At 64.0% G+C, this 230,686-nt stretch carries 198 protein-coding genes and 14 pseudogenes (1 of these 212 cut by a window edge); 102 read left to right on the top strand and 110 right to left on the bottom strand.

Features of this window, described 5'->3' with window-relative positions:
* From J7I89_RS16615 to J7I89_RS16595, 5 genes are all read left to right on the top strand, one after another.
* Positions 1-115, top strand: partial view of a LacI family DNA-binding transcriptional regulator gene (locus tag J7I89_RS16615; protein WP_214972638.1) — the 3' end only. 944 nt of this gene lie to the left of the window's left edge; the window shows 115 of its 1,059 coding nt (coding positions 945-1,059); its start codon lies beyond the left edge, outside the window; it ends in the stop codon at positions 113-115.
* Between the two features lie 209 nt (positions 116-324).
* Positions 325-1,644: an MFS transporter gene (locus tag J7I89_RS16610; RefSeq protein ID WP_251045428.1), complete on the top strand. Its 1,320-nt coding sequence runs from the start codon at positions 325-327 to the stop codon at positions 1,642-1,644.
* Between the two features lie 31 nt (positions 1,645-1,675).
* Positions 1,676-2,440, top strand: coding sequence for an SDR family oxidoreductase (locus J7I89_RS16605; RefSeq protein WP_214972630.1), 765 nt, complete (start codon positions 1,676-1,678; stop codon positions 2,438-2,440).
* Positions 2,441-2,466: 26 nt separating this feature from the next.
* Positions 2,467-3,399, top strand: a complete 933-nt coding sequence (locus J7I89_RS16600; RefSeq protein WP_214972628.1) for a 3-keto-5-aminohexanoate cleavage protein — start codon at positions 2,467-2,469, stop codon at positions 3,397-3,399.
* 609 nt (positions 3,400-4,008) lie between these two features.
* Positions 4,009-5,082, top strand: a complete 1,074-nt coding sequence (locus tag J7I89_RS16595; RefSeq protein ID WP_214972625.1) for a TM2 domain-containing protein — start codon at positions 4,009-4,011, stop codon at positions 5,080-5,082.
* Positions 5,083-5,902: 820 nt separating this feature from the next.
* Here J7I89_RS16595 and J7I89_RS16590 read toward each other — a convergent pair.
* Positions 5,903-6,121: a hypothetical protein gene (locus J7I89_RS16590; protein ID WP_214972622.1), complete on the bottom strand. Its 219-nt coding sequence runs from the start codon at positions 6,119-6,121 to the stop codon at positions 5,903-5,905.
* Positions 6,122-6,355: 234 nt separating this feature from the next.
* On the opposite strand from J7I89_RS16590, the gene J7I89_RS16585 reads away from it, so the two are divergent.
* Positions 6,356-6,700 (top strand): cupin domain-containing protein, encoded by a 345-nt coding sequence (locus J7I89_RS16585; protein WP_251045427.1) that lies wholly within the window; start codon positions 6,356-6,358, stop codon positions 6,698-6,700.
* An 89-nt stretch (positions 6,701-6,789) separates the two neighbouring features.
* Here the strand turns inward: J7I89_RS16585 and J7I89_RS16580 are convergent, their stop codons facing one another.
* The 11 genes from J7I89_RS16580 to J7I89_RS16530 all read right to left on the bottom strand — a co-directional run bounded on the left by J7I89_RS16580 (position 6,790) and on the right by J7I89_RS16530 (position 17,784).
* Positions 6,790-7,461 carry a GntR family transcriptional regulator gene (locus J7I89_RS16580; protein ID WP_214972617.1) on the bottom strand — a complete coding sequence of 224 codons (672 nt, stop codon included), beginning with the start codon at positions 7,459-7,461 and terminating at the stop codon, positions 6,790-6,792.
* 124 nt (positions 7,462-7,585) lie between these two features.
* The gene (locus J7I89_RS16575) at positions 7,586-8,353 is read right to left on the bottom strand and encodes an amino acid ABC transporter ATP-binding protein (RefSeq protein ID WP_214972615.1); all 768 of its coding nucleotides are present in this window, start codon (positions 8,351-8,353) and stop codon (positions 7,586-7,588) included.
* Complete coding sequence (locus J7I89_RS16570; protein WP_308159941.1) at positions 8,350-9,156, bottom strand: amino acid ABC transporter permease; 807 nt, start codon at positions 9,154-9,156, stop codon at positions 8,350-8,352. Before J7I89_RS16570 ends, J7I89_RS16575 begins: the two co-directional genes overlap by 4 nt.
* Positions 9,157-9,290: 134 nt before the next feature.
* A complete protein-coding gene (locus tag J7I89_RS16565) occupies positions 9,291-10,217 on the bottom strand; it encodes an ABC transporter substrate-binding protein (RefSeq protein WP_214972613.1) in 927 nt (308 codons plus the stop codon).
* 246 nt (positions 10,218-10,463) lie between these two features.
* Positions 10,464-11,156 (bottom strand): GntR family transcriptional regulator, encoded by a 693-nt coding sequence (locus J7I89_RS16560; RefSeq protein WP_251045426.1) that lies wholly within the window; start codon positions 11,154-11,156, stop codon positions 10,464-10,466.
* A gap of 40 nt (positions 11,157-11,196) precedes the next feature.
* The gene (locus J7I89_RS16555) at positions 11,197-12,651 is read right to left on the bottom strand and encodes an NAD-dependent succinate-semialdehyde dehydrogenase (protein ID WP_214972611.1); all 1,455 of its coding nucleotides are present in this window, start codon (positions 12,649-12,651) and stop codon (positions 11,197-11,199) included.
* A gap of 28 nt (positions 12,652-12,679) precedes the next feature.
* The gene (locus tag J7I89_RS16550) at positions 12,680-13,933 is read right to left on the bottom strand and encodes an aspartate aminotransferase family protein (protein WP_214972610.1); all 1,254 of its coding nucleotides are present in this window, start codon (positions 13,931-13,933) and stop codon (positions 12,680-12,682) included.
* 78 nt (positions 13,934-14,011) lie between these two features.
* On the bottom strand, positions 14,012-15,148 hold the full coding sequence (gene solA, locus J7I89_RS16545; protein ID WP_214972608.1) for an N-methyl-L-tryptophan oxidase: 1,137 nt from the start codon (positions 15,146-15,148) through the stop codon (positions 14,012-14,014).
* Complete coding sequence (locus J7I89_RS16540; RefSeq protein WP_214972605.1) at positions 15,149-15,916, bottom strand: amino acid ABC transporter ATP-binding protein; 768 nt, start codon at positions 15,914-15,916, stop codon at positions 15,149-15,151. It abuts the gene before it with no gap.
* Positions 15,913-16,800: an amino acid ABC transporter permease gene (locus tag J7I89_RS16535; RefSeq protein ID WP_251045425.1), complete on the bottom strand. Its 888-nt coding sequence runs from the start codon at positions 16,798-16,800 to the stop codon at positions 15,913-15,915. Before J7I89_RS16535 ends, J7I89_RS16540 begins: the two co-directional genes overlap by 4 nt.
* Before the next feature lie 57 nt (positions 16,801-16,857).
* Entirely contained in the window at positions 16,858-17,784 is a 927-nt protein-coding gene (locus tag J7I89_RS16530) for an ABC transporter substrate-binding protein (protein ID WP_214972600.1), read from the bottom strand.
* A 407-nt stretch (positions 17,785-18,191) separates the two neighbouring features.
* On the opposite strand from J7I89_RS16530, the gene J7I89_RS16525 reads away from it, so the two are divergent.
* From J7I89_RS16525 to J7I89_RS16495, 7 genes are all read left to right on the top strand, one after another.
* Complete coding sequence (locus tag J7I89_RS16525) at positions 18,192-18,866, top strand: haloacid dehalogenase type II (RefSeq protein WP_214972598.1); 675 nt, start codon at positions 18,192-18,194, stop codon at positions 18,864-18,866.
* A 27-nt stretch (positions 18,867-18,893) separates the two neighbouring features.
* Positions 18,894-20,171: an FAD-binding oxidoreductase gene (locus J7I89_RS16520; RefSeq protein WP_214972596.1), complete on the top strand. Its 1,278-nt coding sequence runs from the start codon at positions 18,894-18,896 to the stop codon at positions 20,169-20,171.
* Positions 20,172-20,314: 143 nt separating this feature from the next.
* Complete coding sequence (locus tag J7I89_RS16515; RefSeq protein WP_251045424.1) at positions 20,315-21,742, top strand: aldehyde dehydrogenase family protein; 1,428 nt, start codon at positions 20,315-20,317, stop codon at positions 21,740-21,742.
* Positions 21,739-22,836 carry a tartrate dehydrogenase gene (locus J7I89_RS16510; RefSeq protein WP_214972582.1) on the top strand — a complete coding sequence of 366 codons (1,098 nt, stop codon included), beginning with the start codon at positions 21,739-21,741 and terminating at the stop codon, positions 22,834-22,836. Before J7I89_RS16515 ends, J7I89_RS16510 begins: the two co-directional genes overlap by 4 nt.
* The gene (locus J7I89_RS16505; RefSeq protein WP_214972577.1) at positions 22,833-23,816 is read left to right on the top strand and encodes a D-2-hydroxyacid dehydrogenase; all 984 of its coding nucleotides are present in this window, start codon (positions 22,833-22,835) and stop codon (positions 23,814-23,816) included. The genes J7I89_RS16510 and J7I89_RS16505 overlap by 4 nt, the downstream gene beginning before the upstream one ends.
* Before the next feature lie 96 nt (positions 23,817-23,912).
* On the top strand, positions 23,913-25,361 hold the full coding sequence (gene aspA, locus J7I89_RS16500; RefSeq protein WP_214972575.1) for an aspartate ammonia-lyase: 1,449 nt from the start codon (positions 23,913-23,915) through the stop codon (positions 25,359-25,361).
* Between the two features lie 28 nt (positions 25,362-25,389).
* A complete protein-coding gene (locus J7I89_RS16495; protein WP_214972573.1) occupies positions 25,390-26,433 on the top strand; it encodes an NAD(P)-dependent alcohol dehydrogenase in 1,044 nt (347 codons plus the stop codon).
* A gap of 29 nt (positions 26,434-26,462) precedes the next feature.
* On the opposite strand, the gene J7I89_RS16490 is transcribed toward J7I89_RS16495, so the two are convergent.
* From J7I89_RS16490 to J7I89_RS16465, 6 genes are all read right to left on the bottom strand, one after another.
* The gene (locus J7I89_RS16490) at positions 26,463-27,260 is read right to left on the bottom strand and encodes a YoaK family protein (protein ID WP_214972571.1); all 798 of its coding nucleotides are present in this window, start codon (positions 27,258-27,260) and stop codon (positions 26,463-26,465) included.
* A gap of 71 nt (positions 27,261-27,331) precedes the next feature.
* The gene (locus tag J7I89_RS16485; RefSeq protein WP_251045423.1) at positions 27,332-28,621 is read right to left on the bottom strand and encodes an amidase family protein; all 1,290 of its coding nucleotides are present in this window, start codon (positions 28,619-28,621) and stop codon (positions 27,332-27,334) included.
* The gene (locus tag J7I89_RS16480; RefSeq protein WP_214972570.1) at positions 28,618-29,745 is read right to left on the bottom strand and encodes an acetamidase/formamidase family protein; all 1,128 of its coding nucleotides are present in this window, start codon (positions 29,743-29,745) and stop codon (positions 28,618-28,620) included. Before J7I89_RS16480 ends, J7I89_RS16485 begins: the two co-directional genes overlap by 4 nt.
* A 37-nt stretch (positions 29,746-29,782) precedes the next feature.
* Positions 29,783-30,436 carry a FadR/GntR family transcriptional regulator gene (locus J7I89_RS16475; RefSeq protein WP_214972568.1) on the bottom strand — a complete coding sequence of 218 codons (654 nt, stop codon included), beginning with the start codon at positions 30,434-30,436 and terminating at the stop codon, positions 29,783-29,785.
* Between the two features lie 201 nt (positions 30,437-30,637).
* Positions 30,638-31,969, bottom strand: a complete 1,332-nt coding sequence (locus J7I89_RS16470; protein WP_214972565.1) for an MFS transporter — start codon at positions 31,967-31,969, stop codon at positions 30,638-30,640.
* Positions 31,970-32,239: 270 nt separating this feature from the next.
* Positions 32,240-33,250, bottom strand: a complete 1,011-nt coding sequence (locus J7I89_RS16465) for a 1-aminocyclopropane-1-carboxylate deaminase (protein ID WP_214972562.1) — start codon at positions 33,248-33,250, stop codon at positions 32,240-32,242.
* Positions 33,251-33,399: 149 nt separating this feature from the next.
* Between J7I89_RS16465 and J7I89_RS16460 the strand changes: the two genes are divergently transcribed.
* Entirely contained in the window at positions 33,400-33,786 is a 387-nt protein-coding gene (locus tag J7I89_RS16460) for a hypothetical protein (protein ID WP_214972559.1), read from the top strand.
* Positions 33,787-33,881: 95 nt separating this feature from the next.
* Here J7I89_RS16460 and J7I89_RS16455 read toward each other — a convergent pair whose 3' ends face one another.
* A complete protein-coding gene (locus J7I89_RS16455; RefSeq protein WP_214972556.1) occupies positions 33,882-35,219 on the bottom strand; it encodes an amidohydrolase family protein in 1,338 nt (445 codons plus the stop codon).
* A gap of 293 nt (positions 35,220-35,512) precedes the next feature.
* Between J7I89_RS16455 and J7I89_RS16450 the strand changes: the two genes are divergently transcribed.
* Positions 35,513-35,848 (top strand): cupin domain-containing protein, encoded by a 336-nt coding sequence (locus J7I89_RS16450; protein ID WP_214972553.1) that lies wholly within the window; start codon positions 35,513-35,515, stop codon positions 35,846-35,848.
* Between the two features lie 59 nt (positions 35,849-35,907).
* Here the strand turns inward: J7I89_RS16450 and J7I89_RS16445 are convergent, their stop codons facing one another.
* Positions 35,908-36,975, bottom strand: coding sequence for a glycerophosphodiester phosphodiesterase family protein (locus tag J7I89_RS16445; protein ID WP_214972550.1), 1,068 nt, complete (start codon positions 36,973-36,975; stop codon positions 35,908-35,910).
* Positions 36,976-37,184: 209 nt separating this feature from the next.
* Between J7I89_RS16445 and J7I89_RS16440 the strand changes: the two genes are divergently transcribed.
* The 4 genes from J7I89_RS16440 (at position 37,185) to J7I89_RS16425 (ending at position 39,785) form a co-directional block, all read left to right on the top strand.
* Positions 37,185-37,541: a VOC family protein gene (locus tag J7I89_RS16440; protein ID WP_214972549.1), complete on the top strand. Its 357-nt coding sequence runs from the start codon at positions 37,185-37,187 to the stop codon at positions 37,539-37,541.
* A 255-nt stretch (positions 37,542-37,796) separates the two neighbouring features.
* Complete coding sequence (locus tag J7I89_RS16435) at positions 37,797-38,414, top strand: DUF1326 domain-containing protein (protein ID WP_214972546.1); 618 nt, start codon at positions 37,797-37,799, stop codon at positions 38,412-38,414.
* On the top strand, positions 38,377-39,288 hold the full coding sequence (locus tag J7I89_RS16430; protein WP_308159940.1) for a DUF2182 domain-containing protein: 912 nt from the start codon (positions 38,377-38,379) through the stop codon (positions 39,286-39,288). Before J7I89_RS16435 ends, J7I89_RS16430 begins: the two co-directional genes overlap by 38 nt.
* An 80-nt stretch (positions 39,289-39,368) precedes the next feature.
* Positions 39,369-39,785 carry an ester cyclase gene (locus J7I89_RS16425; protein ID WP_214972543.1) on the top strand — a complete coding sequence of 139 codons (417 nt, stop codon included), beginning with the start codon at positions 39,369-39,371 and terminating at the stop codon, positions 39,783-39,785.
* Here the strand turns inward: J7I89_RS16425 and J7I89_RS16420 are convergent.
* Complete coding sequence (locus J7I89_RS16420; RefSeq protein ID WP_214972541.1) at positions 39,754-41,364, bottom strand: serine hydrolase; 1,611 nt, start codon at positions 41,362-41,364, stop codon at positions 39,754-39,756. The two genes, J7I89_RS16425 and J7I89_RS16420, sit on opposite strands and share 32 nt — an antisense overlap.
* Before the next feature lie 177 nt (positions 41,365-41,541).
* Between J7I89_RS16420 and J7I89_RS16415 the strand changes: the two genes are divergently transcribed.
* A complete protein-coding gene (locus J7I89_RS16415; protein ID WP_214972538.1) occupies positions 41,542-42,048 on the top strand; it encodes a hypothetical protein in 507 nt (168 codons plus the stop codon).
* A gap of 63 nt (positions 42,049-42,111) precedes the next feature.
* On the opposite strand, the gene J7I89_RS16410 is transcribed toward J7I89_RS16415, so the two are convergent.
* The 3 genes and pseudogenes from J7I89_RS16410 to J7I89_RS25830 all read right to left on the bottom strand — a co-directional run bounded on the left by J7I89_RS16410 (position 42,112) and on the right by J7I89_RS25830 (position 44,068).
* A complete protein-coding gene (locus tag J7I89_RS16410; protein WP_214972526.1) occupies positions 42,112-43,200 on the bottom strand; it encodes a hypothetical protein in 1,089 nt (362 codons plus the stop codon).
* A gap of 95 nt (positions 43,201-43,295) precedes the next feature.
* Positions 43,296-43,406 (bottom strand): annotated as a pseudogene (locus J7I89_RS16405) (IS3 family transposase); the annotation flags it as partial.
* The gene (locus tag J7I89_RS25830; protein WP_214972523.1) at positions 43,376-44,068 is read right to left on the bottom strand and encodes a metalloregulator ArsR/SmtB family transcription factor; all 693 of its coding nucleotides are present in this window, start codon (positions 44,066-44,068) and stop codon (positions 43,376-43,378) included. The pseudogene J7I89_RS16405 and the gene J7I89_RS25830, both read right to left, overlap by 31 nt.
* Positions 44,069-44,220: 152 nt before the next feature.
* On the opposite strand from J7I89_RS25830, the gene J7I89_RS16395 reads away from it, so the two are divergent.
* From J7I89_RS16395 to J7I89_RS16370, 6 genes are all read left to right on the top strand, one after another.
* The gene (locus tag J7I89_RS16395; protein ID WP_251045422.1) at positions 44,221-44,655 is read left to right on the top strand and encodes a hypothetical protein; all 435 of its coding nucleotides are present in this window, start codon (positions 44,221-44,223) and stop codon (positions 44,653-44,655) included.
* A 188-nt stretch (positions 44,656-44,843) separates the two neighbouring features.
* Positions 44,844-46,208 carry an MFS transporter gene (locus tag J7I89_RS16390; protein WP_214972517.1) on the top strand — a complete coding sequence of 455 codons (1,365 nt, stop codon included), beginning with the start codon at positions 44,844-44,846 and terminating at the stop codon, positions 46,206-46,208.
* Positions 46,209-46,294: 86 nt separating this feature from the next.
* Positions 46,295-46,726, top strand: coding sequence for an ester cyclase (locus J7I89_RS16385; protein WP_214972513.1), 432 nt, complete (start codon positions 46,295-46,297; stop codon positions 46,724-46,726).
* 394 nt (positions 46,727-47,120) lie between these two features.
* Positions 47,121-48,632 carry an MFS transporter gene (locus tag J7I89_RS16380; protein ID WP_214972511.1) on the top strand — a complete coding sequence of 504 codons (1,512 nt, stop codon included), beginning with the start codon at positions 47,121-47,123 and terminating at the stop codon, positions 48,630-48,632.
* Between the two features lie 201 nt (positions 48,633-48,833).
* Complete coding sequence (locus J7I89_RS16375) at positions 48,834-49,154, top strand: GYD domain-containing protein (protein WP_214972507.1); 321 nt, start codon at positions 48,834-48,836, stop codon at positions 49,152-49,154.
* 248 nt (positions 49,155-49,402) lie between these two features.
* A complete protein-coding gene (locus J7I89_RS16370; RefSeq protein WP_214972504.1) occupies positions 49,403-49,783 on the top strand; it encodes a VOC family protein in 381 nt (126 codons plus the stop codon).
* A gap of 176 nt (positions 49,784-49,959) precedes the next feature.
* Here the strand turns inward: J7I89_RS16370 and J7I89_RS16365 are convergent, their stop codons facing one another.
* From J7I89_RS16365 to J7I89_RS16345, 5 genes are all read right to left on the bottom strand, one after another.
* A complete protein-coding gene (locus J7I89_RS16365) occupies positions 49,960-50,457 on the bottom strand; it encodes a DinB family protein (protein ID WP_214972500.1) in 498 nt (165 codons plus the stop codon).
* An 80-nt stretch (positions 50,458-50,537) separates the two neighbouring features.
* The gene (locus J7I89_RS16360; RefSeq protein ID WP_214972497.1) at positions 50,538-51,683 is read right to left on the bottom strand and encodes an NAD(P)/FAD-dependent oxidoreductase; all 1,146 of its coding nucleotides are present in this window, start codon (positions 51,681-51,683) and stop codon (positions 50,538-50,540) included.
* Positions 51,661-51,984 carry a hypothetical protein gene (locus J7I89_RS16355; protein WP_214972495.1) on the bottom strand — a complete coding sequence of 108 codons (324 nt, stop codon included), beginning with the start codon at positions 51,982-51,984 and terminating at the stop codon, positions 51,661-51,663. The genes J7I89_RS16360 and J7I89_RS16355 overlap by 23 nt, the downstream gene beginning before the upstream one ends.
* A 107-nt stretch (positions 51,985-52,091) precedes the next feature.
* Complete coding sequence (locus J7I89_RS16350; protein ID WP_214972493.1) at positions 52,092-53,792, bottom strand: helix-turn-helix transcriptional regulator; 1,701 nt, start codon at positions 53,790-53,792, stop codon at positions 52,092-52,094.
* A gap of 157 nt (positions 53,793-53,949) precedes the next feature.
* A complete protein-coding gene (locus tag J7I89_RS16345) occupies positions 53,950-54,744 on the bottom strand; it encodes an alpha/beta fold hydrolase (protein ID WP_214972491.1) in 795 nt (264 codons plus the stop codon).
* A gap of 305 nt (positions 54,745-55,049) precedes the next feature.
* Here J7I89_RS16345 and J7I89_RS16340 point away from each other — a divergent pair, with 305 nt between their 5' ends.
* Together J7I89_RS16340 and J7I89_RS16335 are read left to right on the top strand one after the other, a co-directional pair.
* Positions 55,050-55,271 (top strand): hypothetical protein, encoded by a 222-nt coding sequence (locus J7I89_RS16340; RefSeq protein WP_214972489.1) that lies wholly within the window; start codon positions 55,050-55,052, stop codon positions 55,269-55,271.
* 103 nt (positions 55,272-55,374) lie between these two features.
* The gene (locus J7I89_RS16335) at positions 55,375-55,530 is read left to right on the top strand and encodes a hypothetical protein (RefSeq protein ID WP_214972485.1); all 156 of its coding nucleotides are present in this window, start codon (positions 55,375-55,377) and stop codon (positions 55,528-55,530) included.
* A gap of 206 nt (positions 55,531-55,736) precedes the next feature.
* Here J7I89_RS16335 and J7I89_RS25825 read toward each other — a convergent pair whose 3' ends face one another.
* The gene (locus J7I89_RS25825; RefSeq protein ID WP_056635571.1) at positions 55,737-56,495 is read right to left on the bottom strand and encodes an IclR family transcriptional regulator; all 759 of its coding nucleotides are present in this window, start codon (positions 56,493-56,495) and stop codon (positions 55,737-55,739) included.
* A 158-nt stretch (positions 56,496-56,653) separates the two neighbouring features.
* Here J7I89_RS25825 and J7I89_RS16325 point away from each other — a divergent pair, with 158 nt between their 5' ends.
* Genes J7I89_RS16325 through dhaL (J7I89_RS16300) form a run of 6 tightly spaced genes read left to right on the top strand, consistent with a single transcriptional unit; the run spans position 56,654 to position 61,526 of the window.
* Positions 56,654-57,409 (top strand): MIP/aquaporin family protein, encoded by a 756-nt coding sequence (locus J7I89_RS16325; protein WP_214972482.1) that lies wholly within the window; start codon positions 56,654-56,656, stop codon positions 57,407-57,409.
* Positions 57,406-58,398, top strand: coding sequence for a dihydroxyacetone kinase subunit DhaK (gene dhaK / locus J7I89_RS16320; RefSeq protein WP_214972480.1), 993 nt, complete (start codon positions 57,406-57,408; stop codon positions 58,396-58,398). Before J7I89_RS16325 ends, dhaK begins: the two co-directional genes overlap by 4 nt.
* Before the next feature lies 1 nt (position 58,399).
* Positions 58,400-59,050 carry a dihydroxyacetone kinase subunit DhaL gene (dhaL, locus tag J7I89_RS16315; protein WP_214972477.1) on the top strand — a complete coding sequence of 217 codons (651 nt, stop codon included), beginning with the start codon at positions 58,400-58,402 and terminating at the stop codon, positions 59,048-59,050.
* Positions 59,047-59,766 (top strand): HPr family phosphocarrier protein, encoded by a 720-nt coding sequence (locus J7I89_RS16310; protein ID WP_214972474.1) that lies wholly within the window; start codon positions 59,047-59,049, stop codon positions 59,764-59,766. Before dhaL (J7I89_RS16315) ends, J7I89_RS16310 begins: the two co-directional genes overlap by 4 nt.
* 60 nt (positions 59,767-59,826) lie before the next feature.
* Positions 59,827-60,834 carry a dihydroxyacetone kinase subunit DhaK gene (locus J7I89_RS16305; protein ID WP_251045421.1) on the top strand — a complete coding sequence of 336 codons (1,008 nt, stop codon included), beginning with the start codon at positions 59,827-59,829 and terminating at the stop codon, positions 60,832-60,834.
* A 26-nt stretch (positions 60,835-60,860) separates the two neighbouring features.
* Positions 60,861-61,526, top strand: a complete 666-nt coding sequence (gene dhaL / locus J7I89_RS16300; RefSeq protein ID WP_214972471.1) for a dihydroxyacetone kinase subunit DhaL — start codon at positions 60,861-60,863, stop codon at positions 61,524-61,526.
* A gap of 159 nt (positions 61,527-61,685) precedes the next feature.
* Here the strand turns inward: dhaL (J7I89_RS16300) and J7I89_RS16295 are convergent.
* The 3 genes and pseudogenes from J7I89_RS16295 to J7I89_RS16285 form a co-directional block, all read right to left on the bottom strand.
* Positions 61,686-62,264: pseudogene (locus J7I89_RS16295) on the bottom strand (DEAD/DEAH box helicase); the annotation flags it as partial.
* 285 nt (positions 62,265-62,549) lie between these two features.
* Positions 62,550-63,443: a potassium channel family protein gene (locus J7I89_RS16290; protein ID WP_214972468.1), complete on the bottom strand. Its 894-nt coding sequence runs from the start codon at positions 63,441-63,443 to the stop codon at positions 62,550-62,552.
* Positions 63,444-63,529: 86 nt separating this feature from the next.
* Positions 63,530-63,973 (bottom strand): DUF1304 domain-containing protein, encoded by a 444-nt coding sequence (locus J7I89_RS16285; protein WP_308159939.1) that lies wholly within the window; start codon positions 63,971-63,973, stop codon positions 63,530-63,532.
* 75 nt (positions 63,974-64,048) lie between these two features.
* On the opposite strand from J7I89_RS16285, the gene J7I89_RS16280 reads away from it, so the two are divergent.
* Entirely contained in the window at positions 64,049-64,987 is a 939-nt protein-coding gene (locus J7I89_RS16280; protein WP_251045420.1) for a LuxR family transcriptional regulator, read from the top strand.
* A gap of 28 nt (positions 64,988-65,015) precedes the next feature.
* On the opposite strand, the gene J7I89_RS16275 is transcribed toward J7I89_RS16280, so the two are convergent.
* From J7I89_RS16275 to J7I89_RS16265, 3 genes are all read right to left on the bottom strand, one after another.
* Positions 65,016-65,648, bottom strand: coding sequence for a DUF998 domain-containing protein (locus J7I89_RS16275; protein ID WP_214972465.1), 633 nt, complete (start codon positions 65,646-65,648; stop codon positions 65,016-65,018).
* A gap of 641 nt (positions 65,649-66,289) precedes the next feature.
* Positions 66,290-67,258, bottom strand: a complete 969-nt coding sequence (locus J7I89_RS16270; RefSeq protein ID WP_214972462.1) for a TM2 domain-containing protein — start codon at positions 67,256-67,258, stop codon at positions 66,290-66,292.
* Positions 67,259-67,682: 424 nt separating this feature from the next.
* A complete protein-coding gene (locus J7I89_RS16265; RefSeq protein ID WP_214972459.1) occupies positions 67,683-68,444 on the bottom strand; it encodes a FadR/GntR family transcriptional regulator in 762 nt (253 codons plus the stop codon).
* Between the two features lie 94 nt (positions 68,445-68,538).
* Here J7I89_RS16265 and J7I89_RS16260 point away from each other — a divergent pair, with 94 nt between their 5' ends.
* The 4 genes from J7I89_RS16260 (at position 68,539) to J7I89_RS16245 (ending at position 72,072) form a co-directional block, all read left to right on the top strand.
* Positions 68,539-69,417 (top strand): carbon-nitrogen hydrolase family protein, encoded by an 879-nt coding sequence (locus J7I89_RS16260; RefSeq protein WP_214972456.1) that lies wholly within the window; start codon positions 68,539-68,541, stop codon positions 69,415-69,417.
* A 9-nt stretch (positions 69,418-69,426) separates the two neighbouring features.
* A complete protein-coding gene (locus J7I89_RS16255; RefSeq protein WP_214972444.1) occupies positions 69,427-70,779 on the top strand; it encodes an APC family permease in 1,353 nt (450 codons plus the stop codon).
* A gap of 64 nt (positions 70,780-70,843) precedes the next feature.
* Entirely contained in the window at positions 70,844-71,644 is an 801-nt protein-coding gene (locus J7I89_RS16250; protein WP_214972441.1) for a carbon-nitrogen hydrolase family protein, read from the top strand.
* 122 nt (positions 71,645-71,766) lie between these two features.
* The gene (locus J7I89_RS16245; RefSeq protein WP_214972438.1) at positions 71,767-72,072 is read left to right on the top strand and encodes a hypothetical protein; all 306 of its coding nucleotides are present in this window, start codon (positions 71,767-71,769) and stop codon (positions 72,070-72,072) included.
* A gap of 88 nt (positions 72,073-72,160) precedes the next feature.
* Here the strand turns inward: J7I89_RS16245 and J7I89_RS16240 are convergent, their stop codons facing one another.
* The 4 genes from J7I89_RS16240 to J7I89_RS16225 all read right to left on the bottom strand — a co-directional run bounded on the left by J7I89_RS16240 (position 72,161) and on the right by J7I89_RS16225 (position 75,212).
* Positions 72,161-72,385, bottom strand: coding sequence for a hypothetical protein (locus J7I89_RS16240; RefSeq protein ID WP_214972436.1), 225 nt, complete (start codon positions 72,383-72,385; stop codon positions 72,161-72,163).
* A gap of 503 nt (positions 72,386-72,888) precedes the next feature.
* Positions 72,889-73,848, bottom strand: coding sequence for a TDT family transporter (locus tag J7I89_RS16235; protein ID WP_251045419.1), 960 nt, complete (start codon positions 73,846-73,848; stop codon positions 72,889-72,891).
* A gap of 74 nt (positions 73,849-73,922) precedes the next feature.
* On the bottom strand, positions 73,923-74,447 hold the full coding sequence (locus J7I89_RS16230) for a PaaI family thioesterase (protein WP_214972430.1): 525 nt from the start codon (positions 74,445-74,447) through the stop codon (positions 73,923-73,925).
* Positions 74,448-74,495: 48 nt separating this feature from the next.
* Complete coding sequence (locus J7I89_RS16225) at positions 74,496-75,212, bottom strand: SDR family oxidoreductase (protein WP_214972427.1); 717 nt, start codon at positions 75,210-75,212, stop codon at positions 74,496-74,498.
* 128 nt (positions 75,213-75,340) lie between these two features.
* Between J7I89_RS16225 and J7I89_RS16220 the strand changes: the two genes are divergently transcribed.
* Both J7I89_RS16220 and J7I89_RS16215 read left to right on the top strand, forming a co-directional pair.
* Positions 75,341-75,823, top strand: a complete 483-nt coding sequence (locus J7I89_RS16220) for a helix-turn-helix domain-containing protein (RefSeq protein WP_214972425.1) — start codon at positions 75,341-75,343, stop codon at positions 75,821-75,823.
* Between the two features lie 198 nt (positions 75,824-76,021).
* A pseudogene (locus J7I89_RS16215) lies at positions 76,022-76,215 on the top strand (IS256 family transposase); the annotation flags it as partial.
* Between the two features lie 122 nt (positions 76,216-76,337).
* Here the strand turns inward: J7I89_RS16215 and J7I89_RS16210 are convergent.
* The 3 genes from J7I89_RS16210 to J7I89_RS16200 form a co-directional block, all read right to left on the bottom strand.
* Positions 76,338-76,916, bottom strand: coding sequence for a dihydrofolate reductase family protein (locus J7I89_RS16210; protein ID WP_214972422.1), 579 nt, complete (start codon positions 76,914-76,916; stop codon positions 76,338-76,340).
* 304 nt (positions 76,917-77,220) lie between these two features.
* The gene (locus J7I89_RS16205; protein ID WP_214972419.1) at positions 77,221-77,718 is read right to left on the bottom strand and encodes a GNAT family N-acetyltransferase; all 498 of its coding nucleotides are present in this window, start codon (positions 77,716-77,718) and stop codon (positions 77,221-77,223) included.
* A gap of 123 nt (positions 77,719-77,841) precedes the next feature.
* Positions 77,842-78,429, bottom strand: a complete 588-nt coding sequence (locus J7I89_RS16200) for a TetR/AcrR family transcriptional regulator (protein WP_285290233.1) — start codon at positions 78,427-78,429, stop codon at positions 77,842-77,844.
* A 188-nt stretch (positions 78,430-78,617) separates the two neighbouring features.
* On the opposite strand from J7I89_RS16200, the gene J7I89_RS16195 reads away from it, so the two are divergent.
* Positions 78,618-79,430: an oxidoreductase gene (locus tag J7I89_RS16195; RefSeq protein WP_214972413.1), complete on the top strand. Its 813-nt coding sequence runs from the start codon at positions 78,618-78,620 to the stop codon at positions 79,428-79,430.
* A gap of 175 nt (positions 79,431-79,605) precedes the next feature.
* Here the strand turns inward: J7I89_RS16195 and J7I89_RS25820 are convergent, their stop codons facing one another.
* From J7I89_RS25820 to J7I89_RS16175, 4 genes are all read right to left on the bottom strand, one after another.
* Positions 79,606-79,824: an alpha-hydroxy-acid oxidizing protein gene (locus J7I89_RS25820; protein WP_214972408.1), complete on the bottom strand. Its 219-nt coding sequence runs from the start codon at positions 79,822-79,824 to the stop codon at positions 79,606-79,608.
* A gap of 180 nt (positions 79,825-80,004) precedes the next feature.
* Positions 80,005-80,136, bottom strand: coding sequence for a GH32 C-terminal domain-containing protein (locus tag J7I89_RS25980; protein ID WP_214972406.1), 132 nt, complete (start codon positions 80,134-80,136; stop codon positions 80,005-80,007).
* 55 nt (positions 80,137-80,191) lie between these two features.
* Positions 80,192-80,704 carry a hypothetical protein gene (locus J7I89_RS16180; protein WP_214972403.1) on the bottom strand — a complete coding sequence of 171 codons (513 nt, stop codon included), beginning with the start codon at positions 80,702-80,704 and terminating at the stop codon, positions 80,192-80,194.
* Positions 80,701-81,561: a DMT family transporter gene (locus J7I89_RS16175; RefSeq protein WP_214972401.1), complete on the bottom strand. Its 861-nt coding sequence runs from the start codon at positions 81,559-81,561 to the stop codon at positions 80,701-80,703. The genes J7I89_RS16180 and J7I89_RS16175 overlap by 4 nt, the downstream gene beginning before the upstream one ends.
* 170 nt (positions 81,562-81,731) lie before the next feature.
* On the opposite strand from J7I89_RS16175, the gene J7I89_RS16170 reads away from it, so the two are divergent.
* From J7I89_RS16170 to J7I89_RS16145, 6 genes are read left to right on the top strand one after another with little or no spacing between them, the layout of a single operon-like run.
* Positions 81,732-83,312 carry an ABC transporter substrate-binding protein gene (locus J7I89_RS16170; protein WP_214972398.1) on the top strand — a complete coding sequence of 527 codons (1,581 nt, stop codon included), beginning with the start codon at positions 81,732-81,734 and terminating at the stop codon, positions 83,310-83,312.
* On the top strand, positions 83,312-84,268 hold the full coding sequence (locus J7I89_RS16165) for an ABC transporter permease (RefSeq protein ID WP_214972396.1): 957 nt from the start codon (positions 83,312-83,314) through the stop codon (positions 84,266-84,268). The genes J7I89_RS16170 and J7I89_RS16165 overlap by 1 nt, the downstream gene beginning before the upstream one ends.
* Entirely contained in the window at positions 84,265-85,158 is an 894-nt protein-coding gene (locus J7I89_RS16160; RefSeq protein ID WP_251045416.1) for an ABC transporter permease, read from the top strand. Before J7I89_RS16165 ends, J7I89_RS16160 begins: the two co-directional genes overlap by 4 nt.
* Positions 85,158-87,086 carry an ABC transporter ATP-binding protein gene (locus J7I89_RS16155; protein WP_214972394.1) on the top strand — a complete coding sequence of 643 codons (1,929 nt, stop codon included), beginning with the start codon at positions 85,158-85,160 and terminating at the stop codon, positions 87,084-87,086. Before J7I89_RS16160 ends, J7I89_RS16155 begins: the two co-directional genes overlap by 1 nt.
* A complete protein-coding gene (locus tag J7I89_RS16150; protein WP_214972392.1) occupies positions 87,080-89,107 on the top strand; it encodes a CocE/NonD family hydrolase in 2,028 nt (675 codons plus the stop codon). Before J7I89_RS16155 ends, J7I89_RS16150 begins: the two co-directional genes overlap by 7 nt.
* Positions 89,108-89,132: 25 nt before the next feature.
* Positions 89,133-89,783, top strand: coding sequence for a TetR/AcrR family transcriptional regulator (locus J7I89_RS16145; RefSeq protein ID WP_214972389.1), 651 nt, complete (start codon positions 89,133-89,135; stop codon positions 89,781-89,783).
* Between the two features lie 42 nt (positions 89,784-89,825).
* On the opposite strand, the pseudogene J7I89_RS16140 reads toward J7I89_RS16145, so the two are convergent.
* The 6 genes and pseudogenes from J7I89_RS16140 to J7I89_RS16115 all read right to left on the bottom strand — a co-directional run bounded on the left by J7I89_RS16140 (position 89,826) and on the right by J7I89_RS16115 (position 99,051).
* Positions 89,826-90,409 (bottom strand): annotated as a pseudogene (locus J7I89_RS16140) (histidine phosphatase family protein).
* A gap of 74 nt (positions 90,410-90,483) precedes the next feature.
* Positions 90,484-91,329: pseudogene (locus J7I89_RS16135) on the bottom strand (MFS transporter); the annotation flags it as partial.
* Between the two features lie 269 nt (positions 91,330-91,598).
* The gene (locus J7I89_RS16130; RefSeq protein ID WP_251045415.1) at positions 91,599-92,492 is read right to left on the bottom strand and encodes a DUF308 domain-containing protein; all 894 of its coding nucleotides are present in this window, start codon (positions 92,490-92,492) and stop codon (positions 91,599-91,601) included.
* 953 nt (positions 92,493-93,445) lie between these two features.
* The gene (locus tag J7I89_RS16125) at positions 93,446-93,958 is read right to left on the bottom strand and encodes a hypothetical protein (RefSeq protein WP_214972386.1); all 513 of its coding nucleotides are present in this window, start codon (positions 93,956-93,958) and stop codon (positions 93,446-93,448) included.
* Between the two features lie 174 nt (positions 93,959-94,132).
* Positions 94,133-95,368, bottom strand: a complete 1,236-nt coding sequence (locus J7I89_RS16120) for an MFS transporter (RefSeq protein ID WP_214972384.1) — start codon at positions 95,366-95,368, stop codon at positions 94,133-94,135.
* A gap of 146 nt (positions 95,369-95,514) precedes the next feature.
* Positions 95,515-99,051, bottom strand: a complete 3,537-nt coding sequence (locus tag J7I89_RS16115) for a DEAD/DEAH box helicase (RefSeq protein WP_214972381.1) — start codon at positions 99,049-99,051, stop codon at positions 95,515-95,517.
* Positions 99,052-99,417: 366 nt separating this feature from the next.
* Here J7I89_RS16115 and J7I89_RS16110 point away from each other — a divergent pair, with 366 nt between their 5' ends.
* The gene (locus J7I89_RS16110; RefSeq protein WP_214972378.1) at positions 99,418-99,699 is read left to right on the top strand and encodes a hypothetical protein; all 282 of its coding nucleotides are present in this window, start codon (positions 99,418-99,420) and stop codon (positions 99,697-99,699) included.
* Between the two features lie 42 nt (positions 99,700-99,741).
* On the opposite strand, the gene J7I89_RS16105 is transcribed toward J7I89_RS16110, so the two are convergent.
* From J7I89_RS16105 to J7I89_RS16090, 4 genes are all read right to left on the bottom strand, one after another.
* Positions 99,742-99,969 carry a hypothetical protein gene (locus tag J7I89_RS16105; RefSeq protein ID WP_214972375.1) on the bottom strand — a complete coding sequence of 76 codons (228 nt, stop codon included), beginning with the start codon at positions 99,967-99,969 and terminating at the stop codon, positions 99,742-99,744.
* Between the two features lie 117 nt (positions 99,970-100,086).
* A complete protein-coding gene (locus J7I89_RS16100) occupies positions 100,087-102,660 on the bottom strand; it encodes a DUF2156 domain-containing protein (protein ID WP_214972372.1) in 2,574 nt (857 codons plus the stop codon).
* Complete coding sequence (locus J7I89_RS25815) at positions 102,657-103,961, bottom strand: esterase family protein (RefSeq protein ID WP_214972370.1); 1,305 nt, start codon at positions 103,959-103,961, stop codon at positions 102,657-102,659. The genes J7I89_RS16100 and J7I89_RS25815 overlap by 4 nt, the downstream gene beginning before the upstream one ends.
* A gap of 555 nt (positions 103,962-104,516) precedes the next feature.
* Positions 104,517-104,717, bottom strand: a complete 201-nt coding sequence (locus J7I89_RS16090; protein ID WP_374102021.1) for a hypothetical protein — start codon at positions 104,715-104,717, stop codon at positions 104,517-104,519.
* A 31-nt stretch (positions 104,718-104,748) separates the two neighbouring features.
* Between J7I89_RS16090 and J7I89_RS16085 the strand changes: the two genes are divergently transcribed.
* Positions 104,749-104,988, top strand: a complete 240-nt coding sequence (locus tag J7I89_RS16085; RefSeq protein ID WP_214972367.1) for a hypothetical protein — start codon at positions 104,749-104,751, stop codon at positions 104,986-104,988.
* Positions 104,989-105,457: 469 nt separating this feature from the next.
* A complete protein-coding gene (locus J7I89_RS16080) occupies positions 105,458-106,534 on the top strand; it encodes a class I SAM-dependent methyltransferase (protein WP_214972363.1) in 1,077 nt (358 codons plus the stop codon).
* Here the strand turns inward: J7I89_RS16080 and J7I89_RS16075 are convergent.
* On the bottom strand, positions 106,531-106,755 hold the full coding sequence (locus tag J7I89_RS16075; RefSeq protein WP_251045414.1) for a hypothetical protein: 225 nt from the start codon (positions 106,753-106,755) through the stop codon (positions 106,531-106,533). The two genes, J7I89_RS16080 and J7I89_RS16075, sit on opposite strands and share 4 nt — an antisense overlap.
* Positions 106,756-106,863: 108 nt before the next feature.
* Between J7I89_RS16075 and J7I89_RS16070 the strand changes: the two genes are divergently transcribed.
* Together J7I89_RS16070 and J7I89_RS16065 are read left to right on the top strand one after the other, a co-directional pair.
* The gene (locus J7I89_RS16070; protein ID WP_251045451.1) at positions 106,864-109,800 is read left to right on the top strand and encodes an AAA family ATPase; all 2,937 of its coding nucleotides are present in this window, start codon (positions 106,864-106,866) and stop codon (positions 109,798-109,800) included.
* 98 nt (positions 109,801-109,898) lie between these two features.
* On the top strand, positions 109,899-112,148 hold the full coding sequence (locus J7I89_RS16065) for a PEP/pyruvate-binding domain-containing protein (RefSeq protein ID WP_214972357.1): 2,250 nt from the start codon (positions 109,899-109,901) through the stop codon (positions 112,146-112,148).
* A gap of 79 nt (positions 112,149-112,227) precedes the next feature.
* On the opposite strand, the gene J7I89_RS16060 is transcribed toward J7I89_RS16065, so the two are convergent.
* On the bottom strand, positions 112,228-113,886 hold the full coding sequence (locus J7I89_RS16060) for a thiamine pyrophosphate-binding protein (protein WP_214972355.1): 1,659 nt from the start codon (positions 113,884-113,886) through the stop codon (positions 112,228-112,230).
* 120 nt (positions 113,887-114,006) lie between these two features.
* Positions 114,007-114,510, bottom strand: coding sequence for an Lrp/AsnC family transcriptional regulator (locus J7I89_RS16055; RefSeq protein WP_214972352.1), 504 nt, complete (start codon positions 114,508-114,510; stop codon positions 114,007-114,009).
* Between the two features lie 92 nt (positions 114,511-114,602).
* Here J7I89_RS16055 and hisC point away from each other — a divergent pair, with 92 nt between their 5' ends.
* The 3 genes from hisC (at position 114,603) to J7I89_RS16040 (ending at position 118,268) form a co-directional block, all read left to right on the top strand.
* Positions 114,603-115,700 (top strand): histidinol-phosphate transaminase, encoded by a 1,098-nt coding sequence (gene hisC / locus J7I89_RS16050; protein ID WP_214972349.1) that lies wholly within the window; start codon positions 114,603-114,605, stop codon positions 115,698-115,700.
* A 54-nt stretch (positions 115,701-115,754) separates the two neighbouring features.
* On the top strand, positions 115,755-117,167 hold the full coding sequence (locus J7I89_RS16045) for an amino acid permease (RefSeq protein ID WP_214972346.1): 1,413 nt from the start codon (positions 115,755-115,757) through the stop codon (positions 117,165-117,167).
* Between the two features lie 453 nt (positions 117,168-117,620).
* Positions 117,621-118,268, top strand: a complete 648-nt coding sequence (locus tag J7I89_RS16040) for a hypothetical protein (RefSeq protein ID WP_214972344.1) — start codon at positions 117,621-117,623, stop codon at positions 118,266-118,268.
* A 433-nt stretch (positions 118,269-118,701) separates the two neighbouring features.
* Here J7I89_RS16040 and J7I89_RS16035 read toward each other — a convergent pair whose 3' ends face one another.
* On the bottom strand, positions 118,702-121,851 hold the full coding sequence (locus tag J7I89_RS16035) for an exodeoxyribonuclease V subunit beta (protein WP_214972341.1): 3,150 nt from the start codon (positions 121,849-121,851) through the stop codon (positions 118,702-118,704).
* The gene (locus tag J7I89_RS16030) at positions 121,848-124,526 is read right to left on the bottom strand and encodes a PD-(D/E)XK nuclease family protein (RefSeq protein WP_214972333.1); all 2,679 of its coding nucleotides are present in this window, start codon (positions 124,524-124,526) and stop codon (positions 121,848-121,850) included. The genes J7I89_RS16035 and J7I89_RS16030 overlap by 4 nt, the downstream gene beginning before the upstream one ends.
* Before the next feature lie 282 nt (positions 124,527-124,808).
* Between J7I89_RS16030 and J7I89_RS16025 the strand changes: the two genes are divergently transcribed.
* Both J7I89_RS16025 and J7I89_RS16020 read left to right on the top strand, forming a co-directional pair.
* The gene (locus J7I89_RS16025) at positions 124,809-125,978 is read left to right on the top strand and encodes an ATP/GTP-binding protein (RefSeq protein ID WP_214972330.1); all 1,170 of its coding nucleotides are present in this window, start codon (positions 124,809-124,811) and stop codon (positions 125,976-125,978) included.
* A gap of 59 nt (positions 125,979-126,037) precedes the next feature.
* Positions 126,038-126,319, top strand: coding sequence for a hypothetical protein (locus tag J7I89_RS16020; RefSeq protein ID WP_251045413.1), 282 nt, complete (start codon positions 126,038-126,040; stop codon positions 126,317-126,319).
* 165 nt (positions 126,320-126,484) lie between these two features.
* Here the strand turns inward: J7I89_RS16020 and J7I89_RS16015 are convergent, their stop codons facing one another.
* The 7 genes and pseudogenes from J7I89_RS16015 to J7I89_RS15985 form a co-directional block, all read right to left on the bottom strand.
* Complete coding sequence (locus J7I89_RS16015) at positions 126,485-128,164, bottom strand: nuclease-related domain-containing DEAD/DEAH box helicase (protein ID WP_214972324.1); 1,680 nt, start codon at positions 128,162-128,164, stop codon at positions 126,485-126,487.
* A 26-nt stretch (positions 128,165-128,190) separates the two neighbouring features.
* Positions 128,191-129,786 (bottom strand): hypothetical protein, encoded by a 1,596-nt coding sequence (locus tag J7I89_RS16010; protein ID WP_214972321.1) that lies wholly within the window; start codon positions 129,784-129,786, stop codon positions 128,191-128,193.
* Positions 129,783-131,201, bottom strand: coding sequence for a hypothetical protein (locus J7I89_RS16005; protein WP_214972319.1), 1,419 nt, complete (start codon positions 131,199-131,201; stop codon positions 129,783-129,785). The genes J7I89_RS16010 and J7I89_RS16005 overlap by 4 nt, the downstream gene beginning before the upstream one ends.
* A 151-nt stretch (positions 131,202-131,352) precedes the next feature.
* A complete protein-coding gene (locus J7I89_RS16000) occupies positions 131,353-132,354 on the bottom strand; it encodes a sigma factor-like helix-turn-helix DNA-binding protein (RefSeq protein WP_214972316.1) in 1,002 nt (333 codons plus the stop codon).
* Between the two features lie 10 nt (positions 132,355-132,364).
* Positions 132,365-132,946 carry a dual specificity protein phosphatase gene (locus J7I89_RS15995; RefSeq protein ID WP_214972313.1) on the bottom strand — a complete coding sequence of 194 codons (582 nt, stop codon included), beginning with the start codon at positions 132,944-132,946 and terminating at the stop codon, positions 132,365-132,367.
* Positions 132,947-132,962: 16 nt separating this feature from the next.
* Positions 132,963-133,919: pseudogene (locus J7I89_RS15990) on the bottom strand (ADP-ribosylglycohydrolase family protein).
* Positions 133,916-134,875, bottom strand: a complete 960-nt coding sequence (locus J7I89_RS15985) for an ARPP-1 family domain-containing protein (protein WP_214972311.1) — start codon at positions 134,873-134,875, stop codon at positions 133,916-133,918. Before J7I89_RS15985 ends, J7I89_RS15990 begins: the two are co-directional and overlap by 4 nt.
* Before the next feature lie 94 nt (positions 134,876-134,969).
* Here J7I89_RS15985 and J7I89_RS15980 point away from each other — a divergent pair, with 94 nt between their 5' ends.
* From J7I89_RS15980 to istB, 5 genes are all read left to right on the top strand, one after another.
* Complete coding sequence (locus J7I89_RS15980) at positions 134,970-135,638, top strand: NUDIX hydrolase (protein ID WP_308159936.1); 669 nt, start codon at positions 134,970-134,972, stop codon at positions 135,636-135,638.
* 649 nt (positions 135,639-136,287) lie between these two features.
* Positions 136,288-137,916 carry a hypothetical protein gene (locus J7I89_RS15975; RefSeq protein WP_214972309.1) on the top strand — a complete coding sequence of 543 codons (1,629 nt, stop codon included), beginning with the start codon at positions 136,288-136,290 and terminating at the stop codon, positions 137,914-137,916.
* A gap of 938 nt (positions 137,917-138,854) precedes the next feature.
* Entirely contained in the window at positions 138,855-144,242 is a 5,388-nt protein-coding gene (locus tag J7I89_RS15970; RefSeq protein WP_214972307.1) for a DEAD/DEAH box helicase, read from the top strand.
* Between the two features lie 348 nt (positions 144,243-144,590).
* Positions 144,591-145,832, top strand: coding sequence for an IS21 family transposase (istA, locus tag J7I89_RS15965; RefSeq protein ID WP_214972306.1), 1,242 nt, complete (start codon positions 144,591-144,593; stop codon positions 145,830-145,832).
* Complete coding sequence (istB, locus tag J7I89_RS15960) at positions 145,829-146,587, top strand: IS21-like element helper ATPase IstB (RefSeq protein ID WP_214972305.1); 759 nt, start codon at positions 145,829-145,831, stop codon at positions 146,585-146,587. The genes istA and istB overlap by 4 nt, the downstream gene beginning before the upstream one ends.
* A 24-nt stretch (positions 146,588-146,611) precedes the next feature.
* Here istB and J7I89_RS15955 read toward each other — a convergent pair whose 3' ends face one another.
* A complete protein-coding gene (locus J7I89_RS15955) occupies positions 146,612-147,901 on the bottom strand; it encodes an ISL3 family transposase (RefSeq protein ID WP_214972304.1) in 1,290 nt (429 codons plus the stop codon).
* Positions 147,902-148,039: 138 nt separating this feature from the next.
* Between J7I89_RS15955 and J7I89_RS25810 the strand changes: the two are divergent.
* From J7I89_RS25810 to J7I89_RS15925, 9 genes and pseudogenes are all read left to right on the top strand, one after another.
* Positions 148,040-148,282: pseudogene (locus tag J7I89_RS25810) on the top strand (hypothetical protein); the annotation flags it as partial.
* A gap of 55 nt (positions 148,283-148,337) precedes the next feature.
* Positions 148,338-148,655: a helix-turn-helix domain-containing protein gene (locus J7I89_RS25290; RefSeq protein WP_251045410.1), complete on the top strand. Its 318-nt coding sequence runs from the start codon at positions 148,338-148,340 to the stop codon at positions 148,653-148,655.
* A pseudogene (locus J7I89_RS25285) lies at positions 148,565-148,918 on the top strand (transposase); the annotation flags it as partial. The gene J7I89_RS25290 and the pseudogene J7I89_RS25285, both read left to right, overlap by 91 nt.
* Positions 148,919-149,067: 149 nt before the next feature.
* Positions 149,068-149,373: a transposase gene (locus J7I89_RS25280; protein WP_308159945.1), complete on the top strand. Its 306-nt coding sequence runs from the start codon at positions 149,068-149,070 to the stop codon at positions 149,371-149,373.
* 203 nt (positions 149,374-149,576) lie between these two features.
* The gene (locus J7I89_RS15945; protein ID WP_214972302.1) at positions 149,577-152,063 is read left to right on the top strand and encodes a hypothetical protein; all 2,487 of its coding nucleotides are present in this window, start codon (positions 149,577-149,579) and stop codon (positions 152,061-152,063) included.
* Positions 152,063-153,478, top strand: a complete 1,416-nt coding sequence (locus J7I89_RS15940) for a hypothetical protein (protein ID WP_214972300.1) — start codon at positions 152,063-152,065, stop codon at positions 153,476-153,478. The genes J7I89_RS15945 and J7I89_RS15940 overlap by 1 nt, the downstream gene beginning before the upstream one ends.
* 214 nt (positions 153,479-153,692) lie before the next feature.
* Positions 153,693-159,065, top strand: a complete 5,373-nt coding sequence (locus J7I89_RS25805) for an ATP-binding protein (RefSeq protein ID WP_214972296.1) — start codon at positions 153,693-153,695, stop codon at positions 159,063-159,065.
* Between the two features lie 63 nt (positions 159,066-159,128).
* Entirely contained in the window at positions 159,129-160,541 is a 1,413-nt protein-coding gene (locus tag J7I89_RS15930; protein WP_214972714.1) for a DNA cytosine methyltransferase, read from the top strand.
* Positions 160,542-160,660: 119 nt separating this feature from the next.
* A complete protein-coding gene (locus J7I89_RS15925) occupies positions 160,661-161,077 on the top strand; it encodes a very short patch repair endonuclease (protein WP_308159935.1) in 417 nt (138 codons plus the stop codon).
* Positions 161,078-161,886: 809 nt separating this feature from the next.
* Here the strand turns inward: J7I89_RS15925 and J7I89_RS15920 are convergent.
* The 4 genes and pseudogenes from J7I89_RS15920 to J7I89_RS15905 all read right to left on the bottom strand — a co-directional run bounded on the left by J7I89_RS15920 (position 161,887) and on the right by J7I89_RS15905 (position 165,540).
* Positions 161,887-162,906 (bottom strand): DUF262 domain-containing protein, encoded by a 1,020-nt coding sequence (locus J7I89_RS15920; RefSeq protein WP_214972293.1) that lies wholly within the window; start codon positions 162,904-162,906, stop codon positions 161,887-161,889.
* Positions 162,907-163,381: 475 nt separating this feature from the next.
* Positions 163,382-164,133, bottom strand: a pseudogene (locus J7I89_RS15915) (DeoR/GlpR family DNA-binding transcription regulator).
* Positions 164,134-164,155: 22 nt separating this feature from the next.
* Complete coding sequence (locus tag J7I89_RS15910; protein WP_214972291.1) at positions 164,156-164,671, bottom strand: GNAT family N-acetyltransferase; 516 nt, start codon at positions 164,669-164,671, stop codon at positions 164,156-164,158.
* Positions 164,668-165,540, bottom strand: coding sequence for a ribokinase (locus J7I89_RS15905; RefSeq protein WP_214972290.1), 873 nt, complete (start codon positions 165,538-165,540; stop codon positions 164,668-164,670). Before J7I89_RS15905 ends, J7I89_RS15910 begins: the two co-directional genes overlap by 4 nt.
* 141 nt (positions 165,541-165,681) lie before the next feature.
* Here J7I89_RS15905 and J7I89_RS15900 point away from each other — a divergent pair, with 141 nt between their 5' ends.
* Both J7I89_RS15900 and J7I89_RS15895 read left to right on the top strand, forming a co-directional pair.
* A complete protein-coding gene (locus J7I89_RS15900; RefSeq protein WP_214972289.1) occupies positions 165,682-167,118 on the top strand; it encodes an MFS transporter in 1,437 nt (478 codons plus the stop codon).
* Between the two features lie 43 nt (positions 167,119-167,161).
* A complete protein-coding gene (locus tag J7I89_RS15895; protein ID WP_214972288.1) occupies positions 167,162-168,169 on the top strand; it encodes a nucleoside hydrolase in 1,008 nt (335 codons plus the stop codon).
* Positions 168,170-168,327: 158 nt separating this feature from the next.
* Here J7I89_RS15895 and J7I89_RS15890 read toward each other — a convergent pair whose 3' ends face one another.
* Positions 168,328-169,737, bottom strand: a complete 1,410-nt coding sequence (locus tag J7I89_RS15890; protein WP_214972287.1) for an MFS transporter — start codon at positions 169,735-169,737, stop codon at positions 168,328-168,330.
* A gap of 115 nt (positions 169,738-169,852) precedes the next feature.
* Between J7I89_RS15890 and J7I89_RS15885 the strand changes: the two genes are divergently transcribed.
* Positions 169,853-170,401, top strand: coding sequence for a TetR/AcrR family transcriptional regulator (locus tag J7I89_RS15885; protein WP_214972286.1), 549 nt, complete (start codon positions 169,853-169,855; stop codon positions 170,399-170,401).
* Positions 170,402-170,789: 388 nt separating this feature from the next.
* Here J7I89_RS15885 and J7I89_RS15880 read toward each other — a convergent pair whose 3' ends face one another.
* A complete protein-coding gene (locus tag J7I89_RS15880) occupies positions 170,790-171,854 on the bottom strand; it encodes a DMT family transporter (RefSeq protein ID WP_214972285.1) in 1,065 nt (354 codons plus the stop codon).
* Positions 171,855-171,887: 33 nt separating this feature from the next.
* Here J7I89_RS15880 and J7I89_RS15875 point away from each other — a divergent pair, with 33 nt between their 5' ends.
* Together J7I89_RS15875 and J7I89_RS15870 are read left to right on the top strand one after the other, a co-directional pair.
* Complete coding sequence (locus tag J7I89_RS15875; RefSeq protein WP_251045409.1) at positions 171,888-172,499, top strand: TetR/AcrR family transcriptional regulator; 612 nt, start codon at positions 171,888-171,890, stop codon at positions 172,497-172,499.
* 284 nt (positions 172,500-172,783) lie between these two features.
* Positions 172,784-173,463, top strand: a pseudogene (locus tag J7I89_RS15870) (nucleoside hydrolase); the annotation flags it as partial.
* Positions 173,464-173,685: 222 nt separating this feature from the next.
* Here J7I89_RS15870 and J7I89_RS15865 read toward each other — a convergent pair.
* From J7I89_RS15865 to eat, 7 genes are all read right to left on the bottom strand, one after another.
* Positions 173,686-174,084 carry a hypothetical protein gene (locus tag J7I89_RS15865; RefSeq protein WP_214972282.1) on the bottom strand — a complete coding sequence of 133 codons (399 nt, stop codon included), beginning with the start codon at positions 174,082-174,084 and terminating at the stop codon, positions 173,686-173,688.
* Positions 174,074-174,619: a hypothetical protein gene (locus J7I89_RS15860; RefSeq protein WP_214972280.1), complete on the bottom strand. Its 546-nt coding sequence runs from the start codon at positions 174,617-174,619 to the stop codon at positions 174,074-174,076. The genes J7I89_RS15865 and J7I89_RS15860 overlap by 11 nt, the downstream gene beginning before the upstream one ends.
* A gap of 214 nt (positions 174,620-174,833) precedes the next feature.
* Positions 174,834-175,613, bottom strand: a complete 780-nt coding sequence (locus J7I89_RS15855; protein ID WP_214972277.1) for a 3-oxoacyl-ACP reductase — start codon at positions 175,611-175,613, stop codon at positions 174,834-174,836.
* 22 nt (positions 175,614-175,635) lie between these two features.
* On the bottom strand, positions 175,636-177,003 hold the full coding sequence (locus J7I89_RS15850) for an aldehyde dehydrogenase (RefSeq protein WP_214972274.1): 1,368 nt from the start codon (positions 177,001-177,003) through the stop codon (positions 175,636-175,638).
* Positions 176,984-177,748, bottom strand: coding sequence for a gamma-glutamyl-gamma-aminobutyrate hydrolase family protein (locus J7I89_RS15845; RefSeq protein WP_308159934.1), 765 nt, complete (start codon positions 177,746-177,748; stop codon positions 176,984-176,986). The genes J7I89_RS15850 and J7I89_RS15845 overlap by 20 nt, the downstream gene beginning before the upstream one ends.
* The gene (locus J7I89_RS15840) at positions 177,729-179,111 is read right to left on the bottom strand and encodes a glutamine synthetase family protein (RefSeq protein WP_214972268.1); all 1,383 of its coding nucleotides are present in this window, start codon (positions 179,109-179,111) and stop codon (positions 177,729-177,731) included. Before J7I89_RS15840 ends, J7I89_RS15845 begins: the two co-directional genes overlap by 20 nt.
* A gap of 74 nt (positions 179,112-179,185) precedes the next feature.
* Positions 179,186-180,625: an ethanolamine permease gene (gene eat / locus J7I89_RS15835; RefSeq protein WP_214972265.1), complete on the bottom strand. Its 1,440-nt coding sequence runs from the start codon at positions 180,623-180,625 to the stop codon at positions 179,186-179,188.
* A gap of 181 nt (positions 180,626-180,806) precedes the next feature.
* Here eat and J7I89_RS15830 point away from each other — a divergent pair, with 181 nt between their 5' ends.
* The 3 genes from J7I89_RS15830 to J7I89_RS15820 all read left to right on the top strand — a co-directional run bounded on the left by J7I89_RS15830 (position 180,807) and on the right by J7I89_RS15820 (position 184,171).
* Entirely contained in the window at positions 180,807-181,562 is a 756-nt protein-coding gene (locus J7I89_RS15830; protein WP_214972262.1) for a FadR/GntR family transcriptional regulator, read from the top strand.
* Positions 181,563-181,853: 291 nt separating this feature from the next.
* On the top strand, positions 181,854-182,702 hold the full coding sequence (locus tag J7I89_RS15825; RefSeq protein WP_214972259.1) for a triacylglycerol lipase: 849 nt from the start codon (positions 181,854-181,856) through the stop codon (positions 182,700-182,702).
* A 158-nt stretch (positions 182,703-182,860) separates the two neighbouring features.
* Positions 182,861-184,171, top strand: a complete 1,311-nt coding sequence (locus tag J7I89_RS15820; RefSeq protein ID WP_214972256.1) for a S8 family serine peptidase — start codon at positions 182,861-182,863, stop codon at positions 184,169-184,171.
* Positions 184,172-184,267: 96 nt separating this feature from the next.
* Here the strand turns inward: J7I89_RS15820 and J7I89_RS15815 are convergent, their stop codons facing one another.
* The 6 genes from J7I89_RS15815 to J7I89_RS15790 all read right to left on the bottom strand — a co-directional run bounded on the left by J7I89_RS15815 (position 184,268) and on the right by J7I89_RS15790 (position 188,649).
* Positions 184,268-184,852, bottom strand: a complete 585-nt coding sequence (locus J7I89_RS15815; RefSeq protein WP_251045408.1) for a GntR family transcriptional regulator — start codon at positions 184,850-184,852, stop codon at positions 184,268-184,270.
* Positions 184,836-185,243: a PH domain-containing protein gene (locus J7I89_RS15810; protein ID WP_285290232.1), complete on the bottom strand. Its 408-nt coding sequence runs from the start codon at positions 185,241-185,243 to the stop codon at positions 184,836-184,838. Before J7I89_RS15810 ends, J7I89_RS15815 begins: the two co-directional genes overlap by 17 nt.
* A gap of 198 nt (positions 185,244-185,441) precedes the next feature.
* Positions 185,442-186,140, bottom strand: coding sequence for a CPBP family intramembrane glutamic endopeptidase (locus tag J7I89_RS15805; protein ID WP_214972253.1), 699 nt, complete (start codon positions 186,138-186,140; stop codon positions 185,442-185,444).
* A 185-nt stretch (positions 186,141-186,325) separates the two neighbouring features.
* Positions 186,326-187,114 (bottom strand): GntR family transcriptional regulator, encoded by a 789-nt coding sequence (locus J7I89_RS15800; RefSeq protein WP_214972250.1) that lies wholly within the window; start codon positions 187,112-187,114, stop codon positions 186,326-186,328.
* Positions 187,115-187,303: 189 nt separating this feature from the next.
* Positions 187,304-187,882 (bottom strand): hypothetical protein, encoded by a 579-nt coding sequence (locus J7I89_RS15795; protein WP_214972247.1) that lies wholly within the window; start codon positions 187,880-187,882, stop codon positions 187,304-187,306.
* Positions 187,883-187,884: 2 nt separating this feature from the next.
* Complete coding sequence (locus J7I89_RS15790) at positions 187,885-188,649, bottom strand: hypothetical protein (RefSeq protein ID WP_214972244.1); 765 nt, start codon at positions 188,647-188,649, stop codon at positions 187,885-187,887.
* Between the two features lie 229 nt (positions 188,650-188,878).
* Between J7I89_RS15790 and J7I89_RS25640 the strand changes: the two genes are divergently transcribed.
* Both J7I89_RS25640 and J7I89_RS15785 read left to right on the top strand, forming a co-directional pair.
* Positions 188,879-189,004, top strand: a complete 126-nt coding sequence (locus J7I89_RS25640) for a hypothetical protein (RefSeq protein WP_285290231.1) — start codon at positions 188,879-188,881, stop codon at positions 189,002-189,004.
* Positions 189,001-189,156, top strand: coding sequence for a hypothetical protein (locus J7I89_RS15785; RefSeq protein WP_214972241.1), 156 nt, complete (start codon positions 189,001-189,003; stop codon positions 189,154-189,156). The genes J7I89_RS25640 and J7I89_RS15785 overlap by 4 nt, the downstream gene beginning before the upstream one ends.
* A gap of 33 nt (positions 189,157-189,189) precedes the next feature.
* Here the strand turns inward: J7I89_RS15785 and J7I89_RS25975 are convergent, their stop codons facing one another.
* Positions 189,190-189,369, bottom strand: a complete 180-nt coding sequence (locus tag J7I89_RS25975) for a Wadjet anti-phage system protein JetD domain-containing protein (protein ID WP_374102024.1) — start codon at positions 189,367-189,369, stop codon at positions 189,190-189,192.
* A 25-nt stretch (positions 189,370-189,394) separates the two neighbouring features.
* Here J7I89_RS25975 and J7I89_RS15775 point away from each other — a divergent pair, with 25 nt between their 5' ends.
* Both J7I89_RS15775 and J7I89_RS15770 read left to right on the top strand, forming a co-directional pair.
* Positions 189,395-189,736 (top strand): S8 family serine peptidase, encoded by a 342-nt coding sequence (locus tag J7I89_RS15775; RefSeq protein ID WP_308159933.1) that lies wholly within the window; start codon positions 189,395-189,397, stop codon positions 189,734-189,736.
* Between the two features lie 9 nt (positions 189,737-189,745).
* Entirely contained in the window at positions 189,746-190,876 is a 1,131-nt protein-coding gene (locus J7I89_RS15770) for an AAA family ATPase (protein ID WP_214972235.1), read from the top strand.
* A gap of 91 nt (positions 190,877-190,967) precedes the next feature.
* Here J7I89_RS15770 and J7I89_RS15765 read toward each other — a convergent pair whose 3' ends face one another.
* Genes J7I89_RS15765 through J7I89_RS15740 form a run of 6 tightly spaced genes read right to left on the bottom strand, consistent with a single transcriptional unit; the run spans position 190,968 to position 198,671 of the window.
* Complete coding sequence (locus J7I89_RS15765; RefSeq protein ID WP_214972232.1) at positions 190,968-191,501, bottom strand: hypothetical protein; 534 nt, start codon at positions 191,499-191,501, stop codon at positions 190,968-190,970.
* Positions 191,498-191,767, bottom strand: coding sequence for a DUF1778 domain-containing protein (locus tag J7I89_RS15760; RefSeq protein ID WP_214972230.1), 270 nt, complete (start codon positions 191,765-191,767; stop codon positions 191,498-191,500). Before J7I89_RS15760 ends, J7I89_RS15765 begins: the two co-directional genes overlap by 4 nt.
* Before the next feature lie 47 nt (positions 191,768-191,814).
* On the bottom strand, positions 191,815-193,125 hold the full coding sequence (locus J7I89_RS15755) for a Wadjet anti-phage system protein JetD domain-containing protein (protein WP_214972227.1): 1,311 nt from the start codon (positions 193,123-193,125) through the stop codon (positions 191,815-191,817).
* Positions 193,115-196,522: an ATP-binding protein gene (locus tag J7I89_RS15750; protein WP_214972224.1), complete on the bottom strand. Its 3,408-nt coding sequence runs from the start codon at positions 196,520-196,522 to the stop codon at positions 193,115-193,117. The genes J7I89_RS15755 and J7I89_RS15750 overlap by 11 nt, the downstream gene beginning before the upstream one ends.
* Positions 196,519-197,181, bottom strand: coding sequence for a DUF4194 domain-containing protein (locus J7I89_RS15745; RefSeq protein ID WP_214972221.1), 663 nt, complete (start codon positions 197,179-197,181; stop codon positions 196,519-196,521). Before J7I89_RS15745 ends, J7I89_RS15750 begins: the two co-directional genes overlap by 4 nt.
* Positions 197,178-198,671, bottom strand: a complete 1,494-nt coding sequence (locus J7I89_RS15740; RefSeq protein WP_214972218.1) for a DUF3375 domain-containing protein — start codon at positions 198,669-198,671, stop codon at positions 197,178-197,180. Before J7I89_RS15740 ends, J7I89_RS15745 begins: the two co-directional genes overlap by 4 nt.
* A 292-nt stretch (positions 198,672-198,963) precedes the next feature.
* Between J7I89_RS15740 and J7I89_RS15735 the strand changes: the two genes are divergently transcribed.
* Positions 198,964-199,701, top strand: coding sequence for a hypothetical protein (locus J7I89_RS15735; protein WP_214972216.1), 738 nt, complete (start codon positions 198,964-198,966; stop codon positions 199,699-199,701).
* Between the two features lie 69 nt (positions 199,702-199,770).
* Here J7I89_RS15735 and J7I89_RS15730 read toward each other — a convergent pair whose 3' ends face one another.
* A complete protein-coding gene (locus J7I89_RS15730; protein WP_214972207.1) occupies positions 199,771-200,154 on the bottom strand; it encodes a TfoX/Sxy family protein in 384 nt (127 codons plus the stop codon).
* 167 nt (positions 200,155-200,321) lie between these two features.
* On the opposite strand from J7I89_RS15730, the gene J7I89_RS15725 reads away from it, so the two are divergent.
* From J7I89_RS15725 to J7I89_RS15695, 7 genes are all read left to right on the top strand, one after another.
* Entirely contained in the window at positions 200,322-201,356 is a 1,035-nt protein-coding gene (locus J7I89_RS15725; RefSeq protein WP_214972204.1) for a Gfo/Idh/MocA family protein, read from the top strand.
* 240 nt (positions 201,357-201,596) lie between these two features.
* Positions 201,597-201,800: a cold-shock protein gene (locus J7I89_RS15720; RefSeq protein WP_024365339.1), complete on the top strand. Its 204-nt coding sequence runs from the start codon at positions 201,597-201,599 to the stop codon at positions 201,798-201,800.
* 221 nt (positions 201,801-202,021) lie between these two features.
* The gene (locus J7I89_RS15715) at positions 202,022-202,948 is read left to right on the top strand and encodes a hypothetical protein (protein WP_214972200.1); all 927 of its coding nucleotides are present in this window, start codon (positions 202,022-202,024) and stop codon (positions 202,946-202,948) included.
* Positions 202,949-203,020: 72 nt separating this feature from the next.
* Positions 203,021-203,833 carry a hypothetical protein gene (locus J7I89_RS15710; protein WP_214972197.1) on the top strand — a complete coding sequence of 271 codons (813 nt, stop codon included), beginning with the start codon at positions 203,021-203,023 and terminating at the stop codon, positions 203,831-203,833.
* Positions 203,834-203,914: 81 nt separating this feature from the next.
* Positions 203,915-204,268 carry a Tn3 family transposase gene (locus tag J7I89_RS15705; protein ID WP_214972195.1) on the top strand — a complete coding sequence of 118 codons (354 nt, stop codon included), beginning with the start codon at positions 203,915-203,917 and terminating at the stop codon, positions 204,266-204,268.
* A 133-nt stretch (positions 204,269-204,401) separates the two neighbouring features.
* Positions 204,402-205,583, top strand: a complete 1,182-nt coding sequence (locus J7I89_RS15700; protein ID WP_214972193.1) for a hypothetical protein — start codon at positions 204,402-204,404, stop codon at positions 205,581-205,583.
* The gene (locus tag J7I89_RS15695; protein ID WP_214972182.1) at positions 205,580-207,424 is read left to right on the top strand and encodes a hypothetical protein; all 1,845 of its coding nucleotides are present in this window, start codon (positions 205,580-205,582) and stop codon (positions 207,422-207,424) included. Before J7I89_RS15700 ends, J7I89_RS15695 begins: the two co-directional genes overlap by 4 nt.
* A gap of 162 nt (positions 207,425-207,586) precedes the next feature.
* On the opposite strand, the pseudogene J7I89_RS15690 reads toward J7I89_RS15695, so the two are convergent.
* Both J7I89_RS15690 and J7I89_RS15685 read right to left on the bottom strand, forming a co-directional pair.
* Positions 207,587-208,497 (bottom strand): annotated as a pseudogene (locus J7I89_RS15690) (flavin-containing monooxygenase).
* Positions 208,498-208,526: 29 nt separating this feature from the next.
* On the bottom strand, positions 208,527-210,002 hold the full coding sequence (locus J7I89_RS15685) for a diguanylate cyclase domain-containing protein (RefSeq protein ID WP_251045407.1): 1,476 nt from the start codon (positions 210,000-210,002) through the stop codon (positions 208,527-208,529).
* Between the two features lie 143 nt (positions 210,003-210,145).
* Between J7I89_RS15685 and J7I89_RS15680 the strand changes: the two genes are divergently transcribed.
* Both J7I89_RS15680 and J7I89_RS15675 read left to right on the top strand, forming a co-directional pair.
* The gene (locus J7I89_RS15680; protein WP_214972180.1) at positions 210,146-210,415 is read left to right on the top strand and encodes a hypothetical protein; all 270 of its coding nucleotides are present in this window, start codon (positions 210,146-210,148) and stop codon (positions 210,413-210,415) included.
* A 134-nt stretch (positions 210,416-210,549) separates the two neighbouring features.
* Entirely contained in the window at positions 210,550-211,329 is a 780-nt protein-coding gene (locus J7I89_RS15675) for an alpha/beta fold hydrolase (protein WP_214972177.1), read from the top strand.
* 33 nt (positions 211,330-211,362) lie between these two features.
* Here J7I89_RS15675 and J7I89_RS15670 read toward each other — a convergent pair whose 3' ends face one another.
* The 3 genes and pseudogenes from J7I89_RS15670 to J7I89_RS15660 form a co-directional block, all read right to left on the bottom strand.
* Positions 211,363-212,037 (bottom strand): hypothetical protein, encoded by a 675-nt coding sequence (locus J7I89_RS15670; RefSeq protein ID WP_214972175.1) that lies wholly within the window; start codon positions 212,035-212,037, stop codon positions 211,363-211,365.
* 83 nt (positions 212,038-212,120) lie between these two features.
* Positions 212,121-212,231: pseudogene (locus J7I89_RS15665) on the bottom strand (type 1 glutamine amidotransferase domain-containing protein); the annotation flags it as partial.
* Between the two features lie 93 nt (positions 212,232-212,324).
* A complete protein-coding gene (locus tag J7I89_RS15660; RefSeq protein ID WP_214972163.1) occupies positions 212,325-213,617 on the bottom strand; it encodes a cyclopropane-fatty-acyl-phospholipid synthase family protein in 1,293 nt (430 codons plus the stop codon).
* Between the two features lie 268 nt (positions 213,618-213,885).
* Between J7I89_RS15660 and J7I89_RS15655 the strand changes: the two genes are divergently transcribed.
* Positions 213,886-214,347: a hypothetical protein gene (locus J7I89_RS15655; protein ID WP_214972160.1), complete on the top strand. Its 462-nt coding sequence runs from the start codon at positions 213,886-213,888 to the stop codon at positions 214,345-214,347.
* Between the two features lie 98 nt (positions 214,348-214,445).
* On the opposite strand, the gene J7I89_RS15650 is transcribed toward J7I89_RS15655, so the two are convergent.
* Positions 214,446-214,910 (bottom strand): hypothetical protein, encoded by a 465-nt coding sequence (locus J7I89_RS15650; protein ID WP_214972157.1) that lies wholly within the window; start codon positions 214,908-214,910, stop codon positions 214,446-214,448.
* Between the two features lie 542 nt (positions 214,911-215,452).
* Here J7I89_RS15650 and J7I89_RS15645 point away from each other — a divergent pair.
* From J7I89_RS15645 to J7I89_RS15625, 5 genes are all read left to right on the top strand, one after another.
* Positions 215,453-215,947, top strand: coding sequence for a hypothetical protein (locus tag J7I89_RS15645; RefSeq protein ID WP_214972154.1), 495 nt, complete (start codon positions 215,453-215,455; stop codon positions 215,945-215,947).
* A 163-nt stretch (positions 215,948-216,110) separates the two neighbouring features.
* The gene (locus J7I89_RS15640) at positions 216,111-217,667 is read left to right on the top strand and encodes an MFS transporter (protein ID WP_214972151.1); all 1,557 of its coding nucleotides are present in this window, start codon (positions 216,111-216,113) and stop codon (positions 217,665-217,667) included.
* A complete protein-coding gene (locus tag J7I89_RS15635) occupies positions 217,660-220,152 on the top strand; it encodes a PEP/pyruvate-binding domain-containing protein (protein ID WP_214972148.1) in 2,493 nt (830 codons plus the stop codon). Before J7I89_RS15640 ends, J7I89_RS15635 begins: the two co-directional genes overlap by 8 nt.
* Positions 220,149-220,772, top strand: a complete 624-nt coding sequence (locus J7I89_RS15630; RefSeq protein WP_214972145.1) for a TetR/AcrR family transcriptional regulator — start codon at positions 220,149-220,151, stop codon at positions 220,770-220,772. The genes J7I89_RS15635 and J7I89_RS15630 overlap by 4 nt, the downstream gene beginning before the upstream one ends.
* A gap of 57 nt (positions 220,773-220,829) precedes the next feature.
* Entirely contained in the window at positions 220,830-222,449 is a 1,620-nt protein-coding gene (locus J7I89_RS15625; RefSeq protein ID WP_214972144.1) for an alkaline phosphatase, read from the top strand.
* 45 nt (positions 222,450-222,494) lie between these two features.
* On the opposite strand, the gene J7I89_RS15620 is transcribed toward J7I89_RS15625, so the two are convergent.
* A complete protein-coding gene (locus J7I89_RS15620) occupies positions 222,495-222,791 on the bottom strand; it encodes a hypothetical protein (protein ID WP_214972143.1) in 297 nt (98 codons plus the stop codon).
* Positions 222,792-223,147: 356 nt separating this feature from the next.
* Here J7I89_RS15620 and J7I89_RS15615 point away from each other — a divergent pair, with 356 nt between their 5' ends.
* Entirely contained in the window at positions 223,148-224,335 is a 1,188-nt protein-coding gene (locus J7I89_RS15615) for an exonuclease domain-containing protein (protein ID WP_214972142.1), read from the top strand.
* A gap of 191 nt (positions 224,336-224,526) precedes the next feature.
* A complete protein-coding gene (locus J7I89_RS15610) occupies positions 224,527-225,282 on the top strand; it encodes a ZIP family metal transporter (RefSeq protein WP_214972138.1) in 756 nt (251 codons plus the stop codon).
* Between the two features lie 23 nt (positions 225,283-225,305).
* On the opposite strand, the gene J7I89_RS15605 is transcribed toward J7I89_RS15610, so the two are convergent.
* The 6 genes and pseudogenes from J7I89_RS15605 to J7I89_RS15590 form a co-directional block, all read right to left on the bottom strand.
* Positions 225,306-225,491, bottom strand: coding sequence for a PspC domain-containing protein (locus tag J7I89_RS15605; RefSeq protein WP_214972135.1), 186 nt, complete (start codon positions 225,489-225,491; stop codon positions 225,306-225,308).
* Positions 225,492-225,699: 208 nt separating this feature from the next.
* Positions 225,700-228,042 (bottom strand): multicopper oxidase domain-containing protein, encoded by a 2,343-nt coding sequence (locus J7I89_RS15600; protein ID WP_214972133.1) that lies wholly within the window; start codon positions 228,040-228,042, stop codon positions 225,700-225,702.
* A 284-nt stretch (positions 228,043-228,326) separates the two neighbouring features.
* On the bottom strand, positions 228,327-228,938 hold the full coding sequence (locus J7I89_RS25270) for a GAF domain-containing protein (protein ID WP_374102023.1): 612 nt from the start codon (positions 228,936-228,938) through the stop codon (positions 228,327-228,329).
* Between the two features lie 3 nt (positions 228,939-228,941).
* Positions 228,942-229,097: pseudogene (locus tag J7I89_RS25265) on the bottom strand (serine/threonine protein kinase); the annotation flags it as partial.
* A 134-nt stretch (positions 229,098-229,231) separates the two neighbouring features.
* Positions 229,232-229,600, bottom strand: a pseudogene (locus J7I89_RS25260) (protein kinase); the annotation flags it as partial.
* A gap of 299 nt (positions 229,601-229,899) precedes the next feature.
* Positions 229,900-230,157, bottom strand: coding sequence for a hypothetical protein (locus tag J7I89_RS15590; RefSeq protein WP_214972131.1), 258 nt, complete (start codon positions 230,155-230,157; stop codon positions 229,900-229,902).
* Between the last annotated feature and the right edge of the window lie 529 nt (positions 230,158-230,686).

The raw sequence follows: 230,686 nt of genomic DNA, 5'->3' as shown, positions 1-230,686 counted from the left end.
CTTCGCCATGCTGCTGAAGCGTATCGATGCACCAACCAACACCTACAGTTCCCTGATCTGCCCGCATCGGCTGCATCTGGGGAAGACGTGTGGCTGCAACCCGCCGGATACCTGATCCCCGCAAGCCAACCAGCTCCGCTACAAAACCAGGCCAGTTCCTCTACAAACCAGGCCTATTCCACCTCATGACCAGCGGCCCATCGAAGGACCCGCCGGTGCCAGTACCCTCGCCGCCCTATCCCGCCATGCCCACAAAAGCCCACCGCGCGGAACTTTTCCGCTCTGGACACTCCACGCAGGGCCCCAATTCAAGGACGAAGACCCATGTCAGCTGTATCCGCACCAACGAAGATGCGCACGCCGCAGGAAATCAACCGCGTGATTCTCCGCAGAGTCATGCCGCTGCTAATCGGCGCCTACATCATGGCATTCCTGGACCGCACGAATATCGGCATGGCCAAGGACCGCCTGGAAATCGACCTCGGACTTTCCGCCACCGCCTACGGGATCGGCGCCGGACTGTTCTTCCTGACCTACGCCCTCTCCGAGATCCCGTCCAACCTGATCATGCACAAGGTCGGCGCCCGCTTCTGGATCATGCGGATCATGATCACTTGGGGCATCATTTCGGCCGGCATGGCCTTCGTCCAGGGCGAATGGTCCTTTTACATCATGCGCATGCTGCTCGGCGTCGCGGAGGCCGGGCTCTTCCCCGGCGTCATGTACTTCCTGACGCAGTGGTTTGTGGTCAGGGACCGGGCCAAGGCCAACGGCATGTTCCTACTGGGCGTGTCCATCGCCAACATCGTCGGCGCCCCGCTGGGCGGACTCCTGCTGACCATGGACGGTTTCGCCGGACTGCACGGCTGGCAGTGGATGTTCATCATTGAAGGCCTGCCCGCCTGCGTCCTCGCCTACGTGGTCTGGAAGAAACTCCCGGACCGGCCCACGAAGGCCACGTTCCTCACCGCGGAGGAAGCCACCGACCTCGAAGCCCGCATCGCTGCAGAAGAGAGAGCCGGCGCGGAAGCCTCCGGAAACCACCGCCTCCGTGACGTACTCAAGGACAAGCAGATCCTCCTCGTGGTCGGCGTCTACTTCACGCACCAGATCGCCGTCTACGCACTGTCCTACTTCCTGCCCTCCATCATCGGCACCTACGGCAAGCTCAGCCCGATCCAGATCGGCCTGCTGACGGCCATCCCGTGGATCTTCTCCGCCGCCGGCGCCCTGCTGGTGCCCCGCTTCGCCACCGACGGCAGGCGCTCACGACTCCTGGTCACCGGCACGATGATCGGCATCATCGCCGGATTCGCCATCGGCGCCGTCGGCGGCCCGGTGCTCGGCATGATCGGCTTCTGCCTCGCCGCATTCAACTTCTTCGCCCTGCAGCCCATCCTCTTCACCTACCCGGCCACCCGCCTCAGCGGCGCCGCCCTCGCCGGAGGCATCGCGTTCGTCAACACCATCGGCCTGTTCGGTGGCTTCCTCGGCCCGTACGTCATGGGCTTCATGCAGGACGCCACAGGCTCCAAGCTCTCCGGCCTGTGGTTCATCGTGGCCATGTGCACGGTGGGGGCGCTGCTGTCCCTGATGCTCAAGCGAGGCACGGAGAAGCCGCAGGCCGTCCCCGCAGCGCACTGACTCAACCGAACCACTCAGGCAAGGAAAACTCATGGACTTCACCGCAAAAAGGGTCCTGGTCACGGCCGGGGCCAACGGCATCGGCATGGCCATCGCCAATAAGTTCCGGGACCTGGGCGCCACCGTCTTCGTCACTGACATCGACGCCGACGCCGTCGAGAAGGCCCGCGTCAACGGCCTGGCCGCCGGCGTCAGCGACGTCTCCGACGAGGACCAGGTCCGCCACCTCATGAACACGGTCAGCGAGGAACTCGGCGGCCTGGACGTGCTGGTCAACAACGCCGGCATCGCAGGTCCCACCGGCCCGCTCGAGACGCTCGATGCGGCGGCCTGGAAAGCGACCTTCGACGTCAACATCCACGGCCAGTTCTTCTGCATCAAGCACGCCCTGCCAATGCTGCGGCAGGGAAGGGACGCCTCGATCGTGAACCTCTCCTCCGCGGCCGGCAGGCTGGGAATGGCGGGGCGCAGTGCCTACTCGGCGTCGAAGTGGGCCGTCGTGGGGCTGACCAAGACCCTCGCGATCGAACTGGGCCCGGACAAGATCCGCGTCAACGCGATCTGCCCCGGCGCAGTCAACGGCCCCAGGATCGACGCCGTCATCGCAGCGAAGGCGCGGATGCTGGAGCTGCCCGAGGACGAGGTGTCCGCGCTGTATCACAGCCAGTCTTCGCTGGGCCGGCTGATCGAAGCCGAGGACATCGCCAACATGGCCGCATTTGCCGCCAGCGATATGGCACGCAATGTCAACGGCCAGGCGCTGGCGGTCGACGGCAACACCGAAAAACTCTACTGAACCGGTCCACCGAAGGAGAAGAACCCATGGCTACCGCTCGCAAGGTCATCATCACCAGCGCCGTCACCGGCGCCATCCATACCCCCTCCATGTCCAGGTACCTGCCGGTCTCGCCGGATGAAATCGCCGACGCCGCCATCGGCGCCGCTGAGGCCGGCGCCGCCATCGTGCACATGCATGCCCGCGATCCCCGGGACGGGCGCCCGTCGCAGGACCCGGAGCACTTCGCCCCGATCCTGGACAAGCTCAAGCGCAACACGGATGCGGTCATCAACATCACCACGGGCGGCTCCCCGCACATGACCGTCGAGGAGCGCATGCGGCCCGCGGCCCTGTTCAGGCCCGAGCTGGCGTCGCTCAACATGGGATCGATGAACTTCGGGCTGTACCCGATGCTGGACCGCTTCACCGAGTTCGGCCACGAGTGGGAGCGGGAAGGACTCGAAAAGAGCCGCGACCTTGTGTTCAAGAACACCTTCCAGGACATCGAGACCATCCTGGGCATCGGCAACGAGAACGGCACGCGGTTCGAGTTCGAGTGCTACGACATCTCGCACCTGAACAACCTGGCCCACTTCCACGCCCGCGGCCTCGCCAAGGGCCCGCTGTTCGTCCAGTCCGTCTTCGGCCTGCTCGGCGGGATCGGTGCGCATCCCGAGGACCTGATGCACATGAGACGCACGGCCGACCGGCTGCTGGGCGGGGACTACGAATGGTCCATCCTGGGAGCCGGGAAGAACCAGATGCCGCTCGCCACGATCGGGGCGGCCATGGGCTCCCACGTGCGCGTGGGCCTGGAGGATTCCCTGTGGATCGGCCCCGGACAGCTGGCCACGTCCAACGCGGAGCAGGTCACCCGAATCCGGACCATCCTCGAGGCCCTCAACTTCGAGATTGCCACCCCGGACGAAGCCCGGCAGATGCTGCAGCTCAAGGGCCGCGAGAACGTCGGTTTCTGACGCGGCCCAAGTAGGTAGCAGCTCACGTCGTTCTCAGGGCTGACAACGACGTGAGCTGCTACTCAGTTGGGGGATGCCCCGGGGCTTCGGCGGCCGACACAGTGAGCCTGGTGAGGCAGATCGGCGTCGAGCCCGCGTAGCGCTGCCAACGGCATTTAAACGACGACGGCGGGTACCCGCCGTCGTCGTTTGCCCTTAATGCGGGGAGCATCACAAGCCGCCACACGGCGTGTTGTGGAACGCCACGCGGCGGTGACACGCGGAGTCCCTGAAGGCAGGTATCATCCCTTCTGGGGGCGGGGACGCCGCACGTCAAAATGGGGGATATCAGCGCATGTGCATGCCATAAAAGCCTAAGGAATTCGGCGCGCTTTCAGAGCCCTGCGGGGGATCTGAAAGCGTGCTTGCCGCAGCGGGCCACGGCCCGTCACGCTCCGGAGGATTCGGCCTGCTCCTGCCTGCTGAACCTGCCGTCTCTACCCCCTTCCGCCGAACCAACTGCCTGCTGAGCCCTGCGGCTCCGTTGGCAGTGCGGCAACCTCCCCACTCAGCACCACTACTCCACGCACAATCGGCGACCCCTGCCGTCGCCAGCCCGAAAGGACGACCATGAGCCAGCCCGGCCCAACCCCGCCGCCACCGCTTGCCTCCGACTACACCACCTACGGTGTCCCTCAGTTTCCCGCCGGGCAGCAGTATGGCGACGGGCAGTATCCTGGCCAGTTCGGTGCACCGCAGCAGTTCCCTGCTCCGCAGAAGTCCTTCCTCACCACCTGGCTGCTGTCGCTGTTCCTGGGCGGGCTGGGTGTGGACCGCTTCTACCTGGGGAAGATCGGCACCGGCATCGCCAAGCTGCTCACCGCGGGCGGCCTTGGGGTCTGGTCCCTCGTGGACCTGATCATCACGCTGGCCGGCAAGCAGACCGACAAGAACCGCCAGCCGCTGGCGGGGTATGGCCAGCACAAGGTGCTTGCGATTGTGGTCTCTGCCGTCCTGGTGGTGGGCGGCATGGTGATCGGAGCGGTCAGCGGGGCCGTGGCGGCCCTGGCCGTCCAGAGTGCTGCCACCTCGCCGATCATCTCGGCTGCACCGGTCACGGATGAGACTGCGGCTGCCGCGAATTCCTCCGAGACGCCCTCGGCGTCCGCGGAAGCAACGGCGGGGGAGGACCGTCCTTTGCTGGAGGCACAGACTCTGACCGGCACGGGCGACGACATCAAGACCGTTGACCTCAAGGGTCTTCCGGCCGTGGTGACGTTCACCTGCAGCGCCTGCAGCGGGAACACGGTCCTGGAGACCAATGGGGCGGAAATGCTCCTGGTCAACACCATCGGCGGCTACACCGGCTCGCATCTCGTTGACACCAGCGCCGGTACAGCCACCTCTGAATTCAGCATCAGCGCCGATGCCGCGTGGACGTTGAAGATCGAGGACGTCGAGACCGTCCCCACCTCCGCGGGCAAGGCCGGCGGGCACGGCGACAAGGTGCTCTACTGGGACGCGCCGGGCACCAAGGCCGCCATCACCAACAAGGGCGAGGGCAACTTCGTGGTGGAAGGGTTCGGCAGCGACATCCCCGAGCTCGCCGTCAACAAGATCGGCGCCTACAGCGGCACCGTCCAGCTGACGCCCGGCTTCGTCCAGGTGAACTCCGACGGTGACTGGACCATCACCGCGAAGTAGCAGCATCAGGGCACGGCCGCGCGAGCAGGTGGCCTGACTCGAAAACCAGATGGCCCTGCCGGACTTCACGTCCGGCAGGGCCATCTTTTTGCCGGGCCACCTGCCAAGGAAAGAACGACGGCGGGACGGCCGCCCGGGCGGGCTCCGGCGTCGTGCTGTCCAAGTGAGGGAAGGATCAGCCCTGCAGTGAGTACGCCTTCGGCAGCTTCAGCTGCGTTCCTCCATGAGGGTGCTCAGGCGGGCAGTTTGGATTCACGGCACCTTGGCGCTGCCCGCTGACCTTACAGCTTTCCTCGGTGCCGTGCGAGGAGGTTGAGTTGCCGTGAAACGGCTTCTAGCCGATCGGCTCGCGACGCCGGCCTTTTGTTCATTCGGCGTTTCGGCTCGGGAGAGCCATGAGAAGACACGACACGTACGCGCAAAAGACTGGATTGCTGCTCGGACGCTGAGGTGGAGAGGGGGTCGTGGAATACCATCTCCGGACCGAGTTGTGGGGGAGCTACGGCCGGCAACGACTTCGGACTGTTGCGGCTGGGGTCCTTGGCCATACTGGACATTGCCTCAGTCACTGGAACGCGCCCAGTTGAACATTAACAGCCAGGAGGACGGCACCCAGGGCAAGGACTCCGGCGGAGATCTGCAATAGAACGTTGCCTTCGAACTTCCTCCCGCGGCATTCACGTCTTGCTGACCACGGTAGATGCGAGACTGCGCTTGAGCTGGTTAGGAGCCCTGCTGTGATGAGCAAGATCAGGCTGAGCATTGCGCCAGGCCCCACGTTCCGCAGAGGCTTTCGAACCGACGTATTCGCATAGTCTGCCTAGTAGGAGTAGACATTGCCGGAAATCAGTAGGTCGTAGTCATCCTCGACATGGAAGAGGCGACGGTCTCCGATCTGGTCTGTCACCCAAATCGTTCGACCATCCTCAGTCCGCTCATCGATGGAACCCTTGTAGCATTCGACGCCCTGCCGGCAAAGAGTGATGACGTCTCCGCGCTGAAGGGACGTCCACATGGATACACGACGGCTCTGTCGCATTTTTGTGTGCCTTTCTGTGAATTGCCTCGGCGGCCGGGGCCTCTGCCCTCGCCATCCTTGGCTCCGGAAGGACGGTACGTAGTCCGGGGCGGCCACCGGTGGAAAAACTTCCATCCTGAGTCTATCGTCGATTGTTGACAATTGCTAGGATGAAAACCGTGCCTTCCAAAGAGGTCAGGCATCTACGTACAGGGCGCAGCCCAAGAAGGAGCAACTATGGTCAAGGCGACCGTCATGAGCGATGCGACAACCGCAAACCCGGGGGAGCACAAGTCCAAGGAAACCTCAATTACCGAAGGACAGACTGAGGTGTCCCTGCGTCTTTGGGCCAGGGACGACTTCAGGACGGGCATTTGGGAGGTAACTCCGGGAACGTTCAAGAGCACCCGGCCCGGCTACGACGAGATCTGCCAGATTCTGAGCGGGACCGCCACCATCACGGAGCCGGATGGCACCAGCTTCGACATCGGCCCGGGTTCCTTGTTCGTTACTCCTGCCGGCTGGGAGGGCAGCTGGACTATCCATGAGACGCTGCGCAAGATGTGGGTTGTTAAGGACCTTCCGCCCACGACCGAGTAATCCTCAAACCGCAAGAGCTCCCGGGCAGCAGCAGCTGTCCGGGGGCTCTTGTCCAGAAGCTGTTGCCAAGTGCTGCGCCTGCGTGTCAGCTAACTGCTGGCGGTGAGATCCTCCACGGCCTTTTGCATGTGCCGTTTGATGGCGTTCTGAAGTCCCCTTCTGTCTCGTGCTTCCAGGAGATCCAGGATGTTCTGGTGCTCCTGCACGAGAACATCCACGCGAGGATAGGAGACTTCCAGACGGAGAATACACATTCGGGATTCGGCGGCCAGTGTCTCGTAGATCCGGATCAGGCGGGAGTTTCCTGTGCCTGCGACGAAGGAGGTGTGGAACTGCATGTCCAGCCGTGCGATCGCCTGCCAGTCGGAAACGGCAACCTGCTTCGCCATTTCCTTGATGATTCCCTGCAGCACGTCGCAGGTGTCTGTGATCTGTTCCTTCCTGCCATCCAGCAGTGTATTTGCTGCGGCTAATTCCACGGCCTCGCGGACGGCGTAGATCTCCTTGATGTCCTCGGTTGTAAGGTCCAGGACGAACACTCCGCGGTTGCGGTGGTTGACCAGGATCCCTTCCTGGCACAGTCGCTGCAGTGCTTCCCGGAGCGGTCCCCTGGACGTGCGCAGTCGGCTGGCCATGGCAGATTCATTGATCTGCTCTCCCGGACGGAAGATCCCCTGCACGATTTGTTCCCGCAGTTGATCGGCAATCAACTGGGCTGTGGGCCTTCCTTCCAGGACAAATAGTCCTTCGGTTGCCGCCATGTCATTCCTCATCTCACTCTTCGGCATATTACATCTACTAGATAGCGCAGGACGCGTGCAGCCCTGGAGACCCTATCCGGCCCGAGGCCTTTATGCGATTCACTTGGCTCTTTTCCGTTCATTGTTAGAGCACCTTTTCCAGGAAGGACTGGGTCCGGCGCTCCTTGGGATTGCGGAGGATTTCCCTGGCGTCGCCGCGTTCGACGACATAGCCGTCATCCATGAAGATCAGGGAGTCGGCGACTTCGCGGGCGAACCCCATTTCGTGGGTGACGACGACCATGGTCATGCCTTTCTTGGCGAGTTCCTTCATGACGGCGAGGACTTCGCCGACTTTTTCGGGGTCCAAGGCGGAGGTGGGTTCGTCGAAGAGCATGATTTCGGGGTCCATGGCCAAGGACCGGGCAATGGCTACCCGCTGCTGTTGTCCGCCGGAGAGCTGGGCGGGGTAGTAGTCGCCGAAACCGGCCAGACCGACGCTGGCCAACAGCTCGTGAGCCTGCCTGGCTGCTGCCCCCTTTTCGGCCCCTTTGACCAGCACGGGACCCGCCATGATGTTCTCTTGGGCAGTCATGTTCGGAAAGAGGTTGAATTGCTGGAAAACCATGCCGATTCTGGTGCGTTGTTCGGCGATTTGCTTCTTGTTGAGGCGATGGTAAGCGGTTTCCGTTTCGTAGTACCCCAAGTTTTCACCGTTGACTTTCAGGACTCCGGTATCGACGGTCTCCAGGCCGTTGATGCTGCGGAGGAGCGTTGATTTGCCGGAGCCGCTCGGGCCAATGATGCAACAGACCTCACCGCTGGCGATGTCCAGATCGACGTCTTTCAAGACTAATTTGGGACCGAAAGATTTTCGGATGGCTCGGGCGTGAATGGTGCCGTCGGTGCTCATCGGGCAATACCTTCTGGTGCTGTCAGCACAACCTTTTTCGCTTTCCGGGGAAGCCTGGAGGATGTGCGGGAGTATTTTTGCTCGAGCTTGGATTGCGGGTAGCTCAGCAGGAGGGTCATCACGAGGTACCAGAGGCTGGCGACGATCAGCAGCGGGATGGTCTCGTAGGTGCGGGCGTAGATGAGCTGGGCGCTTTGGAGCAGTTCGGCGACGCCCAGCACGCTGACGAGGGAGGTTTCCTTGAACATGCCGATGACCTGGTTTCCGGTCGCGGGGATGATCGAGGGCATCGCCTGCGGGATGATGACCTTGCGCATCTTCATCCCCCCGCTCATTCCCAGCGAGTCGGCGGCCTCGATCTGGCCCTTGCCGACGGCAGCGAACCCTCCTCGAATGATCTCCGCCATGTAGGCGGCTTCATTGAGGGTCAGGCCGATCAGGGCCGCCGTGATGGGCGCTATCAGGGCATTGACATCGACTGCGGTGCTGATGTCGGTGAACGGAATTCCGATGGTCAGGTTCGGGTACAGCGCGGCGATGTTGAACCAGAAGATGAGCTGCACCAGGACCGGTGTGCCACGGAACAGAGTGATGTAGACGCCGGCCGTGGCCGCGATCGGTTTGGTGCTGGAGGACCGCATGATCGCCAGCACCAGACCCAGAAGCGTTCCGAAGACCATGCTGGCGACGGTGAGGAAGATGGTGAGCATCAGGCCGCGGATGATGGTTTCGTGGGTGAAGTACCGGGCGACCACATGCCACTTGAAGTTTGGATTGGTCGATACGGAAAAGAGAATGCCCACGGCCAGCAGGCAACATATGATCCAGGCGACGTATTCAAAGGCACTTCGACGCCGCAGCCGTGGTTTGAGTGCGGGGTCTACCCGGCTCACGGTGGTTTCACGTCTGTGGCCATTGGAATTGAGCACAGTGTCCCCTAGTTAAGCTTTGCTTCGGTAATGGCGCCTGATTCGAGGCCCCAATTGGCGAGCGACTTCTTGTATTCGGCGCTGTCGAGAACGGACTGGATGGCCTTCTGCAGGGCCGGCGTCAGCGGCGAGCCCTTCTTTAGGGCAACGGCAACCACGTGATCCGAGCGCGTGTCCACCTGCGGAGTCAGAATCGTGAAAGTGTTCGGCTGCTGCGTTTCTGCCCAAACGAGCGAAACAGTGTCGTAGAAGACGCCGTCGATGCGCTTGGAGGCCAGCTGCGTGAGTGCCTCCTGGATGTTGGGAAGCGTGACGCCGTTGATGGCGGGCTTGCCCTTGGATGTGCAGGTCCACTCAGAGACGTTCGGTAGATGCTTCAGCTGAGCATTCGAGCCTTTCGTGACCGCAATGCTCCTGCCGCACATGTCATCGTTGCTGATATTTAGGGGATTGCCTGTGCTCACGGCAACAGAAACCCCTCCATTGAAGTAATCGATCATGTCCAGCACCTTCAGCCGCTCAGCGCTGGGGGACATGGTGGTGGCGGTGAAGTCATAGCGGCCACCGTCAAGACCGGGAATGATGGTGTCGAACGCAGTGTTCTCGAACTTCAGCTTCAGTCCAAGTTTCTTGGCAATCAGCCGTGCCATGTCCGGGTTGAGGCCGATGGGTGTGCTGTTGTCATCGGCGAGGAAAGTCGTGGGCGGGTAGTGAAGGTCCATGGCCACCGTGAGTTCGCCCTTGTCCTTGTAGGACTGCGGCAAGAGCTTGACCGCGGCCTCGTAGGGCTGGACTCCCTCGGAGATGTCAGCCGTATTTGACGTGTTCGAGCCCTCCCGTGCCGGATCACTGCCGCAGCCGGCGCCGCTGGCGCCGAGTGCCAACAGAATCATCAATCCCGCAACTGCGCGCTGGACTTTGCTTCTGGTCTTCATCGCTGCTTCCCTGGGCAAGGGGGTGGTGCTGGAGTCGACTCCTGATCGGACCGCCCCTAACGTTTCTTACCTAATAATGGAACCACTCGGATCGCAGATCATCGACAATTTACAGAAGTTTTTTGCGGGTATCTTTTCGTCTCGTCTTATACACGTCGCAGGCTTCCCATAAAGGCAAAAGGGAAGAGGTGGCCAGGTCCATAAGACCTGGCCACCTCTTCACTGTGGATCTGCCCGAGGAACGCCCTAGGCGGTGATTTCGCTGTCTTGCCTCGTGACGGTGAGATCCTCAACAGCCTGGTGCAGGTGGCGCTTGACGGCCTGCTGCAGTCCCTTCCGGTCCGTTGCTTCGAGCAGGTCCAAAAGGTTCTGGTGTTCCTGCACCAGCACGTCCAGACGGGGGTAGGCAACTTCCAGGCTGAGAATGCACATTCTCGATTCCGCTGCCAGTGTCTCGTAAATCCGGATCAGGCGGCTATTTCCCGTGCCGGCAACGAAGGTGGTGTGGAATTGCATGTCCAGCCGTGCAATGGCCTGCCAGTCGGATACGGCAACGTGCTTCGCCATGTCCCTGATGATTTCCTTCAGCACCTGGCAGGTGTCGTTGATCTGGTCCTGCCCGGCGTCCATCAAGGCGTTGGACGCGGCCAGTTCCACCGCCTCGCGGACGGCGTAGATCTCCTTGATGTCGGCGGTCGAAAGCTCCAGGACGAAGACTCCACGGTTACGGTGGCTGATCAGGAGACCCTCCTGGCACAGGCGCTGCAGTGCTTCCCGGAGTGGGCCCCTGGACGTACGCAACTGGCTGGCCACTGCAGATTCATTGATCTGCTGTCCCGGGCGGAAGGTCCCCTGGACGATCTGTTCCCGCAGCTGATCGGCGATCAGCTGCGCCGTGGGTCTTCCTTCCAGGACAAACAGTCCTTCTGGTGCCGCCATTGACATCCCCCTCATTTCATTCTTCGGCTTACTGTGCTTTCTAGACCGCTATTGCGGTGTACTTGGTCTCAAGAAATTCTTCGATGCCAATCTTGCCGCCTTCGCGTCCCAGCCCGGACTGCTTCACGCCGCCGAACGGTGCTGCGGGATTGGAAACAAGGCCGGTGTTCAGTCCGACCATGCCTACTTCCAGTTCTGCGGAGAAGCGCAGGGCCTTGTCCATGTTCTCAGTAAACACGTACCCAACGAGGCCCCACTCGGTGTCGTTGGCAAGGCGGAGGACTTCGTCCTCGCTGTCGAAGGGCGTAATGGCCGCGACCGGACCGAAGATCTCGGTGCTCATCAGTTCTGCATCGGCGGTCACGTCGGTCAGGACGGTGGGGGTGAAGAAGTATCCCGGGCCTTCCGGACGCGTTCCGCCGGTGAGGATCCGCGCACCCTTGTTGACCGCGTCCTTGACCAGGCTTTCAACCTTGTCCAGGCCCTTCTGTTCGATGAGAGGCCCGACCTCGGTTCCTTCCACGGCGCCGTTACCTACGTGCAGTTCGGACATCCTCTTGGCGAACTTCTCGCTGAATTCCTCCACCACTGACCGGTGCACGAAGAAACGGTTCGCGGCGGTGCAGGCCTCGCCCATGTTCCGCATTTTGGCCTTCATGGCGCCATCAACTGCCTTCTCGATGTCCGCGTCAGCCAGGACGATGAACGGGGCGTTTCCACCCAGTTCCATCGAGGAACGCATGACGTTGTCGGCCGCCTGGCGCAGCAGGATCTTGCCGACTTCGGTGGAGCCGGTGAAGCTGATCTTGCGGGCAATGCCGCTGCTGGTCCAGGTCCCCACGACGCTGGAGGCGCTGGAGGTCGTGACCACGTTCAGGACGCCGTCAGGAAGGCCTGCCTCCCTGAAGATCTGCACCAAGGCAAGGGACGTCAGCGGTGTCAGCTCGGCGGGTTTGAAGACCATGGTGCAGCCCGCGGCGACGGCGGGGGCGATCTTGCGGGCACCCATGGCCAGCGGGAAGTTCCACGGGGTGACCAGCACGCATGGGCCGACCGGTTCCTTGGTGATCATGATCCGGGTGTTGCCGTCAACGGAGGTGGCGTGGTCTCCGCCAATGCGGACGGCTTCTTCGGAAAACCAGCGAAGCATTTCGGCGCCGTAGGCCACTTCGCCCTTTGCCTCGGCCAGGGGCTTGCCCATCTCGGCAGTCATGATTGCCGCTAGACGGTCAGTGTTGGCAATAACCAGCTCAAAGGCGCGCCGCAGAATGTTGGCCCGTTCGCGGGGTGTGGACTTGCTCCACCCCGCCTGGGCGCGACCTGCGGCCTGAATGGCGGCGCGGGCTTCGTCGGGGCCGCCGTCGGCTACCTGGGCGATGATCTCATGGGTGGCCGGGTTTTCCACGGGGAAAGTGGCACCGCTGGCGGCCTTCTGCCAAGCGCCATCGATGAACAGGTCAGTGTGGAGAGTGGTTGGATCAAATGAGGAGCTCATGTCACGCTTTCAAGGATCGTAGGGAAGATTAGGAGGTGGCTGTCTTCAGCGCTTGGGTGAATCTGGTCAGCCCGGCTTGGATCTCGTCGCTGGTGACGTTGAGCGCCGGGATGATGCGGACGACGTTTCCGTGCGGACCGCAGGTGAGGAGGAGCAGTTCTTCTTTGATTGCGGCTTGCTGGACGGCCAGTGCGGTAGCGGCATCAGGTGTGTTGTCCTCAGTGGTGAATTCGATGCCTTGCATGAGGCCGCGGCCGCGGACATTTCCGATCCCGGAAAATTGCGTCTTGAGGCGGTCAAGTCCTGTGCGCAGCTCGTCTCCTCGAACCAGGGCGTTCTGGACCAGGTTCTCGCGCTCAATGACGCCCAGTGTTGCGACACCCGCGGCGGCGGCGACGGCGTTTCCGCCGTAGGTGCCGCCCTGGGATCCCGGCCAGGCCTTGCCCATCAGCTCAGTAGAGGCGGCGATGGCTGAAATGGGGAAGCCGCTGGCGAGGCCCTTCGCGGTGATGACGACGTCGGGGGTGATGCCTGCCCAGTCGTGTCCCCAGAACTTACCGGTGCGGCCGACGCCGGCCTGGACCTCATCCAGGATGAGGACAATTCCATGACGGTCAGCGCGTTCCCGCAATCCCTGCAGGAACGCAGGGGGAGTGGGAATATAGCCGCCGTCACCCAGGACGGGTTCGATGATGAAACCCGCCGTGTCAGCCGGGCTGCTGATGCTCAGGAGGAGGTGGTCCAGTTCCTTCAGCGCGAAATTGACCGCGGTTTCCTCGTCCCAGCCGTATCGGTAGGAATGCGGGAAAGGCGCGATGTGCACCCCGCCCATGAGGGGGGAGAAGCCTGACCGGAACTTCGTGCCGGCCGTGGTCAGCGACGCGGCACCCACGGTCCGGCCGTGGAAGGCACCGTGGAAGGAGATGATGTTGGGCCGGCCCGTGGCCATCCTGGCCAAACGGACGGAGGCCTCCACTGCCTCGGAACCGGACGTGGCGTAGAAAACGCTGTCCAGCCCCGAGGGCAGGAATTCCCCCAGTTTTTCGGTGAGCTCAAGCAAGGGCTTGTGCATCACGGTCGTGTACTGGGCATGAACGATCTTGCCCACCTGCTCGCGGGCTGCCGCTACGACGTCCGGGTGGCAGTGCCCCGTACTCGTAACACCGATTCCGGTGGTGAAATCGAGGTACTTCTTGCCGTCGGTTGCATAAATCCAGCTACCGGCTGCGTAGTCAACGACCACCGGGGTTGCCTGCTTGAGGAGGGGACTAAGAGTTGCCATGGCTTCATACTTTCTTATGAACTGTAAATTGTCAACAATCGGCGATGCGGGGTGAATCACCCTTTGTTACCGCTGGAATTAGTTGGTCTTGTACCGTTGGGGCCTGAGGAAATCCAGGCCCTCAAAGGAGCGCTTGCCCAAGGCCTCATGTGCCGCAATCTCGCCATAGCCCGAAGCCATTTTGAAGCCGGCGCCACAGAAGCCGGTGGCACAATAGACCCTGCTGTTTTCCCTCAGATGACCGAGCAGTGCATGCCCGTCTCTTGTGTAGAGGTCCGGGAACGCATCCGAGCGGACGATGTTGGGGAACAGGCCGGGGAAGAACTCAGCGACAGTCTCCGTCGTTTCCGCGATTTCCGCGGGCGTGAGGTCCCGGGGGACTGAATCGGCCTTCGGTGTGGGGGCTCCGCGGCCATCGAGGGTTGCCTTGACCGTCACGCCGTCGACAGTGGGGGCCCCGTACATGGAGCGGTCACCGGAAATCCGGATGAAGACGGGGAACCGCTCCGGGGAGAATTCCGCGGCGTCCCTCGCTACGAACCAGGACAGGAAGATCCGTTTGGTCTGGGTTGCGGCCTTCAGGTGGTCGGGCATCAGCTTTTGGGACCAGCCGCCGGAGGCGACGATGACGTTCTCGAAGGTCCAGGACCTGTCGCCCGAGGTGACCACCACGCCGTCGTCCGTTTCCTGGATGTCGTCAATCGGCGTATTCGTGTGAACTGTTGCCCCGTTGGCCTGGGCGGCGGCGACGGCCGCGGTGACTGCGCGGTCGGTTCGCAGGGCCCCGGCGTGGGGGTCGTAGACGGCGATGTCGTCGGGGCGGAGGTTGTGCTGCGGATACCGTTCGGCCATGGCTTCGCGGCTCAGGATTTCGTGGTCAGCACCGTTGAGCCGGGTGGTTTCCAGCAGGCTGGGAATATAGGGCCCGCCAACGGTTCCAATGGACAGGCCCCCGCAGCGGGTCAGGATGTCCTGGCCGGATTCCGCCTCGAGTTCCGCCCAGAGGCTGCGGGAACGGTCCAGGATGGGGTAGTACTTGGGCGTGCCGCGGTACAGCATCCGGAACAGGCGTGTGTCGCCGCCAACGGCGCTGCGGGCATGGGCCGGGGACTGTGCCTCGAATCCGACCACTGAATCCGTCAAATGGGAGGCCTGCCACAATGCCATGCTTCCGATGCTGCCCAGGCCGATAACGGCCAGCTTGCCATCTGTCATTTAGATCACCTTGTCCAGGAATGCCCGGGTGCGGGGTTCCTTGGGGTTGCGAAGGACCTCCCTGGCGTCGCCGCGTTCGACGATGTAGCCGTCGTCCATGAAGATCAGGGAGTCGGCCACTTCGCGGGCGAAGCCCATTTCGTGGGTGACCACCACCATGGTCATGCCCTTCTTTGCCAGGTCCTGCATGACGGCGAGGACTTCACCGACTTTTTCGGGATCGAGGGCGGAGGTGGGTTCGTCGAAGAGCATAATTTCGGGGTCCATGGCCAGGGACCGGGCGATCGCGACGCGCTGCTGCTGGCCGCCGGAGAGCTGGGCGGGGTAGTAGTCGCCGAATCCGGCCAGGCCGACGCTGGCGAGCAGTTCGTGCGCCCGCTTCATGGCTTGTTTCTTGTTCTGGCCCTTGACCAGGACGGGTCCGGACATGATGTTTTCGTTCGCTGTCATGTTCGGGAAGAGGTTGAACTGCTGGAAGACCATGCCGACCCTGGTGCGCTGCTCGGCGAGCTTCTTGGGCGGCAGGGCGTGGTAGGCGGTGTCGGTTTCGTAGTAGCCGAAGTTCTCCCCGTTGACTTTCAGAACCCCTGAGTCGACGTTTTCCAGGCCGTTGATGCAGCGCAGGACGGTGGACTTTCCGGAGCCGCTGGGGCCGATGATGCAGCAGATCTCTCCGCTGGCGATGTCCAGGTCGATGTCTTTGAGGACTGTCTTGGGTCCGAAGGACTTTCGGATGGCGCGGGCGTGAATGGTGCCGTCGGTGCTCATCGGGCCATACCTTCCGGTGCTGTCAGCACAACCTTTTTCGCTCTCCGGGGGATCCTGGAGGATGTGCGGGAGTATTTTTGCTCGAGCTTGGACTGTGGGTAGCTCAGCAGCAGGGTCATCACGAGGTACCAGAGGCTGGCGACGATCAGCAGCGGGATGGTCTCGTAGGTGCGGGCGTATATGAGCTGGGCGCTTTGGAGCAGTTCCGCGACGCCCAGGACGCTGACCAGGGAGGTTTCCTTGAACATGCCGATGAACTGGTTGCCGGTTGCCGGGATGATCGAGGGCATCGCCTGGGGGATGATGACCTTGCGCATCTTCATCCCGGCGCTCATTCCCAGCGAGTCGGCGGCCTCGATCTGGCCCTTGCCCACGGAAGTGAAGCCTCCGCGGATGATCTCGGCCATGTAGGCGGCTTGGTTGAGGGTCAGGCCGACCAGGGCTGCGGTGATGGGGGCCATCAGCGCGTTTACGTCGATCGCGGTGCCGATGTCCGTGAAGGGGATCCCAATGGACAGGTTCGGGTACAGTGCGGCGACGTTGAACCAGAAGATCAGCTGCACCAGGACCGGTGTGCCACGGAACAGCGTGATGTACACCCCGGCCGTGGCCGCAACCGGTTTGATGTTCGAGGACCTCATGACCGCCAGCGCCAGGCCCAGGAGAGTTCCGAGGGCCATGCTGGCAAGTGTCAAAAAGATCGTGAGCATCAGGCCACGGAGGATGGATTCCTGGGTGAAATACTTGGCGACCACGCCCCACTTGAAGTTGGGGTTGGTTGATACGGAGATGAGTATGCCCAAGCCTACGAGGCTGCACACCACCCAGGCGACGTATTCGAAGGTGCTTCGACGCCGTAGCCGTGGTTTGAGGGCTGGATCCATCCCACTCATTGTGGTTTCACTTCTTTCGATAATCACTGGCTGCATGGAAGTACCCCGCTAGTTGAGCTTGGCGTCGGTGATGGCCAGACCGTCGAGGCCCCAGTTGTCGAGGGACTCCTTGTACTCCGGGCTTTCAAGGACGGACTGAGTCGCTGCCTGCAGAGCCGGGGACAGCGGTGATCCCTTCTTCAGGCCAATGGCAACGGTGTGGTCCGAGCGGGTATCGACCTGCGGCGTCAGGACAGTGAAGGTGTTCGGCTGCTGCTGGTCTGCCCAGACCAGCGCCGGAGTGTCATAGAAGACGCCGTCGATGCGCTTGGAGGCCAACTGTGTGAGGGCTTCCTGGACGTTGGGAAGGGTGACGCCGTTGATGGCCGGCTTGCCCTTGTCCTCACAGGTCCATTTCGAGATGTTCGGCAGGTGCTTCAGCTGGGCGTTGGAGCCTTTGGTGACCGCGATGTTCTTACCGCACATGTCGTCGTTGCTGATGTTCAGCGGATTGCCGTGGGCCACGGCCACCGAGACGCCGGTATTGAGATAGTCGACCATGTCCAGGACCTTCAGGCGTTCGGCGGTGGGGGACATGGTGGTGGCAGTAAAGTCGTAGCGGCCGCCGTCGATGCCGGGAATGATCGTGTCGAACGCGGTGTTCTCGAACTTCAGCTTGAGCCCAAGCTTCTTCGCCACGAGGCGTGCGATGTCTGGATTCAAACCGATCGGGGTGGTGTTGTCATCGGCAAGGAAGGTGGTCGGCGGGTAATGGAGGTCCATGGCCACCGTGAGTTCGCCCTTGTCCTTGTAGGACTGTGGCAGCAGCTTGACCGCTGCCTCATCAGGCTGGACGCCTTCCGAGATATCAGCAGTGTTGGACGTCTTGGAGTCGCCCGCGGCGGGCTCGCTGTTGGCAGTGCCGCCGCAAGCGCTCAGCGCCAATAGAACTGCCAAGCCTGCAGCTGCGGTCTGGACTTTGTTGATGGTCTTCATGGTGCTTCCCTTCGAATGGTTTCGGCTGAATTGGATCCGCCAAAACGAGTGCATATTTCGCAGCACCGCCCGATCGGCGTCCCCCTGCTTCGAGGTCGGGGCCGGCACTGACGTGTTGTGCTTCATGCGGGGTTGTGATCCGGATCTCCTCCGCATCTAAGCCACTATGCAACCCCCTGCGGACGAGATTGTCAACAATTGACGAAAAGAAAAATGATGGGTTAACCACTCCCGAAGGGGAGGCCTCGAACTGTTGACAATTTACAATTTTCGGTTCTAGAGTCGATGTATCGGGCAGCAGAGTCCCCTGCCACGGGGAAGAATCCACCTCGCTCTGTACATGCCCTGGAACCAAAAGGAGGCTCGGCATCCGGGCCTTCGACACGACTTCATGAAACGGACGAATCATGGCAGACACGAACACCCGGCCGAAGTACATCTCTTTTGATGTCTACGGCACGCTGATCAACTTCGACATCGACCCCACCACGCGTCGCCTGCTTGATGGCCGCATCTCTGAAGAGCAGTGGCCTGCGTTCAAGAAGCAGTTCCGCGGGTACCGGTTCGACGAGGTCTGCGGCGACTACAAGCCCTACGAGGCGATCCTTCAGGATTCCTTTGACCGCGTATGCAAGCGGTGGGGCATTGGGCCGACCGAAGGCGCCGGCGCAGCGTTCGCTGACGCTGTACGCGGCTGGGTTGCCCACGATGACGTGCCGGCTCCGCTGAAGCTCATGGGCGACAACTACAAGCTGGTGGCTCTGTCCAACGCGGACGACAGCTTCCTGGACATCAGCATTCCGAAGCTTGGTGCTGACTTCCACGCCGTGTTGACCGCTGAGCAGGCCCAGGCCTACAAGCCCCGCTACCAGGCCTTCGAGTACATGCTCGATACCCTCAACGCCAAGCCGGAAGACTTCCTGCACATCTCTTCGCACACACGCTACGACATGCACCCGATGCACGACATGGGCTTCCGGAACCTCTGGATGCTGGACCGTGGCTATGACCCCATTGGCGAGGGCTACGACCTCACCACTGTTAAGTCCCTGGACGAGATCAACAAGCACCTCGGTCTCTAAACCGGCTTCGAGGCGAAAGGTCAAACCGTGAAACTTATTCCTTACTGGCTGGACACAGCCGAAGCATCCGGAGACTACCGGCAGACTCCGGTACCCGAGAATGTCGATGTGGCAATCATCGGCGCCGGATTTACGGGGCTGTCCGCAGCCCTGGAATTTGCCAAGCAAGGCGCGAGCGTTGCTGTTTTCGAACGCCACACCGTGGGGTGGGGCGCGTCCGGCCGTAACGGGGGAATGGCGACTACCGGGTTGGCCATCAGCTTCAGCACCGCGGTCAAGCGCTACGGCGCCACCCGTGCCGTTCAGATGTTCCAGGAATACAACGACGCCATCGACAGCATCGAGAAGCTGGTGCATGACAATGGCATCGACTGCGACTACAAGCGCTTTGGAAAGCTCTCGCTGGCCTTCCACAAGTCCCACTACGAGGGCTTCCTGAAGTCGCAGGAGAAGCTGGCCAAACTCGCCGATCACCATGTCACCGTTATCCCGAAATCCGAGATCCACAGTGAAATCGGCACGGACTTCTACCAGGGCGCGATGGTTGATCCGCTCGGGGCTGGCCTGCACGTGGGCAAGTTCGTGCACGGCCTGGCAGGGGCGGCTGCTGCCGCCGGAGCGGATATCTGCGAGAACGCCGGCGTCACCGAGCTCAAGAAGGTCTCGGGAACAGTTCACGACGTGCACACCACCCGCGGCATCACCCGGGCCAAGCAGGTCCTGGTCGCCACCAGCGGCTACACCGGCAAAATCACCCCGTGGCTGCAGCGCCGCGTGATCCCGGTGGGCAGCTTCATCATTGTGACTGACCCGCTGCCCGAAGATGTGGTCAACCGGATCCTGCCGAACAGGCGCCAGGCGTCTGACAGCAAGATGCTGACCTACTACTTCCGGATCACACCGGACAACAGGCTGCTCTTTGGCGGCCGGGCCCGGTTCGCCCTGTCCAGCCCGGACTCGGACGTCAAGAGCGCCGAGATCCTGCGCAAGGCCATGCTCGAACTCTTCCCCTACCTCTCCAACGCCAAGGTCGACTACATCTGGGGCGGACTGGTGGACCTGTCGATGGACCAGATGGTGCACGCGGGTGTCCATGACGGCCTTTTCTACTCCCTGTGCTACAGCGGACACGGCGTGCAGATGGCGGCGCACATGGGCAAGAGGATGGCCCACTACATGGCCGGCGACAAGAGTGCCAATGTTTGGGAAGACCTGAAGAACCCGCCCGTCCCGGGCCACTTCGGCCCGCCCTGGTTCCTGCCCTTCATCGGCGCAGCCGCAAAAATCATCGACCGGATCAAATAGGCAGGATAAGGGTTCATATGCACGCATCAACAACCGTGGCTGAAGCACGCCCAAAATCAGCCGAAGAAACCGCCTACAGGCGCACAAAATTTGCGAATCTCCCAGGAGGAGCGTTCTTCGAGGGCCAGTGGCAAACCGCCGACATGACCCTTGAAGTAAGGGACCCTGAAGACGGTGTCTTGCTGGGGCGCGTATGCACCTCAACGTCCCAGGACGTCCGCCGCGCAATAGCCCACATTCACCGCCATCTCCAGGGCGAGGAGTGGCCGTTGCGTGCCCGCCGTCAGGCGCTGGAAAAGGCAACCCAGCTGCTGGCAGAACAGGCCGACAGGTTCGCCAACATCATTGCTTCGGAGAGCAGCAAAACCATCACCGAAGCCGAGCGCGAGGTCCGCCGCTGCATTGAGACCTTCAGGCTCTCTGCCGCAGCGTCCGGCGAGCTGACCGGAGAGACGCTGGGCTTTGAGGACAGCATGGCCGGTGGCAACAAGATCGGCTGGTACAGCCGCAAGCCGGTGGGGATCGTTGCCGCCATCACCCCGTTCAACGACCCGCTGAACCTCGTGGCTCACAAGCTGGGCCCGGCACTCATCGGCGGCAACGGCGTCGTACTCAAGCCATCGGCCCGCACCCCGCTGACCGGGCTGGCCCTTGTCCAGCTGCTGCTCGAAGCGGGTGTCCCGTCGGGACGTATTGCCGCAATCGTCGGCGGGCCGGGTGTTTCCAACGCGCTCGTGACCGATGACCAGGTCGACCTGATTTCTTTCACCGGCGGTCCCGAAACTGCAGAACGCATTGCGGCTGCCGCCGGTGCCAAGAAGATCCTCTCCGAGCTCGGCGGCAACAACGCCACGATCGTCTGTGCCGACGCCGATGCGATCCCGGCAGCCGATGCCATCGTGGCTGGAGCCTTTGGCGTGGCCGGGCAGAACTGCCTCTCGGTTCAGCGCGTCTACGTGCACATCTCGCTGTTCGAGGAGGTACTCGAGCACGTCACGCGCCGCACAAAGGCCCTCGGGACCGGGCCGAAGCTCGACCGGAACACCGACGTCGGCCCTCTCATTTCAGAGGCCGAGGCCCGGCGGGTCGAGGAATGGGTGGGCGAGGCCAAGGCCGCCGGTGCGCGCGTCCACGCCGGCGGGAAGCGGCGGAGCGCCTACTATGAGCCGACGGTCCTGACCGATGTGCCGGTGGAATGCAGGGTGATCCGTGACGAAGTGTTCGGACCCGTCGTCAGCATCATGCCCTTCATCAGCGTCGCGGACGCTATCCACGCCGCCAACAGCTCCGACTACGGCCTTCAAGCCGGCGTCTTCACACAATCCATCGACCAGGCGCTGGCCATCGCGGACAAGCTGCACGTGGGCGCCGTGGTGATCAACGAAACCAGCGACGTCCGCATCGATTCCATGCCCTTTGGCGGATTCAAGAAGTCCGGAGTCGGGCGGGAAGGCGTCAGGTATGCCGTCCACGAGATGACAGAGCCCAAAAGCACCATCGTCAACCTTGGAGGATCCGGTGCCCGCTGGCAACAGCTGCCGGGCGTCCTGCCAGAGCGGAAAATGTCATGACCACGCACAAAATCGCTGTTATCCCCGGCGACGGCATCGGGAACGAAGTAGTCCCCGCCGCTGTCGACTGCCTCGAGCGCATCGCGGAACTCCACTCCCTGGACCTGGAGTTCACGTATTTCGACTGGGGATCCGAATACTATGCCCGGCACGGACGGATGATGGCAGCTGACGGGCTGGAGCAGCTGGCCCAACACCACGCCATTTTCCTGGGCGCGGTGGGCTCCCCGGAGGTCCCCGATGCGGAGTCGCTGTGGGGGCTGCTGATCCCCATCCGCCGTGAGTTCCAGCAGTACATCAACCTTCGTCCGGTCAAAACGCTCGACGGCGTCACGCCGCCTCTTGCGGCCGGGCACCCGATCGATCTCCTCATCGTCCGGGAAAACAACGAAGGGGAGTATTCCGAAATCGGCGGCCGGATGTACCGCGGCCTGCCCGAGGAAAGTGCCATGCAGACCACCGTCTTCACCCGTTTGGGCGTCCTGCGGGCAGCGCACTATGCGGCACGACTGGCCGCGTCCAGGCGCGGACAGCTCACCTCGGCCACCAAGAGCAACGGCATCGTGCACACCATGCCGTTCTGGGACGAGGTCGTTGCCGAAACGGTCCGCGAGTACCCGGATGTCACCCTGACCAGCGAGCTGGTGGATGCACTCGCCGCGCACCTTGTCCTGAAGCCCTGGACCCTGGACGTCATTGTGGCCTCCAACCTGTTCGGCGACATCCTGTCGGATCTCGGCAGTGCCGTGACGGGCTCCATCGGCCTGGCGCCCAGCGCAAACCTGAACCCGGAGGGCGACTTCCCGTCCCTCTTCGAACCGGTCCACGGCTCGGCCCCGGACATCGCCGGCAAGGGCCTGGCCAACCCGGTGGGGCAGATCTGGTCGGGGGCCATGATGCTGGAGCACCTCGGACACCCCGAGGCGGCCGCCCACCTTCAGGCCGCCTTCGAGTCGGCCCTGCGCGACGGCTTCGGCACCCGCGACGTGGGCGGGACCTCATCGACGTCGGAATTCACCGCCGCGGTACTGTCCGCGATCGACGCACTCGCCGCGAACCAGGCGGTCTCCGTCGCCGCAACACCGGCCTCATGACCGCAGCCCGGGAACGCAAACGGCCGGTCGCCGCAGTCCTTTACCGGGAGGCGCTCCCGCCGCGTCTGGCAGAGATCGAGGAGCTTGCCGAGGTCCGGCTAACCAAGGCTGATGGTCTCGCCGACGCACTGGACGGCGCGGACGTGCTGTACCAGTGGCACTCGTTCTCGCCCGCCCTGCGGGAGAACTGGGATGCTGCATCATCCCTTCAATGGGTCCATGTCTCTGCGGCGGGAGTCAGCCAGCTCCTTTTCGATGAACTGATCCGCAGCAACATCGTCTACACGAACTCCCGCGGAGTCCTCAGCCGGGCCATCGCAGAGTTTGCCCTCGGCTTCGTCCTGGACATGGCCAAGGACGCACAGGGTTCGTTCAGGCTGCAGCAGGAACAGCGCTGGCAGCACCGCGTTACGCGCAAGATCCAGGGCCAACGCGCCCTGGTGGTCGGCACCGGGTCCATCGGGCGTGAAATCGCCCGCCTGTTCCGCGCCGTGGGCATGGAGGTCAGCGGGGCCGGCCGCGCAAGCCGTGCCGGGGACGATGACTTCGAGTGGATCTATTCCTCCCAGGACCTGGCCGGGATCGTCCACGACTACGACTATCTTGTGCTCGCCGCTCCGCTGACCTCAGAGTCCAAGGAACTGGTGAACGCGGAGGTCCTGGCTGCCATGAAACCATCTGCACGCCTGATCAACGTAGGGCGCGGCGAGCTGGTGAACACGGGCGCCCTGACGGAAGCATTGGCGTCGGGCTCCATAGGAGCCGCCGCCCTTGATGTTGTGCACCCGGAACCGCTGCCAGAAGGACACGCTCTGTGGGGCATGGAGAACGTCATCGTCACACCCCACATGAGCGGCGACACGGAAGACTACCTCGACGATCTTGGCAAACTGTTCGTCGACAATCTGAGGCGGTTCTGCAACGGCGAACCTTTGCAGAACGTCGTGGACAAGGAACTTGGCTTCGTCTCCGCTTCCTGAACCCTCCCTAACCAACCAACCCATCGATTGCTCCGTATGTGCCGTTTCGAGCGCCCACAAGGGCACTTACGGAGCAATCGACACAAGGATTGAGACATGACCGAGAAATCGTCCCTTTTGGAAACCACACGAAGCAGGACAGAGACCGACTTTATGGGCGCCCGGGAGATCCCAGCCACCGCATACTGGGGGATCCAGACCCTGCGTGCAGTGGAGAACTTCCCGATTACCGGCACGGCGATCTCCGCGTACCCGATGCTCGTCAAAGCGCTGGCCCAGGTCAAGCATGCAGCGCTGCTGGCAAACTTCGATCTCGGCCTGATTGATCAGGTGAAAAAGGACGCAATCGCGCGCGCCTGCCAGGACATCGAACAGGGCCGGCTGCTGGAGCAGTTTGTCGTGGATGTGATCCAAGGCGGGGCCGGTACCTCGACGAACATGAATGCCAACGAGGTCATTGCCAACCGTGCACTGGAGCATCTGGGACTCGACAAAGGTGAGTATTCCACCATTCATCCGAATGGGGACGTGAACCTGGGCCAGTCAACCAACGATGTGTACCCCACGGCGATCAAGATCGCCACGATCCAGGGCGCCATTGTGCTGCTGGCAGCCATGGCACATCTTCGCAGAGCGCTGGCGCGGAAGGCTGTGGAGTTCGACGACGTGGTGAAAGTCGGTAGGACGCAACTGCAGGATGCGGTGCCCATGACCCTTGGTCAGGAGTTCAGCACCTATGCGGTGATGGTTGACGAGGACGAACGCCGGATTCGCGAAGCCCTGGTTCACCTGCACGAGATCAACCTCGGTGCGACCGCCATCGGCACCGGCATCAACACCCATCCACGATATGCCGCCGAGGCCTGCACGCACTTACAGCGCATCACCGGGCTGCCGCTGGTCACGGCAGGCAACCTCGTGGAAGCGACCCAGGACTGCGGTGCCTTCGTGCTGTTCTCCGGGACCCTGAAACGCGTGGCCGTGAAGCTGTCGAAAATCTGTAACGACCTGCGGCTGCTCTCCTCCGGACCCAGGGCGGGCTTCGCCGAAATCAACCTTCCCCCACGCCAGGCAGGATCGAGCATCATGCCCGGGAAAGTGAACCCGGTCATTCCGGAGGTGGTGAACCAGGTCGCGTTTGAGGTTATCGGCAACGACCTGACCATCACCATGGCGGCCGAGGCCGGGCAGCTGCAGCTGAACGCCTTTGAACCGATCATCGCGCGCTCCCTGTTCGCCAGCCTGACCCACCTCACGGCAGCATGCACCACGCTGGCGGACCACTGCATCGACGGGATCACCGCCAACAAGGAATACCTGCGTTCCCAGGTCGAAGCGAGCATCGGTGTCGTCACCATCCTCAACCCGCTCATCGGCTACGACGCGGCAACCTCCATCGCCCGCCAGGCACTCTCCACTGGCCGTAGCGTCACCTCCCTTGTCCTCGAACGCGGACTACTCACGGCCGATGAACTCGACGAAATCCTCCGCCCCGAACACCTGGCCAACCCGCACGCCCACACCACGGACTTGTCGCCCCTCTAGACCGGGTCCATGTAGAAACGGAGCCCATATGCCCACCCTTGCCAAAGCCTATGTCGCGGTCTCGGCCACGTCGCCCCTGCAGCCCGGCACCATTGAACGCCGCGAACCCGGTGAGTTTGAGGTGCAGATCGCCATCAAATTTGCGGGAATCTGTCACTCCGATATCCACACCGCGCGGGGCGATTGGGCGGGCGTGAACTATCCGGTGGTCGTTGGGCATGAAATTGTCGGCGTCGTGGAGGCCGTTGGAACCAAGGTGACGCGTCATGCAGTGGGGGACCGTGTGGGCGTGGGCTGCTTTGTGGATTCCTGCCGTGAATGCGACAACTGCCGTGCCGGCGAGGAACAGTATTGTTTGTCCGGGGCGACGAGCACCTACAACTCCGTGGGCCGGGACGGCCTGCCCACAGCCGGCGGCTACAGCACCAGCATTGTGGTGGACGAAAACTATGTCCTGCGGATTCCAGACGGCATTCCGCTTGACGCCGCCGCACCCTTGCTGTGCGCCGGCGTCACCATGTACTCGCCGCTGCGCACCTGGGATGCCGGACCGGGGAAGCGCGTGGCCATCATCGGCATGGGCGGGCTCGGCCATATGGGCGTCAAGATCGCCGCAGCCATGGGCGCGGAGGTCACAGTACTCAGCCAGTCGCTCAAGAAGCAGGAGGACGCGCTCCGGCTTGGGGCGGAGCATTACTATGCCACGTCCGACCCCTCCACCTTCGAGATTCTGAGGGGTCATTTTGATCTGATCATCAACACGGTCTCCGCTGATACCGACGTCGACGAGTACCTTTCGCTGCTTGCTTTGGACGGCTCCTTGGTTCTCGTGGGGCTGCCATCGAAACCGCTGACGCAACGCGCCTGGTCACTGGTCAGCTTCCGACGCAGCCTCTCCGGATCCAAGATGGGCGGGATACGGCAGACCCAGGAGATGCTCAACTTCTGTGCCGCCCACGGGCTCGGGGCCGAGGTGGAGGTCATTCCGGCCAGCAAAATCAACGACGCCTATGAATGCGTCCTGGCCAGTGACGTGCGGTACCGCTTTGTCATTGACGCGGCAACGTTCTGAGCCGGGTCAACCGCGCGGCCCCGCGAACATCAGGACTGCAGTCCGACAGGGCCATCTGCGCATTCGCTCGACGTCGGCCGCCAGCGCGCCGCCGTCCCGGAAAGCGAGGCTGCGGGCGCCTTGGCTTCCGGCGCCCTTGCTTCCGGCCGGTAGCCGCTTGTGCTCGCTCCCACTCCGGCCACGGCCAGGCTGAGGATCGCGGACAGCAGGACTCCAAACCCGACATGAACGTTCAGGAGCGCAGCGCCGGCGGCCGCACCCGCCAGGATCAGGATGACCGCCCCGAACCGCCGGCCCCAGTGCTGCCCGGTTCCGCCGCCCAGCCTCGAATCCGCGGCGAGGCCCGTGAGCGTCGAGGTCACCACGACCGTGGTGACGTCCTTGACGCTGAGATGCCGGGCGGTGGCGGCCTGCAGCCCCATGGCCGCAGCCATCGCGCCGGTCACAACGACGGTCACCGGATCGCCCTCCCGCGGTGCGTGGGTGAACAGAACCGCAGCAATCCCCGCGAGGATGACGCCCACGGCGGCGAGGAGAAGAGTGGTCCTGCGGCTCCAGCCCGCCGCCTCGGGCTTGAGCGTCCGCCCGGCTATGACGGCGCCCATCATGAACGCCGCGAGGGCGACGGCGGGGCCGAGCACGGGCAGCCCGTCGGCGCCGACCAGTGCCATGCCAAGGATGACGACGTTTCCGGTCATGTTGCCGGTGAACACGCGGTCCAGTCCGAGATAGCCGACGGCGTCAATCACCCCGGTGGAAAAGGTCAGGACCAGCATCAGGACCAGGTGCAGGCGGGCGGGATCAGAGCGTTTTAAGCGGGCGAACATAGGGAGTCCTTCGCTGGTGGGAACGTGGAGGGAATCTGAGCGGCCGCGGGAATGACGGCGGCCGGGAGGCGTCATGGGACGGCGAGCCTGCCGGCAAGGCTAATGAGCGCGGCGTCGCTGCCAGCAGCGCCGATAAGGCTGACGCCGCACGGCAGCCCGTCCCCGGTGGACAGCGGGACGTTGACGGCCGGGAGGCCGGCGATTCCCGCGATGCAGGTCAGCTGCATCGTGGAGCGGCGCACGGCCTCGATGCTCTTTCCTCCCACGGCGGCCGTGTCGATGGGAAGGGCCACCGACGACACGCTGGGAAGCACCAGCACGCCGCTGCCGACCACGGAACGGATGTCCTCCCTCGCGGCGGAGAGCAGTTCACGGGCAGCACCGCATTCGCCCGGGCTGATCTGTGACGCCGTCCGGAACCGCGCGGCGACGTCCGCTCCCAGGGAGTCCCAGTGCCGGCTGATCCACCACCCGTAGCAGTCCCAGGCCTCGTAGCCCTGGACGGTCCGGAAGGCGGACGGCCATCCGGGCAGCTCCGCCGTCCGGAAACCGGTCCGCTCCAGCGGCGGGTTGCCGGTGCCCGCGGTCCAGTCGTGGAGGAATTTGTCGACGGCGGCGCGGACGTCCGGTTCGGCAAGCGCCAGCAGCTCCGGCGCGAAACGCGCCTCCTGCAGAGTCGCGTCCTGCAGAGTCGCGTCCGGTGGAATCGGGTCCGGCGGCTGCGCTTCGGGGCGGCCGCCCGGCAGCAGGACGTTCCCGACGGCGGCCAGCGTCCCGGCGTCGCGGGTCATCCAGCCCACGGTGTCGAAGGACGGTGCCAGCGGCAGTAGCCCGCGGACGGAGACGGCGCCATGGGTGGTGCGGATTCCGTACAGTCCCTGGTAGGCCGCGGGGACGCGGATGGAGCCACCCGTGTCCGTACCCAGCCCGATGTCGGCCTGGCCCAGGGAAACCGCGCTGGCAGAGCCGGACGACGACCCGCCGCTGATCCTGTCAGGGGCCTTCGGATTCGGCGGAGTGCCGTAGTGCGTGTTGGTGCCGGCCAGGCTGTAGGCGAATTCGTCGGTGCGGGCGATCCCGGCGACCACGGCACCGGCGGCCAACAGTGCGGCCGGCGCGGCCGCCGTCGTCGTTTCCGGACGCGCCTCCGCCAGCCATTCCTCGCTACCGGCGCCGGTGGCGAAGCCCTCGAGGGCGAACAGGTCCTTGACGGCCACCCGCGTTCCCTGCAGCGGTCCGGTTCCGGTCGCCGGTACGAGCGGATCGCCGAAAGCTCGCCAGACCCGCCCGTCCACGGCTAGGGCCGGTGTGGCTGCCGGGGCGTCAGTGCCTGACGCGGTCATCGCGTGCCGTCCCGTCATGGCAGGAAGTCCTCCACCCGGATGCGGGCGTGCACGCCTTTGACGATGTCGACCACCTGGGAGATGTTGAAGTCCGTGGCGGCGCTGAGATAGGCGTACGCGAGGCTGGGATCCATGCCGTAGCGGGCCTGTAGCAGCGCGACGGCGGCGCGGACGCAGTTCTGCACCGCGGTGTCGAGGTCCTCGTCCATGCCGGTGGGCACCAGGAATTCCGGCGTCCGGGCCATCGGGCCGGACAGTTCGCCGAAGCTGCGGACGGCCCCGTCCTGGGGGATGACGTCGAAGCGCAGCCGCACCCGCAGTGACGCCTCCATGGCGGTGAGCGAGACCTCGCCGTCGCCCTGCGCAAAGTGCGGATCGCCGACGTAGGCCAGCGCGTCGGGGACCTGCACCGGGAGGTACAGCGAGTTCCCAGCGGTCAGCAAGTTGATGTCGATGTTTCCGCCGTGGCGTCCGGGCGGCACCGAGTGCGGCCGCTTGGTGCCGTCGACCGCGACGCCCATGATGCCCAGGAAGGGCTTCAGCGGAAAGTGCACCGACGGTTCCCCGCCGGGCCGCAAGGGCAGCCAGCCGGAGGGCGTTCCGTCCGCGGTGTCCCGGACGGTGGCGAAGGCGCTGTAGGTGTCCGGGCCGAGCGGGAACTCGCCGGTCAGCGAGCCTCTGCCGTGGCGGCTGGAGATGACGCCGTAGGGCACGCGCGGCGTGGTTTCCAGCACCGTGATCTTCAGCAGGTCGCCGGGGCGGGCGCCTTTGACGGCGACCGGGCCGGTCACCACGTGGGGGCCGAGTCCTCGCTGAAGCCGCTGGATGTCCGAGGCGGCGAGTGAGACGGCGTCGTCCAGCACCATGGAGGCGTCCACGCCGTGGCCGCCGAAGAACGCGAGCGGATCACGGCCCTGGTCCTCGAGGATGCCTTCGTGGCTGATGGTGTCGATGGTGACTTCGGCCCCGGGATCCACAGTGAGCACGGGCCGGTCGCCGGCGCAGGGGAGGGATCCCCAGAGCACGTTGTCGATGGTGGCGGGAAGGTAGGCGGTTCCGTCCGGGACGCCGTCCCAGGACTGCAGGGCTGTTGCCGGTGCGGGTGCCGGTGCCGTGGACGGCAGGATGAGTGAGGTGGTCAAGATTCTCTCCCGTGGGTAGGGCAGCGTGGTTCCGTTGCTACGGCTGCTGCTGGATGAGGAGGGCGACGTCGGCCAGATGGTCGCGCATGGCGATGCCGGCGGCGGTGGCGTCCCTGGCCTGGACGGCTTCAAGGATGTGTCGGTGGCCCTCGATGGAACAGCGGCGGCCCTCAAGCGTGGAGTGTGAGCGGAGGCGGACGTCTGAGGTCCAGGAGTTGGCGAGGGTGAGCACGGTGGTCATGAGCTGGTTCCGGGCGGCCTGGGCCAGGATCGTGTGAAACTGCACGTCCATGCGCAGTGCTTCCTCGGGGGAAAGGTGCTCATTGGACGCGGCCAGCACATCCTGAAGCTGGATCAGGTCCGCGGCGCTGCACCGCAGGGCGGCCAGTTCAGCCACCAGCGGTTCCATGGCGCCGCGCAGTTCCGCCACGTCCTGCTGTGCGCGGTCAACGCTGGCGAGCCGCTCGTAGAGCTCGTTGACCGACGCCGGTGGTGCCGCCACAGAGGTGCCCCGCCCCTGGGTCCGCTCCAGAAGATGCTTTGACTCGAGGTCCTGAAGCGCCGCCCGGACGGTTGCGCGGGAGACGGACAGCTGTGCTGCCAATTCGCGCTCCGTGGGGAGCTTGTCTCCGGGCTTGAGGCCGCGGGAGGCAATTTCGCGTTCCAGGTAGGCGGCAACTTCCGCGCTCATCGACGCCGTCTTCCGGAGCGCGGGCTTTCCAAGAGCGGGCTTCCCAAGTGCGGGGTGACCGAGTGCGGGGCGGGGACCCTGTGGGGCGATCATCGTGGCCTTTCTTTCTGAGCGCCGGAGTGGCGCGGTCTCGGCGATGGTGCGTGCCGCCGTCGGGCTTTGCCGGGGGCGGGACCGGCGGCGGTTGCCGTCCGGCCGGCGCTAGCTGGCCGGCATGAGGGCGGGCTTGGTGAAGCAGAACGCCACGGCGCCGACGAGCAGCAGCACAGCCGAGAGGTAGAAGCCGGCCTCGAGGGCGCCCGTCGCATCTGCCAGGGCACCGGTGATGTAGGGCGCGAATATTGAGGACAGCATACCGGCGAAGTTGAAGTAGCCGTAGGCGCGGGAGTACATGGACCGCGGGGTGTTTTCGGCGAGGAACGCGATGAGGATCGGGTCCAGGGCGAGCTTGCCCACCAGGCCGTAGACCACGAGCCCGACGATCATGAGCGAGTAGTCACCGGTCATGGGCACCAGGATCTGGCACAGGCCGCCGAGCACCGCCAGGGCGACGATCAGCGGGCGGGTGTTGCGGAGGCGCCGGGCCAGCATGCTCAGCAGGATGGCGCCCGGAATGGAGGCCCAGGGCACCAGCGAGGCGATGATGCCGGTCTGGGACGGTGCCACATCGCGGGCCTGCTGGAGGTAGGTGGGCAGCCAGGTGAGCATGGAGAAGAAGCCGTAGAGCGAGCAGAAGATCAGCACGTAGGTGAGGATGTGGTTGCGGGTGAAGAGGGCCTTGTTCGACTCCGGGTCAGCGGCGGCGCCCTCGGTTTGGACTGCCGCGGCGGCGCTCGCGGCCTGGGCCTTGTGCTCGGCGTCGATGGGCGACAGGTAGTAGTGGATGAGGTAGGCCACCACCAGCGTGGCGGCGCCGAAGACGAGGAACGTGATGTGCCATTCCAGTCCCAGGGTGAAGGTGAGGTAGCTCGAGCCGATGAAGCCCAGCGAGATGCCGATGGCCATGCCGCTGTTGATCAGCGCCGCGGAGACTCCGCGCCATTTGGCCGAAATGTAGCTGGAGGAAATGCCGTAGACGGGGCTGTAGAAGGTTCCCTCGCCCAGGCCGGTGAAGGCACGCATCAGCAGGAAGATCACGAAGCCCGGGGCGAACCCGCTCAGGATGGTGCCGATGCCGAAGACCACGTAGCCGGCGACGACGACGCGTACCCGGCCGACGCGGTCGGCCAGGTATCCGGTGGGGATCTGCATCAGCGCGTAGGTAATGAAGAAAACGGTGGACATGAGGCCCAGCTGGCCCCTGTTCAGCCCCCACTGGTCCTGGATGACGCTCATCACCGGGGACAGGATGTTGCGGTCCGCGTACATGAACACCCAGCCCAGCGAGAACAGGGCGGTGACGGCGATGGGGCCCGGGCGCTTGCGGCTGACAGGAAGGAAACGGCCGGACGACGGCGATGCTTGGGTCTCGGTGGTGGTGACCGCCGGCGGGGTGGCAGCAGAGGGTGGCTTTTGTTCCGTGGTGACGTTCATGGAGGGGCTCCTGAAAGCAGTGGAAGATTGGTTCCTTGGTCGAACCAATTCCCAAGCTAGACCACGAATTTGGCCGAAAACCCCGTAGTTAGAGCCTTTTCATGGCCCTGAAACAGGGTTTTACGTTCCGTTCATATGCCTGTTTCAGGGCCGAATCAAAGGGGTCAAAACCGGACCAATTCCGGTTCGCCCGCTGGCTTGAGCTTGTCGAAACCGCCCTGCCAGCTGGCCTGTCGGGCAGCCTTGGTCGCTGATGCTGACCAGTGAGATCTACTGCCGGAACAGGGCCGAATAGGCGTTCAACGCCGGCTGCCCGCCGAGGTGCGCAAAGAGCACCGTCGAATCCCGGGGAATCTCGCCGCTCGACACGAGATCGATGAGGCCCGCCATTGACTTGCCTTCGTAGACGGGATCGATGATCACACCCTCGAGCCGGCCGGTGAGCCTGATCGCCTCGAGCGTCGACTCGACCGGGATGCCGTAGAACTCCCCGGCCCACTCCGGACGCACCGTGATTTCGTCGTCGCGCACGTCCCGGCCCAGTTCGATGAGGGCGGCTGTATTGCGGGCGATGCGGGCAACCTGCTCACGTGTCTCGTCGATCTTGGCGGAAGCGTCGATTCCTATGACCCGGCGCGAACGATCCTGCCCGGCGAAGCCTGCGATCATGCCGGCCTGCGTGGATCCGGTGACGCTGCAGACCACGATCGTGTCGAAAAAGACCCCGAGCTCCTTCTCCTGCTGCTCGACCTCCAAGGCCCAGTTGGCGAAGCCGAGCCCGCCGAGGCGATGATCGGACGCGCCGGCGGGAATCGCGTATGGCACGCCACCGGCGTTCCTGACGTCTTCAAGGGCGCACTCCCAGCTCGACTTGAACCCGATCCCGAAGCCGGCCGGATCCAGGCGCACCTCGGCACCCATGATGCGCGACAGCATGATGTTGCCGACGCGGTCGTTGAGGGGATCAGGCCAGTCGACCCAGTTCTCCTGGACGAGGACGCACTTCATGCCGATCTTCGCGGCGACAGCTGCGACTTGCCGTGTGTGGTTGGACTGGTAGCCGCCGATCGAGACGAGCGTGTCCGCACCCTGCGCGATCGCATCCGGCACGAGGTACTCGAGTTTCCTGGTCTTGTTGCCGCCATAAGCCAGGCCGCTGTTGACGTCCTCGCGCTTGGCCCAGATCGTCGCACCGCCAAGGTGCTCGGAGAGCCGCGTGAGCGGGTGCACGGGACTCGGCCCGAAGAGCAACGGGTAACGCGGGAAATCGGATATAGCCATTCGACTGGTTCCTTTTCGCGAGAGATCGGCACGCAACGAAACACGGGACTAAATGCAATATAGTCCCGTGGCCCTATTCGGGAGGAGTATTGATCACAGCGGATCAGATTCCCGGCTGGTTGAGCCGGGCCTGGGGCGGGAGGGATGACATGGTTGATTTCATCGCATATCTCGATACGTCAGAGGTCCGCCCCGGCAAGCTTGAGGAGCTCAAGGCAGCCATGGCGGAGCTGGCCGCGTTCGTCGAGTTGAATGAGCCTCGGATCATCTCCTACCGCGTCTATTTCTCAGCGGACGGCGCCACGATGAGCGTTCTGCACATCCACCCGGATCTGGCCTCATTGGAGTTCCACATGCAGGTCGCGGGACCCAAGTTCCCCCGGATGGCACCCCTCGTGATGATGCGGACGATCGAAATATTTGGCCGCCCCGGCGAGGAACTCGTGGCGCAGCTTCAAGCCAAGGCGAAGCTCCTGGGCAGTGGAGCGGTCATTGTTCGTGACTTTCACGCAGGTTTCGCCCGCCTTGCCACATAGCCTCTACCGAAACGTCCGCCGTGTGCTTGAAGAGATAGCCCGGGGCATCGCACGGGCGCAGGGCGTTCCGAGAGGGCCTGAAGAGTGCCGGAGGCTCAGAGCCCGTTGCGCACCAAGGCTCCCTGGGCCACAACGGCGCTGACTTTCTCGAGGGCGGAGGCGTCTGCCAGAGGATCGGCGTCCACCACGATCGCGTCGGCGAAGGAGCCGCGCACCAGCCGGCCCGCAGTTTCGCTCCAGCCGAGCAGGCGGGCGGCGTGGACCGTCGCGGACCGCAGGGCCTCGAGCGGGGAGAGCCCGGCCTCGGCGAGGAGGCGCGCCTCCGTGCCGATCGGCGTCACGTCGGTGCCGAAGGAGTCGGTGCCGGCCACGATCGTCACGCCTGCCTCCTGCGCGGCACGCACCGCAGCCTGGAGAATCGGCGTGTACTCCTTGCCGCGGGCGGCGAGGATGGGGTTGGCGGAGGCTGCCATGCTGGTGATGGCATCCATAGTGGGCGTGAAGTAGGTGCCGCGGCGGGCCATCTCGGAGATGGTCTGCTCGGTGACGAAGACGCCGTGCTCGATGCTTCGCACCCCGGCCCGGACGGCACCGTCGATCCCCTCGGCGCTGTAGGCATGGCACAGGACGCCCGCGCCCTTGGCCGCCTTGACCACGGCGGAAAGCTGCTCGTAGTTATAGACAAGTTCGCGGGGATCCTGCTCCGGCAGCCCGGCGCGGGGATTGGCGCGGGTCTTGATGACCGCGGCGCCGCGCTTGAGGTTGACCCGGGTCAGGTAGGCGAGGTCGGTCGTTTCCTTCACGCCCCCGGAGAGGGTGGCCAGCGGCGCGAGGTCGGGGTCCGCGAGGAGCGAGTCGCCGAGCTCCGGGGAGATAAACAGTCCTGCAGGCATCATGCGGGGCGAGACGCCGGGGGCCCACTCGGGGAGCGCCGCAAGCGCGACGTCCTGGTAGAAACTGCTCGACCCGCTCCTGACGCTGGTCGCGCCGCCCTGCAGGATGGCGCGGGCATCGGCGAACGCATTCGCGTGGACATGGACGTCGATGAGCCCGGGGAGCACCCAGCGCCCCGAGGCGTTGAGGACGCGGGCCCGGCCTGCGACGGCGGCGACCGCCTTGCGCGTGGCATCCCGGGTTCCGACGGCGGCGACCCTGCCGCCGTCGAGCACCAGTACGCCGTCTTCGACGGCGTCACCGGTCTTGGGATCCACGATGGTGCCGCCCTCGATGATCAGGGGCGGGTGTGCGATGGGGCTGCCCCGGTAGTCGGGCCCGGAGGGGCGCTCTGCGGCATGTGCGGCCGGGGCCCCGGCGAGCTGGGCGGCGATGCTCGCAACGGAGATTCCGGCGAGGGCGGCGGCACCGGCCAGGATGCCGCGGCGCGGGACATCAGCTGGCAGCAGCGGGGCAGAGGTGTGGTCATGAAGGCACATCGTTGTCTCCTTGGGGAAGGCCGCCCGGGGGCGTAGGCGGGTTTCCCCTTAAAGTTACTTGGTATTCCAAACTGAGGCCAGTGCTTCTGCGAGGATTCCGGCGCTCAGGCAGTAATTGTCCGGAATACCGGGCATTTTCGGCCATTTTGATCAGTGCTTCCCAGTTCTGTCGCCGCCGTCGATACGGGGTCTGGTATTCCAAGCCGCTCCGGTCGCATCTTTTTCCTGATGGCGGGCGTGTGCAGGTCCGCCGGCCTATATCGCCGGAAGTCCCTTCTGAGTACCGTGGCCTCATGCAGAAAATATCGATCGACGCCCTGGCCCGGCAGCAGCTTGCCGCGGCCCTTGCCGCGAGCAACGGGCGGGCCGCCGACACGGTCTATGGCGGGCACGAGAAGGTGCTCCGCCAGACCGTCATGGCGCTCAAGGCCGGCACCCAGTTGAGCGAGCACCAGAACCCGGGCGACGCCACGGTCTTCGTACTCCAAGGCAGCCTCCGGTTGCGGGCAGGTGAGAACTCGTGGGACGGAAAGCCCGGTGACCTGCTGATCGTCCCGGACGGACTGCACAGCCTCGAGGCCGAAGAAGATTCGACCTTCCTGTTCACAGTGGCGAAGGGCGCAAAGTAGCCGGTGCGGGCCGCCCCAAAAAGGAACGGCCCGCCGTCGTGCGTCTTGGCTGGAAAACTCTAGCCCTGCAGCGCGTACTGCTTCGGCAGCTTCAGGCCGCGCTCTTCCATGAGGGTGCGCAGCCGGGTGGGGTAGTCGGTGATGATGCCGTCCACGCCGAGGTCCATCAGGTTCGCCATGTCTGCGGTGGTGTTGACGGTCCAGGGGATGACGGGCAGGCCGAGTCCGTGGGCTTCGGCGATCATCTGGGGCGTGACGGAGCGGAACGTGGGGGAGATGACGTCGTAGCCCTGGGCCTTGGCGGCCTTGGCGAGGGATCCGCCGTAGGTGTCGATGTCGATGCCGCCGAGGTTGGGGCTGGCGCCGGGCTTGCCGACCTCGAGCCAGGCGTCGCCGCTGGAGAGGGCCACGAGGGGCAGCTGCGGGGCGATCTTCTTGGTCAGGTTCAGCGAGGACCAGTCGAAGGACTGCACGGTGGTGCGCTCTGACATGCCGGCCTTGTAGATCTCGATGACCACGGCCTTGGTCAGGGCCTCCATGCCTTCGCCGCCGGACTTGCCGTCCTCCACCTTGGTCTCGACGTTGAAGCGGACCTTTTCGGCGTCGTAGTCGCGGGCCAGCTGGTAGACGTCCTTGAGCTCGGCGATCTTGTTGCCCTCGATGACCTGCTGTTCCGGGTAGCCGGGGAGCTGGGTGAAGCCGCAGTTCAGCGTCTTGATCTGGGCCAGGGACAGCTCGGCGACGCGGTCCCCGACGTACGGGAATTCGGCGTCGCCCGGGGTGGCCGGGGCGGTGTCGGCGCACTTGTTGGCCTGGATGGTGTCGTCGTGCCACACGATCACCTTGCCGTCGTCGGTCAGGTGGGTGTCCAGTTCGAGGGTGGTCACGCCGAGCTTCAGCGAGTTGGCGAACGCGGCCAGGGATTCCTCGGTCCACTCGCCGCGGCCCCCGCGGTGGGACTGCAGGTCAAAGGAGCCGTTGCTCTCGTTGGTCTTGATGTCTGAAGTCGCGGTTCCGGCAGCGTTCGCCGACGGCGTGCCGGCTTCAGCAGTAGGGGCGGCGACGGCGGGGCTCGCCAGGGAGGCGATGAGCGCGGCGGCGGCCGCGGCGGTCAGGACTGTGCGCATGGGAATGGTTCCTCCTGGATGAGACCGGTGCCGGCGCTGGGCCGGCTGACCCGTCCACGCTACGGAGGCCAGATGGCGTGTGGTGTGCGGCGAGTTGGATGCGAGGTTAACAAGTGTGCTGACGGTCCGGTGCGAAAGGGGGCGCTGGATCTATCGGCCCGCCGTCGCGCGGGCACCGGACTTCCCAGGGACAGCGGTAGGCTCGGGAAATGATTGGACGCGTTGATGAGGTTGTAGTGGATTGCCAAAACCCGGCCGCACTTGCAGAGTTCTGGTCCTCGGTCCTCGGTGGCGAACCGGTGCACCGAAACGATGAGTGGTCCTTCATCGATCCGCCGGGATGGACGCGCCTGGCCTTCCAACGCGTGCCCGAGAACAAGCAAGGGAAGAACCGTCTTCATATTGATGTGCACGTCGACGATGTGCCGGCAGCCTCTGCCGCAGCTGAAGCCATCGGAGCTGTCAGGATCGGCACGATCCACATGGACACTGTGGGCACGTTCCAAGTGCTCCAGGATCCGGAAGGCAACGAATGGTGCGTTGTGCGCTCAGCTACCGGAGAATGACCACGCATTCTTGATAGTGCCCTGAATGCAATCGGGGCTGCAGATGCTCTCGTTGGCCCGTGCAGCGCCCGTGTTTTTCACTGTTTTGGCGGCCGCGAAATTGAGCTGTTTCACGCGTAATCACGGCATATTGACAGGCAGATTACGCAGGAATACCGTCTGCCTTAACAGGGCGCTCTGCCCCGTTCTTAAGTATTTTCGGCGCTGAATCCGGGCCGCTTTTGCCTGGCGACGGCGCCAGCGAGGAGGGTTCTCATGTCTTGGGAAATGTCCGGAAAGTATATTGCGAATTGCAACTGCCAGATGATCTGTCCGTGCGCGGTGGACGGTCCGCCCACGGGGCCGAACGGGGAATGCCGCGGCTCTGTGGTTTTCCACATCGCCAGCGGCCAGCTGGATGACACTGATCTTTCGGGCGTCGACTTCGTCTTCTGCATCCAGCTCCCGTCGAACCTGACCTCGGGCAACTGGAAGGTTGGCATCGTCGTCGGCGACGGCGCCTCGGACGGTCAGGCCAGTGCCGTGGAGCGCATACTCCATGGCGACGAGGGCGGGCCGTTCGCCGATTTCGCCGCCTTCTACGGCGACTGGCTCGGCGTCGAACGCGGAAACGTCACCTTCTCCGACGGCGACACCCCGTCGGCCTCGGTGGCAGGGCACACCAACCTGGCGATCGAGTCGCTCCCGGGACCGGGCGGGGGAGTCACCACCGTCAAGAACGCGATGTTCGGCTTCGCCCCCGAGTACCAGATCGGTAAGGGCAAAGGCAGCTCCGACCTCTTCGGCCTCGACTATGCGGCGGTCTACGGCGAGACGGCGGACTTCACCTTCGCGAGTGAGATGGCTGAAGGTGCGTCCAAGGGCCGCGCATGAGCCCCGGCAGCACAAGCAGCGCAGCACTCTGATCCCGGGAGCGGGCGCGCAGGCCAACGCCGGCGTTGCCCGTCCCGGGACAGGTCTGCGCGGCTTCGATCTCCGCAGGATTGGCCTGCACGGGATCGACGTGCGCCAAGCCGGGCTGGTTGCCGTTCTGCTCCTCCTCGCGGCGGTGGGCTGGGTGTTCACCGCTGACCGGATGAACGGGATGGACATGGGAGGCTGGACGGATCCGGGGCCGCTGGACTTCTTCGTCACCACCTGGGTGGTGATGCTGGCCGCCATGATGTTTCCGTCGGTGGCGCCCATGGTGACGGCGTACGCGAAGATCAGCCGCCGCCGTCGGGAAACGGGGCGGTATGCCCCGCGTGGTTCCACCGCGCTGTTCGTGGCGGGGTACCTCCTGGCATGGACAGCGTTCGGGCTCGTGGCGTACGGGCTCTATGAGGCCGTGGCATCGCTGGTGCCGGGCGGGCTCACCGCAGATCCCGTCGGACGCTACGCCGCGGCCGGAGTGATCCTGGCGGCGGCATTATACCAGCTGACCCCGGCCAAGAACGTCAGTCTGATGAAGTGCCGGACGCCCTTGGACTTCATCCTGCACCGCATGCGGCCGGGCTATGGCGGAGCGCTGAGCCTTGGAGTGCAGCACGGTGCGTGGTGCGTCGCGTGCTGCTGGGCGCTGATGGTGGCGCTGTTTGCGCTGGGCGTGATGAGCGTCGGGTGGATGGCGCTCGTGGGCGCGTTCATTGCGGTGGAGAAGCTGCTCCCGTGGAAGCGGCTGGCCAACCGCTCCGTTGCGGTGGCGCTCGCCGTCATTGCCCTTGGTATCGCCCTCACGCCGGCGGCCACGGGCGGGATGGGGATGTAACCGGCCGTGCTGCACTGCGTGCGGGCATGGCAATTCACCGGGGGAATTTTGAACGGTCTCATGCACTAGAGGAGTTGGAAATGTCTGACGGGACGGGACTGATCAAGCGTTTTTACACTGAGGTAATCGAGGGCGGGAATCTTGCCCTCATTGATGAATTGTCGACGAATGACTTTGTCGATCACGAAGAAGGTCTTCCTGGACAACCGCCCGGCAAGGAGGGCGTCCGGTTCTTCGTGAATGCGATTCGGTCGGCGTTCCCGGATATCAGGGCCAAGACGATCGAGCCGTACCTGGCGGACGGGGACATGGAAGCGTGCCACGTCATCCTCACTGGCACCCATGGCGGGGAGATGGCCGGCGTTCCTGCAACGGGCAAGACTGTCGAGTTCGGCGGCACTGACATCATTCGCATTGTGGACGGCAAGGTCGCCGAGCACTGGGGAACCACCGACAACATGAGGCTCATGCAGCAGATCGGCGCGATCCCCGGGTAGGGGCGCGCATCCGGAAAATCAGCCAAACCGTTCGGGGGACCGGCCAGAGGAGGGCAAGCGCCAGCACCGGCACGAGCGAGACTCCGACGTCGGGAAACTGGCGGACAATGACGGCGAGGTGGGTGTCGAACCGGGCGGGGGCGTAGACCAGGCATAGCCACAGCGCGAACCCGTCGAGGGCGAGCGCTGCAGCGCCCCCGGCCCACGGCACCCACCTCTTGCTGGCCGGGACAGGCCTCCGGAGCAGAACGGCGAGGGCAAACGCCAGGCTCAGCAGCTCCGCGAGGAGCAATATCAGCGAGACCGCCCAGCTGTAGCGCTGGAGCCAGTCCTCCTGCACTACCGCCGGCACTGGCGGTTGCCCGTGCAGAATCCGCAGGACGTTGGTGTCAATGGCCTTGAGCCGTGACGGGGCCGACGTGTCATTCGCGTTGATGACCAGGGCGACGCCGAGCCGGGAGGCCGGAACCATGGCCTTGTAGGTGTGGCTGTTGCCCCATTCGCCTTGATGCTCCAGGAGCAGGGGCAAGGCCTTGGTTGTCTCGGCGGGCAGGTCTGCGGGGTCAACGGACTCCACGAGCGGACGCGTGAACCAGCCCATGGCGTACTCCTTGGACTCGTCAATCCGCACGTGTGGCTTGAGGAGGGTTTGCACGCTTTCCGGCCGGATGAGGGGGCGGTCACGGTACCGTCCCCCGTCCAGCATTGCGGTCAGCTCGTGGCCGATGTCCTCGGCCGAGGAGTACATCGTGGAAGAGGGCATTCCCGTGGTGGGGGCGGGCACTTCGGTCTGCCGCCAGAACGAGCCAAACCACAGGGAGTGGCCGGCGGCCGCATTGTCCGAGTGGGCAGCGGCCCGCGTCGGGTGGCTGTGGACCATCCCCAGGGGCTCGAAAACGTGCTGCTCCATGTAGTCCGCGAACGGCTGGCCGGCGACCGTCTGCACCAGGAGACCGAGGATGTTGAAGTTGGCGCTGGCGTACCGGAATGCGTCACCCGGCACCCCGGCCAGCGGGGAACCTGACAGGGCGCGCACGCCTTCTTCGATGGCCTCCGGTCCTTGGGCGTCGGAGGCTTCGAATGCCGTGTCCTTGGAGGCCATGCCGCTGGTCTGGTGGAGCAAATGGCGCACGGTGATCTCCGCGGAGCGGCTGTCCTGCAAGGTAAACCAGGGCAAGTAGGTGCGCACCGGTTCATCCAGCCGCAGCCGGCCGGCCTCAACCTGCTGCATCACGGCCATGGCTGTGAGGGGCTTGGTGGTTGAGGCCAGCAGCACCGGTGTCTGGGCCGTCATCGGCCTCCCCGAGTCGTCGGCCCGGCCGAACGCGGCGGAGTGCACCTGGACGCCGTCCTTGACGACGACGACGGCGGCTCCCGGAAGCCCCATGGCGTCAAGCTGTTCCTGCAGGAACGCGTCCACGGATTCATAGGCCTGGTCCGGGATGGTGGGTCCGGTTGGCGGCGATCCGGCGGTCGGGCTTCCTGCGGCGACCGCGGCCGGCGTGCTGACGCCGCAGAAAATGCCAACAGTCAGGAAGCACGACAGAAAGAAGCGCGACGACCGGGGAATCTTTCGCATGCCCGCACCTGCACTTCGGCTACCGTCTCTTCACGGTATGGCGTGGCGCGGGGGAAAACAATGCGTCTGTATTCGCGCAGGCAGTGCTAGCACGGAAGCGACACCGCTTCGACCACGCGCAGGATGGAATCACCAGCTTGCAGGAGCTGGAAAACACCATCTATGAGGAGTAAACCGATGTTTGTCACATCAAAAGCCAAGAAAGTTCGCAGTACGCGGGGCAGGGTCGCTCTCATTTCGGCTCTTTCGGTCGGTGCAGCCGTTCTGCCGGTGGCCCTGGCCGGTCCGGCTCAGGCCGCTCCAACCCAATACACACAAAATGCTTGCACGGTCACGGCCGGGAGGCCTGTCAGTGTTTTGCGTTTCGTCAACTTCCGTCTGGTTAGGCAAATAAACTATCCAGTCTCGGTTTACTGCAAGTATGGACGCGCGGTTAACCTTCTGCAGACTTTCCATGAAGACGACGGGGCGAACGACCAAAACATCGGGCGGGTGTCTCCGCCGCTCGTCTGGGTTGGGCCAGGGCGGACGGTGTCGTTCAACAGATACCAGCCGATCGTCAATACGGAACTGGGCGCGGAAGAGGTCTACCAGAAAGTGTATTTCCAGGAGGGACTACAGGGCCTGTGGACTCCCTGGCAGGGGCCACGGACTACCCTCACTACCAGCATCCCTGACGTCTAGGGGTCCATTGGTACGCGGCCCTGACATGAGAGCTACGGCATGCCCACGTCATGGCGAGCGTCCTTAAACGCTATCCGCGGCGGACTTGCCCTGATCAGCACCGGCGGCATCCGGCGCGGAACGCGCTGGGCTCCAGGAACTGAGGAGGGCAAGGCCTGCGGCGGCCGCTGCGCTGAGCACCACTGCCCCCAGCCAGAGCGATACCGGCCAGCGGATCCCGTCTGCCACCGCGAAGGCCACCAGCTGGCCCGTCCACAGGAGCGCCGCGATTCCTGCCGTGACCGCGGGCAGCCGCCGGTTCAGCCATACGTTTGGCAGCCGGGCCAGCAGCAGGTCAGCCACAATGGCGGCCACTGTGGCTCCCGCTGCTCCGGCGATGGCGGTTGGGCGCAGACCCACCATCGCAACGGGCAGCCAGGCGGCGGCTGCCACCAGCATGGTGACGATCCCGCGGGCAGGGCGCCGGGAAACGGAGAGCGTAAAGAGGAAGGGAGCAATGATCAACGCTGTGGTCAGCAGGTAACTGGTCAGGCTGACGACCACCGGCAGCTCCGCCTGTAGGCGGCCAGGCGTGCCCACCGGCGTCGGGATGAAGAGGGCCGTCGGCCCGGGACGGACGAAGGCGGAGCAGTAGATGAGGAAGAAGGCTCCCAGCCCGGTCATCAGGACGACGGCGAACAGCGCCGCCGCGGTCCACTCAGTGTTCCCGGCGCGGCCGGCTGCCCGGGCGCTTCGGACTGCGGTGCCGAGGATGAGGAAGAGGCTGAAGCCGAGCAGGAGGTGGGTGGGGCTGACCAGGGCATCCAGCGAGACTTCGATGCCCAGAATTTCGTGCCACAGCAGGTCCAAGCCGCCGGCGACGGCGAAGAGGACCACGCCCACCGCGGTCCCGCGGTAGCCGGGCGGAACAGTCTGCGATAGCGGCCGCCCGGGCACCCGATGCCGCCAGATCACGGCGGCCGTCCACAGCGCCGTGGCCAGCATGCCGGAGTAGAGGGCCGCGTGCCATGGCGTGAAGAACGTCTCCAAGCTGGGGAGATTCAGGTGCGCCCAGCCGTCCAGGAATACGGCCAGCAGCAGCCAGACACCCAAGAGCTCGGTGACCAGGTCGCGGCGTCTGTTCGTCACTGTGCTGTCTGCCGCATCGAGCATCGTTGCCCTCTTCCACGGAGCTGTTCGGTGAGGGGATGCTACTGCTCTGGCCGGGCGCTCACAAGGGAAGAACGATCCGTGAGCGGAGGGGCGTTGGATCTGATGAAGCCGTTCTGCAAGGGTTGTCCCGGGTCGATGAACGCAGTGTCCACGGCGGCGGTGTTGCACCACTCGATCAGGGCCGTGGCGGTGAATTCCGGGCCGTGGCCGACTGTTCTATCGGGAGCCCTGTCGCCTTCCACTCGGGGAAGCCCTCCTCAAGCCTTGTGGCGAGGCGCCCTTCGTCCGTGAGCAGCCGCACGGCCTCGTCCGCATATAGGCAGTATGGTCCGCGGCAGTAGGCGACGATTTCGGTCCCCTGGGGAACCTCGCGCAGTCGAGACTTAACGTCCGAGAAGGGCACGGAAAGCGCACCCGGGATATGTCCGGCTTCGTACTCTGGCTGCGGCCGCACGTCCAGCACAACGACATCGCCCTGCCGCAGCCGCACCAGCAGTTCGTCGCGCGTGATCATGCTCAGGTCGGCGCGATCGCCGACGTAGGCACGGACGAGATCGCCCAGCTCCCCCGAGTGCGCTTCGGCTGTCTCCCGAAGTGCTCGCCATAGCCGCTCCACTGCCGGGCTGGCAAGGGAGTAGTAGATCCGCGTCCCCGAGCGTCGGGAGCAGGCGAGGCCGGCTCGCAGCAAGCGCTGCAGGTGCTGGGATGTGTTGGCCATACTCTGGTGGATCTCTGCGGCCAGCTCGTCAACCGACCGCTCGCCCTGTCCAAGGATATCGATCAGCTGCGCCCTCCTGCCGTTCCCCAACGCCTTGGCAGCTTCTGCGAGGGCGTCGAAGAGCGCATCCTTTTCCTGCTGGTCGCCCACTCGCGCCTCCTATTCAAGAGTTCTCTTGACAATCCTACCGTCAGGGGATTCTTATTCAAGTACCTACTTAAATAAGAAAGGGGGTGGTGGCCGTGTCCACCATCCAAACTCCCCAAGGGGAACAGTCCCGCCTCCGGACAGGAGCCGCTCTCATGACGTTGGCCGGGCTGGCCTTCGTGGGGTACGCCGTAATCTTCTTGGTACTCAACTTCACGGACGCCTTCCTCGAGCTGGGCATCGGTCCCGATCAAGTGGACAAGGGGAAGGCGGAGATCGAGGCGTTCAGCCCGCAGCTGTATCACTACATCAGCCATCTGCACATCGCGGTCAGCGGCTTCATCGCTGCGACCGGGCTGGCCGTCGCAGGCCTGTCCTGGTATGGGGTGCGCCGCGGAGAACGCTGGGCCTTCGTCACAGCCGTTATCGTCCCGGTCGTCGGACTCGCCGTGGCCCTCCCCGCGCACTACCCATGGGGTCTGGCCACGCTTGGGCACCTCGGCCTGATCTACCTCGCCGTCCTCATTTTCCTGGTAGGGGTCGTGGCGGCCTACAGCGGAATGCGAAGCCCCGCGATTACACACCACTGACACTCACAGGGCGGACTGAATCCCTTAATCCAGCCAAGCGCTCTGTCATGCACCGACATGCGATTGCGTCCGTTCAGGGGAAGCGTGGAGTGAAAGACGCTGTCAGCCATGTTCTGCGCTTGCAGCCACCGAGCGCTGAAACGTCACCGAGTTCGTCCCAGAAGCGTCTCGTGGGGAAGACTGTTGCCGTGAGCAACACTTCCCGCGCCGGACTCGCGGTGGCCGGTCTGAGCCTGGGCACGTCGCTGAACCCGCTGAACTCGTCGATGATCGCCGTCGCCCTGGTGGTGCTGCGCGAGGATTTCAGGCTCGACGTCGCCACGGTCACCTGGGTGATTACCGCCTTCTACATCACCTCGGCCGCGGGCCAGCCGCTGATGGGGCGGCTGGCCGACAGGTTCGGGCCCCGCCGGCTGTTCATGCTCGGCATGGCGCTGGTGGCGATGACCTGCGCGCTGGCGCCCTTTTCGCCCAACTTCGTGTTCGTCTGCATCGCCCGCGCGCTCATGGCGCTGGGGACGGCCACGGCGTACCCGAGCGCCGTCGTCATGGTCGGTGCCCTGGCCAAGCAGGCGGGCTCGACCTCCACCCGGCCGCTGGGACGCATCCAGATGGCCAACACGTCAGGGGCGGCCGTTGGCCCGGTGGTGGGCGGGCTGCTGGTGAGCCTGGTGGGCTGGGAGGCGCTGTTCCTGATCAACGTGCCGCTGGCGCTGGCCGCCCTGTTCATCGTGCGGAAGTTCGCCCCGGCGGACCACGCGCGGGAGCAGGGCAGCATGGCCAGCCTGCTGCGCGACTCGGACATTCCCGGCATCCTGGCGTTCGTGGGCGGCATGGTGCTGCTGCTCATGGGCCTGCTGGATGCGCTGCCCGGGCTGCGATGGTGGCTGCTGGGCGGCGCCATGGTTCTGGCTGTGCTGTTTGCCTGGCGCGAGCTGAGCTTCGGCCGGCCGTTCCTCGACCTGCGGCTGCTCGGCAGGAACCGTCCGCTGCTGCTGGTGTACCTGGGTTTCGTGGTGTTCAGCGCGGTCTACTATTTCGCGTTCTTCGGGCTTCCCCAGCTTCTGCAGGAGGCCGCGGGCTACGACCCCGGCGTGGTGGGCGTGCTGATGCTGCCGCTGGCGGCCATGTCCGTGGTCATCACGCCGCTCGCCGTGCGCGCGATCGACCGGTTCGGCGTGCGGCGGGTGCTGATTGCCGGCGTCGTGCTCTTGACCGCGGCGGCAGCGGCACTCTGGCTGCTGACGGCGTCGTTCGCCGTCCTGCTGGTGCTCGCCCTCACTGCCCTGATGGGGGTGCCCTACGGATCGGTCAGCATCGCCTCCAACCAGGGCCTGTATCTTTCCGCGGCGCCGCAGGACAGGGGCGTGGCCGCCGGGATCTTCCAGACCTGCCGGTACGTCGGGGCCATCAGCGCCACCGTGATGATCGGCATCTTCTACGGCAACGGGGTGAACCAGGAGAACTGGGGCCGCATGGTGCTGGTCATGCTGGGACTGTGCGCGGTGACGTTCGTGGTGGCGCTGCTGTGGCGGGAGGGGAAGGCGGCGTAGGGGACCGGTTTGCGCGCGGGCATTGACCGCCGCGCCGGAAGGCCTACTATGGGCCGCACCAGTACATTTCAACGAGGAGATGTGTGATGTCACGCGCAGAAATAGAGCAGCTTGATGACCGCGGATTGGCGGCCTGGGACCAGCACGACACGGCGGCGTTCGCCGGACTGCTGGCAGATGAATTTACGTTTTCGGATGTGAATGCGTCCGAGCCGTTCCGCAGCCGGGAGCAGGTGCAGGCGTACATGGAAGGGTGGTTTACGGCGTTTCCGGACATGCGCGTCAAGACCACCAGCAGGGTGGTCAGCGATGACCAGGTGGCGGCGGAAGTGGAGTTCACCGGCACGAACACGGGACCGTTGCGCATGGGAAGCCAGGAGGTCCCGGCCACCGGCAAGTCGGTGACCGGCACCGGCACCTACTTCGCCTCCGTCAAGGACGGAAAGTATGTCTCCTTCCGCGCCCATCCGGACGTGGCCTCCATGATGGCGCAACTGGGGCTGATGCCGGGGGCCTGAATTGGGGCCGCGTTTGGCGGCTTGAGGGCCCCGGTCCGGGCGCTGGCCAGTCGCTGCTGAATACCCGACTGGCTGGTGCCTCGTGCCGCTGGCCTGCCCATTTCCATTGCCGTTGCACTGCTGCAGTGGGAAAATGACCGGAGTTGCACCCACAGAGCCCGAACGGCCGGCGGGACAGGACTGATCACAGGGTCCTTCAAAGACATTCCCACTGGCGGACATCTCGCGCTCTTCTCGACAGCCCGGAACATTACCGGGCACCGGGGCTCGGCCAGAACGCCGAGGCCAAAGCCAGCGACGGCGCCACTTGGGGATGACGCATGACCTCCACGGGAGGAACGACGATGCCGCAGAGCCAGTGCCGAAGGAAAGCCGACGCCGGAGCGCCGCAGCCATGACCGTACAGCCGAAAAGCCGCCGCCTTCGCGTCTCCGACGTCAACGTCGTTGACCATCCCACGCTGAGGAAAGCGCTCGGCGGGACCATCGTGGGCAACACGATGGAATGGTACGACGTCGGCGTGTTCGGTTACCTGATCACCACCATGGGTCCGGTGTTCCTGCCCGAAGCAGATAAAGCCGTGCAGAACCTGTTCCTGCTGGGAACCTTCGGAGCAACGTTTATCGCCCGCCCGCTGGGCGGCGTCTTCTTCGGCTGGCTGGGCGACAAGATAGGCCGCCAGAAGGTGCTGGCCATGACCCTGATGCTCATGGCTGCCGCGACGTTCGCCGTCGGCCTGCTTCCCGGCTACGCGGTGCTGGGCATCTGGGCAGCCGTGCTGCTGGTGGTCACGAAGCTGGTGCAGGGCTTTTCCACCGGCGGCGAGTACTCCGGAGCCACCACGTTCGTCTGTGAGCATTCGCCGGACCACCGCCGCGGCTTCTTCGCCAGCTTCCTGGACATGGGCAGCTACCTGGGCTTTGCCATTGGCGCGGCACTGGTCTCCGTCCTTCAGCTGACAATGGGCCAGGCCCAGATGGAGGAGTGGGGCTGGCGCATTCCGTTCCTGGTCGCCGGTCCGCTCGGCATCATCGCCATCTACTTCCGGCTGAAGATCGAGGAATCACCGGTCTTCCAGGCGACCCTGGAAGCGGAAGAGGAATCGGCCCGGCACCCCGAAACAGGCGAGGTGCTCGGAGCCATGGGACCGGTGGGGATCTTCAGGACCTACTGGCGCAGGATCGTGCTGGCCATGATTCTCGTGGCGGCTGCCAACACGGTGGGCTACGCCCTCACGTCCTACATGCCCACGTATCTGACGAGCAACAAGGGCTACGACGAGATCCACGGGACGCTGCTCACCATCCCCGTCCTGGTGGTCATGTCCCTGTGCATCCCGCTGACCGGGCATCTCTCGGACAGGATCGGGCGCCGCCCCGTGCTCTGGATCGGAGCCGTCAGCACCGTGGTGCTGTCGATCCCCGCGTTCCTGCTGATCTCGCTGGGAAACGTTCCGGCCACGCTCACCGGCCTCGCCCTGGTCGCATTTCCCGTCACGTTCTACGTGGCCAACCTCGCCTCGGCGCTCCCGGCGCTGTTCCCCACGGCCCACCGCTACGGGGCCATGGGTATCGCCTACAACTTCGCCGTCGCCATCTTCGGCGGCACAACGCCGTTCATCATTGCCTCCCTCATCCAGGCGACGGGCAACGACATGATGCCCGCCTACTATCTGATGGTGACCTCGGCGATCGCCGCCGTCACCATCTACTTCCTCCCGGAATCGGCCAGGCGGCACCTGCCCGGGTCAATGCCCAGCGTGGACTCGGAGGAAGCGGCCCGCGAACTGGTGGCGACGCAGGACGAGAACCCCCTGCTGGACATGGACACGCTGCCGTTCGACAGCAGCTACGAGACAGCCAGGGCGGCGCACGTGGGACATCAGGGGACGGCGGGGGAGCGCTAACGAGGGAGCGCGCCCGGACGGCGACGAACGGGTACAGCAGGCCCGCGCCCGCGGAGTTTTGCAGCAGCCGTTGTCAGTGCGCGGAAGTGGGCCTACGCTGTGCGCACGGCCCCACTCCGGGACCGCTCCAGGACACTCCTCACGGGTGTCAGGCACACCCTCGGGTGCCCGCGTCCTGGACATCACGGAACAGGAAAGATCATGACCAAGTATCTGTTTGAAGCGAATTACGTGGGCGAGGGCATCAAGGGGCTCATGCGCGAAGGCGGCACCAAGCGACGTGACGCGGTGGTGGACGCCCTCAATTCCGTAGGAGGATCGCTTGAAAGCTTCTACTACGCCTTCGGGGATACCGACGTCCTGGGCGTATTTGATATCCCGGACCAGGCCGGCGCCGCGGCCCTTTCGCTGATGATCAATTCGACGGGCAACGTGAACGTGCGTCTGAAGCCGCTCATGACGCCGGAAGACATCGACGAAGCGGCCAAAAAGACACCGACATACCGCGCCCCCGGGCAGTAGCGCGAGGGCGGCTGCTGGCAGCCCGTCAGCACTATTTCCGTAGCCGTCAATCGGTTCCATAATGGCCCCATAAGCTTCGGGGACCCTCGCGCCGATGATGGTTGGCGGGGCGTCGCAGGGTCCCAGGTGGCCGCCCCGGTAGTTGGCGGAACGGGCGGCCACGCGGCCACGGGACAAGGACGCTCCGGAACCGCTACCGGGGGAGAGCGTCGCCATCAATGAGAAAACAACGCACAAAGGAAATCATCATGCTCACGGATTCAGACGTCATGGCTGTCCTGCCCGCGAAGGACATCAAGAGGGCAAGGGACTTTTACCGGGACAAGCTGGGGCTGGAACCTGCCGAGTCCGTGGAGGACGACAACCTGGTGTACCGCGGCGGCCACGGAACGTCCTTCCTCGTATATCAGACAGAGAATGCAGGGACGGCGAAGAACACCCAGATGGGTTGGACCACGGACAACCTCGAACGCGAAATGGAGGAGCTGCGGGGCCGCGGCGTCGTCTTTGAAGACTACGACCAGCCCGGGTTGAAGACGGAGAACGGCGTTGCCACGGACGAATGGGGCAAGGCCGCCTGGTTCCTGGACAGCGAAGGGAACATTCTCAACATCACCCAGCGCGCGTAACAACTTACACCCGACCGGAGAAACGCGGCGAGCACCACAAGAAGCTGGGCGTTCATGCTGAAAGAGAACGACGCCGGCGCTCGCCGCTGCGGCCCCCTCGCCAGCCGGGACGGGCGCCAGCGGGGACGGGCGCCAGCGTCGTTAGGTTATGCGTCGTTAGGTTATGCAGCGTGTAGTCAGCCGTTGAGGATCTGCTCGCGCAGGATGTCTGCGTGCCCGCAGTGCTGGGCGAGCTCGCGCAGCATGTGAAGGTACACCCAGCGCAGCGGGAGCGGACCCCTCCGGTTGCCGTGCACCAGATCGTCGAGGCCCAGGGAGGACGCTGCGTTGCGCGATGCCTCGCACGCCTCGCGGTGTGCCCGCCGGACGCTGGCGACGGAATCGCCGTCGTCGAGGATGAACGATTCGTCAGGGGTGGCGGGGATGCCGATCTCGGCGCGGGAACGGCAGGTGATTGCTTCGTCGAACCAGACCTTCTCGACGAAGGCCGCGTGCTTCACCAGGCCCAGCAGCGTGGTCCGCGAGGTCACCAGCGAGCGGCGCGCCTGTTCCTCGGTCAGCCCGTTCAAACAGTCATTGAGCGCGCCTCGGTGCTCGTCGAGGAACGCCTCGAACTGGGCATGGAGCGGCTGGCTGAAGACGTCCGTAACGAACGTTGCGGGGAGGCTAGGCATGTGTGAAGTATCGCAAGGCCGTCAGCATGGGGCAACGACCAGGCATCGGCCGGCCAGGGACGCGAACGTGTCCACGTCCGTTATGCCGCCAGCCTGCTCTGGACTTCCGCTTCGTCCTGCGGAGCCCGGGTGGCGGCCAGCCGCTTCGCCAGGTACTTGGCGTCCCGGCACACGCCGGGGAGGGTTTCCGACGCTGCCGCGAACATCAAATCTTTCCCCAGCAGGTACAGGCCCGGCAGTGCATCCACGATCCCGCGGTGCTGCTGCTCCCGCCAGTTCGCGGGCAGCGCCGGGATGTCCAGCCATGGGTAGGCCTCGGTGAAGCCGGTGCACCAGATGACGTTTGCCACCGGAAGGCTCTGGCCGCCGTCGAGTATTACTTCGCCGTCCTGGACTCCGGCGACCCGCGGCACCAGTTGGACGCCGGCGGCGCGGAGGTCCGCGGTCTTGGTGCGGATCAGCGGCCTACCCGTGCCAGCCAACTTGGGCAGCACCTTGCGCCCCACGGGCGTGTTGGTGTTGAGCACGTGCATCCCGGCGAAGCGGACCACCGGGATGAAGAACCGGGCCGCGGTCCGGCCGTGCCGGAACGGGATCTCGGCACTCGGCTTGCCGGCCAGCCAGGTTTCATGCGTGCGGCTGGTCTCCAGGGCGATCTCCGCCCCGGAGTTGCCTACCCCCACCACCAGGACCGGGCCGGGCGCGAGCTGGGCCGGGTTCTTGTAGCTGTGGGAGTGGAGCTGTACGACGGCGGACGGCAGTTCCGCCGCAAAGCCCGGCGTCTTGGGCAGGTGGCAGGCGCCGGTGGCGAGGACGACGTTCGCCGACGTCCAGCGCTGCGCCCCGGCCGTCACATGGAACCGCTGCCCGTCGTGGCTCAGCCGGGTGACGGCCGTGTTGGGCCGGACCGGCAGGTGGAACCGGGAGGCGTAGTCCTCCAGGTAGTCCGCCTGCTCGTCCTTGGTGGGGAAGGCGAGACGGTCACCGGGGAAGGGCCGGCCGGGCAGGCCGTTGTACTTGGCGGGGGTGAACAGGCGCAGCGAGTCCCAGCGGCTCCGCCACGCGTCGCCAACGCGTGTGCCGGCGTCGAGAATGACAAGGTTCCGGTGCTGCTGCGCCAGGTAGTAGCCCAGCGCGAGGCCGGACTGTCCGGCACCGACGATGACGGTGTCGACGGCGGCAGTGCCGACGGCGCCACCGGTGTCAGTTGCTGGGGTGGTGGTCATGGTGGTGCCTCCTTGGTGATGCAGGTGCGGTTGGGTGGTTATGAACGCTCCGGAAGCGCAGGTACCAGATGAGCAGCAGCGCGGACGCCACGACGTAGAAGAAGTGCAGCAGCCAGATCGGCCCCAGCGGGAGGCTGACGACATACACGGAGTGCACTGCGTTGGCGGCGTTGCTCAGCGCGAGGTAGCCGAGGCTGTAGGAGTCAAGATCCCTGGTGCGCAGGGCCTTGAGCAGCATGGGCAGGTAGCTCACCGCGAAGAGGAGGGTGGAAACCATTCCTGCGAGCACTGAAACGTTCATGCCACTAACGCTATTTTTCGTCGCGTCGCGGCAAATCGGGCGAATCACCCATTTCCGGGGCGAAATCCGGCGGGCGGGGAATGGGTAATTTTATGCAGGGAGGGAGGTCAGACGAGTCCGTGCCGGTAGGCGTAGGCCGTGGCCGCGGCCCGGGAGGTCAGGCCCAGCTTGGTGAAGACATTGCTCAGGTGCCGGGCCACCGTTTTCTCGCTGATGAACAGCTCGGCGGCGATGTCCCGGTTGCTCAGTCCGGCGGAGACGAGCCGCACCACCTCGGTTTCGCGGGCCGTGAGCGGCCCGGCAACGGCGGCGTGGCCGACGTCGTTCCCGGAGGTTGGCAGCGGTTCTGTCCGGGCGTCCGGCGCAACGGGCGCCGGTTGCTCAGGCCCGGACAACTCAGCCCCCGATAGCTCAAGCCCCGATAGCGCCGGCGCGGCGCCCAGCTCGGAAAATACTGCCCGGGCCGCCTCGCGCTCCAGCCGGGCGGACTCCTCATCACCGAGCGCGGCGCACAGGCTCGCCAGGAGGGCGCGGCAGCAGGCCGCTTCGAACGGTGCGTCGAGGCTGAGCCAGCGGGACCACGCGCGGCGAAGCAGGACCAGGGCAGCCTGGGGGTCGCCTTCGTGGAACAGGACAGAGGCCTCGGACTGCTCGGCGAGGGCGTGCAGCATGGGCATGTCGATCGAGGCGCAGAGCGAGGCCAGCTCCTCCATGGCGGCCCGTGCTGCCCGAGCGTCGCCTGCTGCCAGTTCAATCTCCACCCGGGCGGCGAGCATCCGGCGCCGGTAGTCGGGGGCGGCGCCGTCCATGGCCTGCCGGAGCAGGGACTGGGCCTGGTCCGGCTTGCCTTGGGCCAGGCGCAGGAGCGCCAGCCCGGGGTGCGGCGGGAAACCGGTCTCCTGAGCGCGCAGGTAGGAGGCCTCGGAGGCGTCGAAGTCGCCGCGGAGCCGGTGGACTTCGCCCTGTTCGTAGAAGCCGCCGTAAGTGGCCATCCGGTCGCCGCGGAAGGCGAGGTCCTGCGCCGTTTTGGCCGCGTCGATCGCCTCCGTCCAGGCGCCGTGCAGCCGGTACAGCTCGGCCCGGTGCATCTGGCACTGGCCGCTGAAGGCCACCAGGTTCTGTTGCGCGTCGCACCACCGGTCCAGCGCCCGTGTCCACTCGTGGGCGCGGTGCAGGTCGAAGGCCAGGTGGCAGGTTTGGATCACTGCGCAGTAGATGATCCCGGCGGGGACCGGGGAGATTTCCCCGACCGTGACGGCGACCATGGCTTCGTCGAGCAGGGCCAGGCCGTCGTCGAGCTGGCCCAGCATGATCCTTGCCTGCCCGAGGCCCAGCATGCCGAGGGCTGCCGTGTCGGCGTCGCCACGTTCCCGTCCGAGGTCAGCCGCCCGGGTGAAGGCTTCCGCGGCGGCGACGCCGTCGCCTTGGTAGAGGGCGCCCAGCCCGGCAGGGACGAACAGCAGGCCCTCGACGGGGCAGGGCTCGGGCAGGTCCTCCACGATCCGGCGGGCGCGGGCGAGCCAGCCGCCGCTGCGGGCCGGTTCGCCCAGCAGGATGAGGTTCATCCCGGTCCAGGCGGCGCACCGGGCGGCGGCGGGGTAGTCGCCGTCGGCGAGGTACTTCAGGTGCGCCCGGGCCAGGATGTCCACTCCCTCGGAGGCCCGGCCGGTGAGGATGACGGAGGTGGCCAGCTGTTCCAGATCGTTGGCCGGCAGTTCGGCGTCGCGCTCGGCAGCGGTGTACTGCCCTGCGGCGTCCGTCCAGCGCCGTTCGGCGTAGGCTTCCCGGCCGTGTGCGAGTGCAGACATCGCGTCTCCCCGTTCCCGGTGGCGGGTCTGAGCCTGGGGCGCTGCCGGGGCCGGCACTCTCGGAACCCGTGGTGGGCGGCGCGGCCCGTCATCTGTTTTTCAGGCTACCGCCGGGGTTAAGGGGCGGCAAGGTGCCGCGAGCCCCCCGTCAAGGGTGTCAGGCACACGACCTGAGGAACGCCGCCGCGTCCTCGGCGACCCGCTCCGGGCACTCCCACAGGACCACATGCGCCACGTCGGGGTACACCTTCAGCACCGCGCCGGGGAGCCGGGCCGCGAGGGTTTCCTGGTCGCTGCGTGGCAGAAGGTTGTCCTGGGCGCCCCACAGGATCAGGGTGGGGGCACGGATGGTTCCCGATTCCGTGGGCGGCGCAGCCTCGCACAGGCCATTGAGGATGCCTTTCCATGCGCGGGCGGGCATTCGGAGGCCGTCGCGCACGCGGTCCTGGAGGAACCACGGCGGAACTTCGTGCAGCAGGGGAAACCAGGACAGGGAATCCCGGACCCAGCCCTCGTCGAGTGGGTCGGTCAGGCCGTCCACTTCGTCGGCGAAGGCGGGCCGGCCTTGGAGACTCAGGGGAGAGCCGACCAGCACCAGCGCCGCAACCCGCTCGGGGTGCATCGCGGCCAGCTGCTGGGCGACGTAGCCCCCGCTGGAGGAGCCGACGACGAATGCCGTCGGCACGTTGAGGGCGTCCAGGATCGCCGCGGCGTCATCGGCCTGTTCCGACAGGGAATAGCCGTCCTCCGGTTTGTCCGCCTCGCCCTGCCCGCGGAGGTCGGGGGCGTAGACCCTGAAGCCGCTCAGCAGGGGGATCAGGCGGTCAAAGCTTCCGCGGGATTCGCCCCACGCATGCACCAGCAATACCGGCTTCGCGCCAACGTCGCCCCGGACGAGGCACGGCACCGTGATGCCGGTGCGGAGCCTGAGATCCCGGACTTCGGATTGCATAGCCTCAGGGTACGCCGCGTCAGGACCGCCAGGCGGTGATACGCTGCCAACGCGGTATTCTTCCTTGGTTTGATCGCCGTTGTTCTTGCCATCATCGCTCTGGTTATCACACTTCGGGGACGCTCAGTTGGACGCCAATGCCGAAGTGCTGGCTGCCAATCAGTTTAATGACGCGCCAACGGGTCAATACGTTCTCGTGCAGTTGAGCGTTACTTACGTCGGAGCCAAAGAGGGCAACCCTTGGATGGGCGATTCGTTAGGCCAAAGGCTGGGCAGCAAGGTCCACCCATGAATCCCGCCACCCGATGCCTCTGGCCTCCGCCCAGCTCCGCGACGCGATGAACTCAGCAAATCCGGCACGGGCAGCACTCACAGCGATCGTGGCCTTCCACGGACTGAGATCCGGTCAACTACGCAAGCTGCAACTGACCGACATCCACGACGGACGCCTGCATCTGGACCAGCGCACCATCCCGCTGGCCCAACCGGTCCGGGACCGGCTTTCCCATCTGGCTGGCCTACCGTGAACAGTGCTGGCCGTCGACGAGGAACCCCCACATCTTCATAAGCAGGCGCACCGCCCTGGACAGCGCCCCTGTCGGCGTCCAGTGGATCACCACCTCTATGGGGATGACCGCCCAGGAAGCCCGCGAGGACCGGATCCTGCACGAACTGCATGCCACCAGCGGCGACCTCCGCCGAATCTGCGACATGTTCGGCCTGAGCATCACCGGAGCGAGCCGCTACTCCGCCGTCCTGGCCCACACAGGCCTCCAAAACGCCTAACGCCACCCACCCAAATATGCTGGCGCGCCCAACCGCTTCACGATCTCCCGAGGTCAAAACATGTGGTGAGCGAAGTAGTCTCCACGGAATGTCCGAAGTCGCCTGCACGACTTCCACTGCCTATCGCCGATCTCGGGAAGTCCTGGGCAGCGGTCGTCGCAGTGAGACATCCTGGCAACGCGTCCCAACACGGGTTGGCGCAAGGTCTAGCGGGCACCTTGGGAGGACCAGACGGAAGCTCCGAGTTCCCGTGAAATTGTCCAAGCGGCGTCGCGGAGTTCGCGGACAGTGGCCTCGCTTGCCGGCCACTCACTCGCGGAGAGCACTACCGACAACACGGCGATGACGGTCCCGCTTTCATCGTAGACGGGGGTCGCGATTGAAGCCTCGCCAATCACCGCTTCCTCGTACTCCAACCCGAGCGCGTTCTTGCGCACTTCCTCAAGCTGGGATCGGAGGACGGCAGGGTTGGTAATCGTTTCGCCGGTGAATTCGGCCAGCGGCTTGCTAAGCACGTCATTTTCGAGCTCAGGGTTGTACGCGAGCAGTACTTTTCCGAGAGCAGAGGCGTGGGCGGGCAGGTTGAGTCCTGTTTCCGGCATTTGCTCTGTGCCGTCGGGGCGGCGGTCGTGATGAATGATCAAAACCTCGCCCAGAAGGTTCACACCCAGTCGCGTCGCGTAACCGGTCCGTCGAGACAACTCGTGCATCCACCGCATCGCGCGAGCCCGGACGTCAAGCGTGTCCAGGTAGACGCTCGAAAGTTTCAGCAGCGCGGGCCCGAGCATGTAGCGGTTTCCGGAGCTTTCCTGGGCGACCAGCCCGTGTGCCTGCAGTGACTTCACGAGTCCATGGACGGTGGAAGGCGGAAGCTCCAACGCGGCGGCCAGTTCGGAGATTCCAAGGCGCCTGGCGCCCTGGAGGAGCCCGAGGATCTTTGCCGCGCGGTCAATCGACTGGATCACGGACCCACTCTCCCATCGTCGATTGGCTTCTCATTCCTCCGAGTCAATTTAGCCCCTTGACAGTCGGGAGCGCTAATTCGATAATAACGAATACGAGTCGACAATGTCGAATCGGACCCATCGTCTAATCACCCACCGTTCAAAGGAGAACTTTCGTTATGGACGAAAACCGCACGTGGCAGCGGCTAGCCGCCGAATTCCTGGGGACCGCGTTCCTCGTCTTCGTGGGCGTAGGATCCGTCCCCGCCCTCGCTATGGCGCGAGGCAATGAGCCGTTTACCGGTTCCGAGCTGGGCTTCATCTCGCTGTCGTTTGGCGCAGTCGTCATTGGCACCGTCTACGTTTTTGGCTACATCTCCGGAAACCACATCAATCCCGCAGTAACCGTGGCGCTTGCAGCAACAGGGAAGTTCCCGTGGCGCGACGTCCCGGGATACCTCGGAGCCCAGGTACTGGGTGCTGTTGCAGGTTCCTTCGCGATCATCGCAGTGCTCGGTCAGCACGCCAGCGAGCTGGGCCTCGGAGTGGCCGCCTATGGTGACATCCCCGTCTGGCAGGCATTCACCGCAGAATTCATCGGCACTTTCCTGCTGGTCTTCACAGTGTTCGGCGTGATCCACCGCAAGGCCGCACCGGGCTTTGCCGGGATCGTCATCGGGTTCATCGTGTTCGCCGCAATCATCCCCGTCGCACCGGTCACCGGGGCATCCATCAACCCCGCCAGGACCACCGGGCCGATGCTCGTACAGACCCTGATGGGCGGAACCGTGGCCTGGGAACAATGGCCCGTTTACGTGATCGCCGAAATTGCCGCGGGCGTCGCCGCCGGACTGTTGTTCGGTCTCATCTCACGCACCCAGGCTGACTGCACCTCCCTCACCGAGGCGCTGACCGAGCAGGAAACCCGGGCATGAACAAGCTGATCAACTCCCCGCAGACCCTGCTGGCAGACGCCCTGCGAGGCTTCGCCGCAGCCCACGGACAACTGTCAGTGGACTTCGAGAACCGCATCGTTTTCAGTGCCGCACCACGGGAGGGCCGCGTCACGCTGGTCTCCGGAGGCGGCTCGGGCCATGAACCGCTGCACAGCGGGTTCGTCGGCGCTGGAATGCTGGACGCCGCGTGCGCAGGTGAGATCTTTACGTCACCGACGCCAGACCAGATTCTGGCCGCCGCTATCCGGGTGGACACCGGGGCGGGCGTGCTCTTCGTCGTCAAGAATTACACCGGCGACCTGCTCAATTTTGAAATGGCCGCCGAACTCGCCCGGGAACAGGGAATCGAGGTCGCCTCGGTCATCGTCGCCGACGACGTCGCAGTGGAGGACTCCACCTGGACAGCGGGCCGGCGCGGTGTCGGCACCACGCTGATTCTGGAAAAGGCTGCCGGCGCCGCAGCGGCCCGCGGCTGGTCCCTTGAGAAGGTTCATATGCTCGCCGAACGGATCGCCGACGCGGGACGTTCCATGGGGGCAGCGCTCACCAGCTGCACCGTTCCTGCCGTAGGCAAGCCCAGCTTCGATCTCCCCGAAGGCGAAATGGAACTCGGCGTCGGTATCCACGGCGAACCAGGACGCAAGCGCGTGCCGGTGATGTCGGCCGCGGAACTGTCCCACGTGTTGGCCGAGTCGATCACCACCGACTATGACTTCAGCGGCAAACCGGTTATCGCCCTGCTGACCGGCCTGGGAGGAACCCCGCTGATCGAGCTCTACGCAATGTTCGCCGAGGTCTCCGACCGCCTCAAGGAACGCAACATCAAGGTGGCCCGATCCTTGGTCGGAAACTATGTCACAAGCCTCGACATGGCGGGTTGTTCCCTGACTCTGGTCGGCGCAGACGACGAAATTCTCGATTTATGGGACGCGCCGGTGAACACCCCGGCCCTCCGCTGGAAGGATTGACATGCCGGAAACACTCACGATCGATGCGATCCAGCAGTGGCTGAACCGCTTCGCGTCGGAGATCACGACACAGGCAGACTGGTTGACCGAGCTGGACTCGGCAATCGGCGACGCCGACCACGGGACCAACATGGTCCGCGGCACAGCCGCGGTGGTCGCCAAGCTCGATGACGGGTCGACAAGCACCGTACAGGAACTGCTCAAGGCCGTCGGCATGACCCTGGTGTCCACCGTCGGTGGGGCCAGCGGGTCCCTGTACGGCACCTTCTTCCTTGAAATGGGCCGAAACAGCCCTTCGAGCGTTCAATTGGACGCATCGGAACTGGAGAACGCACTGCGTGCCGGCGTGAACGGCGTCATCGCCCGCGGTCACGCGGCAGTTGGCGACAAGACCATGATTGATGCCCTCGAACCGGCCGTCACGGTCCTGTCCCGGTCCCTGGCTGACGGCCGGCAACTGCATGGCTCAATTGCGGCCGCCGCCGCCGCGGCGACGACCGGCCGGGACTCGACCGAACCGCTCGTCGCACGCAAAGGCCGGGCATCCTACCTTGGTGACCGCAGCGCCGGACACATCGATCCAGGAGCCGCGTCAGCGACCATCCTGGTTGCTGCGCTGGCCGCAAGCGTCGGTGAAGGAATCGCACGATGATCGGCATCGTACTTGTCTCACATAGTGAAGCGCTGGCAAACGCGGCGATGGACCTGGCACTGCAAATGGTTCACGGCACGCAACCTCCCATCCGGATCGCCGCCGGCGCCGCCGGTGGATTCGGAACCGACGCAACAGCAATCGCGTCCGCAATCGATGACCTCGCCACAACGGACGGCGTGCTCGTCATCACCGACCTGGGATCAGCGATCCTCAGCGCATCCCTGGCGTTGGAGATCCGCGCCAGCACCCACCAGGTCGTGATCAGCGACGGCCCCTTCGTCGAAGCAACGACGGCGGCCGTGGTCGGCGCCGCCGCAGGCAGTTCGCTGGCCGACATCACCGCTGAAGCGAGCAACGCCCTCAGCGCCAAGAAGACGCAGACCCTCACAGCCCCGCACGCTTCAGTTGGGAACGACACCGCCCCGGGGAGCCCAGCCGCCAGCGCGGAGGAACGCCTGATCAATCCGATGGGCCTCCACGCCCGCCCGGCATCGCTGCTAGTGCAGACCGCCGGGGAGTTCAGTGCCGACGTCGAACTGACCAACACCACCGCAGGGCGCGGGCCGGTCAACGCATCCAGCGTGATCGGTCTGCTGTCCCTCGCCGCAAGCAGGAACGACCGGATCCGCATCGATGCCAACGGCCCCGACGCCTCCCAGGCCGTGAACGCCGTAAAGCAACTCGTCCTTCAAGGCTTCGGCGAACTTTCCTAGCCCTCCCCGTCCCCTTTTCGTCTCTCATTCCACTGCCCTAACAAGAACCGGAGTACTTCCATGCCTACAGCCGTGCGCCGACACATCATCAACAACCCCCACCGCGTCATCGACGAAGCCCTGGACGGATTCGCCCTGACCTATCCGGAGCTGGTGACGTTCAATAACGACCACAACCTCATCTCCCGCAGAATCCTGACACCCGGCAAGGTTGGCCTTGTCTCAGGCGGAGGCTCCGGCCACGAACCGCTGCACGCCGGATTCGTCGGCAGCGGAATGCTCGACGTCGCCGTCTGCGGCGCAGTGTTTGCCAGCCCCACCGCAGACCAGGTGCACGCAGGCACCAAACTCGCCAACACCGGCGCAGGCGTCGTGCAGATCGTGAAGAACTACACCGGCGACGTCCTCAACTTCCAGATCGCCGCGTCACTGGCCGACGACGACGGCGTCCCTGTCGAGCAGGTACTCGTTGACGACGACCTCGCCTCCGACAACGGCAACGACGGTCCCGGACGCCGCGGCACCGCCGCCGTCGTCACCGTCGAAAAGGTATGCGGCGCCCTCGCCGAGCGGGGCGCCGACGTATCCATCATTGCCGCCCGCGGCCGCGACGTCGTCGCCCGTTCCCGCAGCCTGGCGATCGCCCTGGACGCAGCCGCACATCCCGGAGAGTCCGCTGCGGCATTTGAGCTCGAACCCCACCAGGTCGAATTCGGGGTGGGCATCCACGGCGAACGCGGCACCGGCCGCATCGCCTGCGCACCCGCCGATGACCTGGTCGAACAGCTCGTCACGCCATTGGTCTCCAACCTGGAGGTCAAGCGCGGCCAGTCGGTAATCGCCATCGTGAACGGCCTCGGCGGCGCCTACCCGCTCGAGCTTTCCATCGCAGCCCGCCACGTGCACAACCTTCTGAACGGTCGTGGCATCAGCGTCGCGCGCTCCCTCGCCGGCACGTACGTCTCTTCCCTGAACATGCACGGCCTCTCCGTGACCCTGACCGTCGCCGACGACGAACTGATCAGCCTGTGGGACGACACCGTTCGCACACCAGCCCTCACTTGGTAACAACACAACAAACCGAAGGAAACACCATGACCAACCTCATCAACGGCACCGCTGCACTGACGTGGATCACCTCGTTCAGTGAACGATTCGACTCGACTCAGGCCTACCTGACAGAGCTGGACCGGCTCGCCGGTGATGGCGACTTCGGCGTCAACATCGCCTCCGCCCTGGAACGCACACGAGCAGGTCTGCCGACCGCCACGGAAGCGACGTTCACCACCGTGTTCCAAGCCGCAAGCCGTGGCTTCATGGCCACCGGAGGCACCAGCGGACCGCTGTTCGGGATGTGGTTCCGCGACATCGCCAAAGGTTCCAAGAATGACGCAGCAGCCGTCACTGACATCGCCCAAGGCATCGCGGCGGGGCTGTCGACCATCCAGAAACTCGGCGGTGCCCGGGTCGGTGACAACACGATGATCGACGCGCTCCAACCGGCATCCGTAGCTCTCACCGCGGCCGCCGAGCGCGGCAGCACGCTGGGCGGCGCGCTCCTGGAAGCAGCCCTGGCTGCCCGGGCCGGCGCTGAGTCCACCGCAGATCTCATCGCCGCCCGCGGCAGGGCCACCTACGTGGGCGAACTCGCGCGGGGGGTGCTCGATCCCGGCGCGCTGACCATCGCTTTGTTCTTTGAGGCCGGCGCGGACACTGTCGGCGCAGGCAAGGCCTGGCAACCGCTGGGCGCCTCGGCTTAGTGGGGTTGACGACGTTGATCCTGCCGGCCGGGTTCGCATCCTTGCCGAACAACGGGTCGTCGTCGGTGTACTCCCGGTCGCTGATGGTGAACTCGTCCACCGGATGCGCACCTCCATTTACCGCATTTTCTGGCCTTGGGTTCGCGCCGGAAGACGCTTCAGGCGCTGCTGGATTTCGTCGCGGACCGGGGGAGAGGCAGTGGCGGTGAGGCCGACTACGGGCGTGTTGCCCAGTTGCCCGCGGACCTCGCCCAGACGCAGATAGCCGGGCCGGAAGTCGTGGCCCCAGGAGGAGACGCAGTGTGCCTCGTCCACCACGAACAGCGAGACGTCCAGGGCCGCGAGCCGTTCCAGGGTTTCGGTCCGGGCCAGCTGCTCGGGGGCCAGGAAGACGAAGACGGCGTCGCCGCGCTCGGCGGCTTCCCAGGCGTCGTGCACCTCGGAGTCGCTCCGGCCCGAGTTGATGGCGACGGCGGCGTCCCCGGCGAGGTCCTCCAGCAGTCCGTCCAGCTGGTCCTCCTGCAGGGCGATCAGCGGGGAAACGACGACGGCGGGGCCGCGCCTTGCCCTGCCCGGGCCGTCTGGGCTCTGGGCTGCTTTGACCTGGTGCTGGTTTCCGTGCAGGTACAGCGCGGCCACCTGGTAGATGGCTGACTTGCCGTAGCCGGTGGGCATCACGGCGAGGACGTCCCGGCCGGCGACGAGAGCGCGCATCCCGGCGAACTGGCCGGCGCGCAGTTGCGGGAGCCCTAGGGTGCCGGCCGCGAGCTGGCGGAGGCCGGCGCCGGGGTCGTCGGGGACTGTTTCGCCGGCGGTTGGGTCAGTGGGGAATGCGGGGGTAGGCGCCTCGCCGCTCCTTTGTTCCGTTCCTGACACATGCCGTGGATACGTCCTCTTCTGGAAGGTATCCACGGCAGACAGCTTTAGGGACCAAGGTTCCCCGTCCGTTAACGCAGCCCGGGGCCCGTGCCGGGCTATGCCACACGGCGGCCCCGCCGCCGGTACCAAGGTTCCGAATCCACGCTAGTTTGGGTCCGGTTCCACCGGCCGCCGGTGCCGGTGGTGCAGTTCGTAGCTGTCGAACACATCGGCGGACGTGGTTCCTGAATGGCCGAATTTGCCGCGAAGGACGTCCGCGAGTCCGTCCAGCGCCGCTCGGAGCATCCGGCCGGCGAACTGGAGTTCAGGGCTTTCGCTGCGCTGGGCCTGGGATGCCAGCTCCTGGGCGTAGGCGACCGTGGCCGGCAAGGAGCCGCGCCGCTCGACTTCACGGAAGTAATAGGTTTCATGGAACGCCAGCAGGTCTATGCTCACCGAAGCAACATTCGCGGCCATTGACTCCAGCAGCCCGGCAGCATGCCTGGGATCCAGCGACAAGACACCCGCCGGACCTGCCGCCTCCCGGAACAGGTTCAGCTGGTGGGCAAGGGCCCGGCGGCGGTTCAGGGCAGGGTAGGTCTGCAGGATCCAGGTGACCGTTGCTGTCAGCAACCCGAAACCGGTGACGGCCTGGAAGGCCACCACCAGCCTGAGCAGCGGATGCGCTGCTACGATATCGCCGAACCCCACGGTGGAAAGAGTGACTAGGGAGATGTAGAGGGCTTCGGCGAAGTCGGCCCGCAACGGAACCCCGGCCCCGTAGACAAAGCCCTCCGTCAGATGGGGCAGGTACAGCAGGGCCCATCCGGTGGCCGCCAGGCCTGCCCAGGCGCCGATGACAGCGGCCATCGCCAAGGGGCCAGCGATGAAGGAGCCCCGGCCCCGCATCTTTCTCGACACCAGCCAGAATCCGCGGATGATCGTCCGGCCTACTGGGCCGGAACCGTGCGGATAAAGGAGCGTACGAAACACGTCGACGAGCATCAGCAGAACCAGGCCGGCCCCCAAGACCGTCCAGAGCGTGTCCTCGAAGTCCATGCCTCATCTTAGGCGGCACCGTTTGGAAGCCGCGATGGACATCGCGGGACAGGGCGACGGCGCCAGGTTGCTCAGAACCGGGTTGCTCAGAACGGCAGCGCGACCAGCGCAACAAGGGGAGGGACGGTCGCGCCGAGGGTGCCGGGGATGCTGTCGCCCTTCCTGGGGTAGTGGCCCAGCCAGTCCGCCAGCCCCATGGTGGCGCCGCTGAGCACCATATTGGCGCAGCAGCAGACCACCAGGGTGTAGCCCACCACCACGTAGCCCATGTTCACCGCGGCCACGCCGGCGATATTCCCCAGACCGATCAGTAGGTTGCGGAAGCCGGTGGGGATGGCCCACATCATCACGGCGGGCACGTTCTGGGCAGGTGTGCTGAGGAATTTCTGCGCTGCAGGGTGCCGCAGGAAGAAGCTTTCCAGCGGGAACACCACGATGTAGATCAGTGCGGCAAGCACCGCGAAGAGCTGCGATACGGCGTACATGGAGAAAAAGTACGACGGCGGCGGGCTGCCCTGCGATCCCCTCATCGGGGGTTCCTGGAGACCCACTCAATCCCCGGTTTGGGGGATTGCGGTCCCGCCGTCCGGCCGGATACTGGAGGTATGTGGGAGGAGCGCGCTGAGCGTGCCCGGCGCGAGATGGCGGACCTCGCCGCGGGCGGCCTGGACCTGGCTGAGCTCTACACTGCGGCGCTGGCCGTGGTGCGGCAGGCGGTTCCGTTCGATCAGGGCTGCTGGGCAGGGGTCGACCCGGACACGCTGGGGATGACGTCCGTGACCAACTGGCGGCCGTGGCCGGTGACGGACGAGTACGCCGCCCGCTTCGCCGAGTCCGAATACACCGGTGCCGAACCCAACACGTTCAAGGAGCTGCTGCGGCGGCCGCGGCCCGTGGCCAGGATTTCTGATGCCCCGCACCGGGAGGTGGTCCGCAGCGTCCGAATCAACGACCTGCTGGCTCCCCTGGGTTTGCATCATGAGCTGCGCGGGGCGTTCCGAGTCGACGAGGCGTGCTGGGGTGTGGGCAGTATCTTCCGGGAAGGCGGGCAGGATTTCTCGGACCGTGAGGTGGAATTCCTGGACGCCGTCACCGCCACTCTGGCAGCTGCCACACGCGTGGCCGTACGGGTGAAGCGCGGGCAACGCACCGCTGCGGGTGGCCCGGTGATCGTGATCGCCGGAATCCACGGCGAAATGCGGGCGGCCACCCCTGCCGCGGTCCTGTGGTTGGCCGAGGTGGAGGATACGACGCCGGGCGGTTTCACCATGAGGCTGCACTCAGTGGTGGCGCAGGCCCACGCCTCCCTCTCAGGCACTGCCCGGGCCAGAATGCGCGACGCCGGTGGCAACTGGGTGGTGCTGCAGGCCAGCCGCCTCATTACCGGCGACGACCCCGAGCAGATGGTGGTCACCGTGGAGCCTGGCCGAGCTGCTGGTTTGATGATTCCAGCACGCGCCTGGATCATCCTCTGCGCGTCAGTCGGGCCGCACATCAGTTACTTCGTCCTCTGCAGGGAGTGCCGTGTCGACGGAATTCCCTGACGAGATCTGCCGCTTGACCTGCTCAAGCTCATCTTTGAGCAACCCAGAGCAGGAACGCGCCGATACTGATTCTTTCGCCGATGCCCAGCACGAGGCTCGGGCCCGGGGCTGCCATGAACGCCACCATGCCCATGACCGCAGATACGACGAGCGAGGCGATCGAATACGCGCGCATCCGCCCGCGAAACCCTGCAGCCACGAAGCACATTGCAGCGACCATGAGTGCGAGCTGGATGTTGGTGGCGAGGATATGCATGGGAACGGAAGCCTCGTCGCCCAGCGTCAGGGGGTAGAGGGTGCCCATGATGTTCCACAGTCCGTAGGCGGTAAGCAGGGCGGCACCTATGCGCAGGGCGCGGTTGCCGTGCACGGAGTTCCAGACACCCATCCCGTACGCGGTGAACAGCAGTGTGTAGAGCCACGTGAAGGGGAGGAGGACGTCCCGGCCGGGTGAGCCGACGGCGAACAGTTCGCTCACCATCTGTTCCACGCGGCGGTACCCGTCCCACCTGGATGCAGCCAAGATGTCGGTGGCAATCACGTAGAGCAGCGAAGACACCGGCCCTGCAGCCAGACGGGCCTTGCGGATGGCGTCACGGCGGCGTCCTCCCTGCGTCGCGGCCCACCCGCGCAGCGGGGGCCGGCGCTTGTCGATTGACATGTCCGGATGTCCTCAGAGCCGCGGTCTGGCAAAGGCTTGGTGCCGGGGCCCGCGGCGTTCGCCCCAGCGCCTACCTGATTAAGCTTTGGCCCCGTTTGGCTGGTGTCGATAGGGCCGAACGGCCTTGACCGGCGGGGGGTCCTGTCGAGACGAGCCAAGTCGGGTTGCGGCGGACTGACGGCAGCCGACATGAAGTCCACGCTGCTGCCGCTGAACAGGATCCTTGTTGCCGGGAAGCTCCACCGCTCAGCGCCCATGATCCAGGACTTCTGTAGAAAGTCCGACGGCGGCTCGCCGGTGACTACCGCCGTCGCCGCTGGCGTCGTGGGGCTGCTCTTCATCGGCAACAGGGCCGGGCGTTTCGCCAGGTCCGCCACTCCGACGTCACCGGCAACCGATGATTTGGGACAAGCCTGCTTCCAACTGACGCAGCTTGGTGCAGGTGCAGAGTCATACCCGGCTTGTCTCGTCACGCACGGACTTGCGCCCGATGGTCGCGTTACTTCTTGGCTTGAAGATTCGTTCAAAGGGGGTCCCCGCAAACAATGAACCGCACCTCCGAAAATCAGAAACCTAATTAGGTGTCCAACTTCCGGGGTGCGGTTCACAAGTCGGGAGCCTCCCGTGGGGAACTTCAGTCGCTACGGGGTCACGCTGATGCGAGCGACTTCCTGCAGGATCGGGTTTGTGATGATGACGGTAGAAGTGCCCGGCTTGATGTCGAAGGCAACTTTGCCGCGCGCCTTGTCGCCGGCAGGGATCTCACCGGAGCCGATCGCGTCATCCATGAAGAGCTCAACGTTTGCGGAGCGGCCGTCAGCGTCCTTTGCCTTGAAGTACAGCGGGTTGCTGCTGGTCTTGCCCTTCTCCGTCTCCCAAAGCACATCGAGGGTCAGGTAGCCGCCGTTCTTCGCCGGGCTGGCGTACGGACCGGTGGTGATCGCGGCGCCGTAGGTGGCGGAAAGGATGGTGATCTTGGCGGTGTTTCCGTTGCCCATGTCGGCAGTGAACGCCTGGCCGACCTTCTTTGCCGCCGGAGCAGCCGGCGCTTTAGCTGCAGGTGCGGCTGCCGGAGCAGCTGGAGCTTCTGCTGCAGGCGCGTCAGCCGCGGGTGCGGAGACGGGAGCCGAAGCAGTCCGGGTGGAGTTGAAGATGATGCTGAGGAGGATGACCACGCCGGTCACGATGAGGGCGACCTTCTTATGCTTGTCGTAGCCCTCCAAGGGGAGGCCCTGCTTGTCACGCTGCTTGTTGGTAAGAACGAGGATCAGGTCAACGAGGGCCCAGATACCTAGGCCGCCAAAGGTGAACAGCTTGAGCAGTCCGGTGCCTACTTTGCCCAGATAGAAGCGATCCACGCCGAACACGCCGATTAGCAGGGAGAGGAGCCAGGTAACGAGGAATGACTTGTTGCTAACGCCGTATCCGCCCAGTGCCGGGCCTCCTGGATAGGGGGCAGGGGCTCCCGCGTAGGGTGTCGGGGCACCGGAGGAGAGTCCAGGGGCACCAGGGTACTGCTGTGTGGCCACTGGTGCTTGCCCGTAGGAGGGCGCCTGCCCGTAGGGGACCTGCGGCTGCTGCGGCTTTCCGTAGGGGTCGGTTGAGCTCATTGGGTTCCTTTCAATGGGCGCCCCGGAGCAGGGCGCTCGGAGTGCGTGGTGGGTGCGATGATGTGCGGTCTGCTGGAAGGGGTTCGCCGGTGATTCGCCGTCGGACGGTGCGGAAGGATTGCTTGGCGCCATGGCATGCACATGTGTCTATCGCTTCCCCCCAGAAGTGCGTCTACGGTGTAGCCGCCCGGCTTAAAGCATGCCTCGGCGCAGGCTCGGTTTTAGTCAGGATTGGCGCAGGACTGTGAAAGGCTTTGCCCAGTAATGGCGCACCGGCAAAGTGTTCTGCACAGCCTTGAGCACCAGCACGATGGCGCGTCATGTCAAAGACTCTGGCGCCTGAAGGGACCAGAGTCTTTGACATGCCCACAGCTCTGATTTGGATCCCTCCGGTTAAGAGCCATCTGGGGGAGTACGTATTCAGCTAAGAAGTGGACTGAGTTCCACCCTCCGTCAGGCCCATGAACATCGTCCGGTGCAGGATGTCCACGTGCTTGCGGGCGATCTCCACGGCCTCGTCGCCGTGGCCCGCACGCAGGGCTGCCACGAGCGCGACGTGGTCGCAGTTTGATTTATGCAGCAGCTCGATCGGGTAGGGGATGAAGTAGGCGTAGAGCTCCGCCAGCGTCTCGTGGTAAACCTCGACGGCGGTCCCCAGCCGTGACGCCGTGCCCACCAGCTGGTGGAATTGCTCGTCTGCCTGATGGTAGTCGGACCAGTCCGAGGACTCGGCCATTTCGCGGGTCAGCCGGTCGAGCTCATCCAGCTGCTCAGCCGTGGCGTTGATGGCAGCATAGTGCGTCACGGCGCATTCGAAGAGCAGCCTCCGGTCCACCAGCAGGTTCACAGCCTGGGACTCAGCCGGTGACGCCGAGAGCTCGGCCAGCACGCTGCGCGGGGGCTCATCGGCCACGAACGTGCCGCCGCCCCGGCCGCGGCGGCGGACCACCACTCCCTGCTCCGCCAGGCTCGCCAGCGCGCGGCGGGCAGTGATCGGGCTGACCGACAGGCCCAGGGCCACGTCCTCCTGGTCGGGCAGGCGCTCACCGGGCTTCAGCAGCCCCAGCGAAATCGCCATGCCGATCCGCAGCCGGACGGCGTCAATGGCGCTGCGCCGGTCGATGCCGGCCAGCCTCCCTGCGCCGATCGGCGAGGCGTCGGCGGTGTCCTCCAACTGACGGGTCATATCCGCTACTTTACGGCCCAATCCCGCCCCTTCCCGTAAATGGATCATTATGATCTAATATAGTCCAGATCACATCCCCAACGTGGAGAACACCATGCAACGCATCCTTCCCCTCATCGCGGCCCAGGCCCGGCCCCGGCTCATCGGCGCACCCGTCTCGGCCTTCGCGGACGAGGTCAAAGCCGCCCTCGACGTCCAGCCGCACAGCACGCTGGTGGTGTTCCCGGAACTGCACCTGTTCGGCGATTCCGACCCCGACCAGCAGCGCACCGAAATGCTCCAGGCTTCCGCCGAGCCGCTGGGCGGCCCCCGCGTCAAGGAGCTGCGCCAGCTCGCCGCGGACCTGGGCATCTGGCTGGTCCCCGGCAGCGTGTGCGAGCGCGGCCCGGAAGGGCAGCTGTTCAACACCCAGCTGGTCCTGTCCCCGGAGGGAGAGCTTGCCGGCTACTACCGGAAGGTCTTCCCCTGGCGCCCGTTCGAGCCCTACGACCCCGGCGACCGGTTCACCACCGTGGACCTGGCCGGCGTCGGCAGGGTGGGTCTGAACATCTGCTACGACGCGTGGTTCCCGGAGGTGTCCCGCCAGCTCGCCTGGATGGGCGCCGAGGTGATCCTCAACGTCGTCAAGACCACGACGCCGGACCGCCGGCAGGAGCTGGTGCTCGCCAAGGCCAACGCCATCGTGAACCAGGTCTTCGTGGTCAGCGTCAACTGCGCCGGTCCCACCGGCCGCGGCCTGAGCATCATCGTCGACCCGGAGGGCAACACCCTGGCCGAGGCCGACGGCGACGCCCCGGTGCTGCTCACGGCGGAACTGGACCTTGCCGCCGTCGAGCACGTCAGAACGCACGGCACCGAAAACCTCAACCGTCCCTGGTCCCAGTTCCGCGACGGCGAAGATGCCGTCGAACTGCCCATCTATCAGGGCCGGATCAGCCCGGCCACCTGGGCTCCCCAGTCCTTCAACGCCTAAGGAAAACCTGTGACAACACCCACCCTGACCCGCACGCTGAAGCTGCCCTCGCTGGTCCTGTTCGGCCTGGCGTACCTGACCCCGCTGATCGTTCTGGGGATTTTCGGCATCATCGCAGAAGCCACCGGCGGGGCATCGCCGGCCGCCTACCTGGTGGCCATGGTCGCCATGCTGTTCACGGCCCACAGCTACGGCCGGATGGCCATCGCGTACCCCGTGGCCGGTTCCGCCTACACCTACGTCCGCCGGTCCATTGACCCGAGGGTCGGGTTCCTGGTGGGCTGGGCCATCCTGCTGGACTACCTCTTCCTGCCCATGGTCATCTGGCTCATCGGCGGCTCCTACCTGACCGCGCAGTTCCCCGGCATCCCCATCGGCGTCTGGATCGTGGGCTTCATCCTCATCACCACACTGCTGAACATCCTGGGCATCAAGGTGGCGGACAAGGCCAACTACGTGCTGATGGCGTTCCAGCTGCTGGTCATCGTGTTCTTCGTGGCGCTGTCCATCGGCAACGTCGTGGCCACCTCCGGCGCCGGCGGGCTGGCCAGCAGCCAGCCGTTCTTCAACGACACCTCCAGCGCCGCCACCATCTCCGCCGGAGCCGCCATCGCCGCGTACTCGTTCCTCGGGTTCGACGCCGTCACCACCCTCACCGAGGAGACCATCAACCCGCGCAAGAACATGCCCCGCGCCATCATGCTCATCGCCCTGATCGGCGGCGGCATCTTCGTGACCGTCTCCTACGTGACCCAGCTGGTCCACCCCGGCGGAGTCTTCGAGGACTCGGCCTCCGCCGCCAGCTCCATCGCCCTGCAGATCGGCGGGCAGCTGTTCGGCGCGGTGTTCCTGGCCGGCCTGGTGGTGGCGCAGTTCGCCTCCGGCCTCGCCGCGCAGGCCAGCGCCTCGCGCCTGCTGTACGCGATGGGCCGGGACTCGGTCCTCCCCAAGGCGGTCTTCGGCCGACTCAACGCCAGGTTCCACACCCCGGTGGTCAACCTGATCGTCACCGGCATCATCGGCCTGATCGCGATCTTCCTGGACGTCGCCACCTCCACCTCGTTCATCAACTTCGGCGCCTTCACCGCCTTCACCCTGGTCAACGCCTCGGTGGTGTTCCACTACGTGCGCCAGCGCCGTGCCGGGCACCAGCTGAACCCGGTGTCCTATGTGGTGGTCCCGGTGATCGGAGCCGTCATCTGCGCCTACCTGCTCTCCCAGCTGGACAGCAACGCGATTACGCTGGGAGTGTCCTGGCTGGTCCTTGGCGTGGTGGTCCTGGCCCTGATCACGCGCGGCTTCAAGGCGGCACCGCCGGAAATGACGGCCACGGAAAAGGCGACGGTTGAGGCGGCCGCGTGAGCTGGCTGGCTGAACTTGGGCTGCCGCCTGAACTGGGCCGCCTGACAGAAGGAAGGGAACAGCCGTGAGGATAGCGCTCGGGCAGCTGGAGTCGGGCACCGACATCCAGGCCAACCTTGCCGCCATTGACCGGTTCGCCGCCGAGGCAGCGCGCGACGGCGCCACGCTGGTTGCCTTCCCGGAGTACGCCACCTACGAGAAGAAGAAGGTGGACGCGACGTTCCCCGAGGTTGCGGAGCCGCTGGACGGTCCCGTCTGCCAGGAGCTGGCCAGCACCGCCCGCCGCCACCGCATCGCGCTGGTGGCGGGCGTGGTGGAAACCGCGGACGAGCCGGGCAAGGCCTACAACACCCTGGTGGCTTTCGGGCCCGACGGCGACCGGCTGGCCTTCTACCGGAAGATCCACCTCTTCGACGCGCAGGGCTTCGGGGAATCGACGTTCATCAAGCCGGGCCCGTCCACCAGCCCGGTGGTGTTTGAGTCCGGGGGAGCGCGCTTCGGCCTGATGACCTGCTACGACCTGCGGTTCCCGGAGCTGGCCAGGTCACTGGCCGACGCCGGCGCCCAGGTACTGCTGGTCTGCTCCTCTTGGGTGCCGGGCACCCACAAGACCGAGCAGTGGCTGGCGCTGAACGCGGCACGCGCCATCGAAAACAGCGTGTACGTGGCAGGGGTGTGCCAGGTGCCGCCCGTGTCCGTGGGCCGCAGCGTTCTGGTTGATCCCATGGGGGTCATCGAAGCCGATCTCGGCCTGGAACCTGATGTCCGGGCGGTTGAAGTCTCGCTGGAGACGGTGGCACGGGTCCGGGAAGCGTTCCCGATGTTCCGGCAGCGGCGGCTTTGGTCGGCCGGACGCCACTGTTAGTCCGGGTGCAACTTAGCCAGGCAGCAGATTATCCCGGGGGACTGCTGGGCAAGTCGCGCTCTCACAGCCTCTTCAAAGGGCCTTCTGTCGCTGCCTTCATGTTCGTGGGCAATGATCAATCAATGACGCTTTGGAGAAGGGCCTTTGTGCCTGGAATAGCAGCTTTGGCAGTCATTTTCCTGAGCGGGGCAGGCGCGTCCGGCGTTGACCAGATGGCAAACGTCAAAATACACAAGCCGACATCGGGCACCGTGTCCGCTGTCATGGCTGACGGTCACCCCTCGCTGCGTCACTTGGTCCTGCGCGGTCTTGCCAAAGGGTCGCTTCCCGGTGGCTTTCCTTACGACGAACCCCGGGATGAAAGGCACGACGAGAACTATCAGGAAACTCTGCACTGGCACCGATCATCGACGATCCCTGCGCAGTAAGAAAATGTCGGGTTGAAGCAGACTTCCATGCCGTCAGACTGACCCGGGGCCCACAGTCCCGGTTCCATGCGCCTTCCCTGCATCCTCACTAATGCAAAATAGCGCTAATCTCAGCTCGGACCAGCCGCTCGGCCAGTTCGCCAAGGTCCAGGTTCAGGACGGCTTTGAGCGCGCGTGCCATGTTGGGGGCTGCGGCAAGGAATTCGGCCAGGCCTGGATCAGATTCCATCTCCGGCCCGAGCCTTTCCCTAATGTCGTCGGCGGTCCAGCGGCTATCGGTATGCTGACTGGTGAGTACAGTCCTGGTGTTCATGGCCCTGTCCTTCGCTGTGCCCTGTGCCCTGTGCATTGGCTTTGCTATGAGCGACTATGCCGGGCTGGGCTCAAGAATCGGTCAGGCAACAAGCCAGATTTGTGCAGGATTTGTCAAGATTTTCCTGAATGCGTCCTCACTCTGGCGCGCCGCCGCCTACAGGCTCTGGCGGTTTCTTCAGAGGGAAGCCTGTGCAGGATCCCGCCGCCGGTCGAAGGCAGCGGCCTTGACGCCGAAGATCCGTCCTCACTGAAGGGGTCTGCGGATGGCGATGGCACACCGGGTTGGTTGCTGAATCCCGTGCGCGGATCGGTGTCCCGGCCAAGCACACCAAAACGCGGATTGACAGCAATAGGAGCATCACGGGACGGTTCAAACCGCCAGCTGGAGCTGCAATTCAACCGCCAAACGAAGTTAACAGTCACAACAAATCTGCGGCCCGCCCCGGAACTTTCGGTCCATCTGCCCGTTCTAAAAGCGGCCCGTTGCCGGAGGCAGAAGCTTCAGTGCACTTCTGTGCTCTTTGGTGCGGTGAGTCTCGCTGACTTTGGGGCGATGGCTGTTGGGGCGGTGCGAGCGGCAATGACCAAGGTAAAGGCTGTTGCGAGGCCGAGAATCGTCCAGGCGTAAATTTCCCGGCCGGGGAGGTCGGTTGTTGCAAGCCAGCGGATGGAATAGTTCGCGGTTGCACCAACAGGAAAAGTGAACACCCAAAACATTTGCGTGAAGGGAAGCTTGCGGTACTCGGGGAGGAGCATGACCTGCATCAGCACCATGATCAACAGCACGCCTGTTAGACCGAGCTGCATTGCCCCCACGGGTCCTGGATGTAACACCATCCAGGCGATGTTGGCCGTTGCAGGCGCAGCCAGATATGCGGACAGTCCGGTCTTAGCGGCTGGTGACAGCTCGCCGCCGGTCATCAGGCGCACAGTGACGACGGTTCCTACGACCAGCCAGAAGAACGCGCCAATGCCAAACGCGGCCATGGCCGCATCAGGGGCGTGGATGCTTGAGAATCCGATGCTGGCAACGAAGGATCCAGGCACGACGGGCAGCAAGTAGCCGGGATGAATGGATTGCATAGATACCCCGCCCGTGACCCAGTGGGCGAGGAGCTGGGCAGCGACGATGGCAAGGGCGGCAATGAAAGCCACACACAGCCAGGCGCCCCACGGCGGCAGATACTGGCTGTAGTGCGACGAAAGCAGGATCCCCACTAGTGGGATGAAGGACGCAAAGGGCCCTGCCACTTCATGTCTCAGGTCGGCCCGGAATACTCCTTTCCGGCGAAGGCCCCGGAACACGTATACGGCGGTCAGGATCAGCCACAGAGAGCTGGCTGCTCCGTAAAGGATTTCCTCCGGCCACATCGGGGATCCGAGGGAGCTCCTCCCGGCGGACCAGCCGCCGCCAAGACCGGCAAGCCCCAAGGGAATGCCGAAGCGGCTCAAAGCCGGCATTCCCGAAAGGGTGGCCGGGGGCAAGGCGCGTTCCTGAACGGCCGGCTTCAGCGCAACAGCGGTGCCGGTATGAGTCATCTTGGCAGAGCGCTCGGCTGGTGGGTGAAGATGAGCAGCGTGCTCGTCGCGGTGGCGAGGAGTTCTCCCCTGGCGGTGCTAAGGCGGCCTTCGGTGAATATCACCCGCGAGCCGGATTTCACGACTGACCCCTCTGCGCGAAGAGCACCCTTGTGGAGCGTGATGGGTCGCAGGTACTTGACCGCTAGGTCGATGGAGGTGTAGCCGATCCCTGCTTCCAAAGTACTGTGTGCTGCGCAGCCGAGAACCGTGTCGAGGAGCGTGCAGGCCAGGCCACCGTGGACCATCCCGAGCGGGTTGTAGTGCGCTTCTCCCGGCTCGCACTGGAACTCGACGTGTCCGTATTTCGCATCGACGAGATCGAAGTTCATGAGGGAAGCGATCGGCGGCGGCGAAATGCTGCCGTCGCGGAGGCCGGCAAAGTAGTCCAGACCAGACAGCCGTGGCAGCTGTTCGAGCGCGATTGCCGGATCCGTCCAAGTGAAGGTTTCCGAGCGTTCCGCTGAGGTGTTGGTTGACATAGGGGTTTCCTCCTTAGAATCTCTGCAAGTCTTCAGGGTTTGTCGCCGTCATACCGAGGCTTTGGCAGCCAGGGCAGGGTACAGATCCGAGATCGAACCAGACAGGCCGAGCTTCACTCCGGCGCTGATTTCGTCCACGATGACCTCGTAATCACCCTGCTCGAGCCCATCGAACGACTTCCGCGCGACTTCCTCGGGGGAGGTCTTCGGGGCATCCACGCCCTGAGCCATGGCTGTGTCGATGTAGCCGACGTGCACACCCGTGACCTGCGTGCCTTGGGGGGCCAGTTCTACGCGGAAGGAGTTGGTCGCCGACCACAGCGCGGCCTTTGATGCGCTGTAGGCGCCGGTGAGTGCGATCCAGCTGAGCACCGAGTGGATGTTGAGGACCGCTGATGTCTCGCTCGCGGCGAGCACCGGGGCGAATGCCCTGGTCAGGGCGACCGGTCCGAAGAAGTTGGTCTCCATGACTTCACGGATCTCCTCGTCGGAGAGTGCCAACAGAGTGTCGGATTCGACGCTCATACCGGCGTTGTTGATAAGGACCGTGACGTCCCGGGCCTGGGTAACGGCGGCTCGGATCGAGTCGGGGTTGGTGATATCGAGAGCGAGCGCGACGATCCGGGAATCGTTCCACTCTTGCGGACGTCGGGCTGTCGCGTACACCTTTGCGGCACCCCGGGCGAGGGCCTGGTCCACGAGCTCGCGGCCCAGGCCTCCGTTCGCACCGGTGACAAGGACGACGGCGCCAGATAGCAGTGGCATGAATTCTCCTGATGTCAGATCTGGCGACGACGCAGGTTGTCGCAGCCTCGGAGTCTCAGGCTACCCGAGTCAGTTGGATTTTCCAACTGACTTGTATACTTGTGGAGAGTACTGAAAGCAGGTGAACGATGAATCGGCCGACCGATACGTCAGTTAGTGCGCCGAGGGCGTGTTTCATCGCGGCGGGCCTCGACGTGTTGGGGGAGCGATGGGCGCTGCTAGCGCTTCGTGAGATGTCGTTGGGCGTTCATCGGTTCGATCAGATTGCGCGTAATACAGGCGCGTCCCGCGACATCCTGACGGGCCGTCTGCGCACGCTCGAAAGCCGTGGCGTGATCGAGCGCGTCCAGTACTCCGAGCGTCCCGCGCGCTACGAGTATCACCTCACAACTTCTGGGGCCGAAGTGGCGCCCATTCTCATTTCACTCGCGGCTTGGAGCAGTATGTGGATGCGAGACGAGACGCCCCGTGCCTCGTACCAGCACAGTTGCGGGGCCGACCTGAAGCCGGTGCTCTTGTGTGCGGAATGTGGTGAGGAGTTCACGCCAGGAAGTTTGATATTCGGACCGCTTGTGTCAACGGCCGGTACGGACCCGGCATCCGACCAGTAACCACAAAACCAGTCAGAGGACGACGGCGGTACATCCCGCCGTCGTCCTCTGACCACCGTTGCGCCCGGCTTTTGCCGTGGCAATCATCAGAACCTGTGGATGTTGGGCCCTCGGTGAGGTGATGTGGAGGGGCGCACCTTCCCGAGGATGATCTGGAAGTCAACGGCTGCCGAGGTGGACGCCTACATCGAGGCCCATTCCGGCGAGGTCAGGGTGCGGGCGCCGCGGGTCAACGACAAGCGCATCGACGAGGCCACCGGGCAGCAATGCCGGTTTCTTCGGCGATCCTCCCCGCCTGGGCACGGAAGTCGCCGCAGATGGCGGAGGTGTTGCCGCTGCTGTATCTGCATGGCCTGTCCACCAGCGACTTCGCCCCGGCGTTGGAGCAGTTCTAACTCGTCGTGATCAGCAAGCCGCGTGACCAGCCGCGGCCATGAGACCGGTCGGCATGTCGGTCAGCGGAAACTTCCGGGTCAGGTTCGGCTGCTTTACGGGGTGGGGTGCATGGATGGATTCAGACATGCAGGGTGGGCCGGTAGATGAGCTCTTGGGTGTGGCCGTCGAGCGTCCGGCTGTCGATCAGCTCGAGGTCGAAGTCGGCCGCACCCTGGAAGATCGGGTTCACTCCGGTCTGACCGGTGATCACCGGGAAGAGCGTCACCTGGACGCGGTCGACCAGACCGGCGGCCATCAGCGCCCGGTTCATCGACAGGCTGCCGTGTGAGCGCAACGGCACCTCGGACTCCTCCTTGAGCCGGGCGACGACGTCGACTGCGTCGCCGCTCACGACGGTCGCGTCCGGCCAGTCGAGCGGTCCTTGCAGCGTGGTCGACACCACCGTTGCCGGCAGGTTCCTCATCCGCGTGACCCATGGGTCACGGACCTCGGACTCCTCGGTGCTCGAGGCCAGCATCTGCGAGTGCGCCCGATACGTGTTGGCCCCGAAGACCATCCGCTGCTCCGCGCCGTACAAGGCGAGGCGGTGCTCGAGCAGCTCGGGGCCCTGCTTGCCCCAGTAACCGCCCCAGTTGCCGCTGTGGGAGCCGAAGCCGTCGAGGCTGGAAAAGACGTCGAAGGTGTAGGTAGCGGTCATGATGCTCTCCTCGAGTGCGGTTGATCGGGTTTGGGGCTACAGACTGGGAACCACGGCGAAACTCATCGCCGTGGGACTCCTGGAGTCCGGCCGCCCCCGATGCTGCCCCGGGCTTGACCACGGCCAAGACGGTGGCGAAGGTCAGCGTAGTCAGCGACACGGCGGGGAAACAAGAGCGTGGCACGCCGATCCACAGGACTATAGCTCCTTTTGCCGGCCTCATTCCCTGGTAACCAGAAGCGCGGTGTGGCGAACTTCTACCGATGCCCCGCCTGACGGCGAGCTGGGCTGAGGTTTCTGGGACTCAACCCTCAAGTTCCTTCTCGAAGCAGACTGACGACGGTATCGCGGTGTCGTACGGCGGATAGGCCGGTATTTGTCGGTAGCCGAGCTTCCGGTATAGGGCTTCTGCTTCTGGTTGTTTGCCGCCGGTTTGAAGAATGACCCGCCTGGCGCCAGCCGCAGCTGCGATCTGCTCCAGTCCGGCCATGAGTCGGGTCGCCGCCCCGACGCCACGAGCTGCGGGGTCAACGATGACACGCTTGACTTCCCATTCCCCGTCAAGCAGGCGAAGTGCCCCGTGCCCTATCGCGTGCCCGAAGGAAGTAACAACGAGGACATTCGCGACAAAGTCTTCAGCTGGGACGCTTAACGCAGACCTGGCGGCAGCCGGAAGGCTGGGCTCTTCCTCCGTGGCGTACCGGGCGAGGAGTTCCTTGTTCAGCAGATCCCGTAATCGGGCAGCACGCGGATCCTCAAAACCAACTTCTTCGAGATTCAGCGCCAACTTCTCAGCCGACACGACACCCTCCATCAGATTAGCGTGGTCGCAATTCCTAGTTTGATCATGAGCTTTATGGGCGCTCCCTCTGCTTGGTGACCAGTCGAGCTTGGGTCGCACGCAACAGGAGGGAGGGCCGGGGCGTCACTGAGTCCGTCGCCCGGCGCCGTAGAGCAGGGTGTCAACTACCAGCTCAGCCCGGGCATCGGTCTCGGCTGCTTCTGATCCTGGGGTGGGCCGCTGCAAGGCCTCGCTCATGAGGGCGTAGTAGACCTGGCGCGTCCACTCCAGGTCTGCGGCTGCGTCCAGTAGACCCTCACGCTGTGCCCTGGTGAGCAGCTCCATGCAGCGTGTGTTGATCCTCTCCCAGATTGACGCGGCGGCGCTGGTGTCTGATGTGGGGTTCCCGAGGGTGAATTTCCAGGCGTTCTTTGTCTTCAAGACGTTGGCGGTTACCCGGTACAGCGCCACCAGGGGTGGGGCTGTATCTGGCCTGCCCTCTTCGATGGCTTCGGCCAGCTGTTGTATGGCCGAGATCGCCAAAGCGTCAATGAGGGTCTGGCGGTTGGCGAACCGGCGATGAACCGTTGTCCTGGCCACCCCGGCAGCGTCGCCGATCTGCTCCATGGAAGCGCCTGAATCGTGGCTCAGCACTTGTTCTGCTGCTTCCAGAATTGCCCGCACACTTCGCTCTGCGTCAGCCCTTAGGGGTTTCGCCACAGTTCCTCCCATCTTCCTCCGTCCATCGTAACCGCTACCGTCACGCTGCACCTAACTAACTAACTGGAACATAGCTGTTGCAATTCATTTAGTAATCGCTACACTGGTGATACCGAATGAAGTAGGGCCGGCTTTCAGCAGATGCTGTGGCCCGGAGTTCTCGGATCCCTTCTTTCACCATCCAGCAGCAGGAGCAGGCAATGACAACACGGCAGGTAGCCCTCGTGACGGGGGCATCTTCAGGAATCGGGAAGGCGGCAGCTGCCGCCCTGGCAGAAGCGGGATATGAGGTTGTCGGCACCAGTCGCTCCTCGGCAGTTGTCCTGCCCGTCCCCGGAGTGACCTTCATTGATCTCGATGTCACCAGTGACGACTCCGTGGCAGGTGCCGTCCAAGAGGTCATCAACCGTTTCGGAACGATCGATGTCTTGGTCAACAACGCGGGTATCGGGTCCTCGGGGGCAGCCGAAGAAAGTTCCCTTGACCAGGACCGCCGCGTGTTCGACGTCAACGTGTTCGGCGTCATGCGGATGACCAAGGCGGTTCTGCCGCACATGCGCGCCCGGAAATCGGGGCGGATCGTGAATCTTTCCTCGATCGTCGGTTTCATTCCGCAGCCGTACATGGCCACATACTCTGCCTCAAAGCACGCGATCGAGGGGTACACGGAATCCCTTGACCACGAACTCCGCGAGCACGGTGTCCGCGCCGTCCTGGTGGAGGCGGCCTGGACCAACACTGATTTTGATGCCAACAACCTGCAGGCCGACAAGCCCATGGACACTTACGCCAAACAGCGGGCGATCTTTACGGAGTACATGGCTGGCGCCGTGAAGGAAGGCTATCCAGCATCAGTGGTTGCCGCCGCAGTGGTTGCCGCCGCTCAGGATTCCAAGCCCAAGCTCCGCTATGCCGCCGGCTCCCGCGTCCGGCAGGTCAGCATGCTCCGACGCTACGTCCCTACGTCGGCCTTCGACAGCCAGATCCGCAAGCTGAACCACCTGCCCAGCTAATGAATGCTCTTCCCAGCAAGGCGCAGGCCTTGGAATGCGGAGGAGGCGTAGCCGCCTCAATCGAGGCGGTCCAGACTGAAGCAGCTGGGCATACGCGCCGGAATCCTCAACGCATGTCGAGGATTCCGGCTAAACGCTTATAGCTGCTGTATAGCGGCCGTGACGTCGGTGCTCCTCAGACCAAGGACTCCATGAGGACGCCTTCGGGTGCGTATGCCTGGTTGTTCCTCGCGAAGATGGTGTCGTCCAGGGCGGCCAAGGAAGTCTTTCCGACAAACCCCATGGCTCCCTTGAGCTCATCGCAAAGGATCGTCAATGCGTGATCCACTGCCGGCTCACCGCCGGTGGCAAGGGCGTACGCGAAAGGGCGGCCGGCAAGTGCTGCCCGGTCCACAACGACATGAGCGGTGAACACACCGTGCGGAAGCCGAAGCCCAGCGGCTCTCCGCCGGGGTACCCCGGGATGCGGTCGGGGCCGGCGGGTGTGAGCTTCCGATAACCATCGCGGTAAGGGTGCGAGTACCCTCATAGTTTCAGATCCTTGTAATGGCGCACTCGGCTCTCCCTTTCTGGATCATCCGACTCCGGTGATGGTTAGCTTCTTCAGTTTGGCGTCACCGCCTTCTGCGATAGCAGAAATGAGTTGCTGGCCCGTGGCGGGGAAAATCAGATCCGTGATGGCGACCTGACCGTTCCGAGCGAACACTTCGCTGATGTGGCGGGAGCGGGCGGAGTAGGGCGGATCCAGGCATTGATTGGCCCTACCTGCTGATGCAACCTTCCAGCTCCGTCAACGCGCCGACCAGCCCGGCAGCCAGATTCTCGGCCTCGTTGACGCTTCGCTGCGTGTAGGAGCCCTTGCTCCCCAGCAGGTTCAGGCAGCCAAGGAAGACGCCATCCCTCGCCACCACTGCGTTGATCGCGGCTTCCAGGTGCAACGCGCCCAGCATGTCCTGGTGCTCGAAGGCGTCCGAATCGAGCGCGTCTTCATCTTCGGCCAGGAACGATTCCAACCGCGCCACGCACCTGCGTGTCCAGTCCGCTCCCAAGGCGCTGGAAATACCGCCGATGCGGTAGAGCCTGGGCATGTTGGAATAGACACGCACCAGATCGCGGGTTGAGGGGCGCCACAACGAGATAGTGATCAGCCGCCCGCCGACCCGCCGGGCCGAAGCGGCGGCCACGGATTCCAGGGCCAGTGCTGCTCCCGCGGGAATGGCAAGCTCCGCAAGGCTCTCTGTGACGGGCTCGAGCTCGGTGGGCTCCAGGATCATGGGACCAGCCTCAATTCCTTCATTTCAGAGGCCGGTGGAGTTGCCCGGGAGAGGAGTATGACGCCTCCCAAGGCCGCGGCGCCGCCGATCAGGGACCCTACGGTCGGCACTTCCGCCAACAAACCCCAGCCCAAGAGCAGGGAGAGCACAGGGACCACGTACAGCAGCGCACCCCCTTCTGCGACGCTGGTGCGTGCCAGCGAGATGTTCCAGAAAGCGTAGGCGACGGCGGTGCTGACAACCACCAGGACAACCAGCCCCGTCCAAAAGGTCGGGCTGAAGCGGGCCGGGTCGACCTTAAATGTCGCAGTAGGCAGGGTGGCCAGACCGCCGATGACGCTGCCCCAGAAGACCACTTCCACCGGTGGAATTCGCTTGAAGAGCGGCTGCTGGACGATCAGGAACACCGACAGCACCAGCGCAGCGGCCACGATGTACATGGCGTCGCGGTTGAACCCGACTGCACCCCTGTCCGCGAGGGTGATGACTGCCACCCCGGCCACTGCCATCACGATGCCCGCGTAGCCAAGCCGCGTGGTCCGTTCCTTGAGGATCAGGTAGCTGAGTATGAAGGCAAACACGGGGGAGATGTTCAGCAGCAGGCTGGTCGTGCCGGCAGGTACGGTGGCCTGGCCCAGGTTGAGCAATAGGCCGTAGCCGGCGTAGCCAAGGAGCCCCACCAGCAACATGCGCGGTACGTCCCCGCGTGTGAGCGCAAGGCGCTGGCGCCGGAACAGCAGGAAAATACCAAGGACGACGGCGGCGCCCAGAAAGCGGACCGGCGTCAGGTCCTGGGGCGAAAGTACCTTCAGCGACTCCCTGGTGGCTACGTACGTAGGTGCCGAAGTGAGGACCATCAGCACATCTGGTCTTCGGTACCATCCCGTCACAATTTTGGCCTTCCGGGTGAAATGGCCCGTTGTTTCAGGGCTGTTAATTTATGGGCGAGCTATTGATCTCTTGGACGATTTATTCGTACGGTACATGAATTAGCTTGTTCACGAAAGCAAAAAACAAAGGATTCAGCATGATGGATTCAAGGATCGAAGCATCATCAGGGCGGCTGTCACGGCGCACCCTCCTCGCCGGCTCGGCATTGCTGTTGGCCCCCGCGGTCCTCGCGGCTTGCGGGGTCAGCAAGTCGCCGTCGGCCGCCGGTGCTGCTACCGGAACCGCCCGCCAGGGCGGCACGTTGCGCATTGCCCGCCCGCCGGCGTCGAAAGCCGAAACCCTGGACCCGGCAAGCTCCCTCTCCGCCTACGAATACCTGGGCGCCCTCTACAACCGCCTCGTCAAGCTTTCGCCCACAGGCGAGATCCTTCCGGACCTGGCCGAATCATGGTCGCTGTCCGCGGATGCCAAGACCTGGACCTTCCTGCTGCGCAAGGGAGTGACCTGGCACAACGGCAAGTCGTTCACGGCGCAGGATGTCATATTCTCCATCCAGCACATCCTCGATCCGGCCACAAAGTCACCGCAGGCAGGGGTGCTTTCGCCCTTCGTGGACGGCAACTCCATCACGGCCCGGGACGCCAACACAGTGGTCTTCGCACTGAAGTCCCCGAACTCCGAATTCGCCAGCTTGCTGACCGGCTACAACTGCTACATCATCCCCGCGGGTTCCGCAGCCACCATCGGTGCCAGCGGCATCGGTACCGGCCCGTTCAAGCTGAAAAGGTTCACGGCTGCCGGTCCGGGCGCTGTCGTACGGAACGAGAACTACTTTGGCGAGAAGCCCAAGCTGGACAGCATCGAGTTTTCCTCAATCGCCGACACCCAGGCACGTGTGAACGCCCTGCTGGCTGGTCAGGTCGACCTCATCGCCCAGACCAACCTGGACTTCGCCACCGCCAAGACGGTCTCAGCCTCGTCCGTGGCGACGGTTTCCAGCGTCAAGAACGCCCAGTGGTACCCGGTACCCATGCTTAACACCAGCGAGCAGTTCAAGGATGCGGACATCCGCCGTGCCTTCGCCCACGCCTACAACCCGGACGAGGTCTTCAAGCTCGCGGTGCAAGGCAACGGAACCATCGCGCACAACAACCCGGTGCCGCCCACCGAGGGCTACTACCTCGACTATGGCCTCGGCTATGACCCGGACAAGTCGAAGTCCCTGCTCAAGGCCAAGGGTTTCAGCAGCTTTGATGTGCCGATCTATACCTCCAGCTACGACCCCGTCCTGTCCCCGTTGGCCCTGGCCCTGCAGAGCTCGATGAAGTCCGCCAACATCAACCTGACCGTGACCAACTCACCCGCGGATTCCTACTTCACCGATGTCTGGATGAAGAAGTCGCTCATGACCACCTACTGGTACACGGGCCGTCCGATCGACCAGCTGCTGAACCAGATCTTCCGCACCGGCTCCTCCTACAACGAGACCGCCTACTCCAACCGGACCTTCGACCAGACCCTGGACGCGGCCCGCGCCACGGTGGACGCAGGCAAGCGCAAGACGCTCTACCAGGATGCCCAGAAGATCCTGATCGACGACGGCGGTTCCCTGACTCCCTTCTTCTCCGACCGAATCACCGGGCTGAGCAAGAAGGTCGTCAACTACAGCGAGCACGGCTTCGAGTTCGACTACATCAACATCGGGCTGCTGGCCTAATGTTGACGTTTTTCGCCAAACGGATAGGTTGGTCCGTCTTCACGGTGCTGCTGGCCACGGTGCTGGTTTTCAGCGCCATCCAGTCCCTGCCGGGAGACGCGGCCAGCCAGATACTGGGCCAGAACGCCACACCGTCGGCCGTTGCCACGATGCGCCAGCAGTTGGGGCTGGATGATCCGCCGGTTTCGCGGTTCGTCTCCTGGCTGGGCAATGCGCTGCAGGGCAACTTCGGCAACTCGCTGGTCAGCGGGGGCAGCGTGGGGGCTGAGGTCGGCTCCGCGCTGGTAAACACTTCGCTCCTGGCTGGGATCACCATCGTGATCGGTGTCTTGCTGTCACTGGTCCTTGGCCTGGTCGCGGGTCTGACGCGTGACCGCTGGCCGGACATTTCAATCTCCACGCTGGCGCTGGTGGGGATGAGCGTCCCGGAGTTCGTGGTGGCCACGGTGCTGGTGCTGCTGTTCTCCATCTACATCCCGCTCTTTCCGGCGGTGGTGATTGCGGGGCAAAACGCCTCAGTCGCGGAGATCCTGCCGTCCGTCTGGTTGCCCGCCGGGGCGCTGATCTGCGTTCTTGCGGCGTACATCATCCGCATGATGCGCACCTCGGTGATCGATGTGATGGACAGCGAGTTTGTCCGCACAGCCATCCTGAAAGGGAACTCGACGCCGCGGATCGTGTTCAAGCACATCCTCCCCAGCGCCATGCTCCCGACGCTGAACGTGATCGCCATGAACGTCGCCTGGCTGATCGGCGGTGTCGTGGTGGTGGAGAGCATCTTCAACTACCCGGGCATCGGCACCTTGATGATCCGCTCCGTCCAGACGCGCGACCTTCCCGCCATCCTGCTGATCACGGTGATGAGCGCCCTGACGTACGTGGTGTGCAATCTGCTGGCGGACTTTGCGGCGTTCCTGCTCAATCCACGACTGCGGTACCCGAGGAGCGCCAAATGAGTTCAATGACGACGACGGCGGCACCCGCCTCCACGGCGCCCGGCAGCTTTGGCCGGATGGTCCGGTCCATCCTGAAATCACGGACGGCAACCTTCGGGTTCGCCCTGGTGATCCTGAATATCCTGCTGGCGCTGCTAGCGCCGGTGCTGACGTCCTACGATCCGATCGCCACGGATGCGATGAATGCGCTGCAGGAAAGTTCCGGCGCGCACTTGCTGGGCACGGATGCGCTCGGCCGCGATACCTTGACGCGGACACTGTTCGGCGGGCAGTACGCACTGGCCATCAGTTTCACCGCCACCGCATTAACTGTGTTGCTGGGATCCGTCATCGCCGGCATCGCCGCCTACCGCGGCGGCATCGTGGATGACATCATCACCCGCGTACTGGATTCAGTGCTGGCGGTCCCGGCCATCCTGTCCATGCTGGTGGTGGTGACCATCTTCGGTACCGGCCCGTGGGTGATCATCCTGGCAGTCATGGTTGTCTACACCGGCGGGGTGACGCGGATTGTCAGGGCAACGGTGATGGATGTGCTGCCGAAGGACTACATCACGGCGGCAAAGGCCCGAGGCGAGGGCATGTTCTCCATCCTGGCCCGCGAAGTGTTCCCGAACGTACTGGACATCATCCTGGTGGAGTTCGCCATGCGGGCTTCCTGGGTGGTGCTGCTGATCAGCTCGCTGTCCTTCCTGGGCTTCGGCGCCAGTCCTCCTACGCCTGACTGGGGCCTGATGGTGGCGGAAAACCGCAACCTGATGTCGGTTGTCCCGCTTGCCACCCTGTCCCCGATCGTGGCGCTTGCCACCTTGATCGTCGGCCTGAACCTTGCAGCCGACGGGCTCGCCAAGAGCCTCGGGGTTGACCGTATGAAAGAAGTGCTGGGCTGATGACACCAGAAACCATAACCTCCAACGGCAGACGACGTGCCGACGAAGACATCGACGTGGTGCAGCTCCGCAACCTGGGGATTTCCTACCGGACCGGCAAGCGCGAGGTGGCGGTGCTCAAAGGCATCACGCTCACGCTCGAAAAGGGACGCATCCTAGGCCTCGTGGGAGAATCCGGTTCCGGAAAATCCACGCTCGCCAGCGCGCTGCTGGGCTCACTGCGCACCGGATCCTTCGTTTCCACCGGAACAGCCAGCGTTTCCGGGCAGGACGTTTTCGCCCTGCGCGCCAAGGAATTACGCCGGTTCCGCATCAGTGAAGTAGCGATGGTTCCGCAAAATGCGGGCAGCGCGCTGACGCCGACCATGAAAATCCACGAGCAGATTGCCGAGGCACTGCACTCGCTCAAAGGCAACAAGACTGCCCAGCGCAGCCGAGCGGAAGAATTACTCCGGCTGGTCCGCCTGCCGAACCCCGCCCAGGCCCTCGACCGCTACCCGCACCAGTTCTCAGGTGGTCAACAGCAGCGCATCGGGATCGCCGTCGCACTGGCAGCCAACCCCACCTTGCTTGTCCTCGACGAGCCAACCACCGGCCTGGATGTGGTGACGCAGGCCGCCATCCTGGACCTGCTTTCCGGGCTGCAGGGTTCGCTGGGCATGTCCATGGTGATGGTCAGCCATGACCTGGGTGTGATCGAGAAGATGTGCACCGACGTTGCCGTGTTGCGGCGCGGTGAGATCGTGGAAGCCGGAGCCACCCGGGAGGTGCTGGCGAATCCCAAACACCCCTATACTCGCGGGCTCGTGGCCAGCGTGCCGCGCATCGACGTCCCGGGCATTCCGCCCAGCATGGACCAGGACGCGATCGACGCCGGCGAGGACTGGGTGCCGGACCAGGAGGTGTACCGGCGCATTGCCCCGCAGGGAGCGGTTCCGGTGCTGAGCGTGGAATCACTCAGTATCGATTACCGGCGCAAGCACATTCCCGGCACCGGCGCCACAGTGCAGGACGTCAGTTTTACCGTCAATGCCGGTGAAGTAGTGGCGTTGGTGGGCGAATCGGGCTCGGGCAAATCATCCATCGCCAACGCGATCGCGGGCCTGCAGAAAACCGCCGGCGGCCGGATCACTCTTGCAGATGGCGGTGCAGGTGGCGGCGAACTGGCTAAAACAGTGACGGGCCGCCCCAAGAACCTCCGCCAGGCCATTCAGCTGATTTTCCAGAACGCGGATACGTCCCTGAACCCACGCCAAAGTGTACATACCGCCATCCAGCGGCCCATCAATCTCTTCAGCGTCAAGAACGCCAGCGTGCCTCAGGCCCTTGCCGACGTGGACCTGCCTGCGAGCTATGCGCAACGGCTACCCGGCCAGCTCTCCGGCGGCCAGCGCCAACGGGTGGGCATCGCCCGGGCCGTGGCCGCGGCGCCGTCGCTGGTGCTAGCGGATGAAGTGGTGTCGGCACTGGACGTTTCGGTGCAGTCATCCATTCTGCGCCTGATGGATGAGCTGAGCCGGGAGAAGTCCCTGGGGTTCCTGTTCATCACCCATGACCTGGCAGTGGTGCGCGCCATCGCGGACCGGGTGGTGGTGCTGTACCTGGGCCGTGTGGTGGAGGAAGGGACTGTGGAGGAGATCTTCGCTTCCATCTCCCATCCGTACAGTAGGCTGCTGCTGGATTCCGTCATTGAACTCGGGGACGACCATGACGCCAAACGGAAGGCCGTCAAGGACGAGATTCCGGCCGCACCGCCCGAGGTGGGCTGCCCCTTCGCCAGCCGCTGCCCCTTGGTCCGGGACGTCTGCCACACTGTCGCGCCGCCGACCATTGCCGTCAGCGCCACCCACAACATCAAGTGCCATGCGGACGTAGCTGAGCTCACTGGCGTCTCCGCCGAAGTCTTGGAAGGAACCCGGACGTGCTGATCCGCACCGACTTCCCTCACGCCGTGACCGTGTTGGAAAACGTCTTGATCCCCATGAAAGACGGCATCAAGCTGGCAGCCACCATCTGGCTGCCACAGAATGCCGCCGCAGAGCCGGTGCCGGCTCTGCTCGAATACCTGCCCTACCGCCGCGGGGACTGGACCGCACCGCGTGATGCCCAGCGGCATCCCTGGTACGCGGGCCACGGCTACGCATCCGTCCGGGTAGATATCCGCGGCTGCGGAGACTCCGAAGGAGTCATGCTCGACGAATACCACCAGCAGGAACAGGCCGATGGCATGGACGTCATCGAGTGGCTGGCAGCCCAGCCTTGGTGCACTGGCAAGGTCGGTATGTTCGGCATCTCCTGGGGCGGATTTAATTCACTCCAGTTAGCTGCCGCGCAGCCGGAGGCGCTGAAGGCAATCGTCACGGTCTGCTCCACCGACGACCGGTACGCCGACGACGTCCACTACTTGGGCGGCGCCATGCTGGGCATCGACATGACCTCGTGGGCCGGGACCATGCTTGCATTCCAATGCCGGCCGCCTGCTCCGTGGAGGGTCGGGGCGTCTTGGGAGACCATGTGGAAGGAGCGGCTGGAAGCGCTCCAGCCGTTCTCCGAAATCTGGATGGACCACCAGGAACGCGACGACTACTGGCGTCATGGCTCCGTCAATGAGGACTATTCCAAAATCAAGGCGGCCGTCATGGCCGTTGGAGGTTGGGCAGACCCCTACCGGAACACGGTGTTCCGGCTGCTCGAAAACCTTGACTCGCCGGTCCAAGGGCTGATCGGTCCATGGTCGCACCAGTATCCGGACATTGCCCGCACCCCCGGGCCCACCATCGGATTCCTCCAGGAAACGCTGCGCTGGTGGGATTACTGGCTCAAGGGCACCGATACCAAGATCATGGACGAACCCGCCTTGCGCGCCTACCACCAGGATTCCGTGCGGCCCGCGACTTTCTACCCTGAACGGCCCGGCAGCTGGGTGGGCCTGGAAAGCTGGCCTTCCGCCGCCGTCGGCCGCTCTTCCTTCAATCTGGCCACCGATTTGCGCAGCCTTGCCGCTGACGCTTCCGGACACGTTGTGGTGGACACACCGCAGCACAACGGGGCGGATGCGGCCCGTTGGTTCCCCTTTGGCAATGCCTCGGACCTGCCTCCGGACCAGCGGTCGGAGGACGGACGCTCGGTTGTTTTTGAGACCCCGGTGCTTGAAGAGGACGTCAATCTGCTCGGTTTCGCGCGCCTGGGGTTGCGGGTTGCCAGCACGACGCCCCGGGCGAACGTCATTGCGCGGCTCTGCGATGTGGCGCCGGACGGCTCGTCAACGCTGATTACCCGTGGGGCGATCAACCTTGCCCGCCGTCATGGGATGGAGCGGGCCGATGAGCTTGTACCAGGTGAGTTCGTGGCGGCGGAACTTGAGTTTGTTGCCATGTCCTGGCAGATTCCTGCAGGGCATAAGCTGCGGCTGGCGCTGTCCACCACCTATTGGCCGTGGATCTGGCCGCACGGTGAACAGGGCGCTGTGACCATCGATGCTGCGGCAAGCCAGCTGACGCTGGATGAACTCGATGCGCCGGCGATCGGCACGTCTGACATCCGCTTTGGGGAAGCGGAGCAGGCACCTGCGCTGAAGATCCTCGCAGGTCCGCCGCTCCCCGTGCGTCCCGAGCGCGAGGTCCGCTACGAGCCGCAGTCGGAGAGCTGGACCTTGAAGGTGGATCCGAATTATGGCGGAAACCGGATCTACCCGGACGGGCTGCATTTCGGCGAGGATGCCCTGGAGTCGTATTTCATTTCCGGCAACGACCCCCTGAGCGCCAAGGCTGAATCAGAATGGAAGATCAGCATGAGTAAGGATGAGTGGGAGGTCCGGATCGAAACTCACGCCACCGTAACGGCCTCGGCGCAGCATTACCAGCTGCGCAACACGGTGCGTACGTTTAAGGGCGAGAACCTATTCTTTGAAAGAACTTTTGAGAAAAAAATTGTCCGGACGTCCGCGTAAATCAGGGGAGAGCGAGCACAAGGAGATGGCAGCTATTTCACAGGATCATCTGGACCGTCCGCGGGCTAAGACGGCGGGGGAGCGCCAGCGCCACCCCACCGAGGTCCGCCGCCAGTTGGTGGTCGACGCCGCCCGGGACCTGATCGCGGATAAGGGATTGTTCAATGTGCTGATACGGGATATCTCCAAGGCATGTGGTGTCTCCCCTGGCACTATCTCCTACCACTTCAAGGGCCTGGATGAAGTGCTCATGGAAGTGGTGAAGGCAGAGACCGCCGATTTTTACGTGCCCCTGCAGCAGAGTGCGCAGGGCTCCGGGGACCCGGCGAAAGAGCTGCTGTATTTCCTGGAAGGCATGTTCGGCTCCGACGCCAGCTCCCGCCGGCACTGGCTGATCTGGCTGGATTTCTGGTCCGCCGCGGCAAGGGACGAACAGTACGGCCAATGGATGAATGACCACTACACGGCCTGGCGCAATGCCCTGCAGGATGTGACCGAACGCGGAGTCAGCGAAGGGGCGTTCCACTGCGCCGACCCTCGCGGGTTCGCCATTGAAACCGCTGCAATGGTGGACGGGCTGGCGGTGCAGTGCTACTCGCGCGGAGCCGTCATCCCGGTGGACATGGCACGCGAGCTGCTGATCAAGTTCGTCAAGCGGGAGCTGCGGATTTCGTAGGTGGGTGGCGGCGGGGGGTCACCCGAGCCGCTCCAAAGCTGGTCAGTTGTGGGCAGGCGTCATCACCCGCTCGCCGTTCAGGTATTCGAGCTGCCAGCCGTCGACGGCGTGGTGGTGGGCCAGGTTGAGCACGGCGTTGTCGATGCTCTGCAAGGTACGGCCGATGGCGCGGCTGAGGCTGACGCGGAGGAGGGTACCGTGGGCGACCACCAGTAGGCGGCGGCCGCGGAACTCCTCGGCCAGTGCCTCCAGCGCGGCCAGCCCGCGGCAGGCTGCCTCGTCCTCGCTTTCGGCATCGCGGAATCCACCGGGAATGCGCAGTGCGTCCAGTTCGGGGCCGGTCTGCAGGCCTTCCGCAGGTCCGAAGCTGCGCTCGGTGAGCTCCGGCACGCGCCGGGCCACATTGAGTCCGAGCCCGGCAGCGATCGGGTCTGCGGTTTCCGCGGCGCGGCTCAATGGCGAGGACACGATGGCGTCCCATTCGTAACCGACAGGGTGACGACGGCATCCCGCGCCTGGCCGCGGCCGACGTCGTTCAACGGTATGTCAGTGGATCCCTGCAGCCGGCGCTGCGCATTCCAGTCGGTCTGGCCATGGCGGATGAGCGCGAACGTCGTGAGGGTCATGCTTTCAATTCGGCCCTGACAAGGAACTTCCTCCGCGCGCCGCTGCGGTTTGATGACGACGGCGGGACCTCCTGTTAGTGCTGGCGTACCGTTTCCTTGCGCTCGGCTTCCGCCCAGCCGGCCTCCTTGGGGCCGGCCGGGTAGGCGTGCTTCCGGCCGGCCAGCGTGATCACGAGAGCGACGACGACCGGCAGGCCGCCGCGACGGGGACCAGGAGCGGACCGGCCAGGACCAGGGCGGCGGAACCGTAGAGGGCTCCGACGGTGATGCCGAGCTGGATGGTCAGGACGGTGAGGCCGTTGGCGGCTTCCCTGTTTCTCGCGCCCGGCGCGGAGGATGGCGGACTGGTTGTAGATGCCGATCGCGCCCAGGCCGGCGCCCCACACCGTCATGAGGACCATGGCGCCGGGAATGGTTCCACCACCGAGCGGAAGGACCAGCATCGCGACGGCGATCGCCGCCGTCGTGATGCTGAGCGAACGGCGGGGCCGGGAGTCCACGGTGATGCCGGCGATCCAGATTCCGATGAGGCCGGAAATGCCGAGGATGGTGAGGGAGAGGCTAATGGCGTAGTCGGGAAGGCCGGCTTCGCGAATGAACGGCGCGATATACGTGAACAGCGCGAAGTGGGCCAGGACCAGCAGCGGGCAGGCGATGGCCACGGACTTCACGCCGGGCTGGGCGACGGCCTTGCGCATCGAGGGGCGGACGGCATCGGGGATCCTCCGGACCTGCGGCAGCAGCCAGAGAGCCAGTCCGGTCAGGAGCAGGCCGAAGCCGGCCAAGAAAAGGAAGGACGCGCGCCAGCCGAGGAGCCCGCCGAGCACGGTGCCCACGGGCGCCCCGATGGCCATGCCCAGGCTGTTGCCGCTGAAGAAGATGGCCAGAACCTTGCCCACTTTGTCGGCCGGGACCAGCCGGCGTGCTCGATGGCCGGCGCAATCACGAACGCGATTGCAAGGCGGAGCCGTGGACTCCATCATCACGGACTCAGTGTGGGGCGCGAGGCCAGCGTCACTTGCCGTCGCGAGAGAGCGCGTGATGTCAGACAGGGTCGCTGCGGCTCCCTCCAAGCGCGGCAAAGCCCCCTAATGATGTGAACTGCCCCCCAAAGCTGGACTGAGAAATTCAGTTCTACTTCTGGAGGTCGGTTCAATCTACTGGGGGCTTTGCACTTTCCTTAGGAGTGCTACTTGACGGCTACGAAAACTTTGTCGGCCAGCATGCCCGGCCTGACTGCGAGGACGCCCTGGCCAGCAGTGGCGGTCGGCACTTCGATGGCGGTGTTGCCCGTTGCGGTGCCGTCCTTGTAGAGCGTGCTCGTGGTGTCGATGGGCTTTGGTGCGGCAACGAGCTTGTCGAGTCCATTGACAGTCGTGCCGTTCGCTGTGACGTACTCGATTGAGACAAAGGCAGGCATCTGCCCGTCAGGGTCATCGCCGATATAGGTAGCGGAGTAGTTCACCAAGATGTACTGTGACCCCTTGGCCGGCCGCTCATTGAATTGGTTGGCCGCGACAACGGCATCCGTGGCGGCGAGGGTGACAGAGTTGATTACGACGCGCCAGTCGTCAGACGCTACAACCGAGCCTATCGGGGACGGGTTCTCACGGGTTCCGGCTTTGGCGGCAGGATCTTCCTTTGCTGCTGCCTGGTCGTTCGTACCTGCATCGCCAGACGGTGCGGCGATTGTTGTGTCGCCGCTGCCGAAAGCGTTGTCAAACGATGTTCCGACAACGGCAAAGAACACGGTAAACCCTACGATCGTGCCCACGATAGAGACGATCAGGGCGGTGACGCCCGTCCACTTGACCTTGTCTTTCAAAAAGAGTGAAACGATAGCCAGAACGAATGCGATCGGCAGCAGTATCCAGCCAATGATGAGTGCACCGGGGATGCAGGCGAAAATGAACCCGAGCGCCGCTGCGATAAGCGCGATGAGCCCGACGACGTTCGATTGCTTCTTCGCCTTCGCTGGCCGGGGCGTGCGCGTCTGTGTTGGCGGACCATAACCCGGCTGCCCGAGAGGTGGCTGCTCAGGCTGCCCCGGTGCCGTCTGCTGGTAACCCTGTTGATGTGACATTTGTTCCCCATATTTCTATTAGTCTGTTCAAATTTCGGCTTCGCCAGATTGCAAGCTGAAGTCGGTAAGGTGTTGTGGCAGTTACTGTTTCAGCCACGAACCACAGCGAGAGGTTTTGAGGTCCTGACCTGCCGAGAGGTCACTGAACGGCGGCCGCCGGAGACGATTTCACTGTCAAGAATATGGGGCGCCGTTGGAGCCATTACGGTAAATCCCCCAGTAGCAGCCACCCGGTGACATCGGAAGTAGTGCGATATTTACCAGGTTCGATGTCCCTCCAACACCATGCCAGCCTTCTGGGCGTCCGGGCCGTCTTGTTGCTCCCAACCGCAGGAGCCACACTTGAACTTTTCCGGATTCCCTTGCGAGACCAAAGCCTTTCATCCGGAACCTGGAAGAACGGCTTTATGGCCCATCTTCGAGTGGGAAGCTTGGCTATCAGCAGGACCTGTTGGCAGGTGCTCTACTGTTCGAAGGTTAGGCGGCGCTGCCGGCCTTTCAGGAATCCCTTGGGAGGGATTATTTTCGGTCACGAGTGATGCCCCCAGTTTTGCGTGCAAGTTGCTTCTTTCGGACTGCCAGTCGGTCAAGGAGGTCATCCCATCAATTCTGATATCCGGCCGGATTGCGGACATTCACCAATGAGCCCGGTGTCGCTACAACCTCGTCGAGAATGAGCCTATTTGCTTTTCCGGCCACAATTGCGGTGCTGGGCTAATCCTCAGCCAACATTCGGGCTTTCTTGAGCCGATCCTGAGGTTTCGTGGCTCCTCTTATGATTCTTACTCGCTGGAGTGCACCCCAAACGAAGGCAGTCGGAATAGTGACGCTGCTTGCATGACCACCGCCGAATCCGCCCGCCCGTGCCTCGCCTCGGGGTGGCGCTCACTCACCGCTCTTGGTCGCGTTCTTCATTATCCCGACCGGCGAGGCCTCCCGCCCAAACCCCACAGCTACGAGGCCTGCCACTGCTGTAAGCACCTTGGGCCCCGCCTCCTTGACCGCGTTCGTCCATTGCCCTGGGTCCCTGGCCGCGTCCCACAATCGTGTCGTCTCCAATGAATCTCGACCGGGCTCGATTCCCAGCGGGCCGGGAAGTCATCGACGGCGATCCCGACATGCTTGATGGAGCCCACCACAGCCCGGGACTTGCGCGGGTACAGCAGCACATTCGAGTTGGCCGTGGCAGCAGCCGCATTCATGCGGGCCATCAAACCTTTGGTGATCGTCGAGATGTCTTCCCGCCGCTCCTGCCGGTCATCCTTCAGCACGAGCCGAAGCACGTCCGGATCAGCCGGAGACGCGTCCAGCATCGGGTCCAGTCGCACCACGTCGAGCCCGTCCTGTAGTTCGAGGCAACGAGCCACAACGGCGAGCAACTCCAGAACCTGGGACTCTGCTTCCTCGGCCGTCTTGGCGAAGCCGTGAAGAAGATGGAGAGCACGACCAAGATCGGTCCCACCCAATCGAGGAAGCTCTCGGCAGCCGTCTTGTTCCCGATGACGGCCAAGCCCTCGCCAGCACTGATCAGCTGAATCTCGTTGTCTACCATCGGCTCCTGAAGTGGGGGCAAGGTAAAGCGGTTCTTCTGAGTTGAGAGTGTAGTCGGTGTGCGCCCGGCGGCCGCGGTGCGGGTGTCGCTAGTGCTGGAGCGCCGGCTCGGTGGCTTCCCGCTCGGACCATTCGCGCTCTTTGCGGCCGGGCGGGTAGGCGTGCTTCCGGCCGGCCAGCGTGATCACGAGAGCGACGACGACCGGCAGGGCCGCCGCGACGGGGACCAGGAGCGGACCGGCCAGGACCAGGGCGGCGGAACCGTAGAGGGCTCCGACGGTGATGCCGAGCTGGATGGTCAAGACCGTGAGGCCGTTGGCGGCCTCCCTGTACTCGCGGCCGGCGCGGAGGATGGCGGACTGGTTGTAGATGCCGACCGCGCCGAGGCCGGCGCCCCACACCGTCATGAGGACCATGGCGCCGGGAATGGTTCCGCCGCCGAACGGCAGGAGGAGCATCGCGACGGCGACTGCCGCCGTCGTAATGATCAGCGAACGGCGGGGCCGGGAGTCCACGGTGATGCCCGCAACCCAGATGCCGATGAGGCCGGAGACGCCGAGGACGGTGAGGGAGAGGCTGATGGCGTGGTCGGGAAGGCCGGCTTCGCGAATGAACGGCGCGATGTACGTGAAGAGCGCGAAGTGGGCCAGGACCAGCAGCGGCCACGCGATGGCCACGGATTTCACGCCGGGCTGGGCGATGGCCTTGCGCATCGAGGGGCGGACAGCGTCGGGGATCCTGCGGACCTGCGGCAGCAGCCAGACAGCCAGGCCGGTCAGGAGCAGGCCGAAGCCGGCCAGGAGGAGGAAGGACGCGCGCCAGCCGAGGAGCCCACCGAGCGCGGTGCCCACCGGCGCTCCGATGGCCATGCCGAGACTGTTGCCGCTGAAGACGATGGCCAGGGCCTTGCCCACCTTGTCGGCCGGCACCACCCGCGATACGAACGGCGCCATGGTGGTCCAGAGCAGGCCGTGCGCCAGGCCGCCGACAAGTCGTGCGCCCATGGCCGCGGTGAAGTTGGGTGCGACGCCGACGAGGACGTTGCTGAGCGCGAACGTGAGGACGAGTGAGACGAGCAGGGTCTTCCGCGGAATCCTGGCCAGCAGCCGTGCGGCCGGGATCACGGTGACCACGATCACGGCGGCGTAGGCGGCGGCGAGGTAGCCGGCCACCGGCTCGGACACGTTCAGGCCGTCGCTGACCTGGGGCAGCAGACCAGAGGGCAGCAGCTCGGTGGTGATGGCGGTGAAGGCGATGGTGGCCAGGACCAGCATCGCGGCGAGCGGGAAGCGTCGAGGTTCGGGCGCGGGAATCGCGGAAGACATGGGGGAGGGATCCATTCAAGGGGAGGGAGGGGTACGGCGCCGATTGCCGGGTTCCTCACCACAAGTTACCTGATTTAAGGGACCTGAGGCAGGGTCTGTCAGACCCTGCCTCAGGGGCCGGGCGGGCCCGGACGTCGGTACCTGTGTCAGTCCTCGAACAAACCGCGCACGTCCTCTGCTGACAGTGCTGAGGAAAACATCGCGTCGTCGTCCAGTACCGCGGTAAACAGCTTGGCCTTCTTTTCCTTGAGTGCCATGACTTTCTCCTCGATGGTGTCCCTCGCCACCAGCCGGTAGACCATGACGTTTCGGGCCTGGCCGATCCTGTGGGTGCGGTCAACGGCCTGCGCCTCTGAAGCGGGATTCCACCACGGGTCCAGCAGGAATACGTAGTCCGCCTCGGTCAGGTTCAGCCCGAATCCACCGGCTTTGAGGCTGATGAGGAACACCGGCGCGCTTCCGGACTTGAACCGCTCGATCACCTCAGCACGACGGCGGGTCCTGCCGTCCAGGTAGGCGTACTCGATGCCTTCCGCACCAAGCCGTGCCGCGGCCTTGCCCAGGAAACCGGTGAACTGGCTGAAGATCAGGGCGCGGTGTCCCTCGGCCACGATGTCGCCGAGCTGCTCCAGCAGGGCATCGAGCTTGCTGGACGGGACGGACGCGTATTTCTCGTCCACCAGGGACGCGTCCAGGCTGAGCCTCCGCAGCGTGGTGAGGGACTTGAAGATCGCGAAGCGGTTCTTGTCCATGTCGGCAATCAGCCCCAGAACCTTCTGCCGTTCGCGCTGCAGGTGCCGCTGATAAATCGTGCGGTGCCGCGGCGCCAGATCCAGCTCCAGCACCTGTTCCTGCTTCGCGGGCAGATCCTTGGCGACCAGTTCCTTGGTGCGCCGCATCATCAGCGGCCGGACCCGCCGTCGTAATTGCGCGAGTTTCTCCGCGTCCCCCTCTTTCTCCACCGGCTTCTGGTAGTACTCGGCGAAATTCTTTGCAGAGGGGAACAACCCGGGGGCCGTGATCGCGAACATGGACCACAGTTCCATCAGGTTGTTCTCCATGGGCGTGCCCGTGATGGCGAGCTTGAACGGGGCCGGAAAACGGCGGGCATTCTGGCTGGCCTTGGTGGCCGGGTTCTTCACGAACTGTGCCTCGTCCAGCACCAGACCGGCCCACTGCTGTGCGGCGTAGGCCTCATAGTCGAGCCGGAAGAGCGTATAGGAAACAACCACGACGTCGGACCCGGCGGTAAGTGCCGCCAGATCCGTCCCGCTGCGCTGCAGCGTGTCCGTGACGGCGGTGACGCGCAACGCCGGGGCGAACCGTCCGATTTCCGCGGCCCAGTTGGGCACCACCGATGTAGGGGCGATCACCAGGAAAGGGTGGCGCGCAGTTTCGTCCCGGTCCGGAGCGCCGATGCCGTTCTTCGCATGGCAGATCAGGGCGATGGCTTGCAAAGTTTTGCCCAGGCCCATATCGTCCGCGAGCACGCCGCCCAGGCCCTGCCCCCACAGGAAAGCCAGCCAGTTGAAACCGTCCTGCTGGTACGGCCGCAGCGATGCGGTGAGGCCGGCCGGCAGCGGCACGTCCTGAATCTCCGAGAACCGAAGCAGCCCGCCGACGTTCCGCCGCCATGAGTCGGCCTGTTCGGCGGTGGCTGCCAGTTCCTCGAACTCGCCCCAAAGCCCGGCCTGGTACCGGCTGATCCGCAGCGGACCTTCGTGGTCCTGAAGAGCCCGGGCCTCTTCAATGAGACGGCGCAGCTGGAGGAACTCGGGCTGGTCGAGCCGGAAGTAGTTGCCGTTGGCCAGCATCAGGTGTTCGTCGCCGGCAGCCAGAGCATGGAAGAGCTGCTGGAAGTGGACATCTTCCCCGCCCAAGGTGACGGTGACGCCCAAATCGAACCAGTCGCCGTCGTCCGTTCCCTTGGTGCTGACGCCGATGACCGGCGTTTCCGTGAGCTCGCTGTAGTCCGGCACCTGGCCCGTTGTGATTACGCGGCAGTGCTCAAGCTGTTCCAGCGCCGGCAGTGCATCGGTAGTGAACCGGGCGGCGGCGACGTTTCTGAGCACGGTTGGCTCGGTGCTGCCCGGGTGAAGGGAGGATTTGTCCGGGAACTGCTCCTGCCAGGCAGCCGGAAACCCGTCCAAAACTGCCGCGGCCCGGGCCAGAAGCTGCGTTTCGAAAGTGTGGTCCCGGTAGCCGGCGTCGGTACCGGTGCCGGTGCCGGGCAGCGGTTGGCGCGTGACGGTGCCGGCGGATCTGTACTCCCAGTGCCACTGAAGCTGCAGAACACCCGGCGCGTGGGCGGCTGTCAGCACCAGCTCCGGCGGCAGGATCTGCGGCAGCTCCACGGAGGCGTCGCTGCAGATGACGTCTGCTGCCTGGGCCAGCTGCGGGAAGATGGCGCTCAGGAAGGAATCGCGGGCGGCGGCCGGAACCAGCAGATCCGTGCGGTGGCGGATCAGCGGACGGACGGCGTCGGGAACTGGCGCCTTGCTCGGGGCCAGATGGAGATCGCGGGCCGCCGTGCTGGTGCCTGGCCCCGTGGCAGTGTCCCACCAAAACAGTCCGTGGCCAGGCTGGCCGATCACGCCCATCGCGGTGTGGTCCGCGGCAGTATCACCGGCGCCACTGCCGCCGACGTGCGGTGCCAGCCGCAGCCCGCCGTTGTGGGCGCGGACGTCCAGTGAAACGCTGACAGGGTCATGGACCACGACGGCGTCCCCGGACTTTGCGGCCACCAGCGCCACACCGATTTCGCCGGCTTGGCCAAGGAGCTGCCAAAGCAGCGGGCTGTCGAAGCGCTCCAGCGGCACGTGTGTGGACGGTGCCTGCGTGCCCTCGGCAGCGTAGATTGCGGCAAAGGTCCGCATCCAACGGATCTGCTCCGTACTGAATTCATCGAGTTGGTATCCGTAGTACGAATGCCGGAAGGTGTCCCAGCGCAGTTGGCCGATGACCCACTTGCCCTTGGAGTTCTGTTTCACCGGCCTGGCGGTCAGGCTGACCGGCGGGGCGGATTCGTTGTGCCAGGGTTTGCTGCGTCCGAGCTGGTACCAGGCGGGCTGGCCGGAAGCGGATTCGTTTAGGTCCAGCTGCACACCGAGCCTCAGCGTTGGCCGGCTCGCGCCGCGGATGACCTGCCCGCCAGCGAAACCCGGGAATCCCGGGGCTGGCTCTGGGTGAAGCAGGGAATGGATCTGCTCCTGCCAGGGAGAGGGAGGTGCCTTCTTTTGAACAGCTCCCTGAGCACGGGGAGCGGGCGGCTTTCTTGGCGCGGGTTGCTTCGTGGCCCGCTGCGCCGGCGTCGGCTGTACCGGGGGGTGGGCGCCGGAAGGAGCCGGCTGAACGTCAAGGAGGGCAGGCTGTGTCATGACAGGGCCGCTGCTGATTTCCAGAAGCAGAGCGGCCACATGCTTGCAGTTGAAGCGCATGGGGCAGGAGCAATCGCCCCATTCAAGACGCAAACCGTTGATCCCGTCCTTGAACGACACTTTGGTGCGGTAGGGGGCGCTGCGGTTGCCCTGTATCTTTCCTTTCAGCTCCAGGTTCTTGGGATTCCATTCGACACCTGAGACGGCGCCCTTGCGCGCGTAGGTACGGCCGCGACTGAGCGAGGTCACGCCCACAAGGGAAACAATCACAGGATCGGCGAGCTGGGGTGGGTGCGTCAAAGTCACGGCTTAACGCTACCGGGGTGGCGGGAGAAGGAGGCGAAGGCGCCTCGGCAAATTACTTCACGGTGAGCTTGCCGGATGCTGGCGATCGTGTCTTGGCCCTCGAGGATGAAGGATTCGTCGGGCATGGTGGGATGCCGCTCGGCGGGGGAACTGCAAGTGATGGCTTCAGTCAGTAGCTGGCAGGGTTTGAGGGCCAGTAGCACCGCCGACCATTGAGACGGGGGCTATGTTGCTCCGGTTGCCCTGGAGTTATCCCGGGGACTGCTGGGCGCGTGGCGCTCTCACAGCCTCTTCAAAGGGCCCTTTATCGCTGCCTTCATGTTCGTGGGCAATGATCAATCAATGGGGCTTTGGAGGAGGGCCTTTGTGCCTGGAATAGCAGCTTTGGCAGTCATTTTCCTGAGCGGGGCCGGCGCGTCCGGCATTGACCAGATGGCAAACGTCAAAATTCACAGTCCGACATCGGGCACGGTGGCCGCTGTCATGGCTGACGGTCAAACCTCGCTGCATCACTTGGTCCTGCGCGGTCTTGCCAAAGGGTCGCTTCCCGGTGGCTATCCTTACGATGAACCCCGGGATGAAAGGTCCGACGAGGACTATCAGGAAACTCTGCACCAGCAACGACCATCGACGAGCCCTGCGCAGTAAGAAAGATTTGGTTGAGGCAGACTTCAATGCCGCTCCGCATCCTCACCAGTGCAAAATCGCGCTGATCTCAGCTCTGACCAGCCGCTCGGCCAGTTCGCCAAGGTCCAGGTTCAGGACGGCTTTGAGGGCGCGCGCCATGTTAGGGGCTGCGGCAAGGAATTCGGCCAGGCCCGGATCAGATTCCAACTCCCGTCCGAGCTTTTCTCTAACGTCATCAGCGGTCCAACGGCTGTCGGTATGCTGACTGGTGAGTACAGTCCTAGCGTTCATGGCCCTGTCCTTCCCTGCGCCCTGAGCATTGGCTTCGCTATAAGCGACTATGGCGGACTCACTTGACGCTAAAGGTGGTCGTTCTATGGCAGACAGGCAGGCAGGGCGCGCCCGGCCTTAGTTGAGGCGGCCGAGGGTCCGGGCGAGGGTAATGCTTTGCCGGGTTGAAACTTCCGGGAGGTAGGCGCGCGCCAACGCGACCCCGACGGTCGGCAGGGCCGCGATATCCGGGAGCGCCATGAACAGGGTGCTGTACTCCGGGTGGAACTTGGCCTTGAAACGGAACAGGGAACCAAAGCCGTAGGCGGGCTCGAGGGTCCTCGAAAGCCAGGCGAGGAAGGCCGCGATTCCAGTAGCGCGCCCTTCTGTACTGCCGGCACCGGATCCCGGTTTAGTGGCCAACGGCTTAGTGGCCAGCGGCGCGCCGGAAAGGCTCAGGAACCGCACGCCCTCCTGCTGCAGATGCAGGGCCGCCGAGGCGATGAGGAACTCCATCACGCCATTGTCCGAGCCAGGAGGGCGGCGCATGAAGTCCAGGGTCCAGGCGACCACTGCCCCGTCCTCGTGGACTGGCATCCAGGACGTCACGGCTTCGATGCTTCCGTCATGGGCAACTGCGAGCATCAGGCGGACGTCCGGGTCTTTGAGTTCGTCCAGGCCGCCAAGCGTGAACCCCATTTCCGGCAGCTTGTTTTCGGCCACCCAGGATTCGGAGATCGCCGTGATCTCAGCGGTTGCGGCGAACGGCAGTTCGGCCCAGGAGGTCCATACCGCGGTGCGGCCCTCCCGGGCCGCCTTGTTCAGGGCGGTCCGGACGTTCTGCCACTGTCTTCCCTTCATGGTGAATCCCGCTGTGTGGATGACCGTTTCCTCCCCCACCGGCAGGTAGCGCCAGCCGAGTTCATTGAAGACGGGCAGCAAAGCGGAATGGAAAGAGTAGAAGACCGGAGACCAGTTGTGTTTGTCGCAGAAAACCAGGAATTCCCGGATGGTCCCGCGCGCCCGGTGGCGGGCGCAGATGGGATCGCCGAGTACAATTGCCTGCCCCTTGACCACCCGGTACGCCAGGGCCCCGGAGCCGTCATGGGTGAACCACGGCGTATTGCCCTCCCAGGTGGTCATATGCCCCAGCGAGCCGCCGCCGTGGCGGCGCAGCAGCGCACGGAACTTCCCGACGTCGTGCGCTGACGCGACGCGGGGTGAGCGCGAAAGCAACCAAAGGGCGGCGAGGAGGAAAACCGTCCAGAACGCTGGTCCGGCCCACTGATAAGCCCAGCTCACCGCCGTGTGCCGCGGCAGGAGCAGGTGCCCGGTGCCGCCCAGGAAATGCGGCGGGACGAAGCGGCGCGGCGCCTCGAGAAACACCCGGGCTGCAGCAACCCGCGGGGCGATGGACTTCAGGGCCCGAAGTGCGGTGACGGTGCAGGCAGCCGCCAGGACCAGGAAGGCGAACACCACCACCAGGACGAAGCGGCGGAGGTCGGGTTGGGGGGCGCGGATCCCGAAGTGCCTGCGCTGGAGCAGGAGCATGATCACGGAGCCGGCAGGAACCAGGGCCGCCGTGATCATCCAGATGAGCAGTTCCTGGCCGTTGAACGGGCGGTGTACAGCCGATCCCGCCTGCACGCTGAGCCGCATCACCCCGAAGGATCCGGGCGTCGCCAACAGGATCACCGTATTGACGCCCACGGCCAGCCACCAGCCAAAGCGCCTGCCCCGGTACAGCCCCCACGCCGCCACGCCCAGCAGCACCACGGGCACGAACGCGAGCAGCATCATCCCGGGCCCCTGCGAACCGATCCGGGCCAGTTGGTGGATGCACAGCCTGGACATCGGGAGCCCGCCCCGGCAGGCCGCGGCAAGCGTTCCTGGGTCCACGGGATCATTCATGAACAAGTAGGAGCCGAACGCGAAGGGCGTCAGGTCGGTGCTGCCCAGGAAGGCCACCAGCGGACCCACTGCCGTGACCAGTACGACGGCGGCCACCAGAGTCCGCGTCTCCCGGTGCGAACTCAGGGGTGCTTTGAGCGGACGCTTCCTGGCCCGCAGCAGTGCGCCGAGGGGGAACCCTGCCAACACCGCCAGGAGCCGGTAGAAATCCTCGGGGTCGCCCGAATAGAGGACGAAGATCAGCACGAACGCCAGCAGGACCACCCTGATCCTGCGCCGCCAAAGCAGGCCCATGCTGCCGGTGGCCGTTGAAAGGGCCCCCAGGACGCCGGTGAGCGGATCCACCGTGGCGGCCGAGGAAGCGGCCGTGGACCACCATTCCCAGGCGAGCGTTCCCAGCCATTGCAGCAGGATGCCCAGGAAGCCGCCGGCAAGCCCGGTGGCCAGGAAGGCGAGAACCGCCTTCCGCGTTCCGAGGACCCGTTCCGCCAGGCCGAGGAGGAGGATTGCCCCGGCCACCGCCAGCAGGGTTGCCGTGGCATCCTGCGGCACCAGGAGCGCCGTGAACAGTGTCCACCACCGGCCTCCCAGGAAGGTGGCATCCACGCCCTGGCCCCACAGCCGGCCGGCATCCGCGCCGGATGCAGAGTGGACGGACACAGGGTGGCCGGGCAGTGTTCCGGAAAGTGTTCCGCTGAAGACGGCCGCTGCGAGGAAAACGGCCGCCATGAGGAACGCAAAGGGGATGCGCCTGAAGAACCCGTCCAGGCGTTCCTTGGTGTTTCGCAGTTTTCCGCTCATGAAGGAGACAAGCCCCAGCGCGGATACAGGAGGCGGAAGGCTTCGGCCGCCCCGCCCTCGAGTGCCTTGCCTACATGGCCGGCCCCGGGAACGCTGTAGAGGCTGGTCCGGATGCCCACCTGCGCCGCCGTTGCCGCTGAGCGTTTGGCGGCCGCGGTGTACACGGGGTCGCGGCTGCCCGCCGTGTACACCGCGTCCGTGTCCGTGTAATGCCCGTGTGCCAGCATGATGTTCCCGGGCTTGACGGCGTCGTAGGCCTTCTGGTCTCCGTTGAAGAACCCAGCCAGGGTCAGCGCGGGCTTATCCGCCCCTTGGAATTCTTCCCCGGAGATGGAAATGAAGTTTCCGAAGTCCTGGGGATATTTGGCGGCGAAGTAGCTGGCGCACGTCCCGCCGTTTGAGTAGCCAAGGAAGGTCCAATGCCTGCGGTCCTGCATGATCGGCAGGTTTTTCCGGGCCCAGGGCAGGACGTCCTGGGTGACGTAGCTTTCCACTTTGCCCTTCGGCCCGTCCAGGCACAGCGGATCCTGGGTGGGGTCGCCGAGCTGGTCCACAATCAGGACTATCGGGGCGAGACCATGGTTCTTCCGGGCCATGGCGTCGGCCACGTTGCCGATGCCAATGGGGCTGGGACTTCCTGGCTGACCCATCATCATGATCACGAAAGGCAGGAGCGGCGGATGTTTCACCAGGGCCGCCGGCGGCAGGTAGAGGCCGGACCAGCGCGCCTGGAACCCGGAGTGCGCGGTCGGGATCGGCAGGGGCGTCTTGCCCCTGAGCCCTGTTTGGGGCATGTCAGCCGGAGCCGTCCAGGTCCGGTAGAGCGGTTCTTCCGAAGCTTTCTGCCAGGTGGAGCGCAGCGGGATCCGGACCGCATTCGCGGTGTTGATGTCCAGCAAGGAACCAAGGCTCTGGTTCAGCCCGTAGGCCGCATTGACCTGGAAGACGGCCGTTGCCAGGAATACCGGTATCGACAGGCCCGCGAGCAGGCTCCGCCACCAGCGTCCGCCGCGGAGGTTTGCGATGGCCAGGGCTGTCCCGGCGAACGCCGCGGGGGCCCAGAACCAGACCTCGGGCACCAACGGTCCGCCAAAGGTGTTGTCGACGAACACGCAGTACCACAGCACGCCGAGCCCTGCTGCGGTTCCGGCCGCCAAAGCGGCTGCGGCCGCTGCGAACCAGAGCGCCCGCCGTCGTTTGAGCAGGAGGTAGGCAAGCAGGACCGAGCTCAGGATGGTCCACGCAAGCATGAAGCGCGGGCCGGTCACCGCCATATCCAGGACGGGTTTCCAGAATCCCACGGCAGCTCCTTTTCCCGACGACGTTCCCCAAGCAAGCCTGGACCGAAAGCCGGTTCGTGCTGGCGTGCGCTTCTCTGCGGCCTTTGTAGCAAAGCAGGCTGGTGAAGGCCTGCCAGAAAGCTGGGAGCCGACAGGGAGCTGCAGTCCGTAACGTCCGGAGTGCCGCGGCAGAAGTGCGGGCCCTCGGCACGTATGCAACCTTCCGATCTGTGCAAGACCCGACCCGGCACATCTGATCCTGGGCACGCAGGCGCAGAACAAGTGGGACCGGCCGGCACGCCAATGGCTCCTCCTTGTGCCGGCGGGGGATCCCCAGAGCGGACTTTGCCGCCCGTTCCCCGCGCGCTGCGTGACGCCGCCCTCGAACACAGCGGGAACCTGTATGTCCTGCGGCCCCTCAAGTCAGGCATGGAAGAGTCCGGGTACTATGGCGACCGTAAGGCCATCTACGTGACATCCCTGCGGCGTGTGGACGGGAAATCGGCACCGAGGAGGGCGCCAACGCCGTGGTCATCGAAACCGACTACCGAGGCGAACACCGCGTGGTCCCGGTGGTCACAGGGTGGTAGGAACACGCCTCACACCCAAGCCCGACGCCACCTGCCACGTCCGGTCCAGCATGTCCGCATTCCCGTACGGGGACCAGTAGTCGCGCTGGCCGTCCTGGCCCAGTCCGACCCGGACACCGGCGGCAGCCAGCTGCTGCAGCGGAAGCGGGGCGCCGGCCGGGGCGATCGTGGCCATGGACACGTCCATCGCCCCCATCTCCTCGATGAGCGTCGCGACTATGACCCAGAAATCCGGCGACCTGCTAATGGCTTTCTCCGAAGGGGCCGTTACAGTGCGCGACATCCGAGGCGAGCTGGGGCAGGTTGTGGCCAGACAGGTCCCCGGCCGCCGGGATGAAGCGGACATCACCATGTTCAACTCCGTGGGGATCGGCATGCAGGATGTGGCGATCGGGCGGCTGCTGTACGACGCCGCGGTTCAGCGGAGGCTTGGGGTGCGGGTGGACGTGGCGGGGTGACCTCCGCCAGCCTTCAAAGGCACGCACGAGCCGCGCGGCACCGTTTTTGCCTCGGCCTGCATCCAATCGGGAATGGGATTCGTTACCGATGTTCCGGCAGCGGCGGCTGTAGTCAGGACTGAGCCCTGTAACGAGCGTGCAAATCTGCCCGGTAAGCCAAATAGTAGGCGGGCGGCGGGCACGGCACACCTGTATCCTGACAATGCAGGTTGAATGGCCCCTGCGGCCATCAAGCAAGCTCGGTTTGCGGCCGGATGACGGTCCGGAATCCTGGGCCGTCGCCATCCACGTCGTGGAATCACCGCCGCAATCGTCAGTTGCCGATCGGCCCCCCGGACTCTTGGAATGGATCTAAATCACTACTGACACGCCAGCTCCCGTGGGAATCCCGACGCCGGTCCCCAATCCCTCGCGCACAGCTGCGGTGGATGAGCCCGCCGTCGTGACCTGGGCCGAGGCTGGTGAGAGTATGACCGCGCGATGGCGTTCGGCCAACGGCAGACCGGCGCCGACGCGCGTCGAAGTGGTCTCCGACTCTCTCACGGCCGATGATGCGAACCGGATGGCGTCACAGGGGATCGCGATGCTCTGGCACGGTGACTTCCACAACGCACGGCAGATCCTCAACGCCCTGGACCGGCGGATAGGCGCCGGAAAGAAAGAGACCGCAGCAACTCCGGCCGATAAGTTCTATCGGCACCGCCAGTCCCGCTCGCATCGTGCACGCATTCTTGGCCTGCTGCTGATTCCTCTTGATCCGGGCCCGGTGGTGCCGCTGCGCCGCGCACCGGACATCCGGGAGGCCGCCGCTGAAGCGTACGGTGATATCGGCGAATCTTCCGTTGTGTCCCTGCATGAGCTGGTTGGGGCCATTGGCGCCCACGAGTGGCGACGGAATGGCGTCTACGTCGATGCCCTGCAGGGCCGCATCCACCCGCACTATGGCACGTTCTTCCCCACCCGGAGTGAGTATGTGGATCTCGTGGCCGCCGCTGCGCTGCCCTCTGACACGCTGGCGTTCGACGTCGGAACCGGCACGGGGGTGCTCGCTGCCGTCCTCGCGCGCCGAGGCGTCCACCGCGTGGTGGCGACGGACAATGAACCGCGTGCAATCGCCTGCGCCGCCGAGAATTTCCGGAACCTCGGTGTCCAGGACCGTGCTGAGGCCGTCCTGACCGACATGTTCCCGCCCGGGCGGGCACCCCTCATCGTGTGCAACCCGCCCTGGATTCCGGCCACGCCGCATTCCACCCTGGACAACGCCGTCTACGACCCCGGGAGCAGGATGCTCTTCCGCTTCCTGAACGGACTCTCCGACCATCTGGAGCCCGGCGGTGAGGCCTGGCTTGTCCTCTCCGACCTGGCCGAGCACCTTGGCCTGCGGACGCGTGACGACCTGCTGACCGCCATCACGGTGGCCGGGCTGAAGGTGGTGGAACGGCTGGACACCAAGCCAACGCATCCGAAGGCATCGGACCGTGACGATCCTCTGTTCGAGGCGCGCACGGCCGAGGTCACGTCACTGTGGCGGCTTGTCCGCCGCTAGCCGGCCACCGCCGCCTTCGCGGCCTGCGAGGCCGCCATCCACTCGCTCAGCCACGGGGCCCGGACGCTCGACGTGATCCGGCAGTCGGCCACGAAGGTTCCCTTGGCGCCGGCATCGAGCCAGTCCTTGAGCGCGGAAAGATCCGCCAGTGCGCGGATGATCGCCGACCTGGCACCGAGCGCGCGGGCGATCCCGCTGAAATCCACTTCGGGGATCAGCATCGGCTTTTCGGTCAGGCCCTGGGAGCCGTACTGGTGGATTTCGGCTCCGTAGGCGGCATCGTTGTGCCCGATGGATGGGCAGCACCGGATCCACGGTCACCGCAACCGATGTGTACGGCCGACGTTTACGCAGACCCTGAAGTTCAGATTGGCCTACAGAAATGTTTTGGTGCGTGGCATTCTGGTTGCGTGGGAGGCCATAAGCGACTTCCGTTTGTAGGTCGGGCGTCGGAACGCACTGTCCTTCGCCGTGCCCTCCTCTCTTGCCTGGCGGGGAGCGGCGCCCTCGTTCTGGTGGAGGGCGAGGCGGGCATCGGCAAGACACGGCTTTGCGAGGAAATCCTGGCCGAGGAGCTGAGTCAAGGTGTCCTGGTTAGCTCGGCAACTTGCCGGCCAGCCACTCGAGCAATTCCTTACGCGGCTCTCTCAGCGCTGCTGCGGTCGGCAATCGACAAGATGAGTCCGGCAAAGAAGTCCGGCGCATCGTTGGGACTGCAGGCTCTTGAAGGCGTGCTGCAGCTGAAAGACGGCCCGCCCGTTGAACAGCTGCCGCCGGAAGCGATGCTCGCCGACGCCGTTAGCGAGTTCTTCCGGCGCTTGTCGGACCACCAGCCCGTGGTGGTGTTTCTTGACTCGGCCGAGTTGCTGGATGAGCCGAGCGCCCGTGTCCTGGCTGTGTTGGCGGACCGGTCGCCCGGGCGGAAGATGTTTGTCCTGCTCTGCGGGCGCGATTTGCGGACAGCTGCCCCTGACGTCAAGCGACTCCGGGCGCAGCTCCTGCTATCTGATGCCGAGCACGTGCGCATGGCACGGCTTGACGATGCTGAGGTCATGAAGCTGATAACCCGTGCTGTCCATGGCCCGTCCGACGCCGGGAGAGCCCGCTTGGTTAAGGCCGCCCAGGGCCTGCCGCTCTACCTGGCAGGAGAGTTGGCCGGCCCTGCGTCCTTTGGTTCGGATGTTCCACCCACGGTCCAGGTACTCGTGGAGGAGATCAACGCACAGCTCGACTCCGAGGAACAAGAGTTGGTCCAGATGCTCGCTCTTTCCCCAGGTAGGGGCATCGCACCAGAAGCCCTGACAGAAGCCCTTTTTGATGGAGGCAAAAAGCTGGACGAGATCACGCGGCTCGCTGCTGGCATCCCGCTGATCAAATTGGAAAGTGGACCCCCAGAACGATGGGTCCTCCGGCATCCCGCCTACGCGCAGGTTCTGTCGGAAATCATTGCAGAGACGGAACGCCAACGCATGCGGCGCAAGCTGACCGCAGCACTCCGGAACCATGGTCGAGACCCTGTCGTCTTGGCGGAGCAGTGCCTTGCCCTGCGCAACGAGATCGACGGCGATGAGCTGGCTGGTGTGCTCGCCGCGGCAGCTGAGTGCCATGACGCCAGCTATGAAGACATCGTTCAATTCCTCACAGAGCTTTTGGCCCTGCCGGTCCTGCACAATGATCAAAGGTCTCGGCAATTGCGGTACGAACAGCTGGCAGCGGCACAGCAGCAGCTGGGTGATCTCGAGGGGGCGGATGCAAGCCTGAGCCGAGCACTGGAGCAGGAAGCGGTGGTGCGAACACCCGGAGGTGATCTCGCCTCTGCCCGCGTCCAGATCGGTCTCACGTCGTGGGAGACAGGAAAATATGCTCCTGTGTCCGGACAACTTCCGGACCCGTCCGGAATTGACCTCCCGTTGTTCCATGACCCCTCCTACAGGGCGGTGATGAAGCTGCTCTGGTGCAGCCGACACGGGACCGCTGATCAGACGCGCAGTGCCGCTGCGGAGGCGACCGCATGCTCGCGGTTCGGCAAAAAAGGCCAGGCTGCCGCCGCGATAGGCCGGTCGGTTGAGGCGGCACTCGACGGAGCGTATCGACAAGCGGCCTTCCATGCCCGTGATGCCCGTGCTGCAGCCCGAGCCTCCAATCAAGTAGACCTTCGCATCCTTGCCTCGCTTCTGATCTTCCGGTTCGCTCCTCTCAGTGGAGGGCTGGGACTGGCCACTGAAGCCGCGGAAGAAATTCTCGCGGAATCGGAAGCCATGGGCCTGCCAACGCCTCGATTTGCTACCCACATCTGGTTGAGCATCCTCAGTCATCTGCAAGGGGATCTCACTGCGGCGGAACATCACCGGCAGCTGGCCTCTCTCTCGGCCGCCGCCTCCGCTTCAGCCCGGACTCAGGCCAAGACGGCCCTGCTCGCGGCGCTACTTCAGGCGGAGCGCGGTGAGTTCGCTCGGGCTGGTGCCTCTTTGGCTGCTGCCCAGCGGTCATATGCCGCAGGCATCGAGGATGACGCGCAGCTATATTCCCTCGCCCTCTACGCTAGAGCAGTCGTCGCGATCCAGCGTGGTGACGAGACGCCCCGCATCCTGCCCGATACCCTCCAGCTCTGGGGAACCTACCCGCAAACAATCGCCATGCTGCCCTTCCTGTCGGGACTTGCCGCACTGAGGCAGGGAGACGGGCGCCTTGCTGCCAGCCGTATCGATGATCTGAAGGCCCACAAGGTCGAGTCTCCGGCGGTTGCCGCACTCGGATTCCGACTGCAAGGGCTGGTGGCGCTGCAGCGGGGCGATGCGCAGGTAGCAGGGGAGTCGCTGCGGGTGGCGGCGGACAGCCTTGATCAGTACGGCTTGCGCCTCTACGCAGCTCAAACTCGGCTGGAGTGGGCGGAGACTCTTCCTGACGCGCAACTTGCCCGCGACACCATAGGGCGGCTGCTGGAGTATTTCGCATCGCAGCAAGCCGGCTGGTGGCTGCAGCGGACCCGGCGGCTTGCCCGGCGGCACAAAATCCCTGAAACCAGGGTCAGGCGGGAAGGAGCCGTACTTACCCAGCGCCAGGCAGACGTTGTCCGGCTGGCCGCCGAAAGGCTGTCAAACGCTGAAATTGCCTCCCGGCTGTTCCTGAGCGAAAGGACGGTGGAAACGCACCTCCACGTCGCCTACAGCCGATTGAACATCGCCAGCCGGATAGGGCTGACGGCATGGGCTATGGAAAACCTTCCCAATCTCAGTACTGGTACCGATACCGAACCGGGACCGTGAGGCCGATCATGGGGGACATGAAAACCATCGCAACACTTCATGATCTATACCCTGCCGATCCCGCACTCTGGGGGCGAAAGGCAGCAACGCTTGGACGATTGGCAAGGACCGGGGAATTCGTGATTCCTGCCGGGATTGTCCTGTCCGCTGACGGCGCGCAATTCACTGGTGAGGAGCTCGATGTGGCGGAGCGCTCAATCCAGGACGTTCTCGGAGACGTGGATCTTGCTGTCCGTTCCTCCTCCAGCGACGAAGACCGAATCGAAGCGTCGTTTGCGGGGAAATACGCCACAGTTCTCGGCGTTCGGGGGAAGGATGCATTAGCTGCTGCCGTCCGGGATGTCCTGGCCTCAGCAGGGGAGGCGCCCATGGGCGTCCTCATCCAAGAGTTGGTCCATCCGGATGCTGCCGGTGTGGCGTTCAGTGTCAACCCCGTCAGCGGGGACCGGGATCAAGTTATTGTTGACGCCCTGCCGGGGCTAGGGGACCGGCTCGTTTCCGGCGAGCTCACTCCCGAGTCATGGACGGTGAAATCAGACGGAGTTGCTTATACGAAGGATGACGGCGAAGTGATCACCGCGGAAGTTGCCAAACGTATCGCCGACCTCGCCAGAGACGTGGAACGTGTAGAGGGCGTTCCCCAGGACATTGAGTGGGCCCTCGCGGGTGGACAGCTGTACCTGCTGCAGGCTCGGCCCATCACCACGCTTGTCGAACCGGTGCCGGTGCCGGTGATCGTGCCGCACGGGTACTGGGAACGTGAATCGACTCACGCTCCCGAGCCGGTAACGCCAATGACTGCTTCCGTTCTGGACGTCAGTTCCGGCGCACGGCACATGGCCGAGCGTTTCGGACTGATCGCCCAGTTCGACTTCCGCGAGATCGGAGGCTGGATATACATGTCAATGCTTCCGCTCGGGATGGAGCCCCGGAGCGATAAGGCCCCGCCCCTGCCGGGATGGGCGCTGGCCCTGCTCCTGCGCCTCATACCTGAGGGCAGGCGACGTATCCGCGCTGCACGCCAGCAGCGCGAAGAAGACCTGAGCATGCAGATTGTCAACGAGTGGAACAACCACCATGTTCACCGGCTTCGCGTGCGGATCCAGGCTCTCAGGGACGTCGATCTTGGCGCCTTGACCGACGGACAACTGGCCGCCCATCTGGCTTCGACCCGTGAATTCCTCTCCGAATCGGTACCGCTGCACTTCCTCACATCCATGCCTCACTTCCTTGAGACCACCCGCTTGGAGCTCTTCTGTGAAGAGCATCTCGGCTGGGACTACCCGCAAGTCCTGAACCTTGTGGCCGGTACTTCCGACATGTCCTCCGAACCAGCCAGGGAGCTCCGCCGCCTCGCAGATCGAGGGCTCGAGCCGGCCGAGAAAGAACAGGCGCTGGAGGAGTACCGCCGCATTTACGGAGCGCGTGCCCTCTCCACCGAGATTGCCGAACCGACGTTCGGCGAATGCCCTGGCCTCATCGCCGCCCAACTCGAAGCTTTGGCTATCGGGCGCAGGCAAGACCCGGCCCAGGAGCAGCAACGGTTACGGGAGGAAGCTGCAGCCCAGGCGCGGAAACAACTTCAAGGTGAGGCGCTCGACACTTTCAACGCCCTGCTTGACAGGGCCCTTCGCGCCTACCCCCTGAGGGAGCACAATGTGTTCTACGCTTTTGACTCCCCGCTTGCGCTTGTTCGTTATGCGGTCCTTGAGGCCGGCCGCAGGATGCAGCGCGCCGAGTCCATCACGTCCGTCGACGACGTCTTCTACTGCACGGCCGATGAGGTGCAGAAGTGGCTGGAAGGGCAGCGCGGAGACCTTCACGTCCATGTGCGGCGCCGACGCGGGGAACGGGCTTGGATACTCGCGCATCCAGGGCCAGCCAGCTACGGGACGCCTCCGCCGCCCCCTCCCAACACGAGGTGGCTGCCCGCGGATGTGCAGGAAATGATGAAGCTGATGATGCGGATTGGCCAACGGCTGGTTGCACCGGAAGGAAGCTCGCAGGAGCAGACGGCGGACGAGGGGATCCTGCGAGGGACACCAGCCTCACCGGGGACTTACATAGGAGCGGCACGTATCGTCGCCAATGAGAGGGAGTTCTCCCGTATCCGGCCCGGCGACGTACTCGTCTGCCCCACTACGCGATCCTCCTGGTCCACCGTCTTTGCTTCAATAGGCGCCGTTGTCACTGATGCGGGCGGGGCACTGTGCCACCCGGCCATCATCGCCCGCGAACATCGGATCCCTGCTGTTGTCGCAACAGGCAATGCCACGAAAGTCATCCGCGATGGAGCCATCGTCATGGTCGATGGCACAAATGGGACGGTGAACCTCCGCACACCGTGACGAGAGGTACTCGTAGCCCCGTTTCTCGCTTTGGCAATGATTCGGGGCTTCGCCTGAAGCGCCCTGTAGCCGATTCCACTTAACCGGCCACCGCCGCCTTCTCAGCCTGCGAGGCCTGCATCCACTCGCTCAGCCACGGGGCCCGGACCGTGGACGTGATCCGGCAGTCGGCCACGAACGTTCCCTTGGCGCCGGCGTCGATCCAGTCCTGAAGCGCGGAAAGATCCGCCAGCGAGCGGATGATCGCCGACTCGGCACCGAGTGCATGGGCGACGCCGCTGAAGTCCACCTCGGGGATCAGCATGGGCTTTTCGGTCAGGCCCTGGGAGCCGTACTGGTGGATTTCCGCTCCGTAGGCGGCATCGTTGTAGATCACCACGATGGCGCTGCGTGCCGCACCAATGAGCGATTCGAGGTCGGACAGGCCCATCAGGAAGCCGCCGTCCCCGGAGGCCAGCACCAGGGTGCGGCCGTCCTCCACCGCACGGGCTGCCCCGACGGCGCTGGCCAGGCCCAGCCCGATGGCCTGGTAGGCGGTGCCCACCATCACCAGGTCGTGCGGCCGGGGGATGTGCCAGTACATGGGTGCCCACCCGATGAAGTGCCCGCCGTCCTGGACCACCGTGCGGCGCTCCGGCAGCACGGCATCCAGTGCCGTGGCCAGAGCGCGCGGGTCCAGCCGCCCGTCCGGGGTTTCAGTGGTGCCTGCATGGTGGCCAGGTCCGTCGGCCAGGCGCTTGCGGGCCTCCGCACGCCAGGCGGCCGCCGAAGCTGAGTCATCCAGCATTCCCAGGAGACGTCCGGCAGCGGACTTCGCGTCCGCGCCGACGAACAGGTCCACCCGGGGGTGCGTGGGCTGCAGGGCGGTGTCGATCTGGATGACGGTGCTGTCCGGGCCGAGCAGGTGCCCGAACCGCATGGTGAAGGGGCTCAGGCTGGCCCCGGCCACCAGGACCACATCGGCCTCGCCCATGAGCCCGGCCGCGGTGTCCGTGCCGAAGCCACCGGCCACGCCCAGGTACCCCTCGCCCTGGAGGAGGTTGAGCGCCAGGGCGGTTCCGGCGGTCAGCGCGCCCAGGCGGTCGGCGAGCTCGCGGAGCTCCGGACCGGCTCCGGCGAGATGCGCACCCCGACCAGCCAGGATCAGCGGCCGCTTGGCCCCGGCGAGCAGGCGGGCTACCTGCCCAAGGCCGCCGCCGCCGTCGTCCGTCACCGTTGGTGCCAACGGCGCCGGAAGCTCTTCATCTGCCGCCTCGAGCGCCGCGAGGTCGTAGGGAATGGCAATCACGACGGCGGTGCGCTTGGTGAGTGCATACTCCACCGCCTGCCGGGTGATGGAGCCCGCGGCGTCGCGGGTGACGGTGAAGGTCGCCGCGCCGAGGCCCGCTGCGATTGCCGCCTGGTCCACGTCCTGGGGTCGGGCGCCGCTGCTCGGCGCGTCCCCGGTGACCAGCACCACGGGGATCTGGGCCTGGACCGCCTCCGCGAGGGCGGTGAGTGCATTGGTGTAGCCGGGGCCGTAGGTGGTGGTGCCCGCGGCGAGACGTCCTGATGTCCGGTAGTAGGCGTCGGCCGCGGCGATGGCGGCGCCTTCATGGCGGACGGGGGAGAAGCGGAGGCCCAGCTTTTCCGCGGCGTCCAGGAAGTAGACGTTGCCGTTGCCCATCACGCCGAAGACATCGCTGAGATAGCTGCTGAGAACCTGCGCCACGCGGCCGGAGACGGTAAGTGAAGTCATGCAGGAATCTTGTGGGCTGGTTCACAGATAGGCAAGAGCGTCGAAGTTGATTGGGATTTTTGGCAGTAAACTGCAGAAGCAACTGAATATCTGCCCACTTGTAATGCGCATCACCCGCGCTTAGTGCGAAGGGCGGGATTCCTGCTCGGAGAGCCGGCTGAGGAGGCCGTCGTAGCGGGGCGGCATGAGTTCCAGAACGGAAATGGCCGTGCTGGTCCGCTGGATCCCCTCGATTTCCAGGATCTGGTTGGTGATGCGGTAGAGATCGGCCGTACTGCGTGCCACCACCTTGGCCATGAGGTCCGCGTCCCCGGTGGTGGCGTGCACCTCGATGACCTCCGGAATCGCCGCGAGCCCGTCTTCCACCGCACCTGTCCGCGTCTGGCTGATGGACAGTGAGAGGAAGGCCATCAGGTCATAGCCAAGCGCGGCGGGATCCAGCCTGCGGCTGAAGGAGCGGAGAGCGCCGCTGCGCTCCAGCCGTGCCAGCCGGGCGTGGACCGTGTTCCGTGCGACGCCGAGTGTCCGCGAGAGTGCCAGGGCGCTGGCTTCGGGATCCTTATCGAGGGCCAGGATGATCCTGCCGTCGAGGGAATCCACGGTGCGAGGGTTGGGGATGGTCATATTTTCACCACAGACAGTAGAAGTTGAGCAGAAGTCCCAATGAGTTGAGCGTATCTTGCATTGTGGGCCGGGTCACAACATGATCGTTCCTCATGACCCGTGATCAGCTCCTAACCGCACCGGACACCGCGCTCCCCACCCTTCGTGGCGCGGTGGCCGGACTGCCGCCCTACGTCCCGGGCCGGCGCAGCGCCGGCATGGACATTGCAGCCCTCGCCAGCAACGAAAGCCACTACGAGCCACTGCCCGCTGCCGCCGCTGCGGTGGCCGCAGCGGCCGGTACCATGAACCGCTACCCGGACAGTGCCGCCGTCGAACTCCGCGAACGGCTTGCCCGCCACCTCGGCGTCACGGCCGGAGAGGTCGCGGTGGGACCCGGCAGCGTCGGCGTCCTCCAGCAGATCATCACCGGACTTTGCGACGCCGGCGATGAAGTGATCTTCGCCTGGCGCTCCTTCGAGGCCTACCCCATCCTGGTTGAGCTGGCAGGCGCCCGGCCGGTGCGCATCCCGCTGGACGCCGCTGAGGGGCACGACCTCGATGCCATGACCGCGGCCGTCACCGATCGCACCAAAGTGATCCTGCTCTGCACCCCCAACAACCCCACCGGCGTGCCGATCAGCCACGAACGCATCGAGGCCTTCCTGCAGACCGTCCGCTCCGACATCCTGGTGGTGATCGATGAGGCCTACGTGGAATACGCCGAAGCGGGCAGCGGCCCCGATTCCCTGGCGCTCTACCGCCGGTACCCGAACGTCTGCATCCTGCGGACCTTCTCGAAGGCGTACGGCCTCGCCGGCCTGCGCGTGGGGTACGCCGTGGCGGCGCCGGCCATCGCCGAGGGACTGCGCCGCACCGCCCTTCCCTTTTCGGTGAGCGCGTTGGCGCAGAGCGCGGCCATCGCGTCGCTGGACGCGGGGGAGGAGATGGAAGTGCGAGTGGCCGCCGTCAGGCAGGAGCGCGCACGGATGGCCGCGCAGCTGGAGGCCCAGGGCTGGAAGCTGCAGCCGAGCGAGGGCAACTTCCTGTGGATCCGTGCGGATGACCACCTCCTGGCGAGGCTGGTGGACGCGTTCGACCGTGCGGGCATCCTGGTCCGGGCGTACCAGGGGGACGGCGTGCGGATCACCGTTGCCGGCCCCGCCTCCAACGACCGCGTGCTCCGGCTCCTCGAAGCCCACGGAGCCTGAACAACCGACTGACCTGAAACCCCAACCGTTCCACCTACAACCAGAGGACTACCCATGGAACAACAGACAATGACGTCTGGCCGCGCACTGGGCGCGGCACTCAAACCCCGCCAGCTCACCATGATGGGGCTCGGAAGCGCCATCGGTGCGGGCCTCTTCATCGGCTCCGGCGCCGGCATCCAGGCCGCCGGCCCGGCCGTGCTGATCTCCTACCTTGTGGCCGGCACCCTCATCATCCTGGTGATGTGGGCCCTCGGCGAGATGGCCGCTGCCAACCCTGACAGTGGTGCCTTCTCCGTCTACACCGCCAAGGCCTACGGCCCGGTGGCCGGTGCCACGGTGGGCTGGCTCTGGTGGCTGCAGCTCGTGGTGGTCATCGCCGCGGAAGCCCTCGGCGCGGCAGGCCTGCTGGCCACCATTTTCCCCGCGCTCCCGGTGTGGCTGATGGCCTTCGTGTTCATCGTCGTGCTCACCGCCGTGAACCTCACCAGCGTGAAGAACTTCGGAGAGTTCGAGTTCTGGTTCGCCCTGCTCAAGGTGGCAGCAATCGTCGGATTCCTCCTGGTGGGCGCTGCCCTGCTCTTCGGCTGGCTGCCGGGCGTTCAGTCGCCGGGCCTGGCCAACTTCACCGGAGACGGATTCGCACCCAGCGGTTTCGCCGGCATTGCCACGGCACTGTTCGTGGTGGCGTTCGCGTTCGGCGGCACCGAGATCGTGTCCGTGGCGGCAGCCGAGACCGCCGAGCCTGCCCGCAGCGTGAAGAAAGCAGTCCGGACGGTGCTGGGGCGCATCCTGGTCTTCTACATCGGTGCAATCTTCGTTATCGCGGCTGTGGTTCCCGTGGGTTCGGCGGGGCTGAAGAGCCCGTTCGCCGCCGTGTTGGAGGCTGCCGGGATGCCTGGGGCAGCCACCGCCATCACCCTGGTGGCCGTCGCCGCACTGCTCTCCGCCCTCAACGCCAACCTCTACGGTGCCTCACGGATGGCGTTCTCCCTGGCTGAGCGCGGTGAAGCGCCGCGTCTGCTTGCCTCCGTGTCCAAGGCCCGGGTTCCGGTTGTCGCGGTCCTGGCCAGCGTCGCCTTCGGTGTTGTCACAGTTGTGCTGGAGCTGGCTTTCCCCGAGAAGGTCCTTCCCGTCCTGCTCAATATCGTGGGCTCCACCTGCCTGCTGGTGTGGACGTCCGCGCTCCTCGCGCAGCTGGCGCTGCGCCTCCGCGCCGACCGCGAGGGAACCGAGCTTCCCCTGCGGATGCCCGGGTTCCCGTGGCTCACGGGCTTTGGCTTGGTCATCCTCGCGGCGATCTTCACGGTGGGCTTCATCGGCGAGGATTCCCGTCCCCAGCTCCTGAGCACGTTCGCACTCGTGGCGCTTCTGGCGGTGGCGAACTGGATGAATCACCGGAACCGGAAGGCTGCGCCGGTTGGGGAACCCTCGGAGCGTGCCAAGGAGCCGGAGCTGATCGACTGAATCAGGGGATGCCGACCCACCTCGCGGGTTCGGCGCACGCGGAGGGCGCGTCCGGCCTGACCGGGCGCGCCCTTCCGTCCTGTTTTGCCGAGCTGGCCATGCTGAGCATGAAATCGGCCGGCTGACGGGTTGCGTCGAAGGCTGCCTGCTGGTCGACGATGGGCGCGCTGGGGAGCCGGACTTTTTGCTAATGGCGAGAGAGATGATGGGCACGTTGGGGCCACAGGCCCGTGCCAAGGAGCGGAGCAGTTCCTTCACGGCTGTCGGCGCCATCCGTCGAGTATCAGCCCACCGACGCGATTTCCAGGACGGGCGGGGCGCGCCATAATCTGCCGCTCCCTGCTTTCGTATATCGTTCGAGGGTACTCGACGATTCGATGTGTTGTAGCCGGTAAACAGCGCTGAGTTCCGAGGCAATTTTGACGTCGAACTTAAGCTGGAGATCGAATCACCGTGAACTTCTTCAAAACATTCATGAACTTTTTCAAAGCGCGGGTTCTGCTTTGGCCGGTCTTGCTGCTCATCGTGCTGCTGGTTGGGGGAGCGGCCGCCGCATTCGCATCCGGTGGACTCAACGCCCTCGCCCTCAAGGCCCTGTTCAGCAGCAGCTCCCTCGAACGTGATTCCCAGGTGGTTCAGGCCGTCACCCGCGTGCAAGAGGTCGCCTTGCTTAGCCTTCACATCGAGGGTGTCACGAGGCACGAAAGTAATGGAGAGATTCTCGGCGTGGCTATACCCGCGAGCGAGAAAACGACGCTGATCCAGTACAAGTTCGATGCAAAATTAGGCGTCGACGGGTCACAGGTGAAGATCGAACCCACCGGCCCAAAGTCGTTTCGGGTGGCCATCCCTCAATTTATTGGCATCGGCTTTGACGATCCCGTGTTCGAGGACCCTCTCGAGAGCAGCAACCCGCTTAGCTGGCTGACACCGCCAGCCGTTCAAACTCGCATGATCAACAACATTCTCAGCGACGAGAACAAGCAGAAGTACATCACCCAAAACGCAGCGGCGCTGAAAGAACAGGCCAAGGTGTTTTACTCTGAAATCATTGCAAGCGTGGATCCCGAAATCACCGTCGACTTTGAGTTCGCAGAGTAAGTACCTGCAACGCCCAGTCCTCGCGTATGAACCCGCGGTGGGGATGGCTGCTATGTCCGGAGCGGTGACTATCACGCCGGAGTATGCCGGTAAGCCGGCTGGATGGGGAACCCACCGCCCTCGCCACCGCGTAAGATGCCTCTTCCTGTCAGAGCGTCCGCTTACAGTGCTTCCATGATTTCCGATGGAACAATCCCCGAGCAGACGACGAAACGCACTGCCACGCGCAGGTGCCCGATTTGCGGCAGCGAGGCCTGGCGAATCGCGTACGGGATGATCATGCCGTGCCCGACAAGAGATGCCGAAGTCGGAGTTCGCCGGTTGCATGATCGTGCTAGAAGAGCGCATCTACGCCGCCACGGGCAAAGTCGAATGGGGTACGCCCAAATGGGCCTGCCAGAACCCGGATTGCCGTCGCCGCTGGTGGTGAGGATTAGCTAATCCGGTACACCTTCCCCAGCGCCGGCATGTGGATCAGCGTTTCGACCACGGGCCGCCCGGTGATGGACTCAATCGCTTCGGCATACCCCCTCATCTGGCCGATGTACTTGTCCTTGATGTGACCGACCGGATCATTGCCCGGATAGGACTTGTGGTCCACCAGCACATAACCTGCAGGCGTCTCCAGCAGGAGGTCGATCCACCCTTCCATGAGCTGGTTGTCAGCATTCCGCCAAGCAACCGACTGCTCCGTGGTGACCGTCGCGCCGGGGTAGTGCCGGGCGAAGAAGGCGAGCATCCGCTCACCGGCGTCCACCAAGACACCCGGTCCGACGGCGGAGGCCGCACCCCAGCGGTCCAGAAGCCGCTGTGCCGCCGAGAGCCGGGCGGAGTCACCCATCTCGCCGAGAGGCAGGGCGAAGTAACCATGGATGGCGGAACCCACCTGGTCCCAATTGGCCGCCCCGTGCGGAATCAGTTGCGGGCCGAGGGCTGCCGCCTCGGTGACGTCGGCTGCGAACCCGAAGCTCTCCAAAGAGCTGGCGGTTACCCGGGCAGGTTTGTGCGAAACCGGCGCGTTGGCGGTCAGGCAGTCCTCGTACTCGACATTGGAGCCGCCGTCTGTGTCGGCGGGTCCATCCGCTGGCTCGTAGCTGAACGCATCCATGGAGAGAGTGTGTTCGCCGTTGCGCCCTTGGACAGTCAAGGTTCCTTCGTTACGGGCTCCCTCAGCCCACTCCACAATCGGGCCAGTCCCCAGCGAGTTCAACGAAGCCGGCGCGGGCTTGGCGGCCGCCAGGCAGGTCACGCTGACAGAGCGCGTGAGGCCCACGTAGAGCACCCGCGCAGAGTCGGCCTGGCGCCGTGCCAAGGCCCGCTGCGCGACGGCCGAGGAGTCGGCCACTCCGGAGAGAGGCTTGAACCCCTTGGTGCCGAACGGCCAAGCCCAGAAGCGGATCCAGCGTCCGACGAGAGGATCGCTGACGTCGATCTCGTCGACGCCTTCGACCGCCACGCCCCACGGCTTCGCCACTACCTCGGTGTCGAGGCTCGCCAGCACAACGGCCGGCCATTCCAGCCCCTTGGCCTTGTGGTAGGTCAGCACGTTCACGACGTCGTCGCCGAAGTTCTCGCTGCCGGTGCTGTCGGCGTCGGCCAGAAACCGGAGCGATCCGCTCAGCGTCACGGGCTTGCTCAGCGCGGCACACGATTCGTAGTACTGCTCCAGCAGGGAGCGCAGCGCGTCCAGATTCTTGAGCCGGGTTCCAGGGTTGCTCCACTTTTTGATGAGCCGGGCAACCCCGAGGCGCGATGTGACCTCTTCCATGATCTCGGTGGGCGTGCACACCGACGCCAGACCGCGGAGCTCCACTAGGCCGGACACCAGCGGGTCGTCGGCCCAGCGCCGGAGCTCTGCTGTTGGCTCCTCGGCGTCGAAAAGGGCGGGCACCCAACGGTCGAACTGGGGATGGTCAGGATGCAGGTGCGCCAGCTCGGCCAGGGCGACGGTGTCGTCGTCGGACGCGACGAAGGCCATCCCGGCGCGGACCAGTTGGATTTCCCGTGCGGCAAACAATGAGGAGGTGTTGGTGGTTGCCTTGACTCCGAACGCGGCCAGTTCCGCGGCAATGGCCGCCCCAGCGTCGTTTGATCTGGCGAGGACTGCGACGTCGGACCCCCTGAAGCCTCGTCGCTGGATAAGATCCACGACGCCGGCGGCGACCGCCCGCCGCTGCTCCGGCACGGTCTTCGCGGCCAGTGTCCATGCCTCCCGGGCGCCGCCCAAGGCGTTCTTGGGATGAGTCTCATCACGGCGGGCCTCGGGCACCGTCAGACGGACTTCGTCCTCGCCGAGCTCCGGGAAAATGGCGAAGCTGATCGCGTTGGAGAGGTCAATGACGGCTTCCTTGGATCGCCAGGAATCATGAAGCTGGGTTTTGCTCTCAACGCGGGCGGCCATGGCTTTCATGAGTTCCGGGTCGGTGCCCCGGAATTCGTAGATGGCCTGCTTTGAATCGCCCACCCAGACCACCTTGTCCACCAGCTCGGCGAACTTGGTGAACAGCTGGAGCTGCAGGGGGCTCGTGTCCTGGAACTCATCCACCACCATGAACTTGATGCGTCCGGTGATGGAGGCGCGGAATTCCGGGGTGTTCTCCAGCAGATCCAGAACCAGCGTTTCCTGATCCGCGAAGTCAATCAGTCCGTACTGCCGCTTGAAGTCCGCGAATCGGTCCAAACAGGCAGCGGCGCAGGCAAACACCAATTGGGTGAATTCCCGCAGCTCGGTCTGGAATGCCGGGTTGGAGGTTAGATCGATTTCGACCGCTGAAATGTAACCCTCCAGCAGCCGTTTTGCGTTTGCGTTGGAGACGCCGGCTGCCTCGATCCAGAAACGCCAAGGAGCATCTTCCGGCGACGCATGGGTCAGGACCGGCTCCAGCAGGGCGATCGAGGCCAAGAGATTCTTAGGTGGAGTTTTTCCGGATTCGGCGATCTCAGTGGCTAGCCCGCGAAGGCTCATGAGCCCTTGGAGGAGCTGGTTGGACCAGGTTGCGCGGTCGTCGAGGCGGGCCGGACCCAAAACCCGCTGTAGTCCCTGCCAGGACGCCACAGCGGAATGCGTCAGCGCCGCGGGGGAGATCCTGTTGCTGCGGGCGGCATCCGTGATATCCCGGACGACTTTGCGCCAGTCGGTGTCGGTGCCCCGGATGTCGGCTTCGCCGTCGTGTCCCAGCCGGCGGGCGAGCGGCTGGATCCGCGGAGTGAACTCTGCGAACACGGAGTCCGTGGCGAGCTGGAAGATCCGGAGCTGTTCGTCTTCGGCGATAACCTGAAGGGCAGGCGACAGCCCGGCATCGACCGCGTATTCCTGGAGCAGCCGGCTGCAGACGCTGTTGACCGTACCCACCATGCTGACAGACATCTGCCGGGCCGCGTCGGGGCGTTCCTGGCCGAAGAGTTCGGCTTGGACTCGGTCGATCAGTTCGGCGGCGGCTTTCTTGGTGAAGGTGGTGGCCAGGATCTGGCTCGGCTTCGTACCGCTGTTGATTGCCCGGGAAATTTCGCCCATCAGGCTGTAGGTCTTGCCAGTGCCGGCGCTGGCCGTGATCATGCTGACGTTGTTCAGTGCGTGGTTCATGACAGGTCCCCCTTGAGGCCGCAGAGTGCGGAGAAGTCGCAGAAATTGCAGGGCGGCTTCTGGTAGAGCCGGCCGTCTGCCGTTGCCATGTCCCGCTGGTCGGCGGACGAGCCCAGTTCCTGACGTCCGGCCGCGAGGACGCGCCCGCCAACAACTTCCGAGATGGAGAATTCGGCGGCGCGGACCGAGCGTCGCCAAGTGCTCCGGCTGGACGCGGGGCTGGCCAAGGCCGGGCCGAAAAGTGTGCTGGTCGAAGCGAACTCGCCCTGCTTGAGCATGTAGTAGGACATCGCTGCGTCTTCGGCGACGGTGGACATGGGGTCCGGCCCGTTGTCCAGGGCCCAGTGGTAGAGGGCAAGCTGCATGGCGTCGCCCTGGGTGATTTCTTCGCGGCGGTACTTCGAGCGGTTGGTCCACTTGAGATCGATCACGACGGGGTCGGCTTGCTGGTCTGCAGCCAGAACATCGATGTAGCCGGAGACCTTGACTTCGATCTGCGTTCCGTTGACGTTCAACAGGGCCGGCTTGCTGAACTCGTGCTCGGTGGCGCGGATGTAGACCCCCTGCGTCTGCAGGGTCTGGAAGAGCTTGATGACCGAGTTCTCGATGATGGGCCGGAGGCCAGCGAGTATGCTGCCGCGGCCGGGCAGGAGTAGCTCCGAGGCGTAGTGCGGCACGAGTCGGTCCAGTTTGGCCTGGACTTCCGCCGGCTCGGGCACGGCGCGGTTCGCGGCGTAAAGCTCTCCGAAGAGTTCCTCCACCACCCTGTGGACCAAGGTGCCGATCATGGTGTTCCCGGTGGGCACGGACTGCGCGTCGCCTACCTTCAGCCGGCCCTTCTTCTCCAGGACCCACTTCATCGAGCAGCCAATCAACGTGCTGAGCTGCGAGTAGGAGAGCTTGTCCGGCATGAACTCCGGACGGGGACCCAGATCGTGGGATGCTGGCACCCGCCTGGTCGGGGCGGCCTGCACTGGTGTCAACGCGGCGGTTCGGCCCGCGAGGCGCCAGACACCGTCACACACCAGCTCGGTGGGGGTGGTGCTGAAGGCCGAGATGGCGTGTCCTACCGCCTTCTTACTCTCCTCGGGGGTTCCCGGCAGCGGCGACGGGAGGGTGCTGAAGGCCAGTGAAGACAGCACCGGGTGGGCCTTCGTTGGCTCCCCGCTGATCTCCGCGGCGCGCACCAGCAGCAGCCGCTTACAGCGCCGGGCAGCGTCCACTGCGACGGAGAGTTCCAGCTCCGCCAAGGCCGCAGGATCGGGCAGGGCAACGCCGGCGCCGAGCAGGGCCTGGCATTCGGCGTCGTCCCAGTGCCGGGACCGGACCTGGCCGTCATCCTGGCACCCCCACCAGACGAGCGCGTCGACGTCGTCGCACAGTTCCCCGAGGCTGTGCAGTGTGACCCAGGGTGCCGCCTCGCCGCCGGCCAAAGGACTGGTGCTGGCGGGTATGACGGATTCCAGGATCCGTGCAATGGTCTTGCGGCTTACCGGTTCCGGCCCGTCGATCAAGACTATAAGCTCTTTGAGTTGGCTAAGCACGCCTTCAAGTTGAGGGTAGACCTGTACGCGGCGGCTGAGTTGGGTGCGCAGCCACTGCGTGCGTTCGACGACGGCGCTGCCGGTGACAGTTCCGTCGTCGGCCAGCAGCCCGGTGACAAAAAGCTGGTCCAGCTCTGCCGCTACAGCGGGGCCGAGAGTCTCGTCGTCGCTGATCTTTTGGAGGGCGCTGAGCCATTCATCGCCGCCGGTGCCTGGCTGGGCGGCGAGGGCGCGGAGTAGATGCCGGACGGCTCCGCGCCGGACGGGGCTGACGGGGAGGTTGAGGAACTCGCCCAGCAGTTGGACGTCCACCGGTCCCCAGATGACGGTGAAGAAGAGGGGAATGATCTGGTCCATGGCCCGCCACCGGGAACGGCTGCTGACACCGATTCGCGGCAGTCCTCGGAGCTGCAGTTCCTGATCGAGCAGCGCCGTGCTCGTGGAGGCGACGACGGCGGAGCGATCCGTGGCGGAGTTCCGTGCGGTAGTATCCGCGGACGCGAGCCAACGGGCCGTGTGCTCCGCTGCCTCCCATTCGGTCCTGGCGACGAGAACGGTCACTTCGCCCACGGGATCCGTCGGGACGGACGGCTCGAGGACCGTCACGCCGCGGCGCTCCAGAGCGCCGATGAGGCGGCTCCAGATGGCGGGGAACGAGCCGCGGGGGTGCTGCAGTTCCAGCCGCGAAATTCCGAGCGGCCAGAGGGCTGTGGCTTCGCTCTCGAGCTCATGGACGAGTTCAAGCGGGTAGTCGGCGAACGCCCGGTCGAGGGGGAGCCTACTCTGTTCCAGGGCAGAGAGGGCCTTTAGCTTGGCGGTAGAACCGTCAGGGGCGAGGCCCGTCCATCCGTTGACGACAAGTTCGTCGCGCATGTTCAACAGGTCGATGGCCGTGGACCACGGATCGACAGAGAAGGAACCGTGGAACCAGGCTTCCGGGGTGTCCTGCTCCGCGAGCCGGCCCATGAACTGCCTGATCCGAGTGGAGTGCCGCGCGTCGGGTCCGGTGAGTCCGAGCCGGGTCTGCAGGAGCTGGGCCAACCCCAGTGGACCGAGCCGGACTGTGCCGAGTGCGGAATCGCGGTAGGTCCATGGAGCGCGGTCCAGGTACAGGCCAAACAAAACGTTCACATCATCCCCCGGGACGTGTTGGAGCGACAGTTCCTAGATCATATGGGCGGGGTCGGACAATGAAGGTTGCGACGCGTTGGGTGAGGAAGCGAGTCGTCATCGGCGTCGAGTGTGGCGTGAAGCAGCCGGGTGGCGACGACGCCGAGTAAGGTCGTTTCAACCGTGGCGTGCAGCCGAGCCAGCTACGGTTCCCGGGGAGAGGAATATGAACACGAATGACACGGCGTTCCCTGTGATTGCGGGATGGAGGCTGCTGGTTGCCGGTTCGCGTAAGCTCCTCGTATGCCAGTGAAGAGAGCAGGAGAACAGCACATTGCAGTGTTTGGAGAGAGTGGAAGCGGCAAGACCGTCATGATCTCCTCGTTCTACGGAGCCACGCAAGAGTCTCAGTACCTGCAGAAGAGTCTGTTCCATGTAGTGCCGGACGATATTGGCCAAGGCAATCGGCTACATAAAAATTACCTTGGCATGAAGAATTCTGCGCAGCCGCCCGGGATCACCCGTTTCGCTGCCACGTCCTACTCTTTCAAAATCAAGCTAAAAGATGGGGTTGCCGCCAGGCAGAGGAGGCCCAGCCCGGTCGAGGCCCTCCGGCTCGTCTGGCACGACTACCCGGGGGAGTGGTTCGAGGAAAACGTGAACGGGCCCGAGGCCCAACGCAAGGTTGACACGTTCAGGTCCTTGCTGGGTTCTGACGTAGCTCTCTTGCTGGTGGATGGTCAGCGGCTGCTCGACAACTCCGGAGAGGAGGAGAAGTACCTAAAGTCCTTGTTGACTAATTTCCGCAACGGACTTTTATCGCTAAAGGATGACCTGTTAGATGGGGGCGAGCCTCTTTCCGTCTTTCCGCGCATCTGGATAATAGCGCTGTCTAAGTCTGATCTTCTGCCGAACCTGGACGTTTTCAAGTTCAGGGATCTCCTCATAGAGAAGGCCTGCGATGACATCGATGAACTTCGCAAAGTCCTCGCTGGGCTAGTGGAAGATGACGAAGCGCTGTCAGTGGGTGAGGACTTCGTGCTGTTTTCGTCGGCAAAGTTCGACGGAGACAAAATCGAGGTGACCAAACGCGTTGGCTTGGAGCTGATCCTGCCGCTGTCAGTCATGCTTCCGTTCGAAAGATACGCCCGGTGGGCTCAAGCGAGGCAAATCCGGGGAAAAGTGGTACAGAATCTGCTTAACGGCACCGAAGCTTTGGCGGCCGTGCTGATCGAGAGCGAGGGCGATCTGCCTGGCCCACTGGGCTTTTTGCTGAACCGTTTCGATCGCAACCAAGTGAAAGATGCGGCCAAGCTTGCCAGCGATGCGGCAAAGCTGGCTGGAGACAAACTCAGAGATATCAATTCCGAGGCCCGCGCCAAGCAGGACAATCTGAAAGCCACGCTGTCCGGCTTCCGGATGGATTTGGACAAGGGCGAAAAGGAGCAAACTCTCCTGAGGAGTCGAAGGTGATGCTCATCTGGGCCACTCGCGGGCGGACGTGGGGTTTTCGATTTCTACGTGACGGGGGATTGGAGGATTCACTTCTGGTCTACGACGAGGTCTTCTCGGATGTTGAGGATGAGCGGGAAGTCTGTCGCCGCGTCGGCAGGACGGTGGCGCTTCGATTCCCGGACCCTGAACGGCGGCAAGACAGGGCCGGCAGAGTCATACCGCACGATTTCGTCGTTTTCGAGCCTTTGGCCAACAGGCTCCACTCGGTGGCAGACGGCCTTCAGCTGGTCTGGCCCGAGGTTGCCGACGAATTCGCCCGGGTCTGGGAGCAGGCCGAACCACCCTTAACTGGCCGATGAGTGTAGCGGAGTAGCCCATGCGTCAGTAGGACAAAGGCTGCCAGTTGGTCCGACGCGGCGGGAACTCTCCGAAGGTCCTGAAGCATGACTGGCACTACCGACAACGAGATGCCTGGGCGATCATGCTGGGTGGAGGGGTGGCAAAGTCAAGAAGAACACTTGCCCTCAGCGATCGACGGGCGTAGCCGGCGCCCAGGTCGCGGCCCGAGACAGGGCTACCTTGAGATCCCGTCCGCCTGCCTCCTCCAGCAAATCGGAGTCGCCGACAACCACGAGGAGGCTCCTGGCCCGGGACAGGCCAACATAGAGCTGCTCGGCTGCTCGGCTTAGATCCTTGAAGCCGTTGACACAGAGCACGATCACCGACCGTTCCAGGCCCTTAAAGCCCAGAACATGGCCGTAAAACTCACTTTCGTTTGCATGGAACTCGCGCCAGTAGTCAGCAGTAGTGCCGTTCTCAAAAAATTCCTTATGGATTGGGTGGCGGTCCTTCGTCGTTAGCATGGCGATCTGATTGTTCGCCCACCCCTCCTCGATCAGCGCATCGATGCAGTCCCCAGCGACGTCGAGGGCATCCTCGGTGGCGCACTGAACCCGCCGGACGGGAAGCCCTGTGCTGCCCCGGGGAGTGAAATGATCTCCCGCAAAGGATCTGAATGTTTCGGCGATCTTCCTCGTGTTTCGCAGGTTCTCGTCGATGTGGATCGTCACCAGGTCCTCCAGCGGGCTTGCGCCATCCGGGGAGGGATTGCTCCAACGCCGGTAGACGTCCTGATGGTCGTCCAGGAAGGCATAGATCTCGGCCTCGTCTGTGGTGGTGGCAAGCAGCGCGTCCCACCACAGCGGTGCGAAGTCTTGAGCCTCATCAACGATGACGGCATCCAGCCGTTGCTGGGCCGGCAGTCCGACCGCGAGATCCTTGAGCAGCTGCGGCAATTCTGTTTCGAAATAATCGGGTCCCGTGCCGTCCGGCACCCCGAGACGCCGGGCGTATTCATGGAACTCACCGGTGAATGCCGGCTGGGCGTGACGCCAGTTCGAAACCCGGTCCTGCAGGTACTGGCTGAGACCCTTGTTGTAGCTGAATAGGCCGACCTTCTTGCCCTGCTTGCACAGCAGCCGGGCTTTCTCCACGGCCAGCCACGTCTTCCCGCTTCCCGCGCCGCCGGTGAATCGGATCCTTGGTAGCGATCGCGTGGCCTTCAGCAGCACCGACTGCCGCTCGGTGAGATGATCTTGGACATCTTCCAGCTCTTTTGGGTTCAGCAGTTTGGTGCCATCGTGTCCCAGCGTTCCGTTGAGCACGCGCACGATGCGTTCCATGAATGCCGGCGCCAGCGACGAAGCGCCGCCGCCTTCCCGTTCGATGGCCGTCCGGACCAGCTCGGCCGCCGAAGCCGTGTCTTCCTTGTCGAGGACCAGCGATCGTGGGCAGCCCGCCATCTCCCAGTCGCGGGGCACATCGGTGTAGGGGAAGCTCACCATGTACGCGAAGCGGCTGGTCAGCGGCGTCCCCAGCTGGCGGCCAATCCAGTGCTTGAAAGCGTGGAGCGAGCCCTGTGACTGCGCGACGGGACTCTGAATCTTATGCGCCCCTGTCCGGTCGGATTGCAGCCACTGACCGTTTTCGACGGAGATGCGGCCTCCCTTGACCTCAATGGCAGCCATCCCGACACCGGGCCAGAGCACCAAAATGTCGATCTCGTGCTCTGCGCGTCCATCCCGAACCTGGACGGAGTGGGCCAGGACGACGTCGTCCGGAAGGCTGTTTTTCAGCGCGTCCCAGACCGCCTTCTCAGCCACTTGGCCATCGCCGAATACGGGTTCTTCCGGGATGCATTTCATCGGTGCTCCATCAAATAGGACTTTGGCTAGGCAGCGTTACCAAGTGTCTGCACAATACCGTTCAACGCGTCATCAAGTGTGACGCCACCGTCCGGACCGGGCCCGGACGGAAACTCGCCGGTGTGCCATTGAAGCTTGCTTGCGTCGTGGCAACCCCGGCCGAATCTCAGGCCTTCGAGTAGTTGATGCCCTGCTTCAATATGCGGAATGCCGTCTTTATACCAGTTGGGACAATCGCTATCGGGAGCAGACCAGCGATTAGTGGATAAGTAGCGAGGATCTATGGACCATTGGCCCGCGGGTAAGTATTTCTCGGACACAACTTCGAACCAGACCCCATCGGCGTCGGGAACCGCCTGGGCGTACGGCGTCAGCCCTTCGGTGTCGTCAGAATATTGAATGCTGAGGAATGAGTTCCACGGCATGTGGGCCAGAACCTCGCTGATCAGTTCGCCCGCTCTAGCCCACGCTTCCTGTATGTCGTTCCCGGCTCTGATTTGGTTCACGATGCCGTCGTACTCATCCTCAATTTCCGGGGGCACTACGGCGCCTATCACCGACTCCCAGGTGCCGAAGTGTCGGCGAAAAGCGATAACAGAGGGACGCTCCCGCCCGGCAGCAGCCTCCGCAATCACCCAGCTGTCGTAGCTCGATACTTCCTTTGGGGAGCCGAAATGGCCGTGAGTGTTCCTGAATCCTTCGGCCGCCTCAACGAAATCAGCATGGCCAAAACGACCTCTGCCAATATGGGGCTTCAGTCCTGCGGCGTCCAGCGCAGCATCCCAGGATCCTTGGCCCATGTGCCGCCTGAGCTCATCTCCCGGAGCCGGCCAGCAAACGCCGGGATGGATTTCGGCGATGCTAAGTTCACGCGAGATTTCCTCGGCTATCTCGTCGTAGTCGGAAATCGAAATTCCCGCGACGTCTCCGGCGCGAATGGCCTGTGATGTTGCTTCAATTACCGCTAGGATCTCGGCTGTCCGCTGGTAGGGACGGCGAGGTCCGAGAAGCTCCCTTAGCTCAGCGAAGGAGGAGACCGGCATCATCCCTAACGCCAGTTCATAATTCGGTTTCACGCCGCGGTGAAGACCGGTGACGTACAGCAGACTGAGCACGTCAATGCTTTGCGCCCTCCACGACACTTCGATGGCCCCGTTTTGTTGCAGAACGCGATGAAGAATCTCCTTAAACATGAGCGTGCTCCGGAGCATCGACACGGCTATATCGACGTCGATTGGAGCGCCGAGCGCCGCCAAAACCTTTGGTATGTCCGGGAGCGCAATGCCGGCTCCCATAAGTTGCTCGAAGCGCTCGCACTCTTGATACAGGGCGGCCCCCGTTGCAAAGCAGCGGTCCCGGATAGCCCTGGCCCGCTGTTCCTCCGCCCGATCGGCTACGCGGGAACTGAGAAGAAGCAACATCCCGTGACTGTCCATGTTGGCGGCAGCAGCGATCGAACTCAGGGGATCCCCTGCAAGAAACGATGACAGTGCAGGCCCAATCGCGTCCCGCGGGTCAGCCTCGCGTGGCGAATAGTCGATTGATGTTGTCATGTTGTTGTCCCCATTGAGTGTGGTGTATTTCGAGTGAAGTGTTTGTGGACCTTCTCCAAGCACCGTCACCCGGCATTTCGCAAAGTTTGGATATCACCGGCCAGAGCTTGCTCCATCGTCACGCCGTGGTCCCGAATCGGGCCGCTTGTTAACTCTTTTGTACTCCAGCGCAACTGCCAAGGATCTGGGCACAGCCGACCGAATCTCAGTCCTTTGAGAAGCTGGTGTCCAGCATCCTGGAAGGCAACGTTTTCCTTGCACCAGTGCGGAATCTCGTCGTCAGGCACTAGCCAGTCTCGGGCCTTAAAATACCCTGCGTCGATCGGCCACTGCTCGCTTGGCAGCAAGTGCGTGGAGACCACTTCGCACCATACGCCGTCAACACCACGGGTACCCTCCGCGTAGGGCGGGACGGAACCGCCCACGGAGTCGCCGTAATGAATCCGGAGCGAGCGGTTTCGAGGCATATTGGCTAAGAGCTCGCAGATGTACTCTCCAGCGCGCAACCAGGCCGCCTCAAGAGCTGGATCGGTCCGGTCAATTAATGCGGGGTCGTACCAGCCAGAGTCTGAACCGGGGAGGCCTCGTTTGGCCTCGTGCCCTGGAAGGGTGCTGAGTGCCTCCTGCCAGCCGCCATAGTGGCCCGTCATCTCGATGGCTGAAGGGCGGTCGCCTCCCCGCGATACTTCTGCCGTAACCCATCGGTCGTAAGTCTCGAGACTCAGCGGAAAGTCACGATCGGCGCACTCTTCCGCGTAATCGTGGATGGCCCGGGTGAAATCGTCTTCGCCAAAACGGTCGGCCGCTTTGCGCAGCTGCAGTCCGACCACTCTGAGTGCCTGATCCCAGCTCCCACCACCGAGGCGCCATGTCAGAGCCGAAACCGGGGCAGGCCAGGCTGCGGTGTCATCGAAAATATGACCTCTGAATCGTCTTGCTAGAGGTTCCGCCGTTGCCGCGTATTCCCCAACGGACAAGGAGGTAGCAGCCTTCGCCCGGATAGCCAGCTTGGTGGTCTCAGCGACTGCCAGGATCTTAGCGAACCGTCGTGGGGGAAAGTTGGCCTTACACAGCTTTCGCAGTTCAACGACTTCCTCGGCGGGCATCTGACCCAGCGCGAGCTGATAGTCCGGTTCGATACCGTGGTGTTTTCCGGTGACATACAGCAGGCTCAGATGGTCACTCAAGGATGGTCCCTCCGGTGCCAGCATGTCCGCGCAAATGTCTGGATCATGAGGGCCGGGATTTTGGAGCAACTCGGCCATGATGTCCAAATCGATTCCAGCACCGGCCCTCAGGGCAGAGAGAACCTTTGGAATGTCCGTCACGACGAACCCGGACCTAGCCAATCGCCAGACAAGATGTCCCTGTTCCTCAAGATCTGTCTTTGCAGCTGAGGTCCTCGCGCGGATACTGCGCAGCCTGGCCAGTTCATCATCGTCGCTATTAAGTTCACTAGTTAGGCGCGAGCAAATGGTTTCCACGTTGGCTCCATGCTCGACCGCGATTACCCGAAGTGGATCACCTGCACGGTATGCCTCAACCAGTGCTCCCCGCTGTGCCACGTGGTCAGCCGGTGGCCTTATGGCCACCGGAGTCGCTAGCTGCTCCTCAAGAATCTCCCCCAAGTTGGCTCTACTCCTGCACCCAACGGACGGCGTCCATCCAAGTGCCGTAGATGTTCCGTACAGATGCACCCGACGGCCGCTCGCGACCCTCGGCAATCTCCTCCTTCACCCATACGTCATATCCTGCATACGTGGCATTTACTTCGGCTGCTGAAGCGTAGAAGCAGAAATCGCGCACCGCGTCGTCGTAGTCTTCGCGGGTAAACTTCAGCAGACCCGTCGGCCTGCCCTGAGTAGTGGTGCCGACGCCCATAGCTTCTAGGGCTTCGTTCCAGCCGCCGAAGCGTTTCGTGACGGTTTGGCGCGTTGGCGGCCAAGGGAACGCCCCCTGCCGTGAGACGAGGCCTAGCGCGACCACTAGATCCTCGCGGAGCTCCTGGTATCGCTTGCCGGTGATGCTGGACGTCGGGTTGTTGGCGAGGTGCTTCTGCGCCGCACCGATGACTCCGAGAATTGTGGCGACGTCATCGAGGGTTGCCTCCGCGGACCCGAGTGCGGCCCTAAGCTCGCCGATCAGCGAAAGATCCAGATTGACTGCCGCCCAGCTACGGTCGGGGGCCAACCGGTGATCGGAACCAAGCAGGTACCAGACGCCTGCGGCAACAGCTTCTTTGGAAAAAATGTCGTCAATCTGGCTCTTGTCGAAAACGATGCTTGACTCACGCAGGGCGTCCTCTGCGAGATCAACGTCGATCGCCGGATACAACGCCTGTAGCTTCAGTACCGCGTCCGACCGGGTGACGCCGCGTTTGGCGATCTGACGCGCCAAGTCACCGTACTCCGCCAGGAATGCGTCGTGGGCGGCCTTACGGGCTGCTTCCCGAACTGCGGTGCGGTTCTTTCGGGATTCCTCGGCGCTCGTGCCACCAACCTTGGCAATGATCTGCCGGACCCGCTCGCGGGTGATGCCGAAGGTCTGGCCGATGGCATCGAGGGTTTCGCCGTCGGAGTAGCGCTCTACCATCGCGGCATCGCGCTGCTCCCGACTGAGTTCAGGAGTTGTCGTCATAGTCACATTCCTACCAGTAGGTTCGGACATTTTTGGGCACCCCGGTCGTTGCTCCATAAAGATCAGGTTCTGCGGCTGTTTCGCCTTCCCTTAGTAATCTCAGGAACAACCCATTCGGACTAGCCCCGGGAAGCACCCGCCGAACATCCTCCAGCGCCTCCAGCGGAGTAATCCCCGCAACCTGCGCCCCGTAAAGTGCAGCCACAGCCGGCGTTCGGGACTCGGCCCGGACGCAGTGCAGGAGCACTGTCTTGCCTTCAGAGCGGAAACGTTCGACGGCGGCTGCCGCGTCGCGCAGCACAAACGCGGCGTGCGCGTTGTCCTCGTACTTGGGGGAGTCGACCACCCAAAACCTGGCATGGTCCACCGCCGCCACGCCGGGCACATCCGACGTCCCCAGCCGGCACAGCGACACCACGGCGTCGATCCCCACCTCGGCCACTCGCGCCAGAGACCCGACGCAGCCCAGCCAGACGCCGTCGTCGTGCGGATGCCGGACCAAAACATCGGTGCGGTCGAACATGCCGTAGTCCTGGCGCGCTGCCCGCGGCCAGGCGTCGGGCTGGTGTCCCTCGCCGCCGGCGAGTTCCATCCCGAGCATCATCAGGTCAGGGGCCCGGGGCCCGGAGCCCCGGCCAACCGTGCAGGTGTTGGCGCCACTCGAAGAGGATGGCGGTGTAGCCGTAGCCCGCTCCGATCAGGCCGCCGGCGATCGCGGCGACGGTGTCCGTGTCACGCCCGCCGCGGACAGCCTCCTCCAGTGCGGCCCGGAGGTGGGCCGGCCCGGATTACCTAAGCCCCGCAAAGTGGATGGCGCTCCACGCACCTTGGAAGGCCTAAACCACCCAGCCGTTGCGGATGAAGTCCCGCGGCCGGTACCGCTCGGCCGCCTCGATGCGCTCCAGCCAGAGCGCGGAGCGGTCGGCGGGGAGCAGCGGCAGCCCGGCCCGGACGTCGAGCTTCCCGGTCAGGACGGCGTGCCGGATCGCGACGCACCAGAGCTCGCAGGCCTCCAGCGCGTCCGCTTCGGGGTGGGTGAGCGCGCTGAGGACGCCGGCTTGGGCCATGAGCTCCGCCGGGTCCCGGTCCAGGTAGGACAGGGCCAAAGGGACCGTGCGCATCAGTGAGCCGTTGCCGGCGCTGCGGCCGGTGCAGGCGTGGAACGCGGCCGCGGCAGCCGTGAAATCTCCGGCACTCACATCTCGGCCCGCCTCGGACGCCAGGCGGCCGGCGGCGGCGATGACGGAGCTGGTCTGGGCGTCCACGTCGTTGGCCCCGGCAGCCCACTCCGTCCAGGCGGGGACGATCAAGGTGAGTGCCGCGGCGGGGGAGGAAGCGGCGTCATACGCTGCCTCCAGCAGCGCCTGGGTGATCGGGACGGCCATGGACGTGTCGTCGGTCCACTCGGCTGGCGCGAACCCGAACGGTCCGCCGCCCTTCATGGTGACGTCCGCGCCGTCCGGCAGCGGTGCGCCGAACTCATAGCCGGCTCCGAGGGCGTCGCCGGCGGCGAGGGCGACGAGGACGCCGGCCGCGCGGTCACTCTGCAAGGGGGGCAGTTTCATGCCAGCTCCATCAGTGGGTGTTGGGTGTTCCAGCCGGTCAGGTGGGCCAGCTGGGGGCGGCGTGTGGGGAGTTCGACGGCGATGCCCGCGGCGGACACCCGGCCGGCGGCGCGGGAGACATTGCGGCTCCGGAGCGCACCGTGGCTCCGCACCTCGACCGCCGCGGCGCCGCCGTCGAACGCTCCGAAGTCCATCGCCTGGACGTGGGCGGCGAAGTCGCGGGCCCGCTGGCCCGGCATGGGACCGGAGGCCAGCGCCTGGGGTGAGAGGAGCTCCACGTCCAGCATCGCGGAGTCGATCAGCTGGCGGTAGTGCCGGCGGAACAGCGTGCCGGTGCCGAAGACCTCCAGGAGCAGCGGCTGCGTGCCCAGACCGAGCACGACGCCGCGCTGGCCTTCCAGCGGTGCGGCGGCATTGGCGGCCTCGAAGCGGTTGTGCTCGTTGTCTTTGAACAGGTCCATGTGGTCGAGCAGGGAGCTGGTCACCGATGCGCCGCGGGCTGCGTCGAAGCGGCTGACCCGCTCCCAGATCCGCCCCTGCCGGTCGCCCTCGCGCCGGCCGTCGAGGCCGTTGGCCAGCTCGGACCACACGTTCAGCGGTGCGCGCCGTGCCTGCCGGCGGTGGCTGGACTGGCCGGCTTCCCAGCGGCCGGCCTCGACGCAGAAGGTGTCGATGTCGCGGGTTTCGCCGGGGCCCAGGACGACGTCGCGGGCGCAGGTCCGGTGCTGCTGTCCGCCCTCGAGCAGCTCGCCTTCCAGGAGCAGGGCCGGGTGCCGGCCGCTGTTGGTGACGGTGAGCCGGGCGATCTGGGGGCCGCTGGCGAGCTCGGTCACGGCGACGTCGGCGTGGGTGCCGGTGCTGATGCCGAGGCTGCCGGAGTCGGAGGTCCAGACGGGAAAGATGCTGAGCGGGCCGAGCCTGCTGCCGGCGCCGACGTGGAGCTGGGGGACTTTCATGGGGAACCTTCGAGTGATTTAGATCAATTTTGCGCTAATTGACTCCAGTATGCATCGCTTGCATCTTTAGCGCAATACTGCAATAAATAATCCTGTGAAGGATTCTAAGATCGGCCCCGGAACGTCCCTGCTCGACTACCCGCGCCCTTCGGTGGCGGTGGATACGGCGGTGTTGACGGTGGCGGAAGGTTCCGTCTGCGTGCTGCTGGTGCGGCGCACGGAGGATCATCAGCACGGAAAGTGGGCGTTGCCCGGCACCTTCCTGCGGGAGCGCGAGACCCTCGCGGACGCGGTGCTGCGCTGCCTGCGGGAGAAGGCTGGGATCTCCGGGCGCGTGCCGCGCCAGTTGCGGGTGTTTGACGAGCCGGGGCGCGATGACCGCGGCTGGGTGCTGTCGGCGGCGCACGTGGACGTGGTGCCACTGGCCTCTTTGGAGGAGGCGTTGGAGTCCGACGGCGCCAGGCTGGCTTCCGTGGCGGGGGAGCCGCGGCTGATCGCCGGGCTTCCCTATGGGCACGCGGACATCGTGGCGAAGGCGGTGGATTGGCTACGGGCCGCTTATGTCGCGGCGCCGGATCCCGGTGCGCTGCTGGACGAGCCGTTCACGTTGAAGGATCTAAGAGAGCTGCACGAGGCGGTGGCGGGTGCCCCGTTGATGCGGGACACGTTCCGGCGGTTCATGGAGCCGAAGCTGGCCGGGACGGGGCAGATGTCGGACGGTACGCGGGGGAGGCCTTCGCGGTTGTGGGAGCGGGCGGACTAGCAGCTGGCTAATCGCGCAATCCGCATGGCCGACACAAGCCGCCTCGTGGGCGAAACGGGGCAGCCCTGTCAGCAGCCCACGGGGCGAAAAGTCTGCTCCGACGTGGCTTGGCCCCGCTATGCCGTCGGTGGCAGTTGGTGAGCCACGTCTAGCGAATACGCGACGGAGCTTCAGGATTTGAAGGCGATTCAGGGTTTCGGCGCAAAGTTGTCGGAGATAGCTGTTAGAAATAACGTCGGAGGTCTACCGTGCGGTAACCGGATAGGGGAGCATGGAATCGCATTCTTGGGACTACGATCAGTGGCAAAGTGAACTCGATCGTGTTCTACTTCGCGGACGTAACAACACGGACCCGGTGGTCTTGTTCGTGAGCCGCGAGATGCTAGAAGAGAATTTTCCCTTTTTTGAGGCACCGCTAGATTCCCTGGCTCGGGCAGTTCTGAACGCTATGCGGCCGGACTCTCCAAGTAGGGCGTTCGCGCCGATAAGGCAACGCCTAACGGTCTGGGAGAAGAGTTCCAGGAGTTTGGTTCCCCCTATTCTTCCCTTGGTTGCTTTGACGGTTGCAGCTGCAGCGGACATGGGGGCCGATGATACGGGCGGGCCGCTCATGTACTACGGTCGCCTTCAGGAGATCCTCGGAGAGCCTGTGACTGCTCAGCAATTGAGTAATTCGTTCGAGGACGTTGCGTGGATGTGGCGAACACTAAGCCAGTGGATCACTGAGCAACAGTGGTTGGGTCCGAGCACGATCCTGGAGGACACGCACCTGTCCAGAATCGGGTTTGCACGCTCTCAGGCTGTGATATCGAAACAGGACGCCGCCAACTTGCGTGACTTCTTCTTCACTATCGGCAGGGGAAAACTGGACGATCTCACCCCCCGGCAGCTCTTGTCCGAGCTGATGCGGTGGAACCGAAAGTTCAAGCGCTTGAGCCGAGTCCTTACGCGGTTGTTGGAGGGTGACCAGACGGGCCCGGGAATGAAGTTGCTAGTGTCCGTCCTGCCTCTTCTGGCAAGAAGGTGGGACGGCCAGCCGAAAGAACATCAGTCGCAAGCCCAGCTCAGAATTCAAATTCGTCTCGATTTGGACGCTTGGACCGCACGTTGGGTAGTTCCGCGGCGCCAAGGGATCGATGCCCTAGATGTTGTCGACGCAAGCGGGCGGGAGCTGTCACTGCGCTCGGTGGGCGTCGGCGGCTTCTACCGCTCGACTGGTCTGCCGGACTCTGTCGCTTCATCCATTGATTCCAGCCATAAGTGGTCTACCGCCGATGTGCGAATCCAAATGAAGCCACGAAAAGTGTGGATGTTTGCAGTCGATGCTGTGTCTGGCGACTGGGTTTCGACGAACGTCTTGGAGCCGTTCGACGAAATAGCCCTGCTTATCCGCGAAGACCAGGCGGAGGACTTTTGCGGGATCCTTGACGCCGTCGGAGTCCAAGGCTACAAACGGATCGGCGGCTCTCGCCAGATCGTAAATGGATGGGACCTATTTCTTCGAGTAAATCTCTCCGACAATGCTGATGACACGCGGATCATTGAGTGGCTGGGGTACGGGCGTGCTTCTCTGGAGGAATCCGCTGAGGCCCCTCGGCTTGTCAATGGGCTCAGGGTCCGCTCGCACTCAGGTGTAGAGGTGTATGTCGCCGGGGGCGAACCTGACCTGCTTGTGCCTGCTACTCCGTTCGGCACTTACTCGATTTCTTTGGACGGCTCGGATGAGATGGAATTGAGAGCGAATGGAAGCGCCCTTCCGCTTCATAAGCTCGTGACGCCAGATCCGGCAAGCCATTTCCTATTTATTAACGACTCTCATATCCTCGAGTTTGAGACAATTGCGATCGATGACCCTAATCTGGTTCCGGCGAACAATGGCCTGGAACCGGTCACTGGCCGCAACCTAGTTAGTCTGGATAACGTGCCGGAACGAATCGTCCTTGCACGAAGCGCAGATCACTGGGCTGTGATCCGAAATGGGACGATCACAAAGATAGTCGCACCAAAAATACCGGAGTGGCTGAGCAATGCCGGCTATACAAATGAGTATCGGTTTGATGCTGAAGTTCCGGCGGACGGGGTTTGGTTGGTCACGGTCCGTCGCGATGCTGTGCGCTCGATCAAGAAGCTTGGCACTGCAGATGTCGAGCTAAATCTGGATGGTATTGGATCCTCCGAAGCGGAGTGGAAGTTCTTGGCCCGAGATGAAGGACTTGTCCAACGCGGCGCTGATTGGCTAAACGTAGTTTATCAAGCAAGAAGATTGTTGAGATTTTAGAATGGATCGCGCTGAGATTTTTCTCATTTGGTTGACTAGCCAGGGAATGGGTACATATGAGCGACTTATACGAACAGTGTCCAGTTACTTCGCCGAGGAGCTGGGCGCAGGCATCTCATATGGAGCCCGGCGTGTCGTTGCCCAGCTCCAGCACCTTGGTTATTTGAAAGTTGACTGGGCAAGCGGCCATTGGCAAATGCGGCCATCCAGCGTTCACGTTCTCCCTGGAGGAGTCGCTCTCGCCACCCTGCGAGGCGGCCGGCAGGCATCCACACTGCATCAATTGGAGTCCGTAGGACTTTTCCCAAAGCTTATTTCCGCCACAGGTGACGGGGAGTTTGCCTCATACTTGCCACGCACTGTTCTGCTTGAGTTTGATGGAATTCCTGACGCTCGGGACGCATGCTCAAGTATCGGCCTACGGTTCGAATCCATATACGTGGAACGGTTGGCAGCGAACCTGTCGCAAATCGGCTACTCCGACTCTCCCGTCGGCGGTCCGGCTACAACTGGGGCGCCACTGCAAAAGTTCAACCCGGTGACTTATCGATACAGTGAGGTTGGCGAAGCCAAGGCCGACGGCCTGTATCGGCAGCAAGGATTTGGGCTCACTCGCTACTGGGGGCGAGTCGACGAGAGTTGGTACCAAACAAGTCGCGCTGAGGGGCAATGGCTCGCATGCGCTGGGAGCCATCCGGAATTGCTCGAGTGGGATTATCTCAAAGAACAAAAGATCGGGCAGCTAAAGGTACCGGCGCAACTCGTTTTCCCGTTCGACCACGTTGAGGTTTTGTCGGCGTGCTCGGGCGTCCTGCCGCAGCGGATATCCGGTCAAAGACACCTGTTTCACAACGTTCCGGAAGGCGTCTATTCGGCCCTTCGGACGTCACTTTTACCCAGCCTTCGCGCGGCCGCTTCTATCGCATATGGGAGATAACTTGACCTCTGGTTCGGATGGCATCGACGCCTTCGCAGCTTTTGCTTCTTTGAAAGAGGCACTTCTTCGCTACTACGACACGCCATTCGGGCTTGCCAACGAGTCCCTGATGGAAGAGCGCAGGGCACTCCTCGACAAGGATCGTGGTCTCTACCGGGAGCCGCTTCTCGAGTTGCGGGCGCCCTACACGACAACGGGCCGGTCAGTCGCGGAGTCTGCGGCGTCGGCGGGCCTCAGCTCAATCGAGGCTGAGTTCCTTACAAGCGGGCTGATGGAGCCTGGGCTTCAGCTTTACACCCATCAGGAAGCGTCCCTTCGCTCAGCCCTTTGTGGGCGAAAGAACATTGTCCTTACCCCCGGCACTGGTTCGGGCAAGACCGAGGCCTTCCTGCTGCCTATCCTCGGCCAGTTGCTCATGGAGTCGCGGAGATGGGGTGGAAAGGGATCAAGCGCCAGCGAATGGTGGGCGGGCCCCGGGATGCCCTTCTCACCCATGCGCACGCCAGTCGCCGGCCGTACGGCGGCAGTCCGGGCCCTGATCCTGTACCCCATGAATGCCCTGGTAGACGACCAACTAGTTAGGCTGCGCCGCGCTCTCGATGGCACCGAAGCGCACAACTGGCTTGATCAGAACCGAAATGGGAACAGATTCTATTTTGGTCGGTACACCGGAGCCACTCCAGTAACCGGTTCCAGGGACAAGAAGCAAGTGGATCTTCTGCGCTCACTCATGCTGGATGCTTCGGCCCTCCGCGACGCTGCAATGACAGCGGGAAACGGCCGGGAGTACTTTGTTCCAAGGCTTGACGGCGGAGAGATGTTTAGCCGATGGGACATGATCGAGTCACCCCCTGACTTCCTCATCACCAACTACTCAATGCTGAATGTGATGATGCTGCGGGACAGCGAGAGTAATTTCTTTTCATCCACGCGGCGATGGATGGACGAGCATGAAGACAATGTTTTTACAATTGTGCTCGATGAGATGCACTCGTACAGGGGGACAGCAGGAACTGAAGTTGCCTACTTGATTAGGAATCTGAAGAAGAGACTCGGACTCGATATCAGGCCGCAGAAGCTCCGGGTCATCGCGGCTTCCGCCTCCCTTGAACCGGACAGGGACAAGCAATACCTATCCGACTTCTTTGCACTACCGAAAGAGTCCTTTGAGTTTCTTGGCGGCTCGATCAGTCGGCTCGATGTCGGTCCGAAAGATCTTTCAGATTCGTGCGAGCCTCTGCAGCGGGGAACTGTTGCGCCGAGTCTAAATCTGGCCGCTGCGCTAGAGAACGCCTTCTACGATGGCGCCAAGGCTCCTGAGGAAGCCACTCCCGAAGTCCGGACCCTGGCTGAACTTGGCTCTCGGCTCTTCCCTAATGAGGGAGGGGAAGTCCGGTCTGCAGCGACGATGCGGCTCCTACAAATGGCGCGGAAAAGCGAAGGTGGCATTCGCTGGCCGAAGTTGCGTGCGCATATGTTCTTCCGGAATGTCGCGGGCATGTGGGCATGCAGCGATTCGAATTGCAGCGAGCTGCCGATCACGAGACCCCAGTCAGTTAATATAGGCCGGCTTCATGCCGTTCCCACGCCTCGATGTGGATGCGGCGCGCGCGTGCTTGAGCTCCTCTATTGTCAAGGTTGCGGCGACGTAATGCTCGGAGGATACACGACAGCCGGTGCCCCACAGAAGAAATCGCTGAACCTGTCGTTGTTATCCGATGTTCCGGATGTTTCCATGCTTCCCGACAATGCGTCCCTGGACCGAACGGCCAACAACTACGTCGTTTACTGGCCCAACACACGTAATCCGGAGCTGCTAGAAAAGAACACGACCGCAGACAATGGCAAAGTCGGCTATAGCTTCAAGCCCGTCTCTATGAACCCGCCCGCTGGCAGCATCAAATCGACAGACGACTTTCACACTGGGTGGGTGTTCAGGGCGATTGCCCTCAAGCCCAAGGACCGCTCTCCGGAGTCAGTGCTGCCCTTTCCGATCACATGCCCTGCATGTGGAGACGACTGGAGAATACGATTCGATGCGGCCGGCGTTCTGAAGGCCACCGACGCCCGTACGATGAGATCTCCCGTTAGGACCATGCGGACTGGCTTCGAGAAAGTGAACCAGGTTCTAATAACAGAGCTCATGCGCCAGTTCGACGACGACAATAGGAAATGTATTGTCTTCGCGGATAGTCGACAAGATTCTGCGAAGTTGGCATCCGGGATCGCGTTGAATCATTATCAAGATAGTGTGCGGTCCTTGATCTTTTCCGTATTGAAAACGCATGGAAACTCGATGCCGGGGCTAATGCGGGCGAGGGCTTTTATTAGCGGAGGGGACAAGTCGGAACTGAACAAGGCTGCCGCAATAGCCCTTCAGAAATCTGAGCCATCGGCATTCGCCAGGTTGCAGGGCGTGTGGTCAGGTTTGTCTGACGAGACTGAAGACCTTGTCTTGGCGGATATAGCTGGTGCCCCGTCGATCCTCGAGCTGTCGAGACGGGTGCGAGTTGAGTTTCTACGTCGAGGCATGAATCCAGGTGGCCCGGGTGTTGACCTGGCATCGGCGGTTGAGGCCGGGGAAGGGCCTCGGGAGGTTCCGTGGACGAAGATCTACGACTTCACTAACTCCAGTCCGGAATTGCAACCCTCCCTGAGTCCGTCACTGGAGCTGCTCTTCAAAAAGATTGAGAATGCCCTAGTACATAACGTCGAGGAATCTTTGGTCTCGGGCTCCGGCCGAGATTTCGAATCCATAGGTCTCGGTTGGCTCTCCACAACTAAATCGGGTGATGTCTCGGGAAGTTCAAACCTCCTTGGATCGGTTGCGCAGTCAAGCTTGCGGATACTCGCCGAGAAGAAGAGATTCGTCGGACTTCGATACGAGCTCGACCAGCCCCCGGCGGCCCTGAAGAAGTTCTGGTCAAAGGTCTCCGAACGGCACCGTTTCGAGAACGATGAGATCCAGCACGCCGTGCAGGACATCTGGGGCGACGCAGTCAGAAAATACCTCATAGATCCGGCCAAAGTCTATGTACGCCCTGCGAATGCCGGTGTCTACCGTTGCGACAAATGCCGACGAGTGCACATGACGCGCGGCGCGGGCCTGTGTACTCGATGCTTTCAAACGCTTCCGGATATGGCTGGGAAAGTTGATCAGTCAGATGACTACTATGCACGGCGCGCTATAGCCGACGAGGGGAGCTTCCGGCTGAACTGCGCCGAATTGACGGGGCAGACGGACAGAAGTGAGGCGCAACTGAGGCAGGCCCGCTTCCAAAAAGTTTTCCTCGGCACCCGCGACATACCCATAGCCGACGAAGTCGACCTCCTGTCGGTCACCACAACAATGGAAGCCGGCGTAGATATTGGATCCCTAGACGCTGTTGTCATGGGCAATATGCCCCCGACTCGGTTCAATTATCAGCAGCGAGTCGGTCGCGCCGGTAGGCGGAGTTCGCCTGTGGCGATTGCCCTGACCGTCTGCCGTCCAAGAAGCCATGATGAGCACTATTTTGCAGATCCTCGGGCCATAACGTCGGCTCCTACCCCTAAGCCGTACCTAACACTGGGTAGCGACACGATCGCAAGACGAACGCTTTCGGCTGAGATCCTGCGCATGAGCTTCGAGGCAAACTCTGCGGCCATAGCCCAGACGGATCTGGACGCGACCGTCAACACGCATGGGCGCTTCGGGCGCTCCGAAGATTGGCCCTTAGTGCGGAATCTGATTCTGGAGTGGATACGCACACAGGAAACCGCGACGGTTGAAGCGGCCAGAGCGCTGCTGGATTGCACACCACTCGCCGGACGTGCGGCGGTGTTCGCGAAGGAGACCATCGAATGGCTTACGGACATGGTGGACACGGTCGCTGCAGAAGAGACGGGGCACGAAGATCTGAGCCAGCGCCTGGCCGAGTCTGGCGTGTTGCCAATGTTTGGTTTTCCATCGCAGGTGAGGAATCTATACCTCAAGACACCGGAAAACCGGCACCCCTGGCCTCCGCGCGCAACAATCGACCGCGATGGGGTGCTTGCCGTTTCGTCGTTTGCGCCTGGTAGCGAGCTGATCAAGGATGGATGGGTCTATCGAGCAGAGGGCGTTGCGAACTTTGTACCAAGTTTCCCCCGCCCAGCTCTGGTCGCTGACCCGTTAGGCCGTGGCCGCATTATCCACACGTGTCGTCGTTGTGCGTATTTGCGGGAGAGCTCAGATTCAACTGCACAAGAAGTTGCATGCCCTCAGTGTTCCGCGGAGCCTGGAGTCGCGAAAATTGTAGATTTGCGGCAGCCTGCTGGCTATTTTGGGGCGCAGTCGAGGCCTTTTGACGGGAACTTCTCGTGGGCACCGCGAGCCATGCCGGTCAGGGCGATGGTCGACCTCAGTTCGTTGTCGCCAAACTCGATGGATTCGTTAATTACCTACAGAGGCCCAGCCCTGAAGTATGTCATCAACGACAATGGGGGCCGGCAGTTTGAGTTCGTCCCGATTGCGGACGGGAAAAAGTATGTTGAGCGGGCTTTTCTGAAGATGCCCATGACGGAGCAGATGTCAGCGCAGACTAAGCGTGTGGCCATAGGAGCGATTCAGCCAACGGACTTCCTGTTTGTTGGGCCCAAGACTTCTAAATTTGCTAACGGATGGCGCCTCGACCTGACGTCCGAGAATCAGCAAATTGGCGGACAGTTGGATAGAGTAGAAGGTCGCCGAGCCGCCTGGTATTCGTACTCCTATCTTCTTCGCAAGATTGCTGCCCTCCATTTGGATGTTCAGCCCCACGAACTTATCGCTGGGCTCTACTCGACGGTCCAACATGGGGTGCCCACGACATACGCTTTTATTGCAGATGAGCTTGAAAATGGTGCCGGCTTCTCGACTACCCTGGGACACCCTGAGAATTTTGGAAAGTTTTTGGATGCGGTCGAGGAAAATCTGCTCAAATTCGATGCATTTTCCCATTCAAGTATGTGTCGGGGTGCTTGCTACGGGTGCCTCCGGGACTACCAGAACATGGCATTCCACCCGTTGCTCGATTGGCGTCTCGCCCGTGATGTTCACCGGCTTCTGTCGGGCCAGCCTGTAGAAATCGACCTTGACCGCCAGCGCACGCTTCTGAACCAGTGGAGGCTGGCAAATGACGGCGAGATTCAGGAGATGTCCGCCGGGCCGGTAGTGGTGAGCGATCACCCAGCCCGCGGGAGCTACGTGATCTTGCCGCACCACCCCCTCGAAGGTGTAACCGAAGAGTGTGTCACTGAACGGATTTGTAAACTCAGTATTGAAGTTGCGCAGGCGTACCCGGGATATGGCCAGATATTCATTGATGAGTTTTCGCTGGATAGGACTCCGGCAGTAGTTCTCGATTTGATCGAATCATTTGCCGGGTAGGCAAGTGACGGACTCTCGCTCTGGAGCGCCAGCAACGCTTCAGGTCGGAACTTTTCGGCGGACGGAGCCCTCGTCGAAGCGCTTGAGTTTGTTGCGCCCCTTGTCGTCGACGACAAGGGGATTCGGGCAGAGGCCTAACACGGACCTTCGTGGTTGGTGGTGAAACAGGTTCCGTGTCTTCTAAGCTGAAGGGGCTCTTGGTGGTTCGTGGGGAAATGAATCCCGGGATGAGCGTCATGCCGCCGTCCGGACGGCACTTCTCAAGAGAATAACCGATTTGTGTTAACGCCAACTGAAAACAGGACCGCTTCTGCCATTTGAAAACAGGGCCACCGACCATTATGGAAGGTGATCAATTTGGATGATTGGGCGGAGATACGCCACCTGTTTTCGACGGGCAAGCACTCGAAGCGTGAGATCGGTAGGATCGTGGGTGTTTCCCGCGGGACGGTGGACCGGGCGCTGGCGTCGGATCGGGCGCCGAAGTATCAGCGGCCAGCCGGAGTGTCGAGTTTTGATGCGTTTGCTCCCAGGGTGCGTGAGTTGCTGGTGAAGACGCCGACGATGCCGGCCGCGACGCTGGCGGAGCGGGTGGGCTGGTCCGGTTCCGCGTCGCTGTTCCGAGCGAAGGTCGCCGCGATCCGGCCGGAATACGCCGCGCCTGACCCGGCGGACCGACTGGTCCACGAGCCGGGATTCCAGGTCCAGTGCGACCTCTGGTTCCCGCACGAGCCGCTGCCGGTCGGTGAGGGCCAGAACGACACGCCACCGGTGCTGGTGATGACCTCGGCGTTCTCGGGATTCATCCAGGCACGGATGCTGCCGTCGCGGACAACGCCGGACCTTCTGGGCGGAATGTGGGCTTTGCTGCAGGACGGGCAAGCGGTTCCGTCCAGGCTGCTGTGGGACAACGAGTCCGGCATCGGCAGGCGCCGGCCGACAGAGCCGGTTGCCGCGTTCGCGGGTTCCCTGGGGTTGGAGATCAAACTGCTCCCGCCGCGGGATCCCGAGTCCAAGGGCATGGTCGAGCGGATGAACAGGTTCTTCCGCCAGCGCTTCATGCCCGGCCGGGACTTCCGGTCACCCTCTGACTTCAACGGCCAGCTGGAGGACTGGCTGCCCAAGGCCAATCACCGGTATTCGCGGTCCCGCCACGGGCGCCCGGACGAGCTGATTATCCTGGACCGGGAGAAGATGCGGGAACTGCCGCCGGTGACCCCGGAAGCGGTGTTCCGCAACGCGGTGCGGCTGCCGCGGGATTACTACGTGCGGGTGTTCTCCAACGACTATTCCGTGGACCCCTCGTTCATCGGGCGGATCGTGGATGTCACCGCTGATCTGGACACGGTCTGGGTCACTCACGAGGGTGTCATCATCGCCACCCACGTCAGGGTCTGGGCCCGGCACCTGATCCTGACCGATCCCGCCCACGTGGCCCGCGCGGCGGTGATGCGGCGCGATTTCCGTACCCAGCGGGTGCACCGACCCGAACCGTTAGAGTCCGTGGAGGTACGGGATCTGGCCGCCTACGACGAGATCTTCGGCATCGACCTCGGCCAGCAGCCGGCCCTCCTGGAAGTGGCTTCATGACCGGGACACCGTCACAGATCGAGTACTACGCACGGGCCCTGCGCGCACCGCGGATCAGTGATGGGTTCCGCCGGCTCGGGGACCAGGCCAGAGACGCCGGCTGGTCCCATGAGGAGTACCTCGCCGCGGTCCTCTCCCGTGAAGTCTCCGAGCGCGAAGCCTCCGGCGCCGCGACCCGGATCAAGGCCGCGAGGTTCCCGGCCCACAAGGACCTAGAAGAGTTCAACTTCGACCACCAGCCCTCCGCGGACCGGAACCTCATCGCGCATCTGGGCACCGGCGTTTTCCTCTCCGAGGCCAAGAACGTGGTCCTGCTCGGGCCTCCCGGCACCGGCAAAACCCACCTCGCGGTCGGCATCGGCATCAAGGCAGCCAAGGCCGGGCAGCGGGTTCTTTTCGACTCCGCCACCGGCTGGGTTGCCCGGCTCCAGGAAGCTCACTCCCGCGGGAAACTCGCCCACGAACTGGTCAAACTGCGCCGCTACGGGCTCCTCATAATCGACGAGGTCGGCTACATCCCGTTTGATCAGGACGCCGCGAACCTGTTCTTCCAGCTCGTCTCCAGTCGCTACGAACATGCCTCCATGATCCTGACGTCCAACCTCGCGTTTGCCCGCTGGGGCGACGTATTCGGAGACCTGACCATCGCCTCGGCCATGATCGACCGGATCGTCCACCACGCCGACGTCATCAGCCTCAAAGGCAACAGCTACCGGCTCAAAAAACACCAACCCGCCGCCAGTACGGCACAATAGAACCACAACCCCGTGGCCCCGTTTTCAATTGGCACTAATGGCCCCATTTTCGGTTGGCGTTAACAATTTGTAATTGTCTGGGTTGCGGTACCCGCGCGCGGTGCGTTTGATGTTTTTGATGGCGGTGTTGTTCGACTCGACCTTGCCCGTCGTAGCTCCGGTAATGACCAGCACCTCGATTTCCTTCCACCACCTGCAGACAGTGCGGTAGAGCCTGTTCGTCTCCGGCCTCGCGGCTGCCTTGACCAGTTCCTCGAGTTCGGCTTTCGCTGCCGCGGCGTGCTCCAGGGAGCCGGTGCGCAGCAGTGCCCTGAGCTGTTCCTTGACCTTCCACACGTCCTGGAGTGTGCCGGTCGGATCGTCAGCGGCGAAGACTTCTTCCAGCCGGTGTGCTGCCCTCTGGGTGAGGGTGTCGCCGGCGCGCAGCAGCAGCATTCGGTGCGCCCAGGCCTTGTCGATGGCGCGGCCTCGGCGTCCCTTGACCTGTTGGGAGAGGTTCTGCCGGGTCTCGGTCATGGCTTGGTTGGCCAGCGAGATCAGGTGGAAGTGATCGACCGCGACAGCGGTCCGGGGCAGCCACATTCTCAGTGCTTTGCGGAACGCCGCGGACGGGTCGATTGCCACGACCTGCACCGCCAGACGCCATGCCAGGGGCCGGGCAAAGAGCCAGTCCCCGACGCCGTTGTGGTCCCGGCCGTCGACGACGCCCAGGACCTGGCCGGTGTCCAGGTCCACAATGGTCGTCATCCAGGGCTCGAACCGTGTCCAGGCCTTCGTTGCCGGGTCCTGGAAGTAGCGCACGGACCGGAACCGATGTTCGTCGATGCCCAGCATCCGGGGACTGAGCTTGTCCACGTCGGGCAACCGCAGCAGGCAGGCTTCATTCAGCGCCGCACGCACCATCCACCAGGACACGGCGAAGCCGGCGGCTGTTTCCGATACGGCCCTGCCCGAGCGGATGACGGCGTCCACCAGCTGGTCCCGGAGCCGGCTGGTGGAGCTGGCACGGCGTGGGACCTGGGTCGTGGATTCAAAGAACGACAGCTTGTCGCAGGCGCTCTCGTCGCAGTACCAGCGGTACTTGGACCAGAGCACATCCACCGGCCCGGCGACAGGAATATCGCGGAGCCGTTGGAACCGGCGTTCTTTCCGCCGCGAGGAGATGACGCCGCAGGCCGGGCAGCCCGGCGGCTGGTCGGTTTCGACGATGACCCGCCGCCGGCCGGCCGTCACGGAAGTGGAGATGACGCGGTAGTCGGGCAGGTTGAAGAGGATGGTGGCAGCGTCGGCCGCGACCCCGGTAGGCTCGTGCAAGGCTCGTGGTCCTGTTCCAGGTTGAATGCTTAGACACACTCATCCCAACAGGGCCACGGGCCCCCTTGTCTTCAACGACACGAACTCAAATCCCCACCAACCACGAAGAGCCGCTGAAGGGCTCGTAGCCCTGCTGTGATGGATGTTCTCTGCGCATTCATCAAGAGTCAGGAGCTACGAGCCTTGATCGAGCCTACTTCCCTGCGCGCCGATGCTGCCACCGCCATTTTCAATCTGCCCGACTACCGCGTCACGAACGCAGAGATGCTCGCGTTCGGGCAACGACGGGTCCGTGTCGAAGCCACCACCGAGGCCGGCTGTCCGTCCTGCGGTGTGATCAGCGGGCGGGTTCATTCTCGCCGGCCTCAACGCCTGCGTGACATTCCTGTCGCTGGCCCGGTCGAGGTGGTCTGGGCCAAGCTCCGCTTCTTCTGCGATGAGTACCAGTGCCCGCGCCGCGACATTCACCGAGGAGACCGCCCAGGTCCCGCGCCGGGCACGATCCACCCGCCGACTCCGGGACGCCCTCGTGGCCGCCGTGATCGGATCGGGCAGGGCCGCCGCCGAGGCTGCTTCCTCGTTCGGTGTCTCATGGTGGCTGGTCCAGCGGGCACTGGACTCGGCTGCGCTGACGCTGCGGACGTGGATGCCCTGGCGCCGCGGATGCTCGGCATTGATGAGTATCGCTACCGGTCTGTGCGGTTCTTTCGCGACCCGGCTACCAAAACCTGGAAACGCTATGAACCGTGGATGACAACCATTGTTGACCTAGACGCCGGACAGGTTCTGGGGATCGTGGACGGCCGCGACAGCGAGGGCGTCGGGGACTGGCTCTTCGCCCGCCCGCTTCAGTGGCGCCTGGGCGTGCAGGTCGTCGCGATCGACCCCTCCGCGGCGTTCCGCAAGGCCCTGCGGATGTGGCTCCCGCGCACCGCTGTCTCGGTGGAGGCGTTTCACCTGGTCAAGCTCGGCAATGACATGCTCACCGAAGTCCGTCAACGCCTCACCCAGCAGTTCCACGGCCGGCGGGGACGTTCCATCGATCCGGTCTGGGCCAACCGGCGGCTGCTGCTGCGCGGCGGGACACACTCTCGGACCGGGCATGGAACAGGCTCGCCACCGTCTTCGCCACCGATGACGCCACGGGGAAGCTCCAGGCTGCCTGACTGGACAAAGAGCAGGTCCGGACCCTGCTCACCACCGGGTCACTTTCCGACGCCGCCGCCGCGAAAGACCGCCTGCAGGAACTGGTCGAACGCGCCGCGCAGCCGGAAACGAACCGGCTCTGGCGCACGGTCTGCCGATGGTGGAAGGAGATCGAAGTCCTCATCGTCACAGGCGCGACAACGGCGAAAGTAGAAGCCAACAACACCGCGATCAAGCACATAAAACGGACAGGCCGGGGATTCACCAACGCACGCAACTACAAGACGCGTATCCTGTTGCGCAGTGCCGCAAGAACAGCGGCATGAACCTCCATCACGGCTGAGAATTCACCACGAACCATGAAGAGCCCCTAACACTGTGCGTGCTGGCGTTCCTCGGCCGCTCGCTCGGATTCCCCTTCGCCAACAGGCGGGCTAACCGATGCTTTCCGCGTATGGGGCTCGGTGTGTGGCCACAGGGCACCAGGTACCGAGATATTTGCGTCGAATATGCCTAATAACTTCGAGCCATGTATGTTGTCGATGTGGGGGAATCGAAACCGTGGAACGATGACGAGACACGTGCGCTTGTGAGCGCTTATTTTTCAATGCTTGAACAAGAGACGCGTGGCGCGGCCTACTCGAAAATTGCCCACAACCGACACGTTCAATCGCTTACAGGCCGCAGCAAGGGCTCCATCGAGTTCAAATTCTGCAATATCAGCCATGTCCTTGCGGAGGCCGGCCTCCCATATGTAGCGGGTTACAAGCCGCGTAGCCATGTACAGGAGGCCTTACGTGCGGCCGTTCTTGGTGAGGTTGGTGCGGAGAGCAAACGCTCAAGCGGCGTCAAACGTCCACCCCCCGTCGGCGGGATGTTATCTTCGTCGGATACCCCCGGTATTGCTGCACAGTCCGCCGCAGCCTTCAACGAAAGAGGCCCGTTGTCTGCTTCAACCCCAGAAACAAAGATTGGTAATTCCTGGTATGGCCTCGCAGGGCTGTGGGATCGCGCGACGGGAGGGACCGACGTCGCGGCGCGGCCCGACCACCCAGTGGATTCATCTTGGCCGTCTGCACTACGTCCCGCCGGCGTAGAAGAGGCCTGTGAGTGGCTGAAGTCGGGCGTATCTGCTGGGCGCCCTCCGCGATTCCTGTTCCTGGTCGGAGGGCCAGGCGCGGGAAAATCCCATGCCACAGCACACGTCGTACATGGCATGCGCCTCATGAGCGAGCTCGAAGAAGGATTGGCGCATCGAATCTACGACTACGAGGGGACGCTGTCTGATCTAGTCGTCGTCAACGACGCCACGATCAACTTGGAGGCTTCCGAGCGGGCTCCACTCACGTCAGACATTGATCGGGTCGTCGGCGTCGGCATGGAAGCGGTCCTCCCTTCCCGTTCGCGCCATTTGATGGCATGCGTGAATAGAGGCGTCCTTGTTGAGGAGATGTCAGAGTCTCGGCTCCGCGATTCGGCGGACTGGACCGCGGGAGACGTACTCGTGCGCTGGCTGTACGGTTCTCCGCTGACCGGCCCAATTGAGTCGTCGTGGCAAGTGACTGGCGTGACCGGACAGGACTTTGTCCGTTCCGCCAGGCTGAGTCACATGGGTGAGCACGTCGCCAATGTAATGGCAGTGTTCGTTGACGAATGCTCACTTTTCGAGGAACGTCCCGCCATAAGCATCGGGGCCGATTCCAGCGTGTCCGCTGAAGAATATCGGATTGTGCCCCTGACGCAGCGTCCAGGAATGGAAGCGACTCGGGCCCCAGCAGCCGACTTGCTGGTCAATGTCTTGAAGGCTGTCGAAGAGGCGGTGAGCGATCCCCAAGGACACGTGTTGGAGACCGTTGTCGACCCCCTTGGGGCCAATCTGCAATCGCTCCGCTCACCGTTGGTACGGTCAGGGCTGTTGACCATGGCACGAAGCGCTGAGTTAATGTCGGCAACCCGCATGACCTATCGGGAACTTTGGGGTTTCCTGACTCGCGCTTTGGTGGGTGATGCGCCATCCCGGATGCCTCGAGAACACTTGGGCGAGTTTGTCATGGCCAACCAGCCATCAGGCCTGGGGGCGGAGGAAGATTTTGAACGCATGCGAATCCTGTCGGCGCTTAGGTTCAACCAGAGCATCTTTGGTGCGGGGGAGCGCTCGGCAGCACCGGACGGCTCAATGCGGGATCCAGTCCTGAAGCTCCTCATCCCAGTCGACCCAGTCAGCGATGCCGTACCAGGTTCGAACCCCGATGCGCCGGGAGAAGGCTGGGCCACTCGTATTTCTGACGCTTTCGGCGTCCACGCCTCGGACGGGACGCCGCTACAGAGCCTGCTTGATTCGGCAGTAGAAGATGGTCCATTACACGCTGTCGTGACCGACTTTGACCGGCGTCTCGACGAGGCTTTCTGTCAGTTACTGCAGTCGCCACACCTCAAAGACGAGAAGCGGTTGGAAGCCACGGGCTGGTATGGGGCCTACCTGACGCGCCTATACGCTGTGTCCCACGGGATCTGTGCGTTTCGGCGCGAGGTGGACATGCTAATCAGAACCTGGGTGCAGTCCCCACACCTTCCGGATGATTTGAAGTCTCCGCTGCGTACCCTCATCAGGCCCAAGCGGAATCCGACTGAATCTGGCTCGTCCCTCTTGCCGCTATTCGACAGCAGGACGGAGCCAATTACCGGAAGAACCGCGACGCCGAAGCTCGCTGTCCGCGTCAGGGAACCAGAACTTTCCACCGATCGGCAAGGACAGGGTGAGCAAGTCCTCCTGGTGATCGGGACAGATGGAACGACTATGAGCCGAGTGTCCTTGGACTTTCCATTGATCCGGGAGGCCTTGGCCTGCGTAGACGACCACATAGGCGTCACTGACCTCATTGATGTGACCGCACCACGTTTGGAACGTGTTCGAGCCTCCCGGCTTCTGTCCTCTCACCTACACGGGGCGGAGTTCTGCCTGGCCGATGGCGACCGTGAAGTCCAAATAACCCAGCGGTACACGAAGGAGTCTTGATGGACAGGGTTGCCGAAGCGAAACATCTCCTGCTTCCGTTCAATCGGCCCGAGTACTTTTCAGTGCCCGAGGCCCTGCTCTCGTCGCTTGCTTGGCGTGCCTACGAGATCGCATCAGACACGGATGCGCGTAAGCCTGTCGGCCTGATGTACAAGGCCGATGCCAAGGAGACACAGTACCTTTCGCTGCGGCCGACGAAACCAGCAGGTGCTGCCGCAGAAGCGCTTGGACACGGGCTCAAGAAAATGGCCTTGAACACCGCTGCTTCTGACCTTCTCTTGGGCGAGGCCGTCGCGTCGAGCGTCATGGGCATCCGAATCGAAAAAACGGGAAACCAGCCCTCCAGTCCGATGACGCCGGCTCTTGCACTCATGCAGGATCCCCGTGGTGTTTTGGTGAAGAAGGGGCCACCCGACTTTGCCTCTATTATTGAAAGCCTCTTCACCGTTGGGCATAACCCCGGGGGGCCGCCGGAGTCCGCCACACAGCTATGGCTGCGTGCCGCGGATCAGCGGCTGGAGCTGGACCCGCTGTTGAACGTAATTGATGCGTCCATGATGTCGACGGTCTTCGACGATCAATGCAGGCGACGCCGATCATTCCCCATTTCTGAAGACAGCGTCGACTGGTGCGGCTTCTATCCGGAGACCCCCTATCAGTGGTTTGCCAAGTCGTGGGCGACCCTGACCTCTAAAGAGTGGGTCGAGGCGCTTCCGGCACGGGTCTGGGTTGACTGGGCAACCACGGTCCTGCGACTCGCAATGGGGCTCGGATTCCTGTGGGAATATGCGTGGTACGAGGCGCTGGGCGCCGCGATAATTCAGGGCTCCGTACCTGACACTTTTGAAGAGTTGCGAACCACGGTCAGGTCGCCGCTGCCTTGGCAATCGAGCCGATCGTCTATTTCCGTGCGCGATGTTGGTTCCAGCATCAAGTGGCGTATTTCGCGAGGTGAAAGAATTAGGAAGAGCCTCAAGGAACGGTTGAACGAACTTGGCGGGCAGCAGGACGCCATGGAATTTCTACGCGGCGCCGCCGAAAGTGACTTCAGGCGCTCACTAGCGGCCGAGGTTGCAGAAAAAAAGGAAGCCGGAAAGCTTGTCTGGGAGACCGTTAAATACGGCCTGCAGGTCCGCGAATCGAGTGGACCTTTCACGGACTATTACGGGATTCTCAAAACCCGGGGGCGCAGGTACCTCGTAATCGATCCGGGCACTGAGTGGATTGCAGTTGTTGCCAGTCTCACCTGCGGTACACCTGGGTCTCAGTGCAACGTCGGAGACGTCTTACGGGACCTAACGATATTAGGAATGCGGCCTGAACTCGGCGACCTCGTGTCTTTGCTTGAGCGGGCCGGAATGGCGCGTGGCAGCGCAGATGCTGACCACGCCGTTATTGTCGAGAGCGCTTTCTAGGAGAATCATGGCGTCGATTTCATTGGGCAAAGTTCTCGGACGTGCCCTTGCAACAACCAACGGCCTCGTACACGTCCACCTACCGGAGGGAATCGGAAGCGACGTAGCAGAGGAGATTGTTCGCTCTGCCAACACGGCTCGGCCGACTACACCCCCATTTGCCCTTCTAGTCACGGCAAGGAAAGAGTCCCTCGAGGATGTGAATTGTCCGCGTGTGAACCCCCAGCGCACAATCCAATACCGTCAGGGCGACCATTTGGCGGTCGTGTACGGCCGCCAACCCGACCTTTCATCATTCGTTCAAGTCTTCCGCGAGGTCTTTGGCCAGAGCTTTCCAGAACAAGCTGAAGGCGCAGTGGCTATCCACGAACTATCAAACCAAATGGTTCATGAACTTGTCGGAGAGTTCGGCCTCGAAGGGCTGAATGACAGCCAACGAGCACGCTGCTCCGAGGTGCTTTCTTCGTGCCTGTCCACGCTTTCGACTTTACATTCACGGTCGGCGGACAGCGGACGGAGCTGGAACGCAGCCTGGTTTGCGCACGTTGATCGCGGAATAGGCAACCTGTTGGTAATACTGAACCACTTAGTGGCGACCGGCTCCTCCTTGGAACTACCGGAGGCCTTGGCTAGGTATGCGTACGCGTGCTTCGCGTTGCCCAGGCCCAGCTCGGCTGTGGCAAGGTCGTTCCTTTCCTCTGTATCGGCGGCAGTAGCGCTGGGGGATTCCCTATCGGAGTGCTGGAGCGACGAGGAAACCTTCCGGATGAGCGCGGGACATCTGGCTACTCGTCCAGAAGTAAAAGCGGCTGGGGGCAAGCACCCCCTCGAGGATTTCGCTAGTGACGACCTCGATGAGGCAATCTCCCGCGAAGGCAACGCATGGTTGGGGTTGACCGATGTCATCGGAGTATCTCCGGAGAACATCGAGCGCTTCTCGGAACTGACGGAGGCACAGTTTAGGAGTCCGGCCCGGGAGGACAGCGACTCCCTGACTATTGATATTGCGTTCGCGGGGGGAGGGTCACTCGTGCTTGACCCTGAACTCCCAGAAAGTCCCTTCCTCATTCCTTTGTCTTCGGATGGATCCGCTGGTGGACGACAGCTCCAATCCGAGCTTCTGGCAATTCGAATACCGACGTTGGAGCGCCTCGGTCCAGACGTCGCCCGCTCCTCTCAGCTGGCGATTCAAGTCTTGCCTGCAAACATCGCAAATTGGGTGGGGAGCGTGGAGATGGCCGAAGACGGAAGCTTGCTGGCCGTTGGCCGATTCGTCAAACCTCGCGGAAACGGACGCAGCGCCGCGCCTTTCCGTTTGGTCTCGCTAAGGGTTTCGCTATCGACCAACGACCCGCTGGCGCCGTGGGTACGGACCGATCTGACTGCCAAGGGATATGTCTTTTCCGGCATGCAGACCTTCCTGGCGGCAGCGCCATTCAAGAAGTCGGGTGCGCTCGGGAAGGTCTCGTACCTTGGACCAATGGATTGGACCCCGTCCTCCAACCCGGATGAGCGCGAACAGGACTTCGCGGACGAACTTCCAGACGTGCCGGGTGGTTACCAAGTCATGCTTTGGCACCCTGACGCCGCGGAGCAACCGCTGTTGGACGGTGTCGCACTCAAGGTTCATCCCGTACTTGCGGGGCTGTTCCCACTACGCTTCGCGCCCACAGGCGACAACGAATTCGTGGCCAACGGAACGACTTTCCGTGTGAGGCCCGTGGCAGCTGGAGGGGGCCACCAGTCCGCGCTCCTGGCTGCTGCAGTCAAGCAGCAAGTCGTACCGGACAGGCCCAAACTAGCGACAGAGGGCTCAGTCCGGGGGCAAGCGGAATCGTTCTATGCCAGCCGGATAGTGGCCGGGGACGAGTCCATCATCGCTGCCCTTGGCCACATCATGATGCCGAGTAATGAGTCGACGCGCGTCGCGGACGCGCGTCCTCAGGACCGCGGTGCAATTCTCATGCCGGATGCCGCGCGAACAGCACTGGACAGCGTCAGCTACTTCGAGGTGGAGCAAGACTTTGTAACTGGCGCCGAAGCGGAGAGGTTCCGAGACGCATTTCGTGCCCTAAACCTGGCCGGCCTTCTCCTGCGGAAGGACGTGCACGGTGATGGCGTCGATTTCGAATGGCCGTCCCGGACGTCCTGGCGGTCGCTCTGGGGCTCCGCGGAGTTGGGCGAATACCTGGATGCTTACACGCAACTCGTTGACGCTGCGCGGGCAACGGGAAGGGACGAGAACGTCTTCTGGGCGGCTTACCCAATGTCCGTCAGCGTATGGGATGTCAGGGGGGACGAAGGCTGTCAGGCCGTGCTCTTGAGCCCACTCCATCCGTTAAGGCTGGCATGGCTAGCTGGTGCGGAACATGTACTATTCGAAGCCAAGAATTCGGTGCAGCATGCGGGCTCGATCGAAGGATGGAACCTTCCACTCGTGGGCCCCGGAGAGTCTAGCTCTGGACGGATGTTGGCGGTTCCCACGGACTCGGGGGAGGACCAGATATTTCTGGGATGGTCTATGATGCTTCCCCCTGGGCGCTCAAGGCCCCGGAGGCTATCTCCGCCGGATCGGATTGGAAATGCCGTTACACCGGGAACGGCAGTGAGTGGACTCAACGCAACGGCGGTGGATGCCGCTTTGAGATCTTTCCGCAGGATGCATCCCCACATCACGACACTGACGGTGGACTTGCATGCCCAGGACCGCCAGATCCGTCTCACCGAAATTGACGATTCCGTCCTGGCAGTCGCGGAGGAATGGGGCAAAGATGACGCCGGACGCCTAATGGGCGGTGTGAGGGTGCTCGACTCCGTGAAGCGCGAGGGCCCTGTGCCCCGGGATGCGGTCACGAGGCTAGTCCGTGAGAATCGCGACATGCTCTTGACCTGGTCCCGGTACGTCCCACGTCCGGATTCAAAGGTCTGGTGCAATATACGGTTACTGCAGGACTCAGGCACTACTGTCCGGGTAGGCGACGGCGGGAAGGCCTACGGTGTGCTGGGAAACGTGCCCCTTCGACGATTTGAAAGCAATCTGAACCGACTGACGGAAAGGCGACTCAGCCTGAGCCAGCCAGCGGTTCCAGCCCACATTGGTTGGGGCCCATTTAGCCGCGCCCTCGAAGCATGTGAGTCCGACGATTCCGCTCCTGTCGTCGAAGCTGGGATGATGCGCCGTGACGTCGCGGACGCGACGGCGGACTGGACGGTGATGGGGGAGTCGTTCCTTAGCCCCGCGATCATGGCTGAGCTTATGGACGCGCACGGTGAAGGCGCGCGCATGCTGTGGGAATGGCGTCCGCCGGTCTTCGAGCGTTCCGCCGACGTTCCTTTCATGGAACGTCGTCCCTTCGTATCCATTGCCAAAGTTCCGGATAGCTTCGGGCATCAACTTGAAAGTCTCTTGACGAAGGCCACCGGGAAAGAGGACACGTCTGCCCTCAAAGCGTCAGTCATGTCGAGACTTGGAAGCCGTGGAGTTGGCCTATCTTCCCTGCTTTCCATGGGCGGTACACATGTAGCAGGTGCTCTCGGATTCTTCCTCACATTTGGTCTTTTCGATAAGGCGGCTTCCGGAACAACCAATCGATTCGTTCTACCAATCGATGCTGCGGACTACTTCCTGCGCACACTCTCCGGGCAGGCAAACCATGGCCAGCATCAGCGTCGAGCGGACTTGCTGTTCATAGAAATGGATGAAGAACAGATCGTCCTTTCTCCAGTAGAGATCAAATGCTACGGCCTAAAAGGTGATTCGATCGGCTCCACGCTTCCAGGCCCAGCCTCTGCCGCATTAAAGGAACCTCTTGCGCAACTCGAGGCCAGCTACCGCCTGTTGACAGGTATTGAGCTCAGGGCTGCTGAAGTCTCGGGGGCCGACAGGGTCATCTGGATGAACAGCTTGGCCACGTTGGTGGAGACAGCGGCGCGCCTTAACCCCATTCTTGCCGGTTCACCGGATGAGTTCGCCAACCGCCTCTCGGCTTTGGTGGATGGTCGTATGAAGGTTCGTGTAGGCAGACCGCTCCTCACGTACCTTCAACATGGCGCGACCACGTCAACAGGTGATGCTTTCTACGCTGGCACGGTAGGCGGCGACGAGTTCCAAGTTGGGGCGTTGGTTGCCGATACCGCGACAGTCTTTGAGGCGTTGGACACAGCTGATCAGAGTGGGATCATCGAGGGCTGGGCCAAGCTGGTCGACTGGTCCGCGGCCGAACCAGACGGCGAGGAACTTCCTGCCAGGGGCGCTTCGGACGAAGAGCTGATCGCCGAAAATGGTAGCCACGAGGGATCCGAAGGCCAAGAAACGGCCGATCCAGTGCCAGGGCAGGCCATGCCTAGCGGCCAGCAGCCGGCCTCAGGATCGAAGGTCGGCGCTGCAACCCAGACCGGGTCCGACGGTTTGGAATCAGGTCGACTTGTGGGCGCGGAGGCCGGTTCCCGGGTTGGAATAGCTGGGGACGGGGTCCGAATCAAGGTTGGCAACCTGTTGGGTTCCGTGGGCAATTCGGAGGTGGATTTTTGGCCGGGCACCACGAACCTCAATCAAATGAACGTCGGAATCGTCGGTGATCTGGGAACAGGTAAGACCGAACTCGTGAAGGCTTTGATCGCACAGATCCGGGAGCAAGCTCGCGAAAAGCAGCCTTCCGTGGCGACATCCATGCTGATTTTTGACTACAAGGGCGACTTCCAAAAGGAAGAGTTCGTAGGCCGCGTCGGCGGCGTTGTCTTGGAACCACACCAGATACCAGTGAACATATTCATGCCTGTGACCGGCGAATATTCAAAGCTGCCCTACCAACAGGCGGCAGCCTTCGTCGATGTGCTCCGGAAGATCTACCGGGGCGTGGGTCCAGTCCAAGCTAGCCTCTTGAACGAGGCCGTCAGGGAGCTCTATGAGCAGAATGACAACAGGCCACCAACACTCGCGGAAGTTAGGCTTGCCTATTTGGAGAAGTCGGGCAATCCAGATTCCGTGTCATCCATACTCGACAGCTTCGTGCTTAGCCAGATCTTTAGTGCCGACAGGGAAAATCTAAAGCTGTTTGGGGAGTTACTAGAGGGCAAAGTACTCATTGTTGCTCTGGACCGGCTGGGTCAGGACCAAAGCGCCAAGAATGCCCTCGTCGCCCTGTTTTTGAACCTGTATTACGACAACATGTTGAGGACGCCCAAGCCGCCGTTCCAGGGTGACCCACCCAACCAGCTTCGCTACTTGAAGTCATTTCTGTTGGTCGACGAGGCGATCAACATCATGCGCTACGATTTTCAGGTCCTCATGGACTTGATGCTGCAAGGTCGCCACTTCGGGTACGGGGTCATGCTGGCGTCCCAGTATCTTTCGCATTTCAAGGAGGGCCGCGAGAACTACGGGCAGCCGTTACGGACATGGTTCATCCACAAGGTGCCGTCCGTTAGCGGACGTGAACTTGCCTCCCTGGGTCTGCCGGACCTTTCGCCGGATGTACCCAGAAGAATCCCGGACCTGCGCCAGCACCAAGTCTTGTACAAATCTCTGGGATATGACGAAGGTCGCTTCATCAGCGTGGTGCCGTACTACGAGCGGTACGGGCTTTGACGCGCGGGGACCACTGCGCCGTGCCCAAGGAATGGGGTCGAGCTCTGGCACAATGTATCAGTGATGAAGTTCGTTGACCTGTTCTCGGGTTGTGGTGGTCTCTCGTTGGGCATGGAACGGGCGGGGGGCGAACTTGTCGCTGCCGTAGAGAAGTCAGATATGGCCGCTCGAACCTTTTTCCATAACTATGTCGCGGATGCGGCTGACATGCGGGTCTGGCAGCAGTACCTGCAGCGCAGCCTCCGACGTCAGTTCGAAGGCAAGGTGCTGGTAAGTGAGCTGGCCAAGGTGCTCGCTGATGATGACCTCATCCAGAGATTCAATGAGCAGGATCTCGATGCCGTAGTTGGTGGCCCTCCGTGCCAGGGGTTCTCTCTGGCCGGCCGTAGGCTTAAGGACGACTTACGGAACCGGCTTGCCTGGGAATATCTGGACTTCGTGGAACGCACTGCCCCCAAAGCGGTCGTGATTGAGAACGTTGTTGGAATGAGCCAAAGCTTCGTAAAGGGCGAGGAATCCTCCTTCTCCCAGCTGCAGGCCGCACTGACCAACATCGGATCTGGATACACAGTCCAAGCCGTTCGTGTTAACGCTGTCCACTACGGAGCCCCCCAGTTCCGGCCCAGGCTCATGCTGATTGCCCTGCGGAGTGACGTCGCGAGAAAACTGCGGGTATTGGCGACGCCCGGAATATGGAAATCAGATTTTGCGGATTTGGTGGGCGATGTCCCGCCCCTAGCACCTGCCCCTACCACCATGTCTGGTCGTGCATTCACGATCCGTGATGCCATCTCAGATTTGGGCGGCTGGGAAGCTGCGGACACTGGTAGGAACGGGGAGTACTTAGCCGGGCTGAGGCAAGCGGAGGAGGCCGTACGCCCCAAAAGTCGCGAAATTCCCACCGATCCTCCAAACCAGACACCCAGACGGCACACGGACATTGTTGTGACCAGGTTCTCTTTCTACCGGATGATGCACAGCAATGGCATCGACCAGCGGCTGCTCAGCCAGATGAGCGCTTTGGACCCGGAAGGTCAGAAATCGCTCGCGAAGCGTGCCTTGGCGAACGTCGAACTTCCTCTGGACCTCCAGTGTTCGACGAGGCCATCAGTGGCGAGGACTATCTGCTCCTTGGACGAGCTGGTGGAACTTGCTGTTGACCTTGTGACGCGGAAGCACAGCCAGAAAGTGCTCAGTGCTAGCGAACCGAGCCGAACTGTAGTCACGCTACCGGACGACTATGTCCACCCCATGCAGTCCCGGATCTTTACGGTTCGAGAGCTTGCCCGTTTCCAAGGCTTTCCTGATTCATTCGAGTTCCTGGGCAGGGAAACCACCGGCGCGCACCGGCGGAAGTTGGAAGTACCCCAGTACACCCAGGTGGGGAACGCAGTATCACCGTGGCAGTCGTTTGCAGTGGGCACCCTTCTCTCGGGGCTGCTGGCAGAGTACAGGGGAATTAAAGCGTCAGGATAGCTTTGCCCAAAGATCATCGTCCGGCTCAACATCACGGGGTGAGCGGCTAGCTGGCGCAGCTAGTGGCCAGCCGCCAGCTGCAGCGTTCGCAGGACTGACGGTCGGGGCGGAACTAAAATATGGACATGGCTGACTTCATGAGCCCTGAACGGCGAAGTGCCCACATGGCAAAAATCCGTTCCAAAGATACTAAGCCAGAGATAATGCTACGGCGAATGTTGCATCGCGACGGGCTTCGGTACCGCCTCCATGATCGCCGGTTGCCCGGAAAACCGGACTTAGTATTCGTAGGGCGCCGGAAGGTCATCTTTGTCAACGGGTGCTTTTGGCATGGGCATGACTGTCCGGTGGGATCACGCTTACCGAAAAGCAACACTGACTTCTGGGCTGACAAACGAGTCCGGAACCAGGAACGGGACGTCAGACAGCGCATCCAGTTAGTTGATCAGGGATGGGGCTACCTAGATGTTTGGGAATGTGAGGTGTTGGCCGACCAGGAATTACTTCGCCATGTCCGACTTTTCTTGGACGCATAGATTAGCTAGGGCGAACTAGTCTCTGAGTTGCAGAAGCAATAATTGTAAGCAGGCTTACGAAGCTGAGCTAGCTTGGGTTCGTTTACCGCCCGAACGTATGAGGCACTTCTACCAAAGCTTGGTGCCCACGGTCCTAACCATCCTCCCTATCACGGCCGTTCCACGCATAGTGCTTTGCCGGATTTCTATGGGTCGGATATTTTTTACTTTGAATTGGAAGCTGTCCGTACTGGTGTGCATTGCGCGACCTCTCAGAGTGACAAACTCACTCAGATCGGTAGGTGTAAGCGGCGACATTTTGCCTATCCGTTTGACTCCTCTACTCTCAAGCTTGGAGAAAGTTCCAGTCCCGAGATCGAGCCCAAGTGGCTGGACAAGCCGCTCGACATATTTCAGGCCAGCTCCATGATTGCGCTCCAGCGATTGTGACCAAAAAGAACTTGCTCCGCTACTGGTCCATGCCTCGGCCAGCCTCTGCGCGTCACTGACTAGCACGCGCCGCTGAGGAACAATGTCGATACTTCCTAGCTTTTCGGTTACAACGCTCTGGTAGTACCGGATGGCATTGATCAGGACCGGGTGGCTATATCCACTGCTGGCAGAGTTATGCGCATGCAAGAGAACCTTTTGAACTGTTTCCTCCAAGAGTGCTTCAGATTCAGCGTGGGCCAGGCCGACATACGAGGCAGCCATATCTAGAGCGGCGCTGTTCCAGACCGAAATTCCCAAATGGGGCAAAATAAACCTCTGATGAAGGTACTGTTCCCGCCGCACTAGTGAATCAGCTGAGCGGATGACATCGCGCCTGTTCATCGTGTGAGCAGGACGGTCGTACGATCGCGAAGCCCACCTAGACCCAGCACTGGCTCGAGCGCCTCGAGCCACATTCCAAGCCGACCCAGCACAGCCTCGGGCGTCTTAGTGGTTGCCGCCACGTACTCGGAGAATTGAGGATTCTCGTTGAGTGCGCGGAAGCACATCTCCACTTCCGTCTTGTGCAGGAGCGCAGCTTCTTGCACATCGCTGAACTTAAAGGCATAGAGCATTATGTCAAAGACGGCACGGTTGAAGCGACCGGTGTATTTACCCGTATCGTCTAATCGTTGAAAAGCGTGATTTCCAAATATCTTATACACTGTGGAAATTGATGAGTCTATTTCGTCGCTAGCGCGGTCGACTTCATCAACTATGGCTTGCGATCCCCAGGATCTATTTAGCTGCTTAGTAACGGTATCAAGAAATTGCTTGAGGTTTCCTCGGTAACGTTCTGCGTATGTCGTAAATGCAATCCCGCGTAGGAGGAGTTCCGCATCTCGCAGTCTATAGTCGGGTTCGGTGATCCCGAGGATTCGCTGAATTCCTTTAGATTCCGCCGATCGCCTATCTAAATAGTCCGTAAACTTACCTGCAAGAAGTGATCTACGAAGCTCGTGAGTTGACAATGGTGTAGCTTGCGTGTTTAGGCGATGAAAGACGAATTGGAGAACTTCATCCTTCTTCCAGTTTCGCAAGATTACTGTTCGAACGGGGAGATTGATGAATCTCGAAAACTCGTGAAACTCGTTAATTTCAGAAAATGTCTTTCCGTTCAGATTCGGCAGAACCTCAAGCCCGGAGAGCACGAGAGTCTCATCGACGGTGAAGCGTTTTAACGAACTCAAGCGTTGTTTTCCGTCAATCACCACGTACTGAAAATTGGAGGACTTTGTGGAAGGCAGTTCGGCCAAGGTTATGGGAGGCACCGGGCACCCAATAAGGAGCGACTCGATGTAGAGTGACGCCTTTTTGTCTGTCCAGGCTGACCTTCGCTGGAAGGGGGGGGTCAACATTGAACACATTTCGCTGCAGCTGCTCCGTGAGTGAACCCGTTGTCCAGTCCGTGGTCCAAACGACTGTGTCGGGCAGGTACTGCCGAGTTAGGTCTCTAACGTCGTCATCATCGAACGGGTCAGTCCATTCCATCGAGGTCCTCTCATAAGTCCCACCGTGGGTTGCGATTACATTTTTGTCCCCCTGTGCGGAGTGTATGAGAAGGCTAACAGCACGATTGGCGTAGTTGCATTACGGTCCTACAGTGTCTTGCGCCCGATTCTGCCGCTTGTTGTAGGGTTCGGCGGCTGCCGTCTGGGGCGACCTATGCCTGACACATCGTGGCAGGCGGGTCCCCTCCATGGGAAAGCTCTTCCCACATCAGGGGGACAGGCGCCACTGCATCTGCCGCGCACCATCCTGTAAGTTCGTCAGGTCAAGCACCGGACAGCGTCGCCAGATTGTCGATCTTGGCGAAAACGAGTCCGTGTTCGTTTACTGACCCAGCACGTCCGCCAACTCAACCTCAACCCCCGCATCCCGGAACTTCTGCACCTGCCCCGCATCCGCGCCGTCGTCCGTCACGGGCGTCCACGGCAGCGCAAGCCGAGCCCAGACGTGAAACGGCCGCAGGCCGAGCTTGGACGAGTCGGCCAAGACGTCGACGTTGTTACCGCGCCGGGCCATGAGCTCCTTGAGTCTGGTCTGGGCGTGGTCGGCCTCGCAGATGCCGTCCTCGGCGGTGACGGCGTCGGCCCCCAGGAACACGCGGTCAAAGCTCATCCGCTCCAGCGCCGCCTCGGCGAGCGGGCCCACAAAGCTTTGGCCCAGGCTCCGCAGCCGGCCGCCCAGGCAGTCCACTTCGATGCCTTCCGAATCGGCCAGTTCCTGCATGGTGTTGGTGCATGGCGTGGTCACGGACAGGTTGTCGAAGTTACGCAGTTCGTGGGCCAGAGCGCCCACGGCGGAGCCGGCGTCGAGCAGAATGTTCTCCCCCGGGAGGATCACGGACGCGGCCCGGCGGGCGATGGCGTGTTGCAGTTCGAACGCCTGGCCGGTGCGCTGCTGCAGCGACGCCTCCGGTGCGCGCCCAGGGCCATGGCGCCGCCATACGTCCGGGCCAGCCGGCACTGCCCGTTCAGCAGCGCCAAGTCCCCGCGGATGGTGGAGGCCGTGACCTCGAACCGGGCCTAGAGTCCCTCTACGGAGGCCAGGTCTGTCGTGAACGCGAGGTGGAATTTCCTCATGTCAGAAGGCAGTTACGATGGCTCAATCGAGAGCGTGGGCGCATTGCAGCTCCAGCCGGAACACCCAAAGCAGCACGTCCTCGCCGGGCACGTGCCAGTCACGGCCCGGAGCCCTCTGGAAGCCCAAGGATTCGTACAGGGCGTGTGCCCGTTGCATGAACGTCGCGCTCGTAATGCTGATCGCCTCGATAACGGTTAGCGATTTGGCGTGTCCGATGACCTGACGGACAACCGCGCGCCCAACCCCTCCGCCTTGCACCGCAGGATCAACGGCGAGCATTCGGAACTCGAGCTCGTTCTCCAATGCGATCTCGCTATACGGTTGCCCTGCATAAGTCAGCGTCACTGCCGCGACCAGCACGCCCGAGGCTTCGGCCACCCACACTTCGGCATGCTCCGCCCGGTGTTCCACGTTGTCGAGCACTCTCATGTACGCGTGCTCGGCAATGAAATGGCCGGCGTGGAGATACGCCTCCTGGGTGATTCGCCGGACCTCTGAAAAATCCGCCGGCCTTACCGGTCTGAAAACCAGCTTCACTGCCCGGCGACTCCGGCCGCAGAAACTCGGGCAACATACTCTTCAAGTGAAGCCAGCATGGGCTGCGACGAAGGATCACCCACCGCATCCGCGCCGACGGCATTCGCCACCGCCAGCGCCCGGTCAAAAGGAAGCTCCGCCCCCAGCGCCAGCACCAGCGCCGCGCAGAACGCATCACCGGCACCGATGGTGTTCGCCACTTTCACGGCCGAGGCTGGAGCCTCTGCCACCTTCCGCCCGTGCTCGAACATCGCCGAGCCGTCCTTCCCGTACGTCACCGCGACCAGCTTCGCCCCGGCCAGCGCCGGGATGAGCTCATACTCCGTTTCGTTGACGATCACCAGGTCGCACAGCTCCAGCAGCTCCGCCGGCAGGTCCATGGCCGGGGCCGCGTTCAGGACGAAGAACCCCGAGGTGCGCCGGGCGGCTTCCAGCACCACGGGCAGGCCGACCTCGAGCTGGCACAGCACCGTCTCATCGGGACCGAACTCCACGCCCTCCAACGAGAACCCGGAGTTGGCCCCGGGGCACACCACAATCTGGTTTTCGCCGTCGCGGTCCACCACGATCAGCGCTGTGCCCGTCGCATCGCCGTCGAGCACGGCAACGCCAGCCGTGTCGACGCCGGCGCCGGAAAGAGCCTCCAGCATCAGCCGCCCCTGGGCATCGTCGCCCACCGCGCCGATCATCCGGGCGCTCCCGCCCAGGCGGGCGGCGGCCACGGCCTGGTTGGCTCCCTTGCCTCCGGGCTGCTGCTGCAGAACGCCGCCGCCGACGGTCTCGCCGGCGGTGGGAAGCCGGTCCGTGGTGGCGATGATGTCGAGGTTGATGCTGCCGACGACGGTGACGGCAGGAAGTCGAGTGCTCATTAGGAAGTCCTATCAGGTCGAGCCAGAGGCGGCTGGATTAGGAAATAGTGTACGCCATGGTTGTACTTGTTCGTCATACATGGTTGTATAACAACTCACATCCCAAAGGCAGGACCCGCCTGCAGAACAAAGGAGTTTGATGTGAACAGCCCAACCCCGGTCACCACCTCGCCGCCAGCGGCCGTCGGCAACGAAACAAACGCAGGCCAGCCGCAATTCGCCGGCCGCCGCGCCGCCCTCCTCATTTCCACGTTGCTGCTCGGCGTGCTGTCCTTCCAGCTCAACGCCAGCATGGTCACCCCCGCCCTGCCCCATATCGCCGCCAGCTTCGGCCTAAGCGCCGACAGCGCCGCCCCCGTGCAGTCCATGTTCTTTCTCGCCGGGGCCATCGCCGGACCGGTGATCGGACGGTGGAGCGACTTCATCGGCCGCCGCGCCGCGCTGCTGCTGGTCCTCGGCATCATGGGCGCCGGCACCCTTCTCTGCATCGCGGCCCCTACGCTGCCGCTGCTCGTCGCCGGCAGGTTCCTGCAGGGCGTTTCCAGCGCCGTCTTCGCCCTCGCGTACATCGTCCTCAGCGAGAACCTGCACGCCCGCCTCTTCGGCACCTCCGTCGGCATCATCGCCGCCATCAACGGCGGCATCGGCGGCGTCGACGGCTACGTCGGCGGCCTGATGGCCGAAACCCTCGGATTCCGGTCCATCTTCGTCGTCGTGCTGGTGCTGACCGCCGTCGCCGGCGGCTGCATCCTCAAGACCGTCCCGAAGGGACGGCCCCGGGGCGTCCGCGGCGCCATGGACTGGTGGGGAGCGGGCTCGCTCTCGGTGTTCCTCGTCTTCATCACCTACTTCGTCTCCGGCGGATCGGCCGTCGGCTGGACCGCGCCGAGCACCCTGGCCCTGCTGGCCGGCACCGTGGCGTCCTTCGCCGCCTTCTGGATGATCGAGAAGAAGCGCAGCCATCCGCTCATCGCCGTCCACCACCTGCGCTCCCGCCAGGTCTGGCCCGTCATCGCCACCACCGTCCTGACCCTCGCCGGCATCTTCGCCGTCATCAACTTCACCGTGGTGCTGCTCAGCCAGGACGTCCGCCACGGCTTCGGACTCAGCGCCTCCGTCTCCGCCCTGTTGTTCCTCACCCCGGCCGCGCTGATCGGCGTCTTCGCCGCACCGCTCGCCGGCTGGCTCGCCGACCGCCGGGGCTGGATCAAAACCCTCCGCGCCGGCACCGCACTCAGCCTGGCCTGCGCCATCGCCGCCGCCGCGTTCTCCGACAACCAGGTGGCGGTGATGATCGCCGTCGCATTCCTCGGCATCTTCTACAACGGCTTCTTCCTGACCGCCATCAACGGACTCTCCGTCCTGCTCTCGCCCAAGGAAGCCCCCGCCGCCCTGCCCGGCATCAACGGCGCCTCCTTCGGCATCGGGGCGAGCCTCGGCGTCGTCATCGTCGCACCGTTCGCCGCGCAGGCCACCTCCGCCGGCTACGCCACCGCACTCTGGATCTCCGTGGCCATCACGGCGGCGGCGTTCATCGTGAGCCTCTTCGTCGCCGCCCCCAAGGGCGAATCCCTCTGACTCCCACCCCAAACCAAGCACCTACGAAACGAGAACCACCGCAATGACCACGCCCATCAGCCACCCGTTCTACTTCGACTGCGACACCGGGATCGACGACGCCCTCGCCCTGGCCTACCTGCTCGCCTCGCTGCAGGCGGACGTGCGGGGGATCGGCACCGTCAGCGGCAACGTCAGTGCCGCCGTCGGCGCCCGCAACACCCTGGACCTGCTCCAGCTTGCCGGGCACGCGCACATCCCCGTCGCGCTCGGCGCCCACGACCCGCAGACCGGCACGTTCCGCGGCGGGGCGCCGCACGTCCACGGCGCCAACGGCATCGGCGAGGTTTCGCTGGAGGCAGCCGGCGCCGGGCTGGCGCAGGAAACCGCGGCGGAGATGCTGGTGCGGCTCGCCCACGAGCACCCCGGCACGCTGCGCGTCCTCGCCATCGGCCCGCTCACCAACATCGCCGAGGCCCTGCGGCTGGAACCGGAGCTTCCCCGGCTCGTGGAGGAAATCACCATCATGGGCGGGGCGGCGCTGGCCCCGGGAAACATCACGGCGGTGGCGGAGGCCAACATCGCCAACGACCCCGAGGCCGCCACGGACGTCCTCGCCGCCGACTGGAACATCACCCTGGTGCCGCTGGACGTGACCATGTCCAACGTGCTGGAGGAAAGCCACCGGCAGGAACTGCTGGCCGCCGGCCACCCGGTTCCGCAGGCACTGGGGGAGATGCTCGGCTACTACTTCCGGTTCTACGAGGGCATCTTCGGCCGGGCCTGCTCCGCCATGCACGACCCCCTCGCGGCGGCGCTCGCGGTGGGCGGCGTCAAAGCCGCCGTCGCCCCGGTGGTGCAGGTCGACGTCGACACCACAGACGGTCCCGGACGCGGGCAGACCGTCTGCGACCTGCGCGGGCTGTACATGGACTACCCGGAGCAGCCCGGCGCTCGGTGCCGGGTGGTGCTATCCCTGGAGGGCGACTTCGCGCCGCATCTGGTGGCGACGCTGCTGTCGTTCTCTGAAAGTACGACGGCGGCAGTGGCCGTGGGTGCGGCGGTCGCCTAAGCGGGGGTATTGGCCATGCCGGTCAGGACTGGATGGACTGCATCGCCGAGAGGTGCCCGCCCCATGCCGCGATCAGGCACTGGGCTAGGTGCCATCGTGTTCCTTGTGGGACGCCCGTTCCGGGGCGGAACACCCAGGGCATCCAGGAACGGGTGCCCTCATCCCACCTTCCGAGGTCTGATGACCAGCCCGACGACGGCTGCCAGCGCGAGCGCGGAGAGGATGGTCGCCGACCAGAACCCGGCCCGTCCGCCGGTCAGGAAGTCGCCGGGGGTAGCGAAGGCCGCGTAGGTCGAAGCCACGATGGCCAGTCCGACGGCGCCGCCAAGTTGCTGCATTGTCTGGAAAAGCCCGGAGGCGGACCCTGCGTGCTCGGGTTCGACGTTGCGAAGCGCGAGCGTCGTGAGTGGCATGAACGTCATGCCGGCTGAGATTCCCGTAAACAGCAGGGCAATCATCACGATCACGAAGGGCGTGTCCGGACTCAGTTGCGTGAGGGGCAGGAAGGCGACCACGCGAAGGGCGGCGCCGAAGATGACCAGGCGGACGGCCCCGAAGCGCTCGACCAGTCGCGGGACGATCCGGGACATCGCGAAGATGCTCAGGGGCATCGGAAGGAAGGCCAGCCCGGTCAGCATTGGCGTGAGGTGCAGATCGTTTTCGAGGTACTGGACCATGAGGAAGAACATCGCCAGCATCCCGCCATAGGTGGCCGCCATCGCAGCCAGCGCCGCCACTCGGCTCGGGCTGCGGAGCAGCTGCGGGCGCAGCAGGGGGTGGGCCACCCTCCGCTCGGTGAAGGCGAGCACGGTGATCAGCGCTGCGCCGACCACCAGCCCGCCGATCGTGCGGGGACTGGACCAGCCGTCGTCGCCCGCCTGGATGAGAGCCCACACGATGGCGACGGCGCCGCCCGTTGCGGTCACCGCTCCGAGCACGTCGAAGCGCCCGGGTCTCCGGGGAGTTTCGGCGACGAGGCGCGGCACGGCAAGGAGGACGACGACGCCGATCGGCACGTTGATGAAGAGGGTCCACCGCCAGCTGGCCATGTCGGTGAGCAGGCCGCCAAGAATGAGCCCGAGCGCGCCGCCCATCGAGGCGACGGCGGAGAACAATGCAAGCGCCCGGTTTCGCGCGGCGTCGTCCCGCGCGGTTGTGGTGATGAGCGCGAGTACGCTCGGGGCGGCGAACGCGGCGCCGAGGCCTTGGAGTGCGCGGGCGATGACGAGAAGAAGGGGTGAGGTGGCCAGGCCGCCGAGCAGCGAGAAGACCGTGAACACCGCCACGCCCACCAGGAACGTGCGGCGGCGGCCGAAGACGTCCCCGATCCGTCCGCCGAGCAGCAGCAGGCCGCCGAAGGCAACGGCGTAGCCGTTCAAGACCCAGCTGAGCTGGGCGCGGGTGAAATGAAGGTCGGTGGCGATGTGGGGGAGTGCGACGTTGACGACTGTCGCGTCGAGGACAAGCATGAGTTGGGCGAGCATGACCAGCCAGAGGCCAATGCTGCCGGCGCGGCCGCCGGATGCCGCGATCCCGGCGGGCGCGCGCGTGGCGGTTGTGGGTGTCATGGGGTGGTGTCCTGTTCTAGCCGAAGGGCTGACGTACACTAAGAGGAGAGATGCTCCGGTTAGAACTATACGGAGACACTCTCCGTTTTGCAATGATGTATTGAGAGGTGTTTCGGTGCGCGCTGACGCTCAACGCAACCGCGATCGGATCGTGGAAGTTGCACGTACGTTCTTCCGCGCCAAAGGCTTCGACGCCGTCTCGATGGATGAAGTCGCCAAAGGGGCCGAGGTGGGCCCCGGCACACTGTACCGGCACTTCCCGACCAAAGAGTCGCTGTACGACGCGGTCCTTGAGGCCTGGGCGGGGAAGGTCAACGCGGCAGTCGACAGGGCGCTTTCGCTCGACGCCTCCGCGCGGGAGCGGCTGTTGACCTGGCTGACCGATTATGCGGCGATGCTGACAGAACACAAGGGTGCAGCCGCGCGGATCACTGCTGCGCTGGGCGATCCCGGGTCTCCATTCGCAGCAAAATGCACGACGTACGTCAATGCAAATCAGCGCCTGATTGACGGGTTGGACTCGGCCCTGCGCCCTGGGGTCGAGGCAATGCAAATCAGTCGGCTTGTCGGCGGCATGGCCGCAGTGGCAGACAACAGCGAGCTTCCCGCCGAATCAGTGGCATCGATGCTTGCGGTCGTCGCGGACGGACTGCTCGCTCCCTGACGGGTTCAGCGAACGCATTCAGCGTCCAGGTTAAGCCGTGACGGGCCTGATGGAAGCCAGTTCCATGTTTTCATCGGCGTTTGGGCGGTCAGGGGAGGGGCTGCCGTTCGCCGACGCTAACAGCGCCGTCGAACCCAACGTAGTCCCGCCGCCGTCGTTCCAGTCTTTCCTGCTGGCCGGGCGAGGGAAGCCTGGCGCTTTTCGCGCCGTTACATCTGGCGCAGGCGGCGACAAATTTTGCAGGCTGGTGGACCCGCCTTTGGACCATGGATAGAAATGTTCGCCGTGCTCTGCGGTCCGGGAACAATGTCGCCGGAACCCCGCCTCCATTTCACACTGGCCATCCGCCGCGCCATACCCTGGCGGCGCTATTGACGCGTGAACCGCCTCACCGGGCTGGTGAAGGGGCCGCTTCGCCTGTCTGGAAATCGGCGTCGACCGAATCGGCGGAAGAAGCGCAGGGGGAATGCGCCGAGGAACGCTCGGGCCACAGGACCAGAGCGACGGCGGCGGACCCGAGGATCAAGCCGGCGAGGGTGGCGGGAGTGAACGGTTCCGCGAACAGGAAAGCCCCGGCTACAGCTGTGGTCGGGGCGACCAGGAAGAGGAGGGCATTGAGCGTAGTGATGCCGATCCGGCGGAGGAGGAACCAGTATAGGGCGTAGGCAATGAGGGTGGGGACGATCGCGATCACCAGGGTGGAGATCCAGAAGTCAGGGGTGGCCGGTGGGGCTAGGGTTCCGGCGAGGGACCCGAGCAGGGCGACCGCGACGAGAGTGACGGCGGCATGCGTGGACAGGGTGGCAAAGACACCGAGGCGTGCCGAGGTGCGGCGCTCCAGGAATGTGGCCGTGACGAGGCTCGCGAGGGCGACGAGCGGGAGCAGGTAGGCGGGGCCTGGAGACGCGACTACGGATACATCTGAAGCTACGATCAGGGCGACGCCACTGGCGCCGAACACCAGGCCGAGCCATTGGAGGGCACGCACGCGGAGCCCGAGGAGCGGGCCGACGAGGGTGGCGATGACAAGAGGTTGGATGGCATCGATGAGCGCGGAGGTCCCCGACGAGACGCCGGCGGCGATGGCCAGGTAGATAGGCACGACGTAGCCGAATTGGGCGAAGAAGCCGATGACGAGATGGGGGCGGATGTCGCGCCAGGCCGGCAGGTCCGCGCGGGGAAGGACTGAGCCGCGGGAGGGTCTCCCCGGACGGTTTTTCGAACCGATGCCGTTCGGCCGACGATGGGTGATGTTGACTCGGAGGGCGGTTCCGGCGAGGGCGAGTGCCAGGATCACCACGACAATGAGGAATCGCCAGAAGACGACCGTGAGCGCCGGGGCGCCGGCGGTGCCGATCTTGGCTACGAGAAAACCGGAACTCCAACTGAGAACGAACGCGACGGATGCTCCGATCAGGACAGTGCGATGAGGTATACCGTTCTGTTTACTCATGCTAATTAGTATACAGAACGGTATAGTGGATGCATGATGACCGAAGATCGCCGTGAGGTGATGCCCAGAGACACGAATGAGCTGCCCAAGTACACGAAGGGAGCGGAACGGGTTCTGCGCGCCGCATCCGAGCTGTTCTATCGAGAAGGAATCCACGCGGTAGGGGTGGATACGATCGCCGCGGCGGCTGGCGTAACCAAGAAAACCCTGTACGACCAGTTCGGTTCGAAAGAGGCGCTGGCGGTGGCCTACCTCCGACGGCGGGACGCCCGGTGGCGCGAGTACCTCGAAAATGAACTCGCGCAGGTACCCGCAGGCGGCACCGAGCGGATCCTCGCGATCTTCGACATCTCCGGGCGGTGGGCCATCGACAACAGCGACAAAGGGTGTTGCGCGATCAACGCGCGGGCCGAGACGGATGACCCGGAGAACCCCATCGCGGCGGAAGCCATCCGCCAAAAGAAATGGTTGAGAGACCTACTCGAGCAGCTGTGCAGGGAAGCGTCCGTTGCTGATCCTGCCCAGACAGCCGACTCGTTGATGCTTCTGTACGAGGGCGGGCTCGTGACAATGGGAATGGGTACCTTCCCGCAGCCCTTCGCGGTAGGGCGAGACGCAGCAGCGCGACTGCTCGCCGCCAGCTAGTCTCCTGGCGTCCTAGCGCCTTGTCAGGGCGGAAGCGTGCCGCCCAACTGACTGCAAAGTCAGGAGCCAGCGGATGCCGCACTCTCGCGTTCCGCCCGCGCCCAGTGCGCCCGCAGCAGCTCAGCAAGCCGCTCGGGCTCGATCCGGTGTGGCGGGTCGAAGTGGTGCCGCTTGGGGCACACCTCCAGGCGGAAGTCCGGGAAGAAGACCCTAGACAGCCGGCCGGCAATGTCGCCGTAGTCATCCGGGTTGCTCAGGCCGCCGAGGGCGAAGAACACCGGTTGGCGAAGATGCTGGTGCGGCTCGCCCACGAGCATCCCGGCACGCTGCGGGTCCTGGCCATCGGCCCGCTTACCAACATTGCCGAGGCCCTGCGGCTGGAGCCGGACCTGCCCCGGCTGGTGGAGGAGATCACCATCATGGGCGGCGCGGCCCTGGCCCCGGGAACATCACACCGGTGGCGGAGGCGAACATCGCCAACGACCCCGAGGCCGCCGCGGCCGTCCTCGCCGCCGATTGGAACGTGACCCTGGTGCCGCTGGACGTGACCATGGCCAACGTGCTGGAGGAAAGCCACCGGCAGGACCTGCTGGCCTCCTCCGGTCCTGTGCCGCGGGCGCTGGGGGAGATGCTCGGCTACTACTTCCGGTTCTACGAGGGCCAGTTCGGGCGCGCCTGCTCCGCCATGCACGACCCCCTCGCCGCGGCGCTGGCGGTGGGCGGCGTCAGAGCTGCCGTCGCCCCGGTGGTGCATGTCGACGTCGACACCACCGACGGTCCCAGACGCGGCCAGACCGTCTGCGACCTCCGCGGACTCTACCTGGACTACCCGGAGCAGCCCGGCGCCCGCTGCCGGGTGGTGCTGGAGCTCGACGGCGACTTCGCGCCGCACCTGGTGGAGACGCTGCTTTCGTTTTCTGAAAGTACGACGGCGGGAGCTGCGGTGGGTGCGACGGCTGTCTGATCTGCCTGGCCGACCTGGCTCAGGCCGATTTGGCATTCGCCAGGGCCCAGGACCCGGCCACCGACTTTGGTGAGGGCCGCGAGCAGCGTGGTGCCGCCGTCGTCGTCGAGTTCCAACTGTGAGGGGCGGCGGAACTGCTGCCGAAGCTGACCGGTCCGGCGGAGAATTTCTCGCTCATTGGGCGGTGGCTTCGCCGTCGCGGATCAGGACGGATTCCCAGCCTCACCCGCTGGTGGCGTCAGATCCCGGATGAAGGTCGTGGGGCTCCAGACACAGCCCGGTACGGTCGTTGGTGTTGGCGTTCTTAACCTTGACAAGGCGGTCCGCGCAACCGGCTGGCAGGACCGCGGTGTCCCGGCCGACCCCTTGGACGTAGAAGCCGTGGGTTTCGTGGAAGTGGGACATTTCACCGATCGCGGCGTCCAGTTCCGTGGCGAGAGACTGGGCGTCGTCATCCTTCAACGGAGCAATGTCGACTTCTTCTGAAAGCGTCGCCTCAGCCGGCAGTTCGTCTTCTGTCAAGGACCCGAGGATGGCTTGGCTGCCAATGATGATGACGGCTTCCTGACGGATGATTTCCGTGGCCGCGCGGATAGCGTGCTCGAGGTCGCTACGCCGCACGCGTTGCCTTGTGGATTGCGACGAGTCGCTCTTCCTGGGAGAGCACACCGGCGAACGGCGTCATCTGGCGAAGGTCAGTACCACGCTCGTCAGGGCGGAGCATGCCCTCCACAAGCCGGTTGATGTCACCGCCATTAACGAGCGTGTTCCACTCTGCCACCCAACCTTGTGCGTACGCATCGCGTGTGCGCGACGCCATCCTCTGCAGGTTGGTCCGTGCCTTGCTCAGTACCGATTCGGGATCCTCGCTGATTTTTTCAGCCACGGCTCGATGCAGCTCGTACGAGACCCGTTCTTCACGGCGCGGCAGGCGCGGCCGGCTTTCCCTAGCTTTCTCGAGCAAGCGCTGGCTAACGGAGGGACTCACTCCGATGACTTCGGCGATCTTACGAACGGGCATACCCTCGGCCCAGAGCGCGAAAACGGCTTCGGCGCGCCGGCCCGAGGCCATGAGCATCTCCCGACGGGACTTTTCAGCTGCCGCTCCAGCGTCTTTCGCTTTCCGGATGAGCTCATCCGTCACCGTTGTCGACATGTGTGTATCCTACCCCCATACAACCAAGTCGAAAAGGCACGACGACGTTGGCCGGCTGCTCCCGACCCCACCTCGGCGACGCTCTCCACTTCGAGTTTTGTACAGATAATCCACGTTCGGCACGGGTCAAGCCGCGGCAGCTGGACAAAACTCCAAGCGGGGGAGAGGGCTGGCTGCGGGCCGCGCGCACCGCGGCCCGCAGCGGACCCGCTGCCTACTCGGGGGTCACGTAGGCTCCGGCAATGCCGCCATCGACGAGGAAGGTGGAGGCGGTGATGAATGACGCATCATCGCTGGCAAGGAAGGCCACGGCACCGGCCAACTCCTCAGGTTCGGCGAACCTGCCGAGGGGAACATGGACGAGCCGGCGGGCGGCCTTCTCGGGGTCCTTGGCAAAGAGCTCTTTCAGCAGTGGCGTGTTGACCGGGCCAGGGCACAGGGCATTCACCCGGATGCCCTGGCGGGCGAACTCGACACCCAGTTCACGGCTCATCGACAGGACGCCGCCCTTGGAGGCGCTGTAGGAGATCTGGGAAGTGGCGGCGCCCATTACGGCGACAAAGGATGCCGTGTTGATGATGGACCCTTTGCCCTGCGCCTGCATGTATGGCAGGGCGTACTTGCAGCAGTAGAACACGGAGGTGAGGTTCACTTCCTGCACCCTTCGCCATGCGTCGATTCCCGTATCGATGATGGAGGCGTCGTCTGCCGGGGAGATTCCGGCATTGTTGAAGGAGATGTCGACGCTTCCGTAGGTTTCGTTGGTCACGGCGTAGAGGTTCTTGACCTCTTCTTCGCTGGTGACATCGACTTTGACGAAGAGTCCGTCGACCTCTTCAGCGGCACGCTGCCCGGCAGTCGGATCGAGATCGGCGATGACAACATGGGCTCCTTCGGCGGCGAACCGCCGTGCGGTTGCCAGTCCGATTCCGCTTGCGCCGCCGGTGATGACTGCGCTGCGGCCTTTGAGTCGGTTGGAGATGACTTCAATCATTTTGCTTTTCCTCGTCTTGTGTTCAGGCGGTGGTGGAGATGAAAACGTTCTTGGTTTCGGTGAAGGCGTTGAGGGCGTCAGGTCCCAGCTCACGGCCCAGGCCTGACTGTTTGAATCCGCCAAACGGCGTGGAGTACCTGACGGATGAATGCGAGTTGACGGAGAGGTTTCCGGATTCCAGTCCGCGGGCAACCCGCAGGGCCCGTCCGATGTCCCTGGTCCAGATGGAGCCGGACAAGCCGTAGATGGTGTCGTTGGCCAGGTGGAGCGCGTCAGCTTCGTCCCTGAAGGGGACTACTGCCACGACCGGGCCAAAGATCTCCTCCTGCATCACCCGGTCCTCGCGGGACGGAGTCAGGACGGTGGGCGGGAACCAGAACCCCTTGCCTTCGGGCGCCGATCCGCGGAATGCGACGGGCGCGCCATCCGGCACGAAGCCTGTCACGGTGCGGTGTTGCGCGGCGGAAATCAGCGGCCCCATGAACACGTCCTCGTCGCGGGGGTCCCCGACTTTCAGCGCTTTGACGGCAGGTTCAAGCAGTTCGAGGAACCTTTCGAACACATCGTGCTGAACCAGGATGCGGGACCGGGAACAGCAGTCCTGGCCGGCATTATCAAAGGCCCCGCCCGGGGCTGCTGCTGCGGCCGCCTCCAGATCTGCGTCAGCGAAGATGATATTCGCGCTCTTGCCGCCCAGTTCCAGCGTCACCGGCTTAACCTGCTCAGCGCAGCCGGCCATGATCAGCTTGCCGACGCCGGTTGACCCGGTGAAAACCACCTTCCGCACGGCCGGGTGTGCAACGAAGCGTTCTCCGACGACGGATCCCTTACCGGGAATGATCTGGAGCACACCGTCGGGCAGTCCGGCTTCCCGGGCAAGCTGCCCGAGGCGCACGGCGGTCAACGGCGTCAGCTCAGCAGGCTTGAGGACGACGGTGTTGCCCGCTGCAAGCGCCGGAGCAAATCCCCACGCGGCAATGGGCATCGGGAAGTTCCACGGGACGATGACTCCCACAACACCCAAGGGTTCGTTGAAGGTGACATTGACGCCTCCGGCAACAGGGATCTGCTGGCCTGTGTGGCGTTCGGGGGCGCCGGAATAGTACGCGAGGACGTCCCGGACGTTTCCTGCCTCCCAGCGGGCGTTTCCGATGGTGTGACCGGCGTTGATCACTTCGAGTTGGGCGAGGTTCTCAAGGTCGGCATCTACTGCAGCGGCGAAGCGGCGCAGCAGCAGTGCCCGGTCGGCGGGTGAGACGTTGCGCCACGTTTCAAAGGCCACGGCTGCCTTTTCGATTGCCCGGTCCGTTTCTTCCAGTGTGGCGAGCGGGACCGTTTCAATGATCTCTTCCGTGGCCGGGTTCAGGACGTCAAACATGCTGGTGGACATCGACTAGATTCTCCGTTCGTTCTTTGCGGTAGTTGCGGGCAGCTTCAATAAATCCCCTGAAAAGCCGCAGGTCGTCTGGGTTCTGTTCGGGGTGGAATTGCACTCCCAGCACCCATCCGCCTGTTGTCGTCTCGAGTGCCTGTACGGTTCCGTCCTGCGCTGCCGCCGTCACCCGCAGGCCGTCCGCGATCCTGTCCATGGCCTGGTGGTGGTAGCAGAGGGCGCTGGCTACTGGCCCGAGCAGGCTCTCGCTGATGCTTCCGGGTGTTGTGGTGAATTCGACGTTGCCAAACACTCCAGGCGCCGGCTGGTACTGGGCCGCGCCCGGATTGACGTCCGGGACATGTTGGATCAGGGATCCTCCCAGTGCCACGTTGAGGATTTGGGCGCCGCGGCAGATGGAAAACAGCGGAAGCCCAGTTGCCAGCGCCGCCCTGGTCAGGGCGAGGTCGTGGGTGTCCCTCCCTGGTTGGGAGCGGGTCAGTTCATGGGGCTCCGCACCGTACTGCTCCGGGCCAACGTCGCTGCCGCCCGCGACGATGAGCCCGTCCAGGAGGTCAACGATTGTGGGGTCGGTGCCTACCGGCGGCAGCAGAACAGGCGTGCCGCCGGCAGCGACCACTGCCTGTACATAGGTTCCGGGCAGAATGGCCGCATCGGCCTTCCAAACTCCCCAGGCAGCCCCTTGGTAGTAGGTGGTGAGGCCGATTCTCGGCCGGTAGGAATCAGAGACGTTCAAAGCCACGCTTGTGCTCCCAATCTGTGACTGCACTGTCGAATGCTTTGAGTTCGACGTCGGCGGCGTGCACATAGTGGTCCACCACTTCGTCGCCGAAGGACTTGCGGGCGATTTCGCTGGTGACGAGCAGTGCGCGCGAGTCCCGAAGCGTCGTCGGGATCCGGTCGGCGGTTGACTCGTAGGCATTCCCGGCCATGACGGGCTCAAGGGGCAACTCGTTCTCGATGCCGTGAATGGCTGCCGCAATAAGTGCTGCCGCGGCCAGATAAGGGTTGACGTCACCGCCGCCCACACGGTTTTCCACGCGGAGGCTGGCGCCGCGCCCAACGATGCGCAGTGCACAGCTGCGGTTGTCCAGGCCCCACGCGATGGCGGTTGGTGCGAAGCTGCCCTCGACGAAGCGCTTGTACGAGTTGATGTTTGGCGCCAGGAAGTACGAGAGTTCCTTCATAGCTGCCAGCTGGCCCGCGACGAAATGCTCCATCAGGGGGCTGAAGCCATGCTCACCGTTACCTGCAAGCACCGGATTGCCGTCCAGGTCGGTCAGGCTGAAGTGGATATGGCATGAACTGCCTTCCCGCTCGTTGTACTTGGCCATGAACGTGATGCTTTTTCCATGCTTTCCCGCGATCTCCTTGGCACCGTTCTTGTAAAACGCGTGGCTGTCGCATGCGCGGAGCGCTTCGGCGTACCTGAAGGTGATTTCCTGCTGGCCGTGGTTGCACTCACCCTTTGAGGATTCGACTACGAGTCCGGCGCTTTCCATGCTGTTGCGGATGTCGCGGATGACCGGTTCGAGGCCGGCCGTCGCAAGCAGGGAGTAGTCGACGTTGTAGCGGGTGGACGGCTTCAGTCCCACATACTGCTTGTCCCATGCCTGCTCGTAGCTGTCGTCGAACATGATGAACTCAAGTTCCGTGCCGATGTGGGCACGGTATCCGAGGGCCTCGAGCCGTTCGATCTGGGCACGAAGGATCTGCCGCGGCGACTGGGTGACGGGGCGGCCATCAAGCCAGAGGATGTCGCACTGGACCATCGCCGTGCCCTCCAGCCACGGCACCATCCGGAGCGTGCTGACGTCGGGCCGCATGACCATGTCCCCGTAGCCGTTTGCCCATGACGACATCGCGTATCCATCGACGGTGTTCATTTCCACGTCGACGGAAAGGAGGTAGTTGCAGCCTTCGGCGCCATGTCCCAGGACATCCTCCAGGAAGGACCTTGCGCCGCAGCGCTTGCCCTGCAGCCGGCCCAGTGAGTCGGTGATGGCTACGACCACCGTGTCGATCTCACCCGAGGCGACCTTCTGCTTCAGATCCTCGACGGTCAGCTTTGCCTGGGAGTATTTCCCTGCGATTTCATTGGTCATTTGATTTCCGTAACTTCGATCGGGGTGTTGGACGTGATCCGTGCTCTCCGCCGTATTGTGCCGGTGAGCGTGTTTCAGTTGCTAAGTTCGGCTTCGGCTGCCGCGAGCTGTGCAAATTCCTCCTCGGGTGCACCTGCCACGATCCTGTGGCGGCTGTAGAACCAGTAGTAAAGGAGCGCAGCGGCGAACACGGCGGCCGTGATGGACGCCGCCAGTACATCGACCACGAAGGTGGCAACGACGGCAACGGCAGCCAGGAGCAGGGCGATGGTTGTTGTGACGGCGCCCCCGGGGGTCCGGTATCCCCGGGGAAGGTCTGGTTCCTTTACCCGCAGGACTATGTGCGACAGGTTCAGCAGCACGTACGAGACGGTGGCTCCGAAAACCGCGATATTGATGAGCAGGGCGCCGTTGCCCGTGGCAGCAGCGAGGATGAATCCGAGGGTGCCCGGGACGATGAGGGCCCAGTACGGTGTACGCCTCTTGCCCGTCAGGGACAGCCACTTGGGAAGGTATCCTGCGCGGGAAAGGGCGAAGAGTTGCCGGGAGTAGGCATAGATGATGGAGAAGAAGCTGGCCACCAGCCCTGCCAGTCCTGCATAGTTCACAAAGTCGGCGAGGATCGTATTGCCCCCGTAGGCCAGGCGGATCGCTTCGGGGAGGGGGTTGCTTGAGGTGCCCATCGCTTCGGATCCGGCTGCGCCGGGAACCAGGACGAGCATCAGGGCTCCGAAGATCACGAGCACCAGGAGAGCGACGATGATGCCGCGGGGCATGTCCTTCTTGGGGTCGGCGGTCTCTTCCGCTGCCAGTGGAACGCCTTCGACGGCGAGGAAGAACCAGATGCCGTATACGAGGGCCCCCACAACACCGCCGATGCCCATAGGAAGGAAGGCGCTGGACGTCGGGGAACCGTCCGGCACAACATCGAAGAGGTTTGCCGCGTTGAAGTGCGGTACCAGGCCGATGACCACCGCCGCCAAAGCAACGACGGCTATTGTGGTGATCGCAAAGATCAGTTTCAGTGCCTCGCCGACTCCGCGGAGATGGATTCCGACGAAGACAGCGAAGGTTACAAGGTAGACCGGCCAGGAGTTGGTGAGGCCGAACAGCCCCAGGGCTTCGACATAGCCGCCGATGAAGGTGGCGATGGCGGCGGGTGCAACAGCGTATTCGATCAGCACAGCCATTCCGGTGGCAAAGCCGCCAAGTGGGCCAAGCGCCCTGCGTGCGAAACCGTAGCCGGCGCCGGTGGTTGGCAGGGCGGAGGACAGTTCGGCCAATCCGAACACCATGCACGTGTACATGATGCCCATCAGAATGAATGCGATGAGCAGGCCGCCCCAGCCGCCCTGGGCCAGGCCCAGGTTCCAGCCGGCGAAGTCTCCGGAGATGACATAGGCAACACCGAGCCCCGCCAGCAGGACCCACCCAGCCGCTCCACGTTTGAGTTGACGGTGATGGAGGTAGCCGCCGTCGTCGTTGACGGGCTGCTCCGAGGGACGTAATGACATGGGATTTCCCTTCTTTCAAGGGTCTTAATGGTCTGTAATTAGTCCAAAAGTCCTTTGCCAGTGTGGTGCACATCGCCGCCAAGAGTCAAGGATCATCCCGAATTTCACCGAAATTGGCCAGGCTTCCGCCTAAACCCGGGTGAATCATAGGCCTGTTATTAGACCGCGCTAGGATGGAGTCATGGAAGAGGCATTGCTTGGGGTCCCCACGAGGCTCATACGGCCGGTCCGGCACGGGAACGCCTTTGAGGAAACCATCGAACGGCTGCTCCAGAACATCAAGCTGGGGCTTTTCGGCGTGGGTGACAAGTTGCCTGCCGAGCGGGAGCTCTCGGAACTGCTGGGCGTGTCCAGGGCAACGCTGCGCGACGCCCTGGCGGAGCTCCAAAAGGCCGGCTATGTGGAAGTCCGCCGCGGCAGGTCTGGCGGAACCTACGTATCGGCACGAAGGCTGGGGGAGTTGAGGGGTGCTGCAGGCCTGGACCCTGCGGAGGTCAATGACGTCCTAACCTACCGCGCCGTGCTGGAACCGGCCGCAGCATCGCTGGCCGCGCAGGCCATGCTGTCTCCCGGGCAGAGGCGCCATCTGCTGGACACCCTCGCCGATGTGGCAGGGGCACCCGCGGAACTGTACAGGCCGAAGGACGCGAGGTTCCACGTGGCCATTGCAGAGGTGAGCGGATCGCCAAGCCTGGTTGCCGCCGTTGCAGACGCGCGTGCAAGGGTTAGCGACCTTCTGGACCGCATCCCGTTCCTGGAGCCCAACCTTGAGCATTCCAACCGGCAGCATCAGCAAATCATCGACGCCATACTCCGCGGCGATGCGGACGGCGCCTACCGGGCTGCCCTGGATCACCTGCAGGGCACGGCCTCGCTGCTCCATGGGTTCCTCGTCTCGCCGGAGAATTCCCCGGCAGCAACATCCGACGTTCCCTGACTCGTTTTCCTTGCCATCCCGGCAATGAACGTTTGTGCAGGCGCGTCCGGCGGTTTCTGCTGTCCATGCCCTGCGGCTAAAAGCTACTGGCCAGTAACTATGGGGAAAACGAGGGCGGATTTCCGTGCGGGATGGGAGCTCGCCACGCAGCCGTCATTCACGCACATCTGTGCAAACCCATGGCCGCGTCGGACTCCGGGCTGCATACATTGAGTACCCGGGCAAAGATTGATTGACACAAGAGTTCGCCCCTGGCCCCGACCCCGCTGACACACGAACAAAGAGGTTTTCATGTCGCTGCTCACCAGAGCCCTTTCCGTTACCGCTGCCGCCGCCCTTGCCTTTTCCCTGGCCGCGGTTCCGGCCCAAGCCGGCGTCGTTGAGATTTCCCCGCCGGGAGCCAACGACTGGTCCTGCAAACCAACCGCCGAGCATCCGTATCCGGTCGTTCTTGTGCCTGGAACCTTCGAGAGCATGGAGAAGAACTGGTCCACCCTGTCGCCCTACCTCAAGAGCGCCGGGTACTGCGTCTTCGCACTCAACTACGGCGAGACAAACGGCGTGTATGCCACCGCGCCGGTGGCCAAATCGGCGCAGGAACTTGGGCCTTTCGTGGACGCAGTGCGTGCTGCCACCGGCGCCAAGAAAGTGGATCTCGTGGGCCACAGCCAAGGCGGCATGATGCCCCGCTACTACATGGGCTTTCTCGGCGGAGCCAAGTACGTCCATCAGCTCATTGGTATCGCACCATCCAACCATGGCACCGAAGGCGTGATCGTCCCGACGCCGGGCCTTGTCCCGGATCCGGATTACACCGGCCTGGGCTGTGCCGCCTGCGCCGACCAGCAGGCAGGGTCGGCTTTCATGCAGAAGCTCAACTCCATCGGGGACACTGTTGCGGGCCCCTCCTACACCGTCATCTCCACGGTTCACGACGAAGTGGTCGTCCCCTACAACAGTCAGTTCATCGACGGCCCGGCCCGGCAGGTCACCAACATCACCATCCAGGACAAGTGCCCGGCCGATGTCTTCGAACATGACCAGACGCCGAACGACCCCGTGGTGCACCAGATTGTGGCCCACGCGCTGGGTAAGGCGTCCGGTCCCGCTGATCCGGCCTACCAGCCCAGGTGCCTTTAGCAGTAAATGACGGCAGGGCGCCCGCGCGAGTGCGGGCGCTCTGCACGCGGGCAGCTGGCCCTTGCCTCGGAAATGCCCCTGGTCACGGAGAAAACCCGCGGGGGTAACTTTCCGGCATGCACTACCTAGCCGGTGCAGATTGAAGCAAGATGCTCTTTATGAAAAGAATCGTTATAGCTAGTTTCGCGGCGGTAGTCATAGGCTGCGGCGCAATCACGTTGGCAGCCCCAAGCAACGCAGTGACCCCGGGCAACGCAGTGACCCAGTCATCACACATCGCGGGACAAATCATGGTCAAATTCCGCGACAAGGGCGCGGCAGCCGGCGTACTGCGCCAGCACGGCCTTAGGGAGGGCCCCGGTATCGGCAGCACCGGCGCTCAACTGATCAAGGTGCCGGCCGGCAAAGAGTTGCAGCTCATCGAAGCCTTAAGCCGGAACCCGGCAGTTGAGTACGCCGAGCCGGACGAGGTGGTTACTGCCGCGACCGATGACCAGTATTTCCCGCAACAGTACGCCCTGCAGAACGTCGGCCAGTCTCTTACGAACACCGCCGGCACGCCGCTAGCGGCCGACGGCACAGCGGATGCCGATGTGGACGCCGTTGAAGCATGGGGCGTCACGACCGGCGGCGGCACCACCGGCGGCGGCACCAAGGTGGCCATTCTCGATACGGGTGTGGCAAACGTCCACGACGACATCGCACCGCAGGTTGTTGGATACGCGAACTTCGTCAGTGCGGACACCAAAGAGGATCCCAAAGCAAACCCTGAGGATAAGTACGGTCACGGCACCCACGTCGCCGGCATCGTTGCCGCCAAGTTCAACAACAAGATTGGTGTTGCCGGTGTGTGCCCGGACTGCAGCATCCTGGATGTCAAAGTGCTCAATGACACCGGGTCCGGTTCCAGTTCAGTCATTGCCAACGGCATCAGCTGGGCCGCCGACAATGGCGCCAAGGTCATCAATATGAGCCTTGGACAGCGCGTCTCTTCACGCACTCTCGAAGCTGCCGTCAATGACGCCTGGAATAAGGGAGTAGTGATAGTTGCCGCGGCAGGCAACGCCGGTACTCAGGCCAAGATCTACCCGGGCGCCTATCCCAACGTCATTGCCGTGGCCGCAACCGACAACAACGATGCCAAGGCGTCCTTCTCAACTTACGGCAAGTGGGTGGATGTCGCGGCGCCGGGTGTCAACGTCTACTCGACCTTCCCGAACCACGAGTTCGTCCTGGGTACGCAGAACGGCCGGTCCATGGGCTATGACGTTGCCAGCGGTACCTCAATGGCCTCACCTGTTGTCGCCGGCGTTGCCGCGCTCGTCTGGAGCTCATCACCTGCCGACACCGAAAACAAAACAGTCCGCACAAAAATCGAATCAACCGCCGACAAGATTCTCGGCACCGGCACCAACTGGGCTTCCGGCCGGGTGAACGCATGCAGGGCTGTCGGTGGTAGCTGCCTCTAGCCTGTACCGCATGACCGGCCTCCGCCCGCATGAACTGCCGGGGCCCGGGTCGGTTATGCGGGGGAGAGCGGCCCAAGCTCCGCCGCACCCGCCGGCCTAGGACTGGAGGGACTGCATCACTGAGAGGTGCCCGGCGCGGTCCGGGATGAGGCACTTGGCCAGGTAGAAGGGCCGGTTCGCGTGCCTGACGTACTGCGTCAGCACGAGGACCGGATCCGATGCCCGCAGGTCCAAGAGCTTGGCCCGGCTGGGCCCCACCTGGCTCAGGCCGACCTGGCATTCGCCCGGGCCCAGTACCCGGCCACCGCGTTTGTAGAGCGCCGCGAGCAGCGTGGTGCCGCCGTCGTCGTCGAGCTCCAACGGGGCGGCGGCAGCGGAACCGCTGCCGAAGCTGACCGGCCCGGCGGAGATGTTCTCCTGCAGGTGGGCGATGGCTTCGCCGTCGCGGATCAGGACCGATTCCCAGAGCCAGCAGTCGGCGCCGGGGGCGACGAACTCGGAGGCGGGCTGCCGTTCCCGCTGGAGGCGTTTGATTTCAAGGTGCTGTCCGGGGCCGCCGAGGACTTCCTCGAAGGGGCGGATCCGCTCCATGCCAGTGCGGGGGAAGGGGTCGGAGACGACCGGCCGACGGTCCGGCGCCGCGAACGCGAAAAGACGACCCGGGTCAGTGCTGCGCGCCAAGGACCGAATGGGCGATCAGCATATCCAGCCGCCGCACGTCCGCCTTCTTGCCCACCTTGATCTTGATGTGACCAGCCCGCGTCCATAGCTCAAGCTCAGCGTCCATGTCGAATGTTCCGGCATTCTCCGAGGACCACATGTTGATCGCAGAGTAGGGCAGAGAATACACCTCCACCTTCTTGCCAGTGATTCCCTGGGCGTCGCGAACGATCAACCGCTTGGTCGTAAAAATGGCGCTATCGCGAAATGTCTTATACGCGGCCACTGGCTGCTCGCCAGGGACCATTAGTTCCACAACGTCGTTCGGGATCGGACATTCGGCGACGAACATCCATGTGGTCACTGCTGCTGCCTCCAAGGCTGCTCCTTTGATTTGTGTGGATCCAGCCATCAGTGTCTCAGGACGTCGACGTCTCTCCGCGCTTCCCGCCTTTGGCGTGTGTCGCGCAGCGGTAAGTGGCGGCCTTTACGCAGCGCTAAATGGCAATCCGCAGACCCCCATGGCATTCCAAGACCCCTGAGTATGCCAATCTCATTTGAGCTGCAATTTAGCCGCCATTTCCGCTAATAGTCACAACACCGCGACGCCTCATGCAGCCGCCAGCACGACGATCAACACCAGGGCATTGTTCACGGCATGGAGAAGCACCGGGGCCCATAGGTTCTGATGGAACCGTCGGACGAGGGCCAGTGCGGTGCCGAGGGCGAAGAGATATGCAAAGGTGAGCAGAACCAGGTGGCAAGCAGCAAACAGCGCTGCCGACAGCACGACCGCCAGGAACGGCCTGAAGCGCCGGGAAAGGCCGTTGAGGAAGGCACCTCTGAACAGCACCTCTTCCCACAGCGGTGTGAGCACGGCGACGATAAGGAAGCCCAACACGACGAACGGTGTCGGCAGGTCGGCGATCCTGGCCAAAGTGTCGTTCGAGGCGCCGGCGGATGTGCTGTCTATCCCCAGAATGGTGAGGGCGGCGAGGAAGAGGCCCTGCAGGCAGGCGGAGATCACAATGGCGGACGGGATTTGCCAGAGCAGATGAAGCATCCTGGGCCTGAACCGTCGGAACCCGAGCCCACCTAAACTAAGGCCGTTCCTCCGGATCAGGTGGATGTATACGGCCAGCATGGCCGCTGCAGTTGCGCCGCAGAGGATCAGTAGAATGACGGACTCGGGAGTGAAATCAATGAGGCCGGAAAGTCCCACAGCCAGGATTCCCCCGGTCAGGACCGCAAGATACAGAGCTAAGAACATCAGCGCCCAGGCGGCTTGCTTGAGGGTCACGCCAACCATCGACCCGCAAGCCCCCAACGGTTGGTTAATAGATCCGGCTTGCAAAAGTATCCCCCGAGGCTGCATCTTGCGAGCCTAACTCAGCCTCGCCGGCGCTCAGAAACGTAACCATGCGATAAGTTGCGACTTAACCGCCACTCCGGGCCAACGGTCGTACTTGGCCGGGGCAGCCGGCCCCGGTCGGCCTAGGACTGGAGGGACTGCATCACTGAGAGGTGCCCGGCGCGGTCCGGGATGAGGCACTTGGCCAGGTAGAAGGGCCGGTTCGCGTGCCTGACGTACTGCGTCAGCACGAGGACCGGATCCGATGCCCGCAGGTCCAAGAGCTTGGCCCGGCTGGGCCCCACCTGGCTCAGGCCGATCTGGCATTCGCCCGGGCCCAGTACCCGGCCACCGCGTTTGTAGAGCGCCGCGAGCAGCGTGGTGCCGCCGTCGTCGTCGAGCTCCAACGGGGTGGCGGCAGCGGAACCGCTGCCGAAGCTGACCGGCCCGGCGGAGATGTTCTCCTGCAGGTGGGCGATGGCTTCGCCGTCGCGGATCAGGACCGATTCCCAGAGCCAGCAGTCGGCGCCGGGCTCGACGCCGACGCCGGGGGCGACGAACTCGGAGGCGGGCTGCCGTTCCCGCTGGATGCGTTTGATTTCAAGGTGCTGTCCGGGGCCGCCGAGGACTTCCTCGAAGGGCCGGATCCGCTCGATCCCGATGCGGGGGAGGGTGTCCGAGACGAACCGGCCGACGCCGCGACGGGCCCGGATGAGGCCGTCCTCCTCGAGCAGCATCAGGGCTTCCCGGACCACGGTGCGGCTGACCTTCATGTCAGTGCCCAGCTCCGTTTCCGTGGGGAGCATCGAGCCGGGCGTGAGCAGGTTGTTGCGGATGGCTTCAGCGATGCGGGAGTAGACGGCAACCCGGAGCGGTGAGCCGGGCTGGGCCTCCACCGGCTGGGACAGGAACCGGACGGCGTCCTCGTGCACGTTTGCCTCGCTTAGTGGTCTTCTGGGGAAACCAGCGTAGCAAGTGCTACGCGTTTGTTGGACAAGCGAGTCTGGCCAAGGGGCGCGCTCTTGGGATCGGTTGCCGTTCGTCTCACAGGACAGTCAGACGGAACGCGGCTCCGCCGTCGCCGTCCCGCTCTCATCGTTAGTCCGCGCCGGGCTTACCCGCTATGCACCGGAGGAAGTGAAGCCCTGGTCATTGGTGGCGGTTTCCAGCAGCCGGTCGAAACTGCCAATGCCGTAATCGGGCGGCGTGGCCGCGATGACGATTCGGGTAGTGGTGACTGCGTCAGTTTGCGGCTTGGCATTCTGTTTCGGCTTCGGTGAGGGCTCCGGAATGACCTTCAGATGCAGGCCGGACACCCCGTTCACCAGCAGCGGGAGGCTCCCGCCGTCGACGAGCAGTGAGCGGAGCTGATCAGTCGAGAGCTGGTTCGCCCTGTCCGCCGTGAGTTCGAGAATCACTTCATTCACGGTCGCAGTGAGCCGCTGCAGGAACGCCCGCTCGCTCGAACCCCTGCCCAGGATGCCCAGGACCGTGAATATCGAGGCGAAGATCCCGACGAACAGCATGGTGGCGCCGACGTCCCTGAAGCCGGGCACGAAGAGCATCAGGATCAGGCACAGGACGAAGCCGACAATCGAAAAGCCGCCGAACATGGCGCCCGCGCCGTCGGCCGGACTGCCCGTCCATTCCTTGGAAGTGAAGCTGCAGATTTCCCGGTGCTCGGTCCGTGGGGTTGGCATGTTCAGTTCCCTTTCACTTCCAGCAGTGCCTCGGCCAGGATGATGGCTTCCCGTGCCTCCCGGAGACTTTCCCGAAGGCCAGGGTCCGGGAAGCCGGGGCCGATGCCCTCCTCCGCGGTGACCGAAAGGTCGGCCGCGACCCTGCTGAGATTCTCCCGCTCCAGCGCCAGCATCTTGGACGACGTCAACTTGACCTTGCTCTTCTCCAGCTCAAACAGGGACGCGTTGATTTGGTCCCGGCGCGCCCGGATCCCATTGCAGACCTGCTGCACGCGCTCCGTGCGGCTGGTGAACATCTGCTCCATTTTGACAGCGACGTCATGAAGCTCTCGCAGCGTGGTGTGCGCCCGCGCCTGCTGGTTTCCGGTGCTCCGGTCCATGAGCTGGAGGATTCGCGACAGGCGCTGGCCCCAAAGCTCGAGCCCTGCATGGTTCTGGTTGAAGAGCAGCTCCGCAGCGCCGAGTGCCTTGGTCAGGGCATCCCGCCGCGGCGTGAGTTTCCCGGCCGCCGCGTCCAGCCGCCCGATGAACTCGGCGTAGTTGTCGAGCGGCGGCGCCGTTTCGTCATTGCCTGCCGCCCGCACGGCGGGCGAGGCGGACGGCTCATTTGCCGACGTCGGCCGTTCCTTCGCTGTTCCGATCCGCGGCGGTTTGGCCGGCTTCCGTGGTGGGACGGCGCGGGGTTCTGGACCATCGTCAGGTGCGCCGTTGCTCATGATCAGCCATCCCCATTCATGATCCGTCCAGGACAGCTTCACGCTGCTCACAGACGGAGCAGGAGCGTCATCGCACCTGCGTGAGAATGCCCATTCTAAAGGTCGGAACGGACGTTGTCTGCGGGGCGGCCGCAGCGGAGTCCGCTCAACACCGTGGTTATGAGTTCGGCCGGGCCAAAGCTGCCGCCGACAAAGACCTTCGCCTATCTTGCCTGAAACTTTCGCGGATCTTGCCTGAACGGGGTGAGCATCAATTCATACCTGGAAGGAGGTGAACGTCATGGCTGACGATCAAGAATTACTGGATTGGGTTTCCCCGCGCAAACAGCGGGAAATCGACAACCAGGCGGCATTTCTGCGCTATCTGCTGGAGCGTGAAGAGGCGCAAGGGGGTGTGAAATCATGAACGATTACGTTCCCCGTCCTCGTGAACCCTATGACGCGCTTTGGGTCATTAAACGCGACTTAGAGAACATCATCGCCAAATACACCGATAGGGGCGACCATGAAACTGCCGCTGTCTACAAAGAAGCACTTGCCCGTTACAACGACGACTGAAGCTGGCAACCGACGGGCTTGGCTTCGACAAACTCAACCAGCGGCGGGGTGGAGCCGTTCCAGCGCCCAGTCCCAGCTGATCAGCTCCTGTTCTAAGCGGACGGCTGGGCCGTAGGTATCGTTGCCCAGCCCTTGATAGAGCGCCGACTCTTCTGCAGTCAGCCTCGAAAGCGCAGGCCAATCATTTACCAACACCGCCAACACGCAAACCATAGCCACGGGCAAAGAGGACGCCGATGTGGACGCAGTCGAAGCGTGGCCCGTCACGACCGGTAGCGGCATCAAGGTTGCCATCGTCGATTCAGGTGTGGCAATCGACCACGAGGACATATCGCAGAAGGTCGTCGAGCGGACCAACTTCAGTGATTCGAAAATTGTCAATCCTGAGGACTACGACAAATACGGCCACGGCACGCACGTTGCCGGTATCGTGGCCGCCGCCCATAACTCCACGGGTGTCGCGTGTGTGTGCCCGGACTGCACCATCCTGGATGCCAAAGTGCTTAACGACAGCGGGTCCGTAGCAAGTGGTACGTGCTTGTTGGACAAGCGCCATGAGGATGTCAGTGCTTCGCCCTAGACTCGGCCTATGCAGCCAGTCAATGACCACCCGAGCGTGCTCTCGAAGTTAGCGAAGACCAACCATATCCACCTTCAACGCCTTAGTATTTTCAGCTCACCCGCCTTCACCCCACAGGATGTGCACTTCGCGCGGTTCACAGCTGTTGTGGGGAGCCACGGGTCGGGGAAGTCGTATCTTTTGAAGATTTTGGAAGAGTCCTTGCCTAAGTATGGCGGTGAACACATGCGGTTTCCTCCGGCCTCAAGGTCCAGATGGAAGGACGCCGACCGAGCGGACGTCGGCGCCGTCGCGGGCACCCACTCGATTAACATGGGGTCAGGATGGACGCCCCAAAATTTTAGAGTCGACCTTCGGAGACCACGGGCCGAGAGCTTCATTTTTGGGGAGAGCGACGGGGAACTTCGTGTCACCGTACCGCTCAGTGCGCACAGAGCATTTGCTGACTACGAAATGTGGATGCAGGACGTCGAAGCCCCGGACCATGCCAGGCACTTCGAAGGAAGCTGGGCGGCCGACAGGCCGACCTTGACCAGCATCAACAGGATCCTTGGGCGCGAATATGGGAGCGTAGAGTTCTTCGCCTTCAAGAGCGACTCCTATGACGCCCCGTACCTTGAAGCGACTATGTCGGATGGTCACGTGCGGACTCCATACGAGATGAGCTCGGGGGAACTGTGGGTCCTTTACTGCATCTGGGAACTCGAGAGGTCCGCGGCCAGCGACATTGTCCTCATCGATGAACCTGAAAGCTACCTTTCGCCGCGAGGGCACGTCGCTTTCTTGGATGAGATCGCTCGACGCACCCTTGCCGGCGGATTTCAAACGATCATTGCCACGCTTTCCGAAGCCATGATCCGAAGGCTCCCGATTGACCTACTCCGTTTCGCCGTTAGAGGCGCGAACGGGGTGGTGATTAGAGACGATGTGAGTCATGACGAGGTCATGGTGGCTGCGATTGCCCACACGGAAGGAATGGTTCACCAAAGAGTCTTCCTCGAAATCGCGGAGTACTTGGGGCTGGACCACGCCTTCGTCAGACGAACACTCATCGCCTCCTGGCTCAACGGCGTCGACGTTCGTGAGCAGGCACGAGAAATGGTTTCTGGGATGGAAAAGGCTGTAGTGCAATTGCTGTAACAAGGTGGCGCGCGGAGTGGTGCTGAGGATGGCCGACCGGTCTAGCTTATGTAGTCACCTTGCATCATTGCAGCTGTCTGACGAGAGCCCATCAGTTCTCCGAATCGAGGTATTTCCTGGCCGTTGCAACCTTCATGTAGAGCCGTAAGTTGTCACCGCGGGTTGGAACAAATCCGTGACGGGCGTACCAGTCGACCAAGCCGGGATTGTCAGCATCGACCACGATGATCTGGCCGCCGCCGAGGTCCGACGCTGCCATGATGGTCTCGAGCGCTGCACGAAGCAGCTGCCAGCCCCATTGATTGGCCTTATCGCCGCGCTTGGATCGGTCGAGTGCCAGCTTGGCCAGGAGCCAGCCAGGCGCACTGCGCAACACTTTCCGCTGAAGCGACTTCGGCAGGTCATCCCGGACTACGAGGGTGGGGCAGATCGCGAAGTATCCAATTACCTTCTCCTTCGTATCGGACCGCTTCTCGAGGAGAAGGTAGACCATGCACGCCCCGGCTGCCACGGCCTGGCTCGCGTGGTCGGCAAGCCACTGGTTGTACGCAGGTTCCCCGCAGTCAAAGGCCCCCAGATCATAACCGGGGGCCAGTTTCGATAGGCGATAGGTCCGGTCGCTCATCGACCGATGAGCCGCGGAAGCTTGGACAGCACCGCCAGTTCCGGGGACTCGTCGGGGACGCCCAGAGACGCCATCATTGCGTCGAAGACTTCAGGAGCCATGAGAGTGACGTCCGAGCGCGCAATGACCTTTTCTGCAGCCTGCCGGGCAGCATCCGTTACAAACGCCGACTTTGTCATGTGCAGAAGTTCTGCGGCCTCGGTGATCAATTCATCAGTGCTTTCGTCCGTGCGCAACTCCAGACGACGCGTTTTAGTACTTGCCATTGCCCTAGCCTCCTGTGACCAAATGTACGGCATTTGTACGGTTGCGGCTACAGCTGTTCAAACCGGCTGCTCCAAGTGCTGGTTTCGACAGGCCTAACCACCCGGGGGAGACATTTCAGTGCCCAGTTCCAGTTGATGAGCTCCTGTTCGAGGCGGACGGCTGAACTGTAGCTGTCGTCACCCAGCGCTTCGTACACTGCGGCTTCTGCAGGGGTGAGCCTCGTCAGTGCAGCCCTTGACGGTGACGGCTCCCGTCCCCAAACGTCCCGGTGCGCGAGCAGCGTCTCCTCGTCCATCATCACACTCCGCACGTGCGGGTGCGCCGCCCGGAGCTGGTCCAGGATCCGGAAGCCGTGCGTGTCGATATCGCCCCAGTACAGGACCTGGCATTCGCGGAGCCATGCCGCATCTTGCAGGGACGAGAATCCATAGCCGGCGCCGTAGAGAGCCAGCGTCCCGGGACGCTCCGGCAGGGCGAGGAAGTTGACCTGGTTCTCCGTCGCAATCACCGTGTGCACAGGCAGTCGCAGCGTGCCGAAGGCCTCGGCGGTCACGGTAACGTCCCGGGCACCGCCCAGCATGGGAATCGAAGGGTCGAGGACACGGAAGCGGACGAGCTCCGGCGGATGCAGGAAGCCGTGCCGGCGGGCGAAGCGTGCCGCCGGGGTACGGCCGGCACCGTCGTCGAGGGCAACCTCGGGCACGGCAGTTTCCAAGGGATCTTCCTCGAGACCTTCGGCGTCGGCCTTCGCCTCACTATTATCGGAGCCAAGCGCAATGGCCGCCATTAGCTGATCAATGACCTGCCTGTGCCGTTCAATGAACTTCGTGTGCACGCCGGGCAGTCCCAGCTGCCGGACGTAGATTCCGGGTGCTGGATTGTCCCGAAGCCACAGCGCCACCTGCGCGGCGGAGAGAACGTCATCGCCCAGTTCAAGCAGCTTCAGCGGGCGCCGCGCGGCCCAACCTGTCAGCAACGGATCCAGCCCGCCAAGAGCCGCGGCCAGGTCCCGGAACCGCGCGGCCTCGCGGGACTTGCCAATAAACCCGACCTCGTCCTCCACAGTCGCGAAAACTGCCGCGGCCGGGATCCGGTTGGAGCCCACCGTGCGGCGCCCCACCTCCATTGTTTCCAGCGTGTACGGACCGGCCCCGGCGAACAGCTCAGCAGCCCACCGCTGGGCTGCAGCGTAATCACTCAACAGTGCGGCCGCCGTCGGGCGTTTAAAGGCTCGACGGCGGGGATAGACGCCGGTGGGTTCGAGCAGTTCGCGCAGCAACGCCCCGCTGGTCCAGGCTTTCAGCGACAGCACCCGCAGCCCGGCGACCGTAGTCCACTTCGACGACTCAACTGGCACGCCGGTCCCGTTCGTCCCGGTATTCCTGGATGGTCATGTTGCGCAGCTGGGAGTCGTCACCGTTCGTGTTCGCCACGAATCCCACATGCGAGACAAAGGGTTCAATCACGTGGATCTTCTGCAGCGGCGTGACAATCAGCAGCTGAAGTTTCATGCGCTGGAACAGCTGCAGGCCGTACCGCGCGGACTCATCGGACCCGCGCCCGAACGCTTCGTCAATCACCACGAACCGGAAACTCCGGCCGCCGCTCGCCTTCTTGCCAGCCGCGCCACCATTCCCGGTGCCAGAAGCCAGCCCGAATTGGAAGGCCAGCGCCGCCGCCAGGATCGTGTACGCCAGCTTCTCCTTCTGGCCGCCGGACTTGCCGCCCGAGTCCGTGAAGTGCTCGAACTCCTCGCCGGTCTCGGTCCACTTCTCCGACGCCGAGAAGGTGAACCAGTTCCGCACATCCGTGACCTTGGCCGTCCACCGCTCATCCAGAGTGGTCAGCCCGTCCCGGCCGCGGAAGCGTTCGATCAGCCGCTCCACCTGCAGGTACTTCTGCTCCGAGTACTGGTCCTCGTCGCCGATGGTCCCCTCCGAGCAGGCCCGCAGGTCAACGCCGAACTCGCGCACGTCCTGATCCGAGGTGTTCTGGTGCTCCAGCTGGATGTGCCGGCCCGGGTTGTATTCGATCCCGGCCAGCGACTGGTTGATCTCGCCGATCCGGTTCACGATGTCCTGCCGCCGGCTGTCCAGGAACGCGTTGAACGCCACCACCTCGTGGATGGTGTTCTGGTTCAGCGACTCCTTGAAGTGGGCCTCGAAGCGGGGGAGATCGTTGCTGACCAGCTGCTCCAGCAGCCGGTTGTAGTCCCCGGCGGCCTCCAGGGCGGCGTCGATGTCGGTGGTCTCGTTCCGGTACTTGTTGCGGAAGTCCGCCATGAGCCGGACTGTGCTCTCCGCGGCCCGGGCGATCCGCTTGGACAGCGCATCGATCGTGTCCGTCAGTCCGGAGCGGACCGAGCTTTCCACCGTGCCGGTGTTCTTGTACGTCAGGGTCTTGTCGCCGAGTGCAGCGGCGGTGAGCTGTTCGACGGCGGCCAGCACGCCGCCGTCGTCCGTCAAGGGAGTCTCCGCAAGGACGTCGCCGCATTCGGCGATCGCTTCCGCGATGTCCTTGGCATCCTTGTCGTTGGCGCCCAGGCGTTCGCGCAGCTTGCCGGCCTTGTCCTCCAGCCGCTCCAGCTCCGCAGTCACGCCGGCTTCCTTGGCGGTCAGCTGTTTCAGCACGTCACTGGCGGTCTCCAGCTCAAGCTTCTCCGCCTTGAGCTCTTCGATCCGCCGGGCCGTGAGCTGCCAGCTGATCTCGCCGAAGTCCGCCACGGAGCGCACGGTGCCGAGCTGCTGGTTCTGCCTGCCCAGATCGCCCAGGGAAGCGTTGACCTTTTTCAGCTGGGCGTCCGTGACCTGGAGCTGGCCCTTGAGCTCGTCCTGCTCGGCGAGGAAGCGGCTGATCTTGTCGTGGTTGTCCCAGCCGAGCACATAGTTGCGCCGGTCCGTCAGTTCCCGCCGGTCGTCCTTCTCGTGCCTGCCCCGGCCGCCCTTGAGCTGCCCGTTGACGGTCAGTGCCTTGGGATACCGGCGGAAATCCTCGAGGGTGTCGCAGCAGAAGTGGTCGAACCGTGTGGCGAGTTCATCCAGCAGGAAACTGCGGAACGGCGTACCCGGCTTGATGGCGATCTTGGCGGCCAGCGTGCCCGGTTCGGCCGTCTTGGGAGCGCCGGCTTCCCCGACTTTCAGGTAGACCAGCCGGCCGCGCAGGTTGTTGGCATCCACCCAGCCGCTCACGGCCGTGTAGTGCTCGCCGGGCACCAGCAACGACAGTGCGAAGCCGTGCAGCGTCCTTTCCGCGGCACCCTCCCACGCGCCCTCACTGTCACGGACCCGCAGCAGCTCGCCGGCATACGGCAGCGCGGTTTCCGCGATTCCGGTACCGTCACACAGCCGACGGCGGAGCTCCAGCTGGGGGAGCGGCAGCAGGTTGGGGCGCGACTGTAGGCTGCGCAGTTCAGCGCCGATCTCGTTCAGCCCTGTGGTCAGCTCGGTGCGGGTGATGGTCAGCCCGGTTCGGCTCTCCTGAAGCTCATCGGACTGGGTGCCGAGCTGCGTTTCGACCTCCCCGAGGCGGGCCCGGTTGGAGTAGAACAGCACCCGGTCCTCCGGGGGCCGGAGTCCGAGGTCCTTCGCAGCGGTGGCGTAGGTTTCAAAGCGCTGCCTCTGCGTCCCGGATTGGTCAGCCAGCCGGGCAATATCAGCATCGATAGCGGCCAGCCGGCCGCCGCCGTTGGTGCGGATGTCCTCCTGGATGGCGGACAGCTCGTGCCGCCGGCCTGCGATCTCGGTGCGGAGCTTCGTGCTCTCCTCCTGCAGCCGTTCCCCGGTTCTTTGCAGCTCCGACTGGTGTTCCAGGCTCAGCTGGAGCTTCCGGTCCGTGAACCAGGGATGCAGCTGGTCCCGCTGCTGGCGGGCCAGCTCATCCTCGAGAGTCAGCCGCGCATGCTGGGCGGCGCCGTCCCGGATCGGCGTCAGCAGGGCGATCTGGTCCTTGGCCCGCAGCACCGCGTCGTGGGCCTTTTTCAGGTCATCAAAGTGGTGGATGAGGTTGCCGATCCGTGCCGCAACGTCGTCCTCCTCCAGCATGTTGGTGCGCACGAAGGAGGTGATGTTCTCCACCTGCTTCATGGACACGGTCCGGTGGAACAGGTCCATGGCCTGGTTTCCTTTGATGCCGAACTCACGTTTGAAGGCCGCCGCGAAGGGCTCGAAAGTGTCGTGGACTGCGGCGCCGGCCGCGCGGAGCTTCTTCTTCAGCTTGGCGGGGTCCTGGCCGAAGTTCGCGAAGTCGGCCCCAATGGACTGGTCACTCGCCGCCAGCGAATAGAAGCGGCTGGGCTGGCCCGCCTCCTGGGTGGCCCAAAGGGTGATGGCCAGGGTGACCGACTTGTCCAACACCGCGTTGTGGAAGACGCCGAGCACCACCGTCAGCGCGCCGGTGCCCCGCAGCGCCACCGGCCTGGAATATTCGCCGCCGGTGCTGCGCGTGCTCTTGTGGAACCCGCGGACGTAGGACATCAGCGAGCGTTCCTTCTTCTGCGCGCCGGCGGCCTTGTTGTATTCGATCCGGTTGGCGGGCAGTAGCAGGGTGGTGATGGCGTCGACGACGGTCGACTTTCCGGAGCCGATGTCGCCGGTGAGCAGGCTGTTGTCGCCGTCCAGGCGGAAGGTCCGCACGCCCTGGTGGAAGGTGCCCCAGTTCAGTAGCTCCAGACGGTGCAGCCGGAAACCCGGGGGCGGACCGCCGTCGTCCGTTTTTTCTTCCAGCGTGAAGAGGGTGTCCTGCAGTTCCGTGCTCATTTGCTTTCCGCCTCCGTTGCCACTGTCCCGGAGAGAGCAGCCTCGGCGAGAGCGGCCTCGGCGAGTGGCGTTCCGGCGAGTGTCGCGCGGTAGTCGGCCAGCCGCGCGTCGAACTCCTCGAGCCACTGGGCGTCCACGAACGCCTTGAGGATGCGGGCCACCTCGTACGTGCCGGGCTGTCCGCGGAGTTTCCGCAGGAATCCGAGTTCCACCACTTTCTTGATGTCAGTGGCGAGCCGGTCCATGATTCTGGCCTCGTTGCTTGATTCGGGCAGGAAGACCGCCACCATGTCGGCGATGTCCTGTTCGGTCATGATGAGCCGGAGCTCGCTGCTGTTGGTGTCGAACTCCAGCATCCGGCCGCGCAGGAGGGCCAGCAGCAGGCTGACGTTGAAGATCAGCTGCCGTCGCGGGATCAGCCGGGGGAGTGTTCCGTCCGCGTCCTCGCGCGACTTCAGGAACGCGTAGCCTTCGGATTCGTCCAGGATCAGGTCCAGACCCAGCACGGACACGTAGTCGCGGACCTGCGAGGACAAGCCCAGCAGCGACTGCCACACCTTCTCATCCCCTTCGGCGTAGAGCACACCCTTGAATAGCCGGGTGACGACGCCGGGAAGTTCCTCGGGCGTCCGGGTTTCCGTTTCTGCTGCCGGATTCATGCTGGCCTTCCGAAGATGATCTGCTCGATGGTTGCTTCGCGGATGCTGCCGTCCGGCAACTGCCAGGAGATCTGCTGCTCGGCTTCCGGGTTGATGCTGGCCCAGTCGGACTCGGTGGCGAGCTGGTAGTAGGCCACGATCTCCGCCAAGCCTTGGGACAGGGGATAGGCGGCGGTGACCTCCGCGAGGGTGGCCTGCTCCGCCTCGGCGAGTACGGCGTCGATATTGGCCTTGAGGCGTTCCTTGTCCACGTGGAACTGGCTGAAAAGGGCGCCGGCGTCAACATCCGCGTCGTCGGCGGTGAGGATGTCGTCGTCCACCAGGACCCTTCGGCTCGGCTCATACAACGGGCGCTCGAACGGCAGCGTGATATCGACCGATGGTGCCGCGATGGCCATGAAGTCTCCCGACGGCGGCTGCTCGCGGGTGGCGAGTGCACCGGACTCGACGCTCCGGATGAGCTGCATGATGCGCTTGTTTTCCAGGAACACCTTGTCATCGAGCAGCCGGCGCATCTGCTGGGACAGCTGGCGGACGGTTCCCTGGGTCTGCTCGACGGCGGGCAGCCAGTCCTGGTGGAGGTTCACCACGGTGTGGAGGTTGTCCTGTTTGGCGAGGGCTTCGATCTGCGTTGCGCGCTGGAGGAGGTCCCGCAGTTCCGTCCGTAGCTGCGGGGACATGAGGTAGTCCCAGAAGCCTTGGAACGTCCGGCCCTGCAGTGAGCTGCTGATGTCCTGCTGGTTGGCGAAGATCGATTCGAGGAGCTCGCCCTGGGTGCCGTCCCAAGTGGCGATCTGCTCGCGGACCTGGCGGTCCAGCTTCCGGAAGTTCTGTTCGACCTCGCGGAAGTCGGAGAGGAGGTCCTTGGCCAGCGTGGTGAGCTGCTGGAAGTGGTCGAGTGCCTCAGGTGCCGTCATGACCCGGATGTTGCCGCCGCGGATGCGCTCCATTTCGGCGTCGATGCCGTCGCGCTGGCGCTGCAGTTCTTTGAGCCGTACCTCTGGGTCCGTTTCGGACTGCTGGACCAGCTGTTTGAGGACGGCGAAGATGCTGGTCAGCCGGGACTGGGTGGCCACGAAGTCGCGGCCGCGCAGGCTCTCCACCCAGCGCACCACGTCCTCCGCGGCGGCGGTGAGGTCGTAGCGGGGCTCGTCCTGGCCGGGAACGTAGTACTTCCGGAGCCAGGCTTTTTCGGGTGCCGCCCAGTCGTCCAAGTACTCCGACGCCTGGCGCGGGAACTTGTCTTCCCCGTAGGTGTCCCTGAGGCCGAACAGGACGTCGTCCAGGCTGTCGATGAGCTGCTGGCGCCCCAGGTTGCGCTGGTTGGGCCCGGTGAACGCCGCCATGAAGAACGAGACCGCGAGCGGCGCGTTTTGGGCGCGCAGGAGGGACCAGCCTGCGTGGTTTTCACGCAGGGCGTTGATTGCGTAGTAGTCCATCTGGTCCTCGTGGTGTCCCGAGTTGCGTCCTGGGTTCACTCTAAAGGGCACCGCCGACATTTTCTGTGGAGGAAGAGTCGGTGTAACGCCCACCGCCCGGCAAGAGGGTCCATGACCGCGGAGATGGCTAGGGGAGGGGCTGGCGCTCGCCGACGCTGACTGGAGCATCGAGCGCGACGTAGTCCCGCCGTCGTCGTTCGAGTCTTTCCTGTTGGGCCGGCGACGTTCGTCGAGGGTGTTCTGGTTCAGGGCGGACTGCACTACCTTTTTCCTATGGCCATGGGCAAGCAACGGTGCTCTGACCCCCTATAGGAATTTCTACTCAGAAGGAGTGGGAAAGGTCATGAATCTACGAACCAAAATCTTCTTTGGTGGCATCGTCCTGTTGCTGGTTGTTGGCGGGGCGACATTTTTTGTCTTCGACAACACAAAACGGAGTAGGGCCGCGGAGTACACCCCGCAGGTCAACCCTGCCGATTTCACCACTCAAATCACCAATAAATACTTCGCCCTCCCTGTCGGCAAAAAACTGACTTACGAGACTACCCAGCAAGGAAGAGTCACCGAGAGGATCGAAATCGAAATCCTGCGGGAGACCATGACGATAGAAGGCGTTGAGACGGTGGTCTATCTGGACAAGGAATACAAGAACGGGCAGCTGGTAGAGGAAACCCGGGATTATCTGGCGCAGCACAAGAACGGCGATGTGTGGTACTTCGGCGAGGACGTGAACAACTACTGGAACGGGATGTTGCTGCACCATTCCGGCAGCTTTCTCCATGGAAAAGACGGGGCAAAAGCCGGCATTTGGATGAAGGCCGAGCAGCGCGTCGGCGATTCCTATAGGCAGGAATTTTACGTGGGAAATGCCGAAGATATGCGGGACACCGTCGCTACCGGCGAGACCGTCTCCACGAAATCAGGCACATACACCGACTGCGTCAAGGTCTACGACTGGACGCCGCTTGAAAAGAATTCGCGGGAGCATAAATATCACTGCCCCCAGGTCGGTGCGCTGGTGCTTACCGAGGACCTGGAGACAGGCAGCCGGTCAGAGCTCGTGAATGTTGTCTTGCCCTAGGCTTCAAACGCACATCCGTCTGCTCTCAGATCCTCCGCCGCGGCTTCGCGGAGGGCCCGGCGTCGGCGGCTACTTCTTCCCCCGGGGCTTGGACACCTTCGGCTCCTTCGGCGGCAGCCCGGCGACGTAGCTGTAGGCCTTGGTCACCCACGCTTTTTCCCGCGCTTCATCGCCGTCGCCTTCGGCGTTCCAGATCTCGGGCAACCCGACGTAGCCGCCCATCGGACGCTCCTCCGGTCCGAAGGGAACGGTCCGCTCGGACCCCTCCAGCACTGCCCGGTCGGCGTCCGAAAGCCGAACCCCGATGGTGGGGCCGAACAGGCCCGCGAACATGTTCCCGTTGACGAAGGCGCCAAGGTTGCCGAACATCGGCTTGACCACCACATTGGGATCCGACGGCATGATGGCGCGGAAGTGTTCCTTGTCCGCTTCTGACGGCTTGGGCATCTGCATGGCTTCTTCTTCCGGTTCGTGTGGGAGTCCAGCGGGCTGGTTTGTGTGAAGCATATTGCGTTCCGGTGGCCCGGGCGAGGCTATGGACGGTCGGTGGCCGCCGGGTCGCCCGAGCGGTCTCGGAGAACCCTTCTCAGGCGGGGTAGGTTGTAAAAAAGGAGAGTTCAATGAGCGAGAAATTGCGTTGGGGCGTCCTGGGCACCGCCCGCATCGTCCGCAAGACAATTCCGGCGTTGCAGGAAACGAAAAACGGTGAGGTCGTAGGTATCGCTTCCCGCACCGAGGAAAAGGCTAGGGAGTACGCCGACAGGCACGGCGTCCCACAGGCGTTTGGCTCTTATGAGGCGCTGCTCGCTTCCCCGGACATCGACGCTGTCTACATTCCGCTGCCGAACGCACTGCACCTCAAGTGGATTCTGAAATCCTTGGACGCAGGCAAGCACGTCCTCTGTGAAAAACCTTTGGCGATGAGCGCCGCCGAGTGCGAGGAGATTGCGCGCAAGGCCGACGAGACCGGGCTCAAAGTCTTAGAAGGCTTCATGTACCGTTTTCACCCGCGTTTCGAGAAGCTGCAGGAGCTGCTCGCGGTCCATGCGGTGGGCAAGTTGACATTTGTCCACGTCGGTCACTCCTTCGACGCGGGCGGGGACGACAACATCCGCTGGTATTCCGGGCTCGGCGGCGGCGCACTTTTCGACACGGGGTGCTACTGCGTCAACGTGAGCCGGATGGTCACGGCGCAGGAGCCGGTTCACGTCGCCGCCTTTGGCAACTACCGCGACGCCAACGACGGCGGTCAAATTGACGCCAGCATTGCGGGCATGCTGCGCTTCCCCGGCAGCGCAACCGTGCTTTTTGATACCGGAGTGAACCTCGAGCGCCGCAACTTTTTAGAACTCACGGGCACCGAGGGCCGGCTCTACCTCGACAATCCTTTTGGGGTCTTGGAGGAGGATTCGGTCCTGGAGGAGCATCACTTCGGGCAGGACACCATCTATCACGAGGTCAAGGGCGAAAACCACTTCGTACGGATGGGCGAACACTTCGCGGACAGCGTCCTAAACGGTACGCCGCTCCGCTACGATCTCACGGACGCGGCAAACAACGCGCGGGTGTTGGAAGCTCTCGACAGGGCAGCGCGGAAACAAGAGGGCGCGTCTGAACCGAGACCACATTCCGGCGCTGGGCCAGGCGCTAGCTGAAGATTTCCCTGCTCGAGCCGGAGCCCTTTGTACTTCGTGGAACTTCGCCGATTGGTCCTTTGGTCAGCGCCGACCTGAAACCCGTGTATTGTAGAGACCGTTGTTGTGTTTGTATTTGGTAGTTCAGGCAGTACGCGCGGTCGAAAGTCCGCGTTCTTCTGAAGTAGCGGTTTTGAACACCCCACACCGGAGGACCCGAAAGTCGGGACTTTTCCTCCACCTTCACGAAGGACAAAAATAATGGCTACTGGTACCGTCAAATGGTTTAACGCTGAAAAGGGCTTCGGCTTCATTTCCCCCGATGACTCTTCACAGGACGTCTTCGCACACTACTCTGCGATCGCTTCCTCCGGCTTCCGCTCCCTCGAAGAGAACCAGAAGGTCTCCTTCGAAACCGAGCAGGGCCCCAAGGGTCCCCAGGCCGTAAACATCCAGGCTCTCTAAGACTTAGCTTCCAGCTAACTCTTCTGAGTCCGGAACCGTAAGGTTTCGAGCAGGGTCCGTCTTTGACGGGCCCTGCTTTTGTTAACCCGGCTGTGCTGGGTAATGCTCCGCCGTCTGTCCCATTGCACGGTCCCTCAACTGCACATAGGCTCTGCCGCAAGGGCGCCAGGACGGATTCCTGACCGCGGAACCGCATCGCCCGTGGGGGAAAGAAGCACAGCATGGCTACAGGCACAGTGAATTGGTTCAACGCGAGAACCACATCTAGGACTAACTATCGCGACCTGACCAAAGCTAAAGCCGCAGCCGCCCTCCAGGAGTTCCTCGACGAACGCGGCCCGGCACTGGAGCGACTCCGGGAGCGCCTGGTGGCCGACGGACAAGACCCGGACGTGCTCCTCGACGGCACCCCTGAGAGCCTCGTTCCCCTGTGGCGCTGGTTGCTCTCCCGCCTCACCGAGCGGGACGGCCCAGACGCTACGGACCCCGCTTCCGTACCGCGAGAGACGTGGCCGTCGTGGGAACGGCACACCACCGAGGAGGAGCTGACCCTGTCCCTGGAATCCCTGATTCTTCTGGACGGGCTCGTGTCCTACCTCGCCGCAGTGGTGCGGGACCGTGCGCCGCTGGCACGTTGGGAGACCGCACACCATCGCATCAAGCGCTACGCCTACAACAAGCACCCGGTCCTCGTCAGCGGCAAGGGCGAGATCCACAATTTTCTGCCCGGGCTCCCAGTAGTCAGCGCACGCGCTACCCTTCACAGGGTCCGGGAATCGCCGGATGACGAGATGGCCGCGTATGCGCGGCGCCTCATCGAACAGCTGAACAAGCCCGAAGGTGACACCGCCGAGACGATGGAACCAGAGCCGCTCTTCGAGGTCGAGGACGTCCGCGACGAACCCGGCGGGTACGACTTCGAGATCGGTCTGGGCGACGAGATCGCCCACGAATGGTCAGGCAAGATCGACCGACTGGTCCGCAAGCTAGCCCGCGAGGACGGCGTCAACGAGGTTTTCCGGGAGGACCGGGAAATCATCCTGGTGCGGGCACCGTCGTGGAGCATCGACGCACTCGAGACGTGGTTCGCGCGGCGCCTGAAGACAGGGTGGATCTCCAACTGGAGCCGCAGATTCCGGCAGGAGTAGTCCGACCCCTATAGTCACCGTAGCTGCGTGACCACTGTTCACCTGAGCTGCGGCGAGGAGTAGGGTCGGTATATGTCTGTGTCTTCAGAGCAGATTGATCCCCTGCAATATCCGTGGAGTCGGCCCGAAGCCTCGGGTGTCATGCATGGCGATGATTTCCTGCCGCTACAGCTGGTAGCAGACCTGCCGCTGGGGCAGTCGGCCCTGCTGGATGGCGCAGACGACGCGCTCACCTCCCGCCTCAGTGAGGCCTTGGCGGAAGCCAACGCGGAGCCGCTGGACTCCCGTTCTCCCGTGGTCTCAATCGGCGCGAATTCCAGTCCCGACGTCCTGAGGAGAAAGTTCGCACGGTTCAGGCAACCTGTCAGCAGGATTCTGCCGCTGGTCCGTGGTCAGTTGCACCACGTAGGGGTCGGTCACTCGGCGCACGTGAGCAAGTCCGGCTACATCGCGGCCGCTCCGTATTCCCAGAGGGGGAGGCGCAGCACGGTCTGGGTGGCGTGGCTTGATGAGCGCCAACTGATGGCGCTCGACGAAACGGAGCTCAACTACCAGCGGATTGAGCTCACCGGGGACGACTGTCCGCTCGTATTGGACAACGGGGAACGTCCGGAGACCTTTTCGCTCTTTGCGTCGCGCTGGGGTGTGTTGACCGATGGTCAGGGCGAGAAGCTTCCCCTTATGGGTCAGCCGGCGCTCTTTCAGGTCCTCGCAGGCAGCGTGTCCACGGAAGGCCTGCAGCACGGGGCATCAGTCTTCGAAGGACCACCGGAGCGGGTTGTCGAACAGCTCGCGATGTCTTCGGTCCAGGCAGGGGCCAAGGAATGGTTCCGCGCGGCCGGGTTGGCTATGCCGGCGGAGTTCGCCGCTGTCGGTGCGGGGTAGGCGACGTTCTCAGGGTCCCCTTGATTTTGACGGGCTGGGGTCGCCGTAGTACTAGCCGAACATCGGGCGGAGCTGACCGAGGTGCTGCCGTTCGCGCCGATCGTGTCGTTGCTGATCGAGCTGGACAAGCGCACGGGCTACCTGGACTGCTTCACCCATGCCGGGGGCAAACAGGCCCGCAGCCCGGAGTTGAAGCGGATCCTGATCGCAGTACTGATCAGCCATTCCACCAACCTCGGGCTCACGCGGATGCCTGATGCCACCGGGGAGCCGTACACACTGCCGGACGCTACCACGGTGGCACCGGCCATGGAGAGCCTTGACCCACCCGAGTGGGCCGGACGATGTGATCGTGGAACGGTGGCGGGGAGTGAGTACCTCCCAAGTACCGGAGCGCTTTTTCCAAGCTTCGAAGTAGGTACCTGTTACTCGTGACACCCGCCTGACCTGAATCCTAGGCTCGTAGTCACAGGGCACCCATGGCAATGGTCCATTCTGCTGCAGATGCTGCTGGGAATATGGAGTTCAACTCCGGGGAGCAACATTGCTGGACTACGGATTTTTTCACATGGGCGGGCGTGGTAGCGGCCGCAGGACTTCCCGGCTTGGCGTAAGGCGGGGAGGTGATCGCTCGGCTGGTCCTCATCTGCGCAGGTCGCGGGATATGCGGCTTCAGGCACTGCTGGCAGCGCTGCTGCTGGCGCTGGGGTGTGGTCTTGTGGTGGTGCCGGTTGCGGCGTCGGTTGCTGAGGGTGAAATGCGCGCTGCCACGAACTGTGCCGTGCGGCTGCTCGCCGGCCTGGGGGGCCGGGGCAGCAACGCGATCGCGGCGAGCAGCAACGGCCTGGTGGTCGGTATCGCCGACACCGCCACGGGCGGGTCCGCGCCGGTGCTCTGGCGGGACGGTCGGCCGACCCCGCTGACGGTCCCACTCCAGACTGCGGTCCCCACCTCGGCGAACCGGGCCGGAGTCGTCGTCGGCACGGGGTATGACGCCACCCATGAGGTGCTGGTGGGCTGGTGGTGGCGGAACGGGATGTACCATCGGCTCCCCGTTAGCCCTGGTGACATCGCGCTCCCGTCGATGGTGTCGGACAGCGGCGTCGTCGTCGGGGTGTTGATCGACGACGAGGAGCACTCCGACGGGCCGGGCGCCGACGAGGACGAGCGCCCCGCTGTCTGGTCCACCGTGACCGCGGCACCCCGCCGGCTCATGCTGCCCTCCGGTGCGCGGGGCGGTCATGCGTTCGCGATCGGCCCGGACGGCACGATCGGCGGGGTGGCCCTCGCCGACGGCGGTACTCCGGTCCTGTGGGAGCCGACCGGCACCCCGAGGGCCCTGCCGACCCTCGCCGGGCGAGGCGGTGTGGTGCTCGCGATCGACTCCGCCGGGCAGGCGCTCGGCCAGAGTGCCGTGCCCGGGGGAACCCACGCGGTCGAATGGAACGCCTCCGGCCTCATCACCGACCTGGGCGCAGCGGCCGCCGGCCCCGCCTCGAGCGCGCTGGCAGGCATTGCGGGGATCGCCGTCGGAGCGGGCAGCACGCCGTACTTCCGCGCGTCGCGACCGCAGGCGGTGATGTGGGTCGGCAAGAGCGCCCGGATCCTGCCACCGGGTTCGGACGACCAGTTCGCCGGAGTGTCCGGGTCGGCGAGCTCGGTGTCACGGCAGGGCGGGACCACCGTCGTCGTCGGGTTCTCCGCGGCAGCCAACGGGCTGCGCCGCGCGACCGAATGGAGCTGTCGATGAACGGCCGCCGGCGCGTGCGCCGCCCACTGCGCCGAGCGCTGGCCGTCCTGCTCGGCGGCGCACTCGTTCTCGCCAATGCCTACGCTCTCGCCACATCGCGAGAGCCCCGGGCCACCGCCGCATCCTCGGTGAGCCTGGGGTTCGCCGGCGACACCGGCGGCAACACGGTGACCGGCAAGGTGATCGACGCAGCGCGCAACGCGGGGACCGCGGCGATGTTCAACCTCGGCGACATGTCCTACTCCCAGATCACCCCGGAGTCGTCCTGGTGCTCGTTCGTCACGCAGCACGCCGGGACCATGGCCTATGAGCTCGTGTCCGGGAACCACGAGGACGACGGACCCGACGGGGTGTGGTCGAAGTTCGCCGCGTGCCTGCCGGACCGGCTCGGCGCGACAGGAACCTATGGCCAGCAGTACTACACGGACTACCCGGCCGGCAGCCCGCTGGTCCGGGTGATCATGGTGTCCCCGAAGCTGGCCTTCAGCGGCACGACCCTGGACTGGTCCTACCGGGCCGGCACGCAGGGCTACAAGTTCGTGTCGTCGGCGATCGACGCGGCACGGGCTGCCGGGATCCCGTTCGTCATCGTCGGGATGCACATGTACTGCCTATCGATGGTCAACTACCCCTGCGCCGCCAGCCCTGACCTGATGAACCTGCTGGTGGCGAAGAAGGCGGACCTCTACCTGCAGGCACACGACCACGCGTACGCGCGCAGCTACCCGCTCGCGCTCCAGGGCACCTGCACGGCCATCCCCGTCGGCACCTTCAACCCCGATTGTGTGGCCGACACGAACCCCAATGCCCAGTTCACCGCCGGCACCGGGACGATCCTGGCCACCGTGGGTTCGGGCGGTAGGTCGCTCAACAGCGAGCGCAACACTGCGACGGCGCCGTACTTCCAGCAGTTCATGGGCAGCAACAACAACCCGACGTATGGCTTCTTGAAGGTGTCGGTGACCGACACGACGCTGACCGGTCAGTTCGTCGGCGCCTCGGGCGGGACCTTCACCGACAGTTTCACGCTCACCCGGACGGCATCCTCACCGAGCCCATCGCCTTCACCCTCGCCGACACCGACACCGACGCCGACGCCGACACCGACGCCGACACCGACACCGACGCCCTCGCCGACACCGACGCCGACGCCGACGCCTTCGCCGGCACCGACTGTCCGGTCGTCGGCAACCGGATCTGGCGAGCTGTCCTCTTCGGGCTCGTACACGCCCACCCTGCCAGCAGGCTGGCAGCCCGGCGATGTAGTCTTCCTGTTCTCGCAGGTGACCGTGGCTGGGTCGGCGAACGTCACGACTCCCGCGGGATGGACGCGGGCAATCGCCGAGTTCACCAGCGCCGGATCCAGCTCGGCGCACCAGGCGGTCTGGTATCGGGTGATGCAGTCCGGCGACACCGCGCCGAGCGTGCCTGAACCCGCCTCCCGGTATGCCTGGGTGACGGTTGCCGTGCAGGGCGCAGACGCCACCACGCCGCTGGACGTTACGCCCACCACTGACACCAACACTGGCGTGCCCTACCCGGATGTCCGGGCCCCGTCGATCTCGCCGGTAACGTCGGGGGCGTTGTTGTTGACCGCACACGGCGTGAGGAACGGCACCAACTCGGCGACCACGACATTCACGCCACCGTCGGGGACGGCCGAGGTTGGCGACGTAACGTCAAGCGCTGCGTCCAAGTCGAACGCGGCCATCGAGGTCGACTTCCTATCGCTGACCGATACGTCCGCCACTGGCGCGAAAACCGCGACCGCAGCCTCAAGCTCCGGCACGATCATCAACCAGTGCGGCTCGGCCATCGTCGTGCGCCCAGCCTCGCCCTGACCGGTGCGGGGCAGTGATGGCCGCTGCGGGCCAGGTCGGCGCCTCCGGGGCCGCAACCCCGGTCGAGAACAGCTCCGCCGACCCCGACCTTTTCGACAGGCTAAATCAGCGGGGCTCAACCAGCCGTGGTTTCGAGGTTTCGATAGGCCCAACCGGCGGGGCTCAACCAGGGTTCCGCGCGATGTGCTCCGCGATGTACTTGGCATCCCTGCCCACGCCGGCGAAGATCGACGAGCCCTGGCCGGTCAGCCAGGGCAGCCCCACGGCGTAGAGTCCGGGATGCTCCGTGACGCCCCGGCTGTGCCGGGGATAGTTCCACTCGTCGAGGACCGGGATGTCCAGGATGCTGAAGTCCAGCCTGTAGCCGGTGGCCCAGATGACTGACATGGCCGTGCAGCCGGACGCCGCGGCGGCCGAGGTCCCGTAGGTGGATGTCGTGGCCGCCGTCGGCGCCGGACACCAGGGGGTTGCAGGCGAACCGCGCCGCGGGGGAGGGCAACTGCCCCACGGTCAGCGCGTTCAGCCCGTACTCGAAGCCGTGCATGCCCACCTGCATCAGCCAGTAGAGGATGTCCTTGCCGCGGTACCGGCGCGGCGTCTCCGGGCAGGTGGACACCGCCAGATGGACCTCGCGGCCGGCAGCGAGCAGCTCCTCCGTGATCTGGCCGCCGGACTGGCCGGTCCCCACTATCAGGGCGGCACCCGCGGGCAGCTGCTCCGGGTTGCGGTGCCGTGCGGACCGGTGCACCGACGGTCTCCGCGTACGTCCGCATGTAATCCACGACGTCCGCGCGCGGCATGAAGGCCTCCGGGTCGGGGCCGTCGTAGGGCATGCCGGGCAGCACGAGCGAAAAGTTCGGCGTGTTCAGGACGAACGCATCCCACCGGTCCTGCCACGCGCCGCCCAGGGCGGGGCGCCGCTCGAGCAGCTGGTGTTCGACGCCTGCCTGGCCGAGCCTGTAGCTCGTGGCCAGGCCCGCCTGCCCGGCGTCGACAATGAGGGTGTCCACCTCCGCGGCATCACCGCCCGGGGGCTCCGGTTTCTTGGTAGCGGCGTCTGCGTCCGGTCCCATGGGAGGAGTGTGCGCCCGCGGCGCCCGCTTCAGGAGGAGTTGTCGGTGGCCTGCTTCGACAGCGACGGACGCACCTGCCGTCTCGGCTGGTTCCCCTCGCGGCTGTACACCTCGTAGCGCGCCTTTCCGCCGTGCTTCACCGCGTACATGGCGGTATCCGCCTGCCGCAGCAGCTCCGTGGCGTCCGCCGTTTCGGCGCTCCGTTGGGCCACGCCGATGCTCACGGACGCGGACAGCGGATGATCGCCGATCAGGAACGGCTCGATCAGCGTCTCGTAAATCCGCTCGGCGACGGGCCCCGTCGCCGGAGTGCCGTCGTCGTTATCCAGAACGACGACGGCGAACTCGTCGCCGCCCAGCCGGGCCACCATGTCGTGGCTGCGGACGCTGGCCCGGAGCCGGGCAGCCAGCTGGACGAGCAGCTCGTCGCCGCCCTCGTGGCCGAAGGAGTCGTTGACGTCCTTGAAGTCGTCAATGTCGATGAAGAGCAGGCCCTCGTGTTGCGCCCTGAGATCGCTGCCGGAGGCGAACGAACCGGCCAGCCGCTCGGTCAGGGCAGCCCGGTTGGCGAGGCCGGTGAGGGCGTCGTGGGTGGCGCGGTGGGTCAGCGTGGCGTGGCTGTCCTGCAGGGCTGCGGCCATCCCGTTGAACGCGGTTGCCAGCTCGCCCAGCTCGTCGCGCCGGGCGATGTCGATGCGATGGCTGTAGTCCCCGGCCTGCAGCTTATGGACGCCGCGGCGCAGGCTGTTCACGGGCCGCATCAGGTCCTTGACCATGCGGCGGCGGAAGTACAGGGTGGCGCCGATGGCCACGGCAAGGAGTCCGGTTCGCGCTACGATCAGCAGCTGTTCAAGGTCGCCGGTGTCAACGAGCCCCCTGTCCAGCGCCTCGAGCGAGGAACTCTGGATGCCTATGAGCTTGTCCCGCACGCCCTTGCTGGCCGTGGCGAAGGCGGGAGTCTCGGCCACGTGGTTCCCGTTGAGCTCCAGCACCTGGTCTCCCCACAGGCCGCGCGCCGCCAGGGCCGACTGCCAGTCCTGGCGGGCCTGGCGGAGCGCGGCCTGCATCCCGTTCTCCTCCGGCAGGACCTCGGCGGCGTGCCCGAACAGGTCCGAGATGTCCCGCTGCTGCAGCACGAACGCCTCGCGGTTGACCGGCGCCCCGGACAGGAGCTGGTGCCCCAGTTGCTCGTGGTCGTCAACCGCGGCGGCCAATGTTGCTGCCGTGCGGGACTCGAGCCGGACCTGGCTGGCCGTCGTCTCCAGCTGGTGCACCACGGCCCGGACCCCCACGATCGTGACAGCCGCCCCGAGTATCAGCGCCAGCAGCATGAAGACGAACGCCCTGGACCACTCGCGCAGCAGGCTCCACGTGCGGGCCGGGCCCGGGGGATCCGTGGGGGTTGGTTGAGTGCTATTGGCCGGATCTGCCGGAGTGTCCGAGATCGCTATCTCCGGGGCCGTCCCGGGAGGATCGGTTGACCCGACCATCGGTCCGGTTGTCATAGGAGGAGGCTAGCAGGAGCGGAGTTCACGGTGCCGTTGCCGCGGGTACATTTCGTTGTCACGGTCTCGTGTCATGGCGGCGCCGCACTCCGCAGCCTGAAAGTGCGGGAGACTAGAAGCCACGACAAATAAGGCGGAACACATTGATTACTCTCCAGCAGGACGCAGAAGGCTTCATCCGGATGAACCGGCACTTCCCGGAAAGCGTCCTGATCTCCATCACCTTTGCCGATGGCACGACGGAACAGGTCTCGGGCGGCCGGCTCAACAAGGCCTACGACGACGCCCTGGCCGAATACCGCGCCCAGAACCACCTGGACGCTAAGGGCTTCTCACGTTCCCCGGCGAAGAGGAAAACCAGCCCGGGCAACAAGATCGACTTCGTAAAGGTCCACCCGGGCATGGGTGACTGAGCCGCTGATCGAGCTTGTCGAGATCAAGGGTCCCCTGCGGTCGGGTTTCGACAGGCTCAACCGGCGCACGCCGTCGTTCATTGACGGTTGTAAGAGCTCTGGGGATCAGTGGCTCCAGGCGTATGGTTGCGTCCATGGAACCGATTCGGGCGATGCTTCTCCCTGGCGCCGTGCTTCCCGCCGAGCTAGCCTATGCAGCCCTGATTGAGGCCTTGGGGCCGGACGTTGAGGCCAACGCGAAAGACCTTGAACTCTACGTGTACGACAAGCCCCCTGCAGACTGGAGCCTGGACACAGAGGTTGAGGGGGTCGTGCGCGAAGCCGACGCCCGGGGCTGGGCGACGTTCCATCTGGTCGGCTATTCCGGCGGCGGTGCGGTGGCGCTGGCTTTCGCCGCCAAGCACCCTGAGCGATTGCAGAGCCTGGCGTTGCTGGAACCGGCGTGGGCCGGCCGCTGGGACTGGAGCCCTGCCCACGCCAAGGTATGGAAGGACCATGACGCGCTGGAGGCCCTGCCGCCAGAAGAGTTCATGAAGGCGTTCATGCGGCTGGCGGTCAGGCCCGACGTCGTCCTTCTGCCGCCGCAGGCGAGCGTCCCTCCGCCGTGGATGGCCAAACGACCGGCGGGCATCATGGCGTTTGTACGGACCTTCAAGAGCTATGAACTGGACCGCGGCATGCTGGCCAGCTTCGACCGGCCGGTGTTCTTCGCCCTCGGCGCCCGGAGTAATCCGGACGACTACGGTGAGATTGCCAGCCGGTTGTCCGCGGTGTTCCCGGACTTCCGCCTGGAAGTTTTCGAAGAGCGCCACCATTTCGATCCGCCGCACCGGATCGAACCGGAACGGCTCGCGGGTTTGTTGCGGGAGCACTGGGAACGGGCGGCAAGCAGACGTCCGGCGGGAGCAGACTGATGGTGCAGCTCTCAGGGCAGAAAGCTCCGGTGATCATGCGCAGGCGGTTCCAGTGTCCCTGGCTGCGGCGTTCCGGAGGCTGAAGCCGAGAATGATCCATCCCGTGCCGAACAGGGCAAATATGGCGGCGCCGAAGGCAAGAGGCAGTAGTTCCAGCGCGTACATCAGCGGCCGCAGGGGCAGGACGAACATCCCGACTGCGCCTAGCAGCATCAGACCCAGTCCCAGCAGCTTCGGATTTCCATTCCTGTCGTGGCCATCCCCGGTGGCTGCCACTCCTGACAGGAAAAGGGCCAGGCCCACGACTGGGGCGCCAAGGCTGAGCCCTCCGGTTGTCAAAGGGTCGAACTGAATCAATTGCCCTGCTGCGGCGATGATGGCAAGGACGAGGCTAAGCGCCACAAGTACTCGGGCGGTCCGCCTCAGCCGTGAATGGGCAGCAGGGACGAACGCGAGGTAAGACAGCGCTGCCCAAGCAGTCAGGAGCAGCGCCAGGACGCCGGGGAGGTTGTACAGCACGAACAGTTCGGCACTGAGCACCGGTGAATACTGACGATCTTCCTGCCACAGGACGTCGGGACCATGCGGTGTCAGGTTCCGGTAGTAGCCGTGGACGATCCAAAGGAGGCCTCCTATAAACATGGCCCACCAGACGGGCTCTCCGCGGCCGAGTACGCGCCTTAGCGGACGTATGGTTGGAGCGTTCATTGGAGGCCTCCCATCACAGCTGTCGCCACGGGCAGATGGTTGGAGTTTACAACTCACGGGTGCATCTGGCAGTGCGCTGTGACCTAACCAGCGAGGCCCTTGATGACCTCCTTGGCCACGTCCACGCTGGACTGCGGGTTCTGGCCGGTGATCAGGTTTCCGTCACGCACCACGAAGCTGGACCAGTCCGGCCCCGCTCCGTCGAGATCAAGGGTCGGCGCGCTTGGTTTCGACACAGCTGGTTTCGACAGGCTCAACCAGCGATCTCGACAAGCTCAACCAGCGGCTCAACCAGCAGCGGTCCATTCCCTCAGCCGCAGCGGCGGTTCCTCGCCGCCGTGCTTTTGCACCAGCACCTGGTTCACGCCCGTCAGGCCGCTCTCGAACCCCAGCGCGCTCGAAGCCATGTACAGGCGCCAGATCCGGACCCGGCCTGCACCGGCGAGCCGCACGGCCTCGTCCCAGTTCTCCTCCAGGTTCCGCACCCAGGCCCGCAGCGTCAGGGCGTAGTGCCGGCGCAGGGCCTCGACGTCGAGCACCTCGAAGCGTCCGCCCTCCAGCGCCACCATCATGTCGGAGAGGCTGAGCATCTCGCCGTCGGGGAAGACGTAGCGCGGGATGAACGAGTCGGGATCGTCCACTGTGGGCCCGGCGTTCCAGGAAATGGCGTGGTTGAGCAGCCGGCCGCCCGGGCGCAGCAGGCTGTGGAGCTTGGAGACGTAGCGTCCGAGCTGTTCACGGCCCACATGCTCCGACATGCCGATGGAGCTGATCGCGTCGAACGTGCCGTCGTCGATGTCGCGGTAATCCTGGACCCGGATCTCCACCCGCTCGGTCAGCCCGGCCTCGGCCACCCGCTTGCGGGCCCGCTCCGCCTGCTCGGTGGACAGCGTCACGCCGACGACGTTCGCCCCGTACCGCTCCGCGGCATGCAGCGCAAAGCTGCCCCAGCCGCAGCCCACATCCAGCACGCGCATGCCTGGCTTCAGCCCGAGCTTCCGGCAGACCAGATCGAGCTTCGCTTCCTGGGCGGCCTCCAGAGACGTGTCTTCGCTGTCGAAGACCGCGCACGAGTACACCATCGAGGGCCCGAGGACCAGGCGGTAGAAGTCGTTGCCGACGTCGTAATGGTGCGAGATGGCCGCGGCGTCCCGCTTCTTGGAGTGCCGCCGGCCGTGCCTTTCCACCTTCGCTTCCTCGGGTGGCGGCGCGGGGTTCGGCCCCACCGCGCCCAGCCGGACGGCGGTGGCGAGCAGGGTCCCCAGCTCACGCGCCGTTGGCTTCCGGAAGGGCCCGGGCTCGGCGAACTTGCCGGCCGAGCTCAGGGCCGTGAAAGCCGCGAAGATGTCTCCGTGCGGGTCGATTTCCCCGGCCACGTAGGCCCGGCTCAGGCCCAGCTGCCCCGGCGACCACAGGATCCGGCGCAACGCCCGCCGCGACCGGAACTCGATGACCGGCGCAGCCGCCGGGCCCGCTTCCGAGCCGTCCCAGGCCCGCAGCCTGATGGGGATCTCCTCCGTGCCCAGGACTATGGCCAGTGCTTCGGCCAGCAGTGGTGCCACACCCGATGTCTTTGCCATGTTCGTCGCCTCTCGTCCGGTGCTCGCGTCAGGCTGGGCGGGGGCTGCGCCATTTGCAGTCCCGCCACTAGAACCTAAAACTACACAAGCCCGCGTGCCCCGGACAGAGAGACAAACCGGTCCCGTTTTCGTGTCGGTCCGCCGCCGCCAGTCCGCCGCCTACCGTCCGCGGAGTCGCCGCGAGCAGCAGTCGAGTCTGGACCGGCATTCCGGGCGGTGGGATCCTGACCCTGCAGGCATCATCGGAGCGGGAGGCAGGTAGCGGACCATGGACGACTCAGCGGATACGCGGCAACGGCTGTCCGACCGCATCGACCAGAAGCAGCAGGCACTCCGCTCGTACATTGGACGGGAACGGCCGCGCCGGAACAAGCTCTCCAACATCAGCATCGTGGGCAGCGCGCTGGCCGCCATGCTCACCGCCGGCCCGGCTGTCGGCGGCACGGGATTCACCGAAGCGGTCCGCGGCATCTTCTCGCTCGATGACGACTCCGTGGTGTGGCGCTTCCTGTGCCTTGCCGCCGTCATTTGTTCCGTCGCCGCGGCCTTGGCCACGAACTTTGCCAATTCACACGCACTCGCCGAGAAGGTGAGCGCGGCCGAGACCGCAAACGCGCAACTGGAAGGGCTGCAGGTGACGTTGAGTTTTGGCCACATCGCCATCGACGAGGCGCTGAAGCTTTATCAGCAGTACGTCGCCCAGGTGCCGTTCGTGGATCATGTGCCATAGCGCTGACCCGCACCATAACAAAAACGCACGACGGCGGGTGGCCGGCAGAAATGCCGGCCACCCGCCGTCGTGCTTCGGTAGGAATGCGGTCTGCGCTGCTAGGCGAGAAGGGCGCAGATGTCCGTCACTTGCCCCGGACCCTCAAAGGCGCTAACTTGGCGGCCTTTATCATCCAGCACAAAGGTCACCGTGCCGAGAGTAAGGTAAAGACCTTCTCTGTCGCCTTCAGGGACAATGAGGACATTTCTGCCCGTGGATGTGATTACTTGCAGACCCGGAGAAGACGTGTCGATGTGCGTGGCACCCGTTATAACATAGGTGACGCTTTCGCCGGTCTTTATGTTCGTCAGGGTCGCTTCCTGTCCAGGTGCGGTGATGATGGTGGCCCCGCCGGGAAGTTCATTTACTCCCGATTTGCCGGTGACTGTTATCTCGATCCTGTAGCCACAGTCTCGGTTGACGAACGTGAACGAGCCGATGGGATCGGGCGGTGCAGCGGCTACCGGGCCGATACCTGTGACCAGCCCGAGCAAAAGGGCAGCCAGAATTGACATTTTTTTCATGACAGACTCCATCCAAGATGTGGTGGGGAAAGCGCACGACGAAAATGTCGCCGGAGACCTGCGCATAAAATATGGGCGTGGGTGCTCAGGGATAAAAATTCAGGCAGGTTCTCGAGGGAGAACTCTGCGAATGAGTTGCCACGAAATAATAGTGCGTCACACTAAAATTCCACTCATATTCCCTTACTCAAAAGTAAGGGTCAGCTCTCGGCATTATCTTCCTTGATAAGTGCCTCAATTCAGGATATTAGCCCCTGCTCCGAGCCAATGGGAAGAGTTTTTTGTATTAGTAATTTCTCATAAATCATGTCGTGCTGCGGATCGAACTGTGGATCGAGACGTGGTGGGGGACGCTGGCACACCTAAGGGTCGTCGGAGACTTGCAGTGCTAGCACGGAAGCGGGGGAGGGGTGCCCGGTTTCACTATTGAGTTACCGGATTCAAGGAAAGCAGTAAGCAGTCCGGAACGGCCTCGGACCCCGCCGGGGCAGCGCAACCCAAACCGCACCCATCCAAACGGATCGTCCCTCAGGAGCACTCCCTTGTTCAAATCATCAGTAAACAAAAAGTCCCACCCCGTCCGCCGCAAGCTCGCCCTGCTGTCGGTGATCGGACTGGGAATGGTGTCCGTGCCTTTTGCCTTGGCCGCCCCCGCCCAGGCAGCCGTCACAAACTACGCCTGCTCGGTCACCCCGCTGAAGCCGGTCTTCGCCGGGTTCAATTCGTCGGGCGTCAAGCTGGTGGACTACCGGATCCAGGTCCGCTGCTACAGCGACCGCTACATCAACATCACCCAGGAGCGATGGGAGGAAGACGACTGGCCCAACGGTGACGACCACCTCGGCACCTCGTACTTCAGCCGCCACCTGAACTACGCGAGCGGACTGGTGACGATCTCCAACGTCCGGACACTGGTCAACGGCGAAATCGGAAACGAGGAGGTCTACCAGAAGACGAGGTGGCAGGAAGGCAGCAACGGAATCTGGTCCGCGTACACGGGGTGGCGCACCAGCTCCTCCACATCGATGTCGAACTGACCTTCCGGCAGCCGGCGACGCCGGCTGGCAAAACACCCAGGGCCCGGCCTCCCCGCCGGGCCCTGGGTGTTTGGCGGGACCCTCATCCACAGAACCTTGCGCACCCTGAGAGGGCGGCGTAGCTTGTAGAGAACTAACAGTTCTCTATCTCCGGGACCCTTCAATGGGCAGCAAGCAACGCAGACAGCCCGCAGTGCCGGCGGCCATCCGTGCGGCGCTTCCGGGAATCCTGCTGGTGATGTTTCTGGGGGCTCTGGACCAAACGGTGATGGCTGCCGCCCTGCCGACCGTTGCCGGTGACCTGGGCGGTTTGGACCAGATGCCCGCCATCATTACCGGGTATCTGGTTGCAGCTACGGCGGCCATGCCCCTCACCGGAAAACTGGGGGACGCCTTCGGCCGCAAGCGTGTCCTGCAGGCTTCGCTGGTTCTGTTCGTCGTCGGCGCCGTCCTGTGCGGACTGGCGCAGTCGGTGCCCGAACTCATCGCCTCCCGGGCCGTGCAGGGGATTGGCGGCGGCGGTCTGATGATCGGGGCCCAGGCGATCATCGGGGAGCTCGTCAGCCCGCGGGAGCGCGGGAGGTTCCTCGGCATCATCGGAGTGGCCTACATCGTGGCGGCTGTCGTAGGCCCCCTGGCCGGCGGGGCGGTGGTGGACAGGCTGTCCTGGCGTTGGATCTTCTACGGCTACGTGCCGGTGGGACTCGCGGCCCTCGCCGTCGTTTCGCTGGCCCTGCACCTGCCGGCGCCACCGCGGGGCCGCCGCATCGACTACGGCGGGGCGGCACTGCTGAGCCTGGCCATCGTGGCGATCATCCTGCTGTGCAGCGTGGGCAATTATGCCGGTCCCCCCTGGCTGGTTCCGGTCCTCGCAGTGGCGGCCGCGGCGTCGCTGGCCGGCTGGCTCCTGACGGCGCGCGTGGCCGCCGATCCGATCATCCCCCTGGCCCTGTTCCGCGACCCGGCCTTCACCATTCCGACGGCGATCAGCTTCCTCCTCGGTTTCGCCATGTTCGCGGCCGTCAGCTACCTGCCAGCCTTCCTGCAGGTCGGGATGGGCCTGAGCGCCACAGCGTCCGGAGCTGTGCTGGTTGGTTTGGTAGCCAGCATTCTGCTGACAATGGCGGCCTCCGGGCTGCTGATTACGCGCACCGGGCGCTACAAGCAGTACCCGATCGCCGGGACGCTGCTGGCGGCGCCCGGGATGTGGCTGTTCAGCACCTTGGATTCGACGAGCAGCGTCTTGCTGGTCCTGGTGGCCATGCTGCTGCTTGGACTGGGGATCGGCCTGGTCATGCAGGTCATGGTGCTTGTGGTGCAGAACTCCGTGGAACTGCCCGATCTCGGTGCCGCCACCTCCACCGTGACGTTCCTGCGGCAGGTGGGCAGCTCCGTGGGCGTGGCCGTGCTGGGATCGCTCATCACCGTGCGTTTCGCCGCTGCGGTCCCCGCAGGACTGGCAGACCAACTCGGCGACAGGATCAATTCGCTCACCCCGAAAATGCTGGCTGAGCTGCCGGAGGCGGACCGCTCCGCCGTGGCCGCGGCCTTCGGTCAGGCGCTGCCGCCTGCCTTCGGCTACGCGGCGATCGTGCTCGGGATTGCCTTCGTGCTGACTCTTTCCCTGCCGGAACGGGAACTGCGCACCACGGCGCATTCCGACGCCGGCCAGGGCCGCTCCAACCCCACCCCCCGTCCCCCAGGAGCCTCGGATGACTGAGAAATTTACGGGTACGCTCGCCGACTTCGGCGCCGCGGACCTTGCGTCGGCGGGCGGGAAGGGCGCGAATCTCGGCGAACTCGTGCGCCACGGTTTCCCGGTTCCTGCGGGCTTCGTCGTCACCACCGCGGCCTACGCCACCCTGCTGGTGGAAACCAGTCTGGGCGCCGAGCTGGAGAGATTGCTGGACGCCGAAAACGCCGGGGCACGGATCCGGGCCCTGTTTACGGACGCGCAAATACCGGCGCGCGTCTCCGCGGACATCGCTGCGGCCTACGCAGCCTTGGGAAGCGGACCGGTGGCCGTGCGTTCCAGTGCCACCTCCGAAGACCTGCCAGGTGCCGCGTTTGCCGGGCAACAGGACACGTTCCTGAATATCGTCGGCGAGCAGGCGGTCATCCGGGCCGTGGTGGATTGTTGGGCCTCGCTGTGGACGGACCGCGCCATCGCCTACCGGCAGCGCCAGCGGATCGACCCGCGGGAGGTTTCCATCGCCGTCGTCGTTCAGGACATGGTGCCGGCGGACACCGCCGGGGTCTTGTTCAGCGCGAACCCGGTGACGGGCGAACGCGGCGAAATTGTGGTCGACGCCAGCCCCGGCCTGGGCGAGGCTGTGGTTTCCGGACGCGTCACGCCGGAGCACTACGTGCTGGACAGCACCGGCCGGACGCGAACGTTCACTCCGGGCGCGCACGAGGTTGTCATCCGCGCCCTGGCGGGCGGGGGCACGGAGGAGGGTGCCGGCACGGGCAGCCCGGGGGCTGCCCTCGGCGAAGAGCAGTTGGCGGAACTGGCGCGCCTGGCAGTGCGGGCCCAGGAGCATTTCGGGCGGCCGCAGGACATGGAATGGGCCATCACCGGCGGGTGCCTGTCCGTGCTTCAGGCGCGGCCGATGACGGCACTGCCGCCGCAGCCAATGCGCCTCAACGCGTTCCAGAGGTTCATGGGTCCGTTCTTCCTGGAGATGTTCCAGGACCGTCCCTATCCGCTGGATGTGTCGGGCTGGATGCAGCGTGGAATCCTGGCCATGCTCCACGGCATGGCCGGCAGCGTCGGGGTCATCTTCCCGCCGGTGAAGGAGCTCCTGCCGGAGGAAGATGGAGTGGTGATCCGGCTGGTTCCGCCGGTCCCGCGCCCCACGCTGCGCACCCTCGGCGTCCCGCTTTCCGTGGCGCGCCGTGCCCGCCGGTTCAATCCGGCCCGGTGGACCGACGACAGCAGGTTCGCCACGTTCCTGGAGAACGTCCGGCGGCTGGCAGGGCAGGATCCGCGGTCCATGTCCTGGCGAGGGGTGGTCGGTTTCGCGGAGGATGCCTTCGCCACGATGCGCGGGATCACCGAGCTGCGGATCTCATACCTGCCGGGAGCCTTTGTTCCGCAGCTGAAGCTGCGGCTGATGCTCCTGCTGCTCGGCAAGCGGCACCTTGGCCCGGCACTCATCGCAGGTGCGGAAACCCGCACCAGCCAGGCGAACCGGGCGCTGGAGGACCTGGCGGATCGGGTCCGGTCCCATGGCGGGCTGGCCCGGGCCTTCACGGAGCTGGCACCGGGCGAACTGCTCTCCCGTGTGGAGCACGACCCGGAATTCACGGAGTTCCACGCACGTTTCCACGCATTCCTGGCCGAATACGGGCACCGCGAAACCGTCAGCGTGGTGATGAGCAGTTCACCAACCTGGTCCGATGCCCCCGAAGTGGTTCTCGGGCTGATCACGTCGATGATGGGCGAGCGGCGACCGGCCGCAGACCAAACCGGCCAGGCACTTGCGGAACTGAAGCGGCATCCCGCCCTGCGAATCACAGCCGTGCGCCGGCACCTGCTGTCCGCCGTCGCCGCCGCCAAGGCCGGGACGGCCTTCCGCGAGGACAGCCACTTCTACGCCACCATGGTGCTGCCGCCGCTGCGCCGCGCGCTGTCGGATCTGGGCCGAAGGCTGTGCGAGGCCGGAGTGCTGGCGGATCCGGCCGACGTAAATCACCTGCGCTTTGAAGAACTGGCGGGAATGGACGACGGCGGCGCGCTGCCGGCCGCGGAGCAGGAACGCTACCGCCGTCTGGTGCTGGCCAGGGCCGCGAAACGCCGGGAACTGGAGGGTATTCCGTTGCTGGATACGGCCTCGTTGTTCGCACACGGACACCGGAGGCCGGGCGCCCTGGTTTCCGGCATGCCGGCCAGCCGCGGCCAGGCCACCGGCACGGTACGGATCATCCGGGGGCCGGACGAATTCGGGCTGCTCCGCAGCGGCGAGATCCTTGTCTGCCCCTATACCAATCCGTCCTGGACGCCACTGTTCCAGCGCGCGGCCGCCGTTGTGGTGGACGCCGGCGGCATTGCTTCCCATGCCGCCATCGTCGCCCGGGAATACGGGATCCCCGCTGTCATGGGCACCGGGTCGGGCACCAGCGCCTTGCAGGACGGCCAGCTGGTTCTTGTGGACGGCACCCGCGGCCGGGTCACTGCGGCAGATCCGGAGCAACCGGCGTGACCGTTGTGCCGGGCCCGGACCACCGAACGCTGCCGCGCCGCCGCGGTGCGGTGCTGAACCGGGCGATCTTCGATGCCGTCCTGGCCGAGATCGCCGAATCCGGCTACTCCGCCCTGACCATGGACCGCGTCGCCGAACGTGCGCGCGCCAGCAAAGCCTCGCTCTACCGTCGCTGGCCCGGCCGCGCCGCCCTGGTGCTGGACGCGGCCTACGAGGCGATGCCCGGCCCCGACACCGTCCCGAATACCGGCAGCCTGCGCCTGGATACCCTGACGGTCATGCGGCAAGGGGGTCGGCTGCTGGAAGGGATAGTGGGACAGGCCATGCGCGGAGTGCTGGGTGAGGCCTTGCAGAACCCCGACGTTGCCGCCGAGGTCCGGGAATTCGCGCGCGGAAACGCCAGCAGGATGATGCGGGAAATCCTCGCCAACGCGGTCAAACGGGGCGAATGCGATCCGGACCTCGTGACCGACTTCAGGATCGAGGCCGGTCCTGCCCTATTGCGGCAACGGTTCATCTTCGGTTCCGGGCCGATCGACGATGACTTCCTGGTGGAGGTTGTGGACCAAGTGGTGCTGCCGCTGTTCGGCGTCGACCCGTCAGCGGGAAACCCGACGTAACGCGAGCGTTCACACCGCCGTCGCCGCCGGTTCACGCCGCCGGTCAAGGATGGCAGCATGACTCCTTTCACCCGCCGAAACATCCTCAAAGGTGCCATCGCCGCTGCCGGTGCTGCCGCCGTCGCCCCTTCGCTAGTCGCGCCCGCCCACGCCGCCCGGCCCTCCGGCGTCGCGCTGGTCCGCAACCGACTGACCCTTCCGTCCGGCATCGCCACCGGCGATGTCACCGCCGATTCCGGCGTCCTGTGGTCCCGCGCGTCGGGTCCCGGCCGGCTGGTGGCCAGCCTGCTGGCGGTCGACGACGGCGGGTCCCCGCTCAGCGGCAGCCGCGCCTTCCGGCGGGTGCTGCGGGGGACCGCCGCCAGCGAGGCCACCGACTTCACGTCCAAGATCAACGCCCGCGACCTGCCGGCCGGTACGCGGTTCGCGCTGACCATGCACTTCGAGGACCCCGAGGGCCAGGCAGGCGAAACCGGGCGCGGCTCCTTCAGCACGGCCCCCGGAACCGGCACGCTCAGCAACGGCCGCACGCCGCGCCGGCAGAGCTTCGTGTGGAGCGGCGATACCGCCGGCCAGGGCTGGGGCATCAACGAGGAGATCGGCGGCATGCGCGGCTACGCGGCCATGCTTGCCACCAAGCCGGACTTCTTCATCCACTCCGGCGACACCATCTACGCCGACGGCCCCATCGCCGCGCAGGTCACCGAGCCGGACGGGCAGGTCTGGCGCAACCTCGTGACCGAGGAGGTGTCCAAGGTGGCCGAGACGCTCAACGAGTACCGCGGCCGGCACCGCTACAATCTCATGGACCGCAACGTCCGCGCCATGTACGCCGAGGTGCCGGTGATCGCCCAGTGGGACGACCACGAAACCACCAACAACTGGTACCCCGGCGAGATCCTCACCGACTCCCGCTACACCGAGCACCGGGTGGACGTGCTCGCCGCCCGCGGCCGCCAGGCCTGGCAGGAATACCAGCCGATCGCCCAGCTGAGCGACGGCAGCACCGGCTTCGAGCCCGCCCGCATCTACCGCAAGATTTCCCGCGGCCCGCAGCTGGACATCTTCTGCCTGGACATGCGCACCTTCAAGGACCCGAACACGGACGGCAAGGAAACGAGCCTGACCCACATCCTCGGCGAGGAACAGGCCCGGTGGCTGATCCGCGAAGTCAGCAAATCCAAGGCCACCTGGAAGGTGATTTCCGCCGACCTCCCGCTCGGCATCATCGTGCCGGACGGCCCCGTCAACCAGGAGTCCCTCTCAAACCGCGACGCCGACGCCCCCTTGGGCAAGGAACTCGAGATCGCCGGGGTGCTGTCCGCGTTCAAGCGCAACCGGGTTAAAAACGTCGTGTGGCTCACGGCCGACGTCCACTACTGCGCCGCCCACCACTACTCGCCCGAGCGGGCCGCCTTCCAGGACTTCGACCCGTTCTGGGAATTCGTGGCCGGTCCCATCAACGCCGGGACGTTCGGCCCCGGCCAGATGGACGCCACCTTCGGCCCGGAGGTGGCGTTCTTCAAGGCCGGCGCCTACGCCAACCAGTCCCCGCGCAACGGCGAAAGCCAGTACTTCGGCCACGTGGACCTCGGCGAGGACGACGTCTTCACCGTCAGCCTCCGCAACGCCAACGGCACGGTGCTCTGGAGGAAGGAACTGCACCCGGAGCGCTGATCTTGGAACTGGCGTCGCTGATGTGGCGCTGCCTTGCTGTGTGGCTTAAGCCTCGGGGCCTGCAGTCAGGTAATTGTGCACATCGTGGAAGGTGATCTCCGGGGGGCCTGGGATGCCGACCTCGGCGACGATGGGGTTCGTTTTCGCTTGAGTAAACGCATCGAAGTCTTCCCGGCTCCGCCAGACGTCAGTGACGCGGATGCCGGTGTCGGTGGCGGTGACCCAGTGAAAGATCCCGCCCGGGGCGCCGGGTCCGCCGGCGGCGAAGCCCATCTTTTCGACGACTTGGTCGTATTGCTCGATTGTTCCGCCGGGGAAATCCAGGATGACGGCGACAGGCATGTGATGCTCCTAAAGGCTTTCAGAACAGACCAGAGACGGCCCGGGATCGGACCGTCTAAGTCCCGTGGTACTCCCGGCCACCGGGGGTGTCAACGGCGTTTTGGTTCGACCAGCGGTGCCCCCGCTGATCGAGCTTGTCGTGGCCCCAGGCTCAACCGGCTGATCGAGACGGCGGGTGGCCGGCAATCATTGCCGGCCACCCGCCGTCGCGCGCTTTCACGGTGCCGCGCGGTCCCGCCGCAGTTCACAATCCCTGCAGGACCGTAATCTGGCATTTAGTCTGCAAGAATGTCCCCCTCAGCGGACAGGCCAAGCAGCGGTGCCTCCCGCCCACTTAGCGCGCCCGGGGGGCTTCCATGGCAGGGATCAGCTTTACCGCCATCGACTTTGAAACCGCGAACAGCAACCGCGGGTCGGTGTGCGCCGTCGGCCTGGTGAAGGTCCGGGACGGAAGAATCGTGGACAAAGCGTCCTGGCTCATCAAGCCCCCGCCGGGCATTGACCACTTCGATCCCATCAACGTCGAAGTCCACGGCATCAGTGAACGCGACGTTGTGCACGCGGCGGACTGGGAGATGTCCATCGAGGGCATCCTGCAGTTTGCCTGTGAGGACCATCTGGTCGCGTACGACGCCCCGTACGATGCCTCGGTCATGCGGAAAGCCACCGAACACCTGCGGTTGGACCTGCCGGCCAAGGATTTCTACTGTGCGCAGGAGCTGGCCCGGACACAGCTGGAGCTCACGAAGCATCACCTGAACGACGTTCTGGAGGCGTTGAAACTCCCGCCTGTTCACCATCCCGAGCCCGGCACGAACGCCCTGGCCTGCGCCAACGTGGTCCTGACCATCGCCGGAATGCGCCAGTTGGCCAGCCTGGCCGAGATCTGGGCTGCGCCGGCCGCTTCGATCGGACAGCGACGCCCGGGGCGGCGTGTCCGTGATGAGGCACCTGACGCGGAGGGTGAAATGACCACCGGTGATGCCCTCGGCGGTGAGGCGCCCGACGGCGAGGCGCCAGGCGCCGTCGTAAGTTCCCGCCGGGAGCCTTCCCTAGAGGCACGGACTGCTGCAGCGCCGGCGGCACGGGGCGAATCAGAGCACTTAGGGGCCGATCCCGGGTCAGAGCCGGATGAGGCGCAGGCCACCACCCGGACGCCTCGGCGGCGGGCCGAACCACCGCAGCAGGCCGAGCCCTGGCCGGAGGCGCAGGACACTGCGCAGGACGAGGCCCAGGCCGAGGCCCCGGCCGAGGCCCCGGCCGGGACCCCGACGCCCCGGCCGGAAACCCCTCCGAGCCCGGCCCCTGCACCGCCGGAAGACCATCGCGGCGTCCAGAGCGGTCTGAAGTCCGGCATCGCGCTGTTGGCGGCGGGCCTTCTTGCCGCGTTTTTTCTGTCCGCCCTGACCGGTCTCGCGATCCAGTCGTTCGCTGCGGGCCAGATGGGAATCGGCGCGGTGGAACTGGCGTTGGCGGTGGCCGCCGCGTGGGGTGTCTGGGCTTCGATCACGGCCGGCTGGCGGAGGATCTGGTCCGCCAAGTAACCAGGCGCCGCTGCACAACCGGATTCCCGCGTAAGGGCCTGACGGCCCACCGGCCAGCCGCCGCGGGCCGCGCACTCCGGTCTGCAAGAATGCTCATGGTTCGGGACCGGGCGCAGCCGCACCTTGGCGTTCTGCCGGGGTGAACGCTCCGCCGGCAATGCAGGCCTCTCACGGCCGCGGAAGGGGAGCGCATGCCGATGTGGGCGCAGGCAATGCTGTGGGGAACACTTGCGGGCGGAGCCCTGGTGCTCGGCTCGTGGCTGTCCTGGAAATGGACCATCCCGGCAAAGCTGGTCTCGTCGGTGATGGCGTTCGGCGCAGGCGTGCTCATCTCCGCCCTGGCGTTCGAACTGGTCGACGAGGCCGTTCAGGGCGGCGGCCTCTGGCCCACGGTTGCCGGATTCCTCGCGGGTGCCGTGGTCTATGTCAGCGCCAACGCGTGGCTGGCGCGCTCCGGGGCGAAGCACCGGAAGCGGTCCAAGGGCCAGCAGCCCTCGGAAAAGGAGGAGCCGGGCAGCGGCACGGCCATCGCCGTCGGGGCCCTGCTCGACGGCATCCCCGAGTCAGTGGTCCTTGGCCTTGGCCTGATCACCGCCGGGACCGTCAGCCCGGCGATGCTTGCGGCGGTTTTCATCTCCAACGTCCCGGAAGGCCTTTCCAGCACGGCCGGCATGAAGAAAGCGGGCCGCAGCGCCAAGTACGTCTTCGGCGTGTGGGGAGGGATCGCCCTGCTTTGCGGCCTGGCCTCGCTGGTCGGCTACACGGCCTTGGAAACTGCTCCCGCGGGCGTGGTCGCGTTCATCACGGCCGTGGCTGCGGGCGGGATCCTCGCAATGCTCGCGGACACGATGATTCCTGAAGCCTTCGAGGAGCACCACAATCTCACCGGCCTGGTGGCGGCAGTGGGCTTCCTCACCGCGTTCACCATCCACCACGTCGGCGGGTAGCCGGACTTCTCGTAGAAGGACCGTTACTGCGGGGCTTTGGGAATGATGATCCACAAAGCGATGTAGACGAGTTCTCCGACGCCGAACAGCCCGAACAGCACAAAGCCGATGCGGACAAGCGTCCTGGAGATACCGAAGCGGTCAGCGAGGGCTGCGCAGACTCCCGCGATGACCTTGCCGTTCCTGGGCCGAACCATTGCTGCTTCCATTTCGCCACACTAGCAGCCGGTCCGGGGTGAGGTAAGCGGTACAGGGGAGTCATTTCCGGGGCTGTGCCCGCGCCGCGTTGCGGGCTGCCACAGCTTCCGGCGGGTACCCACTTTCCGGACGGTTAACCCCGACGACGGGAGGCCAGCATCGTTGATGACCTCCCGCCGCCGAGTCTTTGGTGACCGGGCAGTGCAGCAGGAGCGCCGGTCAGGCGGCAGTGACGGTGACGGTGCGGGTGGCCAGTGTCTGCCCGGTAATCCAGTGCAGATAATCGACCGCAATGGTGTACTTTCCGGGCGAGGGCGGGCGCAGCAGGAGGTCGAATTTCTCGGCCGCCCCGGACTTGATGACGCTGGTCAGCAGCGGCTCGCCCGCCATCGACGGCTGAACGGCCGGGCCGGTCGGGCTGGGTGTGTTCCAGAACGGCCTGCCGTCGTGCGCAATCAGTTCGGCGATGCGCGCGGGCTTTCCTGCCGTATCCATGAACCTTGTGAGCGTGGGGAAGTAGTCCACGTTCACCAGGCGCACCAAGGTGGGCCTCTTGGTGCCGGTCACGACGTTCGCCTTCATGGCCGAGATGGCCCACACCCTGTCACCCCTTGGCCTGCTCGCGATCGCGCCGCCCAGGAGAAAGAAGTGTTTGGGCTCAAAGCGGTTCAGGCCGGCGTCCTCACCGGACAGTCCTGCGGCGTGGTTCATTTCGTGCCACCGCGGGTCGACGGAGTACGGGGCAATGAGGGTCTCGGTGGCGCTGTCGTACAGCGGACCGTCCAGGGAGTGCCGGCGGGTCCCTAGCGGGGTTGCGGGGCTGGCCGGCGGATCGATGATGATGGCCCCGAACATGCCCATCTGGACGTGAAGGGGAGTGTTGACGTGGCAATGGTAGAAGTACGTGCCGGCGGAGCCCCGGTTGGGGTTGCCGCGTTCGGCAACCTCCGGTCGCCACTGGTAGGTGTATTCACCCGAGACCTCGAAGGAGGTGTGGCCCACGCCGTCGTTGCGGGGATCCGGTTCGATGCCGTGCCAGTGGATGGTGTGGACCCTCTTGCTCGGCTTCACCGTGGCGTGGAACAGCTGGCCCTCCGTCAGCCGCACCAGCGGCCCGGGGAGACCGCGGCCCGACCTGTCGTCTTCGAAGCTCCACACTTCGTGCTCGGAGCCGTCAGGGAATCGGAGTTCCCTGTTGAAGAAATCGAACTCGACCGAGACGTCCGGCCGCAGGGGAAACTCAGTCTCCGGGCTGCCCTCGTGGGGCTGGTCGGAGGCGAAGTCCACCTGGCTCCGATACGTATGGTGGGCATCGTCCTCAGCCGTGGGAGGCAGGCCAGATTCGGGGGCGGGTGCTGCTGCCAGCACCCAGTCGGCCACCAGGCCGCCGGGGTACATGCCGCCGGCGGCGGTCTGCGACGGCTCCGCATGGCAGTGCATCGGATACGTCCAGTCCTCCGTCCGTGCCTCCCAAACGGGTTCCACCGCTTCAGGCGGGCGCCGGACGGGAAGTATCGCTTCTTTGCGTTCCAGCGGTTGCAGCTGAACGGTGTCCTCCCACTGTTGGAGAATGACGTCCCCCTGGGGACTGACCCTTCCGTTTGAGCGGGGAAAGTCGGTGCCGTTGGCGCGCACCGTCCACACGTGGTTGCCGTGGTAGTGCAGCTGGTGATCCGCGATGCCGGCGTTGACCATCCTCACCAGCTGGCCGGTCCGCACGGCGCCCGGGACCGGTGAGGCACTGAAGTTCCGCACGTCGGTTTCCCTCGGATGGCCTGAAGGCAGCGTGTCCTGTTTGCGCCGTTCGTTGAGCTGCTCATCGGTGCTGACCGCCAGGGACTGAAAACCGGCATGGCCGTTGAGGGTGAAGTACCGCGGCACGGCCGGGGTGGTGATCGGGTTGACCGTCTGTCCCCGGGAGGCGATGCGGGCCCAGTTCGAGTCCACGTCGTGGCACAGCCACAGCCACTGGCGTTCGAACTCGGCTCCGCCGGGGGCGAGCCGCCAGGCGTTGCCGGGGTCGATGACCACCAGCGCGCCGTACAGGCCCAGGGTTCTTTCCACGGGCTGGTTGCCGGGATCGGTGAACAGGTAGGTTCCCGGCGCCGGTGCAGGGAACTCGAGGAGGCTTGTCTTCCCCGGAGCGACCACACCGGTGGTGGCATCCGCACCTCCCGGACCCGCGCGGTGGAACCGGAGCTCGTGCGGCTGGGCGAGGTTGTTGAGCAGCCTCACGCGGACGGTGCTCCCGGTTTCGGCGATCAGGGTGCGGTCCGGGAAGTAGCTGGCCCAGTAGGCGCGTCTGGCCAGGTACTGCCGCGGATTCGCGGGGTCGTCCCGCAGCGGTGCGGGGCGGCCGCGCGGCGGCAGGGGTGCGGCCAGGGGATAGGACCGGCTGGCGACGACCTGGCCAGCAGCGGTGAACACCCGCGGGCTCATGGCCAGCGCCGGCTTAGGGTCCGTCACCGCTGTGCGGCGCTCGCCGAATCCCCGGTGGTAAACCAGTGACCCGTCCACCGTGGGAACGAATCCGTCGTTGACGTGGATGTCCAAGATGGTCACGGCCGGCCCCCAAGATGATTCCGGCCCGAAACAGTTATACGAAATTTCATGTCCCCCCCAATTGCGTTTGCGGACAGGCCCATCCTTGCGGCGGAAAGCTACGGAAACGTTGGGTTTCGCGGGGCCGGAATTGGGGGAGTCGGCCGGGCTGCATTCCGCGTCAGAACCACGACGGCGGGAGGCGGGCAAACGCTGCCGGCCTCCCGCCGTCGTGGTTTCCGCCAATAGCGGCGGGTCAGGAGGCCGTGTGAAGGCGCGTCAGGAAGTCCTGTCAGGAAGATCTGTCAGGAAGGTCCGGGGAGCTGGGGCGTCCGGCTGTCGAGGCGCAGTTCGAGAACGTTCATGACCACCGCGGCGAGGTCCCGAAGCGTTGCGGACTCCGAGGCGTCCAGGACGCGGGGCTCATGGTCGAGGATGCACAGGGTCCCCAGGTTGTACCCGTCCCGGGACTTCAGGGGCGCCCCGGCGTAGAACTTGAGGCCGAACTCTCCGGCGACAAGCGGATTCGCCAGCGTGCGCGGGTCCTCCGGGGCGTTCTCGATGACCCAGACGTCGTCCTGCAGAATCGCCGACGCACACAGGCCGGCGTCCCTGCCTATCTCCTCAACGGGGACACCGTGGTGGGACTTGAACCAGATCCGGTCGTGGTCCACAATCGACACGATCGCAATGGGCACCGAAAAGAGCCGGGCGGCCAGGGACGTGATCCTGTCGAAGGCGCCGTCGGCAGGGGTGTCCAGAATTGCGTAGCGGCGAACGGCCTCCATCCTGGCGTCCTCGTCACTGGGGATGAGGGCGGCGTCCACTTTGTGTTTTGCCCTGCTGGCGGCCTGGTCCTGCAGGGCCTGCGTGACCTCGCGGCTTGAGGGCCGGTCCTCCGGATTCCGTGCCGTCATGGCGGCCAGGAGCATCTGCCATTCCGGTGCCAGACTGGACGGGATGCTCGGATCCTCGATCAGCCGTGCGAGGGCGCTCTGCAGCGGATCGCCCGGAAAGGCTTGCTGGCAGGTGAGGCACTCGAGCAGCACCAGGCCGAGCGAGTACACGTCGCTGGCTGGTCCGACGCGCTCGGCCCTTGCCTGCTCCGGGCTAAGGTATCCCGCAGTTCCGAGGAAGCCGCGGCCGGGGCCTCCGGCTGGTCGGCGATGAGGGCAATGCCGAAGTCCGTGAGTTTCGCGCGCATCCTTGCGGCGTCATGGTGATAATCGAAGATCATGATGTTTCCGGGCTTGACGTCCCGGTGGATTACCCCACTTTCGCGGATGTACGCCAGGGCGTCCGCGAGGTCGTGACCGATCTGGGCTGCATGGCGCGGCGGGAGCGGCCCGTCCGCGAGGCGGCGCTTGAGATCCGGTCCCTCCACGAGTTCCATCACGAGGTAGATGCGCGGCCGTCCTGGTTCGGTTTTGTCGACTCAGGCGTCCAGGAGGGTTACAAGGCTGTGGTGGTTCAGGCGCGCCAGGACCTTTAGCTCCGCCTCGGCATCGTGAGGCGCATTACTGCCTCTGGGTCTGGTGACAATCTTGACGGCCACTTCGCGCTCGAGGAATTCATCCATGGCCCGGTAGACGTTTGCCATGGCTCCGGACCCGATTTGTTCCAGGACGTGGTACCTGCCGCCCAGGACCGTGCCTGCTGAAATACCGGACTGTACGTCCATTTTGTGCCTTTGGGTCTTGCCGCGCGGTGCTCGAGGCCGGTGCGCGTCTTCGGTTGTGAGGTTCTAGCAGGAGTGCGTTAAATGCGGTTGCCTAAAGGGCGTGGCTTAAAGGGCGTGGGTTAAGAGACGTGGCTTAGGAGCCGTGGCTTAAAAGACCGGAAGAGCCGATTCGCATCGACTCTTCCTTGATCATTCAGCTATATGAGGCTGGGGGCGCTGGCGAGGATGTAGTCCGCCGCGGCCGGTCCCGTCATGGCAAGCTCGCAGTCCTCGGGATCGATTCCCTGTTCCTTGAGCGATGCCCATAATGCTGCGGGATGCTGGGGCTGGGTCTGGTTGATGAGGCACCAGCTTGTGTACAGGCCGTAGAGCTCATCCGGAGTCAGCTGCGTGTCAGTCTCGCGCTCCGTGGTGAGGGCCTCGGCTACAAATAGCTCGAAGTGGGTGGCAGTCATTAGGAACCTCCAAAGCAGGCGTATTGATCCGCCGTTCTGCTTCAGCGATAACGGATCGCCGCCCGAGGGCTAGTGATCCCCTTGAAATGTATGCGAGACAGACCGTTCTGTCTAGTCGCTCCCGGGTGCTACCCGAAGTGCTGCTCCCAAGGCCGCTCCCAGGCGGGAGCGGAAGCATTGTGCGGCGCGCTTGCGATGCGCGTGTGGTGTCCGTGGGGCGCGCTTGCGATGCGCGTGTGGTGTCCGTGGGGCGCGCTTGGGGCTCGCTAGCCGGCCGATTTGCACGGACGATTCGGGGTGTGTATATTTATTCGAGTCGCCGCCGCTGAAGCGGAAAAATAGCGACCGACCCCCAGATGAACAGCCTGAAAATGGCGTGCTAATTAGTGCGCCAATGACGGGCGGGGACCTTCCTGCTGAATCGAAAATCACGGAAACGATGATTTGCAAAGATTCGCCGGAGCGGGTAAGTTTGAAAAGTTGCTCCGGAGCGATCCGCGACCGAAATGGTTGTGGTGGTGCCGGGTGT

Source organism: Arthrobacter sp. ISL-5, from assembly GCF_018613835.1.
GTDB lineage: Bacteria > Actinomycetota > Actinomycetes > Actinomycetales > Micrococcaceae > Arthrobacter.
The sequence above is the reverse complement of the archived record's forward strand: the minus strand, read 5'-3'. Positions and strand labels throughout refer to the sequence as shown.

Bases quoted from the DNA above. Each gene is read 5' to 3' on its own strand.
- J7I89_RS16610 (WP_251045428.1), top strand. From the start codon at position 325: ATGTCAGCTGTATCCGCACCAACGAAGATGCGCACGCCGCAGGAAATC.
- J7I89_RS16605 (WP_214972630.1), top strand. From the start codon at position 1,676: ATGGACTTCACCGCAAAAAGGGTCCTGGTCACGGCCGGGGCCAACGGC.
- J7I89_RS16600 (WP_214972628.1), top strand. From the start codon at position 2,467: ATGGCTACCGCTCGCAAGGTCATCATCACCAGCGCCGTCACCGGCGCC.
- J7I89_RS16595 (WP_214972625.1), top strand. From the start codon at position 4,009: ATGAGCCAGCCCGGCCCAACCCCGCCGCCACCGCTTGCCTCCGACTAC.
- J7I89_RS16590 (WP_214972622.1), bottom strand. From the start codon at position 6,121: ATGCGACAGAGCCGTCGTGTATCCATGTGGACGTCCCTTCAGCGCGGA.
- J7I89_RS16585 (WP_251045427.1), top strand. From the start codon at position 6,356: ATGAGCGATGCGACAACCGCAAACCCGGGGGAGCACAAGTCCAAGGAA.
- J7I89_RS16580 (WP_214972617.1), bottom strand. From the start codon at position 7,461: ATGGCGGCAACCGAAGGACTATTTGTCCTGGAAGGAAGGCCCACAGCC.
- J7I89_RS16575 (WP_214972615.1), bottom strand. From the start codon at position 8,353: ATGAGCACCGACGGCACCATTCACGCCCGAGCCATCCGAAAATCTTTC.
- J7I89_RS16565 (WP_214972613.1), bottom strand. From the start codon at position 10,217: ATGAAGACCAGAAGCAAAGTCCAGCGCGCAGTTGCGGGATTGATGATT.
- J7I89_RS16560 (WP_251045426.1), bottom strand. From the start codon at position 11,156: ATGGCGGCACCAGAAGGACTGTTTGTCCTGGAAGGAAGACCCACGGCG.
- J7I89_RS16555 (WP_214972611.1), bottom strand. From the start codon at position 12,651: ATGAGCTCCTCATTTGATCCAACCACTCTCCACACTGACCTGTTCATC.
- J7I89_RS16550 (WP_214972610.1), bottom strand. From the start codon at position 13,933: ATGGCAACTCTTAGTCCCCTCCTCAAGCAGGCAACCCCGGTGGTCGTT.
- solA (WP_214972608.1), bottom strand. From the start codon at position 15,148: ATGACAGATGGCAAGCTGGCCGTTATCGGCCTGGGCAGCATCGGAAGC.
- J7I89_RS16540 (WP_214972605.1), bottom strand. From the start codon at position 15,916: ATGAGCACCGACGGCACCATTCACGCCCGCGCCATCCGAAAGTCCTTC.
- J7I89_RS16535 (WP_251045425.1), bottom strand. From the start codon at position 16,800: ATGGATCCAGCCCTCAAACCACGGCTACGGCGTCGAAGCACCTTCGAA.
- J7I89_RS16530 (WP_214972600.1), bottom strand. From the start codon at position 17,784: ATGAAGACCATCAACAAAGTCCAGACCGCAGCTGCAGGCTTGGCAGTT.
- J7I89_RS16525 (WP_214972598.1), top strand. From the start codon at position 18,192: ATGGCAGACACGAACACCCGGCCGAAGTACATCTCTTTTGATGTCTAC.
- J7I89_RS16515 (WP_251045424.1), top strand. From the start codon at position 20,315: ATGACCCTTGAAGTAAGGGACCCTGAAGACGGTGTCTTGCTGGGGCGC.
- J7I89_RS16510 (WP_214972582.1), top strand. From the start codon at position 21,739: ATGACCACGCACAAAATCGCTGTTATCCCCGGCGACGGCATCGGGAAC.
- J7I89_RS16505 (WP_214972577.1), top strand. From the start codon at position 22,833: ATGACCGCAGCCCGGGAACGCAAACGGCCGGTCGCCGCAGTCCTTTAC.
- aspA (WP_214972575.1), top strand. From the start codon at position 23,913: ATGACCGAGAAATCGTCCCTTTTGGAAACCACACGAAGCAGGACAGAG.
- J7I89_RS16495 (WP_214972573.1), top strand. From the start codon at position 25,390: ATGCCCACCCTTGCCAAAGCCTATGTCGCGGTCTCGGCCACGTCGCCC.
- J7I89_RS16490 (WP_214972571.1), bottom strand. From the start codon at position 27,260: ATGTTCGCCCGCTTAAAACGCTCTGATCCCGCCCGCCTGCACCTGGTC.
- J7I89_RS16485 (WP_251045423.1), bottom strand. From the start codon at position 28,621: ATGACGGGACGGCACGCGATGACCGCGTCAGGCACTGACGCCCCGGCA.
- J7I89_RS16475 (WP_214972568.1), bottom strand. From the start codon at position 30,436: ATGAGCGCGGAAGTTGCCGCCTACCTGGAACGCGAAATTGCCTCCCGC.
- J7I89_RS16470 (WP_214972565.1), bottom strand. From the start codon at position 31,969: ATGAACGTCACCACGGAACAAAAGCCACCCTCTGCTGCCACCCCGCCG.
- J7I89_RS16465 (WP_214972562.1), bottom strand. From the start codon at position 33,250: ATGGCTATATCCGATTTCCCGCGTTACCCGTTGCTCTTCGGGCCGAGT.
- J7I89_RS16460 (WP_214972559.1), top strand. From the start codon at position 33,400: ATGGTTGATTTCATCGCATATCTCGATACGTCAGAGGTCCGCCCCGGC.
- J7I89_RS16455 (WP_214972556.1), bottom strand. From the start codon at position 35,219: ATGTGCCTTCATGACCACACCTCTGCCCCGCTGCTGCCAGCTGATGTC.
- J7I89_RS16450 (WP_214972553.1), top strand. From the start codon at position 35,513: ATGCAGAAAATATCGATCGACGCCCTGGCCCGGCAGCAGCTTGCCGCG.
- J7I89_RS16445 (WP_214972550.1), bottom strand. From the start codon at position 36,975: ATGCGCACAGTCCTGACCGCCGCGGCCGCCGCCGCGCTCATCGCCTCC.
- J7I89_RS16440 (WP_214972549.1), top strand. From the start codon at position 37,185: ATGATTGGACGCGTTGATGAGGTTGTAGTGGATTGCCAAAACCCGGCC.
- J7I89_RS16435 (WP_214972546.1), top strand. From the start codon at position 37,797: ATGTCTTGGGAAATGTCCGGAAAGTATATTGCGAATTGCAACTGCCAG.
- J7I89_RS16425 (WP_214972543.1), top strand. From the start codon at position 39,369: ATGTCTGACGGGACGGGACTGATCAAGCGTTTTTACACTGAGGTAATC.
- J7I89_RS16420 (WP_214972541.1), bottom strand. From the start codon at position 41,364: ATGCGAAAGATTCCCCGGTCGTCGCGCTTCTTTCTGTCGTGCTTCCTG.
- J7I89_RS16415 (WP_214972538.1), top strand. From the start codon at position 41,542: ATGTTTGTCACATCAAAAGCCAAGAAAGTTCGCAGTACGCGGGGCAGG.
- J7I89_RS16410 (WP_214972526.1), bottom strand. From the start codon at position 43,200: ATGCTCGATGCGGCAGACAGCACAGTGACGAACAGACGCCGCGACCTG.
- J7I89_RS16395 (WP_251045422.1), top strand. From the start codon at position 44,221: ATGACGTTGGCCGGGCTGGCCTTCGTGGGGTACGCCGTAATCTTCTTG.
- J7I89_RS16385 (WP_214972513.1), top strand. From the start codon at position 46,295: ATGTCACGCGCAGAAATAGAGCAGCTTGATGACCGCGGATTGGCGGCC.
- J7I89_RS16380 (WP_214972511.1), top strand. From the start codon at position 47,121: ATGACCGTACAGCCGAAAAGCCGCCGCCTTCGCGTCTCCGACGTCAAC.
- J7I89_RS16375 (WP_214972507.1), top strand. From the start codon at position 48,834: ATGACCAAGTATCTGTTTGAAGCGAATTACGTGGGCGAGGGCATCAAG.
- J7I89_RS16370 (WP_214972504.1), top strand. From the start codon at position 49,403: ATGCTCACGGATTCAGACGTCATGGCTGTCCTGCCCGCGAAGGACATC.
- J7I89_RS16365 (WP_214972500.1), bottom strand. From the start codon at position 50,457: ATGCCTAGCCTCCCCGCAACGTTCGTTACGGACGTCTTCAGCCAGCCG.
- J7I89_RS16360 (WP_214972497.1), bottom strand. From the start codon at position 51,683: ATGACCACCACCCCAGCAACTGACACCGGTGGCGCCGTCGGCACTGCC.
- J7I89_RS16355 (WP_214972495.1), bottom strand. From the start codon at position 51,984: ATGAACGTTTCAGTGCTCGCAGGAATGGTTTCCACCCTCCTCTTCGCG.
- J7I89_RS16350 (WP_214972493.1), bottom strand. From the start codon at position 53,792: ATGTCTGCACTCGCACACGGCCGGGAAGCCTACGCCGAACGGCGCTGG.
- J7I89_RS16345 (WP_214972491.1), bottom strand. From the start codon at position 54,744: ATGCAATCCGAAGTCCGGGATCTCAGGCTCCGCACCGGCATCACGGTG.
- J7I89_RS16340 (WP_214972489.1), top strand. From the start codon at position 55,050: ATGCCTCTGGCCTCCGCCCAGCTCCGCGACGCGATGAACTCAGCAAAT.
- J7I89_RS16335 (WP_214972485.1), top strand. From the start codon at position 55,375: ATGACCGCCCAGGAAGCCCGCGAGGACCGGATCCTGCACGAACTGCAT.
- J7I89_RS16325 (WP_214972482.1), top strand. From the start codon at position 56,654: ATGGACGAAAACCGCACGTGGCAGCGGCTAGCCGCCGAATTCCTGGGG.
- dhaK (WP_214972480.1), top strand. From the start codon at position 57,406: ATGAACAAGCTGATCAACTCCCCGCAGACCCTGCTGGCAGACGCCCTG.
- dhaL (WP_214972477.1), top strand. From the start codon at position 58,400: ATGCCGGAAACACTCACGATCGATGCGATCCAGCAGTGGCTGAACCGC.
- J7I89_RS16310 (WP_214972474.1), top strand. From the start codon at position 59,047: ATGATCGGCATCGTACTTGTCTCACATAGTGAAGCGCTGGCAAACGCG.
- J7I89_RS16305 (WP_251045421.1), top strand. From the start codon at position 59,827: ATGCCTACAGCCGTGCGCCGACACATCATCAACAACCCCCACCGCGTC.
- dhaL (WP_214972471.1), top strand. From the start codon at position 60,861: ATGACCAACCTCATCAACGGCACCGCTGCACTGACGTGGATCACCTCG.
- J7I89_RS16290 (WP_214972468.1), bottom strand. From the start codon at position 63,443: ATGGACTTCGAGGACACGCTCTGGACGGTCTTGGGGGCCGGCCTGGTT.
- J7I89_RS16285 (WP_308159939.1), bottom strand. From the start codon at position 63,973: ATGAGGGGATCGCAGGGCAGCCCGCCGCCGTCGTACTTTTTCTCCATG.
- J7I89_RS16280 (WP_251045420.1), top strand. From the start codon at position 64,049: ATGTGGGAGGAGCGCGCTGAGCGTGCCCGGCGCGAGATGGCGGACCTC.
- J7I89_RS16275 (WP_214972465.1), bottom strand. From the start codon at position 65,648: ATGTCAATCGACAAGCGCCGGCCCCCGCTGCGCGGGTGGGCCGCGACG.
- J7I89_RS16270 (WP_214972462.1), bottom strand. From the start codon at position 67,258: ATGAGCTCAACCGACCCCTACGGAAAGCCGCAGCAGCCGCAGGTCCCC.
- J7I89_RS16265 (WP_214972459.1), bottom strand. From the start codon at position 68,444: ATGACCCGTCAGTTGGAGGACACCGCCGACGCCTCGCCGATCGGCGCA.
- J7I89_RS16260 (WP_214972456.1), top strand. From the start codon at position 68,539: ATGCAACGCATCCTTCCCCTCATCGCGGCCCAGGCCCGGCCCCGGCTC.
- J7I89_RS16245 (WP_214972438.1), top strand. From the start codon at position 71,767: ATGACGCTTTGGAGAAGGGCCTTTGTGCCTGGAATAGCAGCTTTGGCA.
- J7I89_RS16240 (WP_214972436.1), bottom strand. From the start codon at position 72,385: ATGAACACCAGGACTGTACTCACCAGTCAGCATACCGATAGCCGCTGG.
- J7I89_RS16235 (WP_251045419.1), bottom strand. From the start codon at position 73,848: ATGCCGGCTTTGAGCCGCTTCGGCATTCCCTTGGGGCTTGCCGGTCTT.
- J7I89_RS16230 (WP_214972430.1), bottom strand. From the start codon at position 74,447: ATGTCAACCAACACCTCAGCGGAACGCTCGGAAACCTTCACTTGGACG.
- J7I89_RS16225 (WP_214972427.1), bottom strand. From the start codon at position 75,212: ATGCCACTGCTATCTGGCGCCGTCGTCCTTGTCACCGGTGCGAACGGA.
- J7I89_RS16220 (WP_214972425.1), top strand. From the start codon at position 75,341: ATGAATCGGCCGACCGATACGTCAGTTAGTGCGCCGAGGGCGTGTTTC.
- J7I89_RS16210 (WP_214972422.1), bottom strand. From the start codon at position 76,916: ATGACCGCTACCTACACCTTCGACGTCTTTTCCAGCCTCGACGGCTTC.
- J7I89_RS16200 (WP_285290233.1), bottom strand. From the start codon at position 78,429: ATGGGAGGAACTGTGGCGAAACCCCTAAGGGCTGACGCAGAGCGAAGT.
- J7I89_RS16195 (WP_214972413.1), top strand. From the start codon at position 78,618: ATGACAACACGGCAGGTAGCCCTCGTGACGGGGGCATCTTCAGGAATC.
- J7I89_RS16180 (WP_214972403.1), bottom strand. From the start codon at position 80,704: ATGATCCTGGAGCCCACCGAGCTCGAGCCCGTCACAGAGAGCCTTGCG.
- J7I89_RS16175 (WP_214972401.1), bottom strand. From the start codon at position 81,561: ATGGTCCTCACTTCGGCACCTACGTACGTAGCCACCAGGGAGTCGCTG.
- J7I89_RS16170 (WP_214972398.1), top strand. From the start codon at position 81,732: ATGATGGATTCAAGGATCGAAGCATCATCAGGGCGGCTGTCACGGCGC.
- J7I89_RS16165 (WP_214972396.1), top strand. From the start codon at position 83,312: ATGTTGACGTTTTTCGCCAAACGGATAGGTTGGTCCGTCTTCACGGTG.
- J7I89_RS16160 (WP_251045416.1), top strand. From the start codon at position 84,265: ATGAGTTCAATGACGACGACGGCGGCACCCGCCTCCACGGCGCCCGGC.
- J7I89_RS16155 (WP_214972394.1), top strand. From the start codon at position 85,158: ATGACACCAGAAACCATAACCTCCAACGGCAGACGACGTGCCGACGAA.
- J7I89_RS16145 (WP_214972389.1), top strand. From the start codon at position 89,133: ATGGCAGCTATTTCACAGGATCATCTGGACCGTCCGCGGGCTAAGACG.
- J7I89_RS16130 (WP_251045415.1), bottom strand. From the start codon at position 92,492: ATGTCACATCAACAGGGTTACCAGCAGACGGCACCGGGGCAGCCTGAG.
- J7I89_RS16120 (WP_214972384.1), bottom strand. From the start codon at position 95,368: ATGTCTTCCGCGATTCCCGCGCCCGAACCTCGACGCTTCCCGCTCGCC.
- J7I89_RS16105 (WP_214972375.1), bottom strand. From the start codon at position 99,969: ATGAACGCTAGGACTGTACTCACCAGTCAGCATACCGACAGCCGTTGG.
- J7I89_RS16100 (WP_214972372.1), bottom strand. From the start codon at position 102,660: ATGAGCGGAAAACTGCGAAACACCAAGGAACGCCTGGACGGGTTCTTC.
- J7I89_RS16090 (WP_374102021.1), bottom strand. From the start codon at position 104,717: ATGGACGTGTCCATGGCCACGATCGCCCCGGCCGGCGCCCCGCTTCCG.
- J7I89_RS16085 (WP_214972367.1), top strand. From the start codon at position 104,749: ATGACCCAGAAATCCGGCGACCTGCTAATGGCTTTCTCCGAAGGGGCC.
- J7I89_RS16080 (WP_214972363.1), top strand. From the start codon at position 105,458: ATGACCGCGCGATGGCGTTCGGCCAACGGCAGACCGGCGCCGACGCGC.
- J7I89_RS16075 (WP_251045414.1), bottom strand. From the start codon at position 106,755: ATGCTGATCCCCGAAGTGGATTTCAGCGGGATCGCCCGCGCGCTCGGT.
- J7I89_RS16070 (WP_251045451.1), top strand. From the start codon at position 106,864: ATGTGTACGGCCGACGTTTACGCAGACCCTGAAGTTCAGATTGGCCTA.
- J7I89_RS16060 (WP_214972355.1), bottom strand. From the start codon at position 113,886: ATGACTTCACTTACCGTCTCCGGCCGCGTGGCGCAGGTTCTCAGCAGC.
- J7I89_RS16055 (WP_214972352.1), bottom strand. From the start codon at position 114,510: ATGACCATCCCCAACCCTCGCACCGTGGATTCCCTCGACGGCAGGATC.
- hisC (WP_214972349.1), top strand. From the start codon at position 114,603: ATGACCCGTGATCAGCTCCTAACCGCACCGGACACCGCGCTCCCCACC.
- J7I89_RS16045 (WP_214972346.1), top strand. From the start codon at position 115,755: ATGGAACAACAGACAATGACGTCTGGCCGCGCACTGGGCGCGGCACTC.
- J7I89_RS16035 (WP_214972341.1), bottom strand. From the start codon at position 121,851: ATGAACCACGCACTGAACAACGTCAGCATGATCACGGCCAGCGCCGGC.
- J7I89_RS16025 (WP_214972330.1), top strand. From the start codon at position 124,809: ATGCCAGTGAAGAGAGCAGGAGAACAGCACATTGCAGTGTTTGGAGAG.
- J7I89_RS16015 (WP_214972324.1), bottom strand. From the start codon at position 128,164: ATGAAATGCATCCCGGAAGAACCCGTATTCGGCGATGGCCAAGTGGCT.
- J7I89_RS16000 (WP_214972316.1), bottom strand. From the start codon at position 132,354: ATGACGACAACTCCTGAACTCAGTCGGGAGCAGCGCGATGCCGCGATG.
- J7I89_RS15995 (WP_214972313.1), bottom strand. From the start codon at position 132,946: ATGGAACTCGCCGGCGGCGAGGGACACCAGCCCGACGCCTGGCCGCGG.
- J7I89_RS15985 (WP_214972311.1), bottom strand. From the start codon at position 134,875: ATGAAAGTCCCCCAGCTCCACGTCGGCGCCGGCAGCAGGCTCGGCCCG.
- istB (WP_214972305.1), top strand. From the start codon at position 145,829: ATGACCGGGACACCGTCACAGATCGAGTACTACGCACGGGCCCTGCGC.
- J7I89_RS25290 (WP_251045410.1), top strand. From the start codon at position 148,338: ATGAGTACCAGTGCCCGCGCCGCGACATTCACCGAGGAGACCGCCCAG.
- J7I89_RS15945 (WP_214972302.1), top strand. From the start codon at position 149,577: ATGTATGTTGTCGATGTGGGGGAATCGAAACCGTGGAACGATGACGAG.
- J7I89_RS15940 (WP_214972300.1), top strand. From the start codon at position 152,063: ATGGACAGGGTTGCCGAAGCGAAACATCTCCTGCTTCCGTTCAATCGG.
- J7I89_RS15930 (WP_214972714.1), top strand. From the start codon at position 159,129: ATGAAGTTCGTTGACCTGTTCTCGGGTTGTGGTGGTCTCTCGTTGGGC.
- J7I89_RS15925 (WP_308159935.1), top strand. From the start codon at position 160,661: ATGGACATGGCTGACTTCATGAGCCCTGAACGGCGAAGTGCCCACATG.
- J7I89_RS15920 (WP_214972293.1), bottom strand. From the start codon at position 162,906: ATGTTGACCCCCCCCTTCCAGCGAAGGTCAGCCTGGACAGACAAAAAG.
- J7I89_RS15905 (WP_214972290.1), bottom strand. From the start codon at position 165,540: ATGAGCACTCGACTTCCTGCCGTCACCGTCGTCGGCAGCATCAACCTC.
- J7I89_RS15895 (WP_214972288.1), top strand. From the start codon at position 167,162: ATGACCACGCCCATCAGCCACCCGTTCTACTTCGACTGCGACACCGGG.
- J7I89_RS15890 (WP_214972287.1), bottom strand. From the start codon at position 169,737: ATGACACCCACAACCGCCACGCGCGCGCCCGCCGGGATCGCGGCATCC.
- J7I89_RS15880 (WP_214972285.1), bottom strand. From the start codon at position 171,854: ATGAGTAAACAGAACGGTATACCTCATCGCACTGTCCTGATCGGAGCA.
- J7I89_RS15875 (WP_251045409.1), top strand. From the start codon at position 171,888: ATGATGACCGAAGATCGCCGTGAGGTGATGCCCAGAGACACGAATGAG.
- J7I89_RS15860 (WP_214972280.1), bottom strand. From the start codon at position 174,619: ATGTCGACAACGGTGACGGATGAGCTCATCCGGAAAGCGAAAGACGCT.
- J7I89_RS15855 (WP_214972277.1), bottom strand. From the start codon at position 175,613: ATGATTGAAGTCATCTCCAACCGACTCAAAGGCCGCAGCGCAGTCATC.
- J7I89_RS15850 (WP_214972274.1), bottom strand. From the start codon at position 177,003: ATGTCCACCAGCATGTTTGACGTCCTGAACCCGGCCACGGAAGAGATC.
- J7I89_RS15840 (WP_214972268.1), bottom strand. From the start codon at position 179,111: ATGACCAATGAAATCGCAGGGAAATACTCCCAGGCAAAGCTGACCGTC.
- eat (WP_214972265.1), bottom strand. From the start codon at position 180,625: ATGTCATTACGTCCCTCGGAGCAGCCCGTCAACGACGACGGCGGCTAC.
- J7I89_RS15830 (WP_214972262.1), top strand. From the start codon at position 180,807: ATGGAAGAGGCATTGCTTGGGGTCCCCACGAGGCTCATACGGCCGGTC.
- J7I89_RS15825 (WP_214972259.1), top strand. From the start codon at position 181,854: ATGTCGCTGCTCACCAGAGCCCTTTCCGTTACCGCTGCCGCCGCCCTT.
- J7I89_RS15820 (WP_214972256.1), top strand. From the start codon at position 182,861: ATGAAAAGAATCGTTATAGCTAGTTTCGCGGCGGTAGTCATAGGCTGC.
- J7I89_RS15810 (WP_285290232.1), bottom strand. From the start codon at position 185,243: ATGGCTGGATCCACACAAATCAAAGGAGCAGCCTTGGAGGCAGCAGCA.
- J7I89_RS15805 (WP_214972253.1), bottom strand. From the start codon at position 186,140: ATGGTTGGCGTGACCCTCAAGCAAGCCGCCTGGGCGCTGATGTTCTTA.
- J7I89_RS15795 (WP_214972247.1), bottom strand. From the start codon at position 187,882: ATGCCAACCCCACGGACCGAGCACCGGGAAATCTGCAGCTTCACTTCC.
- J7I89_RS25640 (WP_285290231.1), top strand. From the start codon at position 188,879: ATGGCTGACGATCAAGAATTACTGGATTGGGTTTCCCCGCGCAAACAG.
- J7I89_RS15785 (WP_214972241.1), top strand. From the start codon at position 189,001: ATGAACGATTACGTTCCCCGTCCTCGTGAACCCTATGACGCGCTTTGG.
- J7I89_RS25975 (WP_374102024.1), bottom strand. From the start codon at position 189,369: ATGGTTTGCGTGTTGGCGGTGTTGGTAAATGATTGGCCTGCGCTTTCG.
- J7I89_RS15770 (WP_214972235.1), top strand. From the start codon at position 189,746: ATGCAGCCAGTCAATGACCACCCGAGCGTGCTCTCGAAGTTAGCGAAG.
- J7I89_RS15765 (WP_214972232.1), bottom strand. From the start codon at position 191,501: ATGAGCGACCGGACCTATCGCCTATCGAAACTGGCCCCCGGTTATGAT.
- J7I89_RS15760 (WP_214972230.1), bottom strand. From the start codon at position 191,767: ATGGCAAGTACTAAAACGCGTCGTCTGGAGTTGCGCACGGACGAAAGC.
- J7I89_RS15750 (WP_214972224.1), bottom strand. From the start codon at position 196,522: ATGAGCACGGAACTGCAGGACACCCTCTTCACGCTGGAAGAAAAAACG.
- J7I89_RS15745 (WP_214972221.1), bottom strand. From the start codon at position 197,181: ATGAATCCGGCAGCAGAAACGGAAACCCGGACGCCCGAGGAACTTCCC.
- J7I89_RS15735 (WP_214972216.1), top strand. From the start codon at position 198,964: ATGAATCTACGAACCAAAATCTTCTTTGGTGGCATCGTCCTGTTGCTG.
- J7I89_RS15730 (WP_214972207.1), bottom strand. From the start codon at position 200,154: ATGCAGATGCCCAAGCCGTCAGAAGCGGACAAGGAACACTTCCGCGCC.
- J7I89_RS15725 (WP_214972204.1), top strand. From the start codon at position 200,322: ATGAGCGAGAAATTGCGTTGGGGCGTCCTGGGCACCGCCCGCATCGTC.
- J7I89_RS15720 (WP_024365339.1), top strand. From the start codon at position 201,597: ATGGCTACTGGTACCGTCAAATGGTTTAACGCTGAAAAGGGCTTCGGC.
- J7I89_RS15715 (WP_214972200.1), top strand. From the start codon at position 202,022: ATGGCTACAGGCACAGTGAATTGGTTCAACGCGAGAACCACATCTAGG.
- J7I89_RS15710 (WP_214972197.1), top strand. From the start codon at position 203,021: ATGTCTGTGTCTTCAGAGCAGATTGATCCCCTGCAATATCCGTGGAGT.
- J7I89_RS15700 (WP_214972193.1), top strand. From the start codon at position 204,402: ATGGGCGGGCGTGGTAGCGGCCGCAGGACTTCCCGGCTTGGCGTAAGG.
- J7I89_RS15695 (WP_214972182.1), top strand. From the start codon at position 205,580: ATGAACGGCCGCCGGCGCGTGCGCCGCCCACTGCGCCGAGCGCTGGCC.
- J7I89_RS15685 (WP_251045407.1), bottom strand. From the start codon at position 210,002: ATGACAACCGGACCGATGGTCGGGTCAACCGATCCTCCCGGGACGGCC.
- J7I89_RS15675 (WP_214972177.1), top strand. From the start codon at position 210,550: ATGGAACCGATTCGGGCGATGCTTCTCCCTGGCGCCGTGCTTCCCGCC.
- J7I89_RS15670 (WP_214972175.1), bottom strand. From the start codon at position 212,037: ATGAACGCTCCAACCATACGTCCGCTAAGGCGCGTACTCGGCCGCGGA.
- J7I89_RS15660 (WP_214972163.1), bottom strand. From the start codon at position 213,617: ATGGCAAAGACATCGGGTGTGGCACCACTGCTGGCCGAAGCACTGGCC.
- J7I89_RS15655 (WP_214972160.1), top strand. From the start codon at position 213,886: ATGGACGACTCAGCGGATACGCGGCAACGGCTGTCCGACCGCATCGAC.
- J7I89_RS15650 (WP_214972157.1), bottom strand. From the start codon at position 214,910: ATGAAAAAAATGTCAATTCTGGCTGCCCTTTTGCTCGGGCTGGTCACA.
- J7I89_RS15640 (WP_214972151.1), top strand. From the start codon at position 216,111: ATGGGCAGCAAGCAACGCAGACAGCCCGCAGTGCCGGCGGCCATCCGT.
- J7I89_RS15635 (WP_214972148.1), top strand. From the start codon at position 217,660: ATGACTGAGAAATTTACGGGTACGCTCGCCGACTTCGGCGCCGCGGAC.
- J7I89_RS15625 (WP_214972144.1), top strand. From the start codon at position 220,830: ATGACTCCTTTCACCCGCCGAAACATCCTCAAAGGTGCCATCGCCGCT.
- J7I89_RS15620 (WP_214972143.1), bottom strand. From the start codon at position 222,791: ATGCCTGTCGCCGTCATCCTGGATTTCCCCGGCGGAACAATCGAGCAA.
- J7I89_RS15615 (WP_214972142.1), top strand. From the start codon at position 223,148: ATGGCAGGGATCAGCTTTACCGCCATCGACTTTGAAACCGCGAACAGC.
- J7I89_RS15610 (WP_214972138.1), top strand. From the start codon at position 224,527: ATGCCGATGTGGGCGCAGGCAATGCTGTGGGGAACACTTGCGGGCGGA.
- J7I89_RS15605 (WP_214972135.1), bottom strand. From the start codon at position 225,491: ATGGAAGCAGCAATGGTTCGGCCCAGGAACGGCAAGGTCATCGCGGGA.
- J7I89_RS25270 (WP_374102023.1), bottom strand. From the start codon at position 228,938: ATGACGGCACGGAATCCGGAGGACCGGCCCTCAAGCCGCGAGGTCACG.
- J7I89_RS15590 (WP_214972131.1), bottom strand. From the start codon at position 230,157: ATGACTGCCACCCACTTCGAGCTATTTGTAGCCGAGGCCCTCACCACG.